This is a genomic window from Polaribacter sp. Hel1_33_96, from assembly GCF_002846595.1.
Lineage (GTDB): Bacteria > Bacteroidota > Bacteroidia > Flavobacteriales > Flavobacteriaceae > Polaribacter.
Window position 1 is genome coordinate 72,672 of record NZ_PJMV01000001.1, and the last position, 230,686, is coordinate 303,357.

At 30.2% G+C, this 230,686-nt stretch carries 205 protein-coding genes, 2 tRNA genes and 3 pseudogenes (2 of these 210 only partly in view); 126 read left to right on the forward strand and 84 right to left on the reverse strand.

Annotated elements, in window-relative coordinates:
* Positions 1-503 (forward strand): annotated as a pseudogene (locus ATE90_RS13860) (TonB-dependent receptor domain-containing protein) (its annotated part extends 1,078 nt beyond the left edge of the window); the annotation flags it as partial.
* A gap of 132 nt (positions 504-635) precedes the next feature.
* On the forward strand, positions 636-2,600 hold the full coding sequence (locus ATE90_RS00375) for a hypothetical protein (protein WP_036782531.1): 1,965 nt from the start codon (positions 636-638) through the stop codon (positions 2,598-2,600).
* Positions 2,601-2,667: 67 nt separating this feature from the next.
* Here the strand turns inward: ATE90_RS00375 and ATE90_RS00380 are convergent, their stop codons facing one another.
* Positions 2,668-3,084, reverse strand: coding sequence for a cation transporter (locus ATE90_RS00380; protein WP_036782534.1), 417 nt, complete (start codon positions 3,082-3,084; stop codon positions 2,668-2,670).
* Positions 3,085-3,222: 138 nt separating this feature from the next.
* Between ATE90_RS00380 and ATE90_RS00385 the strand changes: the two genes are divergently transcribed.
* Complete coding sequence (locus tag ATE90_RS00385) at positions 3,223-4,098, forward strand: DMT family transporter (protein ID WP_101450563.1); 876 nt, start codon at positions 3,223-3,225, stop codon at positions 4,096-4,098.
* Between the two features lie 113 nt (positions 4,099-4,211).
* Here ATE90_RS00385 and ATE90_RS00390 read toward each other — a convergent pair whose 3' ends face one another.
* Together ATE90_RS00390 and ATE90_RS00395 are read right to left on the reverse strand one after the other, a co-directional pair.
* Positions 4,212-6,260, reverse strand: coding sequence for a M16 family metallopeptidase (locus ATE90_RS00390; protein WP_101450565.1), 2,049 nt, complete (start codon positions 6,258-6,260; stop codon positions 4,212-4,214).
* 19 nt (positions 6,261-6,279) lie between these two features.
* Entirely contained in the window at positions 6,280-7,602 is a 1,323-nt protein-coding gene (locus ATE90_RS00395; protein ID WP_101450567.1) for a M16 family metallopeptidase, read from the reverse strand.
* Positions 7,603-7,867: 265 nt separating this feature from the next.
* Here ATE90_RS00395 and rplU point away from each other — a divergent pair, with 265 nt between their 5' ends.
* The 11 genes from rplU to ATE90_RS00450 all read left to right on the forward strand — a co-directional run bounded on the left by rplU (position 7,868) and on the right by ATE90_RS00450 (position 17,751).
* Complete coding sequence (gene rplU, locus ATE90_RS00400) at positions 7,868-8,371, forward strand: 50S ribosomal protein L21 (RefSeq protein WP_036782545.1); 504 nt, start codon at positions 7,868-7,870, stop codon at positions 8,369-8,371.
* A 27-nt stretch (positions 8,372-8,398) separates the two neighbouring features.
* Positions 8,399-8,659 carry a 50S ribosomal protein L27 gene (gene rpmA / locus ATE90_RS00405; protein ID WP_036782547.1) on the forward strand — a complete coding sequence of 87 codons (261 nt, stop codon included), beginning with the start codon at positions 8,399-8,401 and terminating at the stop codon, positions 8,657-8,659.
* A 96-nt stretch (positions 8,660-8,755) separates the two neighbouring features.
* The gene (locus ATE90_RS00410) at positions 8,756-9,988 is read left to right on the forward strand and encodes a 3-deoxy-D-manno-octulosonic acid transferase (RefSeq protein WP_036782550.1); all 1,233 of its coding nucleotides are present in this window, start codon (positions 8,756-8,758) and stop codon (positions 9,986-9,988) included.
* Between the two features lie 2 nt (positions 9,989-9,990).
* The gene (locus ATE90_RS00415; RefSeq protein WP_036782553.1) at positions 9,991-10,548 is read left to right on the forward strand and encodes a YeeE/YedE family protein; all 558 of its coding nucleotides are present in this window, start codon (positions 9,991-9,993) and stop codon (positions 10,546-10,548) included.
* Between the two features lie 3 nt (positions 10,549-10,551).
* A complete protein-coding gene (locus ATE90_RS00420; protein ID WP_036782557.1) occupies positions 10,552-10,965 on the forward strand; it encodes a DUF6691 family protein in 414 nt (137 codons plus the stop codon).
* Positions 10,966-11,958: a GTP 3',8-cyclase MoaA gene (gene moaA, locus ATE90_RS00425; RefSeq protein ID WP_081958124.1), complete on the forward strand. Its 993-nt coding sequence runs from the start codon at positions 10,966-10,968 to the stop codon at positions 11,956-11,958.
* A 137-nt stretch (positions 11,959-12,095) separates the two neighbouring features.
* Complete coding sequence (locus ATE90_RS00430; RefSeq protein WP_036782562.1) at positions 12,096-13,283, forward strand: molybdopterin molybdotransferase MoeA; 1,188 nt, start codon at positions 12,096-12,098, stop codon at positions 13,281-13,283.
* A complete protein-coding gene (gene moaC / locus ATE90_RS00435; protein ID WP_036782565.1) occupies positions 13,283-13,759 on the forward strand; it encodes a cyclic pyranopterin monophosphate synthase MoaC in 477 nt (158 codons plus the stop codon). The genes ATE90_RS00430 and moaC overlap by 1 nt, the downstream gene beginning before the upstream one ends.
* Positions 13,752-14,858, forward strand: a complete 1,107-nt coding sequence (locus ATE90_RS00440) for an NTP transferase domain-containing protein (RefSeq protein ID WP_101450569.1) — start codon at positions 13,752-13,754, stop codon at positions 14,856-14,858. Before moaC ends, ATE90_RS00440 begins: the two co-directional genes overlap by 8 nt.
* Positions 14,859-14,932: 74 nt before the next feature.
* The gene (locus ATE90_RS00445; protein ID WP_254712289.1) at positions 14,933-15,976 is read left to right on the forward strand and encodes a HesA/MoeB/ThiF family protein; all 1,044 of its coding nucleotides are present in this window, start codon (positions 14,933-14,935) and stop codon (positions 15,974-15,976) included.
* A gap of 5 nt (positions 15,977-15,981) precedes the next feature.
* Positions 15,982-17,751 carry a MutS-related protein gene (locus ATE90_RS00450; RefSeq protein ID WP_101450573.1) on the forward strand — a complete coding sequence of 590 codons (1,770 nt, stop codon included), beginning with the start codon at positions 15,982-15,984 and terminating at the stop codon, positions 17,749-17,751.
* A gap of 132 nt (positions 17,752-17,883) precedes the next feature.
* Here the strand turns inward: ATE90_RS00450 and gldD are convergent, their stop codons facing one another.
* Genes gldD through mutY form a run of 4 tightly spaced genes read right to left on the reverse strand, consistent with a single transcriptional unit; the run spans position 17,884 to position 21,291 of the window.
* A complete protein-coding gene (gene gldD / locus ATE90_RS00455; RefSeq protein WP_036782577.1) occupies positions 17,884-18,435 on the reverse strand; it encodes a gliding motility lipoprotein GldD in 552 nt (183 codons plus the stop codon).
* Entirely contained in the window at positions 18,428-19,756 is a 1,329-nt protein-coding gene (gldE, locus tag ATE90_RS00460) for a gliding motility-associated protein GldE (RefSeq protein WP_036782580.1), read from the reverse strand. Before gldE ends, gldD begins: the two co-directional genes overlap by 8 nt.
* A 19-nt stretch (positions 19,757-19,775) precedes the next feature.
* Entirely contained in the window at positions 19,776-20,207 is a 432-nt protein-coding gene (locus ATE90_RS00465; protein ID WP_036782583.1) for a single-stranded DNA-binding protein, read from the reverse strand.
* A gap of 40 nt (positions 20,208-20,247) precedes the next feature.
* Positions 20,248-21,291, reverse strand: a complete 1,044-nt coding sequence (gene mutY, locus ATE90_RS00470; protein ID WP_101450575.1) for an A/G-specific adenine glycosylase — start codon at positions 21,289-21,291, stop codon at positions 20,248-20,250.
* Positions 21,292-21,432: 141 nt separating this feature from the next.
* On the opposite strand from mutY, the gene ATE90_RS00475 reads away from it, so the two are divergent.
* Together ATE90_RS00475 and ATE90_RS00480 are read left to right on the forward strand one after the other, a co-directional pair.
* Positions 21,433-21,723, forward strand: coding sequence for an HU family DNA-binding protein (locus tag ATE90_RS00475; RefSeq protein WP_015481675.1), 291 nt, complete (start codon positions 21,433-21,435; stop codon positions 21,721-21,723).
* Positions 21,724-22,033: 310 nt separating this feature from the next.
* Positions 22,034-23,563 (forward strand): Rne/Rng family ribonuclease, encoded by a 1,530-nt coding sequence (locus ATE90_RS00480; RefSeq protein WP_036782590.1) that lies wholly within the window; start codon positions 22,034-22,036, stop codon positions 23,561-23,563.
* Positions 23,564-23,651: 88 nt separating this feature from the next.
* Here the strand turns inward: ATE90_RS00480 and ATE90_RS00485 are convergent, their stop codons facing one another.
* Positions 23,652-24,707 carry an endonuclease/exonuclease/phosphatase family protein gene (locus tag ATE90_RS00485; protein WP_036782592.1) on the reverse strand — a complete coding sequence of 352 codons (1,056 nt, stop codon included), beginning with the start codon at positions 24,705-24,707 and terminating at the stop codon, positions 23,652-23,654.
* Positions 24,708-24,839: 132 nt separating this feature from the next.
* Between ATE90_RS00485 and ATE90_RS00490 the strand changes: the two genes are divergently transcribed.
* The 8 genes from ATE90_RS00490 to ATE90_RS00525 all read left to right on the forward strand — a co-directional run bounded on the left by ATE90_RS00490 (position 24,840) and on the right by ATE90_RS00525 (position 32,724).
* Positions 24,840-27,590 carry a carboxypeptidase-like regulatory domain-containing protein gene (locus ATE90_RS00490; protein ID WP_036782595.1) on the forward strand — a complete coding sequence of 917 codons (2,751 nt, stop codon included), beginning with the start codon at positions 24,840-24,842 and terminating at the stop codon, positions 27,588-27,590.
* A 16-nt stretch (positions 27,591-27,606) separates the two neighbouring features.
* Entirely contained in the window at positions 27,607-29,028 is a 1,422-nt protein-coding gene (locus ATE90_RS00495; protein ID WP_101450577.1) for a DUF5689 domain-containing protein, read from the forward strand.
* Positions 29,029-29,040: 12 nt separating this feature from the next.
* Positions 29,041-29,442 carry a methylmalonyl-CoA epimerase gene (gene mce, locus ATE90_RS00500; protein ID WP_036782600.1) on the forward strand — a complete coding sequence of 134 codons (402 nt, stop codon included), beginning with the start codon at positions 29,041-29,043 and terminating at the stop codon, positions 29,440-29,442.
* 75 nt (positions 29,443-29,517) lie between these two features.
* Positions 29,518-30,396: a cell division protein FtsX gene (locus tag ATE90_RS00505; RefSeq protein WP_036782602.1), complete on the forward strand. Its 879-nt coding sequence runs from the start codon at positions 29,518-29,520 to the stop codon at positions 30,394-30,396.
* Between the two features lie 3 nt (positions 30,397-30,399).
* The gene (locus ATE90_RS00510) at positions 30,400-30,642 is read left to right on the forward strand and encodes a DUF3098 domain-containing protein (protein WP_036782603.1); all 243 of its coding nucleotides are present in this window, start codon (positions 30,400-30,402) and stop codon (positions 30,640-30,642) included.
* A gap of 2 nt (positions 30,643-30,644) precedes the next feature.
* A complete protein-coding gene (locus ATE90_RS00515; protein WP_036782606.1) occupies positions 30,645-31,454 on the forward strand; it encodes an undecaprenyl-diphosphate phosphatase in 810 nt (269 codons plus the stop codon).
* Between the two features lie 9 nt (positions 31,455-31,463).
* Positions 31,464-32,156 (forward strand): tRNA pseudouridine(55) synthase TruB, encoded by a 693-nt coding sequence (gene truB / locus ATE90_RS00520; RefSeq protein ID WP_036782609.1) that lies wholly within the window; start codon positions 31,464-31,466, stop codon positions 32,154-32,156.
* 34 nt (positions 32,157-32,190) lie between these two features.
* Positions 32,191-32,724, forward strand: a complete 534-nt coding sequence (locus ATE90_RS00525; RefSeq protein WP_036782612.1) for a hypothetical protein — start codon at positions 32,191-32,193, stop codon at positions 32,722-32,724.
* 88 nt (positions 32,725-32,812) lie between these two features.
* On the opposite strand, the gene mscL is transcribed toward ATE90_RS00525, so the two are convergent.
* From mscL to ATE90_RS00540, 3 genes are read right to left on the reverse strand one after another with little or no spacing between them, the layout of a single operon-like run.
* Entirely contained in the window at positions 32,813-33,220 is a 408-nt protein-coding gene (mscL, locus tag ATE90_RS00530) for a large conductance mechanosensitive channel protein MscL (protein ID WP_036787938.1), read from the reverse strand.
* 52 nt (positions 33,221-33,272) lie between these two features.
* Positions 33,273-34,373, reverse strand: coding sequence for an alanine racemase (alr, locus tag ATE90_RS00535; protein WP_036782615.1), 1,101 nt, complete (start codon positions 34,371-34,373; stop codon positions 33,273-33,275).
* On the reverse strand, positions 34,366-34,989 hold the full coding sequence (locus ATE90_RS00540) for a thymidine kinase (RefSeq protein WP_036782618.1): 624 nt from the start codon (positions 34,987-34,989) through the stop codon (positions 34,366-34,368). The genes alr and ATE90_RS00540 overlap by 8 nt, the downstream gene beginning before the upstream one ends.
* Positions 34,990-35,090: 101 nt before the next feature.
* On the opposite strand from ATE90_RS00540, the gene ATE90_RS00545 reads away from it, so the two are divergent.
* Genes ATE90_RS00545 through ATE90_RS00560 form a run of 4 tightly spaced genes read left to right on the forward strand, consistent with a single transcriptional unit; the run spans position 35,091 to position 38,403 of the window.
* A complete protein-coding gene (locus ATE90_RS00545; protein WP_036782621.1) occupies positions 35,091-35,840 on the forward strand; it encodes a hypothetical protein in 750 nt (249 codons plus the stop codon).
* A gap of 59 nt (positions 35,841-35,899) precedes the next feature.
* A complete protein-coding gene (locus ATE90_RS00550; RefSeq protein ID WP_036782623.1) occupies positions 35,900-36,883 on the forward strand; it encodes a glycosyltransferase family 4 protein in 984 nt (327 codons plus the stop codon).
* Positions 36,877-37,881 carry a DUF3089 domain-containing protein gene (locus ATE90_RS00555; protein ID WP_036782625.1) on the forward strand — a complete coding sequence of 335 codons (1,005 nt, stop codon included), beginning with the start codon at positions 36,877-36,879 and terminating at the stop codon, positions 37,879-37,881. Before ATE90_RS00550 ends, ATE90_RS00555 begins: the two co-directional genes overlap by 7 nt.
* 45 nt (positions 37,882-37,926) lie before the next feature.
* Entirely contained in the window at positions 37,927-38,403 is a 477-nt protein-coding gene (locus ATE90_RS00560) for a DUF4252 domain-containing protein (RefSeq protein ID WP_036782628.1), read from the forward strand.
* Positions 38,404-38,423: 20 nt separating this feature from the next.
* Here the strand turns inward: ATE90_RS00560 and ATE90_RS00565 are convergent, their stop codons facing one another.
* Entirely contained in the window at positions 38,424-38,771 is a 348-nt protein-coding gene (locus ATE90_RS00565) for an arsenate reductase family protein (RefSeq protein WP_036782631.1), read from the reverse strand.
* Between the two features lie 40 nt (positions 38,772-38,811).
* On the opposite strand from ATE90_RS00565, the gene ATE90_RS00570 reads away from it, so the two are divergent.
* Together ATE90_RS00570 and ATE90_RS00575 are read left to right on the forward strand one after the other, a co-directional pair.
* The gene (locus tag ATE90_RS00570) at positions 38,812-39,267 is read left to right on the forward strand and encodes a DinB family protein (protein WP_036787939.1); all 456 of its coding nucleotides are present in this window, start codon (positions 38,812-38,814) and stop codon (positions 39,265-39,267) included.
* A gap of 186 nt (positions 39,268-39,453) precedes the next feature.
* Entirely contained in the window at positions 39,454-40,602 is a 1,149-nt protein-coding gene (locus tag ATE90_RS00575) for a cystathionine gamma-synthase (RefSeq protein WP_091955401.1), read from the forward strand.
* Positions 40,603-40,713: 111 nt separating this feature from the next.
* Here the strand turns inward: ATE90_RS00575 and ATE90_RS00580 are convergent, their stop codons facing one another.
* Positions 40,714-42,297: an Ig-like domain-containing protein gene (locus tag ATE90_RS00580; protein ID WP_235317670.1), complete on the reverse strand. Its 1,584-nt coding sequence runs from the start codon at positions 42,295-42,297 to the stop codon at positions 40,714-40,716.
* An 89-nt stretch (positions 42,298-42,386) separates the two neighbouring features.
* Positions 42,387-43,073, reverse strand: coding sequence for a ComF family protein (locus ATE90_RS00585; protein WP_036782640.1), 687 nt, complete (start codon positions 43,071-43,073; stop codon positions 42,387-42,389).
* Between the two features lie 143 nt (positions 43,074-43,216).
* On the opposite strand from ATE90_RS00585, the gene ATE90_RS00590 reads away from it, so the two are divergent.
* Together ATE90_RS00590 and ATE90_RS00595 are read left to right on the forward strand one after the other, a co-directional pair.
* Positions 43,217-43,687: a class I SAM-dependent methyltransferase gene (locus ATE90_RS00590; RefSeq protein ID WP_254712290.1), complete on the forward strand. Its 471-nt coding sequence runs from the start codon at positions 43,217-43,219 to the stop codon at positions 43,685-43,687.
* A 44-nt stretch (positions 43,688-43,731) separates the two neighbouring features.
* On the forward strand, positions 43,732-45,273 hold the full coding sequence (locus ATE90_RS00595; RefSeq protein WP_036782647.1) for a glycine--tRNA ligase: 1,542 nt from the start codon (positions 43,732-43,734) through the stop codon (positions 45,271-45,273).
* A 153-nt stretch (positions 45,274-45,426) separates the two neighbouring features.
* Here the strand turns inward: ATE90_RS00595 and tsf are convergent, their stop codons facing one another.
* The 4 genes from tsf to rplM all read right to left on the reverse strand — a co-directional run bounded on the left by tsf (position 45,427) and on the right by rplM (position 48,267).
* A complete protein-coding gene (gene tsf, locus ATE90_RS00600; protein WP_036782650.1) occupies positions 45,427-46,398 on the reverse strand; it encodes a translation elongation factor Ts in 972 nt (323 codons plus the stop codon).
* Between the two features lie 26 nt (positions 46,399-46,424).
* A complete protein-coding gene (gene rpsB, locus ATE90_RS00605) occupies positions 46,425-47,255 on the reverse strand; it encodes a 30S ribosomal protein S2 (protein ID WP_036782655.1) in 831 nt (276 codons plus the stop codon).
* Positions 47,256-47,425: 170 nt separating this feature from the next.
* Positions 47,426-47,812 carry a 30S ribosomal protein S9 gene (rpsI, locus tag ATE90_RS00610; RefSeq protein WP_036782658.1) on the reverse strand — a complete coding sequence of 129 codons (387 nt, stop codon included), beginning with the start codon at positions 47,810-47,812 and terminating at the stop codon, positions 47,426-47,428.
* Entirely contained in the window at positions 47,812-48,267 is a 456-nt protein-coding gene (gene rplM, locus ATE90_RS00615; protein ID WP_036782661.1) for a 50S ribosomal protein L13, read from the reverse strand. Before rplM ends, rpsI begins: the two co-directional genes overlap by 1 nt.
* A gap of 215 nt (positions 48,268-48,482) precedes the next feature.
* On the opposite strand from rplM, the gene ATE90_RS00620 reads away from it, so the two are divergent.
* Positions 48,483-51,107, forward strand: coding sequence for a DUF5916 domain-containing protein (locus ATE90_RS00620; RefSeq protein ID WP_101450579.1), 2,625 nt, complete (start codon positions 48,483-48,485; stop codon positions 51,105-51,107).
* 20 nt (positions 51,108-51,127) lie between these two features.
* Here the strand turns inward: ATE90_RS00620 and ATE90_RS00625 are convergent, their stop codons facing one another.
* Positions 51,128-51,430 (reverse strand): DUF6370 family protein, encoded by a 303-nt coding sequence (locus ATE90_RS00625; protein ID WP_036787941.1) that lies wholly within the window; start codon positions 51,428-51,430, stop codon positions 51,128-51,130.
* Positions 51,431-51,587: 157 nt separating this feature from the next.
* A pseudogene (locus ATE90_RS00630) lies at positions 51,588-53,272 on the reverse strand (glutamine--tRNA ligase/YqeY domain fusion protein).
* Between the two features lie 110 nt (positions 53,273-53,382).
* On the opposite strand from ATE90_RS00630, the gene ATE90_RS00635 reads away from it, so the two are divergent.
* The 5 genes and pseudogenes from ATE90_RS00635 (at position 53,383) to ATE90_RS00655 (ending at position 55,081) form a co-directional block, all read left to right on the forward strand.
* Positions 53,383-53,598 (forward strand): zinc ribbon domain-containing protein, encoded by a 216-nt coding sequence (locus ATE90_RS00635; RefSeq protein WP_081958125.1) that lies wholly within the window; start codon positions 53,383-53,385, stop codon positions 53,596-53,598.
* Between the two features lie 176 nt (positions 53,599-53,774).
* Complete coding sequence (locus tag ATE90_RS00640; protein WP_036782670.1) at positions 53,775-54,206, forward strand: DUF2452 domain-containing protein; 432 nt, start codon at positions 53,775-53,777, stop codon at positions 54,204-54,206.
* Entirely contained in the window at positions 54,207-54,563 is a 357-nt protein-coding gene (folB, locus tag ATE90_RS00645) for a dihydroneopterin aldolase (protein ID WP_036782672.1), read from the forward strand.
* 11 nt (positions 54,564-54,574) lie between these two features.
* Positions 54,575-54,955 (forward strand): annotated as a pseudogene (locus tag ATE90_RS00650) (VOC family protein).
* A gap of 55 nt (positions 54,956-55,010) precedes the next feature.
* A tRNA-Cys gene (locus ATE90_RS00655) sits at positions 55,011-55,081 on the forward strand.
* A 260-nt stretch (positions 55,082-55,341) separates the two neighbouring features.
* Here the strand turns inward: ATE90_RS00655 and ATE90_RS00660 are convergent.
* The 8 genes from ATE90_RS00660 to ATE90_RS13495 all read right to left on the reverse strand — a co-directional run bounded on the left by ATE90_RS00660 (position 55,342) and on the right by ATE90_RS13495 (position 62,951).
* Positions 55,342-57,195 (reverse strand): restriction endonuclease, encoded by a 1,854-nt coding sequence (locus tag ATE90_RS00660; RefSeq protein WP_052107469.1) that lies wholly within the window; start codon positions 57,193-57,195, stop codon positions 55,342-55,344.
* On the reverse strand, positions 57,192-57,971 hold the full coding sequence (locus ATE90_RS00665; protein ID WP_036782674.1) for an ion transporter: 780 nt from the start codon (positions 57,969-57,971) through the stop codon (positions 57,192-57,194). The genes ATE90_RS00660 and ATE90_RS00665 overlap by 4 nt, the downstream gene beginning before the upstream one ends.
* 153 nt (positions 57,972-58,124) lie before the next feature.
* On the reverse strand, positions 58,125-58,559 hold the full coding sequence (locus tag ATE90_RS00670) for a T9SS type A sorting domain-containing protein (protein WP_180335160.1): 435 nt from the start codon (positions 58,557-58,559) through the stop codon (positions 58,125-58,127).
* Between the two features lie 45 nt (positions 58,560-58,604).
* Positions 58,605-59,663: a BspA family leucine-rich repeat surface protein gene (locus tag ATE90_RS00675; RefSeq protein WP_101450583.1), complete on the reverse strand. Its 1,059-nt coding sequence runs from the start codon at positions 59,661-59,663 to the stop codon at positions 58,605-58,607.
* A 275-nt stretch (positions 59,664-59,938) separates the two neighbouring features.
* On the reverse strand, positions 59,939-60,211 hold the full coding sequence (locus tag ATE90_RS00680) for a hypothetical protein (protein WP_036782677.1): 273 nt from the start codon (positions 60,209-60,211) through the stop codon (positions 59,939-59,941).
* Positions 60,212-60,813: 602 nt separating this feature from the next.
* Positions 60,814-61,830, reverse strand: coding sequence for an HNH endonuclease (locus ATE90_RS13620; protein WP_052107471.1), 1,017 nt, complete (start codon positions 61,828-61,830; stop codon positions 60,814-60,816).
* Between the two features lie 210 nt (positions 61,831-62,040).
* Positions 62,041-62,757 carry a hypothetical protein gene (locus tag ATE90_RS00690; protein WP_143741092.1) on the reverse strand — a complete coding sequence of 239 codons (717 nt, stop codon included), beginning with the start codon at positions 62,755-62,757 and terminating at the stop codon, positions 62,041-62,043.
* A 23-nt stretch (positions 62,758-62,780) separates the two neighbouring features.
* A complete protein-coding gene (locus tag ATE90_RS13495; RefSeq protein WP_156105366.1) occupies positions 62,781-62,951 on the reverse strand; it encodes a hypothetical protein in 171 nt (56 codons plus the stop codon).
* A gap of 700 nt (positions 62,952-63,651) precedes the next feature.
* On the opposite strand from ATE90_RS13495, the gene ATE90_RS00695 reads away from it, so the two are divergent.
* The 3 genes from ATE90_RS00695 to ATE90_RS00705 all read left to right on the forward strand — a co-directional run bounded on the left by ATE90_RS00695 (position 63,652) and on the right by ATE90_RS00705 (position 68,143).
* Positions 63,652-64,497 (forward strand): MBL fold metallo-hydrolase, encoded by an 846-nt coding sequence (locus tag ATE90_RS00695; RefSeq protein ID WP_036782683.1) that lies wholly within the window; start codon positions 63,652-63,654, stop codon positions 64,495-64,497.
* Positions 64,490-66,220 carry a S8 family peptidase gene (locus ATE90_RS00700; RefSeq protein ID WP_235317671.1) on the forward strand — a complete coding sequence of 577 codons (1,731 nt, stop codon included), beginning with the start codon at positions 64,490-64,492 and terminating at the stop codon, positions 66,218-66,220. Before ATE90_RS00695 ends, ATE90_RS00700 begins: the two co-directional genes overlap by 8 nt.
* A gap of 66 nt (positions 66,221-66,286) precedes the next feature.
* Positions 66,287-68,143 (forward strand): M1 family metallopeptidase, encoded by a 1,857-nt coding sequence (locus tag ATE90_RS00705; RefSeq protein ID WP_036782686.1) that lies wholly within the window; start codon positions 66,287-66,289, stop codon positions 68,141-68,143.
* 63 nt (positions 68,144-68,206) lie between these two features.
* Here ATE90_RS00705 and ATE90_RS00710 read toward each other — a convergent pair whose 3' ends face one another.
* The 9 genes from ATE90_RS00710 to pflB form a co-directional block, all read right to left on the reverse strand.
* Positions 68,207-70,030, reverse strand: coding sequence for a T9SS type A sorting domain-containing protein (locus ATE90_RS00710; protein ID WP_036782689.1), 1,824 nt, complete (start codon positions 70,028-70,030; stop codon positions 68,207-68,209).
* Positions 70,031-70,034: 4 nt separating this feature from the next.
* The gene (locus ATE90_RS00715; RefSeq protein WP_036782693.1) at positions 70,035-71,894 is read right to left on the reverse strand and encodes a hypothetical protein; all 1,860 of its coding nucleotides are present in this window, start codon (positions 71,892-71,894) and stop codon (positions 70,035-70,037) included.
* Between the two features lie 180 nt (positions 71,895-72,074).
* Positions 72,075-72,740 (reverse strand): LysE family translocator, encoded by a 666-nt coding sequence (locus ATE90_RS00720; protein ID WP_036782696.1) that lies wholly within the window; start codon positions 72,738-72,740, stop codon positions 72,075-72,077.
* Positions 72,741-72,761: 21 nt separating this feature from the next.
* On the reverse strand, positions 72,762-73,808 hold the full coding sequence (locus ATE90_RS00725; RefSeq protein WP_101450585.1) for a ferredoxin--NADP reductase: 1,047 nt from the start codon (positions 73,806-73,808) through the stop codon (positions 72,762-72,764).
* Between the two features lie 10 nt (positions 73,809-73,818).
* On the reverse strand, positions 73,819-74,808 hold the full coding sequence (locus ATE90_RS00730) for an aspartate-semialdehyde dehydrogenase (RefSeq protein WP_101450587.1): 990 nt from the start codon (positions 74,806-74,808) through the stop codon (positions 73,819-73,821).
* Between the two features lie 147 nt (positions 74,809-74,955).
* The gene (locus ATE90_RS00735; RefSeq protein WP_036782705.1) at positions 74,956-75,264 is read right to left on the reverse strand and encodes a hypothetical protein; all 309 of its coding nucleotides are present in this window, start codon (positions 75,262-75,264) and stop codon (positions 74,956-74,958) included.
* A 231-nt stretch (positions 75,265-75,495) separates the two neighbouring features.
* Positions 75,496-76,755 carry an L-lactate MFS transporter gene (locus ATE90_RS00740; RefSeq protein WP_101450589.1) on the reverse strand — a complete coding sequence of 420 codons (1,260 nt, stop codon included), beginning with the start codon at positions 76,753-76,755 and terminating at the stop codon, positions 75,496-75,498.
* Between the two features lie 3 nt (positions 76,756-76,758).
* On the reverse strand, positions 76,759-77,541 hold the full coding sequence (gene pflA / locus ATE90_RS00745) for a pyruvate formate-lyase-activating protein (RefSeq protein WP_366132843.1): 783 nt from the start codon (positions 77,539-77,541) through the stop codon (positions 76,759-76,761).
* 90 nt (positions 77,542-77,631) lie between these two features.
* Positions 77,632-79,887, reverse strand: coding sequence for a formate C-acetyltransferase (gene pflB, locus ATE90_RS00750; RefSeq protein WP_036782715.1), 2,256 nt, complete (start codon positions 79,885-79,887; stop codon positions 77,632-77,634).
* A gap of 226 nt (positions 79,888-80,113) precedes the next feature.
* Between pflB and trhO the strand changes: the two genes are divergently transcribed.
* The 10 genes from trhO (at position 80,114) to ATE90_RS00800 (ending at position 91,098) form a co-directional block, all read left to right on the forward strand.
* The gene (gene trhO / locus ATE90_RS00755; protein ID WP_036782718.1) at positions 80,114-81,145 is read left to right on the forward strand and encodes an oxygen-dependent tRNA uridine(34) hydroxylase TrhO; all 1,032 of its coding nucleotides are present in this window, start codon (positions 80,114-80,116) and stop codon (positions 81,143-81,145) included.
* Positions 81,146-81,392: 247 nt separating this feature from the next.
* Complete coding sequence (locus ATE90_RS00760; RefSeq protein ID WP_036782720.1) at positions 81,393-82,766, forward strand: PSP1 domain-containing protein; 1,374 nt, start codon at positions 81,393-81,395, stop codon at positions 82,764-82,766.
* A gap of 55 nt (positions 82,767-82,821) precedes the next feature.
* On the forward strand, positions 82,822-83,241 hold the full coding sequence (locus ATE90_RS00765) for a gliding motility lipoprotein GldH (RefSeq protein ID WP_231960009.1): 420 nt from the start codon (positions 82,822-82,824) through the stop codon (positions 83,239-83,241).
* Between the two features lies 1 nt (position 83,242).
* Positions 83,243-85,513 (forward strand): penicillin-binding protein 1A, encoded by a 2,271-nt coding sequence (locus ATE90_RS00770; protein WP_101450591.1) that lies wholly within the window; start codon positions 83,243-83,245, stop codon positions 85,511-85,513.
* A 56-nt stretch (positions 85,514-85,569) separates the two neighbouring features.
* Positions 85,570-86,271: a CoA transferase subunit A gene (locus ATE90_RS00775; protein WP_036782725.1), complete on the forward strand. Its 702-nt coding sequence runs from the start codon at positions 85,570-85,572 to the stop codon at positions 86,269-86,271.
* Positions 86,272-86,273: 2 nt separating this feature from the next.
* Complete coding sequence (locus ATE90_RS00780; RefSeq protein WP_036782728.1) at positions 86,274-86,933, forward strand: 3-oxoacid CoA-transferase subunit B; 660 nt, start codon at positions 86,274-86,276, stop codon at positions 86,931-86,933.
* A 271-nt stretch (positions 86,934-87,204) separates the two neighbouring features.
* The gene (locus ATE90_RS00785; protein ID WP_036782730.1) at positions 87,205-87,966 is read left to right on the forward strand and encodes an exodeoxyribonuclease III; all 762 of its coding nucleotides are present in this window, start codon (positions 87,205-87,207) and stop codon (positions 87,964-87,966) included.
* 4 nt (positions 87,967-87,970) lie between these two features.
* Positions 87,971-89,491, forward strand: a complete 1,521-nt coding sequence (locus tag ATE90_RS00790) for a lytic transglycosylase domain-containing protein (protein ID WP_036782734.1) — start codon at positions 87,971-87,973, stop codon at positions 89,489-89,491.
* A gap of 4 nt (positions 89,492-89,495) precedes the next feature.
* Positions 89,496-90,479: a DUF4837 family protein gene (locus tag ATE90_RS00795; RefSeq protein WP_101450593.1), complete on the forward strand. Its 984-nt coding sequence runs from the start codon at positions 89,496-89,498 to the stop codon at positions 90,477-90,479.
* A 118-nt stretch (positions 90,480-90,597) separates the two neighbouring features.
* A complete protein-coding gene (locus ATE90_RS00800; protein WP_036782737.1) occupies positions 90,598-91,098 on the forward strand; it encodes a DUF1761 domain-containing protein in 501 nt (166 codons plus the stop codon).
* 13 nt (positions 91,099-91,111) lie between these two features.
* Here ATE90_RS00800 and trpS read toward each other — a convergent pair whose 3' ends face one another.
* Positions 91,112-92,080 (reverse strand): tryptophan--tRNA ligase, encoded by a 969-nt coding sequence (gene trpS / locus ATE90_RS00805; protein ID WP_036782740.1) that lies wholly within the window; start codon positions 92,078-92,080, stop codon positions 91,112-91,114.
* A 268-nt stretch (positions 92,081-92,348) separates the two neighbouring features.
* Here trpS and ATE90_RS00810 point away from each other — a divergent pair, with 268 nt between their 5' ends.
* On the forward strand, positions 92,349-93,035 hold the full coding sequence (locus ATE90_RS00810) for a lysophospholipid acyltransferase family protein (RefSeq protein ID WP_180335161.1): 687 nt from the start codon (positions 92,349-92,351) through the stop codon (positions 93,033-93,035).
* Positions 93,032-93,670, forward strand: a complete 639-nt coding sequence (gene trhA / locus ATE90_RS00815) for a PAQR family membrane homeostasis protein TrhA (protein ID WP_101450595.1) — start codon at positions 93,032-93,034, stop codon at positions 93,668-93,670. The genes ATE90_RS00810 and trhA overlap by 4 nt, the downstream gene beginning before the upstream one ends.
* Here trhA and ATE90_RS00820 read toward each other — a convergent pair.
* Complete coding sequence (locus tag ATE90_RS00820) at positions 93,661-94,146, reverse strand: CYTH domain-containing protein (protein WP_036782749.1); 486 nt, start codon at positions 94,144-94,146, stop codon at positions 93,661-93,663. The two genes, trhA and ATE90_RS00820, sit on opposite strands and share 10 nt — an antisense overlap.
* A gap of 86 nt (positions 94,147-94,232) precedes the next feature.
* Here ATE90_RS00820 and porZ point away from each other — a divergent pair, with 86 nt between their 5' ends.
* The 3 genes from porZ to ATE90_RS00835 are packed head-to-tail and all read left to right on the forward strand — an operon-like array spanning position 94,233 to position 99,768.
* Positions 94,233-96,563 (forward strand): type IX secretion system anionic LPS delivery protein PorZ, encoded by a 2,331-nt coding sequence (porZ, locus tag ATE90_RS00825; RefSeq protein ID WP_036782752.1) that lies wholly within the window; start codon positions 94,233-94,235, stop codon positions 96,561-96,563.
* Positions 96,563-97,285 carry a DNA repair protein RecO gene (recO, locus tag ATE90_RS00830; protein WP_036782754.1) on the forward strand — a complete coding sequence of 241 codons (723 nt, stop codon included), beginning with the start codon at positions 96,563-96,565 and terminating at the stop codon, positions 97,283-97,285. The genes porZ and recO overlap by 1 nt, the downstream gene beginning before the upstream one ends.
* A complete protein-coding gene (locus ATE90_RS00835) occupies positions 97,285-99,768 on the forward strand; it encodes a TonB-dependent receptor (protein WP_101450598.1) in 2,484 nt (827 codons plus the stop codon). The genes recO and ATE90_RS00835 overlap by 1 nt, the downstream gene beginning before the upstream one ends.
* On the opposite strand, the gene ATE90_RS00840 is transcribed toward ATE90_RS00835, so the two are convergent.
* The 4 genes from ATE90_RS00840 to ATE90_RS00855 are packed head-to-tail and all read right to left on the reverse strand — an operon-like array spanning position 99,758 to position 102,963.
* Positions 99,758-100,570 (reverse strand): class I SAM-dependent methyltransferase, encoded by an 813-nt coding sequence (locus ATE90_RS00840; RefSeq protein ID WP_036782758.1) that lies wholly within the window; start codon positions 100,568-100,570, stop codon positions 99,758-99,760. The genes ATE90_RS00835 and ATE90_RS00840 overlap by 11 nt on opposite strands.
* Position 100,571: 1 nt before the next feature.
* Positions 100,572-100,916: an SdpI family protein gene (locus tag ATE90_RS00845; RefSeq protein ID WP_036782761.1), complete on the reverse strand. Its 345-nt coding sequence runs from the start codon at positions 100,914-100,916 to the stop codon at positions 100,572-100,574.
* A 3-nt stretch (positions 100,917-100,919) separates the two neighbouring features.
* Complete coding sequence (locus ATE90_RS00850) at positions 100,920-101,786, reverse strand: acyl-CoA thioesterase (protein WP_036782764.1); 867 nt, start codon at positions 101,784-101,786, stop codon at positions 100,920-100,922.
* A complete protein-coding gene (locus tag ATE90_RS00855) occupies positions 101,776-102,963 on the reverse strand; it encodes a peptidogalycan biosysnthesis protein (RefSeq protein WP_235317672.1) in 1,188 nt (395 codons plus the stop codon). Before ATE90_RS00855 ends, ATE90_RS00850 begins: the two co-directional genes overlap by 11 nt.
* Positions 102,964-103,380: 417 nt before the next feature.
* On the opposite strand from ATE90_RS00855, the gene ATE90_RS00860 reads away from it, so the two are divergent.
* The 16 genes from ATE90_RS00860 to ATE90_RS00935 all read left to right on the forward strand — a co-directional run bounded on the left by ATE90_RS00860 (position 103,381) and on the right by ATE90_RS00935 (position 121,573).
* Entirely contained in the window at positions 103,381-104,496 is a 1,116-nt protein-coding gene (locus tag ATE90_RS00860) for an efflux RND transporter periplasmic adaptor subunit (protein ID WP_036782767.1), read from the forward strand.
* A gap of 3 nt (positions 104,497-104,499) precedes the next feature.
* Positions 104,500-107,697: an efflux RND transporter permease subunit gene (locus tag ATE90_RS00865; RefSeq protein ID WP_101450600.1), complete on the forward strand. Its 3,198-nt coding sequence runs from the start codon at positions 104,500-104,502 to the stop codon at positions 107,695-107,697.
* Positions 107,687-109,006 carry a TolC family protein gene (locus ATE90_RS00870; RefSeq protein WP_101450602.1) on the forward strand — a complete coding sequence of 440 codons (1,320 nt, stop codon included), beginning with the start codon at positions 107,687-107,689 and terminating at the stop codon, positions 109,004-109,006. The genes ATE90_RS00865 and ATE90_RS00870 overlap by 11 nt, the downstream gene beginning before the upstream one ends.
* A gap of 65 nt (positions 109,007-109,071) precedes the next feature.
* Positions 109,072-109,200: a hypothetical protein gene (locus ATE90_RS13755; RefSeq protein ID WP_297799581.1), complete on the forward strand. Its 129-nt coding sequence runs from the start codon at positions 109,072-109,074 to the stop codon at positions 109,198-109,200.
* A gap of 94 nt (positions 109,201-109,294) precedes the next feature.
* Positions 109,295-109,936: a Crp/Fnr family transcriptional regulator gene (locus ATE90_RS00875; RefSeq protein WP_036782776.1), complete on the forward strand. Its 642-nt coding sequence runs from the start codon at positions 109,295-109,297 to the stop codon at positions 109,934-109,936.
* A 53-nt stretch (positions 109,937-109,989) separates the two neighbouring features.
* On the forward strand, positions 109,990-110,466 hold the full coding sequence (locus ATE90_RS00880) for a c-type cytochrome (protein WP_143741093.1): 477 nt from the start codon (positions 109,990-109,992) through the stop codon (positions 110,464-110,466).
* A 10-nt stretch (positions 110,467-110,476) separates the two neighbouring features.
* The gene (gene trxA, locus ATE90_RS00885) at positions 110,477-110,773 is read left to right on the forward strand and encodes a thioredoxin (RefSeq protein ID WP_101450604.1); all 297 of its coding nucleotides are present in this window, start codon (positions 110,477-110,479) and stop codon (positions 110,771-110,773) included.
* A gap of 359 nt (positions 110,774-111,132) precedes the next feature.
* Entirely contained in the window at positions 111,133-111,714 is a 582-nt protein-coding gene (locus ATE90_RS00890; protein ID WP_036782781.1) for a methyltransferase domain-containing protein, read from the forward strand.
* A 543-nt stretch (positions 111,715-112,257) separates the two neighbouring features.
* Complete coding sequence (locus ATE90_RS00900; RefSeq protein ID WP_036782786.1) at positions 112,258-112,938, forward strand: DUF6799 domain-containing protein; 681 nt, start codon at positions 112,258-112,260, stop codon at positions 112,936-112,938.
* Between the two features lie 60 nt (positions 112,939-112,998).
* Complete coding sequence (locus ATE90_RS00905) at positions 112,999-113,889, forward strand: hypothetical protein (protein ID WP_101450606.1); 891 nt, start codon at positions 112,999-113,001, stop codon at positions 113,887-113,889.
* A gap of 384 nt (positions 113,890-114,273) precedes the next feature.
* Positions 114,274-115,578, forward strand: a complete 1,305-nt coding sequence (locus ATE90_RS00910; protein WP_101450608.1) for a TolC family protein — start codon at positions 114,274-114,276, stop codon at positions 115,576-115,578.
* 8 nt (positions 115,579-115,586) lie between these two features.
* Entirely contained in the window at positions 115,587-116,666 is a 1,080-nt protein-coding gene (locus tag ATE90_RS00915) for an efflux RND transporter periplasmic adaptor subunit (protein WP_036782794.1), read from the forward strand.
* A 188-nt stretch (positions 116,667-116,854) separates the two neighbouring features.
* Entirely contained in the window at positions 116,855-120,049 is a 3,195-nt protein-coding gene (locus ATE90_RS00920; protein ID WP_036782796.1) for an efflux RND transporter permease subunit, read from the forward strand.
* Positions 120,049-120,354, forward strand: coding sequence for a hypothetical protein (locus ATE90_RS00925; RefSeq protein ID WP_036782798.1), 306 nt, complete (start codon positions 120,049-120,051; stop codon positions 120,352-120,354). Before ATE90_RS00920 ends, ATE90_RS00925 begins: the two co-directional genes overlap by 1 nt.
* Positions 120,355-120,372: 18 nt before the next feature.
* A complete protein-coding gene (locus tag ATE90_RS00930; RefSeq protein ID WP_036782802.1) occupies positions 120,373-120,558 on the forward strand; it encodes a YgaP family membrane protein in 186 nt (61 codons plus the stop codon).
* 169 nt (positions 120,559-120,727) lie between these two features.
* Complete coding sequence (locus tag ATE90_RS00935; RefSeq protein WP_101450610.1) at positions 120,728-121,573, forward strand: universal stress protein; 846 nt, start codon at positions 120,728-120,730, stop codon at positions 121,571-121,573.
* 489 nt (positions 121,574-122,062) lie between these two features.
* Here ATE90_RS00935 and ATE90_RS00940 read toward each other — a convergent pair whose 3' ends face one another.
* The 3 genes from ATE90_RS00940 to ATE90_RS00950 form a co-directional block, all read right to left on the reverse strand.
* Entirely contained in the window at positions 122,063-125,512 is a 3,450-nt protein-coding gene (locus ATE90_RS00940) for a hypothetical protein (RefSeq protein ID WP_101450612.1), read from the reverse strand.
* 136 nt (positions 125,513-125,648) lie between these two features.
* The gene (locus ATE90_RS00945; RefSeq protein WP_101450614.1) at positions 125,649-126,389 is read right to left on the reverse strand and encodes an SGNH/GDSL hydrolase family protein; all 741 of its coding nucleotides are present in this window, start codon (positions 126,387-126,389) and stop codon (positions 125,649-125,651) included.
* A gap of 20 nt (positions 126,390-126,409) precedes the next feature.
* Positions 126,410-127,588 (reverse strand): acyl-CoA dehydrogenase family protein, encoded by a 1,179-nt coding sequence (locus tag ATE90_RS00950; protein WP_101450616.1) that lies wholly within the window; start codon positions 127,586-127,588, stop codon positions 126,410-126,412.
* Between the two features lie 203 nt (positions 127,589-127,791).
* Between ATE90_RS00950 and rnpA the strand changes: the two genes are divergently transcribed.
* The 15 genes from rnpA to purD all read left to right on the forward strand — a co-directional run bounded on the left by rnpA (position 127,792) and on the right by purD (position 145,125).
* On the forward strand, positions 127,792-128,184 hold the full coding sequence (gene rnpA, locus ATE90_RS00955) for a ribonuclease P protein component (protein ID WP_036782821.1): 393 nt from the start codon (positions 127,792-127,794) through the stop codon (positions 128,182-128,184).
* Positions 128,171-129,805, forward strand: a complete 1,635-nt coding sequence (locus ATE90_RS00960; protein WP_036782824.1) for a S41 family peptidase — start codon at positions 128,171-128,173, stop codon at positions 129,803-129,805. Before rnpA ends, ATE90_RS00960 begins: the two co-directional genes overlap by 14 nt.
* 27 nt (positions 129,806-129,832) lie before the next feature.
* Positions 129,833-131,512, forward strand: coding sequence for a DUF6909 family protein (locus tag ATE90_RS00965; RefSeq protein WP_036782827.1), 1,680 nt, complete (start codon positions 129,833-129,835; stop codon positions 131,510-131,512).
* Positions 131,513-131,547: 35 nt separating this feature from the next.
* Entirely contained in the window at positions 131,548-132,585 is a 1,038-nt protein-coding gene (locus ATE90_RS00970; protein ID WP_036782830.1) for a hypothetical protein, read from the forward strand.
* A 232-nt stretch (positions 132,586-132,817) separates the two neighbouring features.
* Positions 132,818-133,768, forward strand: a complete 951-nt coding sequence (gene rfbC / locus ATE90_RS13805; RefSeq protein WP_180335162.1) for a dTDP-4-dehydrorhamnose 3,5-epimerase — start codon at positions 132,818-132,820, stop codon at positions 133,766-133,768.
* A 46-nt stretch (positions 133,769-133,814) separates the two neighbouring features.
* The gene (locus tag ATE90_RS00980) at positions 133,815-134,924 is read left to right on the forward strand and encodes a CDP-glycerol glycerophosphotransferase family protein (protein ID WP_235317761.1); all 1,110 of its coding nucleotides are present in this window, start codon (positions 133,815-133,817) and stop codon (positions 134,922-134,924) included.
* Positions 134,921-136,174 (forward strand): oligosaccharide flippase family protein, encoded by a 1,254-nt coding sequence (locus ATE90_RS00985; RefSeq protein ID WP_081958128.1) that lies wholly within the window; start codon positions 134,921-134,923, stop codon positions 136,172-136,174. Before ATE90_RS00980 ends, ATE90_RS00985 begins: the two co-directional genes overlap by 4 nt.
* A 488-nt stretch (positions 136,175-136,662) precedes the next feature.
* Positions 136,663-137,583 (forward strand): hypothetical protein, encoded by a 921-nt coding sequence (locus ATE90_RS00990; protein WP_441339152.1) that lies wholly within the window; start codon positions 136,663-136,665, stop codon positions 137,581-137,583.
* Positions 137,584-138,182: 599 nt separating this feature from the next.
* Positions 138,183-138,803 carry an O-antigen ligase family protein gene (locus ATE90_RS13505; RefSeq protein ID WP_218971876.1) on the forward strand — a complete coding sequence of 207 codons (621 nt, stop codon included), beginning with the start codon at positions 138,183-138,185 and terminating at the stop codon, positions 138,801-138,803.
* Entirely contained in the window at positions 138,800-139,891 is a 1,092-nt protein-coding gene (locus ATE90_RS01000) for a glycosyltransferase family 4 protein (protein ID WP_036782840.1), read from the forward strand. The genes ATE90_RS13505 and ATE90_RS01000 overlap by 4 nt, the downstream gene beginning before the upstream one ends.
* Entirely contained in the window at positions 139,869-140,420 is a 552-nt protein-coding gene (locus ATE90_RS01005) for a putative colanic acid biosynthesis acetyltransferase (RefSeq protein WP_101450620.1), read from the forward strand. The genes ATE90_RS01000 and ATE90_RS01005 overlap by 23 nt, the downstream gene beginning before the upstream one ends.
* Positions 140,413-141,579 carry a glycosyltransferase family 4 protein gene (locus tag ATE90_RS01010; RefSeq protein WP_101450622.1) on the forward strand — a complete coding sequence of 389 codons (1,167 nt, stop codon included), beginning with the start codon at positions 140,413-140,415 and terminating at the stop codon, positions 141,577-141,579. The genes ATE90_RS01005 and ATE90_RS01010 overlap by 8 nt, the downstream gene beginning before the upstream one ends.
* 77 nt (positions 141,580-141,656) lie before the next feature.
* Positions 141,657-142,961: an exopolysaccharide biosynthesis polyprenyl glycosylphosphotransferase gene (locus tag ATE90_RS01015; RefSeq protein WP_254712332.1), complete on the forward strand. Its 1,305-nt coding sequence runs from the start codon at positions 141,657-141,659 to the stop codon at positions 142,959-142,961.
* Between the two features lie 5 nt (positions 142,962-142,966).
* Positions 142,967-143,731 (forward strand): glycosyltransferase family 2 protein, encoded by a 765-nt coding sequence (locus ATE90_RS01020; RefSeq protein WP_036782847.1) that lies wholly within the window; start codon positions 142,967-142,969, stop codon positions 143,729-143,731.
* A gap of 119 nt (positions 143,732-143,850) precedes the next feature.
* Entirely contained in the window at positions 143,851-145,125 is a 1,275-nt protein-coding gene (gene purD / locus ATE90_RS01025) for a phosphoribosylamine--glycine ligase (protein WP_036782848.1), read from the forward strand.
* A gap of 9 nt (positions 145,126-145,134) precedes the next feature.
* Here purD and ATE90_RS01030 read toward each other — a convergent pair whose 3' ends face one another.
* A complete protein-coding gene (locus tag ATE90_RS01030; protein ID WP_036782849.1) occupies positions 145,135-146,175 on the reverse strand; it encodes a sensor histidine kinase in 1,041 nt (346 codons plus the stop codon).
* A 44-nt stretch (positions 146,176-146,219) separates the two neighbouring features.
* On the reverse strand, positions 146,220-146,918 hold the full coding sequence (locus ATE90_RS01035; RefSeq protein ID WP_091955254.1) for a response regulator: 699 nt from the start codon (positions 146,916-146,918) through the stop codon (positions 146,220-146,222).
* 169 nt (positions 146,919-147,087) lie between these two features.
* Between ATE90_RS01035 and ATE90_RS01040 the strand changes: the two genes are divergently transcribed.
* Both ATE90_RS01040 and ATE90_RS01045 read left to right on the forward strand, forming a co-directional pair.
* Entirely contained in the window at positions 147,088-147,963 is an 876-nt protein-coding gene (locus ATE90_RS01040; RefSeq protein ID WP_101450625.1) for a T9SS type A sorting domain-containing protein, read from the forward strand.
* 98 nt (positions 147,964-148,061) lie between these two features.
* Complete coding sequence (locus ATE90_RS01045) at positions 148,062-148,781, forward strand: 3'-5' exonuclease (RefSeq protein WP_101450627.1); 720 nt, start codon at positions 148,062-148,064, stop codon at positions 148,779-148,781.
* Here ATE90_RS01045 and ATE90_RS01050 read toward each other — a convergent pair.
* A complete protein-coding gene (locus ATE90_RS01050) occupies positions 148,778-150,634 on the reverse strand; it encodes an ABC-F family ATP-binding cassette domain-containing protein (protein WP_101450629.1) in 1,857 nt (618 codons plus the stop codon). The genes ATE90_RS01045 and ATE90_RS01050 overlap by 4 nt on opposite strands.
* A gap of 313 nt (positions 150,635-150,947) precedes the next feature.
* Between ATE90_RS01050 and ATE90_RS01055 the strand changes: the two genes are divergently transcribed.
* From ATE90_RS01055 to ATE90_RS01070, 4 genes are all read left to right on the forward strand, one after another.
* Positions 150,948-151,964, forward strand: a complete 1,017-nt coding sequence (locus tag ATE90_RS01055) for a sugar phosphate nucleotidyltransferase (protein WP_036782862.1) — start codon at positions 150,948-150,950, stop codon at positions 151,962-151,964.
* Positions 151,965-152,945, forward strand: coding sequence for a tetratricopeptide repeat protein (locus ATE90_RS01060; protein ID WP_091955246.1), 981 nt, complete (start codon positions 151,965-151,967; stop codon positions 152,943-152,945).
* 69 nt (positions 152,946-153,014) lie between these two features.
* Positions 153,015-153,719, forward strand: coding sequence for a DUF4292 domain-containing protein (locus ATE90_RS01065; RefSeq protein ID WP_231960006.1), 705 nt, complete (start codon positions 153,015-153,017; stop codon positions 153,717-153,719).
* Complete coding sequence (locus ATE90_RS01070; RefSeq protein ID WP_081958129.1) at positions 153,719-154,954, forward strand: murein hydrolase activator EnvC family protein; 1,236 nt, start codon at positions 153,719-153,721, stop codon at positions 154,952-154,954. Before ATE90_RS01065 ends, ATE90_RS01070 begins: the two co-directional genes overlap by 1 nt.
* Here ATE90_RS01070 and ATE90_RS01075 read toward each other — a convergent pair whose 3' ends face one another.
* From ATE90_RS01075 to ATE90_RS01090, 4 genes are all read right to left on the reverse strand, one after another.
* Positions 154,955-156,544, reverse strand: coding sequence for a phytoene desaturase family protein (locus tag ATE90_RS01075; protein WP_036782870.1), 1,590 nt, complete (start codon positions 156,542-156,544; stop codon positions 154,955-154,957).
* 61 nt (positions 156,545-156,605) lie between these two features.
* Positions 156,606-157,016 carry a mechanosensitive ion channel domain-containing protein gene (locus ATE90_RS01080; protein ID WP_162178835.1) on the reverse strand — a complete coding sequence of 137 codons (411 nt, stop codon included), beginning with the start codon at positions 157,014-157,016 and terminating at the stop codon, positions 156,606-156,608.
* Positions 157,017-157,105: 89 nt separating this feature from the next.
* Positions 157,106-157,615 (reverse strand): acyl-CoA thioesterase, encoded by a 510-nt coding sequence (locus ATE90_RS01085; protein WP_036782876.1) that lies wholly within the window; start codon positions 157,613-157,615, stop codon positions 157,106-157,108.
* A gap of 43 nt (positions 157,616-157,658) precedes the next feature.
* Positions 157,659-158,570 carry an SPOR domain-containing protein gene (locus ATE90_RS01090; protein ID WP_036782879.1) on the reverse strand — a complete coding sequence of 304 codons (912 nt, stop codon included), beginning with the start codon at positions 158,568-158,570 and terminating at the stop codon, positions 157,659-157,661.
* Positions 158,571-158,665: 95 nt separating this feature from the next.
* Between ATE90_RS01090 and dprA the strand changes: the two genes are divergently transcribed.
* Both dprA and ATE90_RS01100 read left to right on the forward strand, forming a co-directional pair.
* Entirely contained in the window at positions 158,666-159,766 is a 1,101-nt protein-coding gene (dprA, locus tag ATE90_RS01095) for a DNA-processing protein DprA (RefSeq protein ID WP_036782882.1), read from the forward strand.
* A gap of 35 nt (positions 159,767-159,801) precedes the next feature.
* Positions 159,802-160,860, forward strand: a complete 1,059-nt coding sequence (locus ATE90_RS01100) for a hypothetical protein (RefSeq protein WP_036782885.1) — start codon at positions 159,802-159,804, stop codon at positions 160,858-160,860.
* 14 nt (positions 160,861-160,874) lie between these two features.
* On the opposite strand, the gene ATE90_RS01105 is transcribed toward ATE90_RS01100, so the two are convergent.
* Together ATE90_RS01105 and mfd are read right to left on the reverse strand one after the other, a co-directional pair.
* The gene (locus tag ATE90_RS01105; RefSeq protein ID WP_036782887.1) at positions 160,875-161,732 is read right to left on the reverse strand and encodes a DMT family transporter; all 858 of its coding nucleotides are present in this window, start codon (positions 161,730-161,732) and stop codon (positions 160,875-160,877) included.
* Entirely contained in the window at positions 161,732-165,064 is a 3,333-nt protein-coding gene (mfd, locus tag ATE90_RS01110) for a transcription-repair coupling factor (protein WP_036782889.1), read from the reverse strand. The genes ATE90_RS01105 and mfd overlap by 1 nt, the downstream gene beginning before the upstream one ends.
* A gap of 370 nt (positions 165,065-165,434) precedes the next feature.
* On the opposite strand from mfd, the gene ATE90_RS01115 reads away from it, so the two are divergent.
* A complete protein-coding gene (locus tag ATE90_RS01115; protein ID WP_143741094.1) occupies positions 165,435-166,025 on the forward strand; it encodes a hypothetical protein in 591 nt (196 codons plus the stop codon).
* Here ATE90_RS01115 and ATE90_RS01120 read toward each other — a convergent pair.
* Together ATE90_RS01120 and ATE90_RS01125 are read right to left on the reverse strand one after the other, a co-directional pair.
* On the reverse strand, positions 166,022-166,510 hold the full coding sequence (locus ATE90_RS01120; protein ID WP_036782894.1) for a thioredoxin family protein: 489 nt from the start codon (positions 166,508-166,510) through the stop codon (positions 166,022-166,024). The two genes, ATE90_RS01115 and ATE90_RS01120, sit on opposite strands and share 4 nt — an antisense overlap.
* Positions 166,511-168,742: a TonB-dependent receptor gene (locus tag ATE90_RS01125; protein WP_235317764.1), complete on the reverse strand. Its 2,232-nt coding sequence runs from the start codon at positions 168,740-168,742 to the stop codon at positions 166,511-166,513.
* 113 nt (positions 168,743-168,855) lie between these two features.
* Here ATE90_RS01125 and ATE90_RS01130 point away from each other — a divergent pair, with 113 nt between their 5' ends.
* The 10 genes from ATE90_RS01130 (at position 168,856) to ATE90_RS01175 (ending at position 180,911) form a co-directional block, all read left to right on the forward strand.
* Entirely contained in the window at positions 168,856-169,509 is a 654-nt protein-coding gene (locus tag ATE90_RS01130; protein ID WP_036782897.1) for a metal-dependent transcriptional regulator, read from the forward strand.
* Positions 169,509-170,345: a ZIP family metal transporter gene (locus ATE90_RS01135; protein ID WP_091955222.1), complete on the forward strand. Its 837-nt coding sequence runs from the start codon at positions 169,509-169,511 to the stop codon at positions 170,343-170,345. Before ATE90_RS01130 ends, ATE90_RS01135 begins: the two co-directional genes overlap by 1 nt.
* Positions 170,346-170,421: 76 nt before the next feature.
* Positions 170,422-173,550, forward strand: coding sequence for a UvrD-helicase domain-containing protein (locus ATE90_RS01140; protein ID WP_101450631.1), 3,129 nt, complete (start codon positions 170,422-170,424; stop codon positions 173,548-173,550).
* A gap of 48 nt (positions 173,551-173,598) precedes the next feature.
* Complete coding sequence (kbl, locus tag ATE90_RS01145; protein ID WP_036782906.1) at positions 173,599-174,792, forward strand: glycine C-acetyltransferase; 1,194 nt, start codon at positions 173,599-173,601, stop codon at positions 174,790-174,792.
* A gap of 115 nt (positions 174,793-174,907) precedes the next feature.
* Positions 174,908-176,266: an OmpA family protein gene (locus tag ATE90_RS01150; protein ID WP_036782907.1), complete on the forward strand. Its 1,359-nt coding sequence runs from the start codon at positions 174,908-174,910 to the stop codon at positions 176,264-176,266.
* A 157-nt stretch (positions 176,267-176,423) separates the two neighbouring features.
* A complete protein-coding gene (gene atpD / locus ATE90_RS01155) occupies positions 176,424-177,935 on the forward strand; it encodes a F0F1 ATP synthase subunit beta (RefSeq protein WP_036782911.1) in 1,512 nt (503 codons plus the stop codon).
* Between the two features lie 79 nt (positions 177,936-178,014).
* Positions 178,015-178,308 carry a FoF1 ATP synthase subunit delta/epsilon gene (locus ATE90_RS01160; protein ID WP_036782914.1) on the forward strand — a complete coding sequence of 98 codons (294 nt, stop codon included), beginning with the start codon at positions 178,015-178,017 and terminating at the stop codon, positions 178,306-178,308.
* Between the two features lie 387 nt (positions 178,309-178,695).
* Complete coding sequence (gene rbfA / locus ATE90_RS01165) at positions 178,696-179,091, forward strand: 30S ribosome-binding factor RbfA (protein ID WP_036782916.1); 396 nt, start codon at positions 178,696-178,698, stop codon at positions 179,089-179,091.
* Positions 179,092-179,139: 48 nt separating this feature from the next.
* Positions 179,140-180,309 (forward strand): ABC transporter permease, encoded by a 1,170-nt coding sequence (locus tag ATE90_RS01170; RefSeq protein WP_368073596.1) that lies wholly within the window; start codon positions 179,140-179,142, stop codon positions 180,307-180,309.
* Positions 180,310-180,314: 5 nt separating this feature from the next.
* Positions 180,315-180,911, forward strand: coding sequence for a hypothetical protein (locus ATE90_RS01175; protein ID WP_036782922.1), 597 nt, complete (start codon positions 180,315-180,317; stop codon positions 180,909-180,911).
* A gap of 1 nt (position 180,912) precedes the next feature.
* On the opposite strand, the gene dusB is transcribed toward ATE90_RS01175, so the two are convergent.
* Together dusB and ATE90_RS01185 are read right to left on the reverse strand one after the other, a co-directional pair.
* Positions 180,913-181,914, reverse strand: a complete 1,002-nt coding sequence (dusB, locus tag ATE90_RS01180; protein WP_036782924.1) for a tRNA dihydrouridine synthase DusB — start codon at positions 181,912-181,914, stop codon at positions 180,913-180,915.
* Between the two features lie 22 nt (positions 181,915-181,936).
* Complete coding sequence (locus ATE90_RS01185; protein ID WP_036782927.1) at positions 181,937-183,160, reverse strand: M28 family peptidase; 1,224 nt, start codon at positions 183,158-183,160, stop codon at positions 181,937-181,939.
* Positions 183,161-183,204: 44 nt separating this feature from the next.
* Between ATE90_RS01185 and ATE90_RS01190 the strand changes: the two genes are divergently transcribed.
* The 3 genes from ATE90_RS01190 (at position 183,205) to lepA (ending at position 186,756) form a co-directional block, all read left to right on the forward strand.
* A complete protein-coding gene (locus tag ATE90_RS01190; protein WP_036782929.1) occupies positions 183,205-184,302 on the forward strand; it encodes a TolB family protein in 1,098 nt (365 codons plus the stop codon).
* A gap of 271 nt (positions 184,303-184,573) precedes the next feature.
* A complete protein-coding gene (locus tag ATE90_RS01195) occupies positions 184,574-184,849 on the forward strand; it encodes an EF-hand domain-containing protein (RefSeq protein ID WP_036782931.1) in 276 nt (91 codons plus the stop codon).
* 110 nt (positions 184,850-184,959) lie between these two features.
* Positions 184,960-186,756, forward strand: coding sequence for a translation elongation factor 4 (gene lepA, locus ATE90_RS01200; RefSeq protein ID WP_036782935.1), 1,797 nt, complete (start codon positions 184,960-184,962; stop codon positions 186,754-186,756).
* 82 nt (positions 186,757-186,838) lie between these two features.
* Here lepA and ATE90_RS01205 read toward each other — a convergent pair whose 3' ends face one another.
* Entirely contained in the window at positions 186,839-187,537 is a 699-nt protein-coding gene (locus tag ATE90_RS01205; RefSeq protein ID WP_036782938.1) for a zinc metallopeptidase, read from the reverse strand.
* Between the two features lie 95 nt (positions 187,538-187,632).
* On the opposite strand from ATE90_RS01205, the gene ATE90_RS01210 reads away from it, so the two are divergent.
* The 6 genes from ATE90_RS01210 (at position 187,633) to ATE90_RS01235 (ending at position 191,974) form a co-directional block, all read left to right on the forward strand.
* Entirely contained in the window at positions 187,633-188,664 is a 1,032-nt protein-coding gene (locus ATE90_RS01210) for an asparaginase (protein ID WP_036787985.1), read from the forward strand.
* Between the two features lie 220 nt (positions 188,665-188,884).
* Positions 188,885-189,607, forward strand: coding sequence for a MotA/TolQ/ExbB proton channel family protein (locus tag ATE90_RS01215; protein ID WP_036782942.1), 723 nt, complete (start codon positions 188,885-188,887; stop codon positions 189,605-189,607).
* Positions 189,608-189,615: 8 nt separating this feature from the next.
* Positions 189,616-190,080 (forward strand): hypothetical protein, encoded by a 465-nt coding sequence (locus tag ATE90_RS01220; protein ID WP_081958131.1) that lies wholly within the window; start codon positions 189,616-189,618, stop codon positions 190,078-190,080.
* A gap of 3 nt (positions 190,081-190,083) precedes the next feature.
* The gene (locus ATE90_RS01225) at positions 190,084-190,707 is read left to right on the forward strand and encodes an ExbD/TolR family protein (RefSeq protein WP_036782948.1); all 624 of its coding nucleotides are present in this window, start codon (positions 190,084-190,086) and stop codon (positions 190,705-190,707) included.
* A 20-nt stretch (positions 190,708-190,727) separates the two neighbouring features.
* Positions 190,728-191,195: an ExbD/TolR family protein gene (locus tag ATE90_RS01230; RefSeq protein WP_036782950.1), complete on the forward strand. Its 468-nt coding sequence runs from the start codon at positions 190,728-190,730 to the stop codon at positions 191,193-191,195.
* 113 nt (positions 191,196-191,308) lie between these two features.
* Positions 191,309-191,974 (forward strand): porin family protein, encoded by a 666-nt coding sequence (locus ATE90_RS01235; protein WP_052107475.1) that lies wholly within the window; start codon positions 191,309-191,311, stop codon positions 191,972-191,974.
* Here ATE90_RS01235 and ATE90_RS01240 read toward each other — a convergent pair.
* From ATE90_RS01240 to pyrH, 7 genes are all read right to left on the reverse strand, one after another.
* Entirely contained in the window at positions 191,969-192,448 is a 480-nt protein-coding gene (locus ATE90_RS01240) for a hypothetical protein (protein WP_235317675.1), read from the reverse strand. The genes ATE90_RS01235 and ATE90_RS01240 overlap by 6 nt on opposite strands.
* Before the next feature lie 119 nt (positions 192,449-192,567).
* On the reverse strand, positions 192,568-194,025 hold the full coding sequence (gene rpoN / locus ATE90_RS01245) for an RNA polymerase factor sigma-54 (protein WP_036782954.1): 1,458 nt from the start codon (positions 194,023-194,025) through the stop codon (positions 192,568-192,570).
* Complete coding sequence (gene asnS, locus ATE90_RS01250; RefSeq protein ID WP_036782957.1) at positions 194,026-195,459, reverse strand: asparagine--tRNA ligase; 1,434 nt, start codon at positions 195,457-195,459, stop codon at positions 194,026-194,028.
* Positions 195,460-195,852: 393 nt separating this feature from the next.
* Positions 195,853-196,581 (reverse strand): LuxR C-terminal-related transcriptional regulator, encoded by a 729-nt coding sequence (locus ATE90_RS01255; protein WP_036782960.1) that lies wholly within the window; start codon positions 196,579-196,581, stop codon positions 195,853-195,855.
* Between the two features lie 209 nt (positions 196,582-196,790).
* On the reverse strand, positions 196,791-199,166 hold the full coding sequence (locus ATE90_RS01260; RefSeq protein ID WP_036782962.1) for an efflux RND transporter permease subunit: 2,376 nt from the start codon (positions 199,164-199,166) through the stop codon (positions 196,791-196,793).
* Between the two features lie 93 nt (positions 199,167-199,259).
* Entirely contained in the window at positions 199,260-199,814 is a 555-nt protein-coding gene (gene frr, locus ATE90_RS01265) for a ribosome recycling factor (protein ID WP_036782965.1), read from the reverse strand.
* 27 nt (positions 199,815-199,841) lie between these two features.
* Positions 199,842-200,549 carry a UMP kinase gene (gene pyrH, locus ATE90_RS01270; protein WP_036782968.1) on the reverse strand — a complete coding sequence of 236 codons (708 nt, stop codon included), beginning with the start codon at positions 200,547-200,549 and terminating at the stop codon, positions 199,842-199,844.
* A gap of 212 nt (positions 200,550-200,761) precedes the next feature.
* On the opposite strand from pyrH, the gene tig reads away from it, so the two are divergent.
* The 5 genes from tig (at position 200,762) to ATE90_RS13760 (ending at position 206,925) form a co-directional block, all read left to right on the forward strand.
* Positions 200,762-202,084 carry a trigger factor gene (gene tig / locus ATE90_RS01275; RefSeq protein WP_101450633.1) on the forward strand — a complete coding sequence of 441 codons (1,323 nt, stop codon included), beginning with the start codon at positions 200,762-200,764 and terminating at the stop codon, positions 202,082-202,084.
* A 148-nt stretch (positions 202,085-202,232) separates the two neighbouring features.
* Positions 202,233-202,892 carry an ATP-dependent Clp endopeptidase proteolytic subunit ClpP gene (clpP, locus tag ATE90_RS01280; RefSeq protein WP_036782973.1) on the forward strand — a complete coding sequence of 220 codons (660 nt, stop codon included), beginning with the start codon at positions 202,233-202,235 and terminating at the stop codon, positions 202,890-202,892.
* Between the two features lie 95 nt (positions 202,893-202,987).
* Positions 202,988-204,223, forward strand: coding sequence for an ATP-dependent Clp protease ATP-binding subunit ClpX (gene clpX / locus ATE90_RS01285; RefSeq protein WP_036782976.1), 1,236 nt, complete (start codon positions 202,988-202,990; stop codon positions 204,221-204,223).
* Between the two features lie 123 nt (positions 204,224-204,346).
* Positions 204,347-206,359, forward strand: a complete 2,013-nt coding sequence (gene dnaG / locus ATE90_RS01290) for a DNA primase (protein ID WP_036782979.1) — start codon at positions 204,347-204,349, stop codon at positions 206,357-206,359.
* Positions 206,360-206,790: 431 nt separating this feature from the next.
* Positions 206,791-206,925, forward strand: coding sequence for a hypothetical protein (locus ATE90_RS13760; RefSeq protein WP_297799494.1), 135 nt, complete (start codon positions 206,791-206,793; stop codon positions 206,923-206,925).
* Positions 206,926-206,989: 64 nt separating this feature from the next.
* Here the strand turns inward: ATE90_RS13760 and nadE are convergent, their stop codons facing one another.
* Positions 206,990-207,778, reverse strand: coding sequence for an NAD(+) synthase (gene nadE, locus ATE90_RS01295; RefSeq protein WP_036782982.1), 789 nt, complete (start codon positions 207,776-207,778; stop codon positions 206,990-206,992).
* Positions 207,779-207,838: 60 nt separating this feature from the next.
* On the opposite strand from nadE, the gene gldB reads away from it, so the two are divergent.
* A complete protein-coding gene (gene gldB, locus ATE90_RS01300) occupies positions 207,839-208,798 on the forward strand; it encodes a gliding motility lipoprotein GldB (RefSeq protein WP_036782985.1) in 960 nt (319 codons plus the stop codon).
* Positions 208,798-209,133, forward strand: coding sequence for a gliding motility protein GldC (gldC, locus tag ATE90_RS01305; RefSeq protein WP_036782987.1), 336 nt, complete (start codon positions 208,798-208,800; stop codon positions 209,131-209,133). The genes gldB and gldC overlap by 1 nt, the downstream gene beginning before the upstream one ends.
* Before the next feature lie 4 nt (positions 209,134-209,137).
* Here the strand turns inward: gldC and folK are convergent, their stop codons facing one another.
* The 6 genes from folK to tamL all read right to left on the reverse strand — a co-directional run bounded on the left by folK (position 209,138) and on the right by tamL (position 217,959).
* Positions 209,138-210,262, reverse strand: a complete 1,125-nt coding sequence (gene folK, locus ATE90_RS01310; RefSeq protein ID WP_036782989.1) for a 2-amino-4-hydroxy-6-hydroxymethyldihydropteridine diphosphokinase — start codon at positions 210,260-210,262, stop codon at positions 209,138-209,140.
* A 104-nt stretch (positions 210,263-210,366) separates the two neighbouring features.
* Positions 210,367-212,616 carry a polyribonucleotide nucleotidyltransferase gene (locus ATE90_RS01315; protein ID WP_101450635.1) on the reverse strand — a complete coding sequence of 750 codons (2,250 nt, stop codon included), beginning with the start codon at positions 212,614-212,616 and terminating at the stop codon, positions 210,367-210,369.
* A 242-nt stretch (positions 212,617-212,858) separates the two neighbouring features.
* Complete coding sequence (gene rpsO, locus ATE90_RS01320) at positions 212,859-213,128, reverse strand: 30S ribosomal protein S15 (RefSeq protein ID WP_036782995.1); 270 nt, start codon at positions 213,126-213,128, stop codon at positions 212,859-212,861.
* Positions 213,129-213,235: 107 nt separating this feature from the next.
* Positions 213,236-214,093 carry an acetyl-CoA carboxylase, carboxyltransferase subunit beta gene (gene accD, locus ATE90_RS01325; protein WP_036782998.1) on the reverse strand — a complete coding sequence of 286 codons (858 nt, stop codon included), beginning with the start codon at positions 214,091-214,093 and terminating at the stop codon, positions 213,236-213,238.
* Positions 214,094-214,265: 172 nt separating this feature from the next.
* Positions 214,266-215,333: a class II fructose-bisphosphate aldolase gene (fbaA, locus tag ATE90_RS01330; protein WP_036783001.1), complete on the reverse strand. Its 1,068-nt coding sequence runs from the start codon at positions 215,331-215,333 to the stop codon at positions 214,266-214,268.
* 112 nt (positions 215,334-215,445) lie between these two features.
* Positions 215,446-217,959 carry a translocation and assembly module lipoprotein TamL gene (tamL, locus tag ATE90_RS01335; protein ID WP_101450637.1) on the reverse strand — a complete coding sequence of 838 codons (2,514 nt, stop codon included), beginning with the start codon at positions 217,957-217,959 and terminating at the stop codon, positions 215,446-215,448.
* 69 nt (positions 217,960-218,028) lie between these two features.
* Between tamL and ATE90_RS01340 the strand changes: the two genes are divergently transcribed.
* On the forward strand, positions 218,029-218,763 hold the full coding sequence (locus ATE90_RS01340; RefSeq protein WP_036783007.1) for a TrmH family RNA methyltransferase: 735 nt from the start codon (positions 218,029-218,031) through the stop codon (positions 218,761-218,763).
* Positions 218,764-218,796: 33 nt separating this feature from the next.
* On the opposite strand, the gene porT is transcribed toward ATE90_RS01340, so the two are convergent.
* The 5 genes from porT to ATE90_RS01365 all read right to left on the reverse strand — a co-directional run bounded on the left by porT (position 218,797) and on the right by ATE90_RS01365 (position 223,680).
* A complete protein-coding gene (gene porT / locus ATE90_RS01345) occupies positions 218,797-219,495 on the reverse strand; it encodes a type IX secretion/gliding motility protein PorT/SprT (protein WP_036783010.1) in 699 nt (232 codons plus the stop codon).
* Positions 219,496-219,497: 2 nt separating this feature from the next.
* Positions 219,498-220,226, reverse strand: a complete 729-nt coding sequence (gene ubiE / locus ATE90_RS01350; protein WP_036783013.1) for a bifunctional demethylmenaquinone methyltransferase/2-methoxy-6-polyprenyl-1,4-benzoquinol methylase UbiE — start codon at positions 220,224-220,226, stop codon at positions 219,498-219,500.
* Positions 220,227-220,266: 40 nt separating this feature from the next.
* Positions 220,267-221,172 carry a NifU family protein gene (locus tag ATE90_RS01355; protein WP_036783015.1) on the reverse strand — a complete coding sequence of 302 codons (906 nt, stop codon included), beginning with the start codon at positions 221,170-221,172 and terminating at the stop codon, positions 220,267-220,269.
* A gap of 105 nt (positions 221,173-221,277) precedes the next feature.
* Complete coding sequence (locus ATE90_RS01360) at positions 221,278-222,681, reverse strand: OmpP1/FadL family transporter (RefSeq protein WP_036783017.1); 1,404 nt, start codon at positions 222,679-222,681, stop codon at positions 221,278-221,280.
* Between the two features lie 24 nt (positions 222,682-222,705).
* Complete coding sequence (locus tag ATE90_RS01365; protein WP_036783020.1) at positions 222,706-223,680, reverse strand: hypothetical protein; 975 nt, start codon at positions 223,678-223,680, stop codon at positions 222,706-222,708.
* 148 nt (positions 223,681-223,828) lie between these two features.
* On the opposite strand from ATE90_RS01365, the gene proS reads away from it, so the two are divergent.
* From proS to rpsT, 3 genes are all read left to right on the forward strand, one after another.
* Positions 223,829-225,307 (forward strand): proline--tRNA ligase, encoded by a 1,479-nt coding sequence (proS, locus tag ATE90_RS01370; RefSeq protein WP_036783022.1) that lies wholly within the window; start codon positions 223,829-223,831, stop codon positions 225,305-225,307.
* A 97-nt stretch (positions 225,308-225,404) separates the two neighbouring features.
* Positions 225,405-225,476: transfer RNA gene (locus ATE90_RS01375), tRNA-Glu, on the forward strand.
* A 38-nt stretch (positions 225,477-225,514) separates the two neighbouring features.
* On the forward strand, positions 225,515-225,766 hold the full coding sequence (gene rpsT, locus ATE90_RS01380; RefSeq protein WP_036783024.1) for a 30S ribosomal protein S20: 252 nt from the start codon (positions 225,515-225,517) through the stop codon (positions 225,764-225,766).
* A 134-nt stretch (positions 225,767-225,900) separates the two neighbouring features.
* Here rpsT and rodA read toward each other — a convergent pair whose 3' ends face one another.
* The 5 genes in view from rodA to ATE90_RS01405 are tightly spaced (at most 19 nt apart) and all read right to left on the reverse strand, a layout consistent with a single transcriptional unit that may run on beyond the window.
* Complete coding sequence (gene rodA, locus ATE90_RS01385; protein ID WP_036783027.1) at positions 225,901-227,181, reverse strand: rod shape-determining protein RodA; 1,281 nt, start codon at positions 227,179-227,181, stop codon at positions 225,901-225,903.
* Complete coding sequence (mrdA, locus tag ATE90_RS01390) at positions 227,162-229,051, reverse strand: penicillin-binding protein 2 (RefSeq protein WP_036783030.1); 1,890 nt, start codon at positions 229,049-229,051, stop codon at positions 227,162-227,164. The genes rodA and mrdA overlap by 20 nt, the downstream gene beginning before the upstream one ends.
* Positions 229,051-229,554, reverse strand: coding sequence for a rod shape-determining protein MreD (mreD, locus tag ATE90_RS01395; RefSeq protein ID WP_036783033.1), 504 nt, complete (start codon positions 229,552-229,554; stop codon positions 229,051-229,053). Before mreD ends, mrdA begins: the two co-directional genes overlap by 1 nt.
* The gene (gene mreC / locus ATE90_RS01400; protein ID WP_036783036.1) at positions 229,547-230,371 is read right to left on the reverse strand and encodes a rod shape-determining protein MreC; all 825 of its coding nucleotides are present in this window, start codon (positions 230,369-230,371) and stop codon (positions 229,547-229,549) included. The genes mreD and mreC overlap by 8 nt, the downstream gene beginning before the upstream one ends.
* Positions 230,372-230,390: 19 nt before the next feature.
* Positions 230,391-230,686, reverse strand: the final stretch of a protein-coding gene (locus ATE90_RS01405; protein ID WP_036783039.1) for a rod shape-determining protein. The gene runs 733 nt beyond the window's last position; the window shows 296 of its 1,029 coding nt (coding positions 734-1,029); its start codon lies off the right edge, out of view — the gene reads right to left on this strand; its stop codon occupies positions 230,391-230,393.

A 230,686-nucleotide genomic window follows, 5' to 3' on the forward strand; every position in this document is an offset into this window, starting at 1 on the left:
CAGCTTTACTAAAGAATGAAGATGATGAAAGTGTTTTAAATATGACTGCCAATCTTACAAAAATGTGGCTAAAACAAGATTTATTAAAAGACTTTCAGTACAAAAATATTACAGAATCTAGTTTGCAAGGAGCGTCAGACTTTATTGCAAATGGATCGATAAGTTATGGAGATAAAAAAGAAAAAGAGTTTATAGCAACTTTAACAGGAAACTATTCTTCAGATAGAATATTTGCACTAGGGTCTCCAGAAGATTTTGCAAACAGTGCCGCTTTATACAATGATGAAATTATAGAAAAAGGATTTGTAACATTAGACTTAGTAATGAGCAAAGACGTAACTAAAAACTTACAAGTAAAGTTAGTGGGTCGTAATTTATTGAACCCAGAAATTAAGCAGACTCAAAAAGTTAGAAACTTAATTTCTGCCATAGAAACCAATGAAACTGTACTATCCTACAAAAAAGGAAGTCAATTAACAGTAAGTTTTAAATATAGTTTTTAGGCAATTAACAAAAACTTTACAAAGAAGTATAAAAAAAAATTAAAACCTAACATACTAATAATATTTAGGTAAAGAAAATTAAAGAATAAGAGAAGAACTTTGTAAAAAATTAATAACCTTATTTAAACAAAAATGAAAAAATCAGTTTTTAAAATTTTAAATTTAGTAGCTTTTTCAATCGTTACTTTGGCATTAACAAATTGTGGCAGTGATGAACCCGATATTATAATTTCGCAGCCAACATCTCCAGTTATAGAGAACCTACAATCTGGAATTATGAACGGAAATTTAGAAGAAAGTTTTACTTTAAATTCGAATACAATTTATAATTTAAATGCTTCTTTTATTGTAGAATCTGGAGCAACATTAACAATTCCAGCAGGCACAAGAATTCAAGCAGCAAATGGAGGAACAAGTGTTTATATTGCCATATTAAAAGGAGGTAAAATTGATGTGCAAGGGACTTCTTCAAATCCTGTATTTATGACGTCTGCTTCAGGAAATCCTGGAGATTGGGGAGGTTTAACAATTTGCGGAGACGCAACGACAACAGCAGGTTCAAATGCAGAAGCAGAAGTTGGAGGTTTTGTTTACGGAGGATCAAATGATGAAGACAATTCAGGTGCTATTAACTATTTAATTATAAAGGGAACTGGAGCTCAAATTAATGCAGACTCTCAATATAATGGAGTCTCTCTATATGCAGTTGGTTCGGGCACAACTATTAGCAATGTTGCTGTGTTAAACGGTTCAGATGATGGATTTGAGTTTTTTGGAGGGACAGTTTCTGCAAGTAATTTATATTTAGAAAATAACGAGGATGATTCTATAGATTGGACAGAAGGTTGGAATGGTACTATAGAAAATGCTTACATTTCTCATACAATTTCAGGTTTTTCTACCGTTTTTGAGGGGGATAAAGATAACAAAAACCCTAAGTTTAATAATATAACTGCCGTGTCTAGTGTTGGTGGAACAGCTTTGCAATTCAAAAAAGAATCTGGAGGAACGATTACAGGTTTATCTTTAACGGGCTATGATGTTTCAATAGATATGAAAGATGGAGGGTCATTAACAAACGTAATTATTGATGGTGAAGTTGCAAATCCTTTATTGTCTTATACAAATACACCAAATGTAACAGCGTCAGATTTTACTTGGGTAAATTCAAATGTATCGATCCCAACTTCTGTTTTACAAGGAGCCGTAAATGACACCGTAACACTAGATGCTTCTGTGAATTACCAATTAAACTCATCCTATATCGTTCAATCTGGTGGCGAATTAATAATTCCGGCAGGCACAAAAATTGAGGCTAGAGATGGCGGAACGGGAGTTTATATTGCTGTTTTAAAAGGAGGTAAAATTGACATACAAGGCACAGCTGATAATCCAGTTGTATTTTCCTCCTCTGAAGGAAACCCGGGAGATTGGGGAGGTTTAACAATTTGTGGAGATGCAACAACATCTGCGGGGGTAAATGCAGAAGCAGAAGTTGGTGGTTTTATTTATGGAGGAACAAATGATGCAGATAGTTCAGGTTCTATTACATATTTAGTAATTAAAGGAACAGGAGCTCAAATTAATGCAGACTCTCAATACAATGGAATTTCTTTTTACGCAGTAGGCTCTGGAACTACATTAGAAAATATTTCCGTAATAGATGGAGCAGATGATGGTGTTGAATTTTTTGGAGGAACAGTTTCGGCATCCAATATTTATTTAGAAAACAACGAAGATGATTCTGTAGATTGGACAGAAGGTTGGAATGGTACTTTAACAGACACCTATATTTCGCATACAATAGCTGGTTTTTCTACCGCTTTTGAAGGAGATAAAGATAATGGAAACCCTAAATTTGTAAACCTAACTGCAATTTCTTCACAAGGTGGTACAGCTTTACAGTTTAAGAAAACTTCTGGAGGAACTATTACAAATATCTGGCTAGAAGGCTATGATAAAAATATAGATATGAAAGATGATGGTCCATTAACAAATGTTATTATTGACGGAGTTGCTGCATCTACTTCTGCGGATTATAAAACAGGAACTAAAGTTGATGTTAGCGCTTGGTCATGGAAAAATGCAGGTCTATAAGAATTAGATTTTACAAAAAAAAGGCAGACTCTGAAAAGTCTGCCTTTTTTTTGTAAAATAAATTTATTTAACCCTTCTTGTTTGCACAACACGCCATTTTACAATCTTTCTTACATGCTGTTTTATCAGTTTTCATTTCACAACTTTCTTTACAAGTCTCAGAACAATCATGCATTTTTTTAGAGGTTTCAGAAGCCGTGTATAAATCACCTCCTGCAATACCACTTACAAAAGAAATTAAATCTTTTTTAGAAGTTGTATTTGCATCAAATTCAATGTTAGCGGTGCTATCATTAAAAATAACTTTGGCATTTAAAACACCTTCCTTTTTAGATAATTTAGATTGAATGGTTTTTGCACAACCAATTTCGCAAGTCATTCCAGAAATGGCTAAAGAAATATTTTCTTTTTTTACCGCTGTTTTACAACTCGTTAAAAAGCAACATACAATTATTATAGAGAATATTATTTTTTGAATTTTCATAAGACTAAATTTTAGAAGTTTATAGAAATCACTTTAAAGGATTATTGTAATTTGTTAATAGATTATGCTACAAATTTATTAATATTTAGACATGTATTTAAATAATTTTCAGACTTTAGCATAAAATTAACCAGACTTATGAATAATCAACAACTAAAATGGTTGTACTTAATTTTACTTTCTTTGGTTTGGGGAAGTTCTTTTATCTTAATGAAGAAAGCCTTGCTAGGCGTAACTCCTATTCAATTAGGTGCCTTAAGAATGATTTTTACTGCCATTTTTTTGCTTTCGGTTGCTTTTCCCTCATTAAAAAAAATCCAAAAGAAACATTATAAATATATTGTGTACACATCTTTGGCAGGAACTTTTATTCCTGGGTTTTTATTCGCGTTTGCAATTACAACAATAGACAGTTCTATTGTGGCTATTTTAAACTCTTTAACTCCTTTTAACACCTTAATTTTTGGAGCAACCTTGTTTGGTTTCGTTTTTAAAAGAACACAATTTTATGGAATTGTAATTGGGTTGATAGGAACTTTAATTCTAATATTAAATGGGGCTTCTTTAAATCCAAATCAGAATTATTGGTATGCTTTTTTAATCATTATCGGCTCTGTTGGGTATGCATTAAATGCTAACATGATAAAGAAGTATTTGAGTGATTTAGATGCATTGGCAATTACAACTGGTAATTTTTTATTACTACTTGTTCCTGCAATTATAGTTTTAGTTTTTACAGATTTCTTTGTAACGTTGGACTTTAATGATGAGGTTTTAATGCAATCTTTAGGGTATTTAGCAGTTTTATCAATTGTAGGAACTGGAATTGCAAAAACTATTTATAATAAATTGGTGCATATTTCAGATCCTGTTTTTTCGTCGTCTGTAACATATTTAATTCCTTTGGTGGCAATATTTTGGGGAATTTTAGATGATGAAAAATTAAGTGTACTTCAAGTTTTTGCAGGGATTATTATTTTATTAGGCGTGTATTTGGTTAATAAAAAGAAATGATTTAAAGCTTTAAAAAAGTGAGTTTCTCGATTTTTAGTAAAATATTTTTTTACAAAAAAAAAGAGCCAAAACGATAAGTTTAGACTCTTTTAAAAGCAGTATATTAAACAATATTATTCAAAATCAGCATCAGAGACACCCTCATTTATTTTAATTTCTTTTGTTATAAAGTTTAAATCCATTGGTCCCATTTTAGAACCCATAGAATGAGGAAATAAAATTCCATCAACTTCTTTATAATCACTAAAAGTAGTAGGTACTTTTACTTCTCTGCCATCAGGAGTTTTTACCGTTTTCACTTCTTGAAACTTTAAACCCGATTTCATATCGTAGAAAACTTCAGTTTCATTGAATGTGATAACAAAATAATTTTTACCATCAATAGGTTCAATCCTATTTAATTTTCCTTTTTTGTAAGCCATATCAGCAAAAGGAGCCATACTTAATTTAGCTTCTTCTATCTGTGCTGGTTGCATATCCATTTTTTGACCTCTTGCTTCTTGATATCCCTTTGCACCATCAAAAACAGCTTTTTGAGCAACATTACCCATTACAGTAATTATTTGAGAAGTTTTATTTGGTGCAGCATTTTTTACAGTCATTACTAGAGGAGTTCCTTGAATAGTTGCGCTTGAAACGGTCATTACAGTTTTTACTGCCATCACTTTCTCTTTGTCTCCAATAGCTTCAAAATATTTGTCAACTACATTGGCGGCTGTCATTCCCTCAGGAATTGGTAATGTCATTTCCGGTTTAACCGAAGGGTTTCCTTCTTTATCAAAATATTTAATTACATAATCTGTTTTTTCAAGATTTTTAAGAACATCAATACCTTTTCCTGTAATTACTATTCTTGCTTTATCTCCTCTAAAATATTTTAAAGCAGCATTTTGCACATCTTCTAAAGTAACAGCATTTATGTTTGCTAAATATTTTTCGTAATAATCTGAAGGTAAATTGTTTTGTAATATGTTTAAGGCATAATTAGCTATCGTAGATGGTTTTTCTACATTTCTAACAAAACTACCTACATATTTAGCCTTTGCAATATCTAATTCTTCTTGGGTTGATATTTGGTAACGTACTTTATTAATTTCTTTCATTGTTTCTACTACAGCACTATCTGTAACTATGTTTCGTACTGAAGAAGAAGCTTTAAAGCGACTTGCATACCTGCTTGCTCCAATTCCAGAATACGCTCCGTAAGTATAACCTTTGTCTTCACGTAAGTTTTTGTAAAGCCGACCTGTTCCACCACCACCAAGAATTTGGTTAGCTAAAAGAGCAGCATAATAATCTTTATCTCCCATTTTTAAATCAACAACATTAATAATTGCAAGTTCTGATTGCACTGCATTTGGCATATTAATAAAGTTGATTTCTGTTGTTTTAGGATTTTTAATTTCTGGTAAAGTTGAGGTTGCTATCTCTCCTTTTTGCCAGTTGCCAAATAATTTAGTTACCTGTTTCTTTACAGTTTTAAAATCTACATCTCCCATAATAACCAAGTAGGCATTATTAGGTTTAAAACTTTTATTGTATAAATCTTTTACGTCTTGTAAAGTGATGTTTTTTAAAGTAGTTTCTGAAGTAAATTCACCATAAGGATGGTTTTTACCATAAGTAAGCAGATTATCTACTCTACCAGCAATTGCAGTTACACTATTTTCGCTGTTTTTAATTCCGTCTAAAGATTGCTTCATTTGCTTGTCAAACTCTTCTTGATTAAATACGGGATTAAAAGCTGCATCTGCCATTAGTTCTAAAACTCTAGGAAAATACTTAGATAAAGAACTTGCAAAACCACTTTGTGACCCAAAAGAAATGTTTGCACCTAAATAATCTACTTCTTGATCAAATTTTTCTTTTGAAATAGTTGTACTTCCTGTTCCTAACATTCCTCCTACAAAACCTTCTACTCCTTTTTTATCTCCTTTAGCCATTGGTGGATTGTCGATATCTAAGGTTAAAGAAACTCTAGGTAATTTATGGTTTTCTACAACCAAAACTTGTAAGCCATTTGGTAGTGTAAATTTTTCTGGAGTTCCAATATTAATTTTAGGAGCTGGTCCTGGTTCTGGCATTTTAGATCTATCTACTTGAGCAGAAATACTTAATGATAGAAATAAAAGTGTAATTATTGAATATATCTTTGTTTTCATTCTTCTTAGTTTAGTTTTATTATTTCTTTTGCGATTCTGGTAAATAATCCATTATTACACGTCTGTTTTTAGCTAAATATTTAATAGCTACGTCTCTAACTTCTTCTTTAGTAATAGAATTAATAATTTCTAATTCTTTATTAATTCTATCAGTATCACCAACTAACATGTAGTTTCTTGCTAAAGAATTAGCAATTCCTGTAACACTAGAGTTAGATGCTACAAATTGATTCTCAAACTTGTTTCTAACTTTTTGTAAGTCTTTATCAGAAATTAACTCTGTTTGAAGTTTTATAATTTCTTCATCCATTTCTTTTATGATGTCGTCATTAGATGTTCCGCCAGCTACAATAGAACCAATAATGTAAACACTATAATCTTCTAGAGGTCTAGAAAAAGAAAAAGCTTGAAGCGCCATTTTCTTGTCATCAACTAATTTTTTATATAATCTAGAACTTTTACCGTTACTTAAAACTGTAGAAATAACGTCTAAAACTTTCGCATCCCTTTCGCTCATAGCAGGAGTTTTGTATGCTAAACCTAATAAAGGTAACTGAATGTTAGCGTCATATTCTACGACTCTTTTTTCCGAAGTTCTTTCAGGCTCTATAACTTTATTTCTTTCAGGTTTTGTTCTTGCAGGTATTGAAGCAAAATAATCGTTAATGATAGATTTTGCATCTCCTTTTTCAAAATCTCCAGCAACTACTAAAACGGCATTATTAGGCATATACCATTTATTATAGAAAGCCTGAAATTCTTCTAATTTGGCTGCGTCTAAATCTTTTATATAACCAATCATGGGTCTACCATAATTATGATTATCAAAAATATGACTGTAAACATCACCATAAATAACTTTTCCATAAGGAGCATTATCCATTCTTTGTCGCTTTTCTTCTTTTACAACTTCATTTTGTGTGTCAACTGCTTTTTGGTCTATAATAGGATGAGATAATCTCTCAGCTTCCATCCATAAAGCTAGTTTTAATTCATTTGAAGGGAATGTTTGATAATAATAAGTTCTATCCCAATTAGTATTTGCGTTTCCTGTTCCACCTCTTGCAGAAGTAATTTCACTCCATTTTCCTCTGTCTATATTCTTAGTACCAGTAAACAATAAGTGTTCATAAAAATGAGCCATTCCTGTTTTTCCATCAACTTCATCTTTAGCACCAACATGGTACATTACAGCAACAGTAACTACTGGTGCAGAATCATCTTGATGCAGAATAACATGCATTCCATTGTCTAAATTGTACTCTTCAAATTCAACTTTTTGAGCATTTGTAGAAAACACAAACAACATAGCTGAAGCAAGAGATAAAATACTTTTTTTCATTGACTTTTTTTTTAAGTTAATAATAAGATTCTTATTTGACGCAATAAATTTAATTTGTTACTAATAAGAGCGTAAAATTTTTGATTAACCCAAAAATAACAAGATTAAACTTTTTTAAAAAAAATTTAATGTTAATTTATTATATTGATTTTCATGCAACTATTTTCATAGTGCTATTGCAAGATTATAAAAAAGACGTATATTTGCTCCCGCAATTTCATTAAGAAAGAGCAAATAATAAGTATAAATACGCAAAACTAATAGTATGTACGCAATCGTAGAGATAGCAGGGCAGCAATTTAAAGTAGCAAAAGACCAGAAAGTATACGTTCACCGTTTGCAAGGAGAGGCAGGATCAAAAGTAACTTTTGATAATGTTCTTTTACTTGATAATGAAGGAAGTGTAGTGATTGGCGCCCCAGCTATAGAAGGAGCTTCAGTAACAGCTCAAATTCTAAGTCACTTAAAAGGTGATAAAGTAATCGTTTTCAAAAAGAAAAGAAGAAAAGGTTACCAAAAGAAAAATGGACACAGACAGTATTTAAGCGAGATTCAAATTGAATCTATCGCTGTTACTGGTGCTAAAAAATCAGCAAAAAAAGTAGCTGCTCCTAAAAAGGAAGCTGCTCCTAAAGCTGAAGTAAAAAAAGCCTCAACAGATTATAGTTCTATGACTGTTGCGGAATTAAAAGCAGCTGCGAAAGAGCAAGGTATCTCTGGATATACTTCTTTAAAGAAAGCTGAATTAATTGTTGCTTTAACTAAATAAGAATTTCAATTTTAAAACCATAACATCATGGCACATAAAAAAGGAGTAGGTAGTTCGAAGAATGGTAGAGAATCAGAATCGAAACGTCTAGGAGTTAAAATATTTGGAGGACAAGCTGCAATTGCAGGAAATATTATTGTTCGTCAAAGAGGAACAACACACAATCCAGGAGAAAACGTTTACATGGGTAAAGATCATACTTTACATGCAAAAGTTGATGGAGTTGTTGAGTTCAGAAAGAAAAAGGATAATAGATCGTATGTATCTATTACGCCTTTTGAAGCTTAAGAAACTTAGCTTTTTATAAAATTAAAAAAGTTCAAGCATTTATTTGCTTGAACTTTTTTTGCTTTTAAAACAAATCCGTTTTGTATTTTTACAGCTATGAAAGTTTTATATAACTTTTTTGTTTTTGCTACCTCTCAGCTATTGCCAATAGTAGCTTTATTTAATAAAAAACTAAAACTTTTTGTTGAAGGAAGAAAAGAGAGTTTTTCAAAAATTAGGGAAATAAAAAACGAAAATGTTATTTGGTTTCATGTAGCTTCTCTTGGGGAGTTTGAACAAGCAAGACCCATTATAGAGGAATTAAAAAAAACACACGACCGGTATAAGATATTAGTTACTTTTTTTTCTCCTTCAGGATATGAAGTTCGTAAAAATTATACTTTAGCGGATGTTATTTGTTATTTGCCGTTAGATAGTAAAGCTAATGCAAGAAAGTTTATAAAAAGTGTAAATCCAAAATTTGCAATTTTTATAAAGTATGAATTTTGGCCAAATCTTTTAAATGAGTTAAAATTAAAAGAAATTCCAACCATTTTAGTTTCAGGTATTTTAAGGGAAAATCAGATTTTCTTTAAAAATTATGGTGGTTTTATGCGAAAATCGTTGAACGCCTTTTGTCATTTCTTTGTACAAGATAAAAATTCTAAAGAATTACTGAACTCTATCAACTTTGAGAATGTTACAATCGCTGGAGACACGCGTTTTGATAGAGTCTCAAAAATTTTAAAACAAGATAATACAATTGATTTTATTGATGAATTTAAAGATAATCAATACACATTTATAGCAGGTAGTACTTGGCAAGAAGATGAAGAGTTATTAGTAAATTATATTAATAATAAGGCATCAGAAAAGGAGAAATTTATTATTGCGCCTCATAATATGAAGCAAGAAGCTATTTTAGAATTGCAAAAATCTATCAATAAAAGAACTGTTTTATATTCAACCAAAGCTTATAAGAATTTATCAGAATACAGTGTTTTTATCATTGATACCATTGGTGTTTTAACCAAAATTTACGCAGCTGGAGATGTTGCTTATGTTGGTGGAGGTTTAAGAACCGGTTTGCATAATATTTTAGAGCCAGCAACTTTCGGAATTCCTGTGGTGATTGGAAATAAATACAATAAATTTAAGGAAGCTGTCGATTTGGTTGGTTTAAAAGGATGTATTTCTATCCGCAATCAAGGTGAGTTTTTAAGGGTTTTAATGAAGTTAAAATCGGATGAAGAATATAGAAAATCAACTGGTAAAATTAATCAGAAATATATTCAAGAAAATTTGGGAGCAACAAAATTAATTATGGATTATTTAAATACTCACTTGTAAAAATGGATATTATATTACAACCTTGGCCTTGGTATGTTGGAGGGCCTTTGATTGCTATTTCGTTGTTATTATATTTTTATTTTGGTCAAAATTTTGGAGCTTCAAAAAACTTTGAAACTCTATGTACAATTGCTGGTGCAGGGAAAGTTTCTGACTACTTTAAAAAAGATTGGAAGGAACGAGATTTTGCATTGCTATTTGTTATTGGATTAATTATTGGTGGATTTATTTCTGCAGTATATTTAATTCCAAACCAAGATATAGATTTAAATCCAACAACAGTTCAAGAGTTAATAGATTTAGGATTTTCAAATGTCGGGAGACAATATTTTCCCGATGAAATTTTTGGAGAAGAGGTCTTCTTTTCTTTAAAAGGATTTTTAATTCTTTTAATTTCAGGCCTTTTTATTGGTTTTGGAACACGTTATGCAGGGGGCTGCACTTCTGGTCATGCAATTACAGGTTTAAGCAGTTTGCAATTACCGTCTTTATTGGCAGTAATTGGTTTTTTTATTGGGGGCATCATTGCCACTTGGTTTATAATTCCTATGTTATTTTAAGTTATGAAAAATATTAAATTTTTAATTTTAGGAATTTTCTTTGCAATCGTTTTAAGTAAAACTCAAGCTATTTCTTGGTATCGATTTTATGAGATGTTTAAATTTCAGTCTTTTCACATGTTTGGTGTAATTGGAGGAGCAGTTTTAATTTCTATGATTTTTATGCAGTTATTTAAATACGGAAAAATAAAAGATATTAACGGAAATAGAATTGAGCCAGAGCAGAAGAAAAAAGGTTTTATAAGGACTCTTGTTGGAGGAACTTTTTTTGGTGTAGGATGGGGTATTTCAGGAGCTTGTGCTGCGCCAATTTTTATTATTTTGGGGTTTAAATTAATTCCTGCTTTAATTTTATTCTTCGGGACACTTTTAGGAGCATTCATATATGGATTATTAAGTAAGAAATTACCAAATTAAATGAGTAAATTAATAGATAATTTTGGCCGACAAATGGAATATGTGCGATTAGCAGTTACTGATCGCTGTAATTTACGTTGCCAATATTGTATGCCTGCTCATGGAATTGATATTGTTCCAAGACAAGAATTATTAACTTTTAAGGAGATGTATCGTTTAATACGCGTATTAACAGAATTAGGAGTTAATAAGGTGCGTTTAACAGGAGGAGAGCCTTTTGTGCGTAAAGATTTTGTAGACTTCCTAGAAATGCTCTCTTATAATGATTTGTTAGACGCAATTAACATTACAACCAACGGCGCGTTAATTTCTCATCATATAGATAGAATTGAAAAGTTAGAAAAAGTAAAAAACATCAATTTAAGCATAGATAGTTTAAAGCGAGATAAGTTTGCTAAAATTACAAGAAGGGATGTTTTTCCAGAAGTCTATAAGACGTTTGAGATGCTTGAAAAGAGTAGTTTAAGTTTAAAGCTAAACATCGTTGTGCAATCGGGTTTTAATACCGAGGAGATTGTGGATTTTGTAAGATTAACGAAAGACAAAAATGTTGCAGTCCGCTTTATTGAAGAAATGCCATTTAACGGCAAAGGACAGCGAGAAATGAAAGAAAATTGGACCTTTAAGAGAATTCTAAACGAGATTAAAACTGAGTTTGATGTTTCTGAAGTTCAATCAGAAAAGTCATCAACTTCAAGAAATTATGCAATTGACAATCATTTAGGATCTGTCGGAATCATTCCTGCTTTTACAAGAACAATTTGTAACGATTGTAATCGAATTAGAATTACTTCCACAGGAACATTTAAAAATTGTTTGTTTGATGATGGTGTTTTTAACCTTCGTGATTTTATAAGAAAAGGCGCATCGAATGACGATTTAAAAGAACTTTTTTTATCATTAGTAAAACAGAAACCAAAAAACGGTTTTATTGCAGAGGCAAACCGAAAAAAAGGTGGTGTTTCTGAAAGCATGAGTACAATTGGAGGGTAGTAGCCGTTTTAATTACTTAAATTGCTTAAGATTTTTATTTTAGTATTGTATTTTAAAAATTTAGACCGCTATGAGGTCGGTAATAATGAAGTATAAGAGTTTATAGTTTAGGTAATATTTATGATTAAATATTTAATATGATTTCAGTAGCACAAGCTTTACAAACCGTTTTAAATTCTACTCAAGGTTTTGGCGTAGAGGAAGTTCCTTTCTTAAAGTCAGTGGGTAAAGTATTAAAAGAAGATATTGTTGCAGATAGAGATTTCCCACCATTCAATAGAGTCTCTATGGATGGCATTGCTATTAACCATCGTTTTTTTGAACATGGAATTATAGATTTTAACGTTGAAGGAATTCAGGCCGCAGGTGCTGAGCAGAAAACAATGACAATTGACAGTAATTGTATGGAAGTTATGACCGGAGCCGTGTTGCCCATTAACACAGATACTGTAATTCGTTATGAAGATGTCCAAATTAAGAACGGAATTGCTTCAATTAACCTTAAAATTTTGGAGTTAGGAAAAAATATTCACCCCAAAGGGAAAGATAGAATTCAAGGAGATCTTCTAATTGAAAAGAATACAATAATTTCTGCTGCTGAAATTGGCGTTATTGCAACCGTTGGAAAAGCGACTGTAAAAGTTGCTAAAACTCCTAAAGTAATAATTGTTTCTACTGGCGATGAATTGGTCGAGGTCAATGAAAATCCATTGGCACATCAAATCAGAAGAAGTAATGCATTTACCCTAGTTTCTTTGTTGAAAAAATTAGGGATTAAAGCTAAGACTTCTCATATTGCTGACGATAAAGAAGTACTTCAACAAAAAATTGCAAACTATTTAAAGAAGTATGATGTTCTCATCTTTAGCGGAGCAGTAAGCAAAGGAAAATTTGATTTTTTGCCAGCAGTTTTAGCAGAACTCAAAGTAGAAAAATTATTTCATAGAATTACGCAAAGACCAGGTAAGCCTTTTTGGTATGGCGTTAAAAATAATAAACCTGTTTTTGCTTTTCCAGGAAATCCAATTTCGACTTTTGTAAATTGTTTAGCGTATTTTTATCCTTGGTATTATAAATCTGTAGGAATAAAAGTCAAGGAAGAAATGGCTATTTTAGGAGAAGACGTCTCTTTTAAACCAAGTTTAACCTATTTTTTACAAGTAAAATTAGAAAATAAATTTGGCCATTTAGTTGCCTTTCCAATTACAGGAAATGGTTCTGGAGATTTAGCAAGTTTGATAAAAACAGATGCGTTTATTCAGTTACCAAATGATAGAGTTGAGTTTAAAAAAGGAGAGGTTTTTCCGATATTAAAATATAGATAATGAGTGATTTTAGTCATTTAAATAAGAAGAATAACCCTAAAATGGTCAATGTTTCCGACAAGAAAATCACCAAGCGAACAGCCATGGCGAAAGCAACCATGTTTTTAGGAAAAGAAGTGATTTCTCATTTTACAAATGATGAATTAATCACAAAAAAAGGCCCCGTTTTTCAGACAGCAATTATTGCTGGAATTCAGGGTGTAAAAAAGACATCAGAATTGATTCCTATGTGCCATCCATTATTAATTACTGGAGTAGATATTGATATAAAAATTATAGATTCTGAAAACATTGAAGTGATCTGTGAGGTTACTATTGAAGGAAAAACCGGTGTAGAAATGGAAGCCTTAACAGGCGTGAATATTACTTGTTTAACTATTTATGATATGTGTAAAAGCATCCATCAAGAAATGGTAATAAAAGAAGTAAGATTATTAGAGAAAAAAGGCGGAAAATCTGATATTAAAAATGATTAAACACAAGAAGCATACAAACTTAGCAAGGAGATATAATGATAATTTTGCTCCAAATGAAATTTCATTTTTGGGCACAAATTGTGGTAATATTTCTGATTTAGTTACTAAAATTTCAAGGAAATTATCGAAGTATAAATTAGCATATTTCGATGCTTCTCACGCAAAAGATGTTGAAGAAAATAGTTTGTCAGAATTTGTTTTTCATCACGAAGGAAATGTACAAATAACAACTTCTGGAAACCTAAATAAGTTTGAACAGCGTCTGCAATTTGCACAGTATGATTACGTTTTTATAAACGGAAATCATTATCAAGGGGCAAAACAAATTTTAATCTTAGATGAAGCTAAAGAAGCTTCTGTTTTAAAAAGATTAGACCAATTAGACAGTATTCAGTTTGTTGTAAAGTTGACAAAAGAAACCAAATATTTTAGTTTTTTAGAAGAAAAATATCCACAAATAAAAGATCTTATTTGCTATACAATAGATGAAGTTGATAAGATTTCACAGCATATTAACAATCTTATTGAAGAAAAAATTGCCCCAGTAAAAGGGTTGGTTTTAGCTGGAGGAAAAAGCACCAGAATGGGTCAAGATAAATCTGAATTGGATTATTTTGGTAAACCTCAAAAAGTGTTTGCGAAAGAATTGTTAGAAAATAATAATTTGGAAACCTTTTATTCTGTCCGGGATTCGTCAGAAAATAATCAAGAAATTTCTGACAAATTTTATAATTTAGGTCCTTTTGGCGGAATCTGTTCTGCATTTCAAAAAGATCCAAATGCGGCTTGGTTTGTTTTAGCAACAGATGTCCCTTTTATCGATGCTAAAATTATTCAATTATTATTAAAACATAGAAATTCTAGTAAAGTTGCCACTGCTATTAAGGGGGAAAGCAATCAATTTGTGGAGCCTTTAATTACTATTTATGAACCTAAAGCGTATCCTATTCTGATGCAATATTTAGCACAAGGTTACTCTTGTCCGCGTAAAATGCTGATTAATTCTGATGTAGAAATTGTAGAAGTGGATAATGACTTTATCAGAAATATAAACACACCTGAAGAATATAAATCTGCAAAAAAGGAAATACGTAATTAGCGAATAGATTAGGTTCGCTATTGTAGGAAATAGAAGTAATGAAAGTCACTAAACAAAATTTTTTCAAACGACAGATGACCTTATCAGAAATTGGTGAGGTAGGGCAGCATAAATTACAAAATGCCTCAGTTTTGGTAGTTGGTTGTGGAGGTTTAGGAAGCCCTATTGCAGTTTATTTGGCGTCAAGTGGTATTGGAAAAATTCACTTAATCGATTTTGATACTGTCGACGTCACGAATTTACACAGACAGATTTTTTATGCTTTAGAGGATGTTGGGAAACCAAAAGTTGAGGTTTTAGCCGATTTTATAAGAAAAAGAGCGCCTTTTACCGAGGTCAGTTTTACAAATAAACCGATTACAAAAAAGAACGTTTTTGAGTTGATTTCTGAAGTTGACATTGTGGTTGATGGCACTGATTCGTTAACAATAAAATACTTACTAAACGATGCTTGCGTTATTAAAAAGAAACCATTGGTGTATGGCTCTTTGTACAAGTTTGATGGTTATGTGGCGACATTTAATGTGTTACAAAAAGACGGAAGTTACTCTTCAAATTTAAGAGATGCTTTTCCGGAAATGGCAACAGATATCCCGAATTGTGAAGAAGCAGGAACGTTAAATTCTATAGTAGGAACGATTGCCACTCAGCAAGTAAATGAAATTTTAAAACTTATTACAGGAATAGGAAAACCCTTGCTGAATGAACTGTTAATTTACAACTCGATGCAAAATACACAGTTAAAAATGAAATTAAAACCAACAGTTTTAAAAGATAAAATTGCAAAAATTTTTAAAATTCATACCTATTTAGATGCTGCCTGTTCAGTTCAAAATCCTGAGTGGCAAATAGCGCCAAAAGACTTAAAAGAAAAGTTAGAAGATGAAAATTTAGAATTAATCGCAGTTTTAAATAATTTAGAATTGCCTTTTGAAGTTCATCAAACAATTCATATCAATAATTTTGATCCGGAAAAAATAGATATTGATTTTGATAAAACATATGTAATGGTTTGTCAAAGAGGGTTTAATAGTTACAAAGCCACCGAGAAAATGAAGGCTAAATATCCAAATTTAGAAGTTCTTAATTTAACGGGTGGACTTTCTAGATACAAATAAGATTAATGAAAAAACCTTTAGAGTTTTATACTCAAGAAAAATTAGAACTAGAAAAACAAGCTTCAAAATTAAAAAAGAACCTCATTAATTTGGGGATATTCAGATTTACAGTTTTTTTAACTACTTGCTTTTTAATCTACCTTACTTTTGGTAAGATTCCAGACGGATTAATCATTGCTTTTTTAGGTGTTTTTCTATTTTCATTTTTAGTGATAAAATACATCAATGTAAAAAGAGAAAAAGATATTATAGATACTAAAATAGCTATAAATTCGAAAGAAATTAAAGTTTTAAAACGCGATTTTTCTCATTTAGATACGGGAAGTGAATTTGTAAATCCTACTCATTTTTATAGCAATGATATTGATTTGTTTGGCAAAGGTTCGTTTTTTCAATATATAAATAGAACTGCTACAAATGATGGAAAAATAGCATTAGCAAATTCACTTACTGAAAATAAAAATGATGCAATTATAGAAAAACAAGGTGCAGTGAATGAGCTTTCTAGAAAAGTAAAATGGCGTCAACATTTTTCTGCTTTAGCAAGCTTGGTTTCAGTAAAACATAAAACTGGTTTTATTGCAAATTGGATTTTAAATTACAAAACAGTTTTCCCAAATTATTTAAGAAAAGTTCAAATTGGTTTTTCAATAATTTCTTTGGCTTTAATTGGGCTAATTTCTTTTGGAATTATTTCATTTACAGGTTTAATAATTTGGTTTTTTATTGGGCTTTTTATTACGGGAAGATTCTTGAAAAAAACAAATAATTTATATACTCAAACTGATAAAATTAGAGAAACGTTTAAGCAGTATCATTTTTTATTAAATGAAATTGAAAAAGAAAAGTTTACATCAAAAACATTGCTCGTAAAGCAAGATATTATAAAATCTGAAAATAAAAAAGCATCCATAATTTTTAAAAAATTTGCTAGAATTTTAGACGCTTTTGATAATAGAAACAACATCGTTATTGCAGTTGTAGGAAGTGGATTATTTCTTTGGGAAATTGCAAATGCTTGCAAAGTAGAAAAATGGGTTGAGAATTATAAACATACTGTGAAAAAATGGTTTGAAGTAGTTGCTTATTTTGATGCGCAAAACTCTTTAGCAAACTTTAAATTTAATCATCCAGACTTTGTTTTACCTGAGATTAAAGCAGAAAAAGGAATTATAAAATCTACAAATTTAGGTCACCCTTTATTAGATTCGAATAAAAGAATTGATAACAATTTTATAATTGATGATGAGCAGTTTTTTATTGTTACAGGTTCAAATATGGCAGGAAAAAGCACGTTTTTAAGAACGGTTTCTTTGTCTATTGTTATGGCAAATTGTGGTTTGCCAGTTTGTGCAGAAAGCTTTCAGTATTCGCCTATAAAATTGATAACAAGCATGAGGACTTCAGATTCTTTAACAGAAGATGAATCTTATTTTTATTCAGAATTAAAGCGTTTAAAATTTATTGTTGATGAAATTGAAGAAGAAAAATACTTTATTATTTTAGATGAAATTTTAAAAGGAACAAACAGTAAAGACAAAGCAATTGGGTCTAAAAAATTTTTAGAAAAGCTTACCAAATCTAAATCAACAGGTATTATTGCAACGCATGATGTTAGCTTGTGTGACTTAGAAAATCAATTTTTAGAAGTTAAAAATTATTATTTTGATGCAGAAATAATTAATAATGAACTGCATTTTGACTATACTTTAAAAAATGGAATTTGTAAAAATATGAATGCTTCCTTTTTGTTGAAGAAGATGAACATTATTTAATTTTTATGTCATTGCAGTAATACTTCTACTTAGCTTGATTGTATTAGAAATATTTTTCTACCAAATAAATTCTTTGGGATAAAATAATCGTTTATTTGCCCTTGGACTATACATAACTATACGGTTAATTCTTTAATTTTTCCACTCTAATGTTTCTATTAAACGCAGAATATCTTCCTTGATATAGGCAACCGCAGGTAGAATGGAATCGTAGTTTGGTTTTGCATAAAAAGACAATGATCCTTTTATAAAATTAGTAGTACTATCCGTGATGTGAAATTGTATTTGAGAAGCGGCATTTCCGGTAATTTCATATAAGCTTCCAAAAACTCTTTTATTGGCATCTATAAAGTCTTTAGGTGTAATTTGTTCAGCTTTAAGCGCATGTTTAAAAACGAGTTTTTCAGCTTCAGTTAAGAGTTCTTTTATATTGTTTTCCACTGGTCTGTAGGTGATGTCTAGGGATGCTTTTAATTTTGGATACCGTATTTTTAACCAATAATTTTTAGCACCTATAACCTTTGCAGCCTTTAAAATTTCAAAAGTATAAGGCCCCGAAATTTCTAATTTTTTATATTCTTTTTTAGGGTACTCTAAACTCAAATATGCTTTTGGTTTTGGTAAAACAATTTCATTGCAAGAAATAAAAATAAGTGAAATTATCAGTATAAAAATATTACGCATTTTTGGTTGCTTTTACTTGCCTTATACGTTTTTTATCTAAAGCTTCAATTGTAAACGTATAATTCTTGAAGTTTATTTTCTCTCCTTTTTTTGGGAATTTACCCGAAATTTCTAAAATAAAACCAGCAATTGTTTCACTCTCGCCTTTTTCTTCCTCAAAAATTTCTTCATCTTCATCATCTAAAACTCTGCAGAAATCTTTGATGCTTGTTTTGCCTTCAAAAACGTATGTATTTTCATCAATTTTAGAATAAGCTAAATCATCATCATCAAACTCATCATTTATATCCCCTACAATCTCTTCAATAACGTCTTCTAAAGTTACCAATCCGCTTGTGCCTCCATATTCATCAACTACAATTGCCAAGTGATTTTTACGCTCTTTAAAATCGCTCAACAAGTCATCTAATTTTTTATTTTCAGGAACAAAAAAAGCTTCCCTAATTAAATTTTGCCAATTAAAAGTTTTCTTGTCTAAATGTGCTAATAAATCTTTGGCATATAAAACGCCAATAATAGTGTCTATATTTTCATTATAAACAGGGTTTCTAGAATATCCGTTTTTAAGAATTTTATTTAAAACCTCTTCATAACTGTCATCGCTAGAAAGCGCGAAAATATCTATTCTAGGTTTCATGATTTGCACAGTTTCTGTGTTTCCAAAATTCACAATACCTTCTAAAATTTTTTGTTCTTCTTTTGTGGTCGCTCCTTCAGAGGTTAGCTCTAAGGCTTGCGATAAGGTTTCAACAGAGAAATTAGTGTTTTTGTTCCCTAGCTTTTTTTCAATAAACTTCGTTAACGCAATTAAAGGCATGCTAAAAGGCGTTAAGAAAATATTTATGAGATGAATAAATTTAGACATTTTTATTGAAAAGCGAAGCGCATTTCTAGAAGCATAGACTTTTGGTAAAACCTCTCCAAATAAAAGAATTAAAAAAGTCACTAGTATTATTTCAACTAAAAAACGAACTGGAATTATAAAAAAATAAAGATTTAGCTGATACGTAAAATTATTAAATAAACTTTCTGCTAAAGAAGCAAATAACAACACAATTAAAATATTGATGAAATTATTCGTGATTAAAATCGTAGCCAATAATTTTCTAGGTTTTTCGAGTAGTTTTACAATAATATCTCCTCCTTTTCCACCATTTGAAAGTTTGTTTAAATCTGTTTGGGAAAGCGAAAAAAAGGCAACTTCTGTTCCGGAAATTAATGCAGAACTTAAAAGCAAAGCAATTAAAACAAAGGCATTAATTACATTTAAAAAATCAATTGAAGTAGATAATAAAAATAAAGGTTCGGGATCTGGGTCCAAATTCTAAAAGTTTAGCAAATTAAAAAGGTAAATCATCATTTTCTTCTTTTACAACTGACTTTGGACTTGCAGAAGAGTTTTGGTTTTGAGGAGCATTGTTCGTGTTTTCAAGACTCTTTTTAGTCGTTAAAAAAGTCATTTCATTTACATGAATTTCGGTCGAATAACGTTTCACTCCGTCTTGTTCCCATTGACGGTTTTTTAATTTTCCTTCAACATACACTTTATCCCCTTTTGATAAATATTTTTCGCAAATTTCTGCCAGCTTATTTCTAACAACAATATTATGCCAATCGGTAGTTGATACTTTTTCTCCAGTTTGTTTATTTGTATAACTTTCGCTTGTTGCAATAGGGAATCTTCCAATAGAATTACCTCCTTCGAAATAATGCATTTTCACATCATCACCTAAATTACCGATTAAAATTACCTTATTTATTGTACCTGCCATAGCATTTGTGTTTTCATATCAAATATACTAAAAAATTCAATTACTTTTTAATTTGAAAGGTCTCTAAGAAATTAGCAATTAAAACAGGAACAGGATATTTATGAACAACGTTCCATTTTATTTTTGCTGCTGATGACGCTAATACCTCTACAACCCAGAATTGTGTGTATAAGTGCTGATGAGATAATTTATGCACAATTTCTTTTTTATTGAAGAGAGATAAAGTTGTTATATGTGGAAATAAATTTATAAATTCCTCTGAAGAAACAAGTTCGTTTTTGTTGATGCTCTTATCACTTTCAATTAAAGGGAATTGATATAACCCTTGCCAAATTCCTTTTCCTTTTCTTTCTGATAAAATTGTTTTTCCATCATCAGTTTTGACAACCAGAAAGTTAAAATATCTATTTCTCACTTTTATTTTTTTTTCTTTTACGGGAAGTTCTTTTATCAATTTCTTTTCCAAAGCCACACAGCTATCCGCCAAAGGGCAAGTTTCGCATAAAGGATTTTGAGGTTTGCAAAGAAGTGCGCCAAAATCCATAATTGCTTGATTGTGAGTTCCTGGTTGAGATTTATTTATTAAAGTTTGAGCTAAAGCTTTAAATTCTTTAATTCCCGTTGATGAATTTATAGGTGTTTTAATGCCAAAATAACGAGACAAAACTCTGTAGACATTTCCGTCTACTACAGCAGTTGGTTCATTAAAACAAATCGATGCAATTGCAGAAGCGGTATAATCCCCTATACCTTTTAGTTTAATTATTTCTTTGTAGGTAGAAGGAAATTCACCATTAAATTCGATGGCTATTTGTTTTGCTGAGTGATGTAAATTTCTTGCACGGGAGTAATATCCTAAACCTTGCCACATTTTTAAAACAGTGCTTTCATCCGCTTTAGCGAGATCAAAAACAGTTGGAAAATTTTCAGTAAATTTTAAATAATAGGCCATTCCTTGTGCAACTCTTGTTTGCTGTAACATAATCTCTGATAGCCAAATAAAGTATGGATTATTGACTTTACGCCAAGGCAATTCTCTGTTGTTTTGTAAGTACCAGTAAATTAATGTATTAGAAAATTTCATCGATAAAAAATAGATTTACAATATTACATTTTAAAATTCATATAAATTTAAGTCTTTATCTTTTCGGAATTGATTAATTATCATATATTTGCATCCGCATTTTTGAAAGTAAATTAATAAAAATATAGTAAAAATAGAAACATGACGAAAGCAGATATCGTATCGAAAATTTCAGACAAATCTGGTATAGAAAAGACAGATGTTTTAGCAACAGTTGAGGCGTTTATGACTGAAGTTAAAGATGCATTGGAAAATGGGGATAACGTTTATTTAAGAGGTTTTGGTAGTTTTATTATTAAAACTAGAGCAGAGAAAACAGGTAGAAATATTTCAAAAAATACGACTATTAAAATTCCAGCACACAACATTCCAGCTTTTAAACCAGCGAAAACTTTTACTGAAGGAGTAAAAAATAAAGTAGCTGTTAAGTAACACAATATTAATCTAAGCCGAATAGGTTTAAAAAACAAAAGAACATTATGCCAAGTGGTAAAAAAAGAAAGAGAGCAAAAATCTCTACACACAAAAGAAAGAAAAGAGCTAGAGCAAATAGACACAAGAAAAAGTAAGCAAATGCTTACTTTTTCGTTTATTGTTTAGCGAAAAAAATCAATTAAAAAAAGTTCATTGACATCCGAAGATTTACACGCTGTGTAAAGCAGTAAATCTTCTCACGGTATTACAAATACCTGACAATATTAATCCATCTGCACAATGAAGTGTAGATTAAAACCATTTCAGTATGAAAACAGAATTAATAATTCGTTCAAATTCATCTGATATTGATTTTGCCTTATTAAGAGATGGAAAACTTATTGAATTAAATAATGAAACAACTGGTAATAAATTTTCTGTTGGCGATATTTTTTTAGCCAAAATAGGAAAGGTATTAACAGGTTTAAATGCAGCCTTTGTAAATGTAGGATACCCAAAAGACGGGTTTTTACATTATCATGATTTAGGTGCGCAAGTAAACTCATTAAATACGTTCATTAAGAAAGTAAGCACAGGTAGGTATAAAGAATTCACTTTAAAAAACTTCCGATTTGAGGAAGAAATTAACAAAGACGGTAGTATAAATAAGGTACTAAAAACAGGTCAAAACCTTTTAGTACAAATTGTAAAAGAGCCAATTTCTACAAAAGGCCCAAGATTAAGTTCAGAGCTTTCAATAGCTGGTAGATTTTTGGTATTAGTTCCTTTTTCTAACAGAGTTTCAGTTTCTCAAAAAATTGAAGACCCAAAAGAAAAAGAACGATTAAAAAGATTAGCAAAAAGCATAAAACCAAAAGGTTTTGGCGTTATTTTAAGAACTGTTGCCGAAGGAAAAAAGGTGGCGGAATTAGATAAAGATTTGCAAAACTCATTAGAACGTTGGAAAACAATGTGTAAAAGCATAGCTAACACAAATACACCAACAAAAATTTTGAGCGAATTAAACAGGGCGTCTTCTATTTTAAGAGACGTTATGAATGAAACTTTTACAAGTATTGTAACAAATGATGAAACTTTGAAAGTAGAAATTAAAGAATATCTACAAGAGATTTATCCTGAAAAAGAAAAAATAGTAAAGTTGCACAAGTCTGAAACTCCAATTTTTGAAAAATATGGAATAGAAAGACAAATAAAAACATCGTTTGGTAAAACAGTTTCTATGAGCAGAGGTGCGTATCTAGTAATAGAGCACACAGAAGCTTTACACGTTATTGATGTTAATAGCGGAAACCGTTCTAATAAAGCAGGCTCTCAAGAAGATACAGCATTAGAAGTAAATTTAATTTCAGCTACAGAAATAGCACGTCAATTGCAATTGCGTGATATGGGCGGGATTATAGTTGTTGATTTTATTGATATGCATAAGGCTGAAAACAGAAACAAACTGTATCAGCACTTAAAAGAGCAAATGGCTTTAGATAGAACAAAACATAAAATATTACCTCCAAGTAAATTTGGTTTGGTGCAAATTACAAGACAAAGGGTTAGACCAGAGTTAAGTATAAAAACTACCGAAGCCAACCCAAATAAAAATGGAGATGTAGAAGCGCCAATTGTCTTATTAGACAAAATTCAAGCAGATTTAGAAAAATTTATTTCTAATCCAAAAAATAAAAAGATACAATTACACTTGCATCCTTTTATCGCTGCTTATTTATTAAAAGGCGTAAATTCTATTCGTTTTAAATGGTATTTAAAACACAAAAAGTGGATTACTATTATACCTAGAGATGCTTACACATACTTACATTATAGATTTAAATCTCCTAGAGATTAATTTTTATACTCGTAAAAGGCAATAATTTTTTATCAAAAAAACCCGTAACTTTTAAAGTTACGGGTTTTTCTATTTTATAAAGTTATGTTTACTTTTTCTCTTTAATTAAATACATATAAACAGGGTAATGATCTGAATAACCACCAGTATACCCACCATTAGAAAAACTTCTAAAGGGATAACCTTTAAATTTCCCCTTTTTATCACTTAAAAAGCGTTTATTAAAAATCATCGCTTGAAACATTTTGTAATTAGAAAAATCTTTTTTGCCTCTATCTAATAATGGTGATGAAATTAAAATCATATCAAAAAGGTTCAAATTGTCTCTGTAAGCTAGGGTGTTAAAACCTCTCATATAAAGATCCTCATACGGATTGTAAATATCGTTTTTCCCTACATTTTTCTTTTTTCTTTTTGTTTTTAAAATGTTTTTAAAACTAGAGTTTATAGGGTCATCATTAAAATCACCTAAAATAAGAATTTTAGCGTTTGGGTCGTTTTCCCTAATTTGATCAATAATTTTTGTGTTTTGATATGCGGCTTTCTCACGTAAAGGCCTGCTCTTTGCTTCACCACCACTTCTAGATGGCCAATGATTTACAATAACATGAATTAATTCATCATCTAAATAACCAGAAACTAATAACTGATCTCTGGTATATACTTTAAAAGTATTTTTATAAATATTAGGATTAAAAGCTTCATGATATATAGGTTTAAAATACTTTTTTTGATATAATAAGGCTACATCAATTCCGCGTTTGTCAGGCGAATCGTAATGTATTATTCCATAATTATTTTTTACTAAATGCTTATTTTTAACCAAATCTTCTATAACACCTAGGTTCTCTACTTCGGAAACCCCGATAATTGCAGGACTCGTATTTGCTTTATCTAATCCTATTTGTGCAATCGTACTTGCTAGCTTATCAATCTTGTCCCAATAAACTTTGGACCTGTTTGATTTTAACTCCATCATCGGGCTAGCTTCATCATTAATAGAAGTGTCATTTATAGTGTCAAAAAGGTTTTCTAAATTGTAAAAAGCAATGGTTCTAATCGAGTATTTATTTTGATTTTTCTGTGAAAAAGTGACACATATAGTGAACATTAAGAGAAATAGTAAATAGGTTTTCTTCTTCATTTTTTTAGTTTTTATTAACCACAAACTTACAGAACAAAAAGCATCATTAAAAATAAAAAATTCTTTTGGCTGTCTTTTTTTAACTAAAAATCAGTAGTTTTACTTTGCTATAAAATTGAAAAAGAAAAAATTATGAATAAAACTATTATATTAATAGTTCTGTTTCTGTTGTGCTTTACAACAATATATTCCCAAAATATTATAATAGGAATTGTCGTAGATAATAATTCTGAAAGCCCATTATCGAATGTCTTTGTGCGTGTTAAAAACACAAATGTTACTACTAAATCAGATATAAATGGCTTCTTTCATTTAAAAGATCTTTCCAACGGAAGCTACGTTTTAGAAATTAAATTTAATGGATTTGAAACTCAGAATTTTCCTATAGAACTCTCTGGAAAGACCTTGGATTTAGGTTCAATCATTTTATACAAAGATATTACAGAGGAACAAGATATAAGTATTATTACAATTACAGATGATGAATTAAATAATGATGCAAGTGCTGCCGATAATATCTCTGGACTTTTGCATGCTTCAAAAGATATTTTTTTAAGAACTGCTGCTTTTGAGTTTAGTTCTTCTTTTTTTAGAATAAAAGGATTGGATTCTGGAAACGGTAAAGTTTTAATTAACGGAATTGAAATGAACAAGGTTTATGATGGCAGGGCGCAATGGAGCAATTGGGGCGGGCTCAATGATGTTTTAAGGAATCAAGAATTTAGTAATGGTTTATCCCCGTCTAATTTTACTTTTGGAGGTGTTTTAGGATCTACAAACATGGATACGAGAGCTTCGCAGCAAAGACCTGGAACAAGAATCTCTTATTCTTCATCCAATAGAAGTTATGAGCATAGAGTTATGGCAACGCATTCTACAGGTATTTCTGAAAAAGGTTGGGCGATGACTTTTTCCGCAAGTAGGAGATTAGGAAACGAAGGTTTTAATGAAGGAACTTCTTACAATGCATATGCTGTTTTCGCATCTATAGAGAAGAAAATTAACGAGAATCACAGTCTAAATTTTACAGGAATTTTTACCCCAAATAGAAGAGGTAAATCTTCGCCTAACACCCAAGAAGTTTTCGATTTAAAAGGAATTAAGTATAATGAGTATTGGGGGAATCTCAATGGAAAAAAACGTAATTCCAGAATAAAAGAAGTTGTAGAACCCATTTTAATGTTCAGTCATTATTGGAATGTTTCAGAAAATGTAACATTACAAACAAATGGATCTTATCAGTTTGGGAAAATAGGAAATAGTCGTTTAGATTTTAACGGAGGCTCAAATCCTAGTCCTTCGTATTACCAAATATTACCAAGTTACTTTCTGAGATATAATGATTTATCCGGTGCCTATAATGCCCAAGAAAACTTTGTAAATAACGGGCAATTAAACTGGGATCGTATTTTTGATGCAAATACCACCAATGCAAGTGTTGCTTTAAACAATGCGTATGTTTTGTATGAGGATAGAAATGATGACAAACAATTTACCATAAATACCATTTACAATGCAGAGATTAATAATAATATTTCTATAAACGGAAAATTAGAATACAAAGGTTTACGTTCTAAAAATTTTGCAGAAGTTCTCGACTTATTAGGAGGAGTCGGCTATTTAGACATCAATAATTTTGCAGATACAGAAGTGCAAATGCAAAATGATGTATTAAATCCAAACAGAGTTGTTGGTGTTGGTGATAAATTTAGATATAATTTTAATTTAAGTTCAGTTCTAATTAATGCTTTTGCACAGGTACAGTTTAAATACAATAAAATAGATTTTTATGCAGCTGCAAAGATTTCTAAAATAACAAATCAAAGAGAAGGTTTGTATCAAAATGGTCGTTTTGAAAATAGTTCTTTTGGGAAATCAGAGAAATTAAATTTCATTAACTATGGTATAAAAACAGGCGCAACGTATAAAATTAATGGGCGTAATTTAATAGATGCAAATTTTGCTTATTTAACGCAAGCGCCAACCATTAGAAACTCTTTTTCTAATGCTAGAGAGAATAACAATATAGTTAATGATTTACAGAGTGAAAAAGTATTTTCTTCGGATGTAAGTTATATTAGAAGAGGTCCGATAATTACTTCTAGAGTAACCACTTACTATACCGAGATAGAGGATGCAACTGAAATTTCTTTTTATTTTGCTGATGGAGTTGGAGGAGATAACACTGCTTTTGTTCAGGAAATTTTATCGGGGATTGAAAAGAAACAGCTTGGACTAGAATTTGGTTTAGAAGCACAAGTTACGCCAACCATAAAATTAAAAGGAGCAGCTTCTATTGGTAGTTTTACCTATGCTAATAATCCTGATTTGTATCTTACTTCAGACGTTACAAATGAAGGAATTTTTGATGAAAACGGTCGTTCAGGAAATTACATATCAAATTTAAAAAACTATAAAATTGCAGCAGGACCTCACACTGCACATTCTGTTGGTTTTGAATATAGAGACCCAAATTATTGGTGGATTGGTGCAACGGTAAATTTCTTTAGCAACACTTTTGTAGATATTGCACCATTAACAAGATCCAGTAATTTTTATACAGATGCAGATGGTTTAACATTTCCGGATTATGATATAGAGGTTGCTAGAGAGCTTTTGCAGCAAGAAAAATTTAATAATTATAAAGTTGTAAACCTTGTTGGAGGAAAATCTTGGAAGATAGAGAGATATTACATTAGTGCATTCGCAACGGTAAATAACCTACTAAATACGGAGTATAAATCTGGAGGATTTGAGCAAGGTAGAAATGCAAATTATAATGAATTAAGAGCTGATAAAGCGCTAAACAAACCTGTTTTTGGTAATAAATATTGGTATGGAAGAGGCACAACCTACTTTATGAATGTGAATATTAGTTTTTAAAAAAAAATAAATTGAAATGAAAAAAAATAAAGCAAGCATCTTATTCATTATTTTTATAACAAGTATGTTTTTTATTACCTGTGTAGAAGATAATGATTTTACAGTACCCCAAAATTTAGGAGCTGAAGAGAATCTAAAATTAGAGACAATTAGAGACAGTATTCAAAACAATCAATTAGAATTAAAATCGATAAAAGATTTAAAAAGTTTATATAATTCAGGTAATGATCCTATAAAAATAGTTTCCGATATTATCGTAAAAGGATATGTTATCTCTTCGGATGCTAAAGGTAATTATTTTAGAGAATTTTATATGCAGGATGCAGCTGAAAACCCGACGGCAGGAATTAAAATAGCCATTAATTTAACTAATAGTTATAATAAATTTAACTTCGGAAGAGAAGTTTATATTCGTTTAAAAGGCTTGTATATCGGTGAAGTTAATTCCGGTGATGGCATAATTACAATTGGTGGAAAAGTTAGTACAACGGATGTAAAAGAAATACAAAGTGTTGCTTTAAATCAAATGAATACTCATTTTTTTCGTTCTAAGGAAACAGCAATAATTATTCCAAAAGAAGTTTCTTTAGCAGGTTTAAGCGCTTCAGATATTGGTACATTTATAACCGTAAAAGGCGTCTTCTTTCCATCTAATTTAGAAGGGAAAACGTATGTAGATCCAACAGAAGATTTTGATACACAGCGTAAAATACAAACTTGTCAAACAGTGGGTTATGCAGATTTATTGTTAGAGACTAGTTCGTTTGCAAGTTTTGCAAATAAGGCATTACCTGTTGGAGGCGGTACCATAAATGCAGTTGTTTCTCAAGATTATAATGGTCATTTTTTAGTGTTAGTTTTAAATTCTACAGAAGATGTTGTAATGTCCGAAGATAGATGTGTAACGCGTTCTGAAAGCGATTTTCCAATCATTTTATTAGAAGAAAATTTTGATAATTTATCTGGAGAAATAAGAATTACAGATTGGTTGAATTATAGAGAAAAAGGCACAAAATCTTGGAGATCTTATTCAGATACGTATGCTCAAAGTAAAGCAGCAAGAGTGGGTTCTAAAAGCTCAGGAGATGCAAGTACAATTACTTGGTTGATTACAAAAGGGATAGATTTAGACACAACTACAGCAGAATTTTTATCCTTTGAAACCTCTAATAGTTTTGCAAACGGAAGTAATTTAGAAGTCTTAATCTCTGCAGATTGGGATGGAACTGAATCAAATATATCCTCTGCAACTTGGAGTGTTTTACCAGCAAAAATAGTTTCTAATGGAGAAGGCTTTAAAAATTGGGTGCATTCTACTTTTGTAAATTTATCAAATTATACTGGTACTGCTTTTATTGCTTTTAGATATGCAGGAAGCGGAAATGTTTATTTTGATGGGACGTATGAATTAGATAATATCACTATTATTGCAGAATAATATTCTTATCATATGAAAAAAATAGAACACATTGGTATTGCTGTAAAAGATCTTAAGGTATCAAATAAATTATTTGCTTCATTATTTGGGGAAGAACATTACAAAGAAGAGGAAGTGATTTCAGAGGGAGTTAAAACCTCTTTTTTTAAAAGTGGGCCTAATAAAATTGAATTACTGCAAGCAACAAACCCAGAAAGTCCCATTGCAAAATTTATCAATAAAAAAGGAGAAGGAATTCATCATATTGCATTTGCAGTTTCAAACATAAAAACGGAAATTGAAAGACTGAAAAAAGAAGGTTTTGTTGTCTTAAATGAAATACCTAAAAAAGGGGCAGATAATAAATTGGTTGCTTTTTTACATCCCAAAACTACAAACGGAGTTTTAATCGAGTTGTGCCAAGAAATAGAATAGTTAAAATACTGCTAACTGTTAATGTCAACTGCATACTAATTATTATCTTGCAATGATTTTAAAAGCAAATACACCATGTCATCTAAGTTTGATTCTTATCAAAAAAGACGCCTGCAATCTTCTTACATTTCAGTTGTAGTTAGTATTGCTTTGGTGCTTTTTATGGTGGGTGTTTTAGGGTTGATTTTATTAAAGTCTACTAAAGTTGCAAATCATGTCAAAGAAAAAGTGGCTATTACACTTTTTATAAAAGACAAGGTAACTCAAAAACAAATAAAATCGTTTAGAGAATCTCTTTTAGAAGAAATTTTCACAAAAAAAGCTATTTATACAAGTAAAACACAAGCAGCAAAAAAATATAGCAAAGAAATTGGTGAAGATTTCCTTGAATTTTTAGGGAGTAATCCTTTGAAAAATGGAATAGATATTTATCTAAAAGCAGATTTTGTTACACCAGAAAAAATACAAGAATTAGAAAATCGCTTTTTAAAAAATGCATTTGTAGCAGATGTTTCATATGATAAACCTTTAATTAATTTATTAACTAAAAATATTAAAAGAATCAGTTTTTGGCTATTCGTCTTCAGTGGTTTTTTTAGTCTAGTCGCAATGATTTTAATTAATAGTTCCATAAGATTGTCTATTTACTCAAAACGATTTAATATAAAAACCATGCAAATGGTGGGCGCAACAAAACGGTTTATCAGAAAGCCATTTATTTGGAGAAGTATAAAATTAGGAATGATTGGCGCTTTATTCGCTTTGATAGGGCTGGCATTTGTAATTTATTATGTAGATAAATACATACCAGGTTTAGAACTTTTAAAAGATTACTTTTCGTTAGGATATTTAGTTGGTGGTGTACTTTTATCAGCCTTTATAATTACGTGGGTAAGCACATTCTTTGCCACACAGCGCTTTTTAAATTTAAAAACAGACGAACTTTATTATTAAAATATGCAAAAAGAAAATAATCAAAAAAAAGAATTTCTCTTTGGTCAAAAGAACTATAGAATCATGCTTGTTGGCATCGTTTTTATTGCTTTCGGATTTATTTTCATGTCCGGAGGTGGAAGTGATAATCCAGAGGTTTTTAATGAAGAAATATATAACTGGCAGCGTATACGATTAGCGCCAACTTTGGTAATTATTGGATTGGTAATAGAAATTTATGCTATTTTTGCCAAACCAAAAAAATAAATATGAATTTATTAGAGACGATCATTCTAGCTGTAATTGAAGGAATCACAGAGTTTTTACCGGTATCATCAACAGGTCACATGATTATAGCATCATCTTTTATGCGAATTGCAACGGATGATTTTACCAAACTTTTTACTATTGTTATTCAATTAGGGGCCATTTTATCCGTGGTCGTTTTATATTGGAAACGTTTTTTTCAAAGTTTTGATTTTTATTTTAAACTATTAGTGGCATTTATACCGGCAGTTGTTTTAGGCTTATTATTAAATGATGTAATAGATAGTTTATTAGAAAGCCCAATTACTGTGGCAATTTCTTTAATAATAGGAGGTTTCATTCTATTAAAAGTTGATGAATGGTTTAAGGGAAATGAAGAATTTGATGAGAAAAATCCAAATGAACACACAGAAATAAGTTATGCGAATGCTTTAAAAATTGGTTTTTTTCAATGTTTAGCGATGATTCCTGGTACCTCGAGAAGTGGAGCAAGTATTGTAGGAGGAATGACGCAAAAAATTAATAGAAAAACTGCAGCAGAATTTTCTTTCTTTTTGGCAGTTCCAACAATGTTGGGAGCTACTGCAAAAAAAAGTTACGACTATTATAAAGCAGGTTTCGAACTTTCTTCAGATCAAATTAATTATCTAATTATTGGTAATATTGTAGCTTTTATAGTTGCTTTAATCGCGATTAAATCTTTTATTGATTATTTAAGTAGAAAAGGGTTTAAAATTTTTGGTTACTATAGAATTATTTTAGGAATTACATTGTTAATCATTCATTTTTTCATTTATAGATTAACCATTTAATTTTTTTTGATGAATATTGAAGAGTATCAAAAAGGTCAGGTTTTATTGATTGACAAACCACTTACTTGGACCTCTTTTCAGGTCGTGAACAAACTACGGTGGGAAATAAAACAGCGCTTTAATATTAAGAAAATTAAAGTGGGTCACGCAGGGACTTTAGATCCTTTAGCAACAGGTCTGTTAATTATTTGCACAGGAAAACAGACGAAAGAAATTCATACCTATCAAAATCAAGTAAAAGAGTATACAGGTACATTTACTTTAGGTGCAACCACTCCAAGTTACGATTTAGAAACAGAAATCGATCAAAAATTTCCGACAGAACATATTACTGAAGATTTATTAAAAGAAACTACAAAACAATTTATTGGTGATATTCAACAAAAACCACCTATTTTTTCTGCAATTAAAAAAGATGGAAAACGTTTATACGAATTGGCAAGAAAAGGCGAGACTACAGAAATTAAAGCCAGGATCGTTAAGGTTTTAGAATTCGAAATTACTACTATTAATCTGCCAAAAGTAGACTTTAAAGTAGTTTGTAGTAAAGGAACCTACATTCGTTCTTTAGCTTCCGATTTTGGAAATGCATTAAATTCTGGTGCGCATTTATCAGCATTAAGAAGAACAAAAATCGGTGATTTTTCTGTTGATAAATCAAATTCTATTGAGGGTTTTATTAAAAGTCTAAAAGTGGAATAGTTTTTGTCTCCAAGGTTGTGACAAAAGCTATTTTATGAAAAAAAATCTATCTTTAATCTTCTTATTTATCACATTACTATCTTCATCTCAACAAAAATTTGGGAAATCTTTTATTACAGGTACTTTTAATTTTACGCTTGGTATAAATGAAAATTACACCATAAATAATGAGGAAGGTGAATATCTTATTGAACCAGCTGCAATTTTTTTAAGAACAGGTTTTGGCTATGAATTTAAAAAAAGGGTTGCTATTAGTTTTAATGCTGGATTTGATTATCATTGGAATTATGCTGTAAGTGCTTTTCCAACTTATGGGACTATAAAGTACAATATTACTGAAGATGAAGGGGATACTTTTTTTATTGAAGGGAGTTATGGTAAAATGTGGCGACCCTCATCTAATTATCCAGATGGAAAGTATTATAGTTTTGGAATTGGATCTCAAGTAGCAGGTGGTGATAGATGGAATACAATTTTAAGATTAGATTTTCACAGAAAAAGTATTTATGGTTTTGAAAACAATAGGTTAGATAGTGTTTCCTTAGGGATAGGATTTTCTTTCTTTTAAAATAAAAAGGATTTATATTTAAATTTTTTTACAAAAAAAATCCTGAGTTTTACCTCAGGATTTATATATAAGTCTACTTCTTAAAAGATTATTTCTTTTTAGCTAATAAATCTCTTATTTCAGCTAATAAATCTTCTTGACTCGGTCCTTTTGGAGCAACTGGTGCTGGCTCTTCTTTCTTTTTAGTTGCATTTACACCTTTTACAATTATGAACATTACAAAAGCTACAATAATAAAGTCAATTACGTTTGTTAAGAAATCTCCATATAAAACCGCAACTTCTCCAACAACTTTTCCTGTATCTTCAGTAATACCTTCTTTAACAATCCATTTTAAATCTTTGAAATCAGTGTTAAATATCAGGCCAATTAAAGGAGAAACAATTCCTCCTGTAAAAGAAGTTACAACTTGTTTAAAAGCTGCCCCCATAACAAAACCTACCGCAATATCGATAAGGTTACCCTTCATTGCAAAATCTTTAAATTCTTTAAGCATTCCCATTTGTTTTGATTTTTAATATGTTAGAATGCTAAATTAGTGAAATTTATTAATATTTTAACGTTTTTTTAACACGCTGTGAAATTGCAGTTAAGGTTTCATAAACAATAGTTTCAGAAATATTAGCAATATTTTGTATCATTTCTTGATTATTAAAAATGATAACTTTATCACCTTCTTTGCACTCAATCTTTGTAACATCAACCATAATCATATCCATACAGACATTACCAATAATAGGTACTTTTTTATTGTTGATGAGTACATGCCCTTTTTTATTACCTAATCTTCTAGATATTCCATCTGCGTGACCAATCGGTATTGTTGCTGATTTACTTGGTCTTTTTGCAACAAAAGCTCTATTGTAGCCTACCGTTTCTCCGGGCTCAATGAAGTGAATTTGAGAAATAATAGAGGTTAAATTATGTGTGTTATTTAATTGAGAGGTTTCTTCGGTATTATTTCCAAACCCATATAAACCAATGCCAATCCTAACCATATCAAATTGGGCTTTTACATAATTTACAACACCAGATGTATTTAAAATATGAAGCATAGGTTTGTAACCTAAATGCGTGTAAAATTGTTGTGCTATGTATGCAAAATTATTGATTTGATTTGTTGTAAAATCTTTTTCTTCTAAATCTTCACTCGCCGCTAAATGCGAAAATAAAGATTGCACTTTTACGTGATTTGTTTCTTTTAAACTCGTTAAAATTTTAGAAATATCTGCATGCCAAAATCCTAATCTATTTAAACCTGTGTTAAACTTTAAATGAATAGGGTAATTCATTAAAGGAGCTGTATCCGCTAAATTTAAAAAAGCATTAAAAATTTTAAAACTGTATAGATTTGGTTCTAATCTATAATCTACAACAGACTGTAAATTTTGCACTTGAGGGTGTAAAACTAAAATCGGAGCTTTTATTTCTGCTTCACGCAAAGCAATACCTTCAGAAGCATAAGCAACTGCAAAATAATCTACTTTATCTTCTAAAAATTGAGCAACTTTAATGCCATCACTTCCGTAGCCAAAAGCTTTAACAACTGCTAAAATTTTGGTTTTTGGTTGTAGTTTTTGTTTAAAATAATTTAGGTTATGTTCTAAAGCATTTCCATCAATTTCTAAAACAGTTACATGATTATTCATCAGTAGAACTTTCTTTTTTATCAGTAATTCCTTTCTCTTTATTTTTGACAGCTTTAAAATATGCAGCTCTGCTTAAAGGTTCATATTCCTGAGTCTCACCTAACATTACTAATTTGTCATTTTGTGCTTTTCTAAAACTGTAATGTGCTAAGTTACCTGTGTGTGTGCAAACAGCATGTACTTTAGTCACATATTCCGCAGTTGCCATTAAAGCAGGCATTGGGCCAAAAGGATTTCCTTGAAAGTCCATATCTAAACCGGCCACAATTACTCGTATTCCTCGGTTTGCTAAATCATTACAAACAGCAACAATTTCATCATCAAAAAACTGAGCTTCATCAATACCAACAACATCTACATCATTGGCTAACAGCCTAATATTTGAAGAAACCGGTACAGGTGTTGATCTGATTCTATTATCATTATGCGAAACAACTTGCTCTTCATCATAACGCGTATCAAGAGCAGGTTTAAAAATTTCTACACTTTGTTTTGCAAATTGTGCACGCTTTAAACGTCTAATTAATTCTTCTGTTTTACCAGAAAACATAGAGCCACAAATAACTTCTATCCAGCCAAATTGTTCTGTATGATTTACTGTATTTTCAAGAAACATTTTGTAATTTTAGGCGTTTTAGTTTTATAATTTTGTTTTAGTTTGATTGTCAACAAATTTAGCAATATTTAGCTGTAAAAAATAACTTCAATTAACAACTTATGCACAAAAAATTAGAATCAGACTTAATGAGTTTGGCGCACAGTATTTTAAAAATGAAAAATAAAAAAGATGTGTTTGCCTTAAAACAAAAATCTAAAGAGATTTATGAGAAACTATCTATGCTTGCTTTTGTTGAAGAATATGTAAATACAACACCAAATTTAAAAGAATCAAAAGAAGAATTAATAGAAAAAGTGGCACAAGGTTTTGTGTCAAAAGATATTTCTATTTTTGAAGAAGCTACTTCTAACGAGGTTGTTGAAGATGGAGAAAAGATAGTCTATGATCTTGCTGATACGCCTAAAGAAGAATCTGAAATGGAAGAAATTTTAGAGCAACCTTTTGATGAATTAGAAGAAATTAAATTCTCTGAAAATGAAACAGAGCATATAAATGAGGTTATAAAGATTGAAGTAAATAAAACAAAAAGCTTAGAGGAAGAATTACAAGACATAATTTCGGTTGATGTAATGGCAGATTTATTTGAAAATGCCCAACCAAAATCTTTAAATGATAAATTGGTTAATAATATTCAAATTGGTTTAAATGACAGAATTATTTTTGTAAAAAATCTTTTTAATAATCAGCAAGAAGATTATAACAGAGTAATTTCTCAATTAAACACTTTTAAGTCAGAAAAAGAAGCAAAACAATTTATCAATAAGATGATAAAGCCAGACTATAATTGGTCTGAACATGAAGAATTAGAAAAACGTTTTTTAGAAATTATAGAACGTAAATTTGCTTAATTCTATTTGCTATTTAGGTTACGTACAAAAATTTAATTGATAATAATTAATTTCTAATTTTGAAACCCGTTTTAATCCATACACATTTTCATCGCCGTAAAACTGGAGTAACCAGAAGTATAGAAAATTTACTTCCTTTTTTTGATGATGATTTTGAAACATATGTTTATGGTTCAAATATTGATGGAAATAAAATTACCACTTCAAAATTAAAATCAATACTATTTTCTGATTTAAAAACAGTCGTACATTGTCATAGAAATAATGAAATTATAAGAATGCTATGGTATCGTTTTTTAGGTGCAAAATTCAAATTGATTGCAACTAGGCACGCAGAAACTGTGCCTTCAGGGCTCACAAAATATTTGCTTAAAAAAGCGGATAAAGTAATTACGCTCATTAAAAGTATGAGCACTAATTTAGGGATTGATAATACTCTTATTGCTCATGGGGTTAGAGTTGAAGAGTTTGTGCCAAATCTAGAAAAAAGGCTAGAAAAGATTAAACAAGACAATGTTATTTTAAATGCAGGAAGAGTAAGGAAAGCAAAAGGTCAACTTGTTTTACTCGAGGCTGCCAAGGTTCTAAAAGAGCAAAAAAATTGGGCATTAGTTATTGTTGGTAAAGTTGATAAGCCTCTATTTTTAGAAGAATTAAAAACGATTACAAAAAAACATGAAATAGAAAATCAAGTCTATTTTGTTGATGAAACTAGAGATATTATTTCTTATTATCAAGCAGCAAAAATTGTTGTCGCTCCAAGTTTTTCTGAAGGATTTTCTTTAGTAACTGCCGAAGCTATGTCTTGTGAATGCACAGTAATTGCCACAAAAAATGTAGGAGTTCATTCCCAATTAATTACAAATGGTAAAAATGGGTATTTGTTTGAAGCAGGAAATTCTCCGGCGTTAGAGCTACTTTTATTTAAATTGATGAAAAATCAAATTTCACATTTGGGGAAACAAGGAAGAGAAGAAATTGTACAGAATTGGAGTGCAAAAAAAGAAGCACAAAATTTAATAGAACTTTATAAATTATGGTAAAAAAAATATTCTTTTTGGCGTTTTTTATAGTTTTAGTGGGATGTAAATCAACCCACAAAATTCAGGGATTTTCGAAAAAGGATATTCCTTCAAAACCTAATTATAATAATGAGAAAAATTGGGCAGTTTTACCAAATTCTTCTTTTGAAGAATTAAAAGAATTTACTTCTAAAGAAATAGATACTTTACAAGCAGATGTTTTTTATGTGTATCCAACTTTAAATACAGAAAATGATGATTTACGGTGGAATGTTCCTGTAGAGGATATTGAGCAGCAGAATAAAGTTTTAAACAAAGCGGTTTTATTTCAAGCTTCGGCATTTGCAACTTCAGGTAAATTGTACGTTCCTTATTATAGACAAGCACATTTACGTTCTTATAAGATGTTAGAAAACGGAGGAGACAAGGCGTTACTTTTAGCTTATTCTGATGTTAAAAAAGCTTTTGAAGTTTATTTAAAAAACTACAATAAAGGTAGACCAATTATCATTGCAAGTCACAGTCAAGGCTCTACACATGCCAAATTTTTATTAAGAGATTTTTTTGATAACAAACCTTTGCAAGAAAAATTGATAGCGGCATATATTGTTGGCACAGTCCTAAAATCAGATTTGTTTTCAACTTTAAAGCCAATGACAAAACCAAATGAAATAGGAGGTTTTGTTGGTTGGAATACATTTAAGAAAGGCAATTATCCGAAGAAAAGAGATGTTTATAAAGGTAGTGTTACAACAAACCCTATAACTTGGGACGATGCAAAAACTACAGAATTATATGAACACAAGGGGTTTTTATATTCTAATAAAAAGATATATAAAAATGTATTAAAAATAGAAATTACAGATGGATTGGTTTGGAGTACAAACCCTAAATTTCCAATGCGATTTTTTATGTCTTTTATGAAAAATTATCATGTTGGTGATATTAATCTTTTTTGGCAGGATATTAGAGAAAATGCAGAATTAAGAACTAAAACCTGGTTAGCGGAAAATAAATAATGTAACAAAGTCTTTTTGTAATCGTCTAAAAATAAAACGAATAAAATGAAACGACTTACTGTAATTATCTCTGCTTTTTTTATAATAACTGTATCTGCTCAAGAAGAAGCTTTTAAAAAATTTTATAAAGTAAATAAGGACAAATCAGCTTTTTCAATCAATTTATCAACTTCATTGGCAGGTTCCTTTTTAGACGATGAAGATGAAGAGAGTTTGTCAACTTTAATTAAAAAATCGAGCAACTTCAAGTTAATGGTTTTTGATAATGAAGATGATACCGTATCGAAGAATTTTAAAAAGTTTACAAGAAAAAACAGATTAAAAACTTTGGCTCGCGTTAAAGATAAGGGAGGTAAAGCAGAATTCTTTTTTATTGAAATAAATAAATTTATAACAGAAATTATTATAAGAGCCAATAGTAATAATGATAAACTCGTTTTATTCGGTTTAAAAACAAAAATCACTAAAGATGAGTTGGCGTCAGTATTTTCTTCTTCCGATGTAAAAATTTCATCAAAATAAAACTTAAAGAAAGAGAAGGTTTAACCGATTTTCTCTTTTAAGGCTTGAACAACTTTTTTACTATTTCCAATAAAAATTTCATTATTTAAAATAAAAACAGGGCGTTTTAAAAACGTATATTCATCTAAAATATATTGTTTATAATCAGTTTCAGACAATATTTGATTTTTTAAATCCATAGCTTTATAGAGTTTTGCCCGTTTGTTAAACAACGCTTCGTAACTTCCAGAAAGTTGGTGCATTTCATCTAGTTGAGAAACTGAAACGTTATTTGCCTTTATTTCTTGACGCTCAAAACCATCAGTATTTACCTCTTTAAGAATTCTTCTGCAAGTATCACAAGTTTGTAAAAAATATACTTTCTTCATTTTTATGGATTATATTTACACTTCAAAATTACACATAAAAATGAAAATACAATTTGATATTTTACGAAAATCTAGAGAGCTTATTTTAAAAGAACTAGAAGGGTTAACCCTAGATCAAATTCATGAGATTCCTGAAGGATTTAAGAATAATATAGCTTGGAATGTAGCGCATTTAGTAGTTACACAACAATTGTTGCATTACAAATTTTCAGATTTAAATTGTTTGTGTCCGGATAATTTAATTGATGATTATAAAAAAGGAACTGCACCAACTAAAATTTTCACGGTAGAAGAATTTGACGAAGTGAAAGAACTATTGATGGGTTTGCCAGATACTTTAGAAGAAGATTTCGAAGCAGGTATTTTTGAGAATTATAATGACTATCCAACAAGTACGGGTTTCGTTTTAAGCTCGATAGAAACGGCAATCGCATTTAATAATTTTCATGAGGGCATTCACTATGGAATTATTAGAGCTATCAAAAAATTCATATAATTTTATATGGATTACTTTTTTATGCACTTAGAATTATAAAAATTTACATAGATTTTATTTATTGTTTACTTTTTGGAACATTGATCTGGCCAAAAGATAAAATAGCTGTTCTAGGTATTATGAAAAAATTCACAAAATAATTTGAAAACTATTTTTTGATAGTTTGTAATTTGTAAGACTTAAAAAATGAAATTCAATACAAAAACTATCCAAGGAGGACAAAAACACGAAGAAGCTACAGGCTCAGTAATTCCACCAATTTTTCAAACATCTACTTATAAACAATCTAGTTTTGGGGTAGCACAAGAATACAATTATTCAAGAGGGGCAAACCCAACGAGAACTGCTCTAGAAGATAGTTTTGCTTCTATTGAAAATGGAACACATGGTTTTGCATTTTCTTCTGGTTTGGCAGCAATAGATTGTGTTCTCCGAACACTAAATCCTGGCGATGAAGTTATTGCAGGAAACGATTTGTATGGAGGAACTTACAGAATGTTTACACAACTATTCCAAAAATACGGACTAGAGTTTACCTATGTAGATATAGATTCTGGAGAAAATATATTAAAAGAAATTACAGAAAGAACAAAATTAGTTTGGTTGGAAACACCAACAAATCCATTAATGAAAATTGCTGATATCGAAGCAATTTGTTCTGCAGTAAAAGAAGTCAATGTAGACATTTTAATTGCTGTAGATAATACATTTGCAACACCATATTTACAAAGGCCTTTAGATTTAGGGGCAGACATTGTAATGCATTCTGTAACAAAATATTTAGGAGGACATTCAGATTTGTTAATGGGTGCTTTAATTGTAAAAGAAGCAAAATTAGCTGATGAATTAAATTTTATTCAATTTGCCGCTGGGGCTATTGCAGGACCTATGGATTCTTTCTTAGCATTAAGAGGCATAAAAACCTTACATGTTAGAATGCAAAGACATTGTGAAAACGCTAGCGCAGTAGCTAGTTTTTTAAAGAAAAACCCTAAGATTGGGGCCGTCTATTATCCTGGCTTAGAAGATCATCCAAATCATGAAGTGGCTAAAAAACAGATGAAGGATTTTGGTGGAGTCGTTTCTTTCCGTTTAAAAGACGGCAGTAGAGAAGCTACTTTTAAATTTTTAGAAAGCATTAAATTCTTTACGTTAGCGGAATCTTTAGGAGGTGTAGAAAGTATGGTAAATCATTCGGCAACAATGTCGCATGCATCCATGCCAGAAGAAGCACGCTTAAAAATAGGGATTACGGATTCTTTAATACGACTAAGTGTTGGTATTGAAGATGTAGAAGATTTATTAGCAGATTTAGAACAAGCGTTAAATCATTAAAAACGAAAAAATAGTGCCATCTAAAAAGACTTAGGAATATTAATTTTTCAGGTTATTTTATATTTTATTCAATAGCTCGTAGAACATTTTTATTTTCTTAAATGTCTATAATCATTCAATAATAAAACTTTCTTCTAGAAAATAGTTGGCTCTTAATTCAGCATTATTAATTTGTTTATGATACAAAATAATTTCAGGGAGTTGCTTTATTAGATAATTTCCTGTGTCCCACTTATTATTTTTATTTTCGTCAATAATAACTCGTATAGTATATTTTTTAGGTTGTAATAAATCGAAAACGATACCTTTTGAAGTTGCAGTAAATTGACGTTCTATAACTTTATCTTGCTTTTTTCCAGAAAGTAATTCAATAATTAAATTTTTAGAATTTATGTTGTTTACTTTTAAAGTGATTCTTCCGTAGTCATCAATTTCTTTGGTGCTAAAACTATATTTTAATGTATCATTTTTAACGGAGAAAACATCATTGAAGGCACCAGGTAAAGCTGTAAAAAGGTATTTCTCTTTTGGTTTTTTATCAAAAATAAATCCAACTTTATTCTCTTTTTTAGAAGGTATAGTGTTGTAGTTTATAGCAATTGTGTCTTTGTTAAAAAAACTTACTTTACTTGTGTCTATTTTTACAATAGGGTTGTTACTGGTTAAAAAGAAAGTATCTCTAAAATGAAGAATATTTTTTGTCGAAGATTTCATTACTAAAGAATCTAATTTTTTCTTTCTCAATTTCACCGTTAACGTATCTGAAAATTTATTATTGGCAATTACAAAATTTAAGGAATCTGCCTCGAAAGGAGTGAACCAAAAGTTTAAGGTATCTTTATCAACTTCGAATTTAGAAACACTTTTAAAATCATCCGGAACTTTAGAAAGTATTTTTATTTGCATATTTTTTCCAGCACCTTCAAAACCAAATTCTATTTTTCCTTTGGTAATTTCTTTTCCCCTTTTAAATTGATAAGGTTGTTCTTCTTTAAATAAAATGATGGGTTTTGTAATAATACTATCTTTGGGTAATTGAATGGTGTCCGTAAGAAAACCAATTTTATCAGTTTTTGGATTAAAAATATAATCGTTCAAAGATTCTTGCAAAGCCAACATTAAATACCTTCCCTTTCTAAGGTTTGTAAATTTAAAATTTATTGTATCAAGTGTGTTTGTGATGTAGTCGGGTTTCTTTTTATATACAATAGAATCATTAAAAGAGCTGTCTATTCTGTATAATAAAACGTTTATATTTTTAGGCGTTTCAAAAAGTTTTGCATCTTTTATATTTCCGGAGGTAGTTAAAGAGTCTATGTAAGTTCCAGTAGAAAATATATATTTAAAATTCTCTAATTTATTACCCTCATTATGATCCTCTACTGCATTTCCAAAATTAAAAGTATAAGTTGTATTTAGTTTTAAAGTATCAATAATTTCAATCTTTATAAATTCGCTAGGCGCACCTTGGGGAGAAATTAATGGAGGATTTTTCATTGGAGGTGAAACTACCAATTCTGTATTTAAATTTTTTAATGTAATGTATTCATTAAAGTCTATTTTAATTTCTTTCTTATTAAAATTTACACTTTCATAAGGTGGTTTTGCAGTAATAAACAAAGGAGCGTCTTCATCTTTTGGCCCACCTTCTGGTCTACCCGTTCTGGCACAGTTCGTAACAAAAATAAGTAACACGGATAAAAAAAGAAATCTATACACTATTCTCACAAAAAATAAATTAGATACAAATTAACAATTAATTTTTGAATATAAATTCATAAAATCTATTCTGTATACGCCATGGTTAAAATACTTATTTTGCAGTCCTTAGATTTTAAAAATTCTTTTGCACATGCTTCTAAAGTTGCACCGGTTGTGATCACGTCATCAATTAATAAAATATGTTTATGATTAAAAAATTCAGGATTTTTTAAAAGAAATTTTGTGCCAATATTATTGAAACGCTCAAAACGAGCTTTAAAAGTTTGGGTTTTGGTCGATGAGATTCTGATTAAATAATTTTCTAGAAATGGTGTATTTAGTTGTTTACTCAAAGTTTCACCAAATTTTGTTACTTGATTATAGCCTCTTTCTTTTAATTTTTTTGGATGTAAAGGCACAGGAATTATATAATCTACCTCTTTAAATCCTTTATTTTCACTCAAAATTTCCCCCAACCAATTACCAAAGAAAACCCCAATCTCTTCATTACCTTTGTATTTTAAATCATGAATTATTTTTTTTGTGATTCCTTTTTTTCTAAAAAAAAATAAAGAAAATACATTTTCTGTTAAAAACCGGCCATAAAAATTTTCTGAAATTTTGTTTTGTTTAAAATCCTGAAAATTAGTTAGTGGTAAGTCGTGTCTGCAAAGTGTACAAATAGTAGTTTCATTTTCTACTAGTTTTTGTTCACAAACAGCACATAGTTTTGGATAAAAAATATAGAATAAGTCTTTTAAAAGTCTCATCTTTACGTAACAATTTTTAAGTAATATACTTAATAAATAAGAGATTACCTTTGTCTAGCAGAATAAAATTTTTCAAAGAAGCATTAAAAAACTTAAAAACATTAGGCACTGTTATGCCAAGTTCAAGTTTTTTGTCAAAAAGAATGTTAAGAGAGATTGATTTTTCCCAAGCAGAGGTTATTGTTGAGTTGGGGCCTGGAAATGGTGCGATTACAAAGTATATTATAGAACAATTATCACCTATAGCAAGATTAATTTGTTTCGAAATTAATAATAATTTTTACAGTCAATTAAAAGAGCAAAAACATCCACAATTAATTGTGTTAAATATTTCTGCAGGAAAAATTGCAGATGAATTGAAAAAGTTAAATATTAAGAAAGTAGATTGTATTATTTCTAGTTTACCATTAACCATACTTCCTAAAGAAGTGTCAGAGGAAATTTTGTTGAAGGCTTTTGAGGTTTTAGAGGATAACGGCTCATTTATTCAATATCAATATAGTTTAAGTTACTTTAAAAAAGTGAAAAAAGTATTTCGAGAGTCTATTTCAGTAGAATTTGAACCTTTAAATATTCCTCCAGCATTTATTTATCGATGTAAAAAAGTCCAATAAATTTTCTTGAAAAACTTTAGCAAACACGTATCTTTGCCCTCATTATGGCAAAACAAGAAGATCAGTTTAAAAAAGTTTTATCGCATGCAAAAGAATATGGTTATGTATTTCAGTCTTCTGAAATTTATGATGGATTAAGCGCGGTTTACGATTATGCTCAAAATGGAGTTGAACTAAAGAAAAATATTAGAGATTATTGGTGGAAAGCAATGGTGCAAATGCATGAGAATATTGTGGGGATTGATGCCTCAATTTTAATGCATCCTACTACTTGGAAAGCTTCTGGTCACGTAGACGCATTTAATGATCCTTTAATAGATAATAAAGATTCTAAAAAACGTTATAGAGCAGATGTTTTAATTGAAGATTATTGTGCTAAAATTGAAGGCAAAATAAATAAGGAAGTGGCTAAAGCATCAAAACGTTTTGGTAATGCTTTTAATAAAGAAGAGTTTCTTGCTACAAATGGAAGAGTTGTTGGATACCAGGAAAAAATAAAGGCAATTTTAGCAAGAATGGGTGCGTCTTTAGAAAACGAAGATTTAGCAGATGTTAAGCTATTAATTGAAGAGTTAGAGATTGCAGACCCTTTAACAGGCTCTAGAAATTGGACAGATGTTAAGCAGTTTAATTTAATGTTTGGTACAAAACTTGGCGCATCTGCTGAGACCGCTATGGATTTGTATTTACGTCCAGAAACAGCACAAGGAATTTTTGTTAATTTCTTAAATGTTCAGAAAACAGGAAGAATGAAAATTCCTTTTGGAATTGCACAAACAGGTAAAGCATTTAGAAATGAGATTGTTGCTAGGCAATTTATTTTTAGAATGCGTGAGTTTGAGCAAATGGAAATGCAATTTTTTGTAAAACCAGGTACTCAAAAAGTTTGGTATGAGCAATGGAAGGAAACGCGTTTAAAATGGCATTTATCTTTAGGGATGGGAGCAGAGAATTATCGTTTTCATGATCATGATAAATTAGCACATTATGCCGATGCAGCTGCCGATATTGAGTTTAATTTTCCTTTCGGATTCAAAGAGTTAGAAGGAATTCATTCACGTACAGATTTCGATTTAAAAGCCCATGAGAAACATTCAGGTAAGAAATTACAGTATTTTGATCATGAGGAAAATAAAAGTTATACACCTTATGTAGTAGAAACTTCTATTGGTTTAGATAGAATGTTTTTAGCAGTCTTCTCAAATTCTTTAATTGAAGAAGAATTAGAAAACGGAACAACAAGGACAGTTTTAAAATTACCAGCAGTTTTGGCTCCTTTTAAGGCAGCGATTTTACCATTGGTGAAAAAAGATGGTTTGCCCGAAGTTGCGCGTAAAATTATGGAGGATTTAAAGTGGGACTACAACGTATATTATGACGAAAAAGATGCTGTTGGTAAGCGTTATAGGCGTCAAGATGCCGCTGGAACTCCATTTTGCATTACAGTAGATCATGACACTTTGGTAGATCACTGTGTTACGATAAGACATAGAGATACAATGGATCAAAAAAGAGTTGCAATTGTGGACTTAAAAGAAATAATACAAGCTGAAGTGGCCGTAAAGACTTGGTTGCAAAAAATGTAATTCAATTCTTTGAAGGTTGTTTTGCGTTCACAATAACTTCTAAACGAAATATTCAGTCAGAATTTTAGACATAAAAAAAGGTAGTAATTTTTAAATTACTACCTTTTTTATTATTTGCTTTTAACAGTTTTTAGTGTGTTAAAAGATAAATTATTATCCTAAAGTAACTCTTTTAAAAGCACTTACAGAAACATCTCCATATGTTTTAACATACTGTGCAACGTTTTTCTTTTCATCCTTAATAAAAGATTGATCTAAAAGACATTGTTCCATATCCAAAGTCGTATTGTCAGAAATGAATCTTTCCATTTTTCCTGGTAAAATTCTATCCCAGATTTTTTCTGGTTTTCCTTCAGCAGCTAATTCAGCTTTAGCAGCTTCTTCAGCTTTTGCTAAAATCTCATCAGATAATTGCGACATAGAGATATATTGAGGTACATTTTTCAATGTTTTACCCAATCTTCCTAATTCAATATTATCTTTTTCAATCACTGCTATTCTAGCTTCAGTTTCTGCAGCTACAAAAGCAGGGTCAAAATCTTTGTAAGACAACGTAGTTGCTCCCATAGATGCTACCTGCATTGCTAAATCTTTTGCTAAGTTTTCAGCATTATCTACAACAGCAGATAAACCAACTAAAGCAGCGATTTTACCAATATGAGTATACGCACCAACATAAGCAGCTTCGATTTTTTCAAAGGCAGTGATTTCTAACTTTTCTCCAATAACACCAGTTTGTTCAACTAATTTATCGGCAACTGTCATTCCACCAAAGTCAGCAGCTAAGAAAGATTCTTTACTGTCATAATCTAAAGCGATATCTGCGAATTGACCACCTAAGGCTACAAAAGAATCATTTTTCCCAACAAAGTCAGTTTCACAAGCCAAAACGATTGCTACACCTGAAGTTTTAGCATCATTAATTCTTGTTACAGCAACACCTTCGGTAGATTCTCTATCCGCTCTTTTAGCAGCAATTTTTTGACCTTTTTTACGCAAAATATCAATTGCTTTATCAAAATCACCACCAGCTTCAACTAATGCCTTTTTACAGTCCATCATTCCAGCTCCAGTAGCTTCTCTTAATTTTTTAACATCAGCAGCACTTACTTTTACTGTTTCCATGTTATTTTATATTTTAAAAGTTATAATTATTTTGTTTCTTTAGCAGAAGTTTCAGTAACTTCAGCTTTTGTTTCTTCAACTTTAGAAGTTGTTTCTTCAACTTTAGGAGCTGCTTTTTCCGCTTTAGGAGCTGCAACTTCTTTCGCTACTTTTACTTTTTCTTTGTCTGCTTTTCTATCTGATAAACCTTCTGCAACTGCATCGGTAACAAAAGATAATACTTTGTCTATAGACTTAGAAGCATCATCATTTGCAGGAATTACAAAATCAACTAATCTTGGATCAGAGTTTGTATCTACCATTGCAAAAATTGGAATGTTTAATTTTTGAGCTTCTGCCACAGCAATGTGCTCTTTCTTGATGTCAACTATAAATAATGCACCAGGTAAACGAGTCATGTCAGAAATTGAACCTAAATTCTTTTCTAACTTTTCTCTCTGACGATTAATTTGTAATTTCTCTCTTTTAGATAAAGCATCAAAAGAACCATCTTGCTTCATTCTATCAATATGAGCCATTTTTTTAACAGCTTTTCTAATAGTTACAAAGTTCGTTAACATACCACCTGGCCATCTTTCTGTGATGTAAGGCATGTTTACTGCTTTTGCTTTTTCTGCAACAATATCTTTTGCTTGTTTTTTAGTGGCAACAAATAAAATTTTACGTCCAGAGTTTGCAATCTTTTTTAAAGCTTCTGAAGTTTCTTCTATTTTAGCCGCAGTTTTATACAAATCAATGATGTGTACACCATTTCTTTCTGTATAAATATAAGGAGCCATGTTTGGATTCCACTTTCTAGTAAGGTGTCCAAAATGCACACCATTATCTAATAATTCTTGTATGTTTACGTTTGCCATTTTTTAAATGTGTTTACTTTCTGTTTTGAAATCAATATATAAGTAGTCTTTTAGGAGTCTTATATATTTAGATACTAAACTGTTTAATATTAATTGTATATAATAATAACAGTTCTCGATATAATAATTTACCCACCTTTCGACGAAGCTTAAGGTGATCGTAAAAACTATTAACGTTTCGAGAATTGGAATTTTTTACGTGCTTTTTTCTGACCGAATTTCTTACGTTCAACCATTCTTGGATCACGTGTTAATAAACCTTCTGGTTTCAAAATAATTCTGTGATCTGCATCAATAGAAACTAATGCTCGTGTAATTGCTAAACGAATTGCTTCTGCTTGTCCTGTAACTCCACCACCGTAAACATTAACTTTGATATCATAAGATTCTAAGTTTTCTGTTAACATTAAAGGTTGTTGTACTTTATACTGCAGAGTACCTGTTGTAAAGTAATCCTTATAGTCTTTTTTATTTACAGTAATGTTCCCTTTACCGTCTGTAAGATAAATACGAGCAACAGCCGTTTTTCTTCTACCTATTTTGTGAACTGTATCCATTATTTAAGATCGTTAAGATTAATAGCTTTAGGTGCTTGACCCGCGTGTTTGTGCTCAGTTCCTGCATATACATATAAGTTTCTGTATAGTGCTGCTCCCAAAATGTTTTTTGGTAACATTCCTTTAACTGCTTTCTCGATCAATCTTGTAGGATCTTTCTCAAACATTTCTGTTGCAGTTAACGATCTTTGTCCTCCTGGATACCCTGTGTGACGAATGTAAGATTTGTCTCTCCATTTGTTACCAGTTAAAACAATTTTTTCTGCGTTGATAATAACCACGTTGTCTCCACAATCTACGTGAGGAGTAAAGTTTGGTTTATATTTACCTCTAATTAGCTTTGCTACTTTAGAAGCTAGACGACCCAACGTTTGCCCGTCCGCATCAACTAAAACCCACTCCTTGTTTACGGTAGCGCTGTTTGCTGATACTGTTTTGTAACTTAATGTGTTCATAATTACACTATTAGTTTTTGTTTAATTAATAATTTCATTTTCCTTAAAAAAGGAGTGCAAATATAGTACTATTTATTTGTTTGGCAAATAGGTGTTTAGTTTTTTTATTGAACGTTTTTATTAGGAATAATTAACATATTCTTAAGAAAATAGAAAGGTATTTTTGATGCGCAAATAAATAGGTTATTCTCAATGATAAAATCAGTTAAAAATCAATGAAATTTTTTACTTCAATACTAGTATTTATTATTTTTTGTGGGGTTAATGCAACTGCACAAAAAATTAGGTTGAATAAAATTCAGAAGAGAATTTACACTACTAAAAAATTGGTAAAAACACCAATTATTGATGGAGGTATTTCCGAAGAAGCTTGGGATATTGTGGAGTGGTCTTCAGATTTTGTAGAAAAAACTCCAGATGAAGGAACTGAACCAACACATCAAACTCAATTTAAAGTTATGCATGATGCAAAGTATTTATACATTGCTATTCGAGCTTTTGATGACAATCCAGAATTAATTCAAAAACGATTATCGAGAAGAGATGGTTTTGCAGGAGATAGGGTAAATGTTATTATCGATAGTTATCATGATAAAAGAACTGCTTTTGTATTTACCACCACTGCTGCAGGGGTAAAAGGTGAGGAAATAGCTACGGGTAACGGAAGTAATTGGGACGATAGTTGGAACCCAATTTGGTATACAGATGCAAAAGTCGATGAGAGAGGGTGGACTGCAGAAATGAAAATTCCTTTTAGTCAATTGCGCTTTGGGAAAGTGAAAGAGCAGATTTGGGGGTTCAATGTAAATCGAACTATTTTTAGGAAAAACGAAAGGTCTCTATGGCAAAGAATTCCAAATGATCAGGCAGGTTTTATTAGTGAAGCAGGTGAGTTACATGGTTTAATTGATTTAGTTCCTCAAAAGCAATTGGAAATTCAGCCTTTTACAGCTGTACAATATGATTCTTACCCTGCAGAAATAGGAAACCCTTATAGAGACGGAAGCGATTTCAAAATAAATGGCGGTTTAGACGCTAAAATTGGAATTACAAACGATTTGACTTTAGATTTAACTATCAATCCAGACTTTGGTCAAGTAGAGGCAGATCCTGGAGCTATTGCTTTAGATGGCTTTCAGATTTTTTTTAATGAACAAAGACCTTTTTTTGTAGAGAATAAAAACATCTTTGATTTTGAGTTCGCAAACGGGCAAGACAATCTTTTTTACAGTAGAAGAATTGGTCGAAATCCGCACAGAAACTCCAATTTAGCAATTGGAGAATATGCTAAAGAACCAATTAATTCAGCGATTTTAGGCGCAGCAAAATTTTCAGGAAAAACCCAAAATGGATGGTCTATAGGTGTTCTAGAAAGTGTTACTGCAAATGAATATGCAGAGATTAGGAGAGTAAATGGTACTAAAAGAGAGGAGATTGTAGAGCCTTTAACGAATTTTTTTGTAGCGAGAGCTCAGAAGGATTTTAATGAAAGAAACTCTTTTATTGGAGGAATTTTTACAGCAACAAACAGAAATTTAGATGGTAATTTTTCAGAATTGCATAAAGCGGCTTATTCTGGAGGTATTGATTTTAGGCATACATGGCGAAATAGAGGCTACTACATTGAAGGAAATGCAATAATGAGTCATGTTTTAGGAAGTGAAGAAGCGATAGAAAAGACCCAGCTTTCTATGGCTAGATTGTTTCAGAGAGTAGATGCTACTCATGTAGAATTAGATCCTACTCGAACTTCTTTAACGGGCTCGGGAGGTAGAATTGAAGTAGGAAAACAAGGTGGTGGAAATTGGCGATATAATATGGGTGTTGTTTGGCGTTCTCCAGAATTAGAATTAAATGATGTTGGTTTTTTGCGCCAAACAGATGAAATAATTCAATTTTCAGAAATTCAATATTTATGGCAAATCCCTACAAAAACATACAGAGATATTAACTTTCAATTAGAACAATATGCAACATTTGATTTTCAAGGAAATCAAAATAATATGCAATATAAAGCGGAAGTAAATGTTAATTGGATTAATAATTGGTCAACTGAATTAGGTCTTGGACATAAACCTTTGAGTTATGAAAATGCATATTTAAGAGGTGGTCCCCGCTGGCGTTATGCTGATAAGAATTTTCTGTATTTTTTCTTTGGATCAGATAAAAGTAAAAAGATGAGTTTTACTGCGGGTTATATAGATCGCAAAACAGAAGAAACTGTAAATGATTTAAAAAAATATATTTTTAAATTAGACTATCAACCTTTTGATGCTTTAAGCATTTCCTTAAACACGGAGTTTGAAAAAATTATTGATAAAACTCAGTATATAACAACAACAGATTTTGGGAATCAAAAAAGATATATTTTGGGCGAAATTGATAATCAAAGTTTATCAACAACTTTGCGTTTAAATTATAGTATCAACCCAAATATGTCTATTCAGTTTTATGGTCAACCTTATATTTCCAGAGGAAGATATTCTAATTTTAATTTTGTAAATCAATCCACTGCTGCGCGTCTAGAAGATAGAATTTCTATGTTTAGCCAAACTCAAATTTCATTCATGAACGATGTCTATAATATTGATGAAAACTTAGACGGAAATACAGATTATACTTTTAATAAACCTGATTTTTCTTTTGTGCAATTTCGCACAAACTTAGTGGCTAGATGGGAATATATACCTGGTTCTGAATTGTTTTTTGTTTGGGCAAGAGGTGGGGTAACTTTTGATGATCCCAGAAATTCTTTAACAAGAAGTTTACGAGATCAAATTACAAATAATAAATTGCAAGATACCTTTTTAATAAAGGCAACGTATAGATTTGTAAGATAAAAATCAGTTGATTAATTATATCAATCGATTAACTTTAAAGATGATGCAACAAATTTGTTATTCTCTATTTGTCCAGTTATTTCTCCTCTTCTAATAACTTCACAAAAGCCAGTTTTTTCATCGTGAGCGTCACCGAAATCATCAATTTCAAAACCTTCCACAAAGTATGCTTTGTTATCTATTCTGATTGCTAAATCACATCCATTTTTACTATCTAGGTCAAACTGACATTGTCCACAAGAAATCTCTGCTACCTGTTTTATTTCTTTTTTGTTTGAACAAGAAGCTAAAATCAATAAACTTAAAACGATTAATTTTTTCATAATTTCTAATTTTAAATAGTTTTTTATCAATTCATTTATCAATTGCTTTCGAGAATATTTTGACTTCACGAAAGCTCAATTTGATGGTTTTTTAACGTTCTTAAAACTTAAAATATTGTAAGGCTAAAAGTTGCCGATTTTAACTGTCAATTAAATCTTATTTTCCTCCCCAAGAATCTCGTAAGCCAACAGTTTTGTTAAATACTAGGTTTTCTGCAGTAGAATCATCATCTACATTAAAATAACCTAAACGTTGAAACTGAAAACGTTCTCCAATTGCAGCAGTTTGTAAACTTGGTTCTACAAAGGCAGTAATTACTTCTAAAGAATTCGGATTTACAAACTCCATATAGTCCTTGTCTTTATGAGAGTCTGGCGCTTCATCTAAAAATAATCTATCATATGCTCTCACTTCAGCTTTTACAGCATGTTTTACAGAAACCCAGTGCAAAGTACCTTTTACTTTACGTTTGCTTTCTTCAGTATCCATTCCAGATTTTGTTAACGGATCATACGTACAGTGTATCACTGTAATTTCTCCATTTTCATCTTTTTCGCAACTGGTAGCTGTAATAAAGTAGGCGTTTTTTAAACGAACTTCTTTACCTAATTTTAATCGAAAGAATTTTTTATTTGCTTCTTCTCTGAAATCTTCACGTTCTATATAAATTTCTCTAGAAAAAGGAACTTCTCTACTTCCAAAACCTTCTTCGTAATCATTATAATTAGCATCTAATATTTCCTCTTTACCTTCAGGATAGTTATCAATAATTACTTTTACAGGATCTAAAACGGCCATCACCCTTTTGGCAGTCTTATTTAAGTCTTCACGAATCTTAAATTCTAAAAGCGCCACATCAATTACATTTTCACGTTTAGAGACTCCAACAGTTTCTATAAAACTTTTTATTGAATTTGGCGTGTAACCGCGTCTTCGTAAGCCAGATATTGTTGGCATTCTAGGATCATCCCAACCGGTAACATTTCCATTTTCAACTAAAGTTAACAATTTACGTTTACTCATAATTGTGTAACTCAAGTTCAAACGAGAAAATTCACGTTGTTTTGGTGGATTAGGATATTCAGATTTGCTAAAATTATAGACATTATCTCTGAACCAATTGTACAACTCTCTATGAGGCTTAAATTCTAAAGAACACAAAGAATGTGAAATTTGTTCAATATAATCGCTTTCGCCATGCGTCCAATCATACATTGGGTAAATGCACCAATCACTACCAGTTCTGTGGTGAGATTTAAACATAATTCTGTACATCATCGGATCCCGCATTAACATATTGGGGCTTTCCATATCAATCTTTGCGCGCAAAGTATGTTCGCCTTCCTTAAATTTTCCGTCTTTCATTCCTTGAAATAGTTCCAAGTTTTCTTCCACAGACCTATTTCTAAAAGGACTATTTGTTCCAACAGAAGTTGGCGTGCCTTTCTGCACTCTCATTTCTTCTGAAGATTGAGAATCTACAAAAGCTTTTCCGTCTTTAATCAATAAAATTGCCCAATCGTACAACTGTTGAAAATAATCTGAGGAATAACATTCATTTGCCCAAGAATATCCCAACCAAGAAATATCTTTCTTAATTGCATCTACATATTCTTGTTCTTCTTTTGCTGGGTTTGTATCATCAAAACGCAAGTTTACAGGTGCATTGTATTTTTCACCCAAACCAAAACTAATTCCAATTGCCTTAGTGTGACCAATATGCAAGTATCCATTAGGTTCTGGGGGAAACGAAAACGTAAATTTTCTTTTAACATTCCACTTGTTAAATCTTCTTCAATAATTTGCTCTAAAAAATTGAGCGATTTTTTCTCTTCAGACATAAATTTATAGGAAAAAATTAGGTTACAAAATTACATAAAATACTTTATAGCAATTGAGTCTTTGTAACAAATTCGTAAATTGATCATCTAATAAGTAAATACAATAAATTATGAGCGATCAAATAAGGAACTATACATGCCCAAAATGCGAGTGTAAAACATATAAAATTGGGGAATTACGAGCAACTGGAGGAACACTCTCAAAAATTTTTGATATTCAAAATCAGAAATATACTAGTGTAACTTGCGAAAGATGCACGTATACGGAATTTTACAAAACCAAAACGAGCGCAATTAGTAATGTTTTCGACTTTTTTACGAGTTAATTTTTGGGTGTTACTTTATTCTGAAAGCATTCAGAATTAAAGTCGTGCTTTCCATTATATCTTTTTTTCATTCTTTAAAAAAGGATGTCATTTCAATCACTAACACGAGCCTTTTTGTACGTTAAAATTTTCTAAAAAGCCAATTTAGTATTTGTTTTTTGTCGTAATTTCGCATTATGAATAAAGACGGTGAAAAAAAACCAGATTTGGTTGTTTTTAATGAAGAAACACAAAAATATGATGCTGCTTTAAAACCTTACGGAACATCCGCAAGTTCGCCGGTAATCAAACCTACGAATACGGCTACTTGGACAGCAGATGGTGTAAGGCGCGTAAACAAAATACTTAAAGGAAAATTTGATGAAGTCAAAAAAGAGTATGAATTATTGATGGAAAAATTTCAATATAATGACATGCTTTACAATGCTAAATTTGGCTTTGAACCTATTATAGGTGAAACGTATCATCTCTACAATAATAAAAAAGAGGAATTGTTTTTATCCATTATTGAACCTAATCAATGGGACCTTGAGTTTAAAGGATCTTTTAGATTAAATTCTGATAAAATGTGGGAAAAAGTTGAGGTGATTTCAAAGAATGAAGAATAAATGGGAATTATACAAGTAAATAATATTAAACTCTATGCATTTCACGGATGTTTAGAAGAAGAATCAAAAATTGGGTCTGATTATAGGGTAGATTTTGAGGTAAAAGTTGATTTAAAGAAATCTGCAAAAACAGATGAACTTTCAGATACCGTAGATTATGTGCATTTGAATCATATTGTAAAAGAAGAAATGGCAATTCGTTCTAAGTTATTAGAAGAAGTTGCGCAACGTATCTTAGATCGTTCCTTTAAAGAGTTGAGAATGATACGAAGAGCAAAAATTTCTGTAGCTAAACTAAATCCACCAATTGGAGGAAATGTGGAGGAAGTAGTTATTATTCTTACAAAAAAAAGATAATTCTTTGTGTTATGAATCTAAATTAAGTTACTGCTCCTTCATTAGATTTATCCAAAGCTATCTCCTTTTATCAAAAGTTAGGGCTAGAACTTATCGTTGAGGTTTTGCCGCATTATGCAAGATTTAGTTGTCCAGACGGTAACTCAACTTTTTCTATTCATAAAGTAGAAGAATTACACAAAGGAGAAGGGGTTCATGTTTATTTTGAATGCGAAGACCTAGATAAAAAAGTAGCCGATTTAATTGAAAAAGGAATTCAGTTTGACGAAAAACCAAATGATAAGTTTTGGCTATGGCGTGAGGCTAGATTAAAAGATACAGATGGTAATCAATTAATTTTATTTTATGGTGGAGAAAACAGAATAAACCCACCTTGGAAAATCAAAACATAAAAAATACTTGTAGTACTTGTAAATTTGATTAAATTTGCACACTCTAAGAGAATAAGGTGTCTTGGCCGAGTGGCTAGGCAATGGTTTGCAAAACCATGTACAGCGGTTCGAATCCGCTAGACACCTCTTTAAAAAACCTCAATAAGCTAATAATAAGCGAGTTGAGGTTTTATTTTATTATAATATGTACGATTTTTGTATGACTGGTAAGGTTTTATTCTTTTTTAATGTATAATTAAAATAAAAAAAAAGATTGTTTTTAAGGCTTCATTCCGTGCATTTGTTACATTCTATTGATCTTTAAGCTCATTAAGTGTCTTGATCTGAAATATGGGTACAGTTTAAAATTGAATTTAGCAATTTTTTACACTAATTGTTGGGTGCTTTTATTTCTTGTTTATAGCTTTAATTATTCTATCTTCCTTTATTAAAACATCTTTCATTAAAAGTTGATATGGAAATTGTTTATGTTTTGAATTCTTAAATGCTTCAAGTATTTTTAAAAGTGAAGAAGACGTTATTAATGATAAATTTAATTCAAAATCAATATCACAATCGTTTACAAACTCATCGCTAAAATCTGGCGCAACTAATAATGATTTTACGACATTGTGTCCGTTTCCAGTTGCTAAATCAATGTACGATTTCATTTGGCGAGTTACTGAACTAAATTTATTGTAACCGCTTTCTTTTACAGTTTTACACTCAATAATTATTAAGCCATTATCATCTAAATTTAAAACAAGATCAATTTTATTCTTTTTAGTATTAAGTTTCTTTTTTAAATCCTCATCTACGTTAAATCCAAGTTTTTCAAATACATCTTTTGTAATGTCCTCGAATTTTATACCTAATTCAGCCTCTTTTAAGCTAATACCATTCTCTTTTAGTGCGTTCAAGTTTCTAAATCCTATATTTTCATAGTTTTCAATAAATAAATTATCAGCATCTTTATAACCATCAAGAATATTTAAAATAGAATTACCTCTTTTCTTTAAGTTGTATTTTTCGCAGAAAACAAGAAGTTCTTTTTTATCAATTATGTCAAGTATATCTCTGGGTTTAATATTGAAATCTAATAGATATTCACTTTTTAATACAAATTCATCTTGCATTTCAAATTCTGCTCGAATAGTTTTATTTAGTTTTGGAATAGTTTCGTTTAAATCAGTAAGTAATTGACCATATCCATCTATTGAAATTCCAACTTTTTCATCTTTTTCAATTTCATCGAAATACGCAATTAAATTGCCTATTTTTTCTTCTAAAGTTGTACCTTTCAAGTTACCTGACATTTCAAATCCGTTACTCCAAATTTCATTAACAAATTTTTTCTTTTCAGTTAATGAAGTACCATCTTTATGAAGTTCATTTGATAATAATTTTGAGAATGAGATACCTTCGTTAATGATATTCTTTATTTTTTCATCAAGTGACAGTTTAATATCGATATTATGATTTCTGCACACAAGATTAATTTGCGGTTCTCTTAATAGTTTTAAAAATCTACGATAAAATTTGTCAGCAACTTGTTTTTTACGAATTTTTCTTAAAACTCTTACAATTTCGTCTGCAACATAAACTTGTCTATTTTTCTTGGAGTAAAAAATCAAACCTATAGCTTTCAAGTCGTTAATAACTTGCTCTATTTGTAATTTAACAGGCGGAATTACAATGTAATTTATTAATTTAATTTCTTCTTGTGATAATTCAAGTTCATTTGATAAAGTTAATAAAATAGATAATTCATCATTTGTTATTTTTGTATCTCTATTACTCACATTATCGTTAAAATAAGCTGTATTTACACAGGCTTTATAAACTAAATAATCACGTTTTCTTTGAATGTTAATATCTGATTTATCGTTATCAAGTTTTTTAATTAATTCACTTGTTTTGTTCTTTATGCTTTTAATTTCTTTTTCGTAAAGATTTACAAACCAATCTTCTTTAATGAGATTATGTCCATCTCGGATAATAATATCAATTAAAATATCTAATTGAGAAGTTGTATTAACAAATTCTTGTTTTATTATTTCCGTAAATTCATCCGTTATTAAGTTAAAAACTTTTGCAATATTTATATTATCAATATCCTTTAATTTATTGTTATTATCTGATAATATTTTATCTATTTCTTTATAATTACTCGGGTGATTTGAAATTATATTATCAATGATTTTTAAAAATGAGTTCTTTTCGAGTGAATTTAAATTATCTAATATTTTTTCTAATTTCATAGTTCTTTGTTTTTATAAAGTAATTTATCAATTTTTTTTTCTAATGAATCAATTTTGGTTTCAAGTTCATCGTTATTGTCACTAACCATAGCATCAACGAAAATTGAATTTACAAGAGATAACCCAAAGATTCCTCCAGAGATTACAACAAAGATAAAGTACAGATATGTGAAAAATGATGTTGTAGATGATAAGTTTTGCGTTATTAAGTCTGGAACTTCATACCAACCCTCAACTGTGAAAATCTTAAATGTAGTATAAAGAGAATTTAACGGATTTCCGAAATATTCTGGTGAAACACCTTTAAAAAGATAGAAGGATAAAATACTTATTATGAATATGTAAATTATAAATCCAATAAAAACGAAAACAGATGCTTTTAATGCTCTTTTAATTCCTTTAACTAGGTGTTCTATTCCTGGAATAAACTTTAAAAATCGAAATGATTTAAAAACTCTCATAACTCTAAAAACAAGCAAGAAGCTTAAATTTGTAATTTCAAAATTACCGAGAAATGCTATTAATGCAGGAAGTGATAATACTATTAAGACAAAATCAAATTTCCTCCAATTTGATTCGAAATAACCTTTTATTCCGAATTCTTTAAATTTTATTATTAATTCGGTAATGAAAAGAACCGTTATTATATTGTCAGTTATAGTGAAAATAAATTTTTTATCTGAAGACATTCCAAATCCATTCGCAAATATTGTTATTGCATTTATCAGAATTAATAGAAGTATGAATTTGTCGTTTAGAAATAGTTTTTTAATCATTCTATATTTTCTTCTTTTTTATAGTGGCTTTTTTCAAAGTTAAAAAAAAAATTGTTTTTAAAGTTTCATTTCGTGCATTTGGTACATTTAATTAAAACTAACTTTTATTAAAGATCCGTTAATTAATCATTAATTGTTAGATATGGCAATGGTTTAGTTTTTAATAAACTTCTTTATTGTCTCTTTTAAACCATCTTTAATACGAATTAGATAAACTCCATTTGGTAATGATTTTACAGCTACTTTATTTGAAGTCATTGCAGACATTACTTCTTTTCCTAATAAATTGTAAATATTAATATTTACTGGGTTTTCAATTCCATTTATAAATAGAAAATCTTTTGTAGGGTTTGGATAGAGAGTAACTAAAGTATATTCTGAATCTACTGTACTTGCAATAGAGCAGTCTAATCCTTCATCTTCTATATTCCAGTTATAAGTCATAATTAAAGTTTGCCTTTCTAGTACGGAATTGCAATAACTTAAACCTCTAGCTCCTAAAGTAACGTTTTGTTTTAATTGTATTGAAGACCAACCTTTTAAAATAGCATCATAGTTTTCAATAGATATGTTAGTATTGTCTAACATTTCGTTCATATTAGTAACACTACTCACATCCCAAGCACCGATGTCTTAGTTAAAAGAATTTGCGTTAGAAAACATACTATTCATATTCATAACACTACTCAAGTCCCAAGAACTTATATCTGAGTTGAAAAAAGTTGCGTTATAAAACATACGATACATCATCGTCAGACTACTCGTATCCCATTGGCTTATATCCGCATTGAAAAAAGTTGCGTCGTAAAACATATCGTTCATAACAGTCACATTGCTCACATCCCAAGCACCTATATTTTGGTTAAAAGAAGATGCAATTTTAAACATACTTTCCATATTAGTCACATTGCTCACATCCCAACCACCTATATCTTGATTAAAAGAATGTGCATTATTAAACATACCTCCCATATTAGTCACTCTACTCACATCCCAATCACTTATGTTTTGATTAAAATCATGAGCATGGATGAACATGCCACTCATATCAATCACACTACTTACATCCCAATCACCTATATCTTGATTAAAATCATAAGCATACATGAACATAGCAATCGTATAGGTTACACTACTTACATCCCAAGCACCGATGTCTTGGTTAAAAGAGGATAGGGAAAACATACGGCTCATATCGGTAACACTGGTCACATCCCAAGAAGCAATATCTTGGTTAAATGCAATTGTCGTACCGACAGTACCCGAAGAAAACATACCATACATATTAGTAACATTGCTCACATCCCAAGAACTGATATCGCCATTAAATGCCGATGCATCTTTAAACATTTCCTTCATATTAGTAACACTACCCATATTCCAAGTGTTTAAATCTTGATTAAATGAGGTCGCTCTCTCAAACATACCATACATATTAGTAACATTGCTCACATCCCAAGAACTGATATCGCCATTAAATTTGAATTTCTGCCAAAATGCACGATTCATGTTAGTGACCTTACTAACATCCCAACCTGGCATAGAACCATACTCACTGTCACTGCATAAGCCATCTGTTGGGTTGGTTATTAAACAGGTGTTGATTGCAGTTTGAAAGTTGGCATCTGTAATTGGTGTCTGTGAATACACAAACGAGGTAAAAGCGAAAAGTAAGTAGAATAGTTTTTTCATAGCATTTTTTTTTAATTTAAACTTCGAAAGTAGTTACTATTATAAAAGTATTTTATGATATAAATCATTGATGAAATTTTAATTATTTAAGTAATAGCAACAAGTTATTTTAAAATTCAGATTATAAGCATAAAGACAACTACCCAAAGCAATATTTACATAATGCGCAGTTTTAATACTAAAGTAGTTATAACGCCATTATGTAAAATAGCCACACCACCCAACGCTCGCATCTGATATTAATAATATTTAGATATTTAAACAACATTCAGTCTTTAATGCATTGTTTTTATAAGTGATTTTCTCTTTATTTTCAAACCATAAAGAAAGGATGCTATTCTATTCTTAGGTCTTACATCATCAAGTTTGGATTTTAGATTTTTTTCACACCATTCCAATAAATCAATAGAATTTGTAAAGGTTTCTGATTGCAGTTCTTGACTAACAAAGAAAATAGTAATATGGTTTTTACTTGTTATAGTAATTTCTTTAATATCAGGAAAAATATTTGTGATTCTTGCGATGTCATTTATTGCTTCTTCTAACATAGAATGTTTTTTTTAAATAAATTTACAATCAATGTTTTAAAGAATTTTATGGTTTTCCGTAATACAAGGTTATTTTACCATATTATGTCATTCATTCGCCATTTGGCTAACATTTTTAAAATTTGAGAATGCCTTTGAAGTCAATACATCCACAATTCTCAATTTTTAAAAAAGGCATTAAATAAAATGAATGATAAATCAAATAAATTATCAACATTTGAATACCTATCTAATAGAATACCACCTTTAAAACTCTTACTCTAGAAATTTTATTTTCTATTGAGTTATAACAACCCTCAACAAAAAAACTTATCAATAGAATTAAGATTGAATTTTGCATTTTAGAAATAGCTGAATTAAAGGAAGGTGATATGCCTACTTGATAAAACGTACTTTGTTGAGGTATACTTTTAGTATGATTTACGTTCGATGAATGTAATTATTAATTAGATACTTAATACTTAGAATTCAACAATATTTTAATAGTTCTTTACTACCAAATACGAATTCTAATAATTTGATTTCTTTTTATTTTAATATCAAAATATAAGCCGTCAAACGTTAATGAGTTTATTTTGTAAATTAATTTATGCCAGATAGTTTTAACCAATTTTATCGGATTTACTTCTATTACAAGGTTCACATAAGAGCTGAATGTTTCTGTAAGTATTAGAACCTCCTTTTGAAAAAGGTATTATATGGTCGAATTCTAATTTTTCATTAGAACTACACTCCACACATTTCCCTTCATCTCTCCTCCAAACCTTATCTTTTGTAAGTTGAGAAATTCTTCTACTTTTCCTGGGTATATTGCCTAAATCATTTGTTTCATTTTTGGGAATACCATTTCTAAAAAAAGTAACTTGTTTTTGTACACCAAATATTAATGCGGGTATTTTAACAGTAACTTGATTTTTATCAGAATTTTCGTCAAAAGCTCTTTTTATATCTATTTTATATTGCTCATCTTCTAAGTCAAAGTAATTATCTAAATCTTTAAAACCTATATTACCTTCTTCAAAACATTCATTTTCATTAAAACTAAGATAGTTAGAATAGCCAATTAATTTAAAATTTAATCTACTTGAATTAGCAGTTTTTATAGAAGAAGTTCGAAACATTATAGCTTTAATTAATGGTTGATTACTTCTTAAAGAAGAAAAATCAAATGTTAATTTATCTATTAAATATTTTTTAATTTTTTCATTTGGATTGTTATATGATTCATTAACAAAATCAATGTATTCAGTAAGGGAATTAATTGCAATTTTAGAATCATCCCCTAAATCAATCTTATATATTTTTTTACAACCTGAACATCTTAAGTCTAATTCATAAGAACTTATATCCCAAATATTATAAACATCATTATTACATTTATTACATTTTGGAGTTAGTTTAGATAAAGGTGAAATAAACTTTAAAAGAAAATCATCTTGGATTTTTAGTTTTTGTGAATTATTTTTTATCCAATTATCTTTTTGTTTAAGCTCCTTCTTTTCTTCAGCACCTCCAATAACAAATATTATTATAACAAATAAACCTACTGCTAGTAATGCAGTAAAAAAAATTGCAGGAGATGTTTGTCCTTGAAAAAAAATATTACTTAATAATAGCATCTATCTTTTTGTTTTATTTCAAAAATAATAACTTTTATGAAAGTGTTTAATTTTATTTTATATTTCAGTTTTTTATTTTCTCCAACGTTGTTCTTTACTTTATCTGATCAATAAAGTAGTTATTATATTTACTAAATAAAACCAAACCAAGAAAGTGAAGTGAGGACTTTCGTAAATTGGCTAAAACCAGCAATTAATTTGTGTGTAGTACTATTTCGATTTACTCTTTTTATTGAATTTGTCAAATATTTCTTGTTCGTAAATACCAGCAGTTATAATTTCATCTTGTTTTATTACTATGTCAGTATTTAGCGTTATTTTTTCTAGTTCTATTCCTTCTTGTGCTTCTATATCTTTTATAAATTCATCAATGACTTTAAAATAATTAGTAGTTATAGTCAATTTTTTTGTTTTTGGGTCTCTATAACCACTCAGAATTGGACTTATCGATATGTAATTTGTTTTTTGAGGGATTGGTGTTTCCTCACAGAAACCTATGTATACTTTATGATTAGATAATGTGAGTTGAATTGTTTGCCCATTTAGAGCAGAATCCTTTAAAAGTGTCTCTAACTCATCTCCGTTCTTTTTAACAGCCCATACGACAGAGTCATTTTTGCTATAAAAGTATAATATACATGCTTCAAGGAATAGAAAAAATATGATAGATAATAAACAAGAAAAAATGAAAGTCCAAAAATAATCAGGCTTTTCAAAAGGCACTTTGTTAAGTTTGTTCAGGAAATAAGGAATAATATTTGGGGAAATATTCTGAACAACTGTCCTTATTATAAATCCGATTCCAATAGTAATTACTCCAATTAAAATTGATTCGAATAGAATTCTGCTTCTAGTAAGTCGTTGTGAATTGTACTTTAATAATGATGAGTTGGTTAGGATAAAATAACCAGCCATTATTGGTATCAAGAATAGATTATAAGTCAATTTTTTTAATGTGTTAACTCAAAATTTGATTGCTTGATATCTTCAATCGTGCGTTTTACATCTTCTCTTTTGTAAAATACTTTTTTATCTATGATAAGTTTCCCTGAATTAGTTCCTCTAACACCTTTTGATTTAGGTATCGGTTTACCAAATATAGAATAAACGATTTTTTTCATAATGTTTTAAGTTTGTATTAAATATACTTCAATTTTCATTCCAAAACAAATATATTTTATCTAGAGTTATTTCTTTGTATTACATACAACGACTTATATCTATACTAAATATTTTGATTTCGGTTGAATACCTCTAGATAATACAACTTTCTGTTTGTCATTATTTATTTCATAAAATTAATTAAAATTAGTGGATTAGAATTATGGGTTTCCGTAAACATCTTTATTAAATAAAGAAATTAAAGATTATTTGAAGGTGTGTAACTACAAATTACTTAAACTGAATAACGATTTCACAAAAAAGAATATACAGCTTTAATGATAAAGGTTGTTTTGTAACAAAAAAAACAAGTTATTTTTTAAACGTCACCACCAGACAATGCTACAGAAATTCCATTAATTCGAAAATTAATATCTAGGTGATTTTTCAGGATTTGCGATTTATATTTTTGAAACTTTAAAAATTACGAAGTTTTCAAGTAAAATAAAAGTTGCCAGCAGTTTCATAAACCAAGTTTTTCTTCCAAAGGAATTCCTTTACTTTACATATGTGATTCCTAAAATATTTGGATTTTTCTTAACACAAAAACATCTTTTTTTATGAATCTTTGTAAACATCAAAATCAAATTAATTTTGATGAGATTATAAATCATTAAATGATTATTTTTATAGATAATTTAATGGTTTTAATTTTTTACAATGAAGATATATCCTATAGAAACTGGTAATTTCAAATTAGATGGAGGAGCAATGTTTGGCGTTGTACCAAAATCAATTTGGCAAAAAACGAATCCGGCAGATTCAAATAACTTAATAGACATGAGCATGCGTTGTTTGCTTGTGGAAGATGGAAATCGTTTAACTCTGGTGGATACCGGTTTAGGGGCAAAACAATCAGAAAAATTTTATAGCTATTATTTTTTATTTGGAGATTTTTCTTTGGATGCTTCATTGGCAAAATATGGTTTTCACAGAGATGATATTACGGATGTTTTTTTAACACATTTACACTTTGATCATTGTGGAGGTGTTATCCAAAGAGATAAAAACCAGCTGTTAATTCCTGCGTTTAAAAACGCAAAATTTTGGTCTAATAAAAATCATTGGAAATGGGCAACAGAGCCAAATCCAAGAGAGAAAGCTTCCTTTTTAAAAGAGAATATAAATCCTATTAAAGAAAGTGGACAATTAAATTTTATTGATTTAAATGCAAAAAATCAAGTAGGTTTTGATGTTTTATTTATGGATGGGCATACAGAAAAACAAATGCTTCCAAAAATAGAATATCAAGAGAAAACGTTGGTTTTTATGGCAGATTTATTACCAACCGTTGGGCATATTCCCTTGCCGTATGTAATGGGGTATGATACGAGGCCTTTGCTCACAATCAAGGAAAAAGCTGCTTTTTTAAACGAAGCGGCAGACAATAATTATTACCTTTTTTTAGAACACGATGCACATAATGAAATCTGTACAGTAAAGCATACAGAAAAAGGGGTCCGATTAAATACTACACATACATTTAAAGAAATTTTTAATGAATAGAAGAAGAGAAATGAAGCGTTTAAAATCAATCCTTTTTAGTGCAATAATTGCACTTGTATTCGTGAGTTGTAAATCAACTCAATCAGTTATTAAATTACCAAATTTTGATGCCGTAATAACCATACCTGCTAAAAAAGGAATTTTATCTGATGAAGAAATGAAAACTTGGTCTCATGCAGATATCTTAAAAGATTCCATTGCAGGTATGAGCTTGGAAAAAGCTTATCAATTTTTAGAAGGTAAAAAGGGAAAACAAGTTATCGTAGCTATTGCCGATTCTGGAGTAGATATTGAGCATGAAGATTTAAAAGAAGTACTTTGGATTAATATTGATGAAATAGCAAACAACAATAAAGATGATGACAATAATGGTTACGTTGATGATGTTTTTGGATGGAACTTCTTAGGAAATAAAGAAGGAAAGATTGTAAATACAGATCAATTAGAAATTACTAGAATTGTTAAAAAAGGAAAAGAGAAATTTGGAGATAAAAAAGAAGTAGAAATTGCTGAAAATAATCAAGAAGAATTTCAGCAATATTTAAAATTAGAAAATGAATTTCGTGTAACAATTTCTGAAAAGAAATATGAAATTCTAGAAATGAATCAAACTTTAGAAAATTTAAAACAAATTCAAGGGAATTTTGATGCTGTTAAGAAATTTTCTAAAAAAGAGATTTTAACAGAAACCATTTTAGATAGTATAGAGCCAACAAGTTTAACGCTTATTCTGCAAGTTAAAAATGTGATTAATATTCTAAAACAAGGAATGACTGAGTCTGATTTAAAAGACTATACTCAGCAAGTAGTTGCTTATAGAAATGAATTAGAAAAAGCGATAAAAGGGTATGATTTAGAGATGAATTTTCGCCAATCTTTAGGAGATGATTTGTACAATATAAATGATAAATTTTATGGGAATAACAATGTAATTGGTTCTAAAGTTTTAGAAAAACACGGAACACATGTTGCGGGTATTGTTGCGGCTTCAAGAGATAATAATCTGGGAGCAATTGGTGTTGCAAATAATGTAAAAATTATGACCGTTAGAGTTGTTCCTGATGGAGATGAACACGATAAAGATGTTGCTTTGGGAATAAGATATGCAGTAGATAATGGAGCAAAAATCATCAATACAAGTTTTGGAAAACGTTTTTCACCAAACAAAGAATGGGTTTATGATGCTTTAAAATATGCAGCAAGTAAAGATGTTTTAATTGTAAATGCTGCAGGTAATGATGGTAAAAACATGGATGTAAGAAAATCATATCCAACGGATTCTAAAGATTTAGTTACCGAATTTATAGATAATGTAATTACAATTGGAGCGAGTAGTTTGTATTTTAATGAAAATTTACCTGCCAGTTTTTCTAATTACGGTCAAACAAATGTAGATATTTTTGCACCTGGAGTAGATGTATATTCTACAATTCCAAAAGACGAATACGAACCCTTAAGTGGAACTTCAATGGCGGCACCTTCAACAGCAGGAGTAGCGGCATTAATTCGTTCTTATTACCCTGGTTTGACAGCAAAAAATGTAAAATATATTTTGATGAATTCTGGTGTAAAAATAACTTTTGATGTTATAAAACCAGGTTCACAAACTGAGGAAAATCAAAAAGGAGAATTAATTTCTTTCTCAGAATTATCAGTGTCAGGTAGAATTATAAATGCATACAATGCCTTGCGATTAGCAGATTTTTTATCGAGTAAAAAATAACGTTTCAAAACGTCAACGAATCTTTCTAGTTTATATATTTTTATAACAAATTAAATCCAATTTAAAATGAAAAAAATACTCTCTCTATTACTATTATCTGTAATAATAATTTCTTGCGCTCAAATAAAGGAAGTTCATACTTTATCAGAAAAAAATAAAAAAACTGATATGAATTTTGGCTCTCCTTATTGGCAACAACATGTAGATTACACTATGGATATTGATGTAGATGCGAACAACTATCAGTACAAAGGAAAACAAAAGTTAGTGTATACAAATAACTCCCCAGATGAATTAAATAAAGTGTTTTATCATTTGTATTTTAATGCCTTTCAACCAGGCTCTCAAATGGATGTTCGTTCTTTAAATATTAAAGATCCAGACAGAAGAGTAAAAGATAGAATTAGCAAATTAATGCCAAATGAAATTGGTTATATTAAAGTAAGTACCTTAAAACAGGATGGAGCAGCAGTTAATTTTAATACGGTAGGAACCATTTTAGAGGTTACTTTAAATACCCCAATTAAATCTGGAGAAAGTGTGACTTTTGATATGGTTTTTGATGCTCAAGTTCCTATACAAGTCCGAAGATCAGGAAGAAATAGTAAGGAAAATGTTGCGCTTTCTATGGCTCAATGGTATCCTAAAATGGCAGAATATGATTTTGAAGGATGGCATACACCACCCTATATTGCGAGAGAATTTCATGGAGTTTGGGGAAATTTTGATGTAACACTTCATATTGATAAAAATTACGTTGTTGGTGGCACCGGATATGTGCAAAACCCGCAAGAAGTTGGTCATGGTTATGAAGATGCAAGCAAAGAATTAAAGTTGCCAAAGGGCGATAAGTTAACCTGGCATTTTAAAGCGCCAAGAGTTCATGATTTTATGTGGGCTGCAGATCCAGCATATATTCACGATGTTTTAAAAATGGAAAACGGAATCGATTTACATTTTTACTATAAGAAAACTTTGGAAGAAAAGTATTTAAAAAATTGGAAAGATTTACAGCCAAAAACTGCAGAATTGATGACCTATTTTTCTGAACATGTTGGTGAATATCCTTATAAACAATATTCTGTAATTCAAGGTGGAGATGGAGGAATGGAATATGCCATGTCTACATTAATTACTGGACAGCGTAAATTTGGAAGTCTTTTTGGAGTTACAGCGCATGAAATGGCACATACTTGGTTTCAGTTTTTACTAGCAACCAATGAAAGTTTGCACCCTTGGATGGATGAAGGTTTTACATCTTATATCTCTAACAAAGCTGAAAATGAAATTTTAAAAGAGAATAAAGAAAATCCACATGCTGGTTCTTATAGAGGTTATAGGGCAATTGTTTCTAGAGGTTTTGAAGAGTCTTTGTCCACTCACGCAGATAGATATGATACAAATTGGGGGTATGGAACCGCAAGTTATTCAAAAGGAAATATATTTTTAGCGCAATTAGAATATATTATTGGTGCAGAAAATACAGCAAAAGGAATCAAAAAATACTTTACTGATTTTAGTTTTAAACATCCAACGCCAAACGACGTAAAACGTTCTATGGAAAAAGTTTCTGGTATTCATTTAGACTGGTATTTAAACGAATGGACTCAGACTTTACATACAATAGATTATGGTATAAAATCTGTTGAAGGCAATGAAATTACTTTAGAAAGAATAGGTCAAATACCAATGCCAATTGATTTAGAAGTTACTTATACAGATGGTACAAAACAAAACTATAACATTCCCTTAAGAATGATGAGAGGAGCAAAACCAACATCTGCAACTGTTATTGAAGATTGGGGTTGGGCATATCCAACGTATACTTTTGAGGTTTCTAAAGAAGTGAAATCGGTTACGATTGATAAAAGTGGTTTGATGGCAGATATGAATTTAGAAAATAATAGGTTTACAGTAGAATAAAAAGATAAAAAAGTTAGTGATTTAAGTGAGGTAAAAGCCTCACTTTTTTTATACTTATTAATCTTAGTCTATAATTATCTTTTTATTTTTTCTCCCATTTGTAGTAATTAATTCTACTAAATAAACTGCTGATTTCAAATTAGGAATTTTTATGTTGTTCTGAGGCATGCCATTAAATTTTGTGTCAAAAACCTGTTTTCCTAATATATCAAATATTTTAATTTTTGCTATTTCATTTTTTAAGCCTTTAACAACCAGCGTTTTATTGTCAGATTTGTAAATAGTAATTTTTTCTAAAGCTTCTAAATTTGGAGTAGAGAGTGATTGGGAAGTAGTATGTAAATAAAATCTTCCTATACCATTTATATTTTCGGTCAAAGTTATTTTATATTCGGAATTATCTTCATCTAACCTTACAAAAGAATTTAGCAGCCTATCTTCCAAATAAATTTTTATAGCGTCTGGAAAATCTACAGCATTCAAAGAAAATACAAATGCATTATTTGCTTGTCCTTTTAAACTTATAGGTACAACTAAACTCTCTATTTCTGATACAGGTAAAGATTGAATTGTAAAATTCTTACTTTCAGAATTTTCTAATAAATGAGTATTAACGTCAAAGTTAGCACCTTCAAAGTTTTCTATGTCTTCTGCAGAATCAAATCCTTTTGTTGCTGTTGTAGAATATATAATATCTGTATTTATTTTCACTTCCCCTTGAACCGTAAATAATTTTATAAATGGAATTTCAGAAGAATTTTTATTAAAAGTATGTGAGCCAGTAGATGGTTTTATGTTTCTTTTATTAGAATCAAAACTTAAAGCTGTTGCTGTATTCGATTTTATAAAGAAACCTTGAGCAGGTGTTATAAATTGTTCTGTAGATGTTACTAAATTAGTTATTGGTGTATATTTTTCTTGAGATTTATCCCAAATATAAGCAGCTGGTATAGCTATATTTGTAGAATTATCTTCTAAAAAATTATTATCACCATTTTTATTAAGAGGATAGTAGGTTGTGTAAGAATTTCCTACTGCATTCCATTGATTAGCGATAACAGTTTTATTTATACTGGTAGTTGTTAAATCTCCTGAAAAACTTACATTACCATCAAAATTTCTAGAAAGAGAAAAACCAGTACCAATATCAAAAGTGAATGATGAATTTGTATTGGTGTCAAAATATTCCCATTTGGGATTAATAACATTAGAATCATTGTAATACGCAATAGCATATCTATTTGGAGTAACAGAAGTGTTTACTCGAATCTCGTTGCTCAAATTTTGGGCAAACTCTAATATCTTTTGATTGTTTACCGGAGTCGTTAATAGACTCCATTTATTAGCTAACAAGCCTCCTCTATTGTAAGTAACATTGCCATTTGACGTACCTTTGACAAATAAAACACCACTGGTGTTTATATCAGCATTTATAGTTAAGTTTCCTAAGTTTGTTAAATCATTATTTACAGTTAAAGCACCGTCTTTTTTAATAATTAAAGATGCATTGGCTCTTAATTCCAAATTTTGAATTACAGATTCTAAAGTTTCTAAAATAGGTGAATTAGATAAATTTGTAATAATTACATTATTTGTAGATGAGGGCAATATACCTCCATCCCAATTTGCAGAATTAAACCAGTTTGTGTTTACGGAACCATTCCAATAAATACCCGATAATGTTGCCCCTTGCAAAAACCCTTGAGATAAAGTATTTGTTCCATTATTTAAGATATCTGTACTAACCTCACCCAAAGCATAAACCATAGAATTATTACTTTGCGATGTAAATTGACCAGCACCGCCAATTACTTGATTTTGTAAACTTTGAGAAATTGTTTGTAAACTGGTTAAAAACAATAATAAAAAGATAAAATTTCTTACCATTTAATTACTTGTTTTTGATCATTTTTTCTAATTTATCTACAATAGCTTTTAATGCTTTTACTTCATTTTTAAGATTTTCAATATCATTTTTGCTATCTTTTTTTATCTCATTCGAAACTTTACTTGCTATTTTAGCAGAAGCCCCACCTGTAAGTCTATCAGCTGTTTTTGCGTGTAAAGCATAAGGTACACTTACTAATTGAGTAGTCCCGAAATCTTGATAACTAGTGGCTCCTGCAACATCTGCTTCTACTTTTAAAAAGTAAATAGCATCGGACCATTCAATAGTGCTAAAAGTACCACTTACAACAGCTCCATTTCCAATTTTAAAGCCTGCTAAACCCTTGCTATTTGTGGTTGCACTATGGGTTTCTTGGTATACACTTGTGCCAGAACTGGTGTCTTTTAAAATACTAATTCTAAAAGATACAGTTGTATTTAATAAGGGTTCATTATTAACATTTAAAATAGCAGTTTGATAATTAAAGAACAACGGTGTTTTATCTGTACTTGAATTATTCGCTCTAGTTTCTAAAGCAGTGACTCTTGCATCTAAACCATCTATTGTAGAAGAAGACCAAGCATCTCCTTTCCATGTATATAATACTTTATCTTCAGTGTCATAAACTAGCATTCCAATGTCATCTGCAATTAGGCTTTCTCCAAGTGTTGTCCTTTGTGCATTGGTAACCCTGTTTACCAGAAAACCTTTATCAGTATCTGCTAAATCTAAACTGGCTTTTATATTTGGTGTTTTTGTGCCTATACCAACACTAACCCTGTTTGTAACTAAGTCTCCACCCAGAACCATAGTATTTGCAATAGTTGCCTCTGACTCAAAGCCAATTGCAATGGCATTGTTGGCAGTTACTTTAGAAGATGCACCTATGGCAATGGTCTTGTTACCACCAATGATAACTCCATACCCTAAACCTACATTATAACGATTAAAATTATTATAACCTACACCATTAAAATCTGCTCTTGCACCTAATATTAAATTGTAACTTCCTTCTCTGTTCGTGTGCCCTGCTCTGTAACCAAAATAAGTATTCTCTGTTGCCCTATTATCAGTGGTGTTTGTTCTGTTATTGTCCCAGCCAGATCTATAACCTACAAAAGTGTTGCCAGAAGTATGTTCTGTTGATGCTCCTGCTGCTTGCCCAATAAAAGTATTGTATTTCCCTATACCTACATCTGTACCTGTAGAATCTCCTACAAAAGTATTGTAGTAACCCGTAGTTAAATCGATGCCAGCATAATTACCAATAGCTGTATTTCGATATCCAGAGGTTAAACGGTTTAGTGCATAAGAGCCAACTGCTGTATTATCGGAACCAGTTGTTGGATTTGTTGCAGCAGGACTAACAACACCATTACTTGCTGAAACAAAGTCAGAAGAAGCTCCTCCTGCTTTGTGCCCTATAAAAGTATTGTCATCTCCTATTGTACTATTTAAACCTGCAGACTCACCTAAAAAGGTATTATTATCTCCTTCTGTATTATTAAAACCTGCAGCATTTCCTATAAAAGTATTATCACCTCGCGTTGTATTGAAATATCCTGCTAAAAAACCTATAAAAGTATTATCAAAACCGCTAGTGTTATGGTACCCTGCTTTATAGCCTAAAAATACTGTTTGAGTTTGAGTGCTAGTAGTTATATTTTTACCAGCAGCAAAACCCAATGCGGTATTATATGAACTTGAAGTAGTATTGTAAAGTGTAGAATCGCCAACGGCTATATTATACTCTCCAGAGGTTACATTCTGTAAAGATAAAGAACCTGCATTGTAATTTCCTTTTTGTGCTAAAGTAAGTTGAATTGTAAAAAAGAATACAATAATAAAAGTTAGTTTTTGCATAATTTTTATTTTAAATAAACTAAATATATAGTATTTTATGCAAAATAGGTGTGTTTATTTTTAATAAAAAGTATGAACATGATAGTGTTTAATATATTTTGCCGAAAATTGTCTAGTATTTTGAAACAAAAGAGCAAACAAAATTTTGTTAAGAATAGGGTCTTAATTAGTAGTTGAAGGTTATTGAATTAATTTATCTATTTTTTCACTTGGGATAAATCCTTTGAGCATTAAAAATACACCACAAATAATTAAAATAATTCCCATAATTTTCTTTACTCTATAAATTACACGCGGGGTCATTTTATTTTTCAGTTTTTTAGCTAAAACTATTTTTCCTAAATCTGTAACAAAATAGCTAATTAGTATCGTACCAAAGTACCAAAAAATTGCAGTTTGATCCATTTTTAAAGCAGGACCAATTACTAAAACGGTTCCTAACCAAAAAGCTAGCACACCAATATTTATAAAGTTTAAAAAGTAGCCTTTTAAAAAGAGTTTTAAATAATTATTTTTAATAGGGACTTCTATAATTTTAGCAGATTCTAGTGCTTCTTTTTTATTTTCTTTGTTGAAGTATGTTATTAACCCATAAATGACTAAAACCAAGCCACCAATAAAAAATAATCGTGGATCGTCCTTTATTTTTTCTAATAAAGGTCTACTTCCGTAATACGCAATTAAAATAAAAGTAAGGTCACCAATAATTACTCCTAGATCAAAGACAATGGCGGCTCTAGCTCCTTTTAAAATACTAGTTTGAATCAGCATAAAAAAAACAGGGCCAATCATGAAAGCCATAAAAAAACCTATTATTAAAGCATTTTTAAAGTCGTAAATATCCATATTTAACAAAAATACGGAATTTTATACATCATCAAAGTCTATGGTAACTTTTGGCGTTGTTGGATACGCTTGGCAGGTTAAAACTAAACCTTCTTCAATTTCACTATCTGTTAAAATTGAGTTTTTAACCATAACCGCTTTTCCCTCTGTAATTTTCCCTAAACAAGAACTACAAACACCACCTTGACAAGAATATGGAGCATCTATGTTTTTGCGCAAACTTGCAGCTAAAATATTATCTGTTTGTTCCATGGTAAACGTAGTTTTCTCGTCATCTAACAAAACAGTAATTTCTGTGGTTCCTTCTTTAACTTCAGAAGCAGCTTCTTCATCAACAGTAGCTGTAAATAATTCAAAATGAATATTTTCTTTAGTAATTTTATTATTCTCTAAAGTTTTTGAAACTTCATGAATCATTTCTTCTGGCCCGCATAGAAAAACTTGATCAAAAGAAGTTTCTTTGTACATGTTCTTTACAAAATAGTTGGTAACATTTTCATCAATTCTGCCTCTTAATTCATTTTTTACGTTCTCTCTGCTAAAAATATAATGTAAATTAAATCTATCTGAAAAAGATGCTTTAAGCGTATTTAATTCAGAATGAAACATGGTGTCTGCCTCAGATTTATTTCCATAAACTAAAGTAAATGTTGCAGATGCTTCAGTTTCTAAAACTGTTTTAATCATGGATAAAATTGGTGTAATTCCACTACCAGCAGCAAAACCAATATAATTTTTGTTTGCCTCAGGGTTTAGTAAAAAACGTCCTTCTGGTGCAGTAATTTCAATTTCATCACCAACTTTTAGAAGAGAGGTTGCATAGGTAGAAAACTTTCCGTTTTCAACTGCTTTTATTGCGACTCTGATATCTCCGCTTTGTGGAGTAGAGCAAATGGAATAGGCTCTTCTAATTTCGCTGCCATTTATTTCTTTTTGCAACGTAATATATTGCCCAGATTTAAAGTTGAAATTAGATTTTAAGTTTTCGGGTATGTTAAATAGAACAGAAACTGCATTTGCAGTTTCTTGTTGGATTTCTTGTATGTTTACTTTGTAAAATGCTGACATTAAATATGTTTTACACCAAATTATTTGCTACTAAATATTCGGCAATTTGAACTGTGTTTGTAGCTGCACCTTTTCTTAGGTTATCCGCAACAATCCACAAATTTAATGTATTTTCTTGAGATTCGTCCCTTCTAATTCGTCCAACAAATACTTCATCTTTATCATGAGCATTTATTGCCATCGGATACACGTTGTTTGCTAAATCATCTTCAACAATAATACCTGGAGTATCTGTTAATATTTGACGAACTTCAGCTAAATTAAAATCATATTCAAACTGAACATTTACAGCTTCAGAATGCCCACCGGAAGTCGGTATTCTAACAGCAGTTGCCGTTACAGAAAAAGAATCATCACGTAAAATTTTCTTTGGTTCTTTAACCAATTTCATTTCCTCTTTTGTGTATCCGTTTTCTAAGAAAACATCACAATGAGGTATTGCGTTTCTTCCAATTTTATGAGGATACGCCATTTCACCTTCAATACCAGCTTCTTCATTATCTAATTGTTGAACCGCTTTTACACCTGAACCAGAAACAGATTGGTAGGTAGAAATTACTACACGCTTCATTTTATATTTTAAATGTAAAGGAGATAAAGCAGCTACTAACTGTATTGTAGAACAATTTGGATTTGCAATAATTTTATCATCCTTTGTTAAAACATCACCATTAATTTCTGGAACTACTAATTTTTTAGTAGGATCCATTCTCCATGCAGAAGAATTATCTACTACAGTTGTCCCAACTTCAGCAAACTTTGGAGCCCATTCCATAGAAGTATCTCCGCCAGCCGAAAATAGCGCAATATCTGGTTTCATCTTCAAAGCATCGGCTAAAGTTACAATGGTATATTCTTTTCCTTTGTAAGATAATTTTTTTCCAGCCGATCTTTCTGATGCAACAGGAATAAATTCTGTTATCGGCAAGTTACGCTCTTCTAATACTTTTAACATTACTGTGCCAACCATTCCGGTTGCACCAACTACAGCTATTTTCATTGCCCTAAATTTAATTATTTAAATAGAGCTGCAAATATCTTAAAAAAAAGGGTGAAACAAATTACACAAACCCCAATAAATCATAGAAAGTTTAAAAATTTAGCAAATAAAATCCTGATGTTTAAAATTAAACGATTTGATTGAAAATTAATATTTTTGAGGACTATACATACCTTCTTTAAACCTTTTCCATTTCGCAATGTCTCCGGTAAATAAATATTGCTTAGATTGGTTAAAAAGAGTAGTTATATAACCAATACTAGCTCCAGAGCTAAGGATAATAGGTGATAATAAAAAATAATTAGCACGGACTATAGCGTTGTACTTATTAGATCTTTTTGTTTTCAAATAAGTGATTTCATTGGAAGGAATTATCATTGATTCATTTCTTTTTTTTAGAACAAGGGTAGAGTCTGTAATTTTAACAATTCTTCCTTTTGCATTTTTTTTTACCATATTGGTTAATTACTCCAACGAATATTTTAGATTTTTTTGGCAGCTCTTAGGATTTAATATTAACACATAAAAATAAGGCTATAGCAACTAATAAATACTTCATAACAATTGTTTTGGTTAAATTCTTTATGGCGAGATATACATTAATTATTAATACACAAAATCCTTTTTTAAAATAGAGAAACACCCATATGTGAGTGTTTCTCTATTATTTAGTTTAAATAAAATGAATTATGCTACCGCACTTAATTTTTGAACTTTTAAACCCTTGTATTTTGTAATTGAAATCTTCATCATAATAGAAACAATTAGCGCAATTATAAATAATCCTGCAAAAATGACCAGAGTTGTATCTAAAGAACCAGTTTGTTCCTTAACCATATCGTAAACTGTAGGTCCAATAACACCTGCTAATGCCCAAGCAGCCAATACCATTCCGTGAATTGCTCCCAGTTGTTTGGTTCCGAATAAGTCACCTAAGAATGCGGGTAATGTTGCAAAACCACCTCCATACATAGTAATTACGGTAAAAAGTACAATTAAGAAAATACTTTCAACTCCAATTTTTGGTAAGAAATAAAATGCTAAAATTTGGAAAGCAAAGAAAATAATAAAAGTATTTGCTCTTCCTAAATAATCTGACAATGAAGACCAAATAATTCTACCTAAACCATTGAAAACCCCAATAAAACCAACAATTGCTGCCGCTTCCATGGGTGAATAATTTAATTTTTCTTGCATCATTGGACTAGCTGCAGAAATAATTGCAATGCCACAGGCAATATTAATAAACATCATAATCCATATGTAATAAAAACGAGTAGACTTTAGCGCTTCATTTGCGGTAATATTAGAAATATCTTCTTCAATTATTTTTCCTTCACCTTCTTTAAAGCCAGCAGGAAGATAACCTTCAGGAGGTCTTTCAATATATCTTGAAGATGTCAATATTAAAATCATGTAGATTACTCCTAAAATGTAAAATGCATTTGAAACTCCAACGATTTCAAATAATTTCGCCATTGCTGGACCAAAAATTAATGCGGCAAAACCAAACCCCATTATTGCCATTCCTGTTGCTAATCCTCTTCTATCTGGAAACCATTTTACTAATGTACTTACTGGTGTTATATATCCTATTCCTAAACCGATTCCACCGATAACTCCATAAAATAAGTAAAATAGGGTTAGAGATTCTATTTCAACTGCTAAACCTGAACCTAAAATACCAATTCCATATAAAATTCCTGCTGTGGTTCCGCTAATTTTTGGACCTACTTTTTCTACCCAGCGACCCAAAAGTGCTGCTGACAACCCTAATAATAAAATGGCAATTTTAAACGCCCATTTAATTACACTTCCTTCAACATCAAATATTTCTTTTACTGGATTTGTCATTACAGAATATGCATACACAGATCCTATGGAAATATGAATACCCACAGCAGATGCTGCAATTAACCATCTATTTTTTAGCTTTGGTGTGTTCATTATTTAATTAATTTTAACTTTATCAAAATAGTTGCTTAAAATAGTGGACGCTTCTTTTAATTCTTTTTGAGTGTTTTCTCTTGCATCTTTCAATTCGTAATCCCAACCTAAAGCTTCCCATTTATGGATGCCTAATTTGTGATAAGGTTGCAATTCTATTTGCTCTATTGTGGTGTAATCTTTAAAATAGTTACCTAATTGATGCAATAATTCAGGAGTATTTGTAATTTCTGGTATTAAGACATACCGCAACCACATTTTTTTCCCAGAAGCTTCTCTGTGTTTAGCAAAATTGAAGGTAGTTTCTTTATTTTTTTTACCGGTGATTTTTTGAAACCCTTCTTCAGTCATGTGTTTAATGTCTAACATTACCAAATCTGCATAATCATCTAATAACTCAATAACAGGGTGATTTAACATTCGACCATTGGTATCAATATTAGTATGAATTCCCTCTTCTTTTAATCTTTTGAAGAAAGAAATAAGATTATGAGCTTGTAATAAAGGTTCTCCTCCAGATACGGTTACGCCACCTTTTTCACCAAAATATGATTTCATTTTTATAGCTCTTTGCACCAAATCTTCAATATGATGTTCTTCTCCTCCATGCGTATCAATTGTATCTGGGTTATGGCAGTATTGGCATTTTAATTTACATCCTTGTAAAAAAACAACCATTCTAATTCCTGGTCCATCATGAGTTCCAAATGACTCTATAGAATGAACGTTTAATATGTTTTCTGAAGTTTTAATTTTTCTGATATTTAAGTGAATAAAAAAAGGGATTCAAAAAAAATTGATAGTACTTTTCTAAAAAAGTAAGCTCTTTTAAGAGTCAATTGTTTTTTTGAACCCCTTATGAATACATAAAAAGGACTACATAGATTCGTGGAACGAACGCGAAATAACTTCCATTTGTTGTTCTTTGGTTAATCTTATAAAATTAACAGCGTATCCAGAAACTCTAATCGTTAATTGCGGATGATTTTCTGGGTGCTCCATGGCATCTATTAAAGTTTTTCTATCTAATACATTTACATTAAGGTGTTGTGCGCCGTGTTCGAAGTATCCTGTCAAGGTAGCTGCTAAATTGTCTATTCTTTCTTCTTCAGTAGCTCCTAAAGATTTTGGAACTATAGAAAATGTGTTAGAAATTCCGTCAAGGGAATCTTTATAATCTATTTTAGCAACAGAATTTAAAGAAGCAATTGCGCCATTTGTGTCACGCCCATGCATTGGGTTTGCGCCAGGAGCAAAAGGGATACCTGAAGCTCTACCATCTGGTGTTGCTCCGGTTTTCTTACCATACACTACATTAGATGTAATTGTTAATACAGACATTGTAGGATCTGCGTCTTTATAAACTTTTAATTTTTTTAATTCATTATTGAAGTCTTCAACACTATTGTGAGCAAAAATATCGACTCTATCATCATCATTTCCATATTTAGGAAATTCTCCTTCAATCTTGAAATCTACAGTTAAACCTTCTTCATTTCTAATAGGTTTTACTTTTGCATATTTAATTGCTGATAAAGAATCTGCTACAATTGATAAACCTGCAATACCATAAGCGATATTAATTTGTGGGTTTGTATCAATTAAAGCCATTTGAGCTTTTTCGTAGTAGTATTTATCATGCATATAATGAATAATGTTCATGGCATCATTGTAAACACGAGCTACTTGTTTCATAGCTACTTTAAAGTTAACCATTACTTTATCGAAGTCTAAATATTCATTATCATCAGCTTCAATTCCATCAACCATTTGAGTTCCTGTAATTTCACATTTCCCCCCATTTACAGCTAGTAATAATGTTTTAGCTAAGTTTGTTCTTGCTCCGAAAAATTGAATTTGTTTTCCAATTTCTTGATAAGAAACACAACAAGCAATTCCATAATCATCAGAACCTCTTAAAGTTCTCATTAAATCATCATTTTCAAACTGAATAGATGAAGTATCAATAGCAACTTTTGCACAGAATTTTTTAAAGTTTGATGGTAATAAAGGAGACCATAAAACAGTAATATTCGGTTCTGGTGATGGGCCTAAGTTGTATAAAGTATGTAAGAAACGGAAAGCAGTTTTTGTTACTTTAGAACGTCCATCATTTAATATACCACCAATTGCTTCAGTTACCCAAGTTGGGTCTCCAGCAAAAATTTCATCATAAGCAGCCATTCTTAAGTGACGCACCATTCTTAGTTTCATTACAAATTGGTCTATATATTCTTGTGCCTCCACTTCAGTTATAATACCGTTTTGTAAATCTTGTTCAATAAAAATATCTAAAAAAGTAGAAACATTACCCAATGACATGGCAGCGCCATCTTGCTCTTTTACAGCAGCCAAGTATGCCATATATGTCCATTGAACCGCTTCTTGTGCACTTTCTGCAGGACGATTTAAATCTAAATTGTAATGATTACCCATTACGATCATCTCTTTTAATGCTTTAATTTGTTCAGAAACCTCTTCTCTTAAACGAATTACGGCATCTGTCATTGGCCCTTCAATATTTGCTAAATCATGTTTTTTAACTTCAATTAATTTGTCAATTCCGTATAAAGCAACACGTCTATAATCACCAATAATTCTGCCACGTGCATAATTATCTGGCAACCCTGTTAAAAAACCTAAGGATCTAAATTTTTTGATTTCAGCATTATAGGCAGCAAAAACACCATCATTGTGTGTTTTTACGTATTTAGTGAATAATGTATTAATATTTTCACTTGGTTTTAAACCTTGTTCTTGTAGTGCTTTTTGAACTACTTTATAACCCCCAAAAGGTTTCATAGCTCTTTTTAAAAGAGTATCAGTTTGTAAACCAACAATCACTTCATTTTCTTTGTCTATATAACCTGCTTCAAAATTTGAGATTCCAGAAATAGTTTCTGTATCAACAGAGTGAACTCCACCTTTTTTTCTTTCTATTTCAGTTGCTTTTTTACAAACTTCCCATAGTTTCTGAGTTTTCTCACTTGCGCCAACTAAAAATTGGGCATCTCCAAAGTAAGAGATAATGTTTTTTACAACAAAATCTCTAACGTTAATAGAGGTATTCCAAACTCCTTTTTTAAACCCTTCACTTTTTGGTTTTTCTAAGATTAATTCTTCTATTTCCATCACTTTATGTATTTAAAATTTTATGTATTCTTTTTATGAACTACAAATTTAATGGGTAAGTATTTCCTAAAATATGATAAAAGTTAGGTTTTAGAATTATTTAAGAAATCCTTGTAGGATTTGTAAATTGAAAATTAAGGATATAAATGGTTCCGTTTTTGAAGAATTCAATTTTAAAAATTAACTACATTTGCAAAAATATTTTGTTTAACCTAATTAGTATAGCATGCAACTGTACAATAAGTTAAGCGCTATAGAACGCGCTGCATTAATTGATGAAGCTGGTAAAGACCGCCTCACGATATCATTCTATCAATATTATAAGATAGAAAATCCACAATTATTTAGAGATAAGTTATTCTTAGAATGGAACGCTTTAGATGTGCTTGGTAGAATTTACGTTTCTTACGAAGGTATCAATGCTCAATTATCTGTTCCTTCCGAAAAATTTTATGCTTTAAAAGACCAATTAGATAGTATTTCTTTTTTAGAAAATATTCGGTTAAATGTAGCTATTGAACATGATAATAAGTCTTTTTTAAAGTTAAAGGTAAAAGTTAGAAACAAAATTGTTGCCGATGGTTTAAATGATGAAACTTTTGATGTAACCGCTAAGGGTGTTCATTTAAATGCGAAGGAATTTAATGAGATGTTGGCAAATCCTGATACAGTTTGTGTGGATATGCGCAATCATTATGAAAGTGAAATTGGTCATTTTGATGGAGCAATTACACCAGATGTAGATACATTTAGAGATTCTTTAGATGTTATTGAAGAAGATTTGAAAGATAATAAAGAAGATAAAAATTTATTGATGTATTGTACTGGCGGAATTCGTTGCGAAAAAGCATCTGCATATTACAAACACAAAGGATTCAAAAATGTTTTTCAGCTTGAGGGTGGAATTATAGAATACACACGTCAAGTAAAATCTGAGGGCATAGAAAATAAATTTATAGGTAAAAACTTTGTATTCGACCATAGAAGAGCAGAAAAAATTACCGATGATGTAGTCTCTAATTGTCACCAATGTGGAAAATCTTGTGATACACATACAAATTGTGCCAACGAAGCCTGCCATTTACTCTTTATACAGTGTGATGAATGCTCAGAAAGTATGGAAAATACTTGTTCTATAGATTGTCAAGAGGTAATTCAATTGTCTTTTTCAGCACAAAAAGAATTGAGAAAAGGCAAGGGAAATAGCAATAAAATCTTTAAAAAAGGGCGTAGTGAAGTGTTGAGGTTTAAGAAGTGATTTCTTTAAAAACAAGCCTTAAACCACTCAATTTAGAGGCCTTTTTCTTTGTCGAAAATTTAGCTTTTAAGATTCCCTCAGATTCCGTATATTTACTGATTAGTCATTGTTAAGTTGTGTTTTGTTATCAGCTTGATAATCAATTTACGAACCAAGAGGTTTTTAAACTCTAGGGTTGGGTTTTTAGCAGATTTGCTGCTGAAAATAAGCCGTAGAGAATATTAACTATAAAAATATATTTACTTACATGGCATGTGGAAGTTGTGGTACAACAGAAAATGGAGTACCAAAAGGTTGCAAGAGTAATGGTAATTGTGGGACAGGAACTTGTGGAAGTGGTAGTGAGAAACTAGCCGTTTTTGATTGGCTTTCTAACATGACTTTACCAAGCGGCGAAGAGCGCTTTAATATTTTTGAAATTCGTTTTAAAAACGGACGAAAACATTTTTTTAAAAACACAGAAAATCTAACTATTTCTATGGGAGATGTTGTGGCTGTAGAAAGTTCTCCGGGACATGATGTAGGTACAGTTTCTTTAGCAGGCGAGTTGGTTAAAGTGCAAATGAAAAAACGTAAAATTTCTCATGATAGTGAAGAAATTAAGAAAATTTACAGAAAGGCTTCTCAAAAAGATATAGATATTTGGCAAGCTACAAGGGCTAAAGAAGTAGAAACCCAAAGAAGAGGAAGAGAAATTTTAGGAAGATTAGGTTTGCAAATGAAGCTTTCTGATGTTGAATATCAAGGAGATGGAAATAAAGCAACTTTTTATTATACTGCAGAAGCAAGAGTAGATTTTAGACAACTGATTAGAGATTTAGCGAGTGCATTTTCTATTCGTGTAGAAATGAAACAAGTAGGAGCAAGGCAAGAAGCAGCGAGATTAGGAGGAGTCGGTTCTTGTGGTAGAGAATTATGTTGTTCTACTTGGCTAACAGATTTTAGAAAAGTAAGTACATCTGCCGCTCGTTATCAGCAGTTGTCTTTGAATCCGTTAAAATTAGCAGGTCAATGTGGCAAGTTGAAATGTTGCTTAAATTTTGAGTTAGACACGTATTTAGATGCTTTAAAGTCGTTCCCAAAACAAGATGTAGTTTTAAAAACTGAAAAAGGTGAAGCTGTTTTTATCAAGATGGATATCTTTAAAAAACATCTCTGGTATACTTATAAACAGGAACGTTTTAAATGGTTTAGGTTGACATTAGAACAGGTTCAAGAAATAATTGAATTGAACAAAAATGACGAAAAATCTGTTTCGTTAGAAGAGTATGAATCTGATATAGAAATTCCTGAAAAAGTGAATTTTGAAGATGCTGTTGGGCAGGATAGTTTAACCCGTTTTGATGCTCCAAAGACAAGTAAACGCAGAAGAAATAATAGAAAAAAGAAACCAGTTGCTGCGGGTGTAAAACTATCAAATGGTAGTTCTCAAAAACAACAACAGAACAGAAAATCGAAACAAAATCCAAATCAGAAGCAAAAACCTGTTGCAAAACCGGGAGCTAACACAAAACCAAATCAGCCAAAAGCTGAGGGAGTTAAGGCGAACAAGCCAAGAAGGAATAATAGAAATAGAAACAATAACAGATCTAAAAATGGAAATGATTCTCAAGAAAAATAGAATTTTCACTTTTTTGATTGGGCTTCTTTTTCTTTTTTCATGTAATGATAGAATAGTGTTTACTAAATATAAATCATTACAAAATGCTTCCTGGGAGGCTAACAAAAATATTTCTATTGAGTTTGATGTCGAAGATACAATTACACCTAAAGATTTGTTTATCAATATTAGAAATAATAAAAAGTATCCGTATAGTAATTTGTATGTAATTACAGAGCTGAATTTTCCAAATGGGAATAAAATTGTGGATACATTACAATACCAAATGTCAGATAAATTTGGTCATTTTTTAGGAAAAGGATTCACAGATATTAAAGAAAATAAATTATTTTATAAGGAAGCAAAAGTATTTCCAGAATCAGGTAAATATATATTCAGTATACGGCACGCAATGAGAAAAAATGGAGAAGTAAAAGTAATTCCGTTTTTACAAGGCGTGCAAGATGTGGGCCTCAGCATTGAAAAAATAGAATAAAATGGCAAAGAAAGAAACACTAAATTTTAAAAAATACCTAATCTGGTTTTGGGGAATAGCTGCAGTAGGATTTCTGATAATATTTCTGCTTTTTTTTACAACCTCAAAAGGTGGTTTTGGAGCATTACCAACTTTTGAAGAATTAGAAAATCCACAAACAAATTTAGCAACAGAAGTTATTTCTGCAGATGGCGTTACTATTGGTAAATACGCTAAAGAGAATAGAACACCTGTTAAGTTTAAAGAGTTGCCAGAAAATTTGATAAATGCTTTAGTAGCAACAGAGGATGAGCGTTTTTACGATCATACAGGAATTGATTTTAAAGGTTTAGGAAGAGCTATTTTAAAACCAGGAAGTGGTGGTGCAAGCACGATTACTCAACAGTTAGCAAAAATGTTATTTACTGGAAGACCTTCTAGAAACATTTTTAAAAGAATTGGACAAAAAATGAAGGAGTATGTTGTAGCAACCAAGCTAGAAACACAATATACAAAGCAAGAAATTATTGCTATGTATTTAAATAAATATGACTTTCTTAATCAAGCAGTTGGTATACGTTCAGCAGCAAGAATTTACTTTGGTAAAGAACCAAAAGATTTAGCAATAGAAGAATCTGCAATGTTAGTTGGGATGCTAAAAAATTCCTCTTATTTTAATCCTTTAAGAAGAGAAGAGAAAGTAAAACAAAGAAGAAATGTTGTTTTATTACAAATGACAAAAAACAACTTTATTACAGAAGGTGATAAAATTAATCTTCAACAATTACCATTAACCCTAAATTATAAGCCAGAGAGCCATAGTGACGGTTCTGCAACTTATTTTAGAACACATTTGCAAAAAATGATGCGTATTTGGGTGCAAAACAACCCAAAACCAAATGGTGAAGAATATGATATTTTTAGTGATGGATTAAAAATTTATGTAACTATAGATTCAAGAATGCAACAATATGCGGAAGAATCTGTAAAAGAACATATGGCGAATTTACAATCAGCCTTTTTTAAAGAACAGAAAAGAAATAGAATAGCGCCATTTTATGATTTAGATAAAGAAGAAATTGCAAGAAGTTTGGAAAGAGCTAAAAAGAGTTCAGAAAGATACAGGCGTCTTAAAAAAGTAGGAAAATCATCGAAAGAGATTGATGAAATTTTTAAAACAAAAACAAAGATGAAAGTCTTTTCTTGGAAAGGAGATAGAGATACAATACTATCTCCTATGGACTCTATCCTATATTACAAACATTTTTTACGTTCTGGATTAGTCTCCATAGCGCCACAAACCGGGCATATAAAAGCTTGGGTTGGTGGTATCAATAATAAACATTTTAAGTATGATGCTGTTGCTCAGCAAAAAAGGCAAGTAGGTTCTACATTTAAACCATTTGTATATGCCACTGCAATTAATCAGTTAAGAATGTCTCCTTGTGATAAACTACCAAATACACCTTATACAATTCCTCAAGGAAAATATGGAATTCCAGAAGATTGGAGCCCAAAAAACTCGAACGATGAATATGGAGGAATGTTAACTCTAAAGGATGCTTTAGCTGGTTCTGTGAATACAATGTCTGCCAGGTTAATAGATAAGGTGGCTCCAGTAAATGTTGTGCGTTTGGCAGAAGCTGCAGGAATTAAAACTAAAATTCAAGCAAATCCATCAATTGCGCTTGGTGCAGTGGATTTATCATTACTAGAAATGGTTAGTGCTTACAGTACATTTGCAAATAAAGGTTTGCGAGTTAGTCCGATGATTATTACAAGAATTGAAGATAAAAACGGAACTGTTTTAAAAGATTTTATTCCAGAAATGCAGGAAGTTTTAAGTGAAGAATCTGCCTATGTAATTTTGGATTTATTAAAAGGTGTAACAGAGTCTGGTTCGGGAATTAGATTGCGTTCAAACTGGACTTCAGGAGGGAAAGTAGTTACCGGTTTTCCTTATAAATTTGAAAACCCAATTGCCGGAAAAACAGGAACTACTCAAAATCAATCTGATGGCTGGTTTATGGGGATTGTGCCAAATCTAGCCACAGGTGTTTGGACAGGAGGTGAAGATCGAGCAACACATTTTGCAGGTATCACAAAAGGTCAGGGAGCAACTATGTCTCTGCCTTCCTGGGCTTTATTCATGAAAAAATGTTATGCTGATAAAACGTTAAATATCAGTAAAGAAGATTTTGAAAAGCCTGAAAATTTATCAATCAATATTAAATGTGAAGAAAAACCAGAAGAGGATAAAAATGAAATTCCTGATGAAGACACTAATTTTTAATAGATATTGATTTAATATTTTAATAACTTACAAACCCATCATAAAAGATAGATTACATGATAAACAAAAAAGTAAATAATGTTCAAGAAGCTTTAAAAGGTGTAAAAAACGGCATGACTTTTATGTTAGGAGGTTTTGGCTTGTGTGGTATTCCTGAAAATGCAATTTCTGAATTGGTAAAAAGAGATATTAGAGATGTTATTTGTATTTCTAATAATGCAGGTGTTGACGATTTTGGTTTGGGTTTATTACTTCAAAATAAACAAATTAAGAAAATGATTTCTTCTTATGTTGGTGAAAATGATGAGTTTGAGCGTCAAATGTTATCAGGAGAATTAGAAGTAGAGTTAACGCCTCAAGGAACTTTAGCCGAAAAATGCAGAGCAGCACAAGCAGGGTTTCCAGCATTTTACACACCAGCAGGCTATGGAACTGAAGTTGCCGAAGGTAAAGAAACTAGAGAGTTTGATGGAAAAATGTATGTGTTAGAAGATGCGTTTAAAGCGGATTTTGCTTTCGTAAAAGCTTGGAAAGGTGATGCTGCAGGGAATTTAATTTTTAAAGGAACTTCAAGAAATTTTAATCCAAATATGTGTGGAGCAGCAACAATTACCGTTGCAGAAGTAGAGGAAATGGTCGAAGTTGGCGAGTTAGATCCAAATAATGTTCATATTCCAGGAATATTTGTACAACGTATTTTTCAAGGTGAAAAATATGAGAAAAGAATTGAGCAACGAACAGTAAGACAAAGAAATTAGATATGGCTTTAGATAAAATTGGTATTGCAAAACGAATTGCACAAGAAGTTCAAGACGGGTTTTATGTAAATCTAGGAATTGGTATTCCAACGCTTGTCGCTAACTATGTTCGTAATGACATAGAAGTAGAATTTCAGAGTGAAAATGGTGTTTTGGGAATGGGGCCTTTTCCATTTGAAGGCGAAGAAGATGCCGATGTTATAAACGCAGGAAAACAAACTATAACTACCATGCCAGGTGCAAGCTTTTTTGATTCTTCAATGAGCTTTGCCATGATTCGTGGGAAACATGTTGATCTTACGATTTTAGGAGCGATGGAAGTTTCTGAGAATGGAAATATTGCCAACTGGAAAATTCCAGGAAAAATGGTAAAAGGTATGGGTGGTGCAATGGATTTAGTTGCATCTGCAGAGAACATTATTGTAGCCATGATGCACACTAACAAACGGGGTGAATCTAAAATTTTGAAACAATGTTCTTTGCCTTTAACAGGAGTCGGTTGTGTAACAAAAGTAGTTACTAATTTAGCTGTTTTAGAAGTGAAAAATAATGCATTTAATTTATTAGAAAGAGCTCCTGGAGTTTCTATTGAAGAGATTCAAAATGCTACAGAAGGAACTTTGATTATTGATGGAGAAATTCCAGAAATGATCCTATCCTAAGTCCTTTCTGAATTAAATTGATAGCATTATTTAAGAAGGATAAAGTACTTATAAAATGAAATTATTAAAATATATATATTGAATAATTTTTCCATTGATTCTATTTATTCTTGATGTAGTATTAAATATTGAGAATTTTTTTATGAGAACTTTTACAACTAGTGCTATCGCTTTTTTCTTATCGCCAAAAAAGAAGAAAATAAAAATACAAACAGGAGAAAAAACTCAAATAACTTGGTTTTTTTTAAAAGAACCAATCTTTTTAAACTAGATGAAAATAATATCATATAACGTAAACGGAATCAGAGCGGCTTTAAAAAAAGGTTTTTTAGATTGGTTACAAGCTGCAAATCCAGATGTAATTTGCCTTCAAGAAACGAAAGCACACAAAGAACAATTAGATCTTTCTGAATTTGAAAATGCAGGGTATCCCTACCATTATTGGTTTTCTGCCCAGAAAAAAGGCTACTCTTCAGTGGCTGTTTTTTGTAAAGAAAAACCAAATCATATAGAATACGGAACAGGAATTGATTCTATGGATTTCGAAGGTAGAAATTTACGAGTAGATTTTGATGAGGTATCTGTTATGAGCTTGTATTTGCCTTCGGGAACAAATTCAGAAAGGCTCAACTTTAAGTTCAATTATATGGAGCAATTCCAAGAATACATCAATGATTTAAAAAAAGAAATCCCTAATTTAGTGATCTGTGGCGATTATAATATTTGTCACGAAGCAATAGATATTCACAATCCAAAAATGAAAGGAGTTTCTGGATTTTTACCGGAAGAAAGAACTTGGATTGGTGAGTTTATTAATAGCGGATTTATAGATAGTTTTCGTTTCTTAAATCAAGAGAAACAAGAATATTCTTGGTGGAGTTATAGAGCAAATTCTAGAGCAAATAATAAAGGTTGGCGATTAGATTATGCGATGGTTTCAAAATCTTTAAAAGATAAAATATCAAGAGCTTATATTTTAACAGAGGCTAAGCATTCAGACCATTGTCCAATAGCTCTAGAATTAGATATATAGTAGTATGAATAAATTTTTATTTCTTTTATTTTTTATCAGTATTTCACTTTTTTCTCAAAAAGAAAAAGACAGTATTACAGCTGCTAAAATTGATACTTTATTCATAGTTAAAGATTCTATTAAAAAAAATATAAGATTTGACTTATTTTCTGATTCAGATTTAAAAACGATTGATAGCTTATTGATTGATGAAAAGTTTAATTCGTCCTTGGTAGATACTTTAGAGTATGTAATTGGTGATAAGGATATCATTGGAAGCCAGAATATTGTTTTAACCACAGCTTTATTAAAAAAACGACTTTCTGATTTAGATGAACAAACCCCCTTTAATTTAGCTTTTAATCCTGCTTTAGAAAAAGTAATCAATAGTTATTTGTTGTCTCGTAGTAAGTATTATCCAAAGTTAATGGCAAAGGCAAAGTACTATTTTCCAATGTTCGAGCAATATTTAGATCAGTACGATATACCTTTAGAAATGAAGTATCTGGCGATCGTAGAGTCCGCGTTAAGACCACAAGTGAAATCGAGAGTTGGTGCTACAGGTTTGTGGCAATTTATGTACGGTACAGGAAAACAATTTGATTTGAAAGTGAGTTCTTATGTTGATGAACGTCAAGATCCTGTTAAATCAACTATTGCAGCTTGTAAATATTTAAGTCAGTTATTTACCATTTTTGGAGATTGGGATTTAGCCTTAGCTGCTTACAATTCTGGGCCAGGAAATGTAAGGAAGGCTATAAAACGTTCGGGAGGTTATAGAAATTATTGGAATATAAGACCTTATTTACCAAAAGAGACAGCAGGTTACGTTCCTGCATTTTATGCAACAATGTATATTTTCGAATATGCCAAAGAGCATGGAATTTATGCCGAGATTCCGAAGTTTTTTAACTTTCAAACAGATACAGTTCGAGTTAAAAGAACGATAAGTTTTGATCAAATTTCTGAAATCATGAATGTTGGCGAAGAGGTGATTTCTTTTTTAAATCCTGCTTACAAGTTAGATATTATCCCGTTTGTAAAAGAAAGAAACTATGCTGTTAGATTGCCAAGTAATAAATTGGTTGAATTTTTAGATAAAGAAAAAGAATTGTATGCTTTAGCTTCTGAAGATGAAAGTAAAAGAGAAAAGCCTTTGCCTAAGTATTTTGAAATGGATAAACGCATTCGTTACCGGGTTCAAAATGGAGATTATTTAGGGAAAATTGCCAATAAATTTGGCGTAAGAGTAAGCAGTCTTAAGCGCTGGAATGGCCTAAAAACGAGTCGCTTAAAAATTGGACAAAGGTTGTCTGTTTTTCCAAAGAAAATTCCTTTTTCTGTCAGTAAAGTTTCAAAAAAGAAAGCAACAATATCATCTAAATCAGGTAAGTATGATATTTATGTTGTGAAAAATGGAGATTCTCTTTGGAACATTTCTAAAAAATTCCAGAACGTTTCTGTTGATGAAATTAAAAAGTGGAATAATATTTGGAGTGTTAAAAGTTTAAAACCTGGAACTAAACTTAAAATTTTTAAAAGCTAAACTCATGAGAAACATATTTTTAATTTTAACAATTACATTTTTATTATCCTCTTGCATTGGCAATGATACAGTGATTTTAAAACAATCTATAGGTAAGATTAATAAAGTAATGGTGGTGGCTAAAATTAGCGATTGGACAGGAGATGTTGGTCAAGAAGTTCGTAGTTCTTTTGGAGAACTAATGGTGGGATTACCACAGCCAGAACATTTTTTATCGGTTTCTCAAGTGGCACCAAATGGATTTAGTTCTATGATGAAAGCGAGTAGGAATATTTTAATTATTACGGAAGCTAAAAATGAGGCTTTTACTGTAAAGAAAAATGTTTTTGCACAACCTCAAACTATTGTTTATGTGCAAGCAAAAGACGATGAAAGTATTATTAAACTTTTTCAAAAGCATAAAAATGAAATTAAAAATATTTTTATAGATTCTGATATTCAATTTACACAAAGAATTTTTAGTAAGGATAAAATTGACAACTCACAATACAAAACACTAAGCAATTTAGGGGTTACTTTTACAATACCTAAAAAGTTTAAAACTGTTGATGATACAGGAGAATTTCTTTGGTTAAGAAATCATTTGATGAGCGGAATTGCAAAAACAGGAAGTAATAATATTTTAGTGTACTCAATTCCTTTGAGTGATGAAACTCAAATTTCGGATAATATTTTAGCCGTAAGAGATAGTATAGGTAAAAAATTCATCCCTGGTTCAGATCCGGAAACCATGCATATGATTACAGAAGAAGCTTATACTCCTTTTACTTTTGATGCCATTATCGATGGGAAAAAAGCATATGAAACTCGTGGAAAATGGGAGGTGAAAAATGATTTTATGGCAGGGCCATTTTTAAATTATACAGTAATAGATAAAAAAAATAATAGACTAATTATTTTTGAAGGATTTACCTACGCACCATCAGTAAGTAAAAGAGCTTTTGTTTTTGAATTAGAAGCTATTGCTAAGTCTATGAAAATAAACTAGTTATTTTTTAAATTCAAAATATTTAAAGTCTAAAGCTTAATGGTTTAGACTTTTTTTATATAACTAATTCAAAATCTTATTTTCTATCTTTGATACTTAACCAAAACTAATTTTTATTATGGAAATGAATTTTTACATTTTTTTTGTTGCAGCTATTATACCCTTAGTTATTGGTTTTTTCTGGTATGGTCCTTTATTTGGAAATGCTTGGATGAAAGAAATGGGGTTTACAAAAGAATCTTTGCAAGACCAAAATACGGCTATAACTTTTCTTTTAAGCTATGTTTTTAGCTTGTTTATTGCAGTATTTTTATTGCCTGCAACAATTCATCAAATGGGAGTGTATTCGTCATTGGCAGGCGAACCTGGTTTTGCGGAACAAACAGGAGAATCATTTACCTATTTTCAGGATTTTTTAGCAAATTATGGAGATCGTTTTAGAACTTTTAAGCACGGTGCTTTGCATGGTGCTTTATCAGGTATACTATTGGCATTACCAGTTATAGCAATTATAGCAATGTTTGAGAGAAAATCAATAAAATATGTTGCCATTAATGCAGGATACTGGATAATAACATTAGCTATTATGGCAGGCTTGATTTGTCAGTTCGGTATGTAACGAATGATTTTTATTAGTACCCTATTTTGTCTCTAACTCTTTTCAAAACTTCATTAGCGACAATTGTTGCTTTTGCTGCCCCAACCTCTAATGCTTCATCAATTTCATGTTTGTTTTCCATAAAATGATTGTAGCGCTCTCTAATAGTTGAAAATTGCCCAATAATCAATTCATACAAGGCTTGTTTGGCGTGGCCATAACCATAATTTCCACCTTCGTAATTTGATCTCATTTCTGCAATCTGAGCATCTGAAGCCAATAATTTATATAAACCAAAAACGTTATCAGTATCTGGGTCTTTAGCTTCTTCTAGGCCTTTACTGTCCGTTTTAATAGACATTATTTGTTTTCTCAGTTTCTTATCTGGTAAGAAAATATTGATAATGTTATTTCTCGATTTACTCATTTTCTCACCATCCGTTCCTGGAACTAATTTTGTGTGCTCTTGTATTTTAGCTTCTGGTGCAACCAATGTTTTGCCAACAATATTGTTAAATCTGTTGGCTACGTCTCGGGTCATCTCTAAATGCTGTAATTGATCTTTTCCAACAGGTACAATCTCTGCATCATATAATAAAATATCTGCGGCCATTAACATTGGATAAGAGAACAAACCTGAATTTACATCACCTAGTCTATCAGCTTTATCTTTAAAACTATGTGCTAATGTTAATCTTTGATAAGGAAAAAAGCAGCTCAAGTACCAAGATAATTCTGTAACTTGAGGAATGTCGCTCTGTCTATAAAAAATTGTTTTATTAATATCTAAACCACAAGCTAACCATGTGGCTGCGGTACTATATGTGTTTTCTCTTAATTCTTTTCCATCCTTAATTTGTGTTAAAGAATGCATGTCTGCAATAAATAAAAAAGCTTCGTTTTTTGGATTATTTGACATTTCTATAGCAGGTAAAATTGCCCCTAATAAATTGCCCAAATGCGGTGTTCCTGTGCTTTGTACTCCAGTTAAAATTCTAGACATTGAATGATGTTTTTTTTAAATCATTATAAAATGAAATAATAATCTTACAATTTACGGTTAGGAAAGATACTCGTATCTCATAACAAATAAATTCTGTTTACATGAAATATAAATTTCGCTACCAGCACAAAAATAAGGTTTTATGCTATAAAAATGAAAAACAAAAAGATTATTAGTATTTTTGATGTTAATGAAATTTTTAAAAATTCCTTTTTTGTTAATTTGGCGCTTGTGGTTTTACATTTTAATGTTCACTACAGTCATTTTAATGACCCCGTTTTTGTTAGTTTTTACTTTTAAAGAAGAATACTATCATTTATTATGGAGACTGGTTAGAATCTGGTCTAAAGTTCTTATTTATGGTATGGGTTTTCGTTTAAATATTCAATTAGATGAAGAAATTGAACCGAATAAAAGTTATATGTTTTGCCCAAATCATGCTTCTTTAATGGATCCTTTTGTGTTGATTGTATTAAGTAAAAATCCAATTGTTTTTGTAGGAAAACAAGAGTTGGCTAAAATTCCAATTTTTGGATTTTTCTACAAGAGAATCGTTATTATGGTGGATAGAAGTAATCCTGAAAGTAGGAAAAGAGTGTATGAAATAGCTAAAAAAAGATTACAGAACGGAGTGAGTATGGCTATTTTTCCGGAAGGATTAGTGCCAACGGAAGATGTGGTTTTAGCTCCATTTAAAAAAGGGGCTTTTAATTTGGCAATAGAATTTAATATACCAATTGTTGCACATGTTTATTTTGATTGTAAACGGCTGTTTTCTTGGGATGTTTTAAAAGGAGGTTTCGGAGTCTTTAGAGTTCGCCAACATCAATTTATTTCAACTAAGGAATTATCTATTGATAAAATGGAGTATTTAAAAGAAAAAACATTTGATGTTATTTATAATGATTTAGCAACTGATAAAAAGTACATGAACGATACGAATAGAAAGAGATGAGTGAGAAATTAAATCATAGATATTCAGATTCTGAAGAACAATTAAATGTTTGGTCTCACGGTTTAGGTCTTATTACCAGTCTTATTGCCGTACCTTTTTTAATTTTAAAAGCATTTTCCTATTCAGATTTTTGGGATATAAGTAGTTTTATAATTTACGGATTCAGTTTAGTCATCTTATATGCTGCTTCAACTTTTTATCACGCATCTAAAAATCCAAAGACCAGAAGAAAGTTAAATATTTTTGATCATGCGGCTATTTATGTTTTAATTGCTGGCAGTTATACTCCTTTTTGCTTAGTAGCCTTAGATTCTAATTTAGGTTGGTATATGTTTATTGCTGTATGGGTTTTTGCCTTAACTGGGATTATTCTTAAATTATTTTTTACTGGTAGGTTTGATAAAATATCAACTGCGATGTATCTCTTAATGGGGTGGCAAGTAATTATTTTTATAAAACCTTTAATGCAAAGTTTAAGCGCAGAAGGATTCCAGTTTTTAATAGCTGGTGGCGTTTTTTATTCAATTGGAGCCATTTTATATTCAATTAAAAAAATGCCTTATAACCATGCTACTTTTCATGTCTTTGTTTTATTAGGAAGTATAAGCCATTTTATTGCGATATATTATTTATAAATTTTAGCCCAAATTTTAAAAGGAATTTTACTTAAACTTGAATTGTAATATCTTTTATCTCCTGTAACTTCTGTACCTAACCAAAGAGGTTTTTTAAATAATTCATCTTCAGTATTTAACTCAATTTCGGCAATAATTAAACCTTCATTATCGCCATAAAACTCATCAACTTCAAAAATATGGTTTTCGGCTTTTATATAAAATCTTGTTTTAGTAATAATTGAAGGTTCACACAAGAGAAGTAATTGTTCTGCCTCCGCACTATTAATCTCTTTTTCCCATTCAAAACGAGTTGTTCCTGTAGAATTAGACTTCCCTTTAATGGTTAAAAAAGCACTGTCATTAGAAATTCTAACTCTTACAGTTCTGTTTTTATCAGAATTTAAATACCCTTGCTTTAGCTGTTTTTTTTGATAAAACACCTTTTTAAAATCTTCATTTTTGACTAAAAATTTTCTTTCAATTTCTAAACTCATAAATATCTATGCATTTTTGTACGAATATACCCGTTTTTATCGTTAGTTTAGAATTATTAAATATCTTTGAATCTATAAACAAACATATGAAAAAGTTATTTTTTCTCTTTCTATCTTTAATCTATTTACCAATTTTTTCTCAGAATGATTATAGTGATTCTTGGGAAGATTTTTATTCTTACAATAACGTTAAGGATTTTGTAAAAGTTGATAACATTATTTATGCACTAGTAGATAATGCTTTTTTTACTTATAATGAAACTAATTCTGAAATTAAAAAATTTTCATCTATTCAAGGTTTATCAGGAGAAACTGCATCTTCAATTCACTACAATGCTACTTTTAAAAGAGTCGTTATTGGTTATCAGAATGGATTGGTTGAGGTAATTGACGAAAATGGAGCAATTACCATTTCAGCAGATATTGTAAACTTTAATCAATCAGGCGCAAAAAGTATCAATCATATTTCTGAATTTGGCAATACATTATATTTATCTACACCATTTGCAATTGTTGAGTATGATATAGAAAAGTTAGAGTTTGGAGATACTTTTTTTATAGGAGATAGCTCTACTTCTCTAGAGATACACAAAACTTTAATTTCTGATGGAAAAATTTATGCAGTAACCGAAGATGGAATTTTCACAGCAGATGTTACGAGTAAACTTCTAATCGATTTTAATAGTTGGCAACAATTATTTGGTGGTCGTAATTTTAGCAAAATTACATTTTTTAATAATCAAATTTATGTTAGTGAAGATAATAAGTTATTTCAGTTTAATGCAGGTCTATTAATTGAAATTAAAGACTATTCTGAAAAAATTGTAGGATTAAAATCATCAGGTGTTAATTTAGTAGTTTCCTTAAGTAAAAGTGCTATTATTTTAAATTCAGCAAATAATCAAGTAAATATCTTTAACACTACTACAGATTTTGATTTTACACTAAATACAGCTTTCATTCAAGAGAATACAATGTATTTAGCTACAAATGAATTTGGTGTTTTAAAGACAAGTTTAGATGAAATAACCACTTATAACGAAATCCATCCAGAAGGACCTTTGTCCAATGATATTTTTTCTATTGCTGTTAAAGACGATAATCTTTGGGTAGTTTATGGAGGTTATGAAGGTACCTATACACCGATTCAAAATAAACAAGGATTTAGTCATTTTAACTCAGAAAATTGGATAAACACTAGGTTTAATCCAGATTTTCCTGTCATAGATTTAAATTATGTTTCCATAGACCCAATAGTAGACAATAGAGTTTATATCAGTTCTTTTGGAGATACTAGAGCTATTAATTCTGTTTCTACCGGAGGTTTATTAGTTGTAGAGAATGATGGTGTAAAAACGTTTTATAATCATCTCAATAGCCCTTTAGAAGATATTGTTTTTAATGATCCAAGCAGAGTTACTATAAGGGTAAGCGGAACTGGTTTTGATCGTCAAGGAAATCTATGGGTTTCGAGTATAAGCTTTGGTGAAGAATTAAAAAAATTATCACCTTCAGGCCAATGGAGCAGTTTCGATTTAAGTTCTGTAAAAACAGTAAGCGATAAATTAGGTTTAAGTGAAATTGCTATTGATAATAGCAATAGCATTTGGATTGGAACTAGAAGAAATGGAGTGTTTGTTTTTAACGAAAATGGTAATAGAAAAAGAGCTTTAATAGCAACACCAAATCTTGGCAATTTACCGGATGCAGATGTGCTTTCTATTGCTGTAGATAAGAGTAATAGAGTATGGTTAGGTACAAGAATTGGTATGGTGGTTTATAGAAATGCATCTGGAGTTTTTGATGCGGATATTTTAAATGCTCAACCTGTAGTTATTGAAGAAAATGGCATTGGGGAGAGATTATTAGGTGATCAACGAATTAATACAATCGTTATTGACGGTGCAGATAATAAATGGTTTGGAACAGATAAGGGAGGCGCAGTTTATACAAATCCTTCAGGGCAAACTACGCTAGCTAATTTTAGTAAAGAGAATTCACCTTTACCAACTAATAAAATTTTAAAAATTAGAGTTGATAAAAGTAATGGTAAAGTATATTTTGCAACGGATAAGGGCATTGTGGTTTACAAAAGTGGGGTGGCAACTTTTGGTGAAGTTTTGGGCGATGTATATGCATACCCAAATCCTGCTTTAAAAAATCACGAAACCATTACTATTGATGGCAGAAAAGGAACGCATTTGCCTAAAGGAACTAATGTAAAAATTTTGGATGTTGCTGGCAACTTAGTTTATGAAACTAATGTTATAGAAGGACAAGAATTACAGGGAGGTAAAGTAGTTTGGAATAAAAAAAACTTAGCAGGTACTAAAGTTGCATCTGGGGTTTATATTATTTTATTATCTAATGATGATGGCTCAGAAACAGCTACAGCTAAACTTGCAATTGTAAATTAATGGCTCTTCTGAATACAAAAGCAATTGTTTTAAGTTCAATAAAATATGGTGAAACAAGCTTAATTGTAAAGTGCTACACACAAGAAGAAGGCGTTAAATCGTATTTAATTAGAGGTGTTTTAAAACCGAAAAAAAAAGGAATAAAAGCAGCGCATTTTCAACCTTTAACGCAATTAAAAATTATTGCGAATCACAACACAAAAAACACTTTAAATTCTATAAAAGAAGTACATGTAATTCACCCTTATAAAAGTATTCATACAAATATCGTAAAGCAATCTGTTGTGCTGTTTTTGTCAGAGGTTTTAGCAAATTCTATTCAAGAAGAAGAGCAAAACTTAGCACTTTATGAGTATTTAGAAACCGCCTTTATTTGGCTGGATTTGCATGATAAAGTTACAAATTTCCATTTATTATTTCTTTTGAACTTAACTGGGTTTTTAGGGTTTTATCCTGACACCTTAGAAATACATAAAAAAGGTTTTGATTTATTAGAGGGTACTTTTTCAGATAGCATTCACGAAAAAAATGTAATTTCAAATAACGATTTTTATCAATTTAAAAAGCTCTTGGGCATCATTTTTGATACCTTAGAAAACGTAGCTTACAGTAAAGATGAAAGGCAGTTGGTTTTGCAAGTTATTATTCAGTATTTTAAGCTACATTTGGGCAATTTTAGAGACCCTAAATCCTTACAAGTTTTAGAAACAGTGTTTAGTTGATGATAAAGTATATTCTTTTAGTATTTGTAGTTTTATTTAGTAGTGCAGCCTTTGGGCAAGAAGTAAAAATCTTAGATAAAAAAACAGGCAAAATAATAAGAAATGTTACTATTTATAACAAGTCTAAAACGATTAGTTTAACGACGAATAATATAGGTATAGCAGATATTTCTACTTTTAAGAATGATGAAGTAATTATTTTTTCTCATTTGTCTTATGCAAACCGTAGAATTAAAAAAGCTACTTTAAGAAAACAAAAATTTATTATTTATCTCAATAAGCAATCAGAGGAATTAGATGAAATAGTAATTTCAGTTTTTAAAAGAGAAGAAAAAACAAAAAGAATCGCTGAACAAATAGCAGTACTTTCATCTAAAGATATTCAAAATTTTTCGCCTCAAACTTCTGCAGATCTATTGGCCATAATTCCTGGAATTAAAGTTCAAAAATCACAATTTGGTGGAGGAAGTCCTGTAATTCGCGGAATGGAATCGAATAGGGTATTATTAGTGATTGATGGGGTTAGAATGAACAATGCTATTTATAGAAAAGGACACTTGCAAAGCTCCATTACGATTGCACCAAACTTATTAGATAAAACAGAAGTAGTTTTTGGACCATCTTCTGTAATTTATGGTTCAGATGCTTTAGGGGGTGTCATTCATTATTATACAAAAACACCTAAATTATCAGAAGAAAATGAGGTGAAGAGTCAATTTTTTTCTCGGTTTTCAAGTGTAAATCAAGAAATTACCACCAATGTTTCTGCTGAATTAAGTTATGAAAATTGGGCTTCTTTTACGAGTATTTCTTATTCAGATTTTGGAGAATTAAAAGCTGGTAAAAACAGAAATCATGGCTTTTCTAATTGGGGAAAAGTTTTCTATTACTCTACAAATGTGAATGGAAATTACTCTGAAAATCCAACGATAAATTCCGATCCAAATTTATTAAGAAACACGGGATATAATCAAACAGATGTGTTGCAGAAATTCTTTGTTCCACTATCAAAAAATACAGATTTAAAAGTAAATCTGCAATATTCCACGTCATCTAATATTCTCAGATTTGATAGATTAACAGAGTTAAGAGATCTATCTGACACTTCTTCTCTAAAGTTTGCAGAGTGGTCTTATGGTCCCCAAAAAAGATTGTTAATTTCTTCGCAATTATTGATCAATCCTAATAAAAATTGGTTAGAAAGCGGAACTTTAACCGCGGCTTACCAAAGCCTTCAAGAAAGCAGGATTCAGAGAAAATTTGGAAGTTTAGATCGTTCTTACAGAGAAGAAAATGTAGATGTATTTAGTGTCAATGGTGATTTTTCTTTGACTTTAACAGAAGATAAAACAAGAGCTTTATCTTATGGTTTTGAATTTGCTTATAATGATGTTTCCTCTAACTCTTATGGTAATACGTTAAATGTTTCTAATGGAGAAATCAATGGTTTTACTGAGGATTTTAAAGTGCAATCACGTTATCCTGATGGCGGAAGTGATTATTTTAGTTCTGCTTTTTACATTAATTACAGACAAGATCTCAATAGTAAATCAACTTTAAATTCTGGTATTAGATTTACAACTACAAATTTACACGCAACATGGATAGACGAAACATTTATTCAGCTTCCAGAAAATGATATTAGTGCAAATAATTCTGCAATCACAGCAACTTTAGGATATGTCTATAAGCCAAATAAAAATTGGCAATTAAATAGTGTTCTTTCTTCTGGTTTTCGTTCGCCTAATATAGACGATGTTGGTCGAGTTCGAGAAAAAAGTGGAGATGTAACTGTCCCAAATATTAATGTGAAACCAGAGTTCGCTTATAATGCAGAAGTAGGAATTCAAAAGTATTTCAATAATAGAAAATTTGGTTTAAGTGCAAATGTATTTTACACCTTGTTAAAGGACTATATAATTAGAGACAGTTTTACATTAAATGGAAGTAATCAAGTTTTATTTGATGGTGAGTATGGAAATGTAGTTGCCAATCAGAATAGGGGAAATGCATTTATTACAGGGTATACATTTAGTTATTTAGGGAAACTTTCTAATGCTTGGAATACATCTGGCTTTATAACATATACAAAGGGCAGAACTTATGATACAGAAGAACCTATGTCCTCAATTCCGCCTTTATTTGGTCAGTTTGAGGTAAACTACAAAAAAGAAAAAATAGAAGTTGGTGCAGCTTTAAGATTTAATAGTAAAAAGGATATTGCAGATTTTAATTTTTCTGAAGGAATTGATAATCATGATTTAACGCCTATCGTGGATGCAAATGCCGTTAATAATACAGATATATACTTTGGCTCTCCAAGTTGGGTGACTGTTGGTGTAAATGGACGCTATTCAGTAACTGAAAATTTTTCAGTTCAAGCAAGATTAGATAATCTTTTGGATGAACATTATATAGAGTTTGCTTCTGGGGTTTCTTCCCCTGGAAGAAATCTATCTGTTTCTTTTGTAGCTAATTTTTAATAAGTCTTAAAATCCAGACATCCTGCTGCGGTTGGCTATTTCGGGTTTCTCCAGGAATATGTTTTAGAACTTTTAAATTGTTTTTAGAACAAAGTTTTTTCATGAATTTAGGAGATTGGTAAGAGGCATACAATCTATTCCCTTCTTTTTTATATCCATGGACAACTAGGTTCCCATTCTCATAAATTACTTGTTCTTTTGGCAAAAGTTTAAACTTATGAGCATCTCCATGCGTTGTTAAAAACAAAATTCCATCATTTTTCAGAACTCTCGTTAATTCAATTATCCAAGAAAAATGTAACTCTTCAGAAAGGTGCGTAAAAATTGATATTCCATAAATAATATCCATAAAATCATCCTTAAAATCTAGATTAGGCTTCAGGAAATTATTTTTAAATTGAATGCCTTCTAAATTTTCGGAACACCATGTGACATACTTTTTATTATAATCTGTGCCATAAAAAGAATTAGAGGTATCTAAAATAGTTGGCAAATGTCTTAAAATTCTTCCAGTTCCGCAACCCCAATCTAAAATAGAGAGATTTGTAAAATTTTTAAATTCATTTATATGATTTACTAACCATGCTGCAGTTGGTTTTCCATTAGTATAAAACTTATCATAATTCATATTGAAAGTTTCATACAAGTAAAAGTCTGGCGGTAGCTTTACGGTTGGGTTATTTTTTTTAAAATTCTGATTACTTTTTCTGTTTTTCCACTTTTGTCGCTGAAAATTTATTTGCTCAATAACAGGAAGCAAGTTAAATTTGGATAATATTTTTTTTAATGTAATTTTTTTCATCTTATTTCCTTTTTCCTTGCTCTGTAAAATTATCGGATAAGGCTCTTTCAGTTTTAATAATTGAAACTAAAATAGAAAGCATCACTAAAACCATAGGTTCCCATGTTAATTCTTTAAATGAAAAGCTAGCTAAAAGCAAACTTCCTAGAAAAGAAAAGCCACTGTAGATTAAAAAAGTTTTATTAAAAGTAGTATTTGCAAACTTCCAAATTTTCTCATTTAGCATTGCTTTGTGTGTTCTGTAGCCATATAAACCGTTGATTTTTTTTGGTGGAAATTTCCAAAAAATAACAGCCAATAAAAACAATACACCATTAGTAGTTAAAATATATGTAATTGAACTCATATCTTATTTCTTTTTAGGTCTTAATAAGCCTTCTTGCGCAAAAGAAGCGATTAACTTACCATCTCTTGTGTAAATATTTCCTTTTGATAAACCTCTTGCACCATATGCATTCGGAGATTCAGCAGAGAACAACATCCAATCGTTAAAGTCAAAATCTCTAAAAAACCACATAGAATGATCTAAACTAGCAGTTTGTGTATTGTTAAAATTATATTCTTTCGCATTAGGATTAAAAGCAGCATTTAGCACATTATAATCAGATATATAGGTTAAAATTTGATGCTTTAAAGGTAAATCCATTTTTGAAACATCCCCTTTTAATTTAAACCAAATTTCTTCTTTAGCAGGCAAATTTTCTGGTTCTAAAGGATTAGGAATTCGAACAGGTTTAAAATCAATTGGACGTTCTATACTTAAAAAATATTTTAAAGATTTTGGTAAAAAATCTCCAAACTGAGAAACCAAGTCTTCCCAGCTTAATAATTCTTCTGGTTGTTTTATATCAGAGTCAATTGCTAATTGATGCTCAAAACCTTCTTCAACTTTATGAAAAGAAGCCGCTAAAATAAAAATGGTTTTATCATTTTGTTTCGCAGTAACTCTTCTTGTAGAAAAACTGCCGCCATCCCTCACTTCTTCAACATGATAATTAATAGGTATCGTTAAATCTCCTGCTTCTAAAAAATAAGCATGTAAAGAATTTATGAATCTATTTTCTTTAATGGTTCTATAAGCAGCATTTACTGCTTGAGCTAGCACTTGACCTCCAAAAACATGAGGACTTCCAATAGTTATACTTTTTCCAGAAAAAACATTGTTTTTAATTTCTTTTAAATTTAAAAGTGCGATTAGTTCTTTGCTATTTTTCATCAGGATTTTTTACAGTTTTAAATGGAAGTTTTTGTTGAAATGCTGTTGGCTGTACTCGTTGCAAAAGTAGCTTTAAAATTCTATTTTTAATACTTTTTTTATGACGAAGATACATAGTTAAGCCTTGTGGTTCTGCCCCAACAGAACTTTTGATTTCGCTAGCGGTTCTGCCAAAATTAACGGTTTTTAATTTTTTATTGATGGCAATTTCTATATAATCGTACAACATTCTTTGGTAGATAGCATATGCTCTATTTAAATTATAATCAATGCCTACAAAGTGGGCATCTAAAGATTTTTGGTTGATAACTCCTGAAATAAAACCAACAATCTTATCGTCTAGCCAGTAGGTTTTTAAGATATAATCATTACCGAATTTTTCTTTTAAATCTTTGTATGTTTCTAAATTGAAACTACCCAAATTAAAATTTGCATTTGAAGCAACCTTTTCATATAGAGCCGTCATCTTTGGCAATTTTTTGTCAATATTTTGTAAGGTAACTTCTTCAATACGAATTACTGCACTTTGTTTAAAGGCTTTTCTTGCTTTTACTCTAAACTTCGTTTTCATTGATGCCAAATAATCCTCAAAATTTTGCCAATCGTTGTGCAGTTGAAGTTGCATGTTTGGTTCCACTGAAAATGTATGGTAACTATAATCTTTTAATTCATCTGTAATAAAAAGAGACTCTTTAGCGAAGTCTTTTATTAGAAAAGCATCAATCTGTTTTTTTAACTTTTTATTTGAATTTACAAAATGATTAATACTTTCTGCGAGTTCTTTTATAACTACTTTTTTATCTTGATTTTTTTTAATAAAAACACCATGTTCTCCACTCACAAAAGTATTACCACAGATCAATAATTTTAGGGGTTTTTTATCTGGAAAAACATGTAATTTTCGGCCAATATTTTTCAAGAACTTTAAATCATTTTTAATGGAATCTATATAAAAATCAATAATTTTTATACTTGCAAATGCGATTGGTTGGTTATTTTGATCAACTAAGACAATGTAAGAAAAAATGATATCTGGATGATTTTTTTCTAAGGCATTTATAAAATTTGGATGAAAATAAATATTTGCTGTACATTTTAATTCATCCCAAATTCTGGTAGGAATTTTATCTACAGAAGAGAAAAATAATGCGGTATTTGAGTTAGAGTAGCAAATCAAATTAATGAATAGATTGTTTTAATTTTATAGAGCCCTTTAAAGTGGCCTTTTTAATTTGCATTGTGCTGTTTTTATTGGCAATAATTTACTATTTCACCAAATTAATTGAATTGTTTTCAATTTTAAATAATTATTACTTCAAATAAAATGCAATTTTTTATAACAATGAAATTTTTTTGTAGCTAAATGTAAATATGCTTCTTTGAAATCTTTAAAAATTCTGAAGTTAGATTTTAAAACACATGATAAAGTTGATAAAAAAAATCGATTCTAAAAAATTTAGTTTAAAAATCATAATTATAACGTTTTTTTAACAAACTTCCTTTTAAACTATAAAGGATAGCTTATGTCTTAAAAGTATCTTTGCGTAATCAAAATCTTTCATAACTCATCTAAAGAAAGGCCAATTAACTAATTATGAGAAAAATAATTCTAGCTATTCTAGGAATTTTAGCGATTACAGGTGCCATCCTTTTAGGAAACTATTTAGTAGAAAAAAATAAAAAGCCTAAACCAAAGTTTAAAAGGCAAGTAAAAACTGTTTTTGTAGAAAATGTAGAGAACAAAGAAATTCCTATTATTCTATCTGCAAGTGGAAGTCTTTTGGCAAAAAATAAAATTGATTTATTTTCTGAGGTTCAAGGGATTTTAAAGCCTTCAAAAAAAGCGTTTAAAGCTGGAACAAGTTTTTATAAAGGAGAAACGTTATTAAGTTTAAATAGCGATGAGTTTTATGCCAGTTTACAATCTCAAAAAAGTAACCTATACAATCTAATTACGGCTGTAATGCCAGATTTAAGATTAGATTATCCGAATAATTTTAAAAAGTGGGAAAACTATTTAGAAAATTTCAACATTAATGAAATAGCTCTTGAATTACCAGTATTTACATCAGATAAAGAAAAATATTTCATTTCTGGTAAAGGAATTTTAACGGCTTATTATAATGTTAAGAATTTAGAAGTTCGTTTTGCAAAGCATCAAATTAAAGCTCCTTTTTCTGGAGTGTTAACTGAAGCTTCAGTAAATTCAGGAACTTTGGTGAGAATTGGCCAGAAGTTAGGAGAATTCATAGATCCAACTGTTTATGAAATGGAAGTTTCAATTAATGCTGAATTCTCAGATTTACTAAAAATAGGCAATTCCGTAGTACTGTCTAATTTAGGAAAATCAAAAAAATATGCTGGAAAAGTAGTTCGTGTAAATGGCAGAGTAGATCAAGCCTCTCAAACTATAAAGGTGTTTATAGATGTTAAACATCCAGACTTAAAAGAAGGAATGTTTTTAGAAGTAAATTTAGTGGCTAAATCTGAAAGTGAAGCTGTAAAGATTTCAAGAAAATTGTTGGTGGATAATAATGCTGTTTATACGGTAGAAAATGATACCGTTTTAAAGCTGGTAAATATTCAGACAGTTTATTTTGGAGCAGAAAATGTGGTTATTAGAGGACTGAAAAATAACGAAAAAATTTTGACACAAACTTTGCCCGGAGCTTTTGATGGAATGATTGTGAAAATTAATAAAAAGAAGTAACGCATGAAAAAAATCATTACTTACTTTATAAAATACCCAGTTGCTGTAAATGTAATTATACTTGCATTTTTTGTTTTTGGTATTTTAGGTGCTATTAGCATGAAATCGTCCTTTTTCCCACTAGTAGATTCACAATTAATTAGAATTTCTTTGGCATATCCAGGGGCATCTCCTGCAGAAATGGAAGAAGGTGTTGTGCTTAAAATTGAAGATAATTTAAAGGGTATTGTTGGTGTTGAAAGAGTAACTTCAGTATCAAGAGAAAATTCAGCAAGTGTAAATGTTGAAGTAGAAAAAGGAAAAAATATAGATGTCGTTTTATCTGATGTAAAAAATGCAGTAGATAGAGTTGCTTCTTTCCCTTCAGGGATGGAACCACCTGTAATTGCAAAAGTTGAAAATAATCGTCCAACAATTAGTTTTACCATAAGTGGAGAAAAGGTTTCTTTAAAAGCTTTAAAACAATATGCAAGAAATGTAGAAAATGATATCCGAGGTATTGAAGGAATTTCTCAAGTTGCAGTTTCTGGGTATCCAGACGAAGAAATTGAAATAGCCGTTCGTGAAAATGATTTAAGGGCATATAATTTATCAATAACAGAAGTAGCAAACGCTGTTAGAAATTCTAATATTTTAATCACAGGTGGAAACATAAAGACTGAAGATGAAGATTATTTAATTCGTGCAAGTAATCGTTCTTATTATGGAATTGAACTACAAAATCTGATTGTAAGAACTGAAATTAATGGAAATATTATTCGTTTAAAAGACGTTGCAGAATTAAGAGATACCTGGTCTGAGAACCCAGATAGACTTTATTATAATGGAAATTTAGCAATAGATATTACCGTTAGTAACACCAATAACGAAGACTTAATTTCATCAGCAGATAAAATTAAAGTATATATAGAAAAATATAATCAAGTACAGCAAAATGTCCAGTTAAGTGTTACAAGTGATAGAAGTACTACCTTAAATGACAGAACTTGGTTGTTGGCTAAAAATGCAATTTCAGGAATACTTTTAGTACTTTTTTTCTTGGCATTATTTTTAAACTTACGTTTGGCATTTTGGGTGGCTTTTGGTTTGCCAATATCTTTTTTAGGGATGTTTGTATTTGCTGCACAATTAGGTGTTACTATTAATGTTTTATCCTTATTTGGGATGATTATTGTGATTGGTATTTTGGTTGATGATGGAATTGTAATCGGAGAAAACATTTATCACCATTATTACGATTTAGGAAAATCTAAAATTAGAGCAGCTATAGACGGAACAATGGAAGTAATTCCTCCAATAGTCTCAGCGATTTTAACCACAATAATTGCATTTTCTACCTTCTTTTTTGTTGATGGGAGAATAGGAAGTTTCTTTGGTGAAGTTTCTACAATTGTTATACTTACTTTAAGTGTTTCTTTAATTGAGGCATTGATAATTCTTCCTGCTCATATTGCACATTCTAAAGCATTGGATAGAAAAAAATTAGAAAACGGAGAAGAGAAAAAAACAAATAAAATTGATAGATTTTTTAAGAAAATAAATAAAAGTGCAGATACTCTTTTAGGAAAATTTAGAGACACTTATTATGTGCCGTTTTTAAAGTTTTCTTTACATAATAAATTTTTTATTTTTTGTGTTTTTGTAGCCTTACTTTTAATAAGCTTTTCTGCTTTAACAGGAGGTGTAATTAAGAGTTCCTTTTTCCCAAGAATCGCTAGTGATAGAGTGCAAATTACTCTAAATATGCCACAAGGAACAAATGAGAAAATCACAGATTCTTTGATTTCCTATATTGAGGAGAGAGTTTGGTTGGTGAATAAAGAATACACAGAAAAACAAACCGGTAATTTACAAGTTGTTGAAAATATAATTAAAAGAGTAGGTCCGGGAAGCGCAAATGCAACATTAAGTGTAAACCTTTTGCCTGGCGAAACTAGAGATTTTTCATCGCCGGAAATTACAAATGCTATTCAGCAAAAAGTAGGCAAAGTATACGGGGTAGAAAGTTTGATTTTTGGCTCTGGGGGTAACTTTGGTGGGAGCCCGGTTGCAGTTTCTTTATTAGGAAATAATATTAAAGAATTAAAAGCTGTTAAAGACGAACTAAAGGAAGAATTAGAAAACAATCCTTTGTTAAAAGATGTTACAGACAATGACCCTGCAGGAATAAAAGAAGTTAAAATTACCTTAAAAGACAATGCATATGTGTTAGGTCTAAACCTTCAAACAGTTATGGCGCAGGTTCGAAGTGGCTTTTTTGGTTTTCAAGCACAACGGTTTCAAAGGGGGCAAGACGAAATAAAAGTTTGGGTGCGTTATGACAAAAAAGACAGATCTTCTATTAAAAATTTAGATGATATGCGCATTATAACACCAGCAGGAGCAAGAATACCATTTTCTGAAATTGCAAACTACGTTATAGAAAGAGGAGATATTGCAATAAACCACTTAGAAGGAAAAAGGGAAATTCAAATTACGGCAGACTTAAAAGATTTAAGTGCAAGTGAGACCGAAATTTTAGATAATATTAAAACGAATATTATGCCAGAAATTCTGTCGAAGTACCCAACAGTAACTCCTATGTATGAAGGGCAAAATAGAGAAGCCAAAAAAACTACGGATTCTTTAAACCTGGTTGGCCCAATCATTTTACTGCTAATTTATATTGTAATTGCTTTTACATTCCGTTCTTATAGTCAACCAGTTTTACTGATTGTTATGATTCCTTTTAGTATGATTGGTGTTATTTGGGGGCATTATTTTCACAATTTTGCGATTGGAATTTTATCCTTTTTAGGAATTATTGCCTTGATAGGAATTATGGTAAATGATGGTTTGGTGCTAATAGGAAAATTTAATAATTATCTAAAAGAAGGAATGAAATTTGACGATGCTTTGGTAAGAGCAGGTCAATCTCGTTTTAGAGCTATTTTTTTAACTTCATTAACTACGGTAGCTGGTTTAGCACCTTTAATTTTTGAAAAAAGTAGACAGGCACAATTTTTAATACCTATGGCTATTTCAATTGCTTATGGTATTGCTATTGCTACCGTTTTAACATTGGTAATGTTGCCGTTGTTATTGTCTGTTTCTAACACCATTAAAGTGGGCGTTAAATGGTTAAAAACTGGAAATGAAATTACTAAAGAAGAAGTAGAAAGAGCTATTATTGAATCTAAATTTGATGAAGATGAAATTTAATAAAATTAAAATAATAATTGTCGTTGTTTTATCGACTTTACCGGCGTTTTCTCAAGATATTCTTACCAAGAAAGATGCATTAAAAATTACTTTAGAAAATAACTTCGGAATTAAAATTGCAAATAATAATTTAGAAGTTGCAAAAAACAATACAAGTATTTATAATACTGGTTTTTTGCCAACAGTAGCTGTTTCTTCAGGTGCAAATTATAGAAGAGATAATCAAACAATTAATCGACAAGATGGCACATCTACAAGTATAGATGGCGCTGTAACAAAATCTTATAATGCATCCCTAAACTTAAATTATACAATTTTTGATGGATTGGGTAGAAAATATAATTATCAGCAATTAAAAGAAACTTATAATTTAACAGAATTACAAGCAAAAGAAACGATTGAAAATACCTATTTACAGTTATTTACAGCCTATTTTCAAATTGCAAGACTGTCAGAAAATAAAAAAAATTTAAATGAAGCTTTATCTATTTCTAAACAAAGATTACAGCGTGCAAAATATCAATACGAATATGGACAATCTACCAAATTAGATTTGCTAAATGCAGAAGTAGATGTAAATAATGATAGCATTACGTCAATAAATGCTCATCAACTATTAAGCAGTGCAAAGCGAGGTTTAAATATAATTTTAGGTATTGAGAAAGAAGTAAGTTATACAGTAGAAACGAAAGTAGATTTTATTGAAATAATGAATTTTAAAGATCTAAATAAGAAGGTTTTGGTGAATAATTCGCTTTTAAAACAAAATAAAAAAAATATTGCTATTAGCGAGTTTAATATTAAGGTAAACAAAGCTAATTATCTGCCATCTTTAGGGTTAAACACTTCTTATGGTTGGAATAAAAGTGAAAATCCAGCAACTTCTTTTTTAGCTGGATCAACAGCAAACGGATTAAATGCTGGCTTAAATTTATCTTGGAATGTGTTCGATGGAGGAAGCACAAAAACAAGAGTAGCGAACTCAAAAATTGCTTTGGAAAATCAACAAATTTTGTTGGAACAACAAAAAGTAACTATAGAAAATAATCTAAAAAATACTTGGCAAAATTATCAAAACCAATTGTTCATTCTCAAAGCGCAGGAAAAAAACGTTTTAACTACCCAAAATAATTTTGAGAGAAGCAAAGAACGTTATAAATTAGGTCAAATTACTTCTGTAGAATTTAGGCAAGCACAGATTAATTTAATCAATTCTAAAACAGCCTCTAACAATGCAAAATTTGATGCAAAGTTGATAGAATTACAACTTTTACAACTAAGTGGAGATATTTTAAATATAAGTTTTTAAGAAACTGATTTTGCTCATATATTAAATGTAAGTTTCGATTTACTTTTATGCTCAAATATTAATATATGAGTTTATTAACCTTACCACAAGTTTCTTGGACAAATGGCACCATTATGATTGGTGTATTTGCTTTTGTGTCTTTAGCCTTAGTAGCTGCAGTATTCCTTTTAATCAATAGCGAGAAACCTAAATAGTAATAGTTTAGTGCGTAAAACATGTGTTAGAACCTAAGTTTTCACCTAATTTTTATTTCACTAAATTTATAAAATTAAAGTAAATATATTTTAAATGTTAGAAGCTATAAATAAGTTAACAACCAATTTCGGTTACCTTTTTGAAGAAGATTTAATTTCAGAAATAAGTGAATTAGGAATTTCTAAGGCATTTATAGAAGATTCCAAGATTATAGAAGTTGGAGATTATATAAGGTCGATGCCACTATTAATTTCTGGAGCGATTAAAATTCTGAGAGAAGATGAGCATGGAGAAGAGTTAGTTCTATATTATTTAGAAAAAGGAGATACCTGTGCCATGACGCTTTCTTGTTGCATGGGACAAACGAAAAGTAAAATTAGAGCGGTTGCAGAAACAAACGTAGAACTAATTATGCTTCCAAAAGAAAAAATGTTAGAATGGTTAGGGAAATATAAAACTTGGCAAACATATATTTTACAGAGTTATCATAGTAGAATGGATGAACTACTAGAAGCAGTTGATACAATTGCTTTTTTAAAAATGGATGAACGTCTTTTTAAATACTTAAAAGACAAAGCAATGGTTGTGCATAATGATGTTTTACATGTAACTCATAAAGAAATTGCTGAGGATTTACATACATCTAGAGTTGTTATATCTAGGCTATTAAAAAAACTAGAAAATGAAGGAAAAATAAAGTTGTTTAGAAATAGTATAAAAGTTTTAGAATTGTAACATTAGTTACAGAATAGAAATTAGATACTACTTATTTTTGTAATAAAAAAAAGATGAAGTCACTTGCGCTTTTAATGCTATTTGCTTTTTTATTTAGTTGTAAAGATTCTCAAAAGCCATCTTACGAAACTAAGAAGTCAGTTTCAAAAAATCAAGAATATCCTGGTAAAAGTTTAATGCAAACGAACTGTTACGTTTGTCACAGTCCAACAGCAGCAGAATCTAACAGAATTGCTCCTCCAATGATTGCCATTAAAAAGCATTATATAAATAAGAACACCACGAAAGCAGCGTTTATAAAATCAATGCAAAGTTGGATTAAAAACCCAACAAAAGAAAATGCAAAAATGTATGGAGCTGTAAGACGTTTTGGGTTGATGCAAAAACAAGCCTTCCCAGAAGAAGCTATAAAACTAATTTCAGATTATATGTTTGATAATGAAATTGAGAAGCCAGAGTGGTTTGATGATCATTATAATAGACGCAGAGGCATAGGAATGCAAAATAGGATAAAAAAAATGAGTAATTAATTTTTTAAAAATGAGCAATTTTTCCCAAATTATAAATCAAGATAAATTAGTTTTAGTAGACTTTTTTGCGGAGTGGTGCGGGCCGTGTAAAATGATGAGTCCAATTTTAAAACAAGTAAAAGATGCTTTAGGAGATAAAGTTTCTATTATTAAAATTGATATTGATAAAAATCAACCTTTAGCAACTAAGTATCAAGTTAGAGGTGTACCTACTTTAATTTTATATAAAGCAGGTAAACAAGTTTGGAGGCAATCTGGAGCGGTACAAAAAAATGAGTTAGTTTCTATTATTAATAATTTTGGTTGATTATAATAATAGTATTGGTTGAAGAGCATCTGATTAATTTCAGATGCTCTTTTTTGTCTACAGTTCTAAAGTTTGGTTTTCTAATAAAGGAGATAAAATCTTCTTTCATCACTAGCTAAGGGATGATCTCTAGCAAAGTTTTCAATTTCTTGAATTTATTTAGAGGATACCAATAATTTAAAAGAAGAGTTTTTTTTCCTTAAAATTTTTTAAACGAGATTAATATCAAGAATCTAAAAAAGCTTTTTAGCCAATATTTTTCTTTACGTTAACTAAAATCTCCGTAAAAAGGGTTTATTTTGTGAAGAGAGAAGTGATGGATAATATTCCATTAAATTGCAATTTTATTCGATTAATAAATGATTTTATCTGAAAAATTTTGGGAAAATAAGTATAAAACTAATAAAATTGGTTGGGATTTAGGTGAAGTATCGCCACCTTTAAAAACCTATTTTGACCAACTGATAAATAAAGATTTAAAAATATTAATTCCTGGAGGGGGGAATTCCTATGAAGCAGAATACCTTTTTAATAATGGTTTTAAAAATGTATATGTCGTAGATGTTTCTAAAACAGCTTTAGAAAATATAAAAAAAAGAGTTCCAAATTTTCCAAATTCACAATTAATTTTGGGTAATTTTTTTGATTTGAAAGATACTTTTGATTTGGCAATAGAACAGACCTTTTTTTGTGCTATAGACCCGAATTTAAGAGAAAAATATGCATTCAAAATGAAAGATTTGTTGAAGTCAAAAGGCAAATTAGTTGGGTTGCTTTTTGATGCAAAACTGAATACTGATCACCCACCTTTTGGTGGAAATAGAAAAGAATACACAGCTTATTTCGAATCATATTTTAAAATGGATGTTTTTACAAAATGTTATAATTCATTTCATAATAGGCAAGGAATGGAGTTATTTATTAAACTAACGAAGAATTAAAAAGAATAGAGAAATCAAAGGCAGCTGATTTTATTTGAGGTTTTTGGAGATTTTATTTTTTAAAGGCATATTAGTTTTGAGATCAATACCATTTTTACTTTTCAAATAATGCATTGCACTTTTTGGTAACCAAAGGATTTTTAGATATAAATTATTTAAATCTTTTTTTACGGTAGAAAGTAAAATATTCCTTCTTAAAAACAAGCGCTTCATTTTTTTTTTTCAATTATCATATTTATTCCAAAACAAAGGGAAAGAATGTTTTAGTTTTTAAAAACGATTCTAATTGTGCAAGAAAAACAATTAAATTATAATTATTTTTTTAAAGCTTAAGGTCGATTTTAATTCTATAGAAAAGAGAATTTAAAGCTGTCTTTTTTTATTTTACTATATAATATTTTAGATTGAAAAATTTCTTTTTATCGCTGAAATTTGATAAGATGAAAGCACTAAACATTAAGTTTTTTGCATGACCTGGGTCATTTTGTAATGTAAGTTTTGTTCCTAATTTAGCTAAAGAATTTAACGATAAATATAGTACTTATGAAAAAAATTATATTACTAATAGCTTTGGTTGTTCTAGGAACAGCGGCTATACAAGCACAAGACAAAGATCAAGTTCAAGATCAAGACCAGGTACATTTAATGTTAGTAGATGGAGATGTTTTACAAATTAGAGATCAACTTCAAACTAGATTAAGAATTAACCAGACATTAAATGATGGAACTGTTATTAGCCCAGATGGGAAATATAGAACTAGAGACCAGAAAAGACTTCGTTTAAAAGATGGTGAATGTTTAGATAAAGATGGCGTTAAATATCGTAATGAATATCAATATAGATATAAAATTCAGCAAGAGAATAAAGGGCTTTCACAGAGTCAAGTTCAAGAACGAAATCAAAATAGAGTTCATTATATGTTAGTTGATGGTGATGTTGTACAGATTAGAAATCGAGAACAAACAAGATTACAACAGCAATTACAATTAAGTGACGGGTCTCAATTAAGTCCAGATGGAGCACTTTTAACAAGAGAGAGAAAACAGTTGCGTTTAAAGGACGGTGAGTGTTTAAATTTAGATGGTAAAATGTATCGAAATACATATACACATAGAAAAATGATCATTCAGAAAAAGATAAATGCAAACAAGAACTTATTAAAAAAGAAAGCTCAAAAAAAGACTACTATTAAAAAAGTAACGAGTAAAAAGAGAAAGTCATAAATCAGTAATAAAAAGGGTTTATAGTTTTATAAACCCTTTTTTAATATAAAATATGATGTGATGAAAAATTTAAAACTAAATAGTATATTAATTATACTCATTGTTTTATTCAGCGATATAACACTGGGACAAAACATTACGGAGAAAGAAGCATCCTATGTTTCTTTAAATGTGAATTTTATTAATGATGCCGTTTTTATGGGAAGAAAAGATTCTATAGCGACTCCATATTTGTATCCTTCAATCCTTTATCACAATAAATCTGGTTTATACGCAAGTGGTTCTTTTTCATATCTAACGAAATCTAGTGAATCTAGAATAGATTTGTTTTTAATTACTACCGGATATGATTTTAGTATTAAGAAACTTACTGGAGATATTTCATTTACAAAATACTTTTTTAATGATGATAGTTATAATGTTATTTCAGAAGTTGAAGCAGATTTAACAGCTAGTATTATCTATGATTTGGATATCATTAATTTAGGTGTAACAGCCAATACGTATTTTAATAAAAAAACTGATTCAGATTTCTTTTTGTCATCAGAAGTTAGTCATGATTTTGTTTCAGAAAAAACAAAATTTCAAATTTCTCCAACGATAGGAATTTATTTCGGAACTCAAAATTTTTATGAAGAATATTATATTAATAATCGTTTTAGTTCTAAAGCAGTGGGTGAAGGAGAAGGAGAAGGAGAAGGACAAGGAGAAGGAGACGGTAGCACACAAACAACAACTGAAGTAGTAATTCAAGAAAGTGAAAAATTTAATATGATGGCTCTAGAGTTTAGTTTGCCAATGTGGTATGTATATGATTCATTTACATTTATGTTTCTACCAGCAATCGTATTACCTCAAAACTCAACTACTTTGATAATTGACGGTATAGTTACAAAGGAAAATTTAGACACTACTTTTTATGCTGTTATAGGTGTAAGTTATAGATTTTAAACTCTATAAATTTATAATCTTTACTATGTAGTTGATCGCTTTTTTTTAGCAGCTTCCCTGAAAGTATGATTTCAAATTATGGAGAAATTAGTATTTGTTTTTATCAACATACATTAAATAGCTTTTAGTGAAAAAAGTAGCAGTATTGTTATTTTTAATTGAGTACTCATACTAGATTTCTTACTTATAAAGCTTAAAATTCAAAAAAGGATAGATACACTATTATCCTCAAGTTCTTTGATTCCCAAAATGACTTAACTATTAAATTATCTAAAAATATCGCAATCTGTTTAGAGATATATTGTTTAAGATTATTAGTAACAAATGTTACAAACTAGTGTTTTAACCTGCCTTAATTTTGTCTAAAATTAATTGAATACAATTATGAAAACTAAATTATTAATAGTAACATTAATTTTACTCTCTTCCTTTATAAGGGGTCAAGAAGTAATTATGTTGACTAAGAGTGAAGTTGTTTCTAAAGTAAAAGAAAACAGCAACACTCTTAAAATATCTCAACAAGATGTTTTGGCTGCAAAAGGAGATTTCCAGCAAACCAATGCAGTATTTTTACCAAATATTACAGCAAGTCATACCGGATTTTCAACAACAAATCCTTTAATGGCTTTTGGTTCTAAATTGAATCAGGAAATATTAACACAAAACGATTTTAATCCTTCTTTGTTAAACAATCCAACAAAAACTCAAAATTTTGCAACAAAGTTAGAAATTCAGCAACCTTTAATCAATTTAGATGGTTTTTATAAGCGAAAAGCTGCAAAATCTAAAATGAATGCAGTGTCTTTAAAAACGGAACGTATTCAAGATTATTTACTTTTTGAAGTTGAAAAATCTTATATGCAATTGCAGTTGGCATATACAGCCGTTGAAGTTTTGGAAAAAGCTTTAGAAGCTGCAAATGCAAATAAAAAAATCGCAGATAATAACTTTAAACAAGGGCTTTTGCAACGGACAGATGTTTTAAATGTTGAAGTACGAGTTACAGAAGTTAAAAATCAGTTACAAACAGCAAACAGTAATGTACAAAATGCTTCAAATTATATATCATTTTTAATGAATGATGAAAACTATGTTGTTTATAAACCAACAGAAAGTTTAACGGTTTTAAGTTTTAAGGTTGGTAAAAAGATTATTTCTGAAAATAGGCCAGATATAAAAGCGATGCAGCTAGCTTCAAACGGATATGAAGCATTGAATAAAGCAGATAAAATGGCTTTTTTACCGCGGTTAAATGCATTTGGGAGTTATGAAATTTACGATAACAAGGTTTTTCAAGGAAATGCAAATGGTTATTCAATTGGCGCGCAGATAAGTTGGGATCTTTTTCAAGGTTCAAAACGTTTTGGAAAAGCACAAAAAAGTAAAGCTGAATTTGAAAAATCTAAGTTAGCATATACTCAATATGTTTCTAAAAGCAACTTAGAGTTAAACAAAGTAAAGCGCCAATTATTAGATGCAAAAAACAGATTAAATTTAACAGTTTTAGCTGTTCAACAATCTAAAGAATCATTAAGAATTCGCAAAAATAGATTTCGAGAAGGATTAGAAAAGACTTCAGATTTATTAATGGCAGAAACGCAATTTGCACAAAAGCAATTAGAACATTTCCAAACAATTTTTGAACACAATTTTACACAAATTTATTTAGAATTTATAACCAAAGAATAAGCGTCAAAATGAAAAAAAATATACACATCATCTCGTTAATAGTTGCCTCCTTATTCATTATTAGCTGCAGTAGTGAAGATAAAAAAGTAGTAACAGATAATTCGCCTGTAATTAAAATTACAGTTCGTAAAGTTGCAACAAATAGTAATAATCAGTTTTTGTCGGTAAGTGGAAAAATACAAGCGTCTAATAGGACCGATGTAAGTACAAGAATGATGGGGTACGTAAAAAAGGTATACGTAAATGTTGGAGATAAAGTTAAAAAAGGACAGTTGTTAGTATCTATTAATAATACTGATCTCCAAGCTAAAAAAGCACAAGTAAATGCAGGAATTATAAAAGCTAATACTGTTTTTAAGAATGCTGAAAAAAATCACAACCGTTTTAAAAATTTATTTGGGAGTAATAGTATTACCCAGAAAGAAATGGATGATATGACTGCTAATTATGAAATGACTAAAGCAGGTTTAGAATCTGCAAAGCAAATGAAAAACGAAATTAATGCACAATTTGTGTATGCAAATATTACAGCTCCTTTTAGTGGTGTAATCACTAGTAAAAATATAGAAAATGGAGATTTGGCAAGCCCTGGAATCGCTTTAATGAGCATAGAGTCTCCTAAAGATTTTGAAGTAATAGCGATGGTTCCTGAAACTGAAATATTACAAATTAAAAAAGGAACAACTGTTAATGTTTTAATCAAATCTATGCAAGAAACACTTAAAGGAAAAGTTAGCGAAGTAAGCACTTCTGCTAAAAATACTGGAGGACAGTATTTAGTGAAAATAGATTTAGAAAAAACAGCTATAACTATATTATCGGGAATGTTTTCTACAGTACAATTTCCTGTAGAAAGAAAAGTAAAATCGTCATTGGTTTTAATTTATTTAGATGCAATTGTAAAAAACGGTCAATTATCTGGAGTATATACCGTAAGTCAAAGTAATACTGCAATGTTACGTTGGTTGCGTTTGGGAAGAATTTATGGAAATCAAGTGGAAGTGTTATCAGGTTTAAATTCTGATGAGTCGTATATAGTTTCTTCTGAAACAAAACTATTTAACGGAGCGAAAGTTAGTATTCAGTAGTAATAAATAGTTATTGTATTTATTATAATCTCGCTCAGTTTAAAAAACTTTGCAGGTATCAATAAAATAAAAAATTAGTCAAGAGTTATCGCGTTAAGGATAGCAGTGAAAATACTTTTTTTGCTTTTATAAATGGTAAAAAAAGATTGAAACGAATAGCCTGTTAAAACGCCCAAAATATGCATATTATGAAAGAAGGTTTAGCTGGAAAAATTGCAAAAGTCTTTATTGGTTCAAAACTGACAGTGCTTCTAATGATTGTCTTTATGGTTGTTGGTGTGTATAGTTCGTTTTTAATTCCTAGAGAAGAAGAACCACAAATTGATGTGCCAATGGCGGATATTTTTGTTGGTTATCCTGGTGCGAGTCCGACAGAAGTAGAAACAAGAGTTGTAAAGCCTTTAGAAAAATTAATTTCTAATATTAAAGGTGTAGAATATGTGTATTCTACTTCAATGAATGAAAAAGCAATGGTGATTGTGCAGTTTTATGTGGGCGAAGATATTGAGCGCTCATTTGTGAAATTATACAATGAAATTAATAAGCACATGGATCAAATGCCAGAAGGTGTTACGTTTCCATTGGTTAAGACCCGTGCTATTGATGATGTGCCAATGCTAGGGTTAACACTATGGAGCGAAAGTTATAGTGATTATCAATTAAGTCAAATGGCCCAAGAATTAGAAACGGAGATTAAAAAAGTAAATGATGTTTCTATCACACATAAAATTGGGGGAAGAAATCGGCAATTAAGAGTTGTTTTAGATAAAGATAAATTGGCATCAAGCGGATTAGATTTTTTATCAGTTTCACAAATGATAAAAGCCAGTAACACACAATTAAGATCAGGTAGTTTTGATACAAATGATACTGAATTTTTAGTCAATACCGGAAAGTTTCTGTCATCTGTTGCAGATGTAGAAAATTTAGTTGTGGGCGTTCAACAGAATCAACCTATTTATTTAAAACAGATTGCAACAATTATTGATGGTCCAGAAGTGCCACAAAACTATGTGTCTATAGGTTTTGGACAAGCGAGTGATAAATCTCAAACATACAAATCTGAATATCCAGCAGTAACTATCTCTATTGCAAAAAGAAAAGGCGCAGATGCAATGAAGATTGCAGAAGTAGTACTAGATAGAGTGCATCATTTAAGAAAAACTTTAATTCCGGATGATGTACAAATAGAAATCACCAGAAATTATGGCGAAACAGCTTCTCATAAAGTATCAGAATTGTTATTACACCTGATAGGTTCTATTTTTGCTGTTACTTTGGTTGTAATGCTAGCCATGGGCTGGCGCGGTGGATTGGTCGTGTTTTTATCAGTCCCAATTACGTTTGCTTTAACGCTGTTGAGTTATTACATGTTAGATTATACATTAAATAGAATTACGCTTTTTGCATTGGTATTTGTTACTGGTATTGTAGTTGATGATTCAATTATTATTGCCGAAAATATGCATAGGCATTTTAAGATGAAACGATTGCCTTTTAAGCAAGCTGCTTTATATGCAATTAACGAAGTTGGAAACCCAACAATTCTAGCTACGTTTACTGTAATAGCCTCTGTTTTACCAATGGCTTTTGTTTCTGGTTTAATGGGGCCTTATATGGCGCCAATGCCAATTGGAGCATCAATAGCAATGATTTTATCATTATTTGTAGCCTTAACAATTACACCTTATTTAGGGTATATTTTTTTGAGAGAAAAAGATAAAAAAGGAGGAGTAGAGAAAGTACAAAAACCATTAGAAGAAACTTTTATTTATAAGGTTTATAATAAATTTGAAAGACCTCTATTAGAGAGTAAGGCAAAACGTTGGTTATTTTTAGGAGGAACTTTTGTCTTGTTAATGGGAACAACGGTCTTATTTTTTACAAAATCTGTTGCTGTAAAAATGTTACCTTTTGATAATAAAAACGAATTTCAGATTGTAATAGATATGCCGGAAGGTACAACGTTAGAAAGAACTGGAGTTGTTACCCAAGAAATTGCTCAATATTTATCTACAAGGCCAGAAGTGGTGAATTACCAAAATTATATTGGTACTTCTGCACCAATCACCTTTAATGGTCTAGTGCGTCATTACGATTTACGTGGAGGAAGTAATATGGCAGATATTCAAGTGAACTTGGTTGATAAAGGTGAACGAGATATTCAAAGTCATGGAATTGCAAAATTATTAAGACCAGAAATTCAGAAAATAGCCTTTAAATATAGTGCAAATGTAAAGTTGGTTGAAGTTCCTCCTGGGCCACCGGTAATGTCAACGATAGTTGCTGAAATTTATGGACCTGATTACAATGAGCAAATGAACATTGCAAATAGTATTCAGGATATATTAAAAAACACAGCGGATGTAGTCGATGTAGATTGGATGGTCGAAGCGAATCAAAAAGAATATCAATTTGAAATAAATAAAGAAAAGGCAATGTTGTATGGAGTTGCTCCTCAGCAAATTGCGTACACAATGCATAGGGCATTATCTAATAGCCCAATTACTAATTTATATGATGAAAATGCTGTAAATCAAGTTGGTTTGGTTTTGAGTCTAGATGAAAAAGAAAAATCAACAATTTCTGATATTTCTCAATTGAAAGTGAAATCTGAACAAGGAAACATGATTCCTGTTGCAGATTTAGTTGAAATTAAAGAAACGATTGCTGCGAAAAGTATTTATCGTAAAAATCAAAAACGTGTTGTTTATGTAATGGCGGATATGGCTGGAGAGTTAGAAAGTCCTGCTTATGCCATTATAGGAATGGAGGAAAAGCTGAGTAAAATAAAATTGCAAGAAGGATACACGTTAAATGAAATGTATTTGGGGCAGCCAGATTTTGAAAATAATTATACTGTAAAATGGGATGGAGAATGGCAGATTACATTAGAAGTTTTTAGAGACTTAGGAATCGCTTTTTTAGGAGCTATTATCTTAATTTATATTTTAATTGTTGGGTGGTTTCAAAACTTTAAAGCTCCGATAGTTATGATGGTTGCCATACCGTTATCACTTATAGGAATTATTTTAGGACACTGGATTATGGGAGCATTTTTTACAGCAACATCATTTATTGGAATGATTGCTTTGGCCGGAATTATGGTAAGAAATTCGGTGTTATTGATTGATTTTATCAACTTAAGATTAACAGATGGAGTTCCTTTAAAACAAGCTGCAATTGAAGCAGGAGCAGTGAGAACTACCCCAATTTTATTAACAGCAGGAACTGTGGTCATAGGAGCATTTGTAATCTTATTTGATCCAATTTTTCAAGGATTAGCAATCTCTTTAATGGGAGGAACAATTGTTTCAACTGTTTTGACTTTGTTGGTTGTACCACTAGTATATTATATGATTGAACGTAAAAACTATAAATAATGAAATTAGTATTAGTTACCGCGGTTGAAGAATTTCAAAAGGATGTTTTAAAAATTTTCACAAAAGCAAATATTAAAAATTTTAGTAGTGCAGATATTGCTGGGTATAAAAATGCACCCTCATTATTAATGGGTTCTAATTGGTTTTCAGCAGGAAAAAGTGGGAATGAGTCAATTATGTTTTTTTCTTTTACTAATAAAGATAAAATTGATGATTTATTCAAAATCATTCAAGAATTCAATAATCATGTGGAAACAAATAATCCAATAAAAGCGATTATTGTTCCCGTAGAAAAATTTATATAAACTTAAAAATAAATAAAAATGTTAAATAAATATTTTAGAGCTATCGTAGGAGTAATGGTCTTGTTAAGTGCAGTGCTTACAGTGTATGTTAATCAAAATTGGATTTGGTTAACTGTTTTTATAGGAGTAAATATCTTGCAATCTGCATATACTAAATGGTGTTTATTGGAAACAATTTTAATGAAATTAGGAGTAAAAAAATGATGTTTTAGAGGCTAAAAGAGAGCACTAGTAAATTCTAAAAAAAAATATTTTTATACAAGGTTCATTTGTTTATGCTATAAATACAATGTGTAATAAGTTGATATTTATCATTTTACAGGTTGTTTTAGAGTCTTAAATTTGAGCTATTAATGTATTAAAATCACATAAGATGAAAAGAATATTATATGCTACAGATTATTCAGAAAACGCAATACCTGCCTTAAAATATGCCTTTAATTTAAGTGAAAAATTAAATGCAAGTTTGTTTGTAATTCATGTTTTCGATTATCCAACAGTTTTTAGCAAAGAGCTTGCAGAACCTTATCAAAATCTTGAAGAAAAATCGTACAAAACACATTACCAGAAATTAGTTGATTTTTGCACAAAAAATTACGAAGGTGACATAGATAAATTAGATCTAAGTTTTGATGCAATTGAAGATAAATCTATCGTAAAAGGAATTATAAAAAAAGCAAATAACCTAAGTGCAGATTTGATAATTACTGGCACTAAAAGTGAAAAAGTATTAAAAGAATTACTTTTAGGCAATACCGCAAAACAACTTATTGAAAAAGCACCATGCCCTATATTGACAATTCCAAAAGAACAAAATTCGCTTGAGATTGATACGATAGTTTATGCTTCAGATTTTGAAGAAAATGATATAAGTGCAATTTATGATTTAGTTAAAATAGCAAAACCATTTAATGCTACTATGAAAATTGTTCATATTTCATTAAAAGAAGATGATGTGTACAGAAATAAAATGGTTTGGTTTAGGAAACTATTAAATGAAAAAGTTACATATGATAAAATTGATACAGAAATAATCTATTCTGAAGATGTTTTTGAGGCACTAAAATCTTATTTAAATGAAAAAAATGCAGACATGGTTTCGATGTTAGAAAGAAGCTCAAAAGGAATAATGAAAATGCTCTTCCACACAGATTTAGTTAAAAAAATGGAAACACTAGGTAATGTTCCATTAATGAGTTTTAATGAAGATCAATTATAATAATGTTACTTAAAAACTATAAAAATAAAAAAAATGGAAAGAAGGATATATAGAATATTAATTGTTATTTCACTATTGCTAGGGTTTTATCTTTTTACAATAAAAGATTCTCATTCTGTACTTTTTTTAACACTAACTTTAGGTTTAATTTTTTTTCTTTTTAGCGGAGGTATTCATGGATTGTTGGCGCATTCAATAAATCCAAAATTAAAGAGGTATACTATTGCATACCCCCTGATAATGGGCTTATTTTGGGTTTTTTTATTAATGATAGCAGTCTTTTTTGTATTGCCTATATTTTGCCCGGACTTTCTCTATAAGTTGTAAGTATATTTTCGTAATTCGTCTTTTTAAATGTAGTTCGTTCGTGCTTTTTTTAGGTTGTTTGCTGCTAAAAAAGAAGTACTTCGATAAGTGCATAAAAAAAGGGCATCAACTATACGAGATGCCCTAATATATTCCCAGAAGCGGCTTCTTAATTATTAAATACTAAACTTTTTTATATAGAGGATCTGCTCCAATTGTTCCTGTTAAAGTTTCTAAATAAGTTTCAGATCTTACTGTCTCAAATAATTGTGTTACTTTTTCTAAACGATTCATTATGTCCATCTCAGAAACTAAAAGTTGGTTGTTTGGATTCGCTAGGAAATCTTCTAAGTATTTTATTTGATTTCCATAAAAAACAATGTCTCTTTGTTGTTTTATTTTTAATCTTGCTTTATACCAATCACTGTTTACAACATAATCTCTATCGAAATATTTACGTAATTCTAAATCACTAATATCTTTTCCTTCATAGTTTCCATACGCCATTATGTGCAGTAGAATTTTTAAGGGAGGAATGGCAGCGGCAATACTTCCATCTTCAAAATAGTTTAATGCAACTTTCTGCTGAGCCTCAGTTATGTTTTTAATTCCATCTGCATAATCTTCTAATCCTTGCATTTCAGGTTGTAACATTCTGTCACTAAAGACAGCAGTAGGTTCGTCAAAAATTCGATTCATACATCTGTAAGAGAAAGTTTTAGTAATTCTATAACCTAACCTACTTGCTAGGATGGTTTCTCCTTCATATTCAAAATCCTCAATTTTTTCTAAAGAACCATTTGCAATTAAAGCTTTGGGATCTCTATCGATTGGTTCTAATCTTGCCCAAATTTCAGGAATTAATAAACTGACATCATGATCAATTTTATTTTCTGAACCTACATAACCTGCAGCAGTGCTAAATCCGTTAGATTCTGTTAAGATATGCGATAACAAAGCATTGTTTAAATCGGTTGTTGGAGTAAGCATATTAAAAGGTGCTTTTGTTAAAGCTCCTTCAGAACCTGCACCTGTTGTTGATGGCGACTTACCTGTTAAACTACAAATGAAATCCATAAATAATTCTGGAGCTTCTTGATAGTGGATAGGATTGTAAACTGCTAAAGGTCTTATACCAGCAGCTTTGTCTACAGGGTTATTTCTTCTTCCTGGTAAAACTGCGTTTACGGTATGATTTACGGGTTCATCTAAGTTGATTTTTCTCACCAAACGAACTCCAATATCAGCTAAATAAGTTTCTTCAGTTTCTAAAATGTTTAAACTTGGTTCTAAATAGCGAGGATTTTTTGTGGGTTCTCCTTGTACAATTCTAGTATGGGAAGGAACAACGAAATACTGTTCTTTTTTATTACCCTTAACAATACTTTCTACAAAATCTTTGACAGGTTGTGTATATTTATCAAAATTGATAGTGTCTTCATATAAAGCAATAGCATCTGCTTTTTTTAGCAACTCATAATTTGTTAAGAAACGGCCATCAGCAACTAAATCTTTTTCTGCATGTTTGTCATAACCTCGCACTATAGCTTCATCTGGTCTTTGAAATAAATGAGCTTCACAATTGGTTAATAATTTTAAACTTTTATTTGTGAATTCTGGATTTAAATTTGATAATTGTTCTCTAGGCAAAGTAATAGATGCCGTAATATCATCTTCTGTTTGAATTTTTTCAGAAGGAGAAAAGTCTGAGCGCAATTTATTTAACATCCAATTTCCTTTTTCATTGAAGCCAACACGAACATAACTACCAACAACAGGTGTGTTGTTGTGCAATAAACCAGTACCTTTTTGTCCATTAATAATTTCGACAGACATATAGTCTTTCCAATTTAACTCGCCATGCGCTTGTCTGTATAAACGTTTTACAAATAAAACTAAAGAGCGAATATGAACAGGAATACCTTTTAAGAATTCATTAAATTCATTTGAATTTTCTTCAGAAGGAATTAATAATTTAACGGCAGAACTTAGCGTTCTTTTTTCGCTTAAAAAGGTTCTAGATTTCGGTCTTTCTGGATCTTTTATTTTCCAACGAGTTGAATAGTCAAACTCTATAATTTCATCTGCTTTTTTGAAGTCGTCCTCAATATTTTGAATGTTGAAATTACTATAGGTAATTGCATTTTGCATCGATTTAGAAATCTCAGATTTTCCACCACCAGAAACGGTGCAGGGTTTATGGCAGAAAACTCCTTCGGCGAACGTATCTACAATTCTCCATAAATCTACAGACTCATGTTTGTCTAATCTAAATTTATTTCCGGTTGGGTGAACATATATCTTATAAGGAGACAATGTAAGTTTTTGCTCTCTACTGTTGTGCATCCAAGTAATACTATTTGTATTGATGTTTACATAAGAAAACTCAGGAATATAGATGATGTTTGGGTATTTTTTATCCACAGCGTAGTTTTCTGGCTTAACTTCAATGGTATCTCCTAGAAGTTGTTTTACACCTTCAAAAGTATGTTCGAAATTATGAAACTCAGAATAGTCTCTACCATCTAAAGTATCTCCCATAACTCTTCTTGCAAATGCAATTGCACCTCCAGCGTGTTCTTCTTCTACTAAGCCAAATAAGTTAGCGGAGTAGCTAATTTGAGTTTTAATTTCTTTTTTAGAATAGCCATAGTAGTTGTCTGCAATTAAGGTAATTACAACACCTCTGTCATCCCTGCAGGTAATTTTAAAAGCACCACCTTCGTTATAAATTTCATTTTCATCTTTCCAACACATACCCTCTTTTTTCTGACGATCAGTAGCATCATTAAAATGAGGTAAGCCAACATCTTTCTTTTTTAATTCTTTTAATTGGGGTGCTAAAATAATACACCCAGTGTGGCCTGTCCAATGCTCCGTGTCCAATGCAGCGTCATTTTGAGCTAAATTAGGATCTCCTGCATTCCCGAAAATAGATTCTACAAAATCTAAATTACTTACCAAATTTCCTGGGACAAAAAATCGAACTTCTAAAGATTTTTTTGTGATGACACCTTTTACCTCTGGACAAACTATAGGTCTTAATAGCATTGAAGCCATTACTCTAGCTTGCTCTTTTTGACTTGATGTAAATGGTAATGTTTTTAAATCTTCCGATGGATTAAAAGCGGCATTCAAAAAATGGGCAAATACTACTTTTGGCACTTCTTTTTTATCTAAAGGAACGGGTAAATTTCCCTCAACAATATGAAAAGTGCCTTTTGTGGTTCTTTTATCATGTAAAGGATTATTTAAAATTCCTTGTTTTATTCTGCTAGAAGTAACTAAATCACTTTTAAAAGAATCTCCATCTGGTGGTAAACTTACCTCTCTGGCTTGTCCTTTTTTTGATAAAATTAAGGTGTTATTTGGTAAAATAATTGGTTTGTCAATAGATACATCTTTTAAATAGTCATCTATAAACTGTTGTATTCTTTTATCTACAGGAGAATGATGATTAGATAATAATCTCGATTTTTCTTGTAAACTTTTTATAAGCCCGCTCGTTAATGCTTCAAATTTAGGATCTAAAAAGGTATCAGAACTATCTGTTTTATCTTTAAATGTTGGTTGGCCTAATGAAGCTAATTGTAAGTTAATAAACTGAACAATGTCTTTTCTAGTTTCTTGCATGGTGTTTCACTTGATATTATTAGTATAATTTCTAGAGCAAAACTAAAACAAGAATTATTTGTAAAAACTGTTAAATATCATGTTTCAAGTATATTTTAACGAATACGATTGAGTGGAATAAGACTAAATAAAAGATTTATTTTAAGTTTAGTTTTTCTAAAACTATCGGAACAAGTCTTTCCACAAATTGTGCATAGGCCTCTTTAGAAGGATGGAGACCATCACTTGCAACTAATGCAGGATTTGTTAATCCTTGTTCAGTAATATCAGTAATATTTAAAAAAGTAATATTATTTTGAATGCAGTATGATTGAGTAAAATCATTATATTTTTTAATTTCAGCTGAAATTGTTGAATTTCCATTTCCAAAAGGAGTAAAAGCATAATCTGGAATTGATAAAACGACTAATTTTTTAGAATCTCCTCCAACAGATTGAATAGCTATTTTTACCAATTCAGGAAATTCTTCTTCAAAAATTGAAAAAGCTTTATTTTGATATTGATTATTAACTCCAATTAATAACGTTACAAAATTATAATTTGAAGTTAGATTTTCTGAGTTGATGGCACTAATTAAATTAGAAGTTGTCCATCCTGTTCTGGCAATTATCTTTAAAGGGAAAGAACTTTTATTGTCTACCCTGATTAAAAGAGAGTCTACCAATTGTGCTGGAAATCTACATTTTGCACAGACATTTTGTCCTATAGTATAACTATCTCCTAAGGAAAGTATTTTAAAAGTTCCGTGTTGAGAAACATTTTCATCCTTTATAATTATATCCTCTTCAATTTCTAGTATTTCGTCCTTAGAGCTACTGCAAGAAAAAACCATCAGAAAAAAAACACTGAGGATACTACTATAGAACAGTTTCTTCATCTTCTGTAATGTGATTTTAATTATTTAAAAGCATTTAAACCAGTGACATCTAAACCTGTAATTAATAAATGGATATCATGAGTTCCTTCATATGTAATAACACTTTCTAAATTCATCATATGACGCATAATAGAATATTCACCTGTAATTCCCATTCCGCCTAACATTTGTCTTGCTTCTCTGGCAATTTTTATCGCCATATCAACATTATTTCTTTTCGCCATAGAAATTTGAGCAGAAGTAGATTTTCCTTCATTTTTTAAAGTGCCTAACCTCCAAGCTAATAATTGCGCTTTGGTGATTTCTGTAATCATTTCAGCTAATTTCTTTTGCTGCAGTTGAAATTGACCAATTGGTTTACCAAATTGCTCACGTTGTTTACAATAGCGTAAAGCAGTATCATAACAATCCATGGCAGCACCAATTGCCCCCCAAGCAATTCCATAACGCGCAGAGTCTAAGCATCCTAAAGGACCTCCAAGTCCAGATTTGTTTGGCAATAGGTTTTCTTTTGGCACTTTTACGTTATCAAAAATAAGCTCACCAGTTGATGATGCTCGTAAAGACCATTTATTATGAGTTTCAGGAGTAGAAAAACCTTCCATTCCGCGCTCTACAATTAAACCATGAATTCTACCTTCTTCATTTTTTGCCCAAACAACAGCAATTTGTGCAAAAGGTGCATTTGAAATCCACATTTTTGCGCCATTTAAAAGATAATGATCTCCCATATCTTTAAATTTTGTTTCCATTCCTGACGGATTAGAGCCGTGATTAGGTTCTGTTAAACCAAAACAGCCCATCCATTCACCCGAAGCTAATTTTGGTAAATATTTTTTACGTTGTTCTTCATTCCCATAAGCATAAATAGGATACATTACTAATGAAGATTGTACAGAGGCAGTAGAACGAACACCAGAATCCCCACGTTCAATTTCTTGCATAATTAACCCGTAAGAAATTTGATCTAAACCTGCACCGCCATATTCTTCAGGAATATAAGGTCCGAAGGCACCAATTTCTGCCAAACCACCAATAATTTGAGTTGGAAACTCTGCTCTTTGAGCGTATTCTTCAATAATTGGAGAGACATCACGTTTTACCCAATCACGAGCTGCTTCACGAATCAATTTGTGTTCCTCGGTCAGTAAATCGTCTAAATTATAATAATCTGGTGCTTGAAATAAATCAGGTTTCATATAGTTTGTCTTAAATGTATGGTTTGTTAAAACTAGAATTTTTATAAATGTCTAATTTCCAACAAATTTATCAAATATTGTTTAATTTTATAATATTTTTAGTTAAAAATGAACATGTAAATATTTAAATAAAAATACATAATTTTTGAAGTTCATGTTGCCAAACCTTTAAAAAGTTATTGATTTCGTTTAAGTTTGTAATGATGAAGTTTACTTTAGGAAAAAAAGAACGATTAAAAAGTAGAAAATTGATAGAAAGACTGTACAAAGAAGGCAAGTCTGTAAAAGCTTTTCCATTAAGGATGGTGTATTTACAAATAGACCATACGTCAAGTTTTCCTGCGCAAGTTGGTGTTTCTGTTGCCAAAAGAAATTTTAAAAAGGCTCCTGATAGAAATCGTTTAAAAAGATTGATGCGTGAAACTTATCGTTTGCAAAAAGAAATTGTGTACAATCATGTTGAGAAACCGCATGTTTTTATGATTTCGTATATTGGGAAAGAAGAAAAAGCTTACGAAGAAATTTTTTCTAAAATGGATAAATTATTGAATTTATTTGTGGAGGAAGTAAAAAATAATTCACATGAAAAACTTTAAATTAAAAAAGAATACGATTTTATTTTTATTAGTTGGAACGCTTTTTTTAACGTTTTCATTTAAATCAAAATTCTTTGAAGTTGCAAAACAGATAGAAATCTACAATACACTATTTAAGGAGTTAAATATGTATTATATTGACGAAATAAATCCTGCAGAATTTACTAATAAAGCCATAAAAAACACTTTAAAAGATTTAGATCCTTATACAAATTTTTACAATGAACAAGATGTGGAAGACGCCAAAATGAGAAGAGTAGGTGAGTATTCTGGAATTGGTACTGCTGTTTATTATATAAAAAAAGGAATTCAACTAAAGGAGATTTACAAAGGGTTTTCTGCCGATAAAGCAGGCTTAAAAGCAGGAGATGTTATTATTTCTATTGATGGTCAGTCACTTAAAAACATGGAAAGAGAGCAACTTTCTATGTTGTTAAAAGGAGTTCCGGATAGTAAAGTATTTGTAGAAATTGAGCGTCAAGATAAAATTATTAAAAAAGAATTAATAAGAGAGAAAGTTGTTGTTAATCCTGTTCCTTTTTATAAAATGATAGATGATGAAATAGGTTATATTACCTTAACTCGCTTTAACAACAAAGCCTCGTCAGAAGTGAAAAAAGCATACAGATCCTTAAAGAAGGAGGGGATGAAAAGATTGGTGTTTGATTTAAGATATAACCCTGGAGGATCCCTTCTGGAAGCAATTAATATTTCAAACTTTTTTATTCCAAAAGGAAAAGTAATTGTTACCACAAAAGCCAAAATTAAAAAATGGAGTAATACGTATAAAGGAACAAATGAACCTTTAGATTTAAAAATTCCGATCGTAGTTTTGGTTAATGGACGTTCTGCATCGGCATCAGAAATAGTAAGTGGTTCTTTGCAAGATTATGATAGAGCTGTAATTATGGGAGAACGTTCTTTTGGAAAAGGTTTAGTACAACGGTACAGAACTTTAACGTATGGAAATCAATTAAAATTGACAATCTCTAAATATTACACCCCAAGTGGAAGATGTATTCAAGAATTAGATTACACCAATAGAAATGCTAAAACGGGCAAGGTTCCTAAGTTTTCTGATAACCAAATTAATGAATTTAAAACAGAAAATGGAAGAACCGTTTTTGATGGAGGAGGGGTAATGCCTGATGTAGAAATAAAAACATCTAAAAGAACTGATGTTACTAAGAAACTAATAAACTCTAAAGCAATTTTTAACTTTGCTGCTGATTATTATTATAAAAATCCAAAAATTGTAGCTGCTGAAAATTATAAATTTTCAAAGACAGATTTTAAGAGTTTTACTGCTTTTTTAGAAACGGATACAACTTTTGTAACAGAACAAGAGCGTTTGTTTAAGGCGGCATATATGCTTTCTGAAAATAGTAATATTTCCAGAGAATATGAAAAAATAAAGCAGAAATTAATAGTGGCTAAAATTAATGAAATAACTAAAAATCAAGATATTATTAAAGTATTATTAGAAGAAGAGGTTTTAGAAAAATACTATTATAAAGAAGGAGTTTATAGACATCATTTAAAAAATGATGAAAGCATTTCTGAAGCCGTTCAATTGCTTAAAAACGAAGATGTTTATAAAAATATTTTATCAGGGAAATAATTTTATATTTGCACCTCAAAATTTAATATGTCAAAAACCAAAAATATAGAGAGAACAAGAGCTCAAGAATCTACAAATGCCATAGAAAAATTATATATTTCTATGCGTCATTTATTTAGTAGAGGTTTTTATAAGCCAATGGGAATTTCAGGGGAAACTCTGCGTAAATCTTTATTGCTTTTACGACCAGAAATTTACGGTTCTATTGCAGAAGAAAGAACAGAATTAGATGGTTTAGTTTATGTTATAGAAAGACTTCCAGAAGGAATTGAAGAATGTCAATTTATTAATTTAACAGCAGACGAAGGTTATAAAAACTCTCATTTTGAAGCAATTATTCCGGCAAAAAGAAGAAGGAATTGTTACAGAATTGATAAAGATCAAATGAATATTGAGATTACGAGAGGAAGATCTGAAATCTATGATATTTTAACCCATTTAACTTTTTTATTCGTGGAATCTCATAAGATTCAAGAAAGGGTTTCTCTTAATGATGGAGAAGATTTCATTAGAGAATGGAAATATTTGGAAGATGTTGTTTTATATCATAAATCAATTTCAGAAAAAGAGAAAGAGGTTTTAATAGCCCATTTAGGAAGTATTTTAGGAAGGACTTATGACGAAGTTTCAGGACTTTATCAAGTATTTTCATCAGAAAATAATCCACTTAAATTTTTCAATCTAATTTATTGGTTAGGCAAGTTAGCCATAAATGAAGTTTTTGAAAATAAAAAACGGACAGTTACTTTTAGCTCAGTTTTAATTGAAGAAATTGGTCATCATATATACGGTGAAATTTGGGCTAATAATATAAAAAAGGTGCTGAAAGAAAATGTACTTCTACAAAGACCAATACATATTATTAGTGCGAATATGCATAGTGTTTTAAATGCAATTTATGCAAAAGGCGCTTTACCAGAAGAAGCAAAAAAGCATGAAGGATTTGAATTATATCAATTGCTAAGTAATGCAAATAGTAAACCTTTGCAGAAAAAAGTGAAAGATTATGCTTCACAGAACGGACTGATTTATGTAAAAGATTCATCTGGAACCAATATTAATGTACAAATAATTGATACGGATAAAATAAATTTTGATGTTTCACCGTTTAGAAAAGTAAATTCTATAGAAGAAAATGCTGTTATTATTGTAATGGACTATGCTTTTGGAGAACAAGCTTTTGAAACCATGGATGAGTTGCTAAAACCTTATGGTGATAAAAAGAATAAAATTCATTTAGATGTAAAGTCTGTTTCCATTATGGGAAAAGCAGGAATTTTAGAAGGAGGGAAAGGAGATGTTATGATACCCTCTGCCCATATTTTTGAAGGAACCGCAGACAATTACCCTTTTAAAAATGAGTTATCTAAAGAAGATTTAGAGGGTTTTGGAGTGCAAGTTTTTGATGGTTCTATGATTTCAGTTTTAGGAACATCATTACAAAATAAAGATTTGTTAAAGTTTTTTCATGATTCTACCTGGAATGTAATTGGTTTAGAAATGGAAGGAGCACATTATCAAAAAGCCATTCAATCTGCATCAAAAATTAGAGGGAATATTTCTGAAAATGTAAAAGTAAGATATGCCTATTATGCTTCAGACAACCCTTTAGAAACCGGAGCAACATTAGCTTCTGGAGGTTTAGGGATGACCGGTGTTACGCCTACATATGCCATCACTCAAAAAATATTAGAACAAATTTTTTAATAGTCAAAGACTAATTTTACAACAAAACGAAAACAATGTCAACAGATCAAAAGAACAACGAAGAAGAGGTAGATTTAGGATCTCTATTTGTCATTATAGGTAGAGGTTTTTCTAATTTTTTCAATTTTATTGGAAATATTTTTAAAGGGATTTTTCATGCCTTAATTGTAACTTTAGTCTTTTTAAAGCTACATATTGTAAAAATTGGAATTGCTGCAATCTTGGGAGGAGTTTTAGGAATCTATCTAGAAGTTAAAACACCTGAAAGATTTGGTTCAGACTTATTGGTAGAGCCTAATTTTAAAAGTGCAAGACAATTATATAACAATGTAAATTATTATAATGATTTAGTGAAGCAAAAAGATACTGCCAGTTTAGCACAAACTTTTAAGCTAGATAAAGAAACGGCTGCTTCTCTTAAGGAATTCACGATAGAACCAGTAAGAAAGGAGAATGACATTATAAATTCTTACAATGATTTTATATTAAAGGTAGATACTACCACAGTAAAAAGCTACACATTTGAGGAGTTTAAGGCCTCTTTTAAAGATCTAGATTATAAAATTCATCAAATTAATGTAATTGCCGAAAAAAATGATGTTTTTAAAAGTTTAGATGATGTAATTATTTCGTCAGTTGTAAAAAACAAATATTTTAATAGACTAAAATATTTAACAAACGAAAATCTAAACAGAACAGATTCTCTTTTAAGACAAAACCTAGGGCAAATAGACTCCTTAAGAAAAGTCTATATGCAAGTGATGATTGAAGAAGCCAAAAAGCAAAGTTCAGGAACCAATATTGATTTAGGAGGAACAAAAAGAACGACGAAAGAATTGGAATTATTTGAAACCAATAGAAAAATAAATGCTGATTTAGAAGGTGTAGTTATCGAGAGATCAGAAAAATATGAAGTAATTAATGTTATTTCAAACTTCCAACCGATAGGTTATCAAATAAAAGGAATCACAAAGAATTATGTTTTTTTATTAGCCGCTTTTGGAGCAATGCTTATGGTCTTATTTTTATTACTAAAGCAATTAAATACTTATTTAAATAATTATAAAAAATAAGAATCGAAAGATCTCTTCTTAGGGCAGGAGAATTATGTTGTATAAAGAGATTTTGGCATGTTTAATGTAAAGTGTTTTAATGTGAACAGGTGTTAGAAGGATTCAAGGTTCGAGCTAGGTTCTATAAAATAAGTTGCATATAGAAATAGTTTTGTTAGAAAAGAAGAGTTAAGGAAATTAGCATCGCCTTTATCAAAAAATTAGCTAAAGAAAAAAATTTGAGAAAGATATAATGGTAATTACAGAAACTAATTTAGAGGGGTGTTTTATAATTGAACCAGCAGTTTTTAATAATGAAAGGGGCATTTTTTTTGAAAGCTTTAATCAAAAAATATTTGAAGAAAAAACAGGGTTAAAAGTTAATTTTATACAAGATAATCAATCAATTTCTCAAAGAGGTGCATTACGGGGTTTACACATACAAAAAGGGGAGTTTGCTCAGTCAAAATTAGTGCGAGTTATTAAAGGTAGGGTTTTAGATGTTGCTGTTGATTTAAGGGAAGATTCTAAAACTTTTGGACACTATTTTTCAATAGAATTAACAAGTGAAAATAATAAACAACTATTTATCCCAAGAGGTTTCGCTCATGGTTTTTCAGTATTAGAAGATGATACTATTTTTGCTTATAAATGTGATAATTATTATCACAAGGAAGCAGAAAGTGGAATTGTGTATAATGATAAGGATTTAAATATTGATTGGAAATTAAATGAGCAAGACGTAGTTTTAGTAGAAAAGGATGCTAAGTTAAAATCATTTAAAGAGTTTTCTAAAAATATTGAAAAAACAACTAAAATAGTTTTAACATACGGAACTTTCGATCTATTACATTATGGTCATATAGAAATTCTTAAAAGGGCAAGTAAGTTAGGAGATAAGTTAATCGTAGGCTTATCCACAGATGAATTTAATAAAGTTAAAGGAAAAGAGTGCAAAATACAATATGCTAAAAGAAAAGAGTTTTTAGAGGCAATAGAATATATAGATTTAGTAATTCCAGAATCAAATTGGGAACAAAAAGTGGAGGATGTAATAAATACCAATGCAGATATTTTTGTTATGGGAGACGATTGGACTGGCAAATTTGATTTTTTAAAAAAATATTGTGAAGTAGTTTACTTGCCAAGAACAATAGATATTTCTACTACAAAACTAAAAAGTGCTTTCAATAAAAAAATGTAATAATTTGATTTTAAAATATTTAATAAAAACTTTGAGGCCATTTATTGTGCCGAAAAATAATTTTATTGTTTATCACAGTTTTCCCGATTTTTCAGATAATTGCTTTACCTTTTTTTGTTATGTTTTAGATAACCATAAAGAATATAAAAATATATGGTTGATTTCTAAAAGAGATAAAGAAAAGTACAGTAAGTTACTCGCAAATTATACCACTTCATCAAATTATTTAATTGTAGAAAAAAAATCTTTTTCAGGGGTTTATTATTTCTGTAAGTCAAAATATGTTTTTTTTACCCACGGACTTTTTAATGAAGTTAATTTGTCTAAAAAACAAATTAATATAAATTTATGGCATGGAATGCCATTAAAAAATATTGGGCATTTAGACAATAATAGTAGAGTGCCAAAATCTGACTTTGTTATTGCTACTTCTGCATTGTTTCAAAACATAATGAGTAAAGCCTTTTTAATTAAAAATGAAAATGTTTTAATTACAGGCCAACCGAGAAATGATTTAATTTTAACTAATAAATATAGCCTTCTAGATTTAGTTCAAAAAAAAAGTACTGACTTTGATAAAACAGTTTTATGGATGCCAACATATCGGAAATCTGTAATTGGAGACGTGAGAAAAGACGGTAACTTAGAGGAAATGAATGATTTTTTTGAAGAAAAATATTTAATTAAATTAAATGAATTCTTTTTATCAACTAAATCTATTTGCTTTATAAAATTACATCCAATGGATTATCTCGATGTAAATGATTTTAAGACATACACAAACTTGGTATTTTTAAATAATGCTAGTTTTGAAGAAAAAGGGATTTCTCTCTATTCTGTTTTACAAAACACAGATTTATTATTAACAGATTTTTCATCCATTTATATAGACTATCTTTTGTTAAATAAACCAATAGGTTTTTTAATTTCAGATTTTGATCAATACTCAAATTCAAGAGGATTTGTTTTCGAAGATCCAAAAGAGTTTATGCCAGGAGAAATTATTACTCATAAAAAAGAGTTAATACCTTTTTTACAAAATTTGTTATTTGCAAATCAAGATAATTTTGAAGAAGAAAGGGCAAAAACTAGAGATATTTTTCATGAACCTAAAAACAAGTTTTCTGAGAGGGTTTTTAACACTATTTTCAAATGATGAATATGTTTAAAGCCTTAAATTCTAACAATCAGATTATATTAAAAAATTTCTCTTATTTAACTTTAATGAAATTTTTTAATATTGGTGTTAAAATAGTTTTAGCAGCTTATTTAATTAGAATTCTAGGAAGTGAGAAATATGGGTTAATAACGTGGTTAGATTCCGTTATTCAGTATTTTATAATGATTGTAAACTTTGGGTTTAATATTTATGCCGCTAAATATATTGTTGAAAATAAAAATAAGTCAACAAAAATTAATGAAATAGTCTCATCAATTTTTATTATCAAAGGATGTTTATTCATTTTTTCTTTAATATGTGTTTTGTTTTTAGGAAGTTTTGAAACATTTTCTGCTTACAAAAGATTATTATTGTTATTAATGTTTTCTGGAATCGGTGAGGTTTTATTTCCTGTTTGGTTTTTTCAAGGAACAGAAAACCTTAAACCTGCGACCATTATTGTTTTTTTAACACGGTTATTTCTTCTTGTTGGTACAGTTATTTTTGTGAATTCTCAATATGATTTATTGTCTTACATTTTGTTGTTTGTATCATCATCTCTTTTAATGGGAGGTTTTGGTATATTCTATCTTTTTAAATATTACAACATAAGGATAGTACTGCTGCCAATTAGTAAGTTGATACACTATTTTAGAGAATCGTTACCCTTTTTTATTGGTCGGTTTTTATCGTTAGTATTTAATTTTGGGACTATTTTTTTTATAGGAAAATTCTGTCTTTTAGAACAAGTTACAGGTTTTGATACTGGCTTAAAAATTGTAATGTTAGGAGTAATTCCTTTTGAAATGCTTCAGCAAGCAGTTTTTCCTACAATTTCAAGAACTAAAAATAAAAAATTACTTAAAAATTTGGTTTATGTATCCTTTATAGTTGGAGTGTTTATAGGTTCAATAATTTTTTTAATGGCAGATTATTTTATGGTCTGGTTTGGTGGAGAAGAAATGCTTCAGTTTGCACCATCTTTAAAATTATTAGCTATTCTTTCTCCTTTTGTTTCACTAACTTTTATTTTAGGAACATGTTCTTTGGTGGCTTTTGGATTTTATAGAGAATATAATTTTTCATTAATATTTACTTCAATTGTTTACATGCTAATTTTAATAGTTTTATATTTCACTGGTAAAATAAATTTTTGGAATTTAATTTACTTAAGAGTTTTTGGAGATGTATTAATGGCACTAATAAGGTTATTTTATTCATTCAAAAGAAAAACAATTATTGCATAAAAAATAAAGGTAGTTTGAAGAATTTTGTTTTTATATTATTTTTTGTCTTTACAGGGATTCAATTCTTTTTAGTTGATATAAATATTATAGCATTAGCTTTTTTCTTTTTAAATTATTTGCTATTAATGGTAATAATGTATTATCATTTTTTCTTAGAGAAGGAATATTCACCATTCATATCTGCATATTTAATTTTTAGTTTACTTTTTTTTGTAATAGCACCCTTAGCTCAAATTTCTAAAATTGACACAGTTTTGCCAAGGTATTTAAATTACTTGCCTTACCATTGGAAACAGACAATATTTGCTAACCTTTGTATTTTAATTTTTAATGTAGTATTTTTTATTAGTTATGTTTTTTTTAAAAAGTATAACAATAAAGTAAAGCCCTATAAAATCAGAAAAAGATTGCCTTTTGATATTTTAGTTATTTTAGTAATATGTGTTTTAATATTAATTTTTAACATTGATTTTATTCAACAAAAATTGATGACTCCTAATTGGAAGCTACAATTGGACAAGGCTAAATCTATAAAGATAATTATTTCTAAAGTATTGTTTTCAATCCCATTAGCAGGGATTGCTATGTGTGTTATGTATTTTAAAAAGAAAAATAATAAACCAATAAATTGGGTTGTTATTCTAGGTTCTTTAATAATTTTTCTTCTATTGATTTTAATCTTTAAAAATCCATTTATGGAAAAGAGATCTGGGTTAGGGCCAATTTATTTTAGTTTATTATTCCTTTTTGTACCGAAACTTTTAAATAATAATATTAAAACTACTTTAATCTTATATTTAAGTTTAATTATTGCAATGCCTATTTTAGCAGTTTTTACCCATATAAACTCATCATTTATAGAGGTTTTGAAAAATCCAAAAATCATTACAGGATCATTAAATAAAGACGTCTTATTAAGTAATTTTAATACCTTACATTTTGATGCCTATGCTAATTTTTTAGCAACTATAGAAAACGTGTCTTTTCATGGGTTTAGTATGGGTGAACAATTATCGAGTGCTTTGTTCTTCTCTGTTCCACGATCTATCTGGCCATCTAAACCTTTAACATCGGGTCAATTTTTGGGAAACTATTTGATTGAAGAACATGGTTTTTATTTTAATAACATTTCAAACCCTTTTGTTTCTGAAGCTTACTTGAATTTTGGTGTAATTGGCATTGTAATTTTTGCCATTATTTTGGCTTATTTTTTAACAAGAGCTTTGCTTTTTTTAAAGTCAGATGATTACTTAAAAAAAGTGCTTGCATTTTTTATTGCGATACACATGATTTACTTTTTAAGAGGTGATTTTACAAATGGATTTTCTCAATTAATTCTTGTTTCATTTGGCATTTATGTAATTCCAAAATCAATAAAGTATTTTTATCAAGGGACTAAATTATGGTAAGATTTTTTAAAGAGCTTAAATTAAAAGAGGTGCTTAGACTTTTATTTTTAAATTTATTTCTCTTTCCTATTTATCCTGATAATATTAAGCCAAGTTTAATAGTATTGTTTTTTATTGCGTCAATAATTTTTGCTTACAAAAATAACTCAATACCAAGCTTGTCAGATTATAAACACAAGAGACTTTTAATATTAAATTCTTCATTGTTTTTAGTTCTTTTTGTAAGTTTGGTTTACAGTGATAACCTGAAATTTGGGTTGAATTATATTCTCAGATTATCTCCTTTAATTATTTTCCCCATCTCTTTTTTTTTATTGAGGTCACATAAAGTGTTATTCAGTCAAAATACGTTTAAAAAAGCAAAATCTTTTTTTTATTTCAGTACATTACTACTGTTTATTAACATTTTCATATTATTTTATTTTGAGGGTTTTGTTACAAAGAATTATTTTCTTAATTATAGTTATCGTATTATTTTTCAATTAGGAAAATATTCTATGCATCCAATATATGCCTCTTTAATAATTTCTATTTCGTTAATATTCTCGATTAGTCTAATTAAGATAAAAAAGTATAAATGGTTTATTTTATTCGGTAATATGCTACTTATTGGGAACCTTATTTTGCTATCAAGGAAAAGTGCAATATTAATTATGAGTGCGTTCTTTTTTAGTTATATCTTTTTTAATAAAAAAATTCAACTAAAAAGGAAAGTTATATTTATTCTATTATCTTTTATCATAGGACTCAGTATCGTTAAATTTACCCCAGATATTTCTAATAGGTTTAAAGATATCAATCATTTATTCGATGCTACAAAAATTTCATCAACTAACATCAGGTTCAATTTAACCAATTTAGCAATCAAAGCAATTAAAGAAAAACCAATTTTTGGATATGGTGTTGGTGATACTAAAGATGTTTTGTCTATTTTAGAGCAAAATAATTTCGTATTTAAAAATAAATATTATAATTCTCATAATCAGTTTTTAGGTTTAACAATTTCTACTGGTTTCTTTGGCCTTTTAATTTTCATGAATTTTTTAATTAGAAATCTGAAGAATTCATTTTTGGTTAGTTTTGAACAATTTTCAGTTTTATTGTTTTTTACGGTATTAATGTTAATTGAAAATATACTCGACAGACAAAATGGAGTCATATATTTTGCATTGATAATAAATTATTTTTCCTTTTACAATCAAATTGATACCGAAAAATGAAAAGAATTATACTAATAGGACCATTTCCAGATCCTTTAACAGGCGTTTCTTTAGCAAATAAAGTGGTTAAAGAAATTTTAGAGGAATCAGAAGGTTTTAAAGTTGATTTTATAAACACATCCTTTCCTGTTTTTCAGGATAAAGTTGGGAGTTTTTCATTAAAAAAATTATTCTTTTTTTTAAAAATAAATTTAAAAGCATTACGTTTATTTAAAAATGATATTGTGTATATTACACCTGGTCAGACTTTTTTTGGGATTGCTAAATACATGTTATTTATTTTACTTTCAACGCTTTTAAATAAAGAATTAATAATACATGTGCATGGTAATTTTCTAGGTAAACAATATGATGAATTAAAAGGATTTAAAAAGAAGTTTTTTTACTATTTAATATCAAAGTTTACTAAAGGAATCGTCTTGTCGGAATCTTTAAAAAATAATTTATCACCATTTTTAGACACATCTAAAATATTTATTGTAGAAAATTTTGCAGAAGATTTTCTTTTTAAAGATCTTAAGAAGGATATAAATAGGAACCTTCAAATTGTTTATTTAAGTAATTTAATGGAAGAAAAAGGGATCTTATATTTACTAGATGCTTTAGCAGTTTTGGAAGAGAGAAATATTATTTATAAAGCTAAAATAGCAGGAAATATAGATGAATCTCTTAAAGAAAAGATCGTGACTAAAATTAATAAATTAGAAAACACCTCTTATCTAGGGATTGTCTATAAGAAAGAAAAAAAAGAATTGTTAGAATGGAGTAATATCTTTGTTTTACCAACTTTTTACAAGATGGAGGGACAGCCAATATCTATTTTAGAAGCTTTGGCTACCAAAAATGTTGTAATTGCCACGAATCATGCAGGAATAAAAGATGTGATAACATCAAATGTTAATGGTTATCTGGTTAAACCTAAAAGCGTAGAAAGTATAGTAGAACCTCTCCTTTTTTTAAAGGAGAATAGGGATAAAATTAAAGAAATTGCTGAATTAAATTTTGAGTATTTTATAAATAATTTTACAGTTCAAAAGTTTAAAAATAAAATTATAAAAATAATAAATGCAAGTACAAGAGTTAAATAAATCTAAATTACCAAAAAATTTCAGAGGAAGAAATGCTTTTGTCGTTCAGTTATGGTGGATTGTTCAATCTGTTTTTTTTAAAAATTCGCTTCAGTTTATGTATGGTTTTAGACGTTTTTTATTACGTTTGTTTGGAGCTAAAATAGGCAAAAAGGTAATTATTAGGCCATCAGTTAAAGTAACATATCCCTGGAAATTAAGTATTGGTGACTATAGTTGGATTGGTGATAATGTGGATTTATATACACTTGGTAATATTGACATAGGAAAAAACGTAGTAGTATCGCAAAGATCATATCTTTGCACTGGTTCTCACGATTATTTACAAAATGATTTCCCTATTTTTGCAAAAAAAATAACTATTGAAAATGAATGCTGGTTGGCTACAGATGTTTTTGTAGCTCCCGGTATTACAATTGGAAAAGGAACAGTAGTTGGCTCCAGAAGTAGTGTTTATAACAATTTACCTGCTAATAAAGTTTGTATAGGTAACCCAGCTAAAGTGAAAAGAGATAGAAAAAGTGAATAGTAAAAAAAATATATTAATAATTTCTCCATTTTTTTTTCCGGAGCCCATATCTACCGGAAAATTCAATTCCGATCTTGCTGTTGCTTTAAGCGACGGAGGACATAATGTTACGATATTATGCTTTCATCCGATTTATCCAGATTGGAAGGTGTCAAAAAGTAGTGAAAAGTTAAAAAATATTACCATTGTTAGAGGTGGAAGCAACCTTAAATTTTCAAAGAAAACAATTTTAAGAAGACTTGTATTAGAAGTCGGCTTTGCCTTTTTTGTTCTAAGAAATTTAAGAAGGTATAATAAAAAAATAGACCTTGTTATTCCTGTTTTTCCGCCAAGTTTTGCGTTTTATACGATTTTACCATTTCTTAGTAAAACCTCCAAAAAAGTAGGGATGATTCATGATTTACAAGAAATTTATTCATCTAATAAAAAGGGTAAAATAAATCGTATTGTAAAATTTGTAATTCATAAAATTGAAAAAAGATGCTTTAATAGCTGTGATAAATTAATTCTCTTATCCAATGAAATGAAAGAAACAGCTTTGAATCTTTATGGGTTGGATAATAGAAAATTGGAGATTCAATATCCATTTCATACAATAAAAAATGAAATCACTAATAATTTAAGTGAAATATTAAAAGCAGACGATATAAACATTGTGTATTCTGGAGCTTTAGGTGAGAAACAAAATCCAATAGAACTATATAATTTTTTTAAATTTGCATCTAAAAAAATTGATAACGTAGTTTTTCACTTTTTTTCTCAAGGATCCGTTTTTGATGATTTAAAAAAAGAGAATAAGAACTCACAAATTAAATTTCATAATTTAGTTTTAAGAGAAAATTTAGAAGAATTATATAGTCGATGTGACTTACAAATTATACCTCAATTACCAAATACATCCAAAGGGTCTTTGCCATCAAAGTTACCTAACTTATTAGCTTCAGGATGCAAGACTTTAATCATTACAGATAAAGAGAGTGAAATAGAGTTATTGTTTAATTTACAAAATATTGGAACAGTAATAAATTCTTGGGATTTTACAATCATTTTAAAAACTATTCAAAGTATTTTATCTAAAGATATAGATGTTGTTTTTCAAAAAGATATAGCAAAAGAATTATTCACTATTGATAAAATGATTAATAAAATTTTAAATTAAAACAACCTATATTTGCCGTAAAAAAAATAATATTGAATAAAAGATACTCATATTTAATAAAACCATTACAGATTTTTTTGGATGTTTTTATTCTTAATTTTATTACTTACATATTATATGATAAAGAGTATTTATATTTTGGATTATATATTACTTTATTTTGGCTTTTTGAAAGTTATTTCTTTGGTTTCTATAATGTATATAGATATACAAGACCTCTGAGGATATTGACTATTTTAGTTAAACAATTCTTAATTTTTATTCTTGGATATTTTGCCTATTTCGGTGTTTTTAGAGAAGGGATCGCAGTTCATAATCAGTTCTCAATTTTAATTTTTATTATTACAGGTATTTCTTTAATAAAGTTTTCATGGCTTTTCTTATTAAAAAGATACAGGTCATTGGGCAATAACGCTAGAACTACAGTTGTTGTTGGCTTCGATAGCTCTTCAAAAAATATTATTTCACTTTTTAAAAGTAAGTCTAATTTAGGATATAAGTTCTTGGGTTTTTTTTCGAGTAAAATTTATAAGGACAATGATTATTTAGGATATATAGAAACTGTTTTCGCATATGCTACAAATAATATGGTTGATGAAATTTATTGTTCATTAACCTCTCTAAGTAAAGATCAAATAAATAAAATAAAAAAGTTTGCAATTGAAAAAGAGATTATTGTAAAGTTAATTCCAAATTCGAATGAGTTATACAGCAAAAATCAAAGTATAGAGTATTATGATGATACTTTACTGGTTTTAAATGTCAAGAAATTACCATTTGAGTTTGCAGAAAATTTTTATGTCAAGAGAATTTTTGATATTGTATTTTCTTTATTCGTATGTGTTTTTTTGCTTTCTTGGTTATGGCCAATTCTATGGATAGTGGTTAAGTTAGAATCAAAAGGGCCTTTACTTTTTAAGCAAAAAAGAGAAGGAATAAATGTAGAAAAGTTTGTTTGTTACAAATTTAGATCAATGAGAATGAATAACCTTTCTCATAAAGTTCATGCTACAAAAAATGATAATAGAGTAACTAAAATAGGTTCTTTTTTAAGAAAAACAAGCATGGATGAATTACCACAATTTATAAATGTTTTATTAGGAGACATGAGTGTAGTTGGTCCCAGACCTCATTTAGAAAGCCTGTCTTTAGAATATCAAAAAGATGTTAAGGATTATCTAAAAAGACATATTGTAAAACCAGGGATTACTGGTTTAGCACAAATAAGTGGTTATAGAGGAGAAGTAAAAAAGAAGTCGGATATTAAAAATCGAGTGCGTTTAGATATTTTTTATATAGAAAACTGGTCTTTTTTGTTAGATATTAAGATTATTATTAAAACCGTTTTAAATGTTTTTAAGGGAGATGAAAAAGCATATTAAGTAGAATGAAAGAGAAATTAGATATTACAGCATCTATCGTGCTATATAATGAAAATTTAGAGGAACTTACAAAAACTGTAAACTGTTTCTTAAGAGTGCCTTTGAAAAAGAGACTTTTCTTAATAGATAACACCCAAAACAAGCTTTTTCAAAATATTTTTAAAAAACAAGAAATAGAGTATATAGCAGTTGGTAAGAATATTGGTTTTGGAGCAGGTCATAATATGGTTAAAGATAGAATTAGTAATAACTCTAACTTTCATTTAATATTAAATCCAGATGTTAATTTTCAGGAAGCAGTTATACCCAATTTGATTATAGAATTAAAGAAAGATGAAAATGTTTCAATGATAGCTCCAAAAGTTTTGTTCCCAAACGGAGATCACCAATATTCTTGCCGAAGATATCCACTTCTTTCAGAGTTATTTGCTAGAAGATTTACCTTTATGAAGCCAATTTTTAAATCAACAGTTTATAAAGGTCAGTACAAAGATAAAGACTTAAATAATTCTTTTTTTGCAGAATTTATTACTGGCTGTTTTCATTTATATAAAACCAATGATTTTTTAAAATTAGAAGGTTTTGATGAGCGTTATTTTTTATACATGGAAGATGTTGATATTTGTAGAAAAATAGATAATTTAGGAAAAAAGAAAATATATTATCCAAAAGAAGAAATAACGCATGTATTAAAAAAAGGATCATCAAAAAGTATGAAATTATTTTTTAGACATACCTTATCTGCTATTAAATATTTTTTAAAATGGTAATTCTAGCTTAAAATTAGCTTTATATTGTAAAAATGAAGAGTTTATAGAGATGTCATTCTTAAGAAAATGAAAATCCAAAGATTTTAAAATATATTTGCAATCACAACAACACAACAAACATGAATGTACTTATTTTAGGTTCTGGAGGTAGAGAACATGCTTTTGCATTAAAGTTATCTCAAAGCAATAAAATCAAGCAACTTTTTGTCGCTCCTGGAAATGCAGGAACACATAAAATAGCTGCCAATATTAGCATAAATCCAACAGATTTTCAAGCAGTAAAAAATACAGTTTTAGAGAATAATATTCAAATGGTTGTTGTAGGCCCAGAAGCACCTTTGGTAGAGGGAATTCATGATTTCTTTCTAGCGGATGCTGATTTGAAGAAGATACCAGTTATTGGCCCTAAAAAAGATGGAGCGTTATTAGAGGGAAGTAAAGATTTTTCTAAACAATTTATGCAAAAGCATGGCGTTCCTACTGCCAAATATCAATCATTTACCAAAGAAAATTTAGAAGAAGGTTTTGCTTTCTTAGAAACTTTAGAGCCTCCTTTTGTTCTAAAAGCAGATGGTTTAGCAGCAGGGAAAGGAGTATTAATTTTAAACTCTTTAGAAGAAGCTAAAAAAGAGCTTGAAGAAATGGTTGCCAACCAAAAATTCGGAGAAGCATCATCTACTGTTGTTATTGAGGAGTTTTTAAAAGGAATTGAATTGTCCGTTTTTGTGTTAACAGATGGTAAAAACTATAAAATTTTACCTTCAGCAAAAGATTACAAAAGAATTGGTGAAGGAGATACAGGCTTAAATACAGGCGGCATGGGGGCAATTTCTCCAGTACCCTTTGCAGATGAAGCTTTTTTAAATAAGGTAGAAGAATTGGTAGTGAAACCGACAATTAAGGGGCTGCAAAAAGACGGAATTGATTATAGAGGTTTTATTTTTATTGGATTGATGAATGACAATGGAAATCCTTCTGTGGTTGAATATAATGTGAGAATGGGAGACCCTGAAACAGAAGTTGTTTTGCCAAGAATAGCCTCAGATTTATTTGATTTATTCGAAGGTGTTGCCAATCAGACTTTAGATAAAAAATCGTTTTCAGTAATAGAAAAAACTGCGGCAACCGTGATGTTAGTTTCTGGAGGATACCCTGAATCTTATGAAAAAAATAAAGAAATTACTGGTTTTGATGCTGTAGAAGAATCCATTGTTTTTCATGCAGGAACAGCATTTAAAGAAAACAAAGTAGTTTCTAATGGAGGTAGAGTAATGGCGGTTACTTCTTTTGGAGACACCATAGAAGAAGCTTTAGAAAAATCGTACAAAAGTATTGATGCAATTCATTTTGATAAAATGAATTATAGAAAAGATATTGGTTTTGATTTAGTGTAGCCTTAAAGATTACCTTGCTTTTTCAAGAGTAAAAGAAAATTCTGAACCTTCGCCATACGTGCTTTTTAGCAAGATGTTTTCATCATGTGCTTCAACAATGTGCTTCACAATAGAAAGCCCTAAACCAGAGCCCCCTTGTTCACGAGACCTACTTTGATCTACTCTGTAGAAGCGTTCAAATAAACGTGAAATGTGTTCTTTTTCGATTCCTTCTCCATTATCAATAATTTTAATAATAAATTTTGTGTCATTGTAATTTTCAACGCCAACAATGGTCGTGCCATTGGGTTTTCCATATTTAATAGAGTTTACAATGAGATTTATAAGAACTTGTTCAATTTTTTCAATATCACCTTTTACAAAAACTGGAAACTCATAAATTTTATCAAATTGTAGGGTAAGGTTTCTCTTTTTTGCTTTCATTTCAAGCAAATCAAATACATTTTGAATCAGTTCAAGCATATTAAATACATCAATATTTAGCTTTAGGCCATCATTTTCCAATTTGGCAATCATATCTAAATCTTTGATAACAGCAACCAGCCTTTCTGCACCTTTATTCGCTCTTTCTAAATACTTCATCCGTATTTCCTTATCATTTACAGCGCCTTCCATTAAGGTAAGAATGTAGCCTTGGACTGTAAAAAGAGGAGTTTTTAATTCATGAGCAACATTTCCTAAAAAATCGCGCCTAAAAGAATCTCTTTCTGTTAAATTTTTAATTTCTAAACGTTTCCCTTCTACAAACTTTTGCATGCTTTTAGAGAGTTTTTCTATATCCGTGGTTGTAGATTCTCTTTTAAGATCATTTACATCTAAAATAGAAACATCTTCATATATTTTTTTTAAACGTCTGTAAATAAAGTGTTCAGCTCTATATTGAATAATGAAAAAAGAAATTAAAAAAAGTACGAGTATAGCTATTACAATACTATTAATACCAAATTGTTTGCTATACATAATATATGATATGCCGCCTATAGCCACAGAAAGTAGCGTTAAATAAATAGCCGACCAAAGGGCATACGAGTAAGTTTTTTTTAGTTTCAAAAAAAGTAGGTATTTAATATCTAAATCTAGAATTTAGAAAAAATTTATGTTTCAGATGTTTCTAGTACAAATTTATAACCAACACCTTTTACTGTTTTAAAATGATCATCACCTATTTTTTCGCGAAGTTTTCTAATATGTACATCTATCGTTCTGCCGCCAACAACAACTTCATTTCCCCAAACAGTATCCAAAATAACTTCTCTTTTAAATACTTTTCCTGGTTTTGAAGTTAGCAAAGAAAAGAGTTCAAATTCTTTTCTAGGAAGAGAAATCTTTTTCTCGGCTTTATAAACAACATAGGCATCTCTATCAATAACAATATCTCCTATTTTATAAGATTCTTCAGTGTCTTTTTCGTTTTTTAATCTTCGTAACAACGATTTTATTTTACTTACCAGTACTTTTGGTTTAATAGGTTTTGTAATATAATCATCAGCACCCGCTTCAAATCCTGCAACTTGCGAATAGTCTTCACCTCTGGCAGTTAAAAAAGAGATAATAACGTTTTCGAGTGATTTTATTTTTCTGATTTTTTCACACGCTTCTATTCCATCCATTTCGGGCATCATAATATCTAATAAAATTAAATGCGGAATATTTTTTTTAGCAGATTTTATGGCTTCTTGCCCATTGGAAGCTGTAAATACTTGATACCCTTCATTCTTTAAATTGTATCCAACAATTTCTAAAATATCTGGCTCATCATCAACTAATAAAATTTTTATATCGTTTTTATTCATAACCTCTCTATAAGATAAGTATCAAAAATACTGATAATATATAACAAAAATAACTACTTAACAATCATTTAATCTTTACAAGGTTTCTTAACATTGAAATAATCTACAAGATTTTGTTATACTGTTTAATTATTATTATATTTACTCAATAATATAAAACATATACAGTATGAAAAAAAATTACATTTTAACAGTATGCTTATCTTTAATTTTTAGCGCTGCCTCTTTTGGGCAATATTCTGATTTATTTATTAGCATGTATGCTGAAGGTTCTAGTAATAATAAATTTATTGAAATTTTTAATGGAACAGGCAGTGATGTGGACCTTTCTGATTACATGATCAAAGGATCAAATAATGGAAATGATTGGAAAGCTACAAGAGATTTAGCGTTAACGGGTACAATTGTTAATGGTGATGTGTACGTTATCTCTACAGATCAGGCTGATGCAATAATATTGGCTGCTGCAGATCTTTCTTTAGCATATGAGAGTGCTATCCATTATAACGGTGATGATGCTATTGCACTACTTAAAAAAAATTCTGGTGGTACATTTGATGTTCTAGATATTATTGGTGTGCCTACTGTAGATCCAGGTTCTGGTTGGGATGTTGCTGGAACGACCAATGCAACAGCAAATCATACTTTAACTAGAAAAAACACTATTTCAGGACCAAATACAGATTGGGCAAATTCTGCTGGGACAGACGAAGCTTCATCTGAATGGATTGTTACAGATTCGAACAGCGGATGGGATAGTTTAGGTTCTTATACAGGATCTGGCACTGCTTCTGTAAAAAACAATGCTATTGCAGGATTTGCAACGTATCCAAATCCAATTACAAACAATACATTTACTATTACTAGCAATAGCAGTAGTAAAAAAGAGTTTGCTATTTTTAATGTTTTAGGTAAAAAAGTACTTTCATCAAATTTTTCTGGTGTAAAATCTAATGTTAACGTTTCTGCAATTTCTGCGGGAGTTTACATCTTAAAAGTAACTGAAGATGGTAAAACGGCTACTAAGAAATTAGTAATTAGATAAAACAGTATAAAGTTTTTGTACTAGAAAAGCTCCAAATTAATTTTTGGAGCTTTTTTATTTTCACTATCTTTCGTCAAGAAAAAGAAAAAAATAGTGCTATGAACCTTACATTTAAATTAAACGACATTCTATTTTTAGATATAGAAACAGTCCCTGAATTTGAAAATTGGAAAGATATTTCAAAAGAAACTCAAGAACTTTTTGATCAAAAGACTAAATATCAACGCAAAGAAGAATTTACTGCAGCAGCATTTTATGACCGTGCAGGAATTTGGGCAGAATTCGGAAAAATAATCTGTATTTCGGTGGGTTACTTTGCTGATAAGGAAGCTGAAAGACAATTAAGACTTACTTCTTTTTTTGGGGATGATGAGCATAAGATTCTAACAGATTTTAAAGGATTATTAGATACGCATTTCACAAAAAAGAGTCATGTTTTATGTGCACATAATGGTAAGGAATTCGATTTTCCCTTTATAGCTAGAAGAATGATTGTGCATCAGATAGAACTGCCTAATAAGCTAAATCTATTTGGTAAAAAACCTTGGGAAGTTCCTCATATAGATACACTAGAGTTGTGGAAGTTTGGAGACTACAAACATTATACATCCTTAAAACTATTAACGTCAATTCTAGGAGTTCCATCACCAAAAGATGATATAGATGGCAGTGAAGTTGCAAACGTTTATTATAAGGAAAAAAACATACAACGCATTGTAAGCTATTGCGAAAAAGATACCATTGCCGTAGCACAAATTTTATTGCGTTTTAACAATCAAGAATTGTTAAAAGACAAAGATATTATAAGTGTAAATTAATCTTCTAGTTTCATAGAGAGCTCTAACCAACGTTCCTCTTTTTGTTCTAAGCTAGCAATTGTTTTTTGTAGTTCTTCAGATTTTTTAGCAATATCATCAGCTTCAATTTCTACATTTAAAAACTGAGCTTCAATGGTTGCTTTTCTTTTTTGAAGTTTTTCAATATCTCCTTCTAACGAACCAAATTCTCTTTTTTCATTAAAACTTAAAGCGTTTTTCGGATTCTTTTTCTCGGTTTTTTCTGTCGTTTTTACTTTCTTGGTTTCTTTTGGAGCAGAAACATCATAGGCTCTAAAATCAGAATAATTTCCCGGAAAATTTTCTACAACTCCATCACCTCTAAAAACAAAAAGAGCATCTACAATTTTATCCATAAAATAGCGATCATGCGATACTACCAATAAGTTTCCTGGGTAATCTAATAAGAAGTTTTCAAGGACGTTTAGCGTAACAACATCCAAATCATTCGTAGGTTCATCTAAAATTAGAAAATTAGGATTCTGAATTAAAACAGCGCATAAATACAATCTTTTTTGCTCACCTCCAGAAAGTTTTTCAACAAAATCATACTGTTTCTTTTTGTCAAATAAAAAGCGTTCTAATAATTGTGAAGCAGAAATTTTTCGTCCTTTAGAAAGTGGAATAAATTCTCCAAATTCTTTTACAACATCAATAACCTTTTGCCCTTCTTTTATATGAATTCCCGCTTGCGTGTAATAGCCAAATTTTACAGTTTCACCCAAAATAACTTTTCCCGAATCTAAAGGAGCCTTTTCTGTAATAATATTTAAAAATGAAGATTTTCCAGTTCCGTTTTTACCAATTATTCCAACACGCTCACCACGCTTAAAAACATAATCGAAACCATCTAAAATTTTCTTATCTCCATAAGACTTAGACACTTTATGAAGTTCAAGAATTTTACTTCCTAAACGCTCCATGTTTATCTCTAATTGAACTTGATGATCTTTTCTTCTTTGATGTGCTTTCTCTTTAATTTGATAGAAATCATCTGTTCTAGACTTCGATTTTGTAGTTCGGGCTTTTGGTTGCTTTCGCATCCATTCTAGTTCTTTTTTAAATAAACTTTTAGCTTTTCCTAAATTGGTAGCTTCTAAAGCTAAACGTTCTTCTTTATTTTGTAAATAGTAAGAGTAATTTCCTTTGTATTTGTAGATTTTACCTTCATCTAATTCTAAAATTTCATTACACACACGCTCTAGAAAGTAACGATCGTGCGTCACCATAAATAAGGTTATTTTTTCTTTTGCAAAGAAAGCTTCTAACCATTCTATCATTTCTAAATCTAAATGATTTGTTGGCTCATCTAAAATTAGTAAATCTGGTTTATTAATTAAAACAATAGCTAAAGACAGCCTTTTTCTTTGCCCTCCAGAAAGAGCGCCAACTTTCAAGGTTAAATCGTCTAATTTTAATTTTGATAAAATTTGTCTGTATTGTGTTTCGAAATCCCAAGCATTGTGCTGGTCCATTAAATCAAATGCCGCCTGGTAAGCGTCACTATCATCAAGGTTTTTTAAAGCTTTTTCATATTGATTAACAATAGAAAGGATTTTATTATCAGTGGCAAAAATAGTTTCCTCAATAGTTAAATCAGGGTTAATGTCATCTTTTTGAGCTAAATACGCAATAGAAATTCCTTTTCTACTGACTACTTGTCCAGAATCAGGAACATCTAAACCTGCAATAATATTTAGGATGGATGTTTTACCACTTCCATTTTTAGCTACAAAAGCAACTTTTTGATCTTTACTAATTCCGAAAGAGATGTCTTCAAATAAAACACGTTCTCCATAAGATTTTGAGATATTTTCTACTGATAAATAATTCACAGAAATAAATTTAATTTATGCAAAGAAACAAAAAACCCAAGCGTTAACTTGGGTTTTTAATGTCATTTATAAAAATGATTATGTTGGGGAATACTTAAAAACATTTTTTATCAAAGATAAACGATAAGTATGTGTCTGTCAATCCTCATTTATGATGAAATTTTTACATCCCTATTTACAAGGAGGTTTCTCCCTATTTACAAGGAGGAATTGAAGCATATTTTACATTTTTTTTGCAACTTTTTTCAGTTAAAACTATTTTTAGAATCTCTTAATTAATGGTATCTTGCATTCGAAATATTTAGAAAAAAACATGAAAATAATAGTGCCAATGGCCGGGATTGGATCTCGTTTAAGACCCCATACTCTTACAGTTCCAAAGCCATTAACAGTGATAGCAGGTAAGCCAATTGTGCAACGTTTGGTAGAAGATATAGCTTCTGTAATAGATGAAAAAATTGATGAAATAGCATTTATTATTGGCCCTGTAGCAAAAGGATTTCCAACAAATACAGAAGAGAATTTATTAAAAATTGCAGAAGAATTGGGCGCAAAAGGTACTGTATATGTGCAAGAAGAAGCATTAGGAACCGCACATGCAATTTATTGTGCAAAGGAATCTTTGAGTGGTCCTTGTGTTGTTGCTTATGCAGACACTTTATTTAAAGCAGACTTTACTCTCGATGTCGATGTAGATGGCGCAATTTGGGTTAAACAAGTTGAAAACCCTAGCGCATTTGGTGTTGTAAAATTGCAAGATGGGTTTATTACAGATTTTATTGAAAAACCAAAAGAGTTTGTTTCTGATTTGGCTATTATTGGTATTTATTATTTTAAAAGTGGGGAAAAAATTTTAAATGAAATTCAATATTTAATTGATAATGATTTAAAAGAAAATGGTGAATACCAAATAACAAATGTTTTAGAGTCTTTAAAACAACAAGGAGCAAAGTTTATACCAGGTAAAGTAAATGATTGGATGGATTGTGGTAAAAAAGACCCAACTGTAGACACTAATAAACAAACACTTGGCTTTGAGTATGCTGCTGGTAACAATTTAGTCTCTTCGGATGTTGTTTTAGAGAATTCAGAAATTATTCAACCTTGTTATGTTGGCGCGAATGTTGTATTAAAAAACACGAAAATAGGACCTTATGTTTCTATTGGTGAGCATAGTGTGGTAGAAAATTCTATTATAGAAAACTCTTTAATTCAAACGAATGTGCAAATTTCAAATGCAAATTTAGACAATGCTATGATTGGAAACCATGCGAAATATAATGGGAATTACACTTCTGTGAGTATCGGAGATTATACAGAATTACTATAAATGTACGTTATCAGAAAGAACAAAGAAAAAAGAGAAAAGAAGCAATTTGATTATGTTAAGTTGGTTCTTTTCTCTTTTTTCTTTGTTCTTTTCTCAAATAATATTTTTGCACAAGACAGTATTCCAGCAAAAGAAGATTTAACAGAAGAGGCAGAATTAAAATTTCAAGAATTTTTCTTTAAAGCTTTATCAGAAAAATCAATAGGAAACTATCAAAAAGCAATTGAAAATTTAGAGAGCTGTAATCAAATTTTAACAAACGATGTTTCAGTTTATTTTGAATTTTCTAAGAACTACCTATTACTTAACAATACTTTATTAGCTAAAGAATATATCGAAAGGTCATTGGCAAAAGACATCCATAATCTTTGGATGTTAAAGCATTTTGTGAAAATTTATCAGAAAGAAAGAAACTATAAAGAGGCTATTAAGATTCAGCAGCAGATAGTAGCGATCCATCCAAAAGAAAGAGAGTTATTAGCAAGATTATTGATGTATGACCGTCAATACAAAGAAGCAAGTGCTTTATTGAATGTTTTAGAAAAAGAAAACACATTAACATCCAATTTAAAAAAATTAAAATCTAGTTTAGAAAAGAGAAAAGAAATTTCAGAAAAGAAGATAAATCCATCTGATTTAAGTTCTTTAATCCATCAATTTAAAACCAATAAATCGTATCAAATTTTAGAACAAATCCTGAAAGATTCAACGAATAACGATACTGCTTTATTAAAGTTTTGTGAAGAAGGTATTGCACTTTTTCCTGCACAACCGTTTGTGTATTTAGTAAAAGGAAAAATCTTAAATGATCAAAAAAACTTTCAAAATGCTTTAACTACATTAAAAAATGGTATTGATTTTGTGATTGTTGATGAAATGGAGGTTGATTTTTACACTGAAATAGCCAAAGCATTTAAAGGTCTAGGAAATAGTAAACAAGAAAAAAAGTTCAAGCAAAAAGCTAAAAATTTGAAGAATTAGAAAATGAAGGTCATAAAATACATTCTCCTTTTTACCCTTGTTTTAACTTCCTGTAAAACAAAAAAAAATATGATTGATGCCAATGCAATTGCCAAAGAAATTTCGGCAAGAAAAGTAGCAAAAAAACATATCGCAGCAAATTTTGATAAAGAAACTGTTGATGCAAAATTAAAAGTAAATTTTAACAACGGAAAAACTAAGCAAAGTTTATCTGTAAATATGAAAATTATAAAAGACGAAGTTATTTTACTAAAGGGAACTAAATTTATAACCGTTTTTAAAGCTAAAATTACACCAACTTCAGTAAGCTATTATTCTTCATTGTTTAAAAATTATTTTGAAGGTGATTTTTCTATGATTAAAAAATTATTAGGGGTAGAAATTAATTTCGAACAATTACAAAATTTGTTTTTAGGGCAATCTTTATTAAATTTAAAGGAAGAAAAACAAAATGTAGAAATTGTGAAGAATAGGTATATTTTATCACCAGAAAAACAAGTAGAATTGTTTGATATTTTTTTTACAATAAACCCTTCACATTTTAAATTGGAACAACAATCGATTGTAAAAGCTGTTAAGAATTTACGATTAGATATAAAATACCCTTCTTATAATTTAGTTGATGATGTTGTTTTTCCTGCAGAAATAAAGGTGAAAGCAAAGAATGCAAAATCTTTTACAAATATAGATTTGTATTATAAGTCTGTTGTTTTTGATACGGACGTAAGAATGTCTTTTAATATTCCTTATGGATACAAACGGTTACTATTTTAATGAATAATAAAAAGCTTCATATTCTTTTTTTATCAGGTTTTCTGATGAGTTTCTCTGTTTTTAGTCAAACTAAAAAGGAGTTAGAAAGTCAGCGCAAAAAATTTAAATCAGAAATTATAAAGTTGAATAAATTACTTTTTGATGAAAAGAAAAAAGAGAAAAATGCTTTAGAGGATTTAAGAGATATTAAACAAAAAATTGACGTTAGAAATAAGCTAATTTCTACTATAAATTTAGAAGCTAAGTTTTTATCCAAAGAGATAAAAACCAATGAAATTAAATTAGAAAAGCTTCATAAAAATCTTGCTGATTTAAAAGCTGATTATGGTGAGATGATTTACAAATCTTACAAGAGTAAATCACAACAAAGTAGAGCTATGTTTTTGTTGTCTTCACAAAATTTTTATCAAGCTTATAAACGTTTGGAGTATATAAAACAATATGCCTCTTTCAGAAAAAAGCAAGGAGAAGATATTGTTATTCAAACTGATTTTATTGAAAATATTAAAGATTCTTTAGTCTATCAAAAGCGAGTAAAAGACACGTTAATTTTATCAGAAAAGAATGAAAAACAACAAATTGAAACGGATAAAAAGAAGCAAGAAAATTTAATTACCAAAATAAAAAGAAAAGAAAAAACCTACAAAAGGGATTTACAAAAGCAAATTAAAGCAGAAAAAAGAGTTGCTAATAAAATAGATAAAATTATAAGAGACGAAATTGCAAGAGCTAACAAATTAGCTAGAGCAAAGTTGAAATCGAAATCAGTAGCAAGAAAGAAAAATGAATTTATTCTAAGTCCAGAAGCAAAAGCATTAGCTGCAAAATTTGAATTGAATAAAGGATTGTTGCCTTGGCCCGTTAAAGAAGGTTTAGTTGTTAGAAAGTTTGGTAAACAAGCGCATCCTACATTTCCGGGAATAACAATAAATGGAACAGGATTGCATATTGTTACCAGTAATGGAAGTAATGCCGAAGCGATTTATAATGGTGAGGTTTTGAATATTCTACTAGGTTCTGGAGGTACAAAAAACGTGTTAATTAGACATGGAAATTATATTACTTCATATAATAACCTTGAAAATTCCTTTGTTAAAAAAGGCGATAAAATTTTAACAGGGCAAAAAATCGGTAAAATATTTACAGATAAAATTTCTAAAAAAACCAAACTTATTTTTGTGTTATTTAAAAATACTACACGTTTAAACCCGGCTTCTTGGATATTGAAGAGGTAATTATCCTTTCATTACTTTTTTAATAATATTTTTCCCTGTCATTGCAGATGTTGTAATTACACCAGAAAATAAAGCCGCTGCGACTCCTGCAGTGACAACATCTTGCCCAGTTAAATAAAAGTTTTTAATAGGTGTTCTTGGCTTTAAGAATTTTTGTCTAAAACGTTTTGGTGTGTGGTCTAAACCATAAATTTCACCTTCGTCATAATTGATAAAATGCTTTGTTGTTAAAGGTGTAGAGAGTTCATAATGTTCAATTTTGTCTTTTGCCTGTGGTATGTGTTTAAACAAAACTTCTAATAATCGCTTTGAGATTTTTTCTTTTAATGCTTCATATTCTTCGCCACGTTTCATCCATTTGGTGCCATCCCAATTTTTAAAACCGTCATAAGGCAATAATGTAATAATATCTATGGTACTTTTTCCTGGGTATCTGTTAGTCCAATCAGGGTCTTTTGCTGAAGGAAATGAAATATAAACTACTGGAAAATCAGCATTTAAATTATGCACATAATTATCTATAGCTGTATCATGATCTATGTTGTCAGGATAGATCCAATAATTCGTTTTTGGCAGCTTTAGTTCTTCAGGAGAGCCTTTTAAGCCAATATATAAACAAGCATGAGAAACCGATCTTTTTACGGTTTGTAATTGTTGTTTTAGTTGATGTTTCTCTGCAATATCTGACGGGATTAATTTGTTATAGGTAGTCATAATTCCTGCTCCAGAAATAATATTTTTTGCTGTAAAGGTTTTTCCATCTTTCATTTGTACACCAACGGCTTTGTTGTTTTTAATGATGATTTTATCAACTTCTGCGCTAATTAAAATAGTTCCACCAGCTTTTTCTATAACTTTATCAATTGTTTTTGCAATTTCAGACGAGCCTCCAATAGGAAAACTTCCACCAGCAAAATAATGTTTGGCTACAGCTGCATGCATAACAAAACTGCTTTGTTTTGGAGGTAAACCATAATCTCCATACTGACCAGAGAGTACTTTTATAAGTTCTTCATTTTTAGTGATAGAACTTAAAACTTCATAAGTGGTCTTATCAGAGAAATTATAAAAAGGTTTGCGCATTTTACCACCAATAAGTGAGCTCATAATTGGAGGCAAAGCTTTGTCCATATAAAATTTCTGACTTGTTTTTATTGCTTTAAAAACCAAGTTCACATAAGCATCTATAGCCTGTTTTTCATCAGGAAAATAAGTAAGCATTTTATTTTTAAAGTTCTGCACACCTTTAACAAAATCATATTCTTTATCTCCAATTATAATTTTATCATATACAGCCCCCATATCTGCCCATTGTATTTGGGCATCAGAAATGTAATCGAACAATTTTTTAATCACTGAAGTTTTTCTTTGAACCTCCCCTATATAATGGATGCCAACATCCCATTCAAAACCTTTGCGTTTAAAAATATGCGTAAATCCTCCAGCAATATAATGGCGTTCTAAAACCAAAACTTTTTGCCCTTCTTTTGCAAGAATAGCTCCCGCAGAGAAACTTCCCATTCCGGAGCCTATAATTATGGAATCGTAATTTTCTGCTAAAGTTGGGTTTTTCTTGTAAGATTGGATCATAAGATTAGATTTTTTATAATAGCATACACGCTAATATACAATCTAATTTTAATGATATTCTTTATTCAGAATCGTATTTAATATTTTTCTGGAGGATAATAGAATTAGGCATTGTAATTAATTCATTTTCTTGTGTTTTTAAAGTGATAAAAAATGCCCCAATATCTCTAATTTCACCAGTAATATTGTTGTCTTTTTCAAGCACTGTAATAGTGTCACCTATCTTAACAGGATAATTTATATATAAAATTATACCTGCTGTAATATTAGATAAGAGAGACCATTGTGCAAAGAAAGCAATTCCTAAAATAGTTAAAAATGAAGAAATATAAATAAGTAATTGTTTTTCATCAACCCCCCAAATAAATGAAATAATTACAATTAAAGAAATATAAAGAAGTATTGTAATTATTTTATTGGTTACTAATATTCTTGCTTTTTGGAAACTGAATTTAACTTGAATTTTTTTCAACGATCTAGCAATAAAAAGACGAGTAAAAAAAATAAATATAATTACCGCTATCGACCACAATATTTTATAATCTGTAAACTCCATATTTTTTATTTGAATAAAGCTTTAATCTCTGTGGCATCATCTGGTTTCATCTTTCCTGCTAAAATTAAGCTTAATTGTTTGCGTCTAAGAGCCCCTTCAAAACGTTCTTTTTCTAAAGTTGTTTCTGGTATAATTTGTGGAATCTTTACCGGTTTTCCAGTTTCATCAACAGCTACAAAAGTATAAATACCTTCATTAACTTTTGTTCTTTGGCCGGATTGTCTGTCTTCAATCCAAACATCAACATAAATCTCCATGGATGATTTAAAAGCTCTAGAAACTTTAGCTTCTACAGTAACTACACTCCCGACAGGAACAGATTTGTTAAAAGCAACATGATTTACGGAAGCAGTTACCACAATTCTTCTAGAATGACGTCTGGCAGCAATGCTGCAAGCTCTATCCATTCTTGCTAATAATTCTCCTCCAAAAAGATTGTCTAAATAATTAGTTTCTCCTGGTAAAACCAGATCTGTAAGTATCGTTAAAGATTCTTGAGATGTCTTTGCTTCCATTTTAAAAATTTCTACAAATATAAGTATAGACTCTAAATAAATATTACTTTTTTATCAGTAACCAAGCATCTTCCGAAACTGTTGCTTGTATTTTATATAGGTTATTAATAGCTTCATTTTTATCTAAAAAACTATCAAAAGCTACTTCTATTAATCCCCATTTATTTGCACCAAGAATACTTGCTTTGTAACCTTGTTTCTTTAGTTGATTTACTTTTTTTTCTGCATTTTCAGGAAACTGAAAAGCACCAGCTACAACGTGATAAGGTTTTGAAACTACCTCTTCTTTCAAAACATTTAACGCTATTGTTGGCAGAGGATTAGTAATTACAAAAGTAGCGGATTGAATTTTTTTCTCAATAGCTTTTTCTTGATTTGCTATTATTGACTCTTGTTTATTTTGTTGATATGCATTGTTGCCAGCAAAGCTGAGTGTTAACATTATCGCAGCAGTAGCAGCATATTTTATAAAAGTAGGAATTCCTTTTTTGTTTTCTTTTTTTAAGATTGGAATTAAAGGTTTTACTTTTGCTATGTTTCTTTTTATTGATTCAGATGCTACTGAAGTTAACCCAAAAGATTCGGTTAAATAATTAACGGTAGTATTGGGTTCAAAAATTATCTGATCATTTTCATTTAATGTTAAAACGCCAACTGCCCCTATTTGTATAGGTTTTGTGTTGATTTCGTTTTTCCATTCAGTAACGGACAAAGCAATTATTCTAGAAGCTTTTTCAAATGTGATGTTTTCTGATGAAGCTATGTAGTTTGTCAACAAACCATCATTCACTTTTAAGTGACTATTAAACGTAATTTGTTTTGCTGGTGGATAAAAGGTATTTGAAGTTTCATTCACTTTTGCGCCAATTTTGTTGGTCACAAAACCACCAAAATCAGGAATAATTACACAATTATACCTGTAAAGTAAATCGCTAATGTAGTTGGCTAAATTCATATAAACAAATATAAAAAAATAGATGTTTTGAAAAGGGATTTCATATAAATTTTATCAACAATTATTTTTTATATTGGTACTCAAATTGTTATCTATTGGAAGAAGAAAATTTATTAGCTGTTTTGCGCTTGCAGAAAAGTAAAGCTATTGGCGATATTTTAGCTAAAAAACTTATTGTTACTGTGGGAGATGTTGCTCAGATTTTTAAAGAAAAATCAGCTACTCTTCAAAAAATCAACGGCATTGGGAGTCATGCAATCAAACATTTGTTTGATACCGAGAATATACTTAAGGCGAAACAAGAATTGGCCTATATCAAAAAAAATAAAATTCAATATTCTTATTTTTTAGAGGATGATTACCCTTACAATCTTCATAATTGTATTGATAGTCCAATTTTATTATTCAAAGATGGAAATATAAACTTGAAAAATGATAAGATAATTTCTATTGTCGGTACAAGGAATATGAGTTCTTATGGAAGAGATTTTTGTAACAAATTAATAGAAGATTTAGCGGAATATAATCCTATAATCATAAGTGGTTTTGCCTACGGAGTGGATATTTGTGCGCACAAAGCGGCTGTAAAAAACAAGCTACAAACAATTGCAGTTTTAGCCCACGGTTTTGAGCAAATTTATCCAAAAGTTCATAAAAAACATATTAATGAAGTAAATGAAAATGGGGGGTTTTTAACAGAGTTTTGGAGTGAGGAAGCTCCATTAAGAGAAAATTTTTTAAAGAGAAATAGAATTGTTGCGGGTATTTCAAAAGCTACTATTATTGTAGAGTCTGCTGCAAAAGGAGGCTCTTTGGTTACTGCAGATATTGCCAATTCTTATGACAAAGATGTGTTTGCAGTTCCTGGTAGAACAACAGATATTTATAGTAAAGGCTGTAATAATTTAATTAAAAATAACCAGGCAAATTTGTTAACGTCGGCTAAAGATATTGTAAAAATGTTAAATTGGGATTTGAATGAAAAATCAAAAATAATTCAGAAACAATTATTTGTTGAGTTAAATGAAAACGAGCAAAAAATCTATGATTTATTGCACGAAAAAGGGCAACAATTATTGGATGTAATTTCTTTAGAATGTAATATTCCTATGTATCAATTGTCAGCAATTTTATTACAAATGGAATTAAAAGGGATTACAAAACCTTTACCAGGAAAGATGTTTGAACTTATTTAATAATCCTTATTTTTGAGGTGACTCAATCCTAGAAAATGTCTTTAGAAGAAAAATTAATATCAAAAAAAAAACCTACTTTTCCAATAAGTAAATCCTTAGAAAATTTTTTAGTGAAGCACAATAGGAGTACGGTAATTCCTATTTTTTACAACGATTTACTTCGTTTTCAAGGTTCTGTATCTGTCTATGATAAAAATGATGAAGATACTCTTTGGGTAAGGACATTTTACAATGAATTTGAAAGGAAAGAAATAGATTTAAGTCTTAAAAAGATTTATACACTATTGCATTCTGATGGTAATGAAAATACAATCCCTTTTCTTAACGTAGATGCTATAGATTTTTGCACATTTGGTAATTCTAAGCCTTTTCGCATTAAAGTAAGAAACATTTTAAATGATAACTTTACTTATTTTTATGTAAAAAAAGCAGATGCTTCCCGAGTATATGGTTTAGAGTTAGAACATTTGTTATCTCCTTATAATATAAACTATTTAGTTTATAAAGATACCCTAATTGAAGAGCATATTTCTGGTATTCCAGGAGATGACTTTATTCATAATATATTGCCAAAGTGTACAAAATCGGAAAAGGCTCAAATTGCTAAGGAGTTTGTTAAATTTAAAGAACGATGTTTCATCCGATTGTTGGGAGATATGCGTTCTTATAATTATGTAATTACGCCTATCCATGATTTTGATCAGATTATTTATAAAATTAGAGCTATAGATTTTGACCAGCAATCTTTTGAAGGAAATTTAAAAGTTTACAACTTACAGTTTTTAAAAGAAAACTTTAAGATGGTAGAAATGGTAGGAAGAAAATTGGAAAATAGCTCAATAAACCAATATAAAGCGGAAGAGCGTTCTTACATCGCGAAGAGAATGATTAGTTCTCCGGATAGAACAGCACAATTAATTAATTGTATGAAAAATGACACTATTTCTTTTCCTGAAAATGTAGAATTATTGAAGAAGCATTTAATAGAATATGTACACGATGTAAAGTTTAAGGATAATAAAAATATGGGAGAGATTTTAGAAACAATTTTAGAATTTGTAAAGCGTAATTACTTAGATATAAGCGCTAAATAGGTGTCTTAATATTTTTATTTTCTAATCCTTATACTTTCAAGAACAACTGTTAATAAAATTAGACCCCCTCCAATAAAAGTATTAATACTTGGTATCTCATTTACGAAAACGAAGGCAATTATTATTCCAAAAATTGGTTGAACACTGCTTATAATACTTGCTGTAGAAACAGAAAAATGATTCAAAGAATTTACCATCATCGTATGACCAATTGCAGTCGTTAATAAAGCAATTAGAACTAAAAATGGTAGTTGACTTTCAAAATTAGAAAAATCACTTAGAAACAACACAGGAGCTAGTAAGACAGAAACAATAACCATTTGGTGCAGCATTAATGCACTTCCATTGTAATTTTTAATATGTTTTTTTAAAGTAAGGTTTCTCAAAGCGTAGCAGAAGGCAGAAAGAATTCCGAATAAAATTCCTTTTAACTGATCGTTGTTTAAAGAAAAATCTGGAACTAGTATGTAAACTCCAATTAATACTAAAATTGCGAAAAAAATATGAATCGGATTTAATTTCTGTTTTGAAAAAAAAGGTTCTAAAAAAGCAGTAATTACAGGGAAAGTGTACAAAGAAAGCATACCTAAGGCTACGTTAGAAAGTTTTAAAGCTATAAAATAAGTGACCCAATGAGCACCCATAAAAAAACCGCTTATGGTAAAAGAGAAAAAATCCTTTCTCGATTTTATTTTTAAATTCACCTTTTTAAATCGACAAAATAGATACATAAATACAGAAGCAAAACTGGCTCTGCATAAAATAATTACTTCACTAGGTAGCGCAATATATTTTCCTAAAACACCAGAAGTACTTATAAAAAGGGTTGCTAACAGTAATAGAGATAAGTTTTTATTATGCGAGTTTTCCATTAGATTCTGGTTAATATTTGTAAAGCTGTTTTTACAGAATCTATTTTAATAAAGGTAATTAATAAACGTAATCCGTTTTTAGTTTCTTTCTCTTTCATTACACAATTTTTAGAATTCTGTTGAACATATTTTAGCATTTTTGAAAATGCTGCTGTTTGATAAAATTCACTTTGCTGATTAGAAACAAAATACCCAATCATTCTTTTTTGTTTTAAAATGATTTTCTCTAAACCTAATTCTTTTGCTAACCATTTTATTCTAACAGAATCTAAAAGATCCAAGACTTCATTTGGCACTTCTCCAAATCTATCTACAATTTCTGTTTCAAAAACTTGTAATTCTTCTGCTGTTTTTAAGCTGCCTAATTTGTTATATAAACTCAATCTTTCCGTAATTGAATTTACGTAGTCATCAGGAAATAAAATTTCAAAATCTGTATCAATTTGCACCTCTTTTACAAACTCTTTAGGTTTAGAGTTGTCTGCTGGATACAATTCTTTAAATTCATTTTCTTTTAGTTCCTCAATAGCTTCCTGTAATATTTTTTGATAGGTGTCAAAGCCAATATCATTGATGAAGCCACTTTGTTCGCCGCCTAATAAATCTCCAGCACCCCTAATTTCTAAATCTTTCATTGCAATATTAATTCCGCTTCCTAAATCAGAAAATAAAACCAGCGCTTCTATTCTTTTTCTGGCATCATCGGTCATCATGTGATAAGGAGGCGTTATAAAATAACAGAATGCTTTTTTGTTAGAACGCCCAACTCGACCTCGCATTTGATGCAAATCGGACAAGCCAAAATTATTAGCATTATTTATAAAAATTGTGTTTGCATTTGGCACGTCTAAACCACTTTCTACAATAGTTGTAGATACTAGGACATCAAATTCATTATTCATGAAACCGAGCATTAAAGCTTCCAGTTTTTTACCTTCCATTTGTCCGTGGCCAATACTAATTTTTGCAGATGGCACTAATCTTTGCAACAAACCAGCAACTTCTTTAATGTTTTCAATTCTGTTATGAATGAAAAAAACTTGTCCTCCTCTAGAAATTTCATAAGAAATAGCATCTCTAATGGTTTCCTCAGAAAAACGAATAACACTACTTTCTATAGGATGTCTGTTTGGTGGAGGAGTTTTTATAACTGATAAATCTCTTGCCGCCATTAAACTAAATTGCAGGGTTCTTGGAATAGGGGTCGCAGTTAGCGTTAAAGTGTCAACATTTTCCTTGAGCGTTTTTAATTTATCTTTTACAGCAACACCAAACTTCTGTTCTTCATCAATAATTAATAACCCTAAATCTTTAAATTTTAAACGTTGATTGGTTAATTGATGCGTTCCAATAATAATATCAACTTCACCTTTATTTACGCCCTCAATTGCAGCCGTTTTTTGTTTAGCAGTTCTAAACCTATTTAAGTAATCTATTTTAATGGGAAAATCTTTTAAACGTTCTGTAAATGTCTTATAATGTTGAAAAGCTAAGATAGTTGTTGGCACTAAAATAGCCACTTGTTTACCATTGTCAACTGCTTTAAAAGCAGCTCTTACGGCAACTTCAGTTTTCCCAAAACCAACATCACCACAAACCAATCTATCCATCGGTTGTTCTTTTTCCATATCATTTTTTACATCTTGAGTGGCTGTAAATTGATCTGGCGTATCTTCATACATAAAACTTCCTTCTAATTCATGTTGAATATGCGTATCTGGTCCAAATGCAAAACCTTTTTGCAATTTTCTTTTTGCATACAACTGAATTAAATTAAAGGCAATATGTTTAACTCTCGCTTTGGTTTTTTGTTTTATTTTTTTCCAAGCACCGGAACCTAATTTATATATTTTTGGTGCTTTTCCGTCTTTTCCATTGAATTTAGAAATCTTATGAAGTGAATGAATACTTACATATAAAATATCTCTTTCTCCATAGACTAATTTAATAGCTTCTTGCTTTTTTCCTTGGACATCGATTTTTTGTAAACCACCAAATTTTCCAATTCCGTGATCCATATGGGTTACATAATCTCCAATTTCAAGTTTATTTAATTCTTGAAGTGTGATAGCCTGCTTTTTTGCATACCCATTTTTTAATCTAAATTTATGATAACGTTCAAATATTTCATGATCTGTATAGCAAAGTAATTTGTTGTTTATATCTACAAAACCCTGATATAGAGGAAAAACTACTGTTTCATAATGAACTTCTTGTTCCGCATCATCAAAAATATCATGGAACCGTTTAGCTTGTTGTTCATTTGCACAAAAGATATAGTTGGTAAAGCCCGCTAAATGATGTTCATTTAAATCATCAATTAGTAAATTGAATTGTTTGTTAAAGGAAGGCTGTGGTTTTACATTAAAAACAATTTCTAATTGGTCTTTAGCTGTTGATCTCCCAAAATTTACTAAAGTAAAATCTTGTAATTGGTTTTTAATAAAATTACCATCACAAAATAATTCTGATGGTTTTGCATGTTTAATTTCTTTGGATACATCTTTGAAAGCTTCTTCTGATTTTTGAAAGAATTTATCCAAATTACCTACTAATAAGTCAATATTTTTGATGAAAACGACCGTTTTAGACGAAATATACTTTAAGAAACTTTCTCTATTTTCTTCAAAAGTTTTGTTTTCTACATTTGGCATGATAGAAACTTTCTTCATTTTTTCCTTCGAAAGTTGAGTTTCTACATCAAAAGTTCTGATACTGTCAATTTCATCTCCGAAAAATTCAATTCTATAAGGCTCATCATTAGAGAATGAGAAGACATCAATGATTCCGCCTCTTACAGAAAAATCGCCAGGCTCAGTAACAAAGTCAACTCGTTTAAATTTATATTCAAATAAAACTTCATTTACAAAATCGAGCGATAAGCTTTCACCAACCGCAACTTTTAAAGTATTTTTTTCTAATTCTTTTTTAGTAACTACTTTCTCAAATAAGGCAGCAGGATACGTTACAATTACAGCGGGTTTTTTACGAGAATTAATCCTGTTTAAAACCTCAGAACGCAATAAAACATTTGCATTGTCGGTTTCTTCAATTTGATAAGGTCTTCTATAGGATCCAGGGTAAAAAAGCACATTTTTATCACCTAAAAGTTGTTCTAAATCGTTTAAATAATAAGCTGCTTCTTCTTTGTCATTAAAGATTAAAAGATAAGGTTTGTCTGTTTTTTTAAAGCTTTCTGAGATAACAAAAGACAATGATGAGCCCACCAAATTCGTAATTTGAAAATGGTTTTGGTCTTGTTGAAGTGCTATAATTATCTGCGAAACATTCGTAGAATTTTGATATTTATTTACAATGTTTTGGGTACTCAACGTAAAATATTTTATGCAAATATATTAATTTGAAATAGGCTTATTGAAAATGTTTTTCAAACTTTTTATTTTTTCATGGACTAGGTGTATGTAAAAGTAATGGTTTGATAATTTTTTCAAGTAGGAAGAGTGTGATGGTTTTTTAGTAGCTTTTTCCGGGGCAAAAGCTGCTAAAGATTTGTTGTAGTTTAGCAGATAATGTATAAATTTTCAGAAAAAGGATTAGAGGTTATTAAGACCCGTTTTAAGTTTATGGCGGATGTTTTATGCAATTTTAAACTTGGGGATTTTTTTAAAAGAAAAAGTATATATTAACGAAATGGGTCCTAATTTTTACTTACTTTTATATGTAGTAAGATATCGTTCTTTTATGAAAAATTTAATTATAATATTTATGCTGTTTTTGTCTTGTTCATTAAGTTCTCAAAATGACCAAAACAAATGGACAGTTGGTGTTAGTTTGTCTACAGTAATGTTTGGGGATGAGGCTTCTAAAAAGGTTAAAGAAAATTTTAATATGCAATTCCCAAGTATCGAAATTAGTCGAAAATTAGGACAAAACCTATCAGTGGACTTTATATACACTGTTGAATTTTTGCAAGCTAGGAAAGGGGTAAACGCATTTAAATATTCCTCTTTTGATACTTATTTAAGGTACGAATTGCCAGAACTTTTTTTAAATATAGTTCCTTTTGGAGGTATTGGATTTGGTTACATTAAAGGGGCTACTACCACACCAAACCCTCAGGGATCCTTAAGTTTAAATATAATGGGTGGTGCTACTATTTGGGTTTCTGAAAGAGTAGGTCTTACGGGAAGAATAATGTATAAAAATGTGTCTTCTAGCTCTGAATCAATGGCTTCTCATTTTCAGGCAATTGGGGGTATTGTCTATAACTTTAATATTAATTCGGCTGCAGGAGGAGAGGGGCGCAAGCGAATTTGGGACGAGAAACATTAATTCTCATTCAAGGTTAAAAACTTCATTAGAATTGTTTGCATATTTTTACTACCGATATAATTATCTATTTGTAAATCGATTTCAATATTGGAATTCAAAATAGTTGTTGTTGGATAACTAATTTTTCCATTTATGGATGCTAATTCTTTTGTTAATTCGTTTATCCCTGTTTTATTTCCTGAAGGTTTATAAATGAATGTTTTTTTAAAAAAAACAATATCTTCTTTTTGTTCTGCATTTAGTTTTACGAAATAGAATTGATTATTTAAAAGATGTATTATTTTATCATTTGTAAAAGTAGTTTTCTTCATTGCAAAACAAATTTTACACCAATCAGTATAAACAAAAGCTACAATTGGTTTTGGATTTTGTTGATGCAGTTTTTCTATTTCAGGAAAAGTATACACTTTTAACGTTGTTTTTTTTGTCTGTGCATTCGTTGTAAAATATCCACACAACAAAATATAAAGAAATATTTTATTCATTTAAAAAAGTGTAAATCGTATACCTGCAAATGCTCTAATACCTTGATTCGAAGCATAAACATAACTTGGGTCAAAAGCTAATTCAGGATTTTTTACTGTGTCAATCCCAATGTCAAAAGGGTTGTTTGCATTGTTAATACTATTTGCAGGTGGTGTAAAGTTTAATAGGTTTTTTATCCCTCCATAAACTTCCCAACTATTGCTAAATTTTTTTGTTAACTGAATGTTTTGAATGCTAAACCATGGAGAAAATTCAGCCCTATTGTCGTTTACTCCAAGCAAGGGTAAACGCATTGGGCCATATAAATTACCAGTGTAATCTAAAGTAAAGTTAGTATCAAACTTATAAGAAATAGACCAAACACCACTAAATGTTTCAGTTAATAATTGCCTTGTTTTAATGTTGTTTTCTGTAACAGAAACATCCATAAAAGTAGCACCTATATTCATGGTAAAACCATTTGTAAACAAAATGTCGGAAGTAAAAGAAATTCCTTTAGATATTGAGTATCCATTTAAGTTGGCATAAATAATTTTGTTAGGATCAGATTCATAATCAGGTAAAATTCTATTATTAAAATATGTATAAAATATGCTTGTATCAAAGGTGATAAATATATTTTCTGTATTTATTTTTTTTACATAGTTGATGTTTGTATTCCAAGAAGTTTCAGGTTTTAATTGTCCCCTAAATTCTACTTCCCTAGCTCCTGTTAAAGCGGCATGATCTTCTGTGAAAACATTTGCGACTCTAAATCCATTTCCAATACTTACTCTAAAAATATCTGATTTATCTTTTGAATTCCACTTGTAATTTATCCTTGGCGAGAAAATATTTCCATGTATACTATTATAATCCCATCTTGCGCCTAATAATAATTTATTTTGTTTGTTAAGGTTAATTTCGTCCTGCAGAAAAATACCAGGTAAATGAGTTTTTGAGGGTTTATTTTTAATCCCATTTTCATCAATTGTGGCAAATGTATTATCATCATAAAAGGTATATCTGTATGCAATACCTAATAAAAAGTTATGATTTTCTTTAATTCTTTTATTGTAGACAAATTGTCCAAAGCCAATCAGTTGTGCTGCCTCATATTTATCTGTGCCATAAAAAGAATCTTGATAATGGCCATTTGCACTAAATTGAAAATTAATATTTTCAGTGGTTGGTAATTGGTATGTTCCAAAAGTTTCCCATCTATTTGTGTAGATGCTTTCACCATATTTAATGTTGGTTCCTCTGTATTTTTTTTCCCAATCCATTTCACCTCCCCATCTATCTTCATAGACGTATCTTCCAGCGATTGTAAATACTTTGTTATTCTTTCTTTCGATATTTATTTTATTAAAAAATGAAATTCGATGCTGTAAAGTTAAATCTGTAAACCCATCTTCATTATTATCTATTCTATTTTGATAATTGAAATAATTTACTCCTAATAGACTTTCAATTTTTTCTGATAATTTATAACGTAAACCAACATCAGTATTTATTTCTCCCCAAGAACTTGTAAAAGTATCAGTAGTTAATTTAGGGGAATTTGAGGGTCTTTTTGTGATGATGTTTATAATACCTCCAACAGCTTCAGAACCATATAATGTAGATGCTGATCCTTTAACAACTTCAACACGTTCTATTAATGCTTGTGGTATTCCTGTTAAACCATAAACTGTAGAAAGCCCGCTAACAATCGGCATTCCATCAATTAAAACGAATGTATAAGGTCCTTCTAAACCATTAATATGGATATCTCCCGTATTACAAACATTGCAATTTAATTGTGGCCTAACACCATTTACATTTTGCATAGATTCAAAAATAGAAGGCGTTGGGTTTTTCTTAAAAAAAGATGTACTATATACTTCAACAGGTACAGGGCTGTTCGATTTTGTTACAGGACGTAAAGTTCCTGAGATAACAATTTCATCTAAAGAATTATTTTCGGATAAAGAAAAATTTTTAGTCAGTTTTTGATTGCTATTAAAGGATATTTTTATTGTTTTTGTTTGATATCCAATACTGCTTACAATAAGCGTATAGTTCCCTTTCGGGATGTTGCGTAATTCATAAAACCCATTTTCATTAGACGTTGTGCCAATTTTTGTCTTCTTCAAATAAATATTTGCATAAGGTAAAACTCCACTTCCTGACTTAATCTTTCCTGAAATAGTATTTGTTTGTCCGTAAGAACTGGTAATTCCTAAAAACAAAATAAGTTTGATAAATATGTTCACTTTTTCATTTTAAATTTACGCAAATATAAATATATTTTTAGACTTGTCTAAAAATATATTTATATTAAAATAAAAAGTATATCTTTGTTTTACAATTATTAAATAAAATGTTTACACTTTCTGAAGAAAATTATTTAAAAGCAATTTATCATTTAGAAATAGATGCCGATAAAGGAATTAGTACAAATTCTATTGCTAAAAAATTAGAAACAAAAGCTTCTTCAGTAACAGATATGGTTAAGAAACTATCTGAAAAGGAGGTGGTAGTTTATAAAAAATATCAAGGGGTAAAATTAACTAATTATGGAAAAAAGACCGCAGCAAATATTGTAAGAAAACACCGGTTATGGGAGGTTTTTTTGGTTGAAAAATTAAATTTTTCTTGGGACGAAGTACATGATGTAGCAGAACAATTAGAACATATAAAATCTCCAAAATTAATCAATCAGTTAGATTCTTTTTTAGGATTTCCAAGCAATGATCCTCATGGAGATCCAATTCCGGATAAAGAAGGAAATTTAAAAATTATTGAAAAAAGCTTATTATCTACCTTTTATAAAAATGAAAGCGGTGTTTGTGTAGGTGTAGACGATTCGTCATCAGAATTTTTACGTTATTTAGATAAAAAGGGAATCACTTTAGGAAAACAAATTACAGTATTAGAAAAAGAAGATTTTGATGATTCTTTATCCATTGAAATGGACAATAAGAAATTTTCAATTTCAAATAAAATTGCGAACAATTTATATATGAAAAAATAATGAGTACATTCGATCAACTAGTAGTATTTGGAAAAGAACACCCAATATTGGCAGCATTATATGCTTCTCTTTTTACCTGGGGTTTAACAGCTCTGGGAGCATCTTTAGTCTTCTTTTTTAAAAAATTAAACAGAGCAGTTTTAGACGGTATGCTAGGTTTTACGGGAGGCGTAATGGTGGCCGCAAGTTTTTGGAGTTTACTAGCTCCAGCAATAGATAACAGTCCTGGAGAGGGTTTTTTAAAAGTTTTACCGGCAGCCATTGGGTTTGGATTAGGAGCTTTGTCTCTTTTTGGAATGGATAAAATTTTACCACATTTACATATCAATTTTAAAGAAAATGAGGCAGAAGGAGTAAAAACTGAATGGCATAAAACAACGTTATTAGTTTTGGCGATAACATTGCATAATATTCCAGAAGGTTTGGCAGTTGGTGTTTTGTTTGGGGCAGCATCGACACTTGTGGGGGTAGAACAAACAGAAATGATTGTTGCAGCTATTTCTTTAGCAATCGGAATTGGAATTCAGAATTTTCCCGAAGGTTTTGCCGTTGCAATGCCTTTAAGAAGGCAAGGTGTTAGTCGATTAAAAAGTTTTTGGTACGGACAGTTATCTGCAGTTGTAGAACCAGTTGCAGCAGTTTTAGGTGCTTTAGCAGTATCTTTTTTTACACCAATTTTACCTTATGCTTTGGCGTTTGCAGCAGGGGCAATGATTTTTGTGGTAGTAGAAGAGGTGATTCCGGAAACCCAAAGAGATAAATACACAGATATTGCTACTCTTGGTTTTATTGGTGGATTTATAGTAATGATGTCTTTAGACGTTGGTTTAGGTTAAAATTTAATAAAAAATATTTTTAGAAAGCCAAACAATAACTGTTTGGCTTTTTGTATTTTGCAGTAAAAATAGTTCTGTGCAACAACCATCAATCTTTCAAGTTTACAATGCTTCTGCAGGAAGTGGAAAAACATTTACACTTGTAAAAGAATACTTGAAAGTTTTATTAAACTCTGAAGATATTTTTTCTTTTCAGAAAATTTTAGCAGTTACATTTACCAATAAGGCTGCTGGAGAAATGAAAGAGCGGGTGTTGTCTAGTTTAGAAGATTTTGCTGCGGGAAAAGAAAACGATTTATTCAACATTATAATAAAAGAAATAGATGCTGATAAACCAATAATTCAGCAGAGAAGTAAGAAAATATTGGAAGCAATTTTGCAAAATTATGCTGCTTTTTCGATAACTACGATTGATAGTTTTACACATAAAATTATTAAAAGTTTTGCCTATGATTTAGGTTTACCTCAAAATTTTGAGGTTGAAATGGATGCAGTTTCTTTGCTAAATCAAGCAGTGGATGTCTTAATTTCTAAAATAGGATCCGATAAAAAGCTAACAAAACTTTTGATTGATTATTCTTTAGATAAAACAGACGATGATAAATCTTGGGATATTTCTAGAGATTTAAACGAGTTTGCAAAAGTGCTTTTAAATGAAGATGATATTAAACACTTTAGAGCGCTTGCTAACAAAAAATTAGAGGATTTTACAAATCTAAAAACCAAACTATATAGCCATCAAAAGGAATTAAAAGAAGCTATAAAAAATGTTGGTGAAGCGTTTTTAGATTTAATTGAAAATCATGGTATAGCGCACAAGGATTTTATGCGGGCGACAATTCCGAAATTCTTTTTAGATTTGAGCGCGAAGTCAGTAAATATTGATTTTCTAAAACGAAGTGAAACTATTGAAAAAGCGATTGAAAATCATCAATATTATTCGAAAACAACAACAACTGCTGTCGCTTCACTAATTGAAAATATTGTTCCAGAAATAATCAATTTGTATGCACAGTCGAAAGATTTGTACAGTCAGTTTTTGATGAATAAATTGGCCTTAAAAAACATCATTCCCTTAGCAGTTTTAAATAATATCAACATAGAATTAGAGCAAATAAAAGAAGAGAATAATATAAGATTAAATGCAGAGTTTAATCAACTTATTTCAGATAATATTAAAGAGCAACCTGCACCTTTTATTTATGAAAGAATTGGACAGCGTTTTCAGCATTATTTTATTGATGAAATGCAAGATACGTCTGAGTTGCAATGGCAAAATTTGATTCCTTTAATAGACAATGCACTAGCGCAAGAAAATAGTAATCTGTTATTGGTAGGAGATGGAAAACAAGCCATATATAGATGGAGAGGTGGCAAAGCAGAACAGTTTATTGAGTTGGGTTCTCCTTTAAAAAACCCTTTTCATGTTAAAAAAGAAATCCAGAGTTTAGAAACCAATTTCAGAAGTTATTCAGAAGTCATTAATTTTAATAATTCATTTTTTCAGCACACCGCAAATTTTATTCAAAATGACTCATATAAGAATCTTTTTATAGAAGGAAATAAGCAATTTGAAAATTCTAAAAAAGGTGGATTTGTTTCATTAACATTTCTCGAAAAAGAGGAAGATAAAGACTTAGAAAAATTAAAATATCCAAAGAAAGTTTTAGAAAAAATTAATAAATTAAAAGATAGTTTTTCTTTAAATGAAATTTGTGTTTTAACTCGGACAAAAAAAGATGGAGTTGCGGTTGCAAATTATTTGTCTGAAAATGGAGTCGATATTATTTCTTCAGAAACGCTGTTAATACAGAACAGTCCTAAAGTATGCTTTATTATTGATGTTTTAAAGGTCTTGCAAAATGCTAATGATGAAGAAACACGTTTTGAAGTCTTGTATTTTTTGCATCAACATTTGCAAATTAAGAATCCAAAACATATTTTTTTTAAAGAGTTCTCAAAAGTTGATAATCAAACTATTTTTGAATCTTTAAAATTGTATGGAATTTCTTTTGAAATTTCTACTTTTTATCAGCTGCCATTTTACGAAAAGATCGAAGAAATTATTAGAGGCTTTAATTTGATTCATACTTCTGACGCGTATTTACAGTTTTTTTTAGATGTTGTTATAGAGCAGCAAAGAAAATCTACAGATGTTGCTGATTTTCTCGAGTTTTGGGAACTCAAAAAAGATAAATTAAGTATTGTTGCTCCGGGAAGCTCAAATGCAGTTCAAATTATGACCATCCATAAGTCTAAGGGATTAGAATTTCCTGTGGTTATTTTTCCTTGTGATGTAAATATTTACAAACAAATAAATCCGAAAGTTTGGTTAAATGAATTACCAGAAAATTACGATAATTTCGAGGAATTATTAATTCCTTATAATAAAGAATTAAGTTATGTAAATGATACGGGCTTGGAAATTTACAATCAGCAAAGAGAGGAATTGGAATTAGATAATTTTAATTTGCTTTATGTTTCTTTAACAAGAGCAGTTGAGCAATTGTACGTAATTACGGAAATGAAAATTTCAGCAAAAGGAGAAGAAAATACAAACTTTTATTCTGGTGTTTTTATCAACTACTTAATCCAAAATAAGCTTTGGAAAGAGGGTGTTTTAGAATATTATTTTGGTGATGAAATTAGAGTAAGTAAAAATGAACTACAAAGTTCGGTTGCTGAAATTCATCAGAAATTTATTTCTACTCCTTGGCAAGAGCATAATGTTGTTCTATTAGCGGGTGCTTCAAAATTATGGGATACAAATCAAGGAAAAGCGATCAATTTTGGAAACTTATTTCATGAAATCTTGTCAAAAATTATCACGGAAAAAGATGTTAGTAAAATTATAGCGGCATATCATCAAGAAGGAATCATAGATAAAAATCAATTATTAATAATCAATAGCACAATTATTTCTGTTGTAAACCACCCTAAACTGGCGTCGTATTTTTCGGAAGAAGTCACGGTATATAATGAGAGGGAAATTGTAGATACAGATAATCAAATTATTATACCAGATAGATTGGTTTTTTTGGGTGAGAATGAAGTTGTAATTATAGATTACAAAACAGGAAACCCATCAGCAGAAAATCACCAACAATTGTTAAAATACGAGCGAGTTTTAAAAACGATGCATTTTAAAGTAGATAAAAAACTACTCATATATATTAATGATAAAATTGATGTTGTTGAAGTATAATCAAAAACAATAAACTTTGTAACTTTGTCCTCATTAAATTAATAAAAAATGTACGGTAAAATTAAGGATACTTTAAAAAAAGAGATTCAGGAAATAAAAGATGCTGGTTTATATAAGTCTGAAAGAGTTATAACATCTTCACAAGATGCAGTTGTGAAAATTTCTACAGGAGAAGAAGTCATTAACTTCTGTGGAAATAATTATTTAGGATTGTCAAACCATCCAGCAGTTATTCAAGCTGCAAAGGACACCATGGATACCCATGGTTTTGGAATGTCTTCTGTTCGTTTTATTTGCGGAACCCAAGATATTCATAAACGTCTAGAAGAAAAGATAGCGGAGTTTTATTCAACAGAAGATACTATTTTATATGCAGCTTGTTTTGATGCAAATGGTGGTGTTTTTGAACCACTGTTAACAAAAGAAGATGCTATTATTTCTGATAGTTTAAACCATGCTTCAATTATAGACGGAGTTCGTTTATGTAAAGCTGGCCGTTATCGATATAATAACAACGACATGTCTTCTCTAGAAGAGCAGTTAATAGAAGCGAATAAACAAAGTCATAGATTTAAAATCATTGTTACTGATGGTGTTTTTTCTATGGATGGGATCGTCGCTAAACTCGATGAAATTTGTGATTTGGCAGATAAATACGATGCTTTGGTGATGGTTGATGAATGCCATGCTACAGGTTTTATTGGTAAAACAGGTAGAGGTACTGTTGAGTTGAAAAATGTAATGGATAGAGTTGATATTGTTACAGGAACTTTAGGGAAAGCTCTAGGTGGTGCCATGGGTGGTTATACTACGGGTAAAAAAGAAATTATAGAAATTTTACGTCAACGTTCAAGGCCATATTTATTTTCAAATTCATTAGCGCCAGCTATTGTTGGGGCTTCAATAAAAGTATTTGAATTAATTTCTAAAGATACATCGCTACGAGATAAATTAGAATGGAATACAAATTATTTTAGAACTAAAATGGAAAATGCTGGTTTTGATTTGGTTGGCGCAGATGCTGCAATTGTACCTGTGATGCTATATGATGCCAAACTGTCTCAAACCATGGCTAATAAATTATTAGAAGAGGGTATTTACGTTGTGGGCTTCTTTTTTCCTGTAGTTCCCCATGAAAAAGCACGAATTAGGGTTCAGTTATCAGCAGCCCATGAAAAAGAGCATTTAGACAGAGCTATTAGCGCTTTTATAAAAGTAGGAAAAGAACTAAAAGTTATTTAAAATTGATAAAAACTTACAGTTTTAGGAATATTTTGTACTTTTGTCTTTGTTAATTCAGCAGAAGACTTTACTTTTGCCTATTATAATAACGAACTTTTAATTTAAAAATTTGATAATGAAACGATTAAAAATAGCTGTGATAGCTTTGTTTGCGTTAATTGCTACTAGCAATGTAAACGCTCAGGATGAAAATAATCCTTGGGTAGTAGGGTTTGGAATGAATATTGTAGATTTTTATGGTGGTGATGATTTTGGTGACCATGTTAAGGATCTTTTTGGTAGTAGTGATTGGAATTATGTTTCTTCAATTTCTAGAGTTTCTGTAGAGAAATATTTAGAAAAAGGGTTTACTTTACAAATCGCAGGGACTTTAAATAGAATTACTTTTGACCAAGTTAGAGATGATTCAGATTTTTTCTATTATTCAATTGGAGCAGCTGTAAAATATGATTTAAACAATTTAGTAGGTGAAACTTCTCAATGGTTTGATCCTTATGTTTATTTAGGTGGAGATTACGTTTCAGCTAATTCTACGCAAGAAGGAATGATTAATTTGGGTGTTGGTTTTAACACTTGGTTTAGTGATAACTTAGGGTTAAATTTCCAAACAGGTACTAAAAAAGGTTTTTCAGATAACGTAAAAACTCATTATCAAACTTCTTTAGGTTTAGTTGTTAAATTTGGAGGAAAAGATACAGATGGAGATGGCGTATATGATAAAAAAGATGCTTGTCCAGAGGTTGCAGGTTTAATAGAATTCAATGGTTGCCCTGATGCTGATGGCGATGGAATCAAAGATTCTGATGATGCTTGTCCAAATGTTGCAGGTTTAGCAGCAATGAATGGTTGTCCTGATGCTGATGGTGATGGAGTTGCTGATAAAGACGATATGTGTCCTAATGCTAAAGGAACAAAAGCGAACAAAGGTTGCCCAGATTCTGATGGTGATGGTTTAGTTGATAAAGATGACAAATGTGCTACTATTGCAGGTCCTTCGGCAAACGGTGGATGTCCTTGGCCAGATACAGATGGTGATGGTGTTTTAGATAAAGATGATAATTGTAAGACTGAAGTAGGTCCTGCTTCCAATAATGGATGCCCAGAACCAGTGATTACTGAAGCTGCAAAAATGGGAGTAGATACATTTGCAAAAGCTATTTTATTTAACACGGGTAGAGCTAGTTTCAAATCTGGAGTTTCTAAACAAATAGATGGAATGTTAGCTATTATGAATGAATTTCCAAAAGCAGAGTTTGACATTAAAGGATATACTGACTCTACAGGTAGTGCTTCAAATAATTTAAAATTATCTGAGAAAAGAGCTAATGCAGTTAGAAATTATTTGATTTCAAAAGGTATTGCTGCTTCAAGATTAATTGCAAAAGGTTATGGCGAAGACGCTCCAATAGACTCTAATAAAACTAGAGCTGGTAGATCAAACAATAGAAGAGTTGAGGTTAAAGTATCTAATTAATCCCTGAACTTAAAAAAAAGTTAAAAGCCTCATCAATTTGATGAGGCTTTTTTTAGTTAAAAACTTTTTTAAATTCAAACAAAAAAAAGTACCTTTGCCCCTTTAAATTGAGAGGGTATATCCCATATAAAAAAATAATAATTTAATTAGATACAAAATGTCTACAACAACAGGTAAAGTTTCTCAAATAATTGGGCCAGTTATTGATGTTGAGTTCAATACTGAAAACAACGAACTTCCTAGAATTTATGATTCATTAGAAATTAAAAAAACTGATGGTTCTATTCTAGTATTAGAAGTACAACAACATATTGGAGAAGATACCGTTAGAACCATCTCTATGGATGCTACTGATGGATTAAGTAGAGGAGTAGAAGTTATAGCTACAGGTAATCCAATACAAATGCCAATTGGTAATGATATATATGGTCGTTTATTCAATGTTACTGGAGATGCAATTGATGGATTAGGAAATCTAAAGAAAGAAGGAGAAGACGGATTACCTATTCATAGGTCTGCACCTAGATTCGAGGATTTATCTGTATCTACAGAGGTTTTGTTTACAGGAATTAAAGTAATTGACTTAATTGAGCCTTATGCAAAAGGGGGTAAAATTGGTTTATTTGGAGGAGCTGGAGTTGGTAAAACTGTATTGATTCAAGAATTAATCAACAATATTGCAAAAGGACATGGTGGATTATCAGTTTTTGCAGGTGTTGGAGAAAGAACTCGTGAAGGGAATGATTTACTTCGTGAAATGTTAGAATCTGGAATTATTAAATATGGTGATGACTTTATGCATTCTATGGAAGAAGGCGGATGGGATTTATCTAAAGTTGATAAGCCAGGAATGAGAGAATCTAAAGCGACTTTTGTTTTTGGACAAATGAATGAGCCACCAGGAGCGCGTGCAAGAGTAGCTTTGTCAGGTTTAACAATTGCTGAATATTTTAGAGATGGAGCTGGAGATGCTCAAGGAAAAGATGTACTTTTCTTTGTTGATAATATTTTTAGATTTACACAAGCTGGTTCTGAGGTTTCTGCTTTATTAGGTCGTATGCCTTCTGCAGTTGGATATCAACCAACATTGGCTACAGAAATGGGTGCAATGCAAGAACGTATTACCTCAACTAAAAAAGGTTCTATTACATCTGTACAAGCAGTTTATGTTCCTGCAGATGATTTAACAGATCCTGCGCCAGCAACTACATTTGCTCACTTAGATGCAACTACAGTATTGTCGCGTAAAATTGCAGAATTAGGGATATATCCAGCTGTAGATCCTTTAGATTCAACTTCAAGAATCTTATCTGCTGAAATTTTAGGTGCAGAACATTATAATACAGCCACAGCTGTAAAAGAAATTTTACAACGTTATAAGGAATTGCAGGATATTATCGCAATTTTAGGTATGGAAGAATTATCTGAAGAAGATAAATTAGTTGTGCATAGAGCAAGACGTGTTCAACGTTTCTTGTCTCAGCCTTTTCATGTTGCTGAACAATTTACGGGTATACCAGGAGTTTTAGTAGATATTAAAGACACTATTAAAGGATTTAATATGATTATGGATGGTGAGTTAGATAAATATCCAGAAGCAGCATTTAACTTAAGAGGGTCAATTCAGGATGCAATCGATGCTGGAGAAAAAATGTTAGCTGAAGCATAAACTAAGTTTTGAGTTTTGAGTTTAAGGTTATTATTCATTAACCAAAAGCTAAAGGCTGAAAATTAAAAACGATATAAACATGTTTTTAGAAATAGTAACACCAGAGGCAATCTTATTTTCATCAGAAGTTGATTCATTTTCGGTTCCTGGCATTAATGGAGAGTTCCAAATGTTGAATAATCATGCACCAGTAGTTTCTATTTTAAGAGAAGGCACTGTTAAGGTTCATGTTCATTCGCAAGAACTTTCAGAGACTGATATAAGAAGTGGTCATTTGGAGACTGATACAGAAGATGATAAAATTCTATTATTATCAATAACTTCAGGAACTTTAGAATTAAATGATAACAAAGCTATTATTTTAGCTGACTAAGATTAGTCTTAATAATATTTAAAAAATCTCAAAACAGCCTGCTGTTTTGAGATTTTTTATTTCAAATTTTTCTTCAAACTTCTGATAATATCTTTTGCTAACAATCTCGGCGTATTTACAGAAGACACTTTTAAAACTTATTAAGGTGTGATTTTGTTTTCCTTGGATATTAGTTATTATGCTATTTTGAAAATTTGAAAAACTAGAACTTTAGGTTATCTGGAATTTTATTCATAAAAAAATGTTTTAAATATATGACTAACTGCTTTTATTGAAGATTAAATTAAGAAAATAATATCTTTTCTATATTTAATGTAGGAGTGTTATGATTAAATATGTGATTAAAATTAAAATTTACACTCTATAAAAATGTCGTAAATTTGCAATATGGAAGAAACAAACAGACAAAGAAAGATTGCAGGAGTTCTGCAAAAGGATTTGGTAGATGTATTGCAAAAAGCAGCGCAAGACGGAATGAAAGGGGTTATTATTTCTGTTTCTAAAGTTCATGTAACTTCAGATTTAGGTGTTGCGAAAGTATATTTAAGTGTTTTTCCGTCAGTAAATAGAGATGAGTTAATTAAAGGTGTACAGTCTAACACAGTGTTAATTCGTCACGAAATGGCTAAAAGGACGAAAAATCAATTACGTAGAATGCCAGAGTTACTCTTTTTTGGTGATGATACTTTAGATTATATAGAAGAAATTGATAAGTCTTTAAAGGGGGAAGATGAGAACCCTATTAAAAACCCTGAAGTATTACCAAGACGCGTAAAAAGATAAATTTAACCAACTTATTTGAATTTTTCTCTATACATAGCCAAAAGATATTTGTTTTCAAAGACAGGTAATAATACTATTAATATTATTACAATTATTGCTTCATTTGGTGTTATAGTCGGCTCTTTGGCATTGTTTATTATCCTTTCTGGGTTTTCAGGTCTTCGTACTTTTAGTTATAGTTTATTAGATGTCTCCGACCCCGATATTAAAGTATCTTCGGTAAAAGGAAAATCGTTCATAATTACAGACCATATTCAACAAATTTTAGATAGTAATGGTGCTATAAAATCAAGTTCTAAAGTAATCGAAGAACATGTTTTTTTAGAAGTTAAGGATAAAAGTGAGATTGCTTACATTAAAGGAGTGGAGCATAACTACACGAAGATTACGCAAATAGACGCTGCACTAGTGCAAGGTAATTGGTTAGATACTACTTTTGTAAATACGGCCGTTATTGGACGGTCAATTGCATATAAATTATCTTTAGGAATGGGAAGTTTTGAAGCACCTTTGCAAATTATGGTTCCAAAACCAGGTATCGGTTTCATTAATCCGAACAACGCATTTTATAAAACTAATGTTCAAATTGTTGGTTTATATTCGGGAACAGAAGAATTTGAAAGTAAATTTGTCTTTGTTACGTTAGCTCAAGCAAAAAAATTATTAAGGTTTAATGACAATCAAGTAACCGCTTTTGAGATGAAATTGAAAGAAGATGTAAACGCCCATACTTTTGCTGAAGAGATGCAAAAAGAACTTGGAAATGATTTTAAAGTGCAAACAAAGGAGCAATTAAATGAGGTCTTTTATAAGGTTATAAATACGGAAAACATTGTGTCTTACCTCATTTTTACATTAATTGTTATTATTGCATTGTTTAATGTAATTGGTGCAATTATTATGATGATTATTGATAAAAAAGATAATTTAAAAACCTTATTTAGTCTCGGGGCAACAGTAAAAGAAATAAAAACAATATTTGAATTTCAAGGATTTTTACTCACCTTTTTTGGGATGCTGATAGGTTTATCGATTGGTGTCATTTTAGTCTTTTTTCAAAAACAATTTGGGTTGTTTATGATTACGGAAAATTTGGCGTATCCGGTAGAATTTAGATATTCTAATTTAATTATTGTGATCGTTACAATCACTATTCTAGGCTTTATTGCTTCAAAAATTGCAATTAGCCGAATTTCTGAAGAGTTTATAGAAAAGTAAAGTTTATGAAAAATTGCCTATTCGTTGCTCTTTTTATACTCTTCTCTTGTTCTTCTTCAAAGGATAATAAAGCGAATAAATTATATCCTAATAATAATAATAAAAATCCTATTGAGAACATAAGAGCTTTAATTACGGAGAAAGAAAATCATTATATATATGAAACTAAAGATTTTTCATTAACACTGCCTTACAATTGGAGAAGTTATTTGGAGCCAACTGGTAGAGAACAAGTTTGGCATTCTCCATTTAAAAAAAATAAAGTTGAATCTGACATAAATTTATTTTTATACATTAAAAGGTCAAATAAAAAGGTTAGAAAAATAGCAGAGAGATTTAGAATCAGATTGAAGAATAACTTTAGATCAGACTATAAAGAATTGTCTACAATATTAAAATCAGAAGGTAAAGATTCAATAGGCCACTATTATAAAATAGTATTTTTTCACACTATTAATAAAGTTAGGTTTAAGAAAATAGTTTTTTTTTATAATTTAGAGGGAGGCAAGTATTTATTTTTAAGTAAAGCTTATCCAATAGATTCCCAAATTTTACAGCAAAGAGAAATAGATACAATTCTTAGTTCCCTAGTGATAAAGTGAATTATAGGAAATCAGGAATTAATTTATTACCAAATTTAGCCTCAACTTCGTCAAAAGCAGCAAAAACATCTTTTGCATCATCGGAAGTTACCATTTTCATTCTATACTCCTTGAAATGTGGAATTCCTTTAAAGTAATTGGTATAATGTCTTCTTGTCTCAAAAACACCTAAAATAGGTCCTTTCCAATCAATTGCCATTTGTAAATGCCTTCTTGCCATTCCTGTTCTTTGAGCAATTGTAGGTTTTCCTAAATATTCACCAGTTTTAAAATAGTGTTTTACCTCATTAAAAAACCATGGATAACCGATAGCAGCTCTTCCAATCATTGCGCCATCTAAACCAAACTTATCTCTCATTTCCATCGCTTTTTCTGGTGAAGTAATATCTCCATTTCCAAAAACAGGAATGTGCATTCTTTGATTGTTCTTTACTGCAGCAATGGGTTTCCAATCAGCATCTCCTTTATACATTTGCGCCCGTGTTCTTCCATGAATAGAGATCGCCGCGCAACCTACATCTTGCAAACGTTCTGCAACTTCAACAATTCTAATGGAATCATGATCCCAACCCAAGCGTGTTTTTACGGTTACAGGCAAGTTTGTGTGTTTAACCATGGCTTTCGTTAGAGAAACCATTAAATCAATATCTTTTAAAATTCCAGCTCCAGCGCCTTTAGAAACTACTTTTTTCACAGGACAACCAAAATTGATATCAATAATATCTGGATTTGATTTTTCTACAATCTCCACTGTTTTAAGCATTGATTCTAAATTAGCACCAAAAATCTGAATTCCTACCGGTCGTTCTTTTTCATAAATATCTAGTTTCATAACACTTTTTGCAGCATCTCTAATCAATCCTTCAGAAGAAATAAATTCAGTATAAACAACATCTGCACCGTTCTCTTTGCACAAAGCTCTAAATGGTGGATCAGAGACATCCTCCATTGGTGCAAGTAATAAAGGAAAGTCTGGTAATTCTATATTGCCAATTTTAATCATATTGTAAATTTCTATATTCTACTTAAAATTGAATCTTTTTTTCAACTTCTTCATCACCTCTTTTTACTACTACTTTGGTAGAATTTCCTTTTTCAAAAACAGATAAAGCTCTCATATAGCTCATCATATCCAAAACAATACTATCGCCTAACTGAATAACAATATCGCCTTTTTGTAAACCTGCTTTTTGTGCTGGCTTTTCTTCAGAAATACCATCAATTCTCATTCCTATTCCGTCAAACATGTAATCTGGAATTACACCTAAACCAACTTTAAATCTTGGTGTTTCTTCACTCTCGTTTTTTGTTTTTCTAAAAGTTAGTTTCCCATTGTCATCTAAATCTGAAATAATATTAAAGATATAATCACTTATGGTTTTCATTCCTTCATAATTCAGTTTTTCTGAATCATCACCGGGTTTATGATAGTCTTCATGCTGACCAGTAAAAAAATGCAATACAGGGATATCAGCTAAATAAAAACTTGTATGATCACTTGGTCCAACACCAGATTCTTGCTGTATTAATTTAAATCGATTGTTATGGGCTTTTAAAGTTTGTTTAAATATTGGTGAAGTCCCTGTGCCGTAAACTGCTAAAGCTGAATCCTTCTTTAAACGACCCACCATATCCATATTTATCATATAAGAAACTTTTTGAGTATCTACTGTTGGGTTTTTTACAAAATAATTAGAACCTAATAAACCCATTTCTTCTCCAGAAAAAGCCATAAAAAGGTAATTGTTTTTTGTATTTTTTGCTTTCAGCTTTGCTGCTAAATTTAATAAAATAGCCACTCCAGAGGCATTATCATCTGCACCATTATGGATTTCTTTAATAGAATCTCTGTATAAAGAACCTTCACCGCCAAAACCTAAATGATCAAAATGAGCCCCAATAATTACCATATTTTCTGCCTTATTGTCAATAAAACCAAGCACGTTATTTCCTGTAATAGTTCCGTCACCATTCACGTCAAATTTTATTGCTTCGTGCGGATTTGTCTTTGGCTTAAAAGTAAAAGGCTGCAGAAAGCCCTTTGTTCCTTTCGGAGTTAATTCAAGTTCTTGAAACCTTTTTTCTATATAACTGGCAGCTTCCTTTTCACCTTTTGTTCCAGTTTGTCTTCCTTCTAATTTATCAGAAGCTAAAAAGGTAACATCTTCTTTAATTCTAGTTTCTTGATTAATTGGTTGTTTACAAGAAATTAAAAAACATAAAAAGATTAAAAATAGGATGTTTCTCATGACGATAAATATTATTTTTGCAAAGTTAATTAATAATTGAGAAAATGAGAGTTGTTTATCTATTTGTATTTGCTATTATATTGATGTCTTGTAAAAATAATAAAAAAGACACAGAAACAAAATCAACAGAAAAAACTGTAGTAAACGACTCATTAATTTACCCAGAAGAAATTCATTTTAAAAGTTTAAGACAAGTAACTTTTGGTGGTGATAATGCAGAAGCCTATTGGAGTTTTGATGATAAGCAAATTGTTTTTCAGTCTAACAATACCAATTGGAATGTTAGTTGCGATCAAATGTTTTTAATGGATGCAGATGCTTCTTTTAGAGATAAGATGCCGCCAATGATTTCTACAGGAAAAGGAAGAACAACTTGTGCATATTTTTTGCCAGATAATAAACATATTATTTATGCTTCAACGCATTTAGTTGATGATCAATGTCCTGATGTTCCTTTGCGTAAAAACGGAAAATATATTTGGCCTGTATATGATAGTTTCGACATATTTGTAGCGGACTTACAAGGTAATATTGTTAAGCAATTAACCAATGAAAAAGGCTATGATGCAGAACCAACGGTTTCGCCAAAAGGGGATAAAATTGTATTTACATCAACTAGAAGTGGTGATTTAGAGTTATATACAATGAATATTGATGGTTCCGATGTGAAGCAAATTACAAATGAATTAGGTTATGATGGCGGTGCATTTTTTTCGCCAGATGGAACAAAAATAATCTTTCGCTCTTCTAGGCCAAAAACAAAAGCAGCGATAAAAGCTTATAAAGACTTGTTGGCAGAAGGTATGGTAGAACCTACAGAAATGGAACTTTATATTTGTAATGCAGACGGTTCTGAATTACGTCAATTAACCGACTTAGGAAATGCCAATTGGAGTCCGTTTTTTCATCCTTCAGGAAAAAAGATTTTATTTTCTTCAAACTTTGAAGCAGAAAGAGGGTTCCCTTTTAATTTATATTTAATAGATTTAGATGGAAAAAATTTAGAAAGAGTAACCCATGGAGAAACATTTGACGCTTTTCCTGTATTTTCCAATGATGGTAAAAAACTAGCTTTTTCTTCCAATAGAAATAATGGAGGTGGTAGAGATACCAACTTATTTATTGCAGAATGGCAAGACTAAAAGGATTGAAATTCTGAAATAAATAAAAAGAGATACCAACTTATTTATTGCAGAATGGCAAGACTAAAAGGATTGAAATTCTGAAATAAATAAAAAGAGATACCAACTTGTTTATTACAGAATGACTGGACTAGCGATATGGTTTTTTAGTTTTCATTTTCTCCTTGAGTGATTTTTGGTGAGATGAGAATACCTTTAAAATCTATGATTGCAGCATAAATAATTCAATTTTATTAATTATCTTAAGGCATTGTTAATTAAAGAATAAACTATGGGAGCAAAAGAGAGTATTTTAAGAAAAATTAGAATTTTAATTACAAATCAATTTGATACACCAGAAGAAGCTTTTAGTTTTTTTGATTCAGATAAAGATGGTAGATTAAAAGTTTCTGAAATAAAAAGGTTGTTAAAAGATGCTGAAGTAAATGGCTTTTTAAGAGGTATAGTTGCCAGCGAGTTATTAAAAGGATATGATAATTCTGGTGATGATACTATTAATTGGGAAGAGTTTAAAATAGCTATTTCAGAGCTAGAAAGAGATTTATAATTTTAAATACGTTAAGATTAAAGTACAATGAATTTCATTGTACTTTTTTTATTTGACAAGGTTTGTAAATAACATATCTTTGACAGTTGAAAGTAGTTAGAAAACAAAGTATGAAGAACATTAGGAACTTTTGCATTATCGCGCATATAGATCATGGTAAAAGTACATTAGCAGATAGATTGTTAGAATATACTGGTTCTGTATCAGATCGTGAAAAGAAAGATCAGCTATTAGATAATATGGATTTGGAACGTGAACGTGGGATTACCATAAAATCACATGCTATTCAAATGGATTTTGAACATAAAGGAGAAAAATTCATTTTAAATTTAATAGATACGCCAGGTCACGTCGATTTCTCTTACGAAGTTTCTCGTTCCATAGCAGCTTGTGAAGGTGCTTTACTTATAGTAGATGCTGCACAAAGCATACAGGCGCAAACAATTTCTAACTTATATTTAGCTTTAGAGAATGATTTAGAAATTATCCCTATTTTAAATAAAGTAGATTTACCTTCTGCGAATCCAGAAGAGGTAACTGATGATATTGTAGATTTATTAGGCTGTGATGCAGAAGAAGTAATTCACGCAAGCGGTAAAACAGGTTTTGGAGTAGATAATATTTTAGAGGCTATCATTGATAGAATACCAGCACCTCAAGGAGATCCGGATGGACCATTACAAGCCTTAATTTTCGATTCAGTTTACAATTCTTATAGAGGTATTGAAACGTATTTTAGAGTTTTAAACGGTGAAATAAAGAAAGGACAAGAGATAAAGTTTTTGGCAACGGGCAAAAATTATTTTGCTGATGAAGTTGGAACTTTAAAACTGGAACAGGTTGTAAAAAAATCTGTTAAAACTGGAGATGTAGGCTATTTAATTACGGGTATCAAAACGGCAAAAGAAGTAAAAGTGGGAGACACAATTACAGATGCAGCAAACCCGACAACCGAGACAATTGATGGTTTTGAAGATGTAAAACCAATGGTTTTTGCAGGTATTTATCCTGTAGACACCGAAGATTATGAAGAGTTGCGTTATTCTATGGAAAAATTGCAATTAAATGATGCCTCTTTAGTATTTCAACCAGAAAGTTCTGCAGCCTTAGGTTTTGGTTTTAGATGTGGATTCTTAGGAATGTTACACATGGAAATTATTCAAGAACGTTTAGAGCGTGAGTTTAACATGACAGTAATTACAACTGTGCCAAACGTTTCTTATCATGCGTACACAAAGAAAAATCCAGATGAGTTAATATTGCTTAATAACCCTACAGATCTGCCAGATCCATCAAGATTAGATAGGGTGGAAGAACCTTTTATTAAAGCATCAATTATTACAAAGTCAGATTTTGTTGGTCAAGTAATGAGTTTGTGTATAGAAAAACGTGGTCAAATTACAAATCAAACTTATTTAACAACCCAAAGAGTAGAATTAATTTTTGAAATGCCATTAGCAGAAATTGTTTTTGACTTTTACGATCGTTTAAAAACGGTTTCTAAAGGATATGCATCTTTTGATTATCATCCAATAGGTATGAAAGAATCTAAATTGGTAAGAGTAGATATTCTATTAAACGGTTCGCCTGTAGATGCACTTTCTGCTTTATTACATGCAGATAATGCTTATACAATTGGTAAAAAGATAGTTGAGAAATTAAAGCAATTAATACCAAGACAACAGTTCGATATTCCTATTCAGGCCGCAATTGGAGCAAAAATTATTGCAAGAGAAACTACAAAAGCCTTGCGTAAAGATGTTACTGCAAAGTGTTACGGTGGAGATATTTCTCGTAAGCGTAAATTATTAGAAAAACAGAAAAAAGGTAAGAAAAGAATGCGTCAAGTTGGTAATGTAGAAATTCCGCAAGAAGCATTTATGGCTGTTTTAAAGTTGAATGATTAATAAGCAAAATGCTCTCATTTTTATCGAGAGCATTTGAATAACCATTAATGTCATTACAAAAGAGTTAAAAATATCTTAAATATTAATCTCTCCCTCCTAAAATTTGCATTGCCCAATATAATAACATTGCTAAAGACCCAAGGGCAGCAACTAAATAAGTTCTGGCAGCCCATTTTAAAGCATCGGTTGCACCTGCTAATTCCTGTTGAGAAACCATGTTTTTGTTTTGTAACCAAGCTAAAGCTCTATTACTGGCATCATATTCTACAGGAAGTGTTATGAAACTAAACAATGTTGCAAAGCCCATAAAAATTAAACCTAAAATGGCAATATAAAACCCAATTCCTGTTGCACCAGAAGCGGCACCTAAAATGATTCCTCCGATTACTAACCATTGCGAAAATTTAGAGGTAATACTTACGATTGGTACTAATTGAGAACGCATTGTTAAATAACTGTATGCTTTTGCGTGTTGCACTGCATGGCCGCATTCATGAGCAGCAACTGCTGCTGCTGCTGCGTTTCTTTGGTTGTAAACAGACTCACTTAAATTAACTGTTTTATCTTTTGGGTTGTAATGATCTGTTAATCTACCAGGAGTAGAAATTACTTTTACATCATAAATTCCATTGTCAGAAAGCATTTTTTCTGCAATTTCTGCTCCACTCATTCCATTTCTTAACTGAACTTTGGAATATTTTTTAAATTTACTTTTCAATTTATTACTAACCAACCAGCTTACTAAAGAAATAGCACCAATTAAAATATAGAATCCCATCATAATTTATATTGTTTTAAATTTTTATATCATTTTTGTTTGATAAATTTACAACATAAAGTATTCCAATGTATTGTTTGGGGTATAAAAATGACAAAATGACAAACAAACCTAATATATTACTTGTATACACTGGCGGTACTATCGGCATGATCAAAGACTATCAAACAAACGCTTTAAAGGCTTTTGATTTTAGTCAGATTGTAGAAAATATTCCTGAATTGGAGCAATTAAGCTGTAATATAAAAACCATTTCTTTTGATGAACCCATAGATTCATCAAACATGAATACAAGGTTTTATATAGATATTGTTGAGATTATTGAAGAGAATTATAAAAATTTTGATGGTTTTGTAATATTAACAGGTTCAGATACTATGTCATATACGTCTTCTGCCATTAGTTTTATGATTGAAAATTTACAAAAACCAATCATATTCACAGGTTCTCAATTGCCAATTGGTGATTTACGAACAGATGCGAAAGAAAACTTAATTACTTCAATAGAAATAGCTTGTGCTAGAAAAAAAGACAAGCCAATAATTTCTGAAGTATGCTTGTATTTTGAGTATAAGTTATATAGAGCAAACAGAACTACAAAGATTAATGCAGAACAGTTTGAAGCCTTTGCCTCTATGAATTATCCTCCTCTAGCAGAAAGTGGAGTTCATCTTAGTTTTAGTGAACATTATATTTACAAACCTTTAAAAGACAAAAAGGAATTAATAATAAGAAAAAAACTAATAACAGATGTTTTAATATTGAAACTTTTTCCGGGAATAACAGAGAAAGTTGTAAAAAGTATGTTGAGCATAGATGGTCTAAAAGGTGTGGTCTTAGAAACTTATGGATCAGGGAATGCGCCCGATGAAACTTGGTTTGTTACCTTGCTGAAAGAGGCAATATTTAAAGATATTAGAATTATTAATGTTACACAATGTAATGGAGGACATGTAAATCAAGGTCATTATGAAACGAGTGTAGCTTTAAAACAAATAGGTGTTGTCAATGGAAAAGATATAACAACTGAATCGGCGATTGCAAAATTAATGTACTTATTAAGTGAAGATTTATCCGAGGAAGAATTTAAGTCTTACTTTGAAAAATCATTAAGAGGAGAAATTTCTTAGATCTTAAAAAGAAAGAAAAAAGTAAAGAATTGCAAAAGGAAACTGCCAAAATATTATAAATAGGAGAAAAAAAATTTTTTTATGCATAACTTTTTTTGTTACTTGGCGGTCTCTTAAATAAGATAGCAAAGATTCTTTGAAAAAAAAAAGAAAGTATCTTTATTTGAGTTGAAAATTTATATCTTTAACCCGTTAACTATTAAAATTAATTATAACAAAGATGAAAAAAGTAGTAAATGTCTTATCTGTAACAGGATTTATGTTTTTTGGAGCTATTCAATCAACTTTCGCTCAAGAAGCAGCAACAGAAGCGCAAACTTTTCACCAAGTTTTAAAGCAAAACTTTATCGATGGTGGTCCAGGATTTATGGGAATTGTATTAGTAGCATTAATTTTAGGATTAGCTATTTCCATTGAAAGAATTATTTATTTAAACATGGCAACGACTAATACTAAAAAGTTGTTAGCAAATGTAGATGATGCTTTAAGCTCTGGTGGAGTAGAAGCTGCTAAAGAAGTTTGTAGAAATACAAAAGGACCAGTTGCTTCAATTTTTTATCAAGGTCTTGATAGAGTAGATGAAGGCGTAGAAGAAGCTGAAAAAGCAGTTGTTTCTTACGGTGGTGTTCAAATGGGTCAATTAGAGAAAAACGTTTCATGGATTTCTTTATTTATTGCATTAGCACCAATGCTTGGTTTTATGGGTACTGTAATTGGTATGATTGGAGCCTTTAATGACATTGCTGTCGCAAATGATATTTCTCCAGCAGTAGTTGCAGGAGGTATTAAAATAGCTTTATTAACAACTGTATTTGGTCTTATTGTGGCTATTATTCTTCAGATTTTTTATAACTATATCGTTGCAAAAATCGATAGTATTGTAAATAATATGGAAGACGCGTCTATCTCTTTGGTAGATTTATTAGTAAAGTATAAAAAATAATACTCAATATGAAAAGTAATAAAATTTTAAATTTTGTAATTGCTGCAATAGCTATTATTGGTGGTATTCTTTTCATAAGAATTTTTATGGAAGACGCTGAGGAAATTGTAGATAATGTAGATAATTTGCAAAACACAGTAGTCAGTCCATTAATCTCTTATTCGTATTGGTTATTTATTGCGGCTGTTGTAATTACAATTGGACTTTCTTTATGGAGTTTGATTAGAAACCCAGAAAATTTAAAGAAAACTCTAGGAGGATTAGCGGTATTAGGCGTTTTACTAGCCGTTGCTTACTTCCTGTCTGATAGTAATGCAGTATATAATGCTGCCGGAAATATTGAGCCAGGAGGAGAAGAAGGTTCTTCTATTAACCATTGGGTTGGCACAGGAATATGGTATAGTATTATCTTAGGAGGTATAGCGGGCATATTTTTTGTTTGGGATTTGTTAAAAGGATTAGTTAAATCATAAACTATGGCAAGAAGAGAAAATCCAGAAATTAATGCAGGTTCTATGGCAGATATAGCCTTTCTGTTATTAATTTTCTTCTTAGTAACAACTACTATGAATGTAGATTCAGGTGTGTCTAAGAAGCTGTCAGAAAAGCCACCAGCAGATTACGTTCCGCCTGTAATTAAAGAGAAGAATATTTTTGAGGTTAATATTAACAGAAATAATGAACTTCTTGTTGAAGGAGAGCGTATGGATGTGAAAGATATCAAAGAAGCTGCTATAAAATTTATAGATAACGGAGGTGGTCTAGGAAAACCTGGTGAAGATGGTTCTCCTGGTGAACCTTGTGACTATTGTGAAGGAGATAGAAGTGACTCTTCCTCAGATCATCCAAATAAAGCAATTATATCTGTCCAAAGTGATAGGGGTACTGAATATGGTACTTATATTAAAGTACAGAATGAGCTTTTAAGAGCCTATACAGTTCTTAGAAATAGATTGTGTACAAAGCGTTATAAGATGTCGTTTGATGAACTAGAAGAAACTTACAAGGACAATAAAAGTAACGAAGATTTAAAGAAAAAAGTTGAAGATATTAAGAAATCATATCCTCAAATTATTTCTGATGCGGAACCAACATCGTAATTAATTTTAAAATTTAACACATGTCTAAATTTAGAAAGAAGAAAAAGGGAATGCCAGCTGTAAATACAGCAGCCTTGCCAGATATCGTTTTTATGTTGTTATTCTTCTTCATGGTAACTACTACTATGAGAGAGACAGACTTAAGAATTGAAAATCCTAGATTACCGAGTGCATCTGAAGTTAAAAAATTAGAGCATAAGAGTTTAGTTTGTACTATTTATGTTGGTAAATCAAAAGATGCTAGTAAGCATGGGGTTGGTTATAATAAAATTCAGTTAAATGACAAGATTGCTTCGGCTGATCAGGTTCCTGCTTTTATTATTAATGCAAGATCGAAAGTTTCTGAAGCGGAGGTTCCTTTTATGACAACTTCTATCAAAGCAGACAAAGAATCTAATGTAGGTACAATTACGGATATTAGATTGAAATTAAGAGATGTAAATGCACTTAAAATTAGTTATTCAGCTTCGAAGGGTGCGGAGAATTAATCATATAATGTCATAAAAAAAAGGGTAATTCATTTCGAATTACCCTTTTTTTATGAAAAAAATTTAATTTTTTCATTTTGAAATATTGTATATTTATCTTTCGCTCAATTAGTATGAATAGATTAGTTTACTTAATATTTTGTGTGCTTAGCGCTTCTCAGATATTTGCGCAAAAAGACTCTTTGCAATTAGGAGATAACTATGCTGAAGACCAGATTTACGCCTCTATATCGTATGCTCAATTCTTTAAACAGCCCGTAGGAGTCTCTAAAAGTGGTTTCTCTTATAGCATCTCCACTGGTTTTATGAAGGATGTTATTTTGAATCAAAAAGGAAGCTTTTCTTTTGCAGTAGGTGTTGGGTATGGCTTTGATTTTTTTAATCACAACATCGAAGTTCGAGAAATTAATGATGAAACTATTTTTGCTACTGCCGTTGGTACTAGTTCTAACACATTCAAATCTCACAATTTAGAGTTCCCATTTGAGTTGAGATGGCGCACATCAAACGCAATAAAGTATGATTTTTGGCGAATTTATGCAGGTGTTAAGTTTTTATATAACATGTCTCATAAGTTCGGTTTTATTGAAGACAATAAAAGTTTTAGTTATAAAAATTTGAGTGCATTCAGTAAACTTCAGTATGGATTAACCCTTTCTGCGGGTTATGATGTATTCAATATTAATATATTTTATGGGTTAACACCTATTTTTGATAGCGCAGAACCGGCCATGGATACGAGTGTTTTAAAGTTTGGTTTGATATTTTATATCTTATAAGAAATAATTCAAACTAAAACTTGAGAAAACACCGATAAAAAAACCAATATAGATTTCTCTGGTAGTATGCTTCTTTAAATTCAATCTTGCGCTTGCTAATAGACCTGAAAGTAGTATTGTAACGATGATGGTAATCGTAAAGGATTGCGCATAATATCTACTTAAAACCATAAAAAAACCAACGCAGATACCAAATGAAAGTAAATGTACACTTGCTTTTATTTTGAAATTATAAAGTATATAAATTAAAAATAATCCTAAAGAAGTTGTATAAAAAAGAAACCCTAAATCTCTTAAGTTAGGAATGGTGATTAATGAATTTCCTAAGAAATAAAAAACTATCGTCATTAAAGCGATTGGTAACTTCCGTTCTTTTATACTCTCTGTTTGGAAGTTCTTTATAAATCTAATTTTTTTTAAAATGATTAAACCTAATAAAGGGATTAAATAACTAGCTACAAAGACTAAGCTCAATACTGTTACTTTATGACTATGTGAAAGGTTGTTCTTAATCAATAAAAAATATAATATTACCACGATAGTGGGTATTACAATTGGATGCAAAAGAGTGGATATGAGTTTATAAAATCGCACTATATTTCTTTACGTAGTCGAGCCACAGGCAGCTCTAATTGCTCACGATATTTAGCAATAGTTCTTCTTGCAATTGGATATCCTTTTTCTTTTAAAATTACAGATAATTTCTCATCTGTTAAAGGTTTTCTTTTATCTTCTTCGTGTATAACAGTTTCTAATATTTTTTTAATTTCTTTTGTTGAAACATCTTCCCCTTGATCATTTTTCATTGATTCAGAAAAGAACTCTTTAATTAATTTTGTTCCATAAGGAGTAGATACAAATTTACTGTTAGCGACTCTAGACACCGTTGACACATCCATGTTAATTTTATCAGCAATATCTTTTAAAATCATAGGTTTTAATTTGCGTTCATCACCAGTTAAAAAATAATCATGTTGATACTGCATAATCGTATTCATAGTGATTAATAAGGTCTGCTGACGCTGTTTGATGGCATCTATAAACCACTTTGCAGAATCTAGTTTTTGTTTGATAAAAAAGACAGCATCTTTTTGAGATTTACTTTTGACAGTAGATTCTTGATACCCTTTTAGCATGTTATTATATTCTCTAGAGATATGCAGTTCTGGAGCGTTTCTTGAGTTTAATGTTAAATCTAATTCACCTTCTAAAATTTTAATAGAAAAATCAGGAACAATTTGCTCTGCTATTTTGTTATTACCTGCATAAGAACTTCCAGGTTTTGGGTTTAATTTTGAAATTTCAGTATTTACCTCTTTCAGGATTTCTTCTGAAATATTGAATTTTTCTTGGAGCTTTTGATAGTGCTTTTTTACAAAGTGATCAAAAGCATCTTCTAAAATGCCGATTGATAAACTTCTAATTTTATTTTTTTCTTTCGCTTTTAATTGAATTATCAAACACTCTTTGAGATCCCTAGCTCCAACGCCAACAGGATCTAAACTGTGAACTACTTTGGTTAATATTGTAATTACTTTTTCTTCAGTTGTAAATACATTTGCCGTAAAAGCTAAGTCATCCACTAGGTCAATAATTTCTCTTCTAATATAACCACTATCATCAATGCTACCTACAAGAAATTCTGCAATTACACGTTCTTCTTCATCTAACCTAAAGGTATTTAATTGATTTTTTAAAGATTGATGAAAAGTTGTTCCTGCTGCATAAGGAACGTTTTTTTCTTCATCATCTGCTGAATAATTGTTAGCTTGTGTTTTGTAACTAGGTATGTCATCATCACTTAAATACTCATCAATGTTTATGTCGTCGGCTTCAATTTTTTCATTTCCAGCGTCCTCATATTCATTAGATAGATCATCATCTATAGCATCTGATTCTTCTTTACCAGTATCTAAAGCTGGGTTTTCTTCAATTTCTTGTTTTAAACGTTCTTCAAAAGCTTGCGTAGGCAACTGAATTAGCTTCATCAACTGAATTTGTTGAGGAGATAATTTTTGTAATAGTTTGTATTGTAAGCTCTGCTTTAGCATTTAAAAATCTGCATTTTGAGGTGTCCTTGGAAAAGGAATTACATCCCTAATATTACTCATTCCTGTAACAAATTGAACCAAACGCTCAAAACCTAAACCAAAACCAGAATGCACAGCAGATCCGAATTTACGTAAATCTAAATACCACCAAAGTTCATCCTCTTCAATATTAAGAGCTTTCATTTTTTCAATTAAAACATCGTAACGTTCTTCTCTTTGACTTCCGCCTACAATTTCTCCAATTCCGGGAAACAAAACATCCATAGCTCTAACCGTTTTTCCATCATCATTTAAGCGCATATAAAAGGCTTTGATATCTGCTGGATAATCAAATAAAATTACAGGACATTTAAAGTGTTTTTCAACTAAAAAACGCTCGTGTTCTGATTGTAGATCTGCGCCCCACTCATTAATTGGAAACTGAAATTTTTTCTTTTTATTGGGTTTACAATTTCTTAAAATATCGATAGCTTCCGTGTAAGAAACACGTTTAAAATTATTGTCTGCTACAAAACGTAATTTTTCTAATAGATTTAATTCACTTCTTTCAGCTTGAGGTTTACTTTTTTCTTCTTGTGTTAAACGCTGGTCTAAAAAAGCCAAATCATCTTTACAGTTTTCTAAAATATCATTAATTACATATTTAATGAAATCTTCAGCCAAATCCATATTCCCATCTAAATCCATGAAAGCAACTTCTGGCTCAATCATCCAAAATTCTGCTAAATGACGAGTTGTATTCGAGTTTTCTGCCCTAAATGTTGGACCAAAGGTATAAGCTTTCCCTAAAGACATTGCAAAAGTTTCTGCTTCTAACTGTCCGGAAACTGTTAAATTGGTTTCCTTGCCAAAAAAGTCTTTTGAATAATCAATTTTGCCATCTTCAGTTAATGGTGCTTTGTTGTCTTCAAAAGTAGTAACCCTAAACATTTCTCCTGCACCTTCAGCATCAGAACCAGTTACTATTGGTGTGTTTACGTAGTTAAAACCATTTTCTTGAAAATATTTATGGACAGCAAAAGATAATTTAGATCGCACACGCATTACGGCACTAAATGTGTTTGTTCTAACTCTTAAATGAGCATTTTCTCTTAAAAATTCGAAGCTATGTTTTTTAGGTTGTATTGGATATTCGTCAGGATTAGAGTCTCCAAGTATTTTAATTTCAGAAACTTGAACTTCAAAAGTTTGGCCTCTTCCTTGACTTTCAACTAAAGTTCCTTTTACACATATTGCCGCGCCAGTTGTTATTCTTTTTAAAGTTTCTTCTGAGGTGTTTTCAAAGTCGATAACACATTGTATGTTTTTTATTGTAGAACCATCATTTAGAGCAATAAAACGGTTGCTTCTAAAGGTTCTTACCCAACCTTTTAACTCTACTTCTTGTAAAACTAAATCCGAGTTTAAAATTTCGGCAACGTTTTTCTCTTTCATCTCTGTCTATTGTTTGATTTGATTCTAAATATTTGTACTCAAATGTAAAGATACTTTTTTAAGGTAAAATGAGCAATGAAGAAATGCCAATAAAATTATAACTTTATAAATTGTCTATTTGCACGGAAGTAAAATAGCAAGAACATTGCTTTTAAATGGATATTTCAGGGACTAGGGGTTTGTTTTATTGGGAAAAGAATCAACAGGAAGTGCAGTCTAGATATATGTTTAGCTGGTGGCCAATTTAGGGCTATTCAGTTAAGATTTTTGGGATCTTTACTTATTAGAAGATAATCAAATTCTGAAGTGTTTTTGTACCCAATAAAAACAATTTGCTATATATTTATAGGTAAGAACTCAAGGATTCAATTCTAAAGTTGGAAAAAAATATTTTTATAAAATATGGTTGTCATGAGCAAAACTTATAAGGTGTGGTAAGCTCTTTACATTAAATCTCTTGTATAGCGGAATAATTCTTTTTTCGATAGCGGATTGACTAACCTTTAATTTATTGGCAATTTCTTTAAAGGCGTATCCTTTAGCTGCTAATTCTAAAGCTTCCTTTTCTTTTCTTGAAATTCCCAATTCATTGAATAATTGCTCATTAAGAGACTCTTCGAATAACGATGTTATTGGACCAAAGGCTGCATATTGCATGATGTTACCCAATTTTCTAGAGTGAATTCTTTCTGAAATTCCAATTATTTCTAAAATAGTGCCATTTTTAGATTTATGAATGCCCGCTCTAGAAAATAATGGTATAATTTCTCCGTTTTTATGAATTTTTTCAAGTTCAATTGTAAAACTATATTTGTCTAAATCTACTTTAATATTTTTTATATATTGTAATGCCTTGTCTGTAAATTCGTTAGAAAAATTAGAATGTCTTTCAGAAGTTAGACGGATAAGTTTTAAAAGCGTAATTTCTTCATCTTTATAACCTAACATTTTATCCCAACCATGAGCATATAACATTCTATTTTTTACAAAAGAGTATACATAAATGGCTTGTCCAGTAAATTGTGGTACTTTTTCTTTACATTTTTGGTATTCAGAGTCATTGGAATCAAATGGTATATCTGAAACTATTTCTCTAGTATATTTTCCAAAATCATTTTTCATGTTACAATATAGAAAAAAAACTGTGTAAAAACACAGTTGATTAGTAACTATTAGTGCGCTACATTTGTAAAAAATTATATTGAACAAGGAAAATTACAAAAATTGCTTTGAAAAAGAATTTTTAAAATTGTTGCTCTTAGATTAAGATAAAATATTCTTAGAATCTAAATAGCAAAAAACCTTTACTATCTGCAATAGTAAAGGTTTTTTTATTTCTCAATTTTATCTTCTTTTGGAGGAATGATTTTCAATGAAGGCTCTTTAAATACTTTTTTGTTAGCAATTTTCTTTTCGAAAGTTAACAGCAAAGAAGGTAATAACAGTAAGTTAGATACCATCGCTAATAATAGAGTTATAGAAACTAAGCCTCCTAAAGCGATTGTGCCTCCAAAACTTGAAAGTGTAAACACTAAAAAACCAAAAAACAAAACAATAGAGGTATAAAACATACTCACTCCAGTTTCGCGCAAAGCGGCATAAACTGAAGGTTTTATTCGCCATTTATTCGCAATTAATTCTTGCCTATATTTTGCTAAAAAATGTATAGTATCATCCACTGATATGCCAAAAGCAATACTAAAAACTAAAATTGTTGATGGTTTAATTGGGATGTCAAAAAAGCCCATTAATCCTGCTGTTATTAATAGAGGAAGAATATTTGGTAGCAAAGAAATCAAAATCATTTGTGGTGATCTAAACATCCAGGCCATGAAAATTGCAATTAAAATAATGGCCAAGGATAGGGAGAAAACTAAATTTTTGATCAAATAATTAGTTCCTTTTATAAAAACTAATGCTTTTCCTGTAATAGAAACTGAGTATTTATCGGAAGGAAATTCTTTGTTGATGACCGCTTTTAGCCGCTCTTGAATAACATCCATTTTATCAGTACCAATATCTTTCATAAAGGTTGTTATTCTTGCGTAACGCCCTGTAGAATCAACAAAATTCTTTAACATTCCTGCATCACTATTTGAGTTTTTAGTGTAAGAGAAAATATAATTTTGTTCTTGACTCGTAGGTAATTGATAATATTTAGGATTTCCATTATAATAAGCCTGTTTTGTGTATTTTATCAAATTTACAACAGAAATAGGTTTAGATAATTCAGGAAAAGTTTCTATAGTCTCATTAATTTTATCCATCTTTTTTAAGGTGGATAATTTCATAACTCCTTTATCTTTTTTCGTGTCAATTAAAATTTCTAAAGGCATAATTCCACCAAACTCTTTTTCAAAGAATTTAATATCTTTATAAAAATCCATGCTTTTTGGCATGTCTTCAATTAAGCTTCCGGAAACTTTAATTTTATAAACTCCAATAATTCCCAGTATTATAATCGCTACGGTTGCGATATAGATAGTAATTCGTTGCTCCTTTACGGCTCTTTCCATCCAATTAACAACATTTTCAATCCATCTTCTTTCAAGATGATTTAAATGCTTCTTTTTTGGAAGCGGCATAAAACTATAGATAATTGGAATAATCAATAAAGCCAAAATAAAGATGCTAATGATATTTACAGAAGCTAAAATTCCGAATTCACGTAATAAATCACTTTTTACAAAAACAAAAGTTGCAAAACCAGATGCCGTTGTAATATTGGTCATTAAAGTGGCGTTACCAATTTTAGAAATTACACGTTGCAAAGCCTTCGCTTGTTGTCCATGTTTTTTAATTTCTTGCTGATATTTGTTGATAAGAAAAACAGCATTTGGCACTCCAATAACTATGATTAAAGGGGGTATTAATGCCGATAAAACTGTGATTTCATATCGAAATAAACCGATAAAACCGAGCGCCCAAATTACACCAATTGATACTACTAAAAGTGTAATAAAAGTAGCTCTAAAAGATCTAAAAAAGAAGAAGAAAATGATAGCCGTAATTCCTAATGCACCTCCAACGAATAGGACAATTTCATTTTGTATATTTTGAGCGTTTATTGTTCTTATGTATGGCATTCCAGAAATACGAACATCTAAATTGTTCTCTTTTTCAAACTTTTCAATAGTCGGAATTAGTGTTTCAAAAATAAAATCTCGACGTTTCGGAGTGTTTACAATTTCTTTATTAATATAAATAGCAGTTTGTAGAGTTCCTGTTTTTTTATTAAAAAGTAAATTATCATAAAAAGGTAGCTTCTCAAAAAGCTGCTTTTTAATCTCTAAAACTTCTTTTTTTGTAATTGGATCTTTCTCATACAAAGATTCTAAAATAAATTTTCTTTTTTTTCTATCTGCTTTCAGTTTTTGAACATCAGCAATAGAAAGTGTAAAATCTATTTCTTTTAAATCTTTAAATTTTGTTACTAAGTTGTTCCAAGCATTAAATTTTTGTGGTGTAAAAACTGTAGAATCTTGAACACCAAGAATTACTAGGTTTCCTTCTTCTCCAAAAATCTCTAAAAACTTATTGTATTCTAAATTAGCTTTATGATTTTTTGGTAATAAGTTTGCCTCTGTATATGAAAATTTCATATACTTCATCTGTGTTGCTAATAAACCAGTAATGATCGCAATGACCAATAATACCAAGTAGCGGTTTCTTAAAATTATACCCGCAACTTTTGTCCAGAAATTCATTTTTTTATTTTTGCAAAGTTAATTAAATTGCAGTAAGTTTTGAAAGTAAAAAAGAGTGTTTTAAGACACTCCTTTTTTTTAATTTCTATTCATTTATACAGTCATTATTTCCTTCTCTTTTAAAGAAAGGATGCCTTCAATATTTTTTACAAAAGCGTCTGTCATTTTCTGAACATCATCTTCTGCAATTTTTTTCATATCATCAGAAATATCTGTTTTTTTGATATCGTTATTTGCATTTTTACGTGCATTTCTAACACCCACTTTAGCGTGTTCTGCCTCAGCTTTAGATTGCTTAGCTAAACCAATTCTACGTTCTTCTGTAAGAGGTGGTACATTAATCATAATTATATCACCATTATTCATAGGGTTTAAACCAAGATTTGCTATTTGAATTGCTTTTTCAATTGCTTGTAACATGCTTTTTTCCCAAGGCTGAATACTTAATGTTCTTGGATCTGGCGTGTTTACATTGGCAACTTGTGCAAGAGGGGTTTGAGATCCATAGTAATCAACCATTACTGTTCCTAACATTGCAGGTGTCGCTTTTCCTGCTCTAATTGAGCGTAATTCCTTTTCTAAATGCTCAATTGCATTACTCATTGCTTCTTTAGCAGTATCTAGAATAAATTCAATTTCTTCGTTCATCTTTTTAAAATTTAAAGATTTTGATTCTTAATTGTTAACTATGGTACCAATTTTTTCTCCAGAAACTAATTTCATTAAGTTTCCGTTTTTGTTCATGTCAAAGATGATTATTGGTAATTTATTTTCTTCACTTAAAGTAAAGGCAGTCATATCCATAACTTTTAAACCTTTGGAAATAACATCTTTAAAAGTTATCGTTTCAAATTTAATTGCATTCTTATCCTTTTCAGGATCTACATTATAAACGCCATCTACTCTAGTTCCTTTTAAAATGGCATCAGCATTAATTTCAATAGCTCTTAAAACTGCAGCTGTATCCGTGGTAAAATAAGGGTTTCCTGTGCCAGCACCAAATATTACTACACGTCCTTTTTCTAAATGTCTAATTGCTTTTCTTTTAATATAAGGCTCTGCAACTTCTTTTATTTCTAAAGCCGTTTGCAAACGCGTTTTAACATCTTCATCTTCAAGAGCACTCTGCAGTGCTAAACCATTTATGCATGTTGCTAGCATACCCATGTGATCTCCTTGAACACGATCCATACCATTACTTGCACCAGCAACCCCTCTAAAAATATTTCCACCACCAATCACAATAGCTACTTCAATTCCTTTTGCTACAACTTCTTTAATTTCTTTTGCATATTCTGAAAGACGTTTAGGATCTATACCATATTGTCTATCCCCCATTAACGCTTCACCACTTAATTTTAAAAGAATTCTTTTATATTGCATTTAGTATTTTTTTGATAATTCCCCTTATAATTCGGGATTAATGTTATGCAAAATTACATAAATTTTTTATTTTTTTTAAATACGTCTTGCAGTTTTGTTTTATTTTTTTAAATAAAACGAATTTGCTGAAATTGAAGTATTTAAACTTTTGTAAGGTTAATTAAATTGATTAATTTTGCAGTCGATTTTTTAAGAACTAGACATAATAAGAAATGAATATTACAAAAGAAAACATAGATGCATTAAATGCAGTTGTAAAAGTTGATATAGTTGCTGGAGATTACCAAGAAAAAGTGACAGAGTTATTAACAGATTATCGTAAAAAAGCGGATATTCCAGGTTTCAGAAAAGGGCATGTACCCATGGGGATGATAAAAAAGCAATATGGAAAATCGATAATGATAGATGAAGTTAACAAGCTTTTACAAGAATCTTTAAATAAATTTTTAGCAGAAGAGAAATTAGATATTTTAGGAAACCCTATTCCAAGAATAAAAGAAAATTTTGATTGGGATGCAGAGACTTTTTCTTTTGAATTTGAATTAGGTTTGGTTCCGGAATTTGAAATCGATTTAAGCCAAAAAAATAAAATAAAGCAGTATAATATAGTTGCCACTGATTCTTTAATTGACGAGGAAGTTAAGAACATTCAAACCCGTTACGGAAAAATGAGTTCGTTAGACGAGGCTACTGAGCATTCTAATGTTACAGGAACTTTTATAAATGAGGAAAAAGAAATCAATAAAAAATCTACTTTTTTAGTTAACGATTTAAAAGGAAAGAAAAACGAAAAGAAAGTTATTGGTGCAAAGGTGGGAGATGTTATTGCATTAGAGACTAAAAAATTGTTTGAAGATGATCATAAATTAGAGCAGATTTTAGGTGTTGCCCATGATGTAATTCATGATTTAGATATTACGGTTACTTTTACAGTTGAGGACATTACAAAAACCGAACCAGCAGATTTAGATAAGGAGTTATTTGATAAATTATTTGCTGACGGAAGTGTAACTACTGTAACGGAATTAAGAGAGAAAATAAAGGAAGATGCAGAAAAGCAATTTCAACAACAAGGAGATCAACAGTTATTAAATGCAATTACAGAGTATTTAGTAGAGAACACAAAGTTTGATTTACCTTCGGAATTCTTGCAAAAATGGTTAGCAACAGCTGGCGAAAAACCATTAACAGCCGATGAGGCGGAAGCAGAATATAAAAAATCTGAAAAAGGATTGCGTTATCAATTAATCGAAGGGAAGATTATGAAAGATAATGATATTAAATTAGAGTACGCAGAATTAGTAGAGTATGCAAAAGGATTTATTCGCACACAAATGGCTCAATTCGGGAATATGAATCCAGAAGAAAAAGAATTAGAGGATATTGCAGGCAGAATCTTACAAAATCAAGAAGAGGCACAGAAATTGCAATCTCAATTAATTAGTCAAAAACTATTAGGGTTTTTCAAAGAGAAGATTAGCTTTAAAACGAAAGAAGTTTCCTATGAAGACTTTATTAAAGAAGTTTACAAATAGTGAAATTAAATTCTGATCTTGTACTCAGAATCTAACGATAATAGAAACCTGAATTGAAAAATTTAGGTTTTTTTAGCTAGTTACATTAACAAAAAACTAACAAATACTTTCTTATCTTTACAGTATAAATATTTAAAAGAATCACAAAATGGATTACGGAAAAGAGTTCGAAAAATATGCGACCAAACATCATGGAATAAATAGCACACATTTTGGTAAAATTACAAGTAGTTTAACACCATATATTATGGAAGAACGTCAGATGAACATCACTCAAATGGATGTTTTTTCACGTTTAATGATGGATAGAATTATCTTTTTAGGAACAGGAATTAATGATCAAGTAGCTAATGTTATCCAAGCTCAGTTATTGTTTTTAGAAAGTGTAGATGCGAATAAAGATATTTCAATTTATATTAATTCCCCTGGTGGAGGAGTATATGCAGGTTTAGGGATTTATGACACCATGCAATTTATAAAGCCAGATGTAGCAACAATTTGTACAGGTATGGCAGCTTCTATGGGTGCTGTTTTAATGTGCGCAGGAGCCGCAGGGAAACGTTCTGCATTGCCGCACTCTAGAGTTATGATTCATCAACCTTTAGGAGGTGCACAAGGGCAGGCTTCTGATATTGAAATTACCACAAGAGAAATTTTGAAATTGAAAGATGAATTGTATGCAATTATTGCAAAACATTCAGGACAAACTATAGAGAAAGTTCACGACGATTCTGATAGAGATTATTGGATGAAAGCGGAAGAAGCAAAAGCTTACGGGATGATTGATGAAGTTTTAGTAAGAAAATAAAACAGTTTTGTCATTTTGAATAGCATGAAGCCCTCTCTTTTTAAAAGTGAGATCAATTCATGAATTCGTCGTGACTAAACAGAGAGAAGGATATAATGTCAAAAGAAGAAAGTTTAGAATGTTCATTTTGTGGACGAAAAAAAGTAGAAACAGACCTGCTTATTGCGGGTATGGATGCTCATATTTGCGATAAATGTATTGAGCAAGCTCATGGAATTGTAGAAGAAGAGGTTTCGGATTCAAAAACTAGCAGTTTGTCTAAAGATTTAATTCTAAAAAAGCCTCAAGAAATTAAAAAGTTTTTAGATCAATACATTATTGGTCAAGTAGAGACTAAACGTGCAATGGCCGTTGCAGTGTATAATCACTACAAGCGTTTGTTGCAAGTAGAAGATGAGGATGAAGTAGAAATTGAAAAATCGAATATCATTTTAGTTGGTGAAACCGGAACAGGAAAAACACTAGTCGCAAAAACAATTGCAAAAATGTTAAATGTGCCCTTTTCTATTGTAGATGCTACCGTATTAACGCAAGCTGGTTATGTAGGAGAAGACGTAGAAAGTATTTTAAGTAGATTGCTGCAAGCTGCAGATTATGATGTAGAAAAGGCAGAAAGAGGTATCGTTTTTATTGATGAAATTGATAAAATTGCGAGAAAAGGAGATAACCCTTCGATAACTAGAGATGTTTCTGGTGAGGGGGTTCAGCAAGCCTTATTGAAATTATTAGAAGGAACAGTTGTAAATGTTGCACCAAAAGGAGGAAGAAAACATCCAGAGCAAAAATTTATTGAAGTAAATACTCAAGATATTTTATTTATTGCAGGAGGTGCTTTTTCAGGGATAGATAGAATTATAAGTAAGCGATTAAACATGCAAGCTGTTGGTTTTAGCGCTTCTTTAGACGAGGATAAAGTTGATCATGAAAATTTATTACAATATATTATTCCTTCAGATTTAAAAGCTTTCGGCTTAATTCCTGAGATTATTGGACGTTTACCGGTATTAAGTTATATGAATCCTTTAGATGCAGAAACGTTGCGGGCAATTTTAACAGAACCTAAAAATTCGATTATTAAACAATACGCAAAATTATTTGTAATGGATGATGTTGAGTTTACAATTACAGAAGGTGCTTTAGGTTATATTGTTGGAAAAGCGGTAGAATATAAATTAGGAGCAAGAGGTTTACGCTCTTTATGTGAAGCGATATTTACAGATGCAATGTTCGATTTACCAAGTTCTGATGAAAAAGAATTTAAAGTAACTAAAAATTATGCTGAGGCTAAATTATCAAATTCGACTTTAAAGAAATTAAGAGCAGCATCTTAATTTTAAAAATTAAATAAAATAAGCCTCACTAAATTCAATTAGTGAGGTTTTTTATTTTAGAAAGATTACTTTTATGAAAATATCTTATTCTTATATTTGTTTACCTTTTATCATACCAAATAAATGATTTCTAGAAGTACTATAGACCGCGTTTTTGAATCTGCAAGAGTTGAGGAGGTTATTGGTGAATTTGTTCAGCTAAAAAAAGCAGGAAGTAACTTTAAAGGATTAAGTCCTTTTACAGATGAAAAATCACCGTCATTTATGGTGTCTCCCGTAAAGCAAATCTGGAAAGATTTTTCTACTGGTAAAGGAGGAAATGCAGTTTCTTTTTTGATGGAACATGAGCATTATTCATATCCAGAAGCTTTAAAATGGTTAGCTAAAAAGTACAATATAGAAATTGAAGAAACTGAGCAAACCGATGAGCAGAAAGAGCAAATGAATGAACGCGAAAGTATGTTTTTGGTGTCTAATTTTGCTAAAGATTATTTTCATGATTTAATGCTTAATTCAAATAAAGGTAAAGCAATAGGATTATCATATTTTAAAGAACGTGGTTTTAGAGACGAAACCATTAAAAAGTTTGAATTAGGCTATTGTATTGATGAGTGGGATAATTTTACAAAATCGGCTTTAGCAAAAGGTTATGATATAAAATACCTAGCCTCAACAGGCTTGACCATTGTAAAAGAAAATAAACAATTTGATCGATTTAAAGGACGTGTACTATTTCCTATTCACTCGATGTCTGGGCGAATCTTAGGTTTTGGTGGGCGTATTTTAACAGCGGATAAAAAAGCAGCCAAATATTTAAATTCACCTGAAAGCGACATTTATCATAAAAGCAAAATCCTTTATGGAATTTATCAAGCTAAAAAAGAAATCGCGAAACAAGACAATTGTTTTTTGGTTGAAGGATATACGGATGTAATTTCTTTTCATCAATCAGGAATTGAAAATGTAGTAGCTTCATCTGGTACGGCATTAACTTCAGATCAAATTAGGTTAATAAACAGATTAACAAAAAATATTACTGTTCTTTTTGATGGAGATGCAGCGGGAATTAGAGCCTCTATTCGTGGAATAGATTTAATTCTAGAACAAGGAATGAATGTAAAAGTTGTTCAATTTCCTGACGGAGAAGATCCAGATAGTTTTGCGAAATCACATTCAGATAGTGATTTAAAGGAATATTTAGAAAATTCTGCACAAGATTTTATCAACTTTAAAGTCTCACTTTTGCTAAAGGATTCAGATAATGATCCCATAAAAAAAGCAAGTGTAATTAGAGATATAGTAACTAGTATTTCTAAAATTCCTGACGGAATTCAAAGGGAAGTTTATGTGCAAGAATGTTCAAGAATTATGGATATTTCTGAACGAGTTTTATTTAGTGAATTGGCGCAATTATTAAAAAAAGAATCTTTTCAAAAAACTAAAACGAGTTCAAATTCTAACAATGTAGATCCAAATCAACCACCTCCAGAATATTTTATGGATCAAGAGCAAGCTCAAATGGGATTGGTGAAAGGTGGGCAAGTTTCTTCTCAAAAAATTGATCAACTATCAATACTTGAGAATGAAATTATAAGAATTTTACTTTTGTATGGCAATGAGGAGGTGGAATTCATTGAGGAAGTTATTCATACGAATGAAGATGGTAAAGAGAAAATTGATACAAGAAAATACCAAAACTTAGTTTCTGCAGAAATATACGTTCATTTGCATGATGACGAAATTGAGTTTTCGAATTCAACTTTCCAAGAAATTTATGCAGAAATGATTCATCAATTAAATCAATTTGAAAAACTTGAAATGGATGGTTTAATCAACCATGAAAATCCAGATATAAGAACTATCGTTACTGCTATTTTAATGGATGAAGAAAATCCAAATATGAAATTGAGTGATTGGGAGGGGCAAAACATCAATGTTACGAGTGCTTTAGAAGTTTTAAATAAAGCAGTTAATGATGCTGTTTTTAATTTACGTAGAATTTTAATTGGCCAAAAAATTGAAGAATTGATGAAAGAAGCTATGGAAAGTCAATCTAAAAATATAGATTTAGAAATGATAAAAAGCTACACGCAATTAAAAATGAGACTTTTTGAAAAATTAAATAGAGTTATATAATATTATATTCTTCGACTTTTATTGAAAGATATTGCAACCTAGTATTTTCTTAAACTAATAATTGAAATGCATCTAAAAATTTATTTTATTGTTTTCTATTTTATATGAGGGTAAAAGATGCTTTTGTTGCTTAGAAAGAATTCGAACTTATGAAAAGAATTTTTCAAATTATACAGAGAACTTGATTTCCATTTAAACTTCCGTTTAACATATTTAAAAGTTCAAAAAAATAAAGCTATAATTCGAATAAAAAGTATGGTGATTTCTGCTCGTTTACGATAACTTTTTATTTTTTTATAAATTATTATCCGAGGAAAAATACAAGTATATATTTGCCAATCATATAGTTAAATATTTTTTTATTCAAGAAAGATGTAAAAAACTGTTTTAAGTTGTTATCTTGTTATCGCTAGGAATTAAAATTTATAGTGATGAAAAGAATATTACAGATCTTAAAAATCATTCAATTACTTATTTTTTTACCATTTGAAATTTCAAAAGGTTCTAAAAGAAGAGCTTATATGAGAATTAAAAAAAGGATGATTTCTGCGAACTTATTAGAATAATTAGTAAAATATAATATTTAAATAAAATGCCTTAATAATTAAGAAATTAATGACTGCGGTCAACTTACTTTAAATTAGTTGGTATTTCACAAACAGGTATTGGCATCATTTTGTGTTGGTTAATTGTATTTAGTCTTGTGTATATTTTAAAGACTTCTTTTTCTCTTCCAGAGAAATCTTCAAAAATTTTACCTTTATCTTGCATATTCATAGCCCATTCTAATTCATCGTAAGAAGCACCTATTTGGTCTTCATCTGTTCTACTATCGCCAAACAAACCGTCTGTTGGCTGTGCTTTTTGTATGGAATTTGGCACACCTAAATACGCAGCTAATTCATAAACTTCAGATTTCATCAAATCTGCAATCGGACTTAAATCTACGCCTCCATCACCATATTTAGTGTAAAAACCAACACCAAAATCTTCTACTTTATTTCCTGTTCCGGCAACCAATAACCCTTGTAAACCTGCAAAATAATACAAAGTAGTCATTCTTAAACGGGCTCTAGTATTTGCTAGAGATAAATTTAATTTTGTAGAACCCTCTATGCTAGGAACTGTTTTTTTAAAATCTTCAAAAGTAGAGGTTAGACTCACTCTTACTTCAGAAACATTCTCAAAGCGTTTTTTTAATTGTAGTATATGTTCTTCTGCTCTAGAAACTTGACTTTCTGCTTGGTGAATGGGCATCTCTACACATAAAGTTGGTAAACCTGTTTTTGCACATAAAGTGGATGTTAACGCAGAATCTATTCCTCCAGAAACACCAACAACAAAGCCATTTGTTTTTGCATTTGTTGCATATTCTTTTAACCAATTAATAATGTATTCTGCTACTTTTTCAGTGTTCATTAATAAACTATTTTAGTACTTTTAACGTTCTTTAAATTAAGATACTAAGATACAAATTTTATGAGATTTTTATTTGCATTTTTAATGGTTTTGTGCTTGTTTTTTTCATGTTCTGATAAAAATGATATTAGAATTGATGTTTCTAAAATAAATATTGATTTTTTAATAAAAAGATATGAGGTTGATTTCTATGAGTCTACAAAAGAAACACTTCCAAAAGTTAAAGAAAAATATCCTTATTTATTTCCAAAAGAATTTACCGATAGTCTAGCGATTATTAAAGTTAATGATAAGCAAGAGCAAGAATTATTTGCTGAAACTCAGAATATTTACGAGAACTTTTCATTTGTAGAAAAACAAATTTCATCGCTTTTTAAACACATAAAATATTACAATCCAACCTTTAATCCACCTAATGTTATTACGATGATAACAAACATAGATTATGAGAATAGAGTTATTTATTCGGATAGTTTATTGTTAATTTCTTTGGATGTTTACCTTGGGAAAAATCATCCATTTTATGGAGATTATCCAAAATATATTAAGGAAAATAATTCAAAAGATCATATTGTTGTAGATGCAGCAAAAGCTATTATAGACCAACAAGTTTATCCGTCTATTAATAGGGACTTTATTAGTAAAATGATTCAGGAAGGGAAAAGAATGTACTTATTAGATTTATATTTACCATTAATTTCTGATAATGTGAAAATGGGGTATTCTCAAAATAAATTTAATTGGGCAACTTCAAATGAAGAACAAGTTTGGATGTATTTTATTGATAAAAAATTATTGTTTAGTACAGATATAAAACTGAACAAAAGATTTCTTGAAAATGCACCCTTTTCTAAGTTTTATACCGAGCAAGATAATGCTACTCCAGGTAAAATTGGAGTTTGGATTGGATGGCAAATTGTAAAATCATATATGAAACATAATGATGTATCTTTGCAAGAATTATTAGAAATAAATGAATCTGATTTATTCAATAAATCTAAATACAAACCCAAAAAATAATGGCTGTTAAACACAATTCTGAAATAAAATTTAAAGTTGGTTTAGATGAAAATAAAGTTCCCGAAGATATTTCTTGGACGGCAAAAGATGGTGGAATTGACAATGAGGCTTCAAAAGCAATTATGATCTCTGTTTGGGATCATAAGACAAAAGATACTTTAAAAATGGATTTGTGGACGAAAGATATGCCGGTAGATGAAATGAAACAATTTTATCATCAAACTTTAGTGTCTATGGCAGATACTTTTGAGAGAGCCACGGATGATCAAAAAATGAGTGCTACCATGCGTGATTTTTGTGAGTATTTTGCGGAAAAATTGGAGCTTAAAAAGTAAGTATTTACGTGTTTTTTATTTTATTGAGGATGTAACTGTAGTCTTCAGTATTATTTACAAAATCAATTTCTGACACATCAATAATTAAAATATTTAATTCTTGTTGTGTGCTTATGAAATTTTTATAACCATCATGAATTTTTTGTAAATATGCAGCCTCGATATTCTGCTCATATTCTCTCCCTCTTTTCTTTATATTCTGTAAAAGTCTATCGGTATTTTGATATAAATAAACATATAAATCTGGTTTTCTAATTTCTTTATACATTAAATCAAACATTTTTCGGTACAATAAATATTCATCTTTTTGCAAAGTAATTTGAGCAAATATTAAAGATTTAAAAATATAATAATCAGAGACAATTAGGTTTTTGAATAAATCTAATTGCGCTAAATCATCAGATAATTGTTGGTATCTATCAGCCAAAAAACTCATTTCTAAAGGAAAAGCAAAACGTTCTTTATCTTCATAAAACTTTGGTAAAAATGGATTGTCCGCAAAACGCTCTAAAACAATTTTAGCATTAAATTCATCAGACATCATTTTAGACAAGGATGTTTTTCCTGCCCCAATATTACCTTCAATAGCGATGTAATTGTATTTTTCCGATAAAGGAATTGGACGAAGTAAAGTTCCATCAATTTTAAAAACTTCAGATGTATCATTACAGTTTTTCAGACAAATAGAAAGTGTTTTCTTTTCTATTGGATGCATAATGGTATCAGCAATTTCTGCCAAAGGAATTAAAACAAATTTACGTTCTAACATTTTTGAATGTGGCACGATAAGCTTTCTTGAGAATATAATTTCGTCATCAAAAAGTAAAATATCTATATCGATATTTCTATCAGTATAACCTGATAAGTCTTCTCTTCTTCTTCCTAGCTCATTCTCAATTTTTAAGAGAATACTCATTAACCTTTCAGGCGCATGATAGGTCGTAACTTTTATGCATATATTGTAAAAATCATTACTTTCAAACCCCCAAGATGCAGTTTTATAAACTGAAGATATTTTCTGAATAGCACCTGCTTTATCAGCAATTAAATTAATTGCATTTTGCAGGTTTTCAAGCTTATTTCCTTGATTTGTTCCTAGAGAGAGATATGTAATTCTTTGAATTTTCATTAATCGTTTACAAAGAAAATAAAAGCATTTTAGAAAATAGCTATAAACAAAAAAAATCGCCAAAATATTCTGACGATTTTATATGTTTAAAAAAAAATAGGTTATTAATCTTTTTTTGGTTCTCTTGGTTTTCTGTCATCACGTCTGTTATCACGTCCACGATTATCTCTACCTCTATTATCACGTCCACCAGAACGTTTATCATCTCTTGGTGGTCTTGCTACATAACCTTCTGGTTTTTCTAACAAAGCTTTTCTAGAAACTTTCTCTTTACGAGTTCTTGGATCTAAACCAAAGTATTTTACATCTAAAATATCTCCCATTTTAACAACGTCAGAGACATTATCTGTGCGTTCCCAAGCTAATTCACTTACATGCAATAAAACTTCGTTTCCTGGAGCCTCTACATATTCTACAACAGCACCAAAATCTAACATTTTAATTACCTTTACTTCGTATGCACTTCCAACAACAGGTTTAAACAGCATTGACTCTATGCGAGCAATTACTTTTTCAATTCCTGCAGGATCTGTTCCTAATATTTCAATAATTCCTTCTTCAGTTACAGCATCTTCAGTAATTACAATTGTAGTTCCTGTTTCTTTCTGTAATTCTTGAATATGTTTACCTCCTGGCCCAATAAATGCACCAATCATATCATTAGGAATACGTCTGTTAATCATTTTAGGAGCATGTTCCTTAACTTCTTCGTTCGCAGAAGAAATGGTGTCAGTTATTTTTCCTAAAATATGTAAACGACCAGCACGTGCTTGTTGTAAAGCATTTACTAAAATCTCATATGATAACCCTTTTACTTTAATATCCATTTGACAAGCAGTAATACCTTCAGAAGTACCTGTTACTTTAAAATCCATATCTCCTAAGTGATCTTCATCCCCTAAAATATCAGATAATACAGCATAATTTCCAGATTCGGCATCAGAAATCAATCCCATCGCAATTCCAGAAACTGGTCTTATCATTTGTACACCAGCATCCATCAATGCCATTGTTCCAGCACAAACAGTAGCCATAGAAGAAGAACCATTAGACTCTAAAACTTCAGAAACTACTCTTACTGTGTAAGGACAACTATCAGGAATCATTCCTTTTAAGCCACGTTGCGCTAAATTACCATGTCCAACTTCTCTACGAGATGTTCCACGAATTGGTCTAGCTTCACCTGTACAAAAAGGAGGGAAGTTATAATGTAAATAGAAATTTTCTTCACCTTCGTAAGATGGCATATCTATTTTATTAGCATCTCTAGAAGTTCCTAAAGTAACTGTAGCTAAAGCTTGAGTTTCACCACGAGTAAAGATTGAAGAGCCATGTACTGATGGTAAATAATCTACTTCTGACCAAATTGGTCTAATTTCATCTGTTTTACGACCATCTAAACGTAATCCTACATTTAAGGTTAAATCTCTAATTGCAGCTTTTTCTGCTTTGCGATAATAATCAGAAACTAAACCACCATAATCCTCTAATTCTTCTTCAGAAAAAGTAGCTTTAATATCTGCTTTTATTTCTTTAAATGCAGCAGTTCTTTCATGTTTAGAAGATCCAGCTTCTGCGATAGCATATACTTTATCGTATGCCATGTCATGAACCTTTTTCTCTAAATCTTTATCTTCTCTTGCACCTTCATATTCACGAACTTCTTTTTTTCCAAATGCTTCTGCTAATCTTAATTGAGCCGCACATTGTACTTTTATAGCTTCATGCGCAAACTTAATAGCTTCAGCCATTTCTTCTTCAGAAATTTCATCCATTTCACCTTCAACCATCATTACAGAATCAGCAGAAGCTCCAATCATCATATCGATGTCAGATTCAGCTAATTGAGCTCTTGTTGGGTTGATGATAAATTCTCCGTTTATACGACCAACTCTTGCTTCAGAGATTGCGCATTCAAATGGAAAATCTGATAATTGAATCGCTGCTGATGCTGCTAAACCAGCCATTGCATCTGGCATAACGTCTTCATCATGAGACATTAACTGAATCATTACTTGAGTTTCTGCAGTATAATCTTTTGGGAATAACGGACGTAAAACACGGTCTACTAAACGCATTGTTAATACTTCACCGTCACTTGGTCTTGCTTCTCTTTTAAAGAAACCACCTGGATAACGTCCTGCGGCAGCAAATTTTTCTCTGTAGTCTACCGTTAATGGAAGAAAACCAAGATCTTTTTGTTCATAATTGGATACAACTGTACACAACATCATACATTTTCCTGATTGCACAACAACACTACCATGAGCTTGTTTTGCTAATTTTCCGGTTTCGATAGAAATCTCTCTACCATCACCAAGGTCTATAACCTCTTTAAATACTTTTGGAATCATAAATTTTAATTCTAAATTTTTAATTTGTTTGTTGTTGTGCTGTCGTATGTTGCAATGGAAATTCAAAAATGCTGTTACTATTTTTGATTTTTTTATATAGATTCTGTTTGTTAATCAGAACTAAATATTTTTTTGATTTCGGCCTTTGTAGCAAAAATGTATACTTCTTTTGTAATAAGCTACAATTGGATTAGTTTTAATAAAAAAAGAGGCACGTTTATAGAGCCTCTTTTTTGTGCGAATTATTTTCTAATTCCTAATTCTTTAATGATTGCACGATATCTATTGATTTCGGTTTTCTTTAAATAATCTAGTAAACTTCTACGTTTACCTACCATCATTACTAATGAGCGTTCAGTGTTAAAATCTTTACGATTTTTCTTTAAATGCCCAGTTAAATGGTTAATTCTGTGCGTAAATAACGCGATTTGACCTTCTGAAGAACCTGTATCGTTTTTTCCTTTACCGTGTTTTTCGAAGATGCTTTCTTTTACTTCTTTAGTTAAATACATTCCAATATTATTTAAATGATTTTTATGTACATCAATGATGTTTTCATTGAAGCTGCAAATATATAATTATTTTTTTGAATAGAAACCCAACAGTGCGTGCTTTTTACTTATGCTCTAATTGGTAGATTCTGAATTAAATCAATGTATAAATTAATTTGTTTTTTTAATTGTTTTCTCTCATAAATTCCGTCTAGGAAACCATGCTCTAATACAAATTCAGATTTCTGAAACCCTTCTGGTAAATCTTTACCTGTAGTATCTTTTACAACTCTTGGCCCTGCAAATGCAATTAAGGCATTTGGTTCTGCAATATTAATGTCACCTAACATTGCATAAGAAGCTGTCGTACCTCCAGTTGTGGGATCTGTACATAAAGAAATATAAGGTATTTTAACTTCCGCAAGTTGTGCTAATTTTGCAGATGTTTTTACTAATTGCATCAAAGAAAGTGATGCCTCCATCATTCTTGCTCCTCCAGATTTTGAAACCATTAAAAATGGAATTTTATGTTCTATCGAATAATTAATGGCTCTTGCGATTTTTTCACCCACAACAGAACCCATAGAACCACCAATAAAAGCAAAATCCATAGCAGCAATAACTAAATCTTTTCCTAATGATTTACCTACAGCAGTTCTTACAGCATCATTTAATTTTGTTTTTTCTTGAGCCGCTTTTAATCGATCTGGATATTTTTTTGTGTCTTCGAACTTCAAGGGATCTTTAGAAGTTAAATTCTTATTTAATTCTTCAAATTTATTGTCATCAAAAAACAGTTCAAAATATTCTTTACTTCCTATTCTTACATGGTAACCATCTTCTGGACTTACATATAAATTCCTTTTTAATTCTTCTGTATCTATTATTTTTCCACTAGGAGTTTTATACCATAAACCTTTAGGAGTATCTTTTTTATCTTCTGTAGAAGTTTGTATTCCTTTATCTGTTCTTTTAAACCAAGCCATACTTGTTATTGTGTTTTAGGTTGTTGCTATATTTATAAATTAAAAAATAGATTCTAAATTAGAAGTACAAATGTAAAAGATTTTTCTTTAAAGTGTCATTTTTGATGCTTAAAGTCATAAAAAAAAGCACTTTGATTTAATCAAAGTGCTTTTCATTTATTAAAAAATATTTTTATAAAGTATCAACATTGTTTAAATCAGCAAAAGCTTGTTTTAATCTCGCTTTAAAAGTTTCTTCACCTTCGCGCAACCATTTTCTTGGGTCGTAATATTTTTTGTTCGGTTGCTCTGCTCCATCAGGATTACCAATTTGAGTTGCTAAATAAGCTGATTTTCCTTGCATATAATCTCTAATTCCTTCAGTAAAAGCGAATTGTAAGTCAGTGTCAATATTCATTTTAATAACTCCATAACCAATAGCCTCTCTAATTTCTTCTAAAGTAGAACCTGAACCTCCATGAAATACAAAATCGATATGATTTTCTTCAACGCCATATTTCTTTGTAATAAACTCTTGAGAGTTCTTTAAGATTTTTGGAGTTAACTTTACATTTCCTGGTTTGTAAACTCCGTGAACATTTCCAAAAGCTGCAGCAATTGTGAATTGAGGAGAAACTTTTAATAACTCTTCATAAGCGTAAGCAACCTCTTCTGGTTGTGTGTATAATTTAGAAACATCTACGTCAGAATTATCGACTCCATCTTCTTCTCCACCAGTAATACCTAATTCAATTTCTAAAGTCATACCCATTTTGCTCATTCTAGCTAAATAAGTTTTACAAATTTCGATATTTTCTTCTAAAGGCTCTTCTGATAAATCAATCATGTGAGAGCTGTATAAAGATTTACCAGTTTCTTCAAAGTGTTTTTCTGATGCGTCTAATAAACCATCAATCCAAGGTAATAGTTTTTTTGCTGCGTGGTCTGTATGCAAAATTACAGGAACTCCATATGCAATGGATAATTCATGAATGTGTTTTGCACCTGCAATGGCGCCTGCAATAGCAGCTTTTTCATTTTTGTTAGATAAACCTTTACCCGCATTAAATTGTGCTCCTCCGTTTGAGAACTGAATAATTACAGGTGCATTTAAATCTCTAGCAGTTTCTAAAACACCATTAATAGTATTAGAACCGATAACATTTACTGCTGGTAAAGCAAATCCTTTTTCTTTTGCTAGTTTAAAAATTTCTTGAACTTCTTTTCCTGTTGCTACTCCAGGTTTAATATTATGACTCATTTTATATTTTTTTATTGATGTTTACTTGTCAAAAGTACTAAAAAATAGTAGTTTAAGAATCTTGATTCCTTATAAAATAACGAAAACGTTATAGGGTTTTTGTAAGATTTAATTAGAAAGGATAGTTGATTCCTATATTGTAAACAGCATGGGATAAATTGTAATTTTGAAACCATTTACGATTCTTTAAATATGGTTCATAAGTTTTAAAGCCTACATCAATACGTAAGATTAAAAAATTGAAATCCCATCTTGCTCCAAGACCAGAGCCAATAGCAATATTTTTCAAGGAAGATAAACTATTAAATTTAGCATTATCTTCTACAAAACTAGACCCAGAGATATCCCATATATTTCCAGCATCAACAAATAGTGCGCCTTTTAATTTACTTATAATATCAAATCGGTATTCAGCACTAGTTAAAAATTTGAAACTGCCAATATTAAACTCTAATCCAGAATTTCTACTTCCAGGCCCTAATTCATAAGTTTGCCAAGCTCTAATGTCGTTAGAACCTCCAGCAAAATAACTTTTCGTAAAAGGAATATCTGAATTATTATAGGTAACAATTGCGCCTAAAAATGTTCTAAGAGCAAAAACAGAATTGTTACCAATATTCCAGAACTTTTTGTATTCTATATCCGATTTAAAATATTGCGCTAAAGGAATATTTAAAAGAGTCTTTTTGTTGTTTGTGTTTCTTTTATTAGACAAAAAGCCTAAAATGTTTCCAGAGTTAGCTAATCTAATTTTAAAGAAAGAAAAATTATTGTCTTTAAAACTTGACTGATTATTATAAGTAAATGAATATCCAACTATTGGGATTAAAAAGTCTGAAGTAATAATATTGTATCTATTTAGTATATTTGTCGCTAGGTTGTATTCTTCAGGGTTTGTATTTCGAAAGTTATTATTTCTATTATTATCTGCAACAAGATTCATAAATGAAACAGCTTTGGAAGCTTGATTTTCATCTGTTGGAATAGGGTAATTGTTAGTGGTATTATTTACATTGTCATAAACTTGTGCAACTGAATTTAAGCTTTCGAATTCAGAATTGTAAATAGTAAAGAAGCTACTAACGTTTAGGTTTTTTACATATTGCGTGTTTAAAAGTTCTAATTGTACCGTTTTTTTTGAATTAAATTGCCATTTATAATCTGTAAGAATTGTAAATGTTTGTCTGTCTAAACCAATGTTTTTTTGAAAACTTGAGCCAAACGAAAACAACGTTCTTGGAGACATTTCTTTTGGGACAAATTTACTTAACCCAAAAGGAGCAACAAACCTTGGTACTTCTAAAGATATATCTGCACCAATTTCCCATCCTGGACCATTATTAGAATTAAACCAAGAGCCTAAAAGAGACATTTTTAGTAATTCTGCACCTCTAAAAGCATTTCTATCTATGATTGAGAATTTTGCTGAAGCGCCGATATTTCTAATGTTAGAATGTGTTAGTTCTGTCTCAAAACCTAAAGTGTATTTCTCTAAAGGAGCTAAGAAAATATCCATTTTTAGTTCATTTTTAAATCCAGGGATTGGTGTAAATTTAATATTTGTTGATTTAAAATTCTTTAAAGATTTTAAGTGCGTTCTTGTTAGGTTTCTTAAAGTGTCTTTGTAAATCCCATTTGGTTTTAAGAAAATAGATTGTGATAAATATTTAAGATTGTATTTTATCTTATCATGAGCTAGAAAATTGATTCCGTTATAAGAGATAGAGTCTTTTATTGAATTGCTCCTTTTTGCAAAAGAATAATCTGTAAATACATTTACTTCTTTTATGGTGTGAACATTAAAAGGTTTTTCTATGTAGTTTCCATTCGATTCAATTAATCTATTCGAAGAAATTAAAAAATCAATATTTGTTTTGTAATCTGTTCTTGTTGAATCTACATAAAAACCGATAGCAGATTCTGAAAAATGATAAATTCCGTTATTTCTAAAAAGCTTTACAACATTATCTGCTTCATTTCTAAAAGTTTGATCTTTGTATTGATTTCCTGTTTTTAAAAGCGTTTCTAAAGCAGATTTTTTATAAATTGAGTCTAAAATTGGAGACGCAATTTTAATTTTTACAGAGTCTAAAATAGTTGGTTTACCTTTTGAAATATGATATTCTACAGTCGCTTTTTTATTGGTAGAACTTTTATTTATTTTAGAGGTTACTGTCGATTTAAAATAACCTTGTGTTTTGTAATATGCCCATAAATTTTCTGCGGTTCTTTTTACTTTTATATCTTTAATTATTTCGGGCCCCTGATATTTTAAAAACGATTTATTTAAGTTGATAAGAGAGTTGGCATAAGCAATACTTTGTTTTTCTGAAAAAATAGTTCTAACAAAATTGTAAGAGCGTTTATTTTGCTTCGCCCATTCAGATGGTGTTTTGGGTTTATTGTGATTTCCAAGATTATGAAAATATAAACCTAAAGGCAAACCTAAAAAACGTGGATTTGGTTTTTGTAAAACGTATTTTTGCAGTTCGGTAGCATTTGTTTTTGCACTATCTATAAAAAAATAATTTTCTTTTAACATGTATTCTTCATCAGCAACATGTTTTGTAGAATTACATGAAACCAGAAATACAATCAATAAAAAATAAAACGAAAGTTTTTTCATTATTTTAGCACTGCAAAGAAATTCAAAAATAGTATTTTTCAACGGTTTATTTTTATTTACATACAATTAATGAGCATCTCAAAAAGTCAACTTAAAATTATAACAAGCTTATCTCAGAAAAAGTATAGACAAAAGCATAAATTATTTATTGCTGAAGGTATAAAGGTAGTAAATGAATTACTGAATTCTTCTTTTGAAATGGATACGTTATTTGCAGTTGATGATTTTCAAACTGATATTTCTTCAGATAGGATTATAAGAATATCAGAAAAGGATTTACAAAAAATAAGTAATTTAAAAACGCCCAATAAAGTTATAGGGATATTTAAAATTCTGGATGAAAAACCAGTTCAAACTAACGGAATCACAATTGCTTTAGATGCTATAAATGATCCAGGGAATTTAGGTACAATTATTAGATTGTGTGATTGGTTTGGTGTATCTCAATTGGTTTGTTCTAAAGATACTGTAGATTGTTATAATCAAAAAGTTGTGCAAGCAAGTATGGGTTCTTTGACTAGAGTTTCTATTATTTATATGGATTTAGAAACGTATTTAAAAGAATCAATTTTACCAACTTTCGTTGCTGATATGCATGGTTCAAACGTTTATGAGACTTCACTACCAGAGGAAGGTATTCTTATTATGGGTAATGAAGCTAATGGGGTTTCTGATGGGATAAAAGCATTGATAAAAAACAAAATTTCAATTCCAAGATTTGGAGAAACCCAAGAAACTGAAAGCCTGAATGTTGCAACTGCAACCGCTATTTTACTTAGTGAGTTTAAGAGAAATATTTTGTAAGTAGTTTTTCGTCAGAAATTTTGTGATTCAACTTTATTCAAAAGCAAAGGTTAAAAATACGCCGCGAGTTCCCATAAAATTTATGGGAGCTGTCCATTGGCTATTTGGGTCATCATCGTATTTAATTTCGTTGTTAAAAGCAAAAATTCCACGAATCGATGGAGAAAACTTAAAGTAATATAAATAAATATCAATTCCCATTCCAACTTCGTACATAAAATTATGAGTTTTCATCCTAAATTGTCCTGAAGAATTGTCGTCTTGATTGGCTTCATTGCTAGAGAAATTATAATTGTAAGAGACTCCCCCTAATAAATACGGACGGATATTTTTATATCTATCTGTGCTAAATTTAAAAATTACAGGCACATGCAAGTACGTAGAGCCAATTTCTCTTAAACTATCTTGTTTTGTCACTAAATGATTGAAATAAATATTTTTAGAATTACTTACTAAACCTGGTTCTAAACGTAAGCTCAGGTTTTTATGTAAACGAAAATCTGCAATTAAACCAACATTAAAACCAGCAGCAGCAGTAGCAGAGATATCAGCATTATCTATGGAGCTGTTCCTTAAATTTAATTTAAAATCATTTTGATTTAAACCTAAATAAAAACCATAATGTAATTTTCTTTTATCAAAAGTTGGTAAGTTTTCTACACGTTCTCTTTGTGCGTAAAAAGCGGCAGAAATCATCATGAAAAAACCAAAAAGCAGCACTTTTTTATTCATCGTTATTTGCTTGCAGTATAAATTGTAGCAACTCCAAAAGTTACAGGAGTATATTTTGTATTAGTAAACCCGTTTTTTTGTAAAATATTGTTGAAAGCTTCTCCAAAAGGAAAAGAATTTGCAGATTCTGATAAATAGGAATAGGCAACTTTGTCTTTCGAAAATAATTTACCGATAATAGGAAGTATAAAATTAGTATAAAATTTATAGCCTTGTTTAAAAGGAAATTTAGTGGGATTTGAAGTTTCTAAAATCACCAAAACTCCTGTAGGCTTTAAAACTCTCGCAATTTCTTGAATTCCTTTGTTTAAATGAGCAAAATTACGCACACCAAAAGAAACTGTAATTGCATCAAAAGTATTATCACTAAAAGGCATTTCTTCAGAATCCCCAACAATCATTTCTATTTTGTCTGATAGTTTTGCTTTTGCAATTTTTTGTTTTCCAACCTCTAACATGCCAGAAGAAATATCCAAACCTACAATTTTATCAGGGTTTAAAGAAGCCATCATTAACACTAAATCTCCTGTTCCTGTGGCAATATCTAGTATTTGTTTTGGATTATTTTTACCAACAATTTCAACCACTTTTTTACGCCATTTTACATCAATTCCTAAAGAAATAACTCTATTTAAGTCATCGTAATTTTCAGAAATATTGTCAAACATTTTTGTGACTTGTTCTTTCTTTCCAAGTTCAGAATCTTTGTAAGGTTTAATTATTTTTGACATTTTTTTTCTTTTGGATGTTTACTTTTAGCTCAGTTATTTACTAACCATTGATTGCTATAACCTCATTAATTTGATTCGGTAGCATTTCTTTTAACAAGGTTTCAATTCCATTTTTTAAAGTTGCAGTAGAAGATGGACATCCGCTGCAAGCGCCTTGCAAAACTACGCTAACTATTTTATGTTCTTCATCATAAGATCTAAAAGCAATGTTTCCTCCATCACCAGCAACTGCAGGCTTTATATATTCATCCAAGATTTCTACAATTTGTGCAGAAACCCCTTCTAAGGCAATAGTTGGAGTTTTAATTGTAGTTTCACTCGTAATTTCTTGATCTGGAATTTCTTTGATAATTGTTTTTCCTTCCACAAGGTATTCACGAATAAAAGTTCTTACTTCAGTAAAAACTTCATTCCATTCAACCATTTCATATTTTGTGATAGAAATGTAATTATCAGAAATAAAGACTTGTTTTACAAAAGGAAATGTGAAGATTGCTTGCGCTAAAGGTGAAGATTGGTTAGCCTCATCAATATTTTTATACTCTACATCTGTTTGCGTTAATGCTTTATTCGTTCCAAATTTCATTACTGAGGGGTTTGGAGTTACTTCTGCATAAACTTCAATTGCTTCTTTTTTTGTTGATGAGGTTTGTTCGTTTACAACGATGTTACCATCAGTAATATATGCCTCAATTTGTTCGCGAACTTCTTCTTGTAGATCGATCCATTCAACAATATCGAAGCGTTGAATTGCAATAAAATTAGCGGTAATAAAAACCTTTTTTACAAATGGTAAGTAAAATAATTGTTGCGCCAAAGGTGAGTTTTTAGCTTCGTCTATATTAGAAAATTCATAACTACCGCCATTTATTAAAATCTTATTACTATTAAATTTTATTATAGTTTGGTTGGTAGTTTCCTGAACGGTAATCTTAGTCTCTTGCATAATCTTAAAAATAAGTTGCAAAATTACGGCAAAAAACTGAATTTCAGTAAAAAAGACCTTGTATGTTTTTAAAATACAAGGTCTTTCTTTAAAATATGTTTTAGCTTATAAATCTAAAGTAACTGTAGCTGTAAAAATTTTGTTATCTATGGTTAAATTCGATGGATTTACATTAAAACCAGGGTACATATTATAGGTAGCTGTTCTGTTATTATCACTGTATGCAAAATCTAATTTGAAATTCCCAAAGTTGTAACCAGCGCCAAAAGAATATCCTTCTGCGTCACTGTAGTTTACAATACTATCTTCATTTAAAATATTATTAAGATTTGGTGTTTGCTTTTTAGATAAACCACCTCTAATACTGAGCCTGTCAAAACGCCACTCTGTTCCCAGTCTAACGTTATGAGTATTTTTTATACCATTTTGAAAAAATTGATTTTCAACTGAAAAATCATCACCAGATAATTTTATGTTTTTGTAATTTTTACTTACATAATCAATACTTAATAATCCGTTTTTACCAAAAATAAGTGCTGCACTCGCAGTTAATTGACTAGGTGTTTTAAGTCTATAAATTAGTCCTTGTGATGGGAAAAAACCTCCAGATGTATTGTCGTAAATCAAATTATCATTACTTACAATAATTTCAGTATCCCCAAAAAAGCCATCATTATTAATAATATTACTTTCCTCTGCGATTTCTGTATACCAAGTAGGGGTTTGATATGCCAAACCAAATCTAAAATTTTGATGTGCTTTATATATAAAACCAGCATTTAGAGAAAAACCTGCGCCTGTAGTGTAGTTTTCTTGGTAAAAGTTAGCGTCCAATTGATTTCCATTAGCATCACTATTAAACTCTGTTAGAGTAGATCTTTGAGTGAAATTTAAATCATAAAAATTTAAACTTAAACCTACATGTAGTTTATTTTGATGTATTGAAGAAAATCCTACATTTAATTCGCTTAATTCACCTGAATTAGTGTTTACATAGCGTTGTTTATCTGCAATATCATAAACAAAAGTAGGGTCATTAGTGTCTAACGGATACTCAGTGAAAGTAGCCCTATTGCTATTACCTTCAGATAAAAAAAGATCATTAAAATCTTTCTTAATTCTATAACTAAATCCAATTGCAAATTTTGACCAATCTTTGCTGTAAGCGCTATCAAAAACTAAAACAGCTCCTGCATGGGAAATGTTTATAAATTGATCTTGATTTGTGTTTGAGTTTCCATAATAATTTGAGGTGATCTCTGAATTTCTCGAGTTAAAAGTCCCTGAAAATGTACTGTTTTTAAATACAGAGAGGCCTGCTGGATTAACGTTTATTGAAGATATGTCACCTCCTAATGCTCCAAAAGCAGCACTCATAGCTGTAAAACGCGCAGAGCCATTATTATCATTTTGAGAAAATAGGATTGCTAAATCTTGATATTCTAAAGATTGTGAAAAAGACATAAAGGTTGTTGTGAACAGTGTTATTGTTATAATAAATCTTTTCATTTCGTATCTATTTAAGAATTCTTCTTAGTTTCCTCTTCTTTTGGATGAAGACCTTTTTTTTGAGCTTGAACTTCTAGAATTATTGCTGCTACTTCGTCCGTTAGAAGAAGATGATCTTCTTGCTGAAGAACCATTATTACTGAAATTTGATGGATTATTTCTTCTTCTAATTGTGTTCGAACGATTATATTTTTTACTTGTAGGTTTCGCCTTTCTTTTGTGGGTGGAAGAATTACGGGAGACAGAAGTATTTCTTCTTGTTGGCTTCGATGTGTTTTTAATTCTTTTTGAATATTTACTAATATTAGAGCTTTGTCTTCTATTGTAGTACTTGCTGTATCTCGAGTTTGCAGTAGAATTCCTTCTAGCGTAACTATTGTTTGTTAATCTTCGCCCATAAGTATGATTTCTGTAATAACTATTATTATTCCAAGGTCTGTTAAAATAATAAGGATTATAGACATATGGGTTATATAAGAAACCTATGTTCCAGGCCATACCCCCATAAAATGGATTCCATATATCATTAAATCCCCAATTTCTAAAACCTCTTCTGTATCCCCAAAGATCATTAAATCCCCAACCCCAATTATTAAATCGAGACCAATAAGGATTGTTAATTAAATTTATTTGTACAACAAGATCATTTTCTTCATATCCCCACGGTTGATTGGTATTATAATTTAGAGCTTCATCTAAAACCTCATCCTCTATATAAATATTGTTAGAGTTGTAAGAATCTACATCTGTGAAAATTTCATTTCCATCGATGCTTTCTAAGACTTCTAACTTTTTTGTAAAATAGTTTTTTTCATAATCGTTGTACTCCTTTTCATCTACAACGATAACTTTTTGTTCTTCATTTTTACCGTTTTCGTCATTATAAATACCATCATTATTATAAGCACTTTGATACGTTCCACAAGAAACTAATAATAAATTAGCAACTACAAATAAGATTAGTTGATGAAGCTTTAAGTTTTTATAGAGTTGTTTCATAATGATTTGTTTTTATGCTCTTTTATTAATGAATTGTTGCTTTAAAAACTCTAAAATATAGTAGTTTTGTAGTAACTTTAAAAAAGGTGATGTTTTTTTAATAAACAATCTTTTTATATAGACCAATATTTGTGCCAAAGTTTAAATTATGAGTAAAAAGTTAACCAAAAGATCAGAAGATTATTCTAAATGGTATAATGAATTAGTAGTAAAAGCCGATTTAGCAGAAAATTCTGCTGTAAGAGGTTGTATGGTAATTAAACCATATGGATTTGCGATTTGGGAAAAAATGCAAGCGGAGTTAGATAGAATGTTTAAAGAAACAGGGCATCAAAATGCTTATTTTCCGCTTTTTGTTCCTAAAAGTTTGTTTGAAGCTGAAGAAAAAAATGCAGAAGGATTTGCAAAAGAATGTGCAGTTGTAACGCATTATCGTTTGCAAAATGATCCAGATAATCCAGGCAAGTTAAGAGTAGATCCAGAAGCAAAATTAGAGGAAGAATTAGTTGTAAGACCTACTTCTGAAGCGATAATTTGGAGCACGTATAAAGGATGGATTCAATCTTACAGAGATTTACCTTTATTAATTAATCAATGGGCAAATGTAGTTAGATGGGAAATGCGTACTCGTTTATTTTTACGTACTGCGGAATTTCTATGGCAAGAAGGGCATACCGCTCATGCAACAAAAAATGAAGCAATTACAGAGGCAAAACAAATGCAGGAAGTGTACGCTGAATTTGCAGAAAATTTTATGGCAATGCCAGTAATTAAGGGTGTAAAGTCTGATAGTGAGCGTTTTGCTGGTGCGGAAGATACTTATACAATAGAGGCTTTAATGCAAGATGGAAAAGCTTTACAGGCAGGAACGAGTCATTTTTTAGGACAAAATTTTGCTAAGGCGTTTGATGTAAAGTTTACTTCTAAAGAAGGGAAGAAGGAATATGTATGGGCCACTTCTTGGGGAGTTTCTACTCGTTTAATAGGAGGGCTAATAATGACGCATTCAGATGATTTTGGTTTAGTGTTACCACCTAAGTTAGCGCCAATTCAAGTTGCGATAGTGCCTATTTATAAAGGCGAAGAACAATTAGAAGCTATTTCCAATAGAGTTCATGTATTTGTAAAACAATTGCGTAAAAAAGGAATTTCAGTTAAATTTGATGACAGAGATACCTATAGACCGGGAGCAAAATTTGCTGAATATGAGCTAAAAGGAGTACCCGTGAGAATAGCCATTGGAAATCGTGATTTAGAAAATAATACAGTAGAAATTGCAAGAAGAGACACGCTAGAGAAACAAACTGTTTCGCAAGATAACGTTGTTGATTTTGTAGCTAATTTATTGGAAGAAATTCAGGAGAATTTATTTAAAAAAGCAATTAATTATAGAGAGGAGCATACTACAGAAGTCTCTAATTTTGATGAATTTAAAAGTATTATAAAAAATAAAGGAGGTTTTGTTTCAGCTCATTGGGATGGCACAGAGGAAACAGAAGACAAGATAAAAGAGTTAACAAAGGCAACAATTAGGTGTATACCTAATGACGCTAAAGAGGAGGCAGGAGTTTGTGTTTTAACGGGCAAATCTTCATCTAAAAGAGTGCTTTTTGCAAAGGCATATTAATTTATAAAAAAAAAAGTAATTTTTTTATAAAATTGTTGCAGAATTTAAAAAACATTGTATATTTGCACCCGCAATTAAGGGATATTTTAGTTGTTATGGTCCGTTCGTCTAGGGGTTAGGACGCATGGTTTTCATCCATGTAACACGGGTTCGATTCCCGTACGGACTACAAAGTTTTAATATAAAAAACTAATAAAATCAAGAATTATGGCAAATCATAAGTCAGCTTTAAAAAGAATCAGAAGTAACGAAGCTAAAAGGTTACGTAACAAGTATCAGCACAAAACAACAAGAAATGCTGTTAGAGATTTGCGTGCAATAGAAGACAAGGCAGAAGCAGAAGGGAAATTAGTAAATGTTGTTTCTATGTTAGATAAGTTAGCAAAGAATAATATAATACATAAAAACAAGGCTGCTAATTTGAAGTCTAAATTAACAAAATTGGTTTCGGCGATGTAATAACCTGTATTTTATACAAAATATAAAACTCTGAATGAAAATTCAGAGTTTTTTTGTTTTAAGAAGAAAAAGTATTGATTCTAGGTTTATTTATATTGATTCATAAGTAGTTTTAAAAACTAAAATATTTTTCATTACCAATCGTAGTTTTTATGAGCATCTAACCTAATAAATATAAAAAGTAAGATTGTAAACCCCCAAAGAGAGGATCCTCCGTAACTGAAAAACGGCAATGGGATTCCAACTGTGGGCAATAAGCCTATAACCATACCAATGTTTACAATAACATGAAAGAACAAGATAGAAGCTAAGCTATAACCATAGATTCTTCCGAATTTATTTGAATGTGTTTCTGATAAATAAATAATTCTGAACATCAGTAACATAAAGAGAATAATTACAAAACTACTACCAATAAAACCCCATTCTTCGCCCACCGTGCTAAAAATATAATCTGTGTGTTGTTCTGGAACAAAATCTCCTTGAGTTATATCACCTTTTAAAAAACCTTTCCCTGAGAGACCTCCTGAGCTTATAGTTAATTCTGATTGATAAGAATTGTATCCAATATTTTTATTATCCACCTTCAGGCCTAATAAAACCTCAAAACGATCTCTATGATGTTGTTTGAAGATATTATTGTATGTATACCCAGTTCCAAAAATAATCAATGCAACTAAAAGGTAAAGGGTAAGAATTTTATGCCAATTAAATCGAAAGAATAGTTTTCCGCCTTTATAGGTTAAATAGGTTGCAATTAATGAGATTAGTATGAGAAATGAAATAAACATTTTACTTGCTCCAAAAAATATTGTTAATATAAATAAGGTAATTACGGTAATACCAAATAAAAGATAATTAAGCGTTAGCCCCTCTCTATTTAAAACAAAAAAGAAAGATAAATAGATAAGTGCTGAGCCGGCATCTGGCTGCAAAATGATTAAAAATGCAGGGAAAAAGACAATGATAAAAGCTTTTATTTGATTTTTAATTAGCTTTAAATTGTATTGTCTATCACTTAATAATTTAGCAACGGCTAAAGCCGTAAAAGCTTTTGCAAATTCTGAGGGTTGTAAGCCCATAACCCCAAAGTTAAACCAAGATTTGGCACCGTTAATTTCTTTGCCAAAGGGGAATAATAAGATTAATGAGAATATGGAAATAAAGTACAAGATACTTGCGAACTTTTCATAGAATTTTGCATTGAAGAATAGAATAATTATAATTAAAGGTATACTCAGGATGATGAAAATAAGTTGTTTTCCGTATTTGGTTGAAAAACTCAATAATTCAATATTTTCTTCAGTTTTCGATGCAGCAAAAATATTTAGCCATCCAAAGCTTACCAAGGTAATGTATATAATCACTAAAATCCAGTCAATACCTGCAAAAATATTATTTTGTTCTTGACGCAATTTCTTGAGATTTTGGTGTTTGCTTGTTGTAAATTTCTTGTAAACTCATATTCAATATATTCAATTCTCTGTATTTGTTTGCTTTAGAAATACTTCCATTTAGATATTTTTCTACGAGTAAGCTTGCTATTGGAGCTGCGATCGTAGATCCATACCCTCCATTCTCTACAAAAACAGCCAATGCTATTTTTGGATTGTCTTTTGGTGCAAATGCGACTAAAATAGAATGATCTTCTGCTTGAATTTTAATGCCATCTACCATTTTTATTGAGTTTTCTGCAGTACCTGTTTTTCCACAAATTTCGATGCCTTTTACTTGACTCCATCTTCCTGTACCCGTTTTAAAAACTTCATGCATAGCCTCAATAACGGGTGTAAAATATTCTTTATTAATTGTAGTTTGTTTTTTGACGGTATATTTAGGATTATCAATTATTTTTGAATCAATTTTTTTTACAATGTGTGGTGTATAAAAATAACCTTTATTAGCGATAGCTGCTGTAAAATTAGCTAATTGAATAGGTGTTGTTAAAACTTCTCCTTGACCAATTGAATTAGAAATATTAGTAGAAGCATTCCAAGTATATCTATAACGATTGTCATAATATTTTCCGTTAGGAATCAATCCTTTTTGACCTGCAGGTAAATCATATCCTAAATAATTTCCTAATCCAAAACTAGTTATATGTTCGTTCCAGTTATCTAATCCTTCAGAAGGATTATTCGTTTTTTCAACAATTCTCTTATATGTATTTGAAAAATAACTATTGCAAGATCTTGCAAGGGCCGTTTTTAATCTTATTGGTTTATCATAAATATCACAATGACATTTCATAAATTCATTGGGTCTATTACCATATCTGTAGCCGCCATAACATTTAAAAAAAGATTGTTCAGAGATAACTTTTTCCTGCAGACCAATTAAGGCATTCATCATTTTAAAAGGAGATCCAGGAGGATATGCTGCTAGTAACCCTCTGTCATAACTTGGTTTGCTGACTTTGTCATTAAATAATAATACTGAATTTTTAGAACGTTTTCTACCTACCAGCATGTTAGGGTCGTATGAAGGAGCAGTAGCTAAGGTTAAAATTTCGCCTGTATAAGGTTCTATAGCTACAATTCCTCCACGTTTTCCTTTCATTAATTGCTGGGCATAGAGCTGAAGATCTATATCTAAGGTTAGTATTAAATCTTTTCCATTTTCAGAAAGGGTGTCATAAATTCCGTTTTTGTAAGAGCCTGTAACTCGGTTAAAACGATTTTTGTGTGAATATTTTTTCCCTTTCTTACCTCTTAATACGTCTTCATATTGTTTTTCTACACCATCTTTACCTTCTAATTCTCCTGGTTGATAGTAGTCATTTTTCTTGGTTTTTTCTTCATTTACTTCTCCAATATAACCTAGAACGTTTGCAGCAGCTTTTATGGGGTAATCTCTAATAATTCTTTTCTGAATATAAAAACCTGTGTATTTGTGCATCTTTTCTTGAAGGAAAGCAAAATCTTCTTTTGCTAGTTGTTTTAAAAAAACAGATGGTAAATAAGATGCGAACTTTTCTGCTTTTTTATATCTTTTTAAAAATTCTGTTCTATTTATTTTTAAGAGATTACAAAACTCTATAGTATCTAATAATTTTACTTGATTTGGCTGCACCATAACATCATATGAAAGTTGGTTTGCGACCAATAGCTTTCCATTTCTGTCATAAATATAACCACGTTCTGGATAGTCGTATTCTATTTTTACAGCTGCATTATGCATGGGGTCGTAGGTTTCGCTTTTTATAATTTGAAGCTGAAATAAGCGTCCAATAAAGACAAAGCCAATTAGGGTTATTAAAAAATATAGTAAAAAACTTCTATGCATTATTCGTTTTTGGTAAAAAGATAGGTCCCTAAAAAGTATAAAGTTAACGTAAAAACACATGAAAAAAGCGTGTTTGAAATTACATTAGATAAATTTTGAAAACTAAAATTAGCAAAAGTAAAGTAGATAAGATGGTGGATTACTGTTAAAGTTACAACGTAGTTGAAAACTTTTCCAAAAGATTCTGATTTTAATTTAAAAAAAGCAAAGTCTGTTGCTACTTTTCTGAAATAAATTCTAATGAAAAATAAACGAATATAGGCTATATATAAAATTGAAAAAGCATGAATTCCGCCGGAGTCAGAAAAAAAATCAACTAAAAGGCCTAACAAAAAACTATAAAAAAGAAAAGGAATTCTATTCGTTTTTAGCGGATATAGAAATACAAAAACTATGTATAAATATGGGTTTATAGAATCTAAAAACAAAATATTATTCAGCACAAAAACCTGCAAAAAAAGCAGGAATATAAATAACGTTACCATATTCAATGGTTTATTCATTTTGTTCTTCTAATGATTTAATTTCTTCTTTATGATAATTTTTAATAACATATACATATTCTAAATTACTCATATCATTAAAGAGAGCAACATCTACTTTATTATCTGCTGAATTTCCTTCATCAATTTTTGAAATAGTGCCAATAAAAATCCCTTCAGGAAAAATAGTTGATTTTCCGCCAGTTTCAATGGTGTCTCCAATTTTTAAAGGTGCCTGTCTTGGCAAATCAGAAAGTTGAACAATGTTATAATCTTTTCCGTTCCAACTTAAAGTACCAAAATAATTGCTGTTTTTTAAGCGTGCATTAATTTTACTGTTTCTATTTAGAATAGATTGAACTCTTGAATAACGACTAGAACTATTGTCAGTAATACCAATAATACCTTTACTATTAATAACGGCCATCTCTCTTTTAATCCCCGAGTTTTTGCCCTTGTTAAGGGTTAAGAAATTAAATGTTTTAGAGTAATTATTATTTATTATTTTGGCTGTGGTAAATGTAAATTTTTGCTGATATCTTATAGAATCTATTATGGTGGAATCTTTTATTAAATTTATAGAAACGGTTTTTTCTAATAGATTTTTTAATCTTGCATTTTCTTGAGCGAGAAGTTTGTTTTTAGGCTTTAAACTCCAATATTCCGAGATGTTTTTAGTTTGTGAATACAAGCCTCCTGTTATAGCATTTGCAGAATTTACAAATTTGCTTTTATGGAAATTAAGATTATTAAATGTAAATAATAACGCAATAAATTCTAACAATAAAAAAAACAGAAAATACTTAAACTTCTGAAAAAAATAGATAAGTTGTTGCATTGTTAGAACTTCAAAAAAACTAATTCATTAGTACATTTTTATATTTGTTTAGTTCTTTTAAAGCCACTCCTGTGCCACGAACAACAGCCCTTAAAGGGTCTTCAGTAACATATACGGGTAAATCAGTTTTACGAGATAGACGTTTGTCTAAGCCTCTTAACATAGATCCACCACCGGCTAAATAAATTCCTGTATTGTAAATGTCTGCGGCTAATTCTGGCGGAGTTTTGGATAAGGTTTCCATAACGGCATCTTCAATTCGTAAGATAGATTTATCTAAGGCTTTGGCAATTTCGCGATAAGAAACTTGCACCT

Excerpts from the sequence above, each read along its gene's own strand:
- ATE90_RS00970 (WP_036782830.1), top strand. The coding sequence starts at position 131,548 with ATGTCAACAGATCAAAAGAACAACGAAGAAGAGGTAGATTTAGGATCT.
- ATE90_RS01255 (WP_036782960.1), bottom strand. The coding sequence starts at position 196,581 with ATGAAAAATGATTTTGGAAAATATACTAGAGAAATAGTTTCAGATATA.
- ATE90_RS00715 (WP_036782693.1), bottom strand. The coding sequence starts at position 71,894 with ATGCAAAAACTAACTTTTATTATTGTATTCTTTTTTACAATTCAACTT.
- ATE90_RS00440 (WP_101450569.1), top strand. The coding sequence starts at position 13,752 with ATGATTAAACACAAGAAGCATACAAACTTAGCAAGGAGATATAATGAT.
- ATE90_RS00735 (WP_036782705.1), bottom strand. The coding sequence starts at position 75,264 with ATGGTAAAAAAAAATGCAAAAGGAAGAATTGTTAAAATTACAGACTCT.
- ATE90_RS00845 (WP_036782761.1), bottom strand. The coding sequence starts at position 100,916 with ATGAGTTCAATTACATATATTTTAACTACTAATGGTGTATTGTTTTTA.
- ATE90_RS01215 (WP_036782942.1), top strand. The coding sequence starts at position 188,885 with ATGAAAAAAGTAGTAAATGTCTTATCTGTAACAGGATTTATGTTTTTT.
- ATE90_RS00990 (WP_441339152.1), top strand. The coding sequence starts at position 136,663 with ATGACTCCTAATTGGAAGCTACAATTGGACAAGGCTAAATCTATAAAG.
- fbaA (WP_036783001.1), bottom strand. The coding sequence starts at position 215,333 with ATGAGTCATAATATTAAACCTGGAGTAGCAACAGGAAAAGAAGTTCAA.
- ATE90_RS01085 (WP_036782876.1), bottom strand. The coding sequence starts at position 157,615 with ATGGAAGCAAAGACATCTCAAGAATCTTTAACGATACTTACAGATCTG.
- ATE90_RS01205 (WP_036782938.1), bottom strand. The coding sequence starts at position 187,537 with ATGATGGGATTCTATATTTTAATTGGTGCTATTTCTTTAGTAAGCTGG.
- trxA (WP_101450604.1), top strand. The coding sequence starts at position 110,477 with ATGAGCAATTTTTCCCAAATTATAAATCAAGATAAATTAGTTTTAGTA.
- recO (WP_036782754.1), top strand. The coding sequence starts at position 96,563 with ATGGCTCTTCTGAATACAAAAGCAATTGTTTTAAGTTCAATAAAATAT.
- ATE90_RS00540 (WP_036782618.1), bottom strand. The coding sequence starts at position 34,989 with ATGTTTCTTGAAAATACAGTAAATCATACAGAACAATTTGGCTGGATA.
- ATE90_RS01115 (WP_143741094.1), top strand. The coding sequence starts at position 165,435 with ATGAAAAATTTAATTATAATATTTATGCTGTTTTTGTCTTGTTCATTA.
- ATE90_RS01235 (WP_052107475.1), top strand. The coding sequence starts at position 191,309 with ATGAATAGATTAGTTTACTTAATATTTTGTGTGCTTAGCGCTTCTCAG.
- ATE90_RS01220 (WP_081958131.1), top strand. The coding sequence starts at position 189,616 with ATGAAAAGTAATAAAATTTTAAATTTTGTAATTGCTGCAATAGCTATT.
- truB (WP_036782609.1), top strand. The coding sequence starts at position 31,464 with ATGAATATTGAAGAGTATCAAAAAGGTCAGGTTTTATTGATTGACAAA.
- rpsI (WP_036782658.1), bottom strand. The coding sequence starts at position 47,812 with ATGGATACAGTTCACAAAATAGGTAGAAGAAAAACGGCTGTTGCTCGT.
- ATE90_RS00420 (WP_036782557.1), top strand. The coding sequence starts at position 10,552 with ATGAAAAATATTAAATTTTTAATTTTAGGAATTTTCTTTGCAATCGTT.
- ATE90_RS00770 (WP_101450591.1), top strand. The coding sequence starts at position 83,243 with ATGGCAAAGAAAGAAACACTAAATTTTAAAAAATACCTAATCTGGTTT.
- ATE90_RS00710 (WP_036782689.1), bottom strand. The coding sequence starts at position 70,030 with ATGGTAAGAAATTTTATCTTTTTATTATTGTTTTTAACCAGTTTACAA.
- ATE90_RS00865 (WP_101450600.1), top strand. The coding sequence starts at position 104,500 with ATGAAAAAAATCATTACTTACTTTATAAAATACCCAGTTGCTGTAAAT.
- ATE90_RS00965 (WP_036782827.1), top strand. The coding sequence starts at position 129,833 with ATGTCAAAAACCAAAAATATAGAGAGAACAAGAGCTCAAGAATCTACA.
- dusB (WP_036782924.1), bottom strand. The coding sequence starts at position 181,914 with ATGATTAAAATTGGCAATATAGAATTACCAGACTTTCCTTTATTACTT.
- ATE90_RS00920 (WP_036782796.1), top strand. The coding sequence starts at position 116,855 with ATGAAAGAAGGTTTAGCTGGAAAAATTGCAAAAGTCTTTATTGGTTCA.
- ATE90_RS00410 (WP_036782550.1), top strand. The coding sequence starts at position 8,756 with ATGAAAGTTTTATATAACTTTTTTGTTTTTGCTACCTCTCAGCTATTG.
- trhA (WP_101450595.1), top strand. The coding sequence starts at position 93,032 with ATGAGTGAGAAATTAAATCATAGATATTCAGATTCTGAAGAACAATTA.
- ATE90_RS00560 (WP_036782628.1), top strand. The coding sequence starts at position 37,927 with ATGAAACGACTTACTGTAATTATCTCTGCTTTTTTTATAATAACTGTA.
- ATE90_RS13620 (WP_052107471.1), bottom strand. The coding sequence starts at position 61,830 with ATGCTATTATTAAGTAATATTTTTTTTCAAGGACAAACATCTCCTGCA.
- ATE90_RS00810 (WP_180335161.1), top strand. The coding sequence starts at position 92,349 with ATGACCCCGTTTTTGTTAGTTTTTACTTTTAAAGAAGAATACTATCAT.
- ATE90_RS00785 (WP_036782730.1), top strand. The coding sequence starts at position 87,205 with ATGAAAATAATATCATATAACGTAAACGGAATCAGAGCGGCTTTAAAA.
- rfbC (WP_180335162.1), top strand. The coding sequence starts at position 132,818 with ATGGTAATTACAGAAACTAATTTAGAGGGGTGTTTTATAATTGAACCA.
- rpsO (WP_036782995.1), bottom strand. The coding sequence starts at position 213,128 with ATGTATTTAACTAAAGAAGTAAAAGAAAGCATCTTCGAAAAACACGGT.
- purD (WP_036782848.1), top strand. The coding sequence starts at position 143,851 with ATGAATGTACTTATTTTAGGTTCTGGAGGTAGAGAACATGCTTTTGCA.
- ATE90_RS01070 (WP_081958129.1), top strand. The coding sequence starts at position 153,719 with ATGAATAATAAAAAGCTTCATATTCTTTTTTTATCAGGTTTTCTGATG.
- atpD (WP_036782911.1), top strand. The coding sequence starts at position 176,424 with ATGTCTACAACAACAGGTAAAGTTTCTCAAATAATTGGGCCAGTTATT.
- ATE90_RS00935 (WP_101450610.1), top strand. The coding sequence starts at position 120,728 with ATGAAAAGAATATTATATGCTACAGATTATTCAGAAAACGCAATACCT.
- ATE90_RS00800 (WP_036782737.1), top strand. The coding sequence starts at position 90,598 with ATGGAAATGAATTTTTACATTTTTTTTGTTGCAGCTATTATACCCTTA.
- ATE90_RS01195 (WP_036782931.1), top strand. The coding sequence starts at position 184,574 with ATGGGAGCAAAAGAGAGTATTTTAAGAAAAATTAGAATTTTAATTACA.
- ATE90_RS00495 (WP_101450577.1), top strand. The coding sequence starts at position 27,607 with ATGAAAAAAAATAAAGCAAGCATCTTATTCATTATTTTTATAACAAGT.
- ATE90_RS00930 (WP_036782802.1), top strand. The coding sequence starts at position 120,373 with ATGTTAAATAAATATTTTAGAGCTATCGTAGGAGTAATGGTCTTGTTA.
- folB (WP_036782672.1), top strand. The coding sequence starts at position 54,207 with ATGGGAATTATACAAGTAAATAATATTAAACTCTATGCATTTCACGGA.
- ATE90_RS00820 (WP_036782749.1), bottom strand. The coding sequence starts at position 94,146 with ATGAGTTTAGAAATTGAAAGAAAATTTTTAGTCAAAAATGAAGATTTT.
- ATE90_RS00840 (WP_036782758.1), bottom strand. The coding sequence starts at position 100,570 with ATGAAAAAAATTACATTAAAAAAAATATTATCCAAATTTAACTTGCTT.
- ATE90_RS01355 (WP_036783015.1), bottom strand. The coding sequence starts at position 221,172 with ATGCAAGAGACTAAGATTACCGTTCAGGAAACTACCAACCAAACTATA.
- mce (WP_036782600.1), top strand. The coding sequence starts at position 29,041 with ATGAAAAAAATAGAACACATTGGTATTGCTGTAAAAGATCTTAAGGTA.
- ATE90_RS01365 (WP_036783020.1), bottom strand. The coding sequence starts at position 223,680 with ATGAAACAACTCTATAAAAACTTAAAGCTTCATCAACTAATCTTATTT.
- ATE90_RS00675 (WP_101450583.1), bottom strand. The coding sequence starts at position 59,663 with ATGAAAAAACTATTCTACTTACTTTTCGCTTTTACCTCGTTTGTGTAT.
- ATE90_RS01065 (WP_231960006.1), top strand. The coding sequence starts at position 153,015 with ATGATTGATGCCAATGCAATTGCCAAAGAAATTTCGGCAAGAAAAGTA.
- ATE90_RS00910 (WP_101450608.1), top strand. The coding sequence starts at position 114,274 with ATGAAAACTAAATTATTAATAGTAACATTAATTTTACTCTCTTCCTTT.
- mscL (WP_036787938.1), bottom strand. The coding sequence starts at position 33,220 with ATGCTTAAAGAATTTAAAGATTTTGCAATGAAGGGTAACCTTATCGAT.
- ATE90_RS00450 (WP_101450573.1), top strand. The coding sequence starts at position 15,982 with ATGAAAAAACCTTTAGAGTTTTATACTCAAGAAAAATTAGAACTAGAA.
- frr (WP_036782965.1), bottom strand. The coding sequence starts at position 199,814 with ATGAACGAAGAAATTGAATTTATTCTAGATACTGCTAAAGAAGCAATG.
- rplM (WP_036782661.1), bottom strand. The coding sequence starts at position 48,267 with ATGAACACATTAAGTTACAAAACAGTATCAGCAAACAGCGCTACCGTA.
- ATE90_RS00485 (WP_036782592.1), bottom strand. The coding sequence starts at position 24,707 with ATGAAGAAGAAAACCTATTTACTATTTCTCTTAATGTTCACTATATGT.
- ATE90_RS01075 (WP_036782870.1), bottom strand. The coding sequence starts at position 156,544 with ATGATCCAATCTTACAAGAAAAACCCAACTTTAGCAGAAAATTACGAT.
- ATE90_RS00960 (WP_036782824.1), top strand. The coding sequence starts at position 128,171 with ATGAAAAACTTTAAATTAAAAAAGAATACGATTTTATTTTTATTAGTT.
- ATE90_RS00795 (WP_101450593.1), top strand. The coding sequence starts at position 89,496 with ATGAGAAACATATTTTTAATTTTAACAATTACATTTTTATTATCCTCT.
- ATE90_RS00695 (WP_036782683.1), top strand. The coding sequence starts at position 63,652 with ATGAAGATATATCCTATAGAAACTGGTAATTTCAAATTAGATGGAGGA.
- ATE90_RS01260 (WP_036782962.1), bottom strand. The coding sequence starts at position 199,166 with ATGAATTTCTGGACAAAAGTTGCGGGTATAATTTTAAGAAACCGCTAC.
- ATE90_RS00740 (WP_101450589.1), bottom strand. The coding sequence starts at position 76,755 with ATGAACACACCAAAGCTAAAAAATAGATGGTTAATTGCAGCATCTGCT.
- ATE90_RS01060 (WP_091955246.1), top strand. The coding sequence starts at position 151,965 with ATGTACGTTATCAGAAAGAACAAAGAAAAAAGAGAAAAGAAGCAATTT.
- pflB (WP_036782715.1), bottom strand. The coding sequence starts at position 79,887 with ATGGAAATAGAAGAATTAATCTTAGAAAAACCAAAAAGTGAAGGGTTT.
- ATE90_RS00415 (WP_036782553.1), top strand. The coding sequence starts at position 9,991 with ATGGATATTATATTACAACCTTGGCCTTGGTATGTTGGAGGGCCTTTG.
- ubiE (WP_036783013.1), bottom strand. The coding sequence starts at position 220,226 with ATGTCAAAAATAATTAAACCTTACAAAGATTCTGAACTTGGAAAGAAA.
- trpS (WP_036782740.1), bottom strand. The coding sequence starts at position 92,080 with ATGTCTAGAATTTTAACTGGAGTACAAAGCACAGGAACACCGCATTTG.
- ATE90_RS00585 (WP_036782640.1), bottom strand. The coding sequence starts at position 43,073 with ATGAGACTTTTAAAAGACTTATTCTATATTTTTTATCCAAAACTATGT.
- nadE (WP_036782982.1), bottom strand. The coding sequence starts at position 207,778 with ATGAACACTGAAAAAGTAGCAGAATACATTATTAATTGGTTAAAAGAA.
- ATE90_RS00525 (WP_036782612.1), top strand. The coding sequence starts at position 32,191 with ATGAAAAAAAATCTATCTTTAATCTTCTTATTTATCACATTACTATCT.
- ATE90_RS01185 (WP_036782927.1), bottom strand. The coding sequence starts at position 183,160 with ATGAGAAACATCCTATTTTTAATCTTTTTATGTTTTTTAATTTCTTGT.
- ATE90_RS00505 (WP_036782602.1), top strand. The coding sequence starts at position 29,518 with ATGTCATCTAAGTTTGATTCTTATCAAAAAAGACGCCTGCAATCTTCT.
- ATE90_RS01210 (WP_036787985.1), top strand. The coding sequence starts at position 187,633 with ATGACAAACAAACCTAATATATTACTTGTATACACTGGCGGTACTATC.
- ATE90_RS01225 (WP_036782948.1), top strand. The coding sequence starts at position 190,084 with ATGGCAAGAAGAGAAAATCCAGAAATTAATGCAGGTTCTATGGCAGAT.
- ATE90_RS00835 (WP_101450598.1), top strand. The coding sequence starts at position 97,285 with ATGATAAAGTATATTCTTTTAGTATTTGTAGTTTTATTTAGTAGTGCA.
- ATE90_RS00545 (WP_036782621.1), top strand. The coding sequence starts at position 35,091 with ATGCACAAAAAATTAGAATCAGACTTAATGAGTTTGGCGCACAGTATT.
- ATE90_RS13505 (WP_218971876.1), top strand. The coding sequence starts at position 138,183 with ATGCTACTTATTGGGAACCTTATTTTGCTATCAAGGAAAAGTGCAATA.
- ATE90_RS01005 (WP_101450620.1), top strand. The coding sequence starts at position 139,869 with ATGCAAGTACAAGAGTTAAATAAATCTAAATTACCAAAAAATTTCAGA.
- ATE90_RS00945 (WP_101450614.1), bottom strand. The coding sequence starts at position 126,389 with ATGAAGAAACTGTTCTATAGTAGTATCCTCAGTGTTTTTTTTCTGATG.
- ATE90_RS01230 (WP_036782950.1), top strand. The coding sequence starts at position 190,728 with ATGTCTAAATTTAGAAAGAAGAAAAAGGGAATGCCAGCTGTAAATACA.
- ATE90_RS01040 (WP_101450625.1), top strand. The coding sequence starts at position 147,088 with ATGAAAAAAAATTACATTTTAACAGTATGCTTATCTTTAATTTTTAGC.
- ATE90_RS01175 (WP_036782922.1), top strand. The coding sequence starts at position 180,315 with ATGAAAAATTGCCTATTCGTTGCTCTTTTTATACTCTTCTCTTGTTCT.
- ATE90_RS00790 (WP_036782734.1), top strand. The coding sequence starts at position 87,971 with ATGAATAAATTTTTATTTCTTTTATTTTTTATCAGTATTTCACTTTTT.
- ATE90_RS00475 (WP_015481675.1), top strand. The coding sequence starts at position 21,433 with ATGACGAAAGCAGATATCGTATCGAAAATTTCAGACAAATCTGGTATA.
- ATE90_RS00430 (WP_036782562.1), top strand. The coding sequence starts at position 12,096 with ATGATTTCAGTAGCACAAGCTTTACAAACCGTTTTAAATTCTACTCAA.
- gldD (WP_036782577.1), bottom strand. The coding sequence starts at position 18,435 with ATGCGTAATATTTTTATACTGATAATTTCACTTATTTTTATTTCTTGC.
- ATE90_RS01360 (WP_036783017.1), bottom strand. The coding sequence starts at position 222,681 with ATGAAAAGATTTATTATAACAATAACACTGTTCACAACAACCTTTATG.
- alr (WP_036782615.1), bottom strand. The coding sequence starts at position 34,373 with ATGAATAATCATGTAACTGTTTTAGAAATTGATGGAAATGCTTTAGAA.
- ATE90_RS00760 (WP_036782720.1), top strand. The coding sequence starts at position 81,393 with ATGGCATGTGGAAGTTGTGGTACAACAGAAAATGGAGTACCAAAAGGT.
- gldB (WP_036782985.1), top strand. The coding sequence starts at position 207,839 with ATGAGATTTTTATTTGCATTTTTAATGGTTTTGTGCTTGTTTTTTTCA.
- ATE90_RS01120 (WP_036782894.1), bottom strand. The coding sequence starts at position 166,510 with ATGAATAAAATATTTCTTTATATTTTGTTGTGTGGATATTTTACAACG.
- ATE90_RS00385 (WP_101450563.1), top strand. The coding sequence starts at position 3,223 with ATGAATAATCAACAACTAAAATGGTTGTACTTAATTTTACTTTCTTTG.
- moaC (WP_036782565.1), top strand. The coding sequence starts at position 13,283 with ATGAGTGATTTTAGTCATTTAAATAAGAAGAATAACCCTAAAATGGTC.
- ATE90_RS01190 (WP_036782929.1), top strand. The coding sequence starts at position 183,205 with ATGAGAGTTGTTTATCTATTTGTATTTGCTATTATATTGATGTCTTGT.
- ATE90_RS00775 (WP_036782725.1), top strand. The coding sequence starts at position 85,570 with ATGATAAACAAAAAAGTAAATAATGTTCAAGAAGCTTTAAAAGGTGTA.
- ATE90_RS01135 (WP_091955222.1), top strand. The coding sequence starts at position 169,509 with ATGAGTACATTCGATCAACTAGTAGTATTTGGAAAAGAACACCCAATA.
- ATE90_RS00640 (WP_036782670.1), top strand. The coding sequence starts at position 53,775 with ATGAATAAAGACGGTGAAAAAAAACCAGATTTGGTTGTTTTTAATGAA.
- ATE90_RS00880 (WP_143741093.1), top strand. The coding sequence starts at position 109,990 with ATGAAGTCACTTGCGCTTTTAATGCTATTTGCTTTTTTATTTAGTTGT.
- ATE90_RS00490 (WP_036782595.1), top strand. The coding sequence starts at position 24,840 with ATGAATAAAACTATTATATTAATAGTTCTGTTTCTGTTGTGCTTTACA.
- mutY (WP_101450575.1), bottom strand. The coding sequence starts at position 21,291 with ATGAAATTTTCTAATACATTAATTTACTGGTACTTACAAAACAACAGA.
- ATE90_RS00395 (WP_101450567.1), bottom strand. The coding sequence starts at position 7,602 with ATGAAAAAAAGTATTTTATCTCTTGCTTCAGCTATGTTGTTTGTGTTT.
- lepA (WP_036782935.1), top strand. The coding sequence starts at position 184,960 with ATGAAGAACATTAGGAACTTTTGCATTATCGCGCATATAGATCATGGT.
- ATE90_RS01315 (WP_101450635.1), bottom strand. The coding sequence starts at position 212,616 with ATGATTCCAAAAGTATTTAAAGAGGTTATAGACCTTGGTGATGGTAGA.
- ATE90_RS00875 (WP_036782776.1), top strand. The coding sequence starts at position 109,295 with ATGTTAGAAGCTATAAATAAGTTAACAACCAATTTCGGTTACCTTTTT.
- ATE90_RS00900 (WP_036782786.1), top strand. The coding sequence starts at position 112,258 with ATGAAAAAAATTATATTACTAATAGCTTTGGTTGTTCTAGGAACAGCG.
- ATE90_RS00705 (WP_036782686.1), top strand. The coding sequence starts at position 66,287 with ATGAAAAAAATACTCTCTCTATTACTATTATCTGTAATAATAATTTCT.
- rnpA (WP_036782821.1), top strand. The coding sequence starts at position 127,792 with ATGAAGTTTACTTTAGGAAAAAAAGAACGATTAAAAAGTAGAAAATTG.
- ATE90_RS00625 (WP_036787941.1), bottom strand. The coding sequence starts at position 51,430 with ATGAAAAAATTAATCGTTTTAAGTTTATTGATTTTAGCTTCTTGTTCA.
- ATE90_RS01090 (WP_036782879.1), bottom strand. The coding sequence starts at position 158,570 with ATGAATTTAGCCAACTACATTAGCGATTTACTTTACAGGTATAATTGT.
- rpsB (WP_036782655.1), bottom strand. The coding sequence starts at position 47,255 with ATGGCAAACGTAAACATACAAGAATTATTAGATAATGGTGTGCATTTT.
- ATE90_RS01000 (WP_036782840.1), top strand. The coding sequence starts at position 138,800 with ATGAAAAGAATTATACTAATAGGACCATTTCCAGATCCTTTAACAGGC.
- rpoN (WP_036782954.1), bottom strand. The coding sequence starts at position 194,025 with ATGCTAAAGCAGAGCTTACAATACAAACTATTACAAAAATTATCTCCT.
- rbfA (WP_036782916.1), top strand. The coding sequence starts at position 178,696 with ATGGAAGAAACAAACAGACAAAGAAAGATTGCAGGAGTTCTGCAAAAG.
- ATE90_RS00570 (WP_036787939.1), top strand. The coding sequence starts at position 38,812 with ATGAAAATACAATTTGATATTTTACGAAAATCTAGAGAGCTTATTTTA.
- clpX (WP_036782976.1), top strand. The coding sequence starts at position 202,988 with ATGTCAAAAGAAGAAAGTTTAGAATGTTCATTTTGTGGACGAAAAAAA.
- ATE90_RS13760 (WP_297799494.1), top strand. The coding sequence starts at position 206,791 with ATGAAAAGAATATTACAGATCTTAAAAATCATTCAATTACTTATTTTT.
- asnS (WP_036782957.1), bottom strand. The coding sequence starts at position 195,459 with ATGAAAGAGAAAAACGTTGCCGAAATTTTAAACTCGGATTTAGTTTTA.
- rpsT (WP_036783024.1), top strand. The coding sequence starts at position 225,515 with ATGGCAAATCATAAGTCAGCTTTAAAAAGAATCAGAAGTAACGAAGCT.
- ATE90_RS00720 (WP_036782696.1), bottom strand. The coding sequence starts at position 72,740 with ATGGATATTTACGACTTTAAAAATGCTTTAATAATAGGTTTTTTTATG.
- ATE90_RS00515 (WP_036782606.1), top strand. The coding sequence starts at position 30,645 with ATGAATTTATTAGAGACGATCATTCTAGCTGTAATTGAAGGAATCACA.
- mreD (WP_036783033.1), bottom strand. The coding sequence starts at position 229,554 with ATGAATAAACCATTGAATATGGTAACGTTATTTATATTCCTGCTTTTT.
- ATE90_RS00555 (WP_036782625.1), top strand. The coding sequence starts at position 36,877 with ATGGTAAAAAAAATATTCTTTTTGGCGTTTTTTATAGTTTTAGTGGGA.
- ATE90_RS00635 (WP_081958125.1), top strand. The coding sequence starts at position 53,383 with ATGAGCGATCAAATAAGGAACTATACATGCCCAAAATGCGAGTGTAAA.
- ATE90_RS00465 (WP_036782583.1), bottom strand. The coding sequence starts at position 20,207 with ATGGCAGGTACAATAAATAAGGTAATTTTAATCGGTAATTTAGGTGAT.
- ATE90_RS01160 (WP_036782914.1), top strand. The coding sequence starts at position 178,015 with ATGTTTTTAGAAATAGTAACACCAGAGGCAATCTTATTTTCATCAGAA.
- rpmA (WP_036782547.1), top strand. The coding sequence starts at position 8,399 with ATGGCACATAAAAAAGGAGTAGGTAGTTCGAAGAATGGTAGAGAATCA.
- ATE90_RS13495 (WP_156105366.1), bottom strand. The coding sequence starts at position 62,951 with ATGAAAAAAATCGTTTATTCTATATTTGGTAAACCGATACCTAAATCA.
- ATE90_RS00890 (WP_036782781.1), top strand. The coding sequence starts at position 111,133 with ATGATTTTATCTGAAAAATTTTGGGAAAATAAGTATAAAACTAATAAA.
- ATE90_RS01105 (WP_036782887.1), bottom strand. The coding sequence starts at position 161,732 with ATGGAAAACTCGCATAATAAAAACTTATCTCTATTACTGTTAGCAACC.
- ATE90_RS00665 (WP_036782674.1), bottom strand. The coding sequence starts at position 57,971 with ATGATTAAAAAACTATTTCTAAACGACAAATTCATACTTCTATTAATT.
- ATE90_RS00510 (WP_036782603.1), top strand. The coding sequence starts at position 30,400 with ATGCAAAAAGAAAATAATCAAAAAAAAGAATTTCTCTTTGGTCAAAAG.
- ATE90_RS00575 (WP_091955401.1), top strand. The coding sequence starts at position 39,454 with ATGAAATTCAATACAAAAACTATCCAAGGAGGACAAAAACACGAAGAA.
- ATE90_RS00925 (WP_036782798.1), top strand. The coding sequence starts at position 120,049 with ATGAAATTAGTATTAGTTACCGCGGTTGAAGAATTTCAAAAGGATGTT.
- ATE90_RS00860 (WP_036782767.1), top strand. The coding sequence starts at position 103,381 with ATGAGAAAAATAATTCTAGCTATTCTAGGAATTTTAGCGATTACAGGT.
- ATE90_RS00620 (WP_101450579.1), top strand. The coding sequence starts at position 48,483 with ATGAAATTTTTTACTTCAATACTAGTATTTATTATTTTTTGTGGGGTT.
- gldC (WP_036782987.1), top strand. The coding sequence starts at position 208,798 with ATGGCTGTTAAACACAATTCTGAAATAAAATTTAAAGTTGGTTTAGAT.
- ATE90_RS00730 (WP_101450587.1), bottom strand. The coding sequence starts at position 74,808 with ATGAAAATAGCTGTAGTTGGTGCAACCGGAATGGTTGGCACAGTAATG.
- ATE90_RS00670 (WP_180335160.1), bottom strand. The coding sequence starts at position 58,559 with ATGTTAGACAATACTAACATATCTATTGAAAACTATGATGCTATTTTA.
- ATE90_RS00850 (WP_036782764.1), bottom strand. The coding sequence starts at position 101,786 with ATGAAAAATAGCAAAGAACTAATCGCACTTTTAAATTTAAAAGAAATT.
- tsf (WP_036782650.1), bottom strand. The coding sequence starts at position 46,398 with ATGGAAACAGTAAAAGTAAGTGCTGCTGATGTTAAAAAATTAAGAGAA.
- ATE90_RS01045 (WP_101450627.1), top strand. The coding sequence starts at position 148,062 with ATGAACCTTACATTTAAATTAAACGACATTCTATTTTTAGATATAGAA.
- ATE90_RS01130 (WP_036782897.1), top strand. The coding sequence starts at position 168,856 with ATGTTTACACTTTCTGAAGAAAATTATTTAAAAGCAATTTATCATTTA.
- ATE90_RS00725 (WP_101450585.1), bottom strand. The coding sequence starts at position 73,808 with ATGTCAGCATTTTACAAAGTAAACATACAAGAAATCCAACAAGAAACT.
- accD (WP_036782998.1), bottom strand. The coding sequence starts at position 214,093 with ATGGCTTGGTTTAAAAGAACAGATAAAGGAATACAAACTTCTACAGAA.
- ATE90_RS01055 (WP_036782862.1), top strand. The coding sequence starts at position 150,948 with ATGAAAATAATAGTGCCAATGGCCGGGATTGGATCTCGTTTAAGACCC.
- ATE90_RS13755 (WP_297799581.1), top strand. The coding sequence starts at position 109,072 with ATGAGTTTATTAACCTTACCACAAGTTTCTTGGACAAATGGCACCATT.
- kbl (WP_036782906.1), top strand. The coding sequence starts at position 173,599 with ATGTACGGTAAAATTAAGGATACTTTAAAAAAAGAGATTCAGGAAATA.
- ATE90_RS00375 (WP_036782531.1), top strand. The coding sequence starts at position 636 with ATGAAAAAATCAGTTTTTAAAATTTTAAATTTAGTAGCTTTTTCAATC.
- pyrH (WP_036782968.1), bottom strand. The coding sequence starts at position 200,549 with ATGCAATATAAAAGAATTCTTTTAAAATTAAGTGGTGAAGCGTTAATG.
- ATE90_RS00870 (WP_101450602.1), top strand. The coding sequence starts at position 107,687 with ATGAAATTTAATAAAATTAAAATAATAATTGTCGTTGTTTTATCGACT.
- ATE90_RS00595 (WP_036782647.1), top strand. The coding sequence starts at position 43,732 with ATGGCAAAACAAGAAGATCAGTTTAAAAAAGTTTTATCGCATGCAAAA.
- ATE90_RS01340 (WP_036783007.1), top strand. The coding sequence starts at position 218,029 with ATGAGCATCTCAAAAAGTCAACTTAAAATTATAACAAGCTTATCTCAG.
- ATE90_RS00680 (WP_036782677.1), bottom strand. The coding sequence starts at position 60,211 with ATGTTAGAAGAAGCAATAAATGACATCGCAAGAATCACAAATATTTTT.
- porZ (WP_036782752.1), top strand. The coding sequence starts at position 94,233 with ATGAAAAAGTTATTTTTTCTCTTTCTATCTTTAATCTATTTACCAATT.
- porT (WP_036783010.1), bottom strand. The coding sequence starts at position 219,495 with ATGAATAAAAAAGTGCTGCTTTTTGGTTTTTTCATGATGATTTCTGCC.
- proS (WP_036783022.1), top strand. The coding sequence starts at position 223,829 with ATGAGTAAAAAGTTAACCAAAAGATCAGAAGATTATTCTAAATGGTAT.
- ATE90_RS01100 (WP_036782885.1), top strand. The coding sequence starts at position 159,802 with ATGTCTTTAGAAGAAAAATTAATATCAAAAAAAAAACCTACTTTTCCA.
- dnaG (WP_036782979.1), top strand. The coding sequence starts at position 204,347 with ATGATTTCTAGAAGTACTATAGACCGCGTTTTTGAATCTGCAAGAGTT.
- ATE90_RS00780 (WP_036782728.1), top strand. The coding sequence starts at position 86,274 with ATGGCTTTAGATAAAATTGGTATTGCAAAACGAATTGCACAAGAAGTT.
- ATE90_RS00700 (WP_235317671.1), top strand. The coding sequence starts at position 64,490 with ATGAATAGAAGAAGAGAAATGAAGCGTTTAAAATCAATCCTTTTTAGT.
- ATE90_RS00480 (WP_036782590.1), top strand. The coding sequence starts at position 22,034 with ATGAAAACAGAATTAATAATTCGTTCAAATTCATCTGATATTGATTTT.
- ATE90_RS00565 (WP_036782631.1), bottom strand. The coding sequence starts at position 38,771 with ATGAAGAAAGTATATTTTTTACAAACTTGTGATACTTGCAGAAGAATT.
- ATE90_RS00445 (WP_254712289.1), top strand. The coding sequence starts at position 14,933 with ATGACCTTATCAGAAATTGGTGAGGTAGGGCAGCATAAATTACAAAAT.
- tamL (WP_101450637.1), bottom strand. The coding sequence starts at position 217,959 with ATGAAAAAACTTTCGTTTTATTTTTTATTGATTGTATTTCTGGTTTCA.
- clpP (WP_036782973.1), top strand. The coding sequence starts at position 202,233 with ATGGATTACGGAAAAGAGTTCGAAAAATATGCGACCAAACATCATGGA.
- ATE90_RS00590 (WP_254712290.1), top strand. The coding sequence starts at position 43,217 with ATGTTAAGAGAGATTGATTTTTCCCAAGCAGAGGTTATTGTTGAGTTG.
- trhO (WP_036782718.1), top strand. The coding sequence starts at position 80,114 with ATGCAACTGTACAATAAGTTAAGCGCTATAGAACGCGCTGCATTAATT.
- tig (WP_101450633.1), top strand. The coding sequence starts at position 200,762 with ATGAATATTACAAAAGAAAACATAGATGCATTAAATGCAGTTGTAAAA.
- ATE90_RS00915 (WP_036782794.1), top strand. The coding sequence starts at position 115,587 with ATGAAAAAAAATATACACATCATCTCGTTAATAGTTGCCTCCTTATTC.
- ATE90_RS00905 (WP_101450606.1), top strand. The coding sequence starts at position 112,999 with ATGAAAAATTTAAAACTAAATAGTATATTAATTATACTCATTGTTTTA.
- ATE90_RS01035 (WP_091955254.1), bottom strand. The coding sequence starts at position 146,918 with ATGAATAAAAACGATATAAAAATTTTATTAGTTGATGATGAGCCAGAT.
- ATE90_RS00380 (WP_036782534.1), bottom strand. The coding sequence starts at position 3,084 with ATGAAAATTCAAAAAATAATATTCTCTATAATAATTGTATGTTGCTTT.
- ATE90_RS01150 (WP_036782907.1), top strand. The coding sequence starts at position 174,908 with ATGAAACGATTAAAAATAGCTGTGATAGCTTTGTTTGCGTTAATTGCT.
- rplU (WP_036782545.1), top strand. The coding sequence starts at position 7,868 with ATGTACGCAATCGTAGAGATAGCAGGGCAGCAATTTAAAGTAGCAAAA.
- moaA (WP_081958124.1), top strand. The coding sequence starts at position 10,966 with ATGAGTAAATTAATAGATAATTTTGGCCGACAAATGGAATATGTGCGA.
- ATE90_RS00390 (WP_101450565.1), bottom strand. The coding sequence starts at position 6,260 with ATGAAAACAAAGATATATTCAATAATTACACTTTTATTTCTATCATTA.
- ATE90_RS00660 (WP_052107469.1), bottom strand. The coding sequence starts at position 57,195 with ATGAAATTAGAAAAAATATTAGATAATTTAAATTCACTCGAAAAGAAC.
- ATE90_RS01020 (WP_036782847.1), top strand. The coding sequence starts at position 142,967 with ATGAAAGAGAAATTAGATATTACAGCATCTATCGTGCTATATAATGAA.
- ATE90_RS00940 (WP_101450612.1), bottom strand. The coding sequence starts at position 125,512 with ATGCAAGAAACTAGAAAAGACATTGTTCAGTTTATTAACTTACAATTA.
- ATE90_RS00985 (WP_081958128.1), top strand. The coding sequence starts at position 134,921 with ATGATGAATATGTTTAAAGCCTTAAATTCTAACAATCAGATTATATTA.
- ATE90_RS00950 (WP_101450616.1), bottom strand. The coding sequence starts at position 127,588 with ATGAAACCTGATTTATTTCAAGCACCAGATTATTATAATTTAGACGAT.
- mreC (WP_036783036.1), bottom strand. The coding sequence starts at position 230,371 with ATGCAACAACTTATCTATTTTTTTCAGAAGTTTAAGTATTTTCTGTTT.
- folK (WP_036782989.1), bottom strand. The coding sequence starts at position 210,262 with ATGAAAATTCAAAGAATTACATATCTCTCTCTAGGAACAAATCAAGGA.
- mrdA (WP_036783030.1), bottom strand. The coding sequence starts at position 229,051 with ATGCATAGAAGTTTTTTACTATATTTTTTAATAACCCTAATTGGCTTT.